This window comes from Coraliomargarita parva (genome assembly GCF_027257905.1).
GTDB lineage: Bacteria > Verrucomicrobiota > Verrucomicrobiia > Opitutales > Coraliomargaritaceae > Coraliomargarita_A > Coraliomargarita_A parva.
In genome coordinates, this window is the sequence record NZ_JAPZEI010000005.1 from 173,015 (window position 1) to 357,974 (window position 184,960).

Annotated in this window: 172 protein-coding genes, 1 tRNA gene and 1 pseudogene (1 of these 174 only partly in view); 81 read left to right on the plus strand and 93 right to left on the minus strand. The window is 57.6% G+C overall.

Annotated features, from left to right (window positions below; translation table 11 throughout):
- From mreC to tyrS, 3 genes are all read right to left on the minus strand, one after another.
- Positions 1 to 4 carry the 5' end (the start) of a rod shape-determining protein MreC gene (gene mreC / locus O2597_RS09085; protein ID WP_269524148.1) on the minus strand. It extends 848 nt beyond the left edge of the window, so the window shows 4 of its 852 coding nt (coding positions 1-4); it begins with the start codon at positions 2 to 4; its stop codon lies off the left edge, out of view.
- Between the two features lie 9 nt (positions 5 to 13).
- Positions 14 to 1,036, minus strand: coding sequence for a rod shape-determining protein (locus O2597_RS09090; protein ID WP_269524150.1), 1,023 nt, complete (start codon positions 1,034 to 1,036; stop codon positions 14 to 16).
- A 93-nt stretch (positions 1,037 to 1,129) separates the two neighbouring features.
- Complete coding sequence (tyrS, locus tag O2597_RS09095) at positions 1,130 to 2,311, minus strand: tyrosine--tRNA ligase (protein ID WP_269524152.1); 1,182 nt, start codon at positions 2,309 to 2,311, stop codon at positions 1,130 to 1,132.
- 361 nt (positions 2,312 to 2,672) lie between these two features.
- On the opposite strand from tyrS, the gene O2597_RS09100 reads away from it, so the two are divergent.
- A complete protein-coding gene (locus O2597_RS09100) occupies positions 2,673 to 3,404 on the plus strand; it encodes a hypothetical protein (protein ID WP_269524154.1) in 732 nt (243 codons plus the stop codon).
- A 12-nt stretch (positions 3,405 to 3,416) separates the two neighbouring features.
- Here the strand turns inward: O2597_RS09100 and O2597_RS09105 are convergent, their stop codons facing one another.
- On the minus strand, positions 3,417 to 4,502 hold the full coding sequence (locus O2597_RS09105; protein ID WP_269524156.1) for an adenylyltransferase/cytidyltransferase family protein: 1,086 nt from the start codon (positions 4,500 to 4,502) through the stop codon (positions 3,417 to 3,419).
- 168 nt (positions 4,503 to 4,670) lie between these two features.
- Here O2597_RS09105 and O2597_RS09110 point away from each other — a divergent pair, with 168 nt between their 5' ends.
- Positions 4,671 to 5,744 (plus strand): SGNH/GDSL hydrolase family protein, encoded by a 1,074-nt coding sequence (locus O2597_RS09110; RefSeq protein WP_269524158.1) that lies wholly within the window; start codon positions 4,671 to 4,673, stop codon positions 5,742 to 5,744.
- 6 nt (positions 5,745 to 5,750) lie between these two features.
- Here the strand turns inward: O2597_RS09110 and rlmB are convergent, their stop codons facing one another.
- Together rlmB and O2597_RS09120 are read right to left on the minus strand one after the other, a co-directional pair.
- On the minus strand, positions 5,751 to 6,317 hold the full coding sequence (gene rlmB / locus O2597_RS09115; protein ID WP_269524160.1) for a 23S rRNA (guanosine(2251)-2'-O)-methyltransferase RlmB: 567 nt from the start codon (positions 6,315 to 6,317) through the stop codon (positions 5,751 to 5,753).
- A gap of 56 nt (positions 6,318 to 6,373) precedes the next feature.
- Positions 6,374 to 7,828, minus strand: coding sequence for an aminotransferase-like domain-containing protein (locus O2597_RS09120; protein WP_269524162.1), 1,455 nt, complete (start codon positions 7,826 to 7,828; stop codon positions 6,374 to 6,376).
- Between the two features lie 149 nt (positions 7,829 to 7,977).
- Here O2597_RS09120 and O2597_RS09125 point away from each other — a divergent pair, with 149 nt between their 5' ends.
- Positions 7,978 to 8,121, plus strand: a complete 144-nt coding sequence (locus O2597_RS09125; RefSeq protein ID WP_269524164.1) for a hypothetical protein — start codon at positions 7,978 to 7,980, stop codon at positions 8,119 to 8,121.
- Positions 8,122 to 8,139: 18 nt separating this feature from the next.
- Here O2597_RS09125 and O2597_RS09130 read toward each other — a convergent pair whose 3' ends face one another.
- The 7 genes from O2597_RS09130 to O2597_RS09160 form a co-directional block, all read right to left on the minus strand.
- Positions 8,140 to 8,688 carry a hypothetical protein gene (locus O2597_RS09130; protein WP_269524166.1) on the minus strand — a complete coding sequence of 183 codons (549 nt, stop codon included), beginning with the start codon at positions 8,686 to 8,688 and terminating at the stop codon, positions 8,140 to 8,142.
- A gap of 99 nt (positions 8,689 to 8,787) precedes the next feature.
- Positions 8,788 to 9,663: a histone deacetylase family protein gene (locus O2597_RS09135; RefSeq protein ID WP_269524168.1), complete on the minus strand. Its 876-nt coding sequence runs from the start codon at positions 9,661 to 9,663 to the stop codon at positions 8,788 to 8,790.
- Positions 9,664 to 9,744: 81 nt separating this feature from the next.
- Entirely contained in the window at positions 9,745 to 10,293 is a 549-nt protein-coding gene (locus O2597_RS09140) for an isochorismatase family protein (RefSeq protein ID WP_269524170.1), read from the minus strand.
- Positions 10,290 to 11,708: a nicotinate phosphoribosyltransferase gene (locus O2597_RS09145; RefSeq protein WP_269524172.1), complete on the minus strand. Its 1,419-nt coding sequence runs from the start codon at positions 11,706 to 11,708 to the stop codon at positions 10,290 to 10,292. The genes O2597_RS09140 and O2597_RS09145 overlap by 4 nt, the downstream gene beginning before the upstream one ends.
- Before the next feature lie 58 nt (positions 11,709 to 11,766).
- Entirely contained in the window at positions 11,767 to 12,816 is a 1,050-nt protein-coding gene (gene ruvB, locus O2597_RS09150; RefSeq protein ID WP_269524174.1) for a Holliday junction branch migration DNA helicase RuvB, read from the minus strand.
- Positions 12,817 to 12,860: 44 nt separating this feature from the next.
- On the minus strand, positions 12,861 to 14,156 hold the full coding sequence (murA, locus tag O2597_RS09155; RefSeq protein ID WP_269524176.1) for a UDP-N-acetylglucosamine 1-carboxyvinyltransferase: 1,296 nt from the start codon (positions 14,154 to 14,156) through the stop codon (positions 12,861 to 12,863).
- A gap of 17 nt (positions 14,157 to 14,173) precedes the next feature.
- Positions 14,174 to 14,920: a hypothetical protein gene (locus O2597_RS09160; protein WP_269524178.1), complete on the minus strand. Its 747-nt coding sequence runs from the start codon at positions 14,918 to 14,920 to the stop codon at positions 14,174 to 14,176.
- Between the two features lie 266 nt (positions 14,921 to 15,186).
- On the opposite strand from O2597_RS09160, the gene O2597_RS09165 reads away from it, so the two are divergent.
- The 3 genes from O2597_RS09165 (at position 15,187) to O2597_RS09175 (ending at position 17,024) form a co-directional block, all read left to right on the plus strand.
- Positions 15,187 to 15,558 carry a dUTPase gene (locus O2597_RS09165; RefSeq protein ID WP_269524180.1) on the plus strand — a complete coding sequence of 124 codons (372 nt, stop codon included), beginning with the start codon at positions 15,187 to 15,189 and terminating at the stop codon, positions 15,556 to 15,558.
- A 39-nt stretch (positions 15,559 to 15,597) separates the two neighbouring features.
- Complete coding sequence (locus tag O2597_RS09170) at positions 15,598 to 16,209, plus strand: CPBP family intramembrane glutamic endopeptidase (protein WP_269524182.1); 612 nt, start codon at positions 15,598 to 15,600, stop codon at positions 16,207 to 16,209.
- A 161-nt stretch (positions 16,210 to 16,370) separates the two neighbouring features.
- Entirely contained in the window at positions 16,371 to 17,024 is a 654-nt protein-coding gene (locus tag O2597_RS09175; protein WP_269524184.1) for a YajG family lipoprotein, read from the plus strand.
- A 103-nt stretch (positions 17,025 to 17,127) separates the two neighbouring features.
- Here the strand turns inward: O2597_RS09175 and O2597_RS09180 are convergent, their stop codons facing one another.
- Positions 17,128 to 18,561, minus strand: a complete 1,434-nt coding sequence (locus tag O2597_RS09180; RefSeq protein WP_269524186.1) for an adenosine deaminase family protein — start codon at positions 18,559 to 18,561, stop codon at positions 17,128 to 17,130.
- A gap of 110 nt (positions 18,562 to 18,671) precedes the next feature.
- Between O2597_RS09180 and O2597_RS09185 the strand changes: the two genes are divergently transcribed.
- Positions 18,672 to 18,929, plus strand: coding sequence for a type II toxin-antitoxin system Phd/YefM family antitoxin (locus tag O2597_RS09185; RefSeq protein ID WP_269524188.1), 258 nt, complete (start codon positions 18,672 to 18,674; stop codon positions 18,927 to 18,929).
- The gene (locus tag O2597_RS09190; protein ID WP_269524190.1) at positions 18,926 to 19,330 is read left to right on the plus strand and encodes a type II toxin-antitoxin system VapC family toxin; all 405 of its coding nucleotides are present in this window, start codon (positions 18,926 to 18,928) and stop codon (positions 19,328 to 19,330) included. Before O2597_RS09185 ends, O2597_RS09190 begins: the two co-directional genes overlap by 4 nt.
- Positions 19,331 to 19,499: 169 nt before the next feature.
- Here O2597_RS09190 and O2597_RS09195 read toward each other — a convergent pair whose 3' ends face one another.
- Both O2597_RS09195 and O2597_RS09200 read right to left on the minus strand, forming a co-directional pair.
- Complete coding sequence (locus O2597_RS09195) at positions 19,500 to 19,937, minus strand: type II toxin-antitoxin system VapC family toxin (protein WP_269524192.1); 438 nt, start codon at positions 19,935 to 19,937, stop codon at positions 19,500 to 19,502.
- Positions 19,934 to 20,179 (minus strand): type II toxin-antitoxin system Phd/YefM family antitoxin, encoded by a 246-nt coding sequence (locus O2597_RS09200; RefSeq protein ID WP_269524194.1) that lies wholly within the window; start codon positions 20,177 to 20,179, stop codon positions 19,934 to 19,936. Before O2597_RS09200 ends, O2597_RS09195 begins: the two co-directional genes overlap by 4 nt.
- Before the next feature lie 159 nt (positions 20,180 to 20,338).
- Here O2597_RS09200 and O2597_RS09205 point away from each other — a divergent pair.
- A pseudogene (locus tag O2597_RS09205) lies at positions 20,339 to 20,608 on the plus strand (DNA damage-inducible protein D); the annotation flags it as partial.
- A gap of 267 nt (positions 20,609 to 20,875) precedes the next feature.
- Here O2597_RS09205 and O2597_RS09210 read toward each other — a convergent pair.
- Positions 20,876 to 24,745: a methionine synthase gene (locus O2597_RS09210; protein ID WP_269524198.1), complete on the minus strand. Its 3,870-nt coding sequence runs from the start codon at positions 24,743 to 24,745 to the stop codon at positions 20,876 to 20,878.
- Positions 24,746 to 24,949: 204 nt separating this feature from the next.
- Here O2597_RS09210 and O2597_RS09215 point away from each other — a divergent pair, with 204 nt between their 5' ends.
- Positions 24,950 to 25,510: a hypothetical protein gene (locus O2597_RS09215; RefSeq protein ID WP_269524200.1), complete on the plus strand. Its 561-nt coding sequence runs from the start codon at positions 24,950 to 24,952 to the stop codon at positions 25,508 to 25,510.
- Positions 25,511 to 25,538: 28 nt separating this feature from the next.
- On the opposite strand, the gene O2597_RS09220 is transcribed toward O2597_RS09215, so the two are convergent.
- Positions 25,539 to 26,606 carry a lipid A deacylase LpxR family protein gene (locus O2597_RS09220; protein ID WP_269524202.1) on the minus strand — a complete coding sequence of 356 codons (1,068 nt, stop codon included), beginning with the start codon at positions 26,604 to 26,606 and terminating at the stop codon, positions 25,539 to 25,541.
- A gap of 64 nt (positions 26,607 to 26,670) precedes the next feature.
- Here O2597_RS09220 and rsmG point away from each other — a divergent pair, with 64 nt between their 5' ends.
- The gene (gene rsmG, locus O2597_RS09225; protein WP_269524204.1) at positions 26,671 to 27,324 is read left to right on the plus strand and encodes a 16S rRNA (guanine(527)-N(7))-methyltransferase RsmG; all 654 of its coding nucleotides are present in this window, start codon (positions 26,671 to 26,673) and stop codon (positions 27,322 to 27,324) included.
- A gap of 21 nt (positions 27,325 to 27,345) precedes the next feature.
- On the opposite strand, the gene O2597_RS09230 is transcribed toward rsmG, so the two are convergent.
- On the minus strand, positions 27,346 to 27,924 hold the full coding sequence (locus O2597_RS09230; RefSeq protein ID WP_269524206.1) for a peptide deformylase: 579 nt from the start codon (positions 27,922 to 27,924) through the stop codon (positions 27,346 to 27,348).
- A 113-nt stretch (positions 27,925 to 28,037) separates the two neighbouring features.
- Here O2597_RS09230 and O2597_RS09235 point away from each other — a divergent pair, with 113 nt between their 5' ends.
- Positions 28,038 to 30,206: a protein-disulfide reductase DsbD family protein gene (locus tag O2597_RS09235; RefSeq protein WP_269524208.1), complete on the plus strand. Its 2,169-nt coding sequence runs from the start codon at positions 28,038 to 28,040 to the stop codon at positions 30,204 to 30,206.
- A 29-nt stretch (positions 30,207 to 30,235) separates the two neighbouring features.
- Positions 30,236 to 30,841, plus strand: a complete 606-nt coding sequence (locus O2597_RS09240) for a redoxin domain-containing protein (protein WP_269524210.1) — start codon at positions 30,236 to 30,238, stop codon at positions 30,839 to 30,841.
- 482 nt (positions 30,842 to 31,323) lie between these two features.
- Here O2597_RS09240 and O2597_RS09245 read toward each other — a convergent pair whose 3' ends face one another.
- The 12 genes from O2597_RS09245 to O2597_RS09300 form a co-directional block, all read right to left on the minus strand.
- Entirely contained in the window at positions 31,324 to 32,940 is a 1,617-nt protein-coding gene (locus O2597_RS09245) for a cation:proton antiporter (RefSeq protein ID WP_269524212.1), read from the minus strand.
- Entirely contained in the window at positions 32,937 to 34,580 is a 1,644-nt protein-coding gene (locus O2597_RS09250) for a cation:proton antiporter (RefSeq protein WP_269524214.1), read from the minus strand. The genes O2597_RS09245 and O2597_RS09250 overlap by 4 nt, the downstream gene beginning before the upstream one ends.
- A gap of 122 nt (positions 34,581 to 34,702) precedes the next feature.
- On the minus strand, positions 34,703 to 35,986 hold the full coding sequence (locus tag O2597_RS09255; RefSeq protein WP_269524216.1) for a bifunctional folylpolyglutamate synthase/dihydrofolate synthase: 1,284 nt from the start codon (positions 35,984 to 35,986) through the stop codon (positions 34,703 to 34,705).
- A gap of 43 nt (positions 35,987 to 36,029) precedes the next feature.
- On the minus strand, positions 36,030 to 36,893 hold the full coding sequence (gene accD, locus O2597_RS09260) for an acetyl-CoA carboxylase, carboxyltransferase subunit beta (protein WP_269524218.1): 864 nt from the start codon (positions 36,891 to 36,893) through the stop codon (positions 36,030 to 36,032).
- Between the two features lie 44 nt (positions 36,894 to 36,937).
- Positions 36,938 to 37,672, minus strand: a complete 735-nt coding sequence (locus O2597_RS09265; protein WP_269524220.1) for a ComF family protein — start codon at positions 37,670 to 37,672, stop codon at positions 36,938 to 36,940.
- A gap of 25 nt (positions 37,673 to 37,697) precedes the next feature.
- Complete coding sequence (locus tag O2597_RS09270; RefSeq protein ID WP_269524222.1) at positions 37,698 to 38,843, minus strand: TMEM43 family protein; 1,146 nt, start codon at positions 38,841 to 38,843, stop codon at positions 37,698 to 37,700.
- A gap of 26 nt (positions 38,844 to 38,869) precedes the next feature.
- Positions 38,870 to 39,316, minus strand: coding sequence for a hypothetical protein (locus O2597_RS09275; protein WP_269524224.1), 447 nt, complete (start codon positions 39,314 to 39,316; stop codon positions 38,870 to 38,872).
- 117 nt (positions 39,317 to 39,433) lie between these two features.
- Positions 39,434 to 40,609, minus strand: coding sequence for a chromate efflux transporter (gene chrA / locus O2597_RS09280; protein WP_269524226.1), 1,176 nt, complete (start codon positions 40,607 to 40,609; stop codon positions 39,434 to 39,436).
- A gap of 76 nt (positions 40,610 to 40,685) precedes the next feature.
- Complete coding sequence (locus tag O2597_RS09285) at positions 40,686 to 41,768, minus strand: nucleoside hydrolase (RefSeq protein WP_269524228.1); 1,083 nt, start codon at positions 41,766 to 41,768, stop codon at positions 40,686 to 40,688.
- 662 nt (positions 41,769 to 42,430) lie between these two features.
- On the minus strand, positions 42,431 to 43,948 hold the full coding sequence (locus tag O2597_RS09290; RefSeq protein WP_269524230.1) for a sialate O-acetylesterase: 1,518 nt from the start codon (positions 43,946 to 43,948) through the stop codon (positions 42,431 to 42,433).
- Positions 43,949 to 43,994: 46 nt separating this feature from the next.
- On the minus strand, positions 43,995 to 44,606 hold the full coding sequence (gmk, locus tag O2597_RS09295) for a guanylate kinase (RefSeq protein WP_269524232.1): 612 nt from the start codon (positions 44,604 to 44,606) through the stop codon (positions 43,995 to 43,997).
- Positions 44,607 to 44,615: 9 nt separating this feature from the next.
- On the minus strand, positions 44,616 to 45,152 hold the full coding sequence (locus O2597_RS09300) for a hypothetical protein (RefSeq protein ID WP_269524234.1): 537 nt from the start codon (positions 45,150 to 45,152) through the stop codon (positions 44,616 to 44,618).
- A gap of 226 nt (positions 45,153 to 45,378) precedes the next feature.
- On the opposite strand from O2597_RS09300, the gene O2597_RS09305 reads away from it, so the two are divergent.
- Positions 45,379 to 46,044, plus strand: a complete 666-nt coding sequence (locus tag O2597_RS09305) for an HAD family hydrolase (RefSeq protein ID WP_269524235.1) — start codon at positions 45,379 to 45,381, stop codon at positions 46,042 to 46,044.
- Positions 46,045 to 46,249: 205 nt separating this feature from the next.
- On the opposite strand, the gene O2597_RS09310 is transcribed toward O2597_RS09305, so the two are convergent.
- The 10 genes from O2597_RS09310 to O2597_RS09355 all read right to left on the minus strand — a co-directional run bounded on the left by O2597_RS09310 (position 46,250) and on the right by O2597_RS09355 (position 56,394).
- Positions 46,250 to 47,125: a TraB/GumN family protein gene (locus O2597_RS09310; RefSeq protein ID WP_269524237.1), complete on the minus strand. Its 876-nt coding sequence runs from the start codon at positions 47,123 to 47,125 to the stop codon at positions 46,250 to 46,252.
- A gap of 86 nt (positions 47,126 to 47,211) precedes the next feature.
- Positions 47,212 to 47,850: a SatD family protein gene (locus O2597_RS09315; RefSeq protein WP_269524239.1), complete on the minus strand. Its 639-nt coding sequence runs from the start codon at positions 47,848 to 47,850 to the stop codon at positions 47,212 to 47,214.
- 71 nt (positions 47,851 to 47,921) lie between these two features.
- Complete coding sequence (locus O2597_RS09320; RefSeq protein WP_269524241.1) at positions 47,922 to 48,191, minus strand: GNAT family N-acetyltransferase; 270 nt, start codon at positions 48,189 to 48,191, stop codon at positions 47,922 to 47,924.
- A 47-nt stretch (positions 48,192 to 48,238) separates the two neighbouring features.
- A complete protein-coding gene (locus tag O2597_RS09325; protein ID WP_269524243.1) occupies positions 48,239 to 49,369 on the minus strand; it encodes a nucleoside hydrolase in 1,131 nt (376 codons plus the stop codon).
- Between the two features lie 7 nt (positions 49,370 to 49,376).
- Entirely contained in the window at positions 49,377 to 50,504 is a 1,128-nt protein-coding gene (locus tag O2597_RS09330; protein WP_269524245.1) for a nucleoside hydrolase, read from the minus strand.
- Positions 50,505 to 50,628: 124 nt separating this feature from the next.
- Positions 50,629 to 51,045: a hypothetical protein gene (locus tag O2597_RS09335; protein ID WP_269524247.1), complete on the minus strand. Its 417-nt coding sequence runs from the start codon at positions 51,043 to 51,045 to the stop codon at positions 50,629 to 50,631.
- 222 nt (positions 51,046 to 51,267) lie between these two features.
- Entirely contained in the window at positions 51,268 to 52,182 is a 915-nt protein-coding gene (locus tag O2597_RS09340) for an efflux RND transporter periplasmic adaptor subunit (RefSeq protein ID WP_269524249.1), read from the minus strand.
- A gap of 11 nt (positions 52,183 to 52,193) precedes the next feature.
- Positions 52,194 to 52,916 carry an ABC transporter ATP-binding protein gene (locus O2597_RS09345; protein WP_269524251.1) on the minus strand — a complete coding sequence of 241 codons (723 nt, stop codon included), beginning with the start codon at positions 52,914 to 52,916 and terminating at the stop codon, positions 52,194 to 52,196.
- Positions 52,917 to 52,929: 13 nt separating this feature from the next.
- Positions 52,930 to 54,123 (minus strand): ABC transporter permease, encoded by a 1,194-nt coding sequence (locus O2597_RS09350; RefSeq protein ID WP_269524253.1) that lies wholly within the window; start codon positions 54,121 to 54,123, stop codon positions 52,930 to 52,932.
- Positions 54,124 to 54,249: 126 nt separating this feature from the next.
- On the minus strand, positions 54,250 to 56,394 hold the full coding sequence (locus tag O2597_RS09355; protein WP_269524255.1) for a M3 family metallopeptidase: 2,145 nt from the start codon (positions 56,392 to 56,394) through the stop codon (positions 54,250 to 54,252).
- A gap of 143 nt (positions 56,395 to 56,537) precedes the next feature.
- Here O2597_RS09355 and O2597_RS09360 point away from each other — a divergent pair, with 143 nt between their 5' ends.
- Positions 56,538 to 57,518, plus strand: coding sequence for a zinc-dependent alcohol dehydrogenase family protein (locus O2597_RS09360; RefSeq protein WP_269524257.1), 981 nt, complete (start codon positions 56,538 to 56,540; stop codon positions 57,516 to 57,518).
- A 178-nt stretch (positions 57,519 to 57,696) separates the two neighbouring features.
- Here O2597_RS09360 and O2597_RS09365 read toward each other — a convergent pair whose 3' ends face one another.
- On the minus strand, positions 57,697 to 58,323 hold the full coding sequence (locus tag O2597_RS09365) for an Hsp20/alpha crystallin family protein (RefSeq protein ID WP_269524259.1): 627 nt from the start codon (positions 58,321 to 58,323) through the stop codon (positions 57,697 to 57,699).
- 190 nt (positions 58,324 to 58,513) lie between these two features.
- Here O2597_RS09365 and O2597_RS09370 point away from each other — a divergent pair, with 190 nt between their 5' ends.
- Entirely contained in the window at positions 58,514 to 58,876 is a 363-nt protein-coding gene (locus O2597_RS09370; protein ID WP_269524261.1) for a hypothetical protein, read from the plus strand.
- Between the two features lie 31 nt (positions 58,877 to 58,907).
- Here O2597_RS09370 and O2597_RS09375 read toward each other — a convergent pair whose 3' ends face one another.
- The 4 genes from O2597_RS09375 to O2597_RS09390 all read right to left on the minus strand — a co-directional run bounded on the left by O2597_RS09375 (position 58,908) and on the right by O2597_RS09390 (position 63,710).
- Positions 58,908 to 59,861, minus strand: a complete 954-nt coding sequence (locus O2597_RS09375; protein ID WP_269524263.1) for a sugar ABC transporter substrate-binding protein — start codon at positions 59,859 to 59,861, stop codon at positions 58,908 to 58,910.
- Between the two features lie 98 nt (positions 59,862 to 59,959).
- Positions 59,960 to 60,457 (minus strand): anaerobic ribonucleoside-triphosphate reductase-activating protein, encoded by a 498-nt coding sequence (gene nrdG, locus O2597_RS09380; protein ID WP_269524265.1) that lies wholly within the window; start codon positions 60,455 to 60,457, stop codon positions 59,960 to 59,962.
- A gap of 31 nt (positions 60,458 to 60,488) precedes the next feature.
- Entirely contained in the window at positions 60,489 to 62,666 is a 2,178-nt protein-coding gene (gene nrdD, locus O2597_RS09385) for an anaerobic ribonucleoside-triphosphate reductase (protein WP_269524267.1), read from the minus strand.
- 111 nt (positions 62,667 to 62,777) lie between these two features.
- Positions 62,778 to 63,710, minus strand: coding sequence for a LysR family transcriptional regulator (locus tag O2597_RS09390; RefSeq protein ID WP_269524268.1), 933 nt, complete (start codon positions 63,708 to 63,710; stop codon positions 62,778 to 62,780).
- 80 nt (positions 63,711 to 63,790) lie between these two features.
- On the opposite strand from O2597_RS09390, the gene O2597_RS09395 reads away from it, so the two are divergent.
- Entirely contained in the window at positions 63,791 to 64,768 is a 978-nt protein-coding gene (locus O2597_RS09395) for a YeiH family protein (protein ID WP_269524270.1), read from the plus strand.
- A gap of 9 nt (positions 64,769 to 64,777) precedes the next feature.
- Here the strand turns inward: O2597_RS09395 and O2597_RS09400 are convergent, their stop codons facing one another.
- Genes O2597_RS09400 through O2597_RS09425 form a run of 6 tightly spaced genes read right to left on the minus strand, consistent with a single transcriptional unit; the run spans position 64,778 to position 69,993 of the window.
- A complete protein-coding gene (locus O2597_RS09400; RefSeq protein WP_269524272.1) occupies positions 64,778 to 65,974 on the minus strand; it encodes an AIR synthase-related protein in 1,197 nt (398 codons plus the stop codon).
- 49 nt (positions 65,975 to 66,023) lie between these two features.
- Positions 66,024 to 66,404 carry a GxxExxY protein gene (locus O2597_RS09405; RefSeq protein ID WP_269524274.1) on the minus strand — a complete coding sequence of 127 codons (381 nt, stop codon included), beginning with the start codon at positions 66,402 to 66,404 and terminating at the stop codon, positions 66,024 to 66,026.
- Positions 66,405 to 66,429: 25 nt separating this feature from the next.
- A complete protein-coding gene (locus O2597_RS09410; protein WP_269524276.1) occupies positions 66,430 to 67,080 on the minus strand; it encodes a lysophospholipid acyltransferase family protein in 651 nt (216 codons plus the stop codon).
- Position 67,081: 1 nt separating this feature from the next.
- Positions 67,082 to 67,750, minus strand: a complete 669-nt coding sequence (gene cmk, locus O2597_RS09415) for a (d)CMP kinase (RefSeq protein WP_269524278.1) — start codon at positions 67,748 to 67,750, stop codon at positions 67,082 to 67,084.
- On the minus strand, positions 67,743 to 69,104 hold the full coding sequence (gene aroA / locus O2597_RS09420; protein ID WP_269524280.1) for a 3-phosphoshikimate 1-carboxyvinyltransferase: 1,362 nt from the start codon (positions 69,102 to 69,104) through the stop codon (positions 67,743 to 67,745). The genes cmk and aroA overlap by 8 nt, the downstream gene beginning before the upstream one ends.
- A gap of 31 nt (positions 69,105 to 69,135) precedes the next feature.
- Positions 69,136 to 69,993 (minus strand): prephenate dehydrogenase, encoded by an 858-nt coding sequence (locus O2597_RS09425; protein ID WP_269524282.1) that lies wholly within the window; start codon positions 69,991 to 69,993, stop codon positions 69,136 to 69,138.
- Positions 69,994 to 70,168: 175 nt separating this feature from the next.
- Between O2597_RS09425 and O2597_RS09430 the strand changes: the two genes are divergently transcribed.
- The 12 genes from O2597_RS09430 to O2597_RS09485 all read left to right on the plus strand — a co-directional run bounded on the left by O2597_RS09430 (position 70,169) and on the right by O2597_RS09485 (position 84,199).
- Positions 70,169 to 71,878 carry an SUMF1/EgtB/PvdO family nonheme iron enzyme gene (locus O2597_RS09430; RefSeq protein ID WP_269524284.1) on the plus strand — a complete coding sequence of 570 codons (1,710 nt, stop codon included), beginning with the start codon at positions 70,169 to 70,171 and terminating at the stop codon, positions 71,876 to 71,878.
- A 64-nt stretch (positions 71,879 to 71,942) separates the two neighbouring features.
- A complete protein-coding gene (locus O2597_RS09435) occupies positions 71,943 to 72,077 on the plus strand; it encodes a hypothetical protein (protein ID WP_269524286.1) in 135 nt (44 codons plus the stop codon).
- Positions 72,078 to 72,092: 15 nt separating this feature from the next.
- Positions 72,093 to 73,115: a PIN/TRAM domain-containing protein gene (locus O2597_RS09440; RefSeq protein ID WP_269524288.1), complete on the plus strand. Its 1,023-nt coding sequence runs from the start codon at positions 72,093 to 72,095 to the stop codon at positions 73,113 to 73,115.
- A gap of 156 nt (positions 73,116 to 73,271) precedes the next feature.
- Positions 73,272 to 73,622 (plus strand): prepilin-type N-terminal cleavage/methylation domain-containing protein, encoded by a 351-nt coding sequence (locus tag O2597_RS09445; RefSeq protein ID WP_269524290.1) that lies wholly within the window; start codon positions 73,272 to 73,274, stop codon positions 73,620 to 73,622.
- Positions 73,623 to 73,759: 137 nt separating this feature from the next.
- Entirely contained in the window at positions 73,760 to 75,640 is a 1,881-nt protein-coding gene (locus O2597_RS09450; RefSeq protein WP_269524292.1) for a hypothetical protein, read from the plus strand.
- Positions 75,640 to 77,406, plus strand: coding sequence for an ArnT family glycosyltransferase (locus tag O2597_RS09455; RefSeq protein ID WP_269524294.1), 1,767 nt, complete (start codon positions 75,640 to 75,642; stop codon positions 77,404 to 77,406). The genes O2597_RS09450 and O2597_RS09455 overlap by 1 nt, the downstream gene beginning before the upstream one ends.
- Before the next feature lie 80 nt (positions 77,407 to 77,486).
- The gene (locus O2597_RS09460) at positions 77,487 to 79,067 is read left to right on the plus strand and encodes a tetratricopeptide repeat protein (protein ID WP_269524296.1); all 1,581 of its coding nucleotides are present in this window, start codon (positions 77,487 to 77,489) and stop codon (positions 79,065 to 79,067) included.
- A gap of 68 nt (positions 79,068 to 79,135) precedes the next feature.
- Entirely contained in the window at positions 79,136 to 80,068 is a 933-nt protein-coding gene (locus tag O2597_RS09465; protein ID WP_269524443.1) for a glycosyltransferase family 2 protein, read from the plus strand.
- A gap of 88 nt (positions 80,069 to 80,156) precedes the next feature.
- Positions 80,157 to 81,926 (plus strand): ArnT family glycosyltransferase, encoded by a 1,770-nt coding sequence (locus O2597_RS09470; protein ID WP_269524297.1) that lies wholly within the window; start codon positions 80,157 to 80,159, stop codon positions 81,924 to 81,926.
- A complete protein-coding gene (locus O2597_RS09475) occupies positions 81,927 to 83,204 on the plus strand; it encodes a hypothetical protein (RefSeq protein ID WP_269524298.1) in 1,278 nt (425 codons plus the stop codon).
- Positions 83,205 to 83,801 carry a class I SAM-dependent methyltransferase gene (locus O2597_RS09480; RefSeq protein WP_269524300.1) on the plus strand — a complete coding sequence of 199 codons (597 nt, stop codon included), beginning with the start codon at positions 83,205 to 83,207 and terminating at the stop codon, positions 83,799 to 83,801.
- A 14-nt stretch (positions 83,802 to 83,815) separates the two neighbouring features.
- Positions 83,816 to 84,199 carry a GtrA family protein gene (locus O2597_RS09485; RefSeq protein ID WP_269524302.1) on the plus strand — a complete coding sequence of 128 codons (384 nt, stop codon included), beginning with the start codon at positions 83,816 to 83,818 and terminating at the stop codon, positions 84,197 to 84,199.
- Here the strand turns inward: O2597_RS09485 and O2597_RS09490 are convergent.
- On the minus strand, positions 84,167 to 85,171 hold the full coding sequence (locus O2597_RS09490; protein ID WP_269524304.1) for a glycosyltransferase family 2 protein: 1,005 nt from the start codon (positions 85,169 to 85,171) through the stop codon (positions 84,167 to 84,169). The genes O2597_RS09485 and O2597_RS09490 overlap by 33 nt on opposite strands.
- Positions 85,172 to 85,352: 181 nt before the next feature.
- Here O2597_RS09490 and O2597_RS09495 point away from each other — a divergent pair, with 181 nt between their 5' ends.
- The 5 genes from O2597_RS09495 (at position 85,353) to O2597_RS09515 (ending at position 91,328) form a co-directional block, all read left to right on the plus strand.
- Positions 85,353 to 87,005 (plus strand): glycosyltransferase family 39 protein, encoded by a 1,653-nt coding sequence (locus O2597_RS09495; protein WP_269524306.1) that lies wholly within the window; start codon positions 85,353 to 85,355, stop codon positions 87,003 to 87,005.
- A 14-nt stretch (positions 87,006 to 87,019) separates the two neighbouring features.
- Positions 87,020 to 88,474, plus strand: a complete 1,455-nt coding sequence (locus tag O2597_RS09500; protein WP_269524308.1) for a polysaccharide biosynthesis protein — start codon at positions 87,020 to 87,022, stop codon at positions 88,472 to 88,474.
- 13 nt (positions 88,475 to 88,487) lie between these two features.
- Positions 88,488 to 89,165, plus strand: coding sequence for a class I SAM-dependent methyltransferase (locus O2597_RS09505; RefSeq protein ID WP_269524310.1), 678 nt, complete (start codon positions 88,488 to 88,490; stop codon positions 89,163 to 89,165).
- Between the two features lie 26 nt (positions 89,166 to 89,191).
- On the plus strand, positions 89,192 to 90,013 hold the full coding sequence (locus O2597_RS09510; protein WP_269524312.1) for a sulfotransferase family protein: 822 nt from the start codon (positions 89,192 to 89,194) through the stop codon (positions 90,011 to 90,013).
- 91 nt (positions 90,014 to 90,104) lie between these two features.
- Positions 90,105 to 91,328 (plus strand): hypothetical protein, encoded by a 1,224-nt coding sequence (locus O2597_RS09515; protein WP_269524314.1) that lies wholly within the window; start codon positions 90,105 to 90,107, stop codon positions 91,326 to 91,328.
- A 27-nt stretch (positions 91,329 to 91,355) separates the two neighbouring features.
- On the opposite strand, the gene O2597_RS09520 is transcribed toward O2597_RS09515, so the two are convergent.
- Genes O2597_RS09520 through O2597_RS09535 form a run of 4 tightly spaced genes read right to left on the minus strand, consistent with a single transcriptional unit; the run spans position 91,356 to position 95,654 of the window.
- On the minus strand, positions 91,356 to 92,267 hold the full coding sequence (locus O2597_RS09520; RefSeq protein WP_269524316.1) for a glycosyltransferase family 2 protein: 912 nt from the start codon (positions 92,265 to 92,267) through the stop codon (positions 91,356 to 91,358).
- A 17-nt stretch (positions 92,268 to 92,284) separates the two neighbouring features.
- The gene (gene glf, locus O2597_RS09525) at positions 92,285 to 93,394 is read right to left on the minus strand and encodes a UDP-galactopyranose mutase (RefSeq protein WP_269524317.1); all 1,110 of its coding nucleotides are present in this window, start codon (positions 93,392 to 93,394) and stop codon (positions 92,285 to 92,287) included.
- 6 nt (positions 93,395 to 93,400) lie between these two features.
- Positions 93,401 to 94,720, minus strand: coding sequence for a glycosyltransferase family protein (locus O2597_RS09530; protein WP_269524318.1), 1,320 nt, complete (start codon positions 94,718 to 94,720; stop codon positions 93,401 to 93,403).
- Positions 94,710 to 95,654: a glycosyltransferase family 2 protein gene (locus O2597_RS09535; RefSeq protein ID WP_269524319.1), complete on the minus strand. Its 945-nt coding sequence runs from the start codon at positions 95,652 to 95,654 to the stop codon at positions 94,710 to 94,712. The genes O2597_RS09530 and O2597_RS09535 overlap by 11 nt, the downstream gene beginning before the upstream one ends.
- Positions 95,655 to 95,834: 180 nt before the next feature.
- Here O2597_RS09535 and O2597_RS09540 point away from each other — a divergent pair, with 180 nt between their 5' ends.
- On the plus strand, positions 95,835 to 96,527 hold the full coding sequence (locus O2597_RS09540) for a glycosyltransferase family 2 protein (RefSeq protein ID WP_269524321.1): 693 nt from the start codon (positions 95,835 to 95,837) through the stop codon (positions 96,525 to 96,527).
- Positions 96,528 to 96,533: 6 nt separating this feature from the next.
- Here the strand turns inward: O2597_RS09540 and O2597_RS09545 are convergent, their stop codons facing one another.
- Complete coding sequence (locus tag O2597_RS09545; protein ID WP_269524323.1) at positions 96,534 to 98,009, minus strand: excinuclease ABC subunit UvrC; 1,476 nt, start codon at positions 98,007 to 98,009, stop codon at positions 96,534 to 96,536.
- Between the two features lie 87 nt (positions 98,010 to 98,096).
- Here O2597_RS09545 and O2597_RS09550 point away from each other — a divergent pair, with 87 nt between their 5' ends.
- Positions 98,097 to 99,383: a CinA family nicotinamide mononucleotide deamidase-related protein gene (locus O2597_RS09550; protein ID WP_269524325.1), complete on the plus strand. Its 1,287-nt coding sequence runs from the start codon at positions 98,097 to 98,099 to the stop codon at positions 99,381 to 99,383.
- Here the strand turns inward: O2597_RS09550 and O2597_RS09555 are convergent.
- From O2597_RS09555 to O2597_RS09580, 6 genes are read right to left on the minus strand one after another with little or no spacing between them, the layout of a single operon-like run.
- Positions 99,380 to 100,861: a sensor histidine kinase gene (locus tag O2597_RS09555; RefSeq protein WP_269524327.1), complete on the minus strand. Its 1,482-nt coding sequence runs from the start codon at positions 100,859 to 100,861 to the stop codon at positions 99,380 to 99,382. The two genes, O2597_RS09550 and O2597_RS09555, sit on opposite strands and share 4 nt — an antisense overlap.
- Entirely contained in the window at positions 100,858 to 101,508 is a 651-nt protein-coding gene (locus tag O2597_RS09560) for a response regulator transcription factor (protein WP_269524329.1), read from the minus strand. The genes O2597_RS09555 and O2597_RS09560 overlap by 4 nt, the downstream gene beginning before the upstream one ends.
- A 12-nt stretch (positions 101,509 to 101,520) precedes the next feature.
- Positions 101,521 to 102,735 (minus strand): ABC transporter permease, encoded by a 1,215-nt coding sequence (locus tag O2597_RS09565; protein ID WP_345783009.1) that lies wholly within the window; start codon positions 102,733 to 102,735, stop codon positions 101,521 to 101,523.
- Positions 102,736 to 102,740: 5 nt separating this feature from the next.
- Positions 102,741 to 103,463 carry an ABC transporter ATP-binding protein gene (locus O2597_RS09570; RefSeq protein ID WP_269524333.1) on the minus strand — a complete coding sequence of 241 codons (723 nt, stop codon included), beginning with the start codon at positions 103,461 to 103,463 and terminating at the stop codon, positions 102,741 to 102,743.
- Between the two features lie 3 nt (positions 103,464 to 103,466).
- The gene (locus O2597_RS09575; RefSeq protein WP_269524335.1) at positions 103,467 to 104,771 is read right to left on the minus strand and encodes an efflux RND transporter periplasmic adaptor subunit; all 1,305 of its coding nucleotides are present in this window, start codon (positions 104,769 to 104,771) and stop codon (positions 103,467 to 103,469) included.
- A gap of 8 nt (positions 104,772 to 104,779) precedes the next feature.
- Complete coding sequence (locus O2597_RS09580) at positions 104,780 to 106,234, minus strand: efflux transporter outer membrane subunit (protein ID WP_269524337.1); 1,455 nt, start codon at positions 106,232 to 106,234, stop codon at positions 104,780 to 104,782.
- A gap of 200 nt (positions 106,235 to 106,434) precedes the next feature.
- Between O2597_RS09580 and add the strand changes: the two genes are divergently transcribed.
- The 3 genes from add (at position 106,435) to O2597_RS09595 (ending at position 109,286) form a co-directional block, all read left to right on the plus strand.
- Complete coding sequence (gene add, locus O2597_RS09585; protein ID WP_269524339.1) at positions 106,435 to 107,541, plus strand: adenosine deaminase; 1,107 nt, start codon at positions 106,435 to 106,437, stop codon at positions 107,539 to 107,541.
- A 113-nt stretch (positions 107,542 to 107,654) separates the two neighbouring features.
- A complete protein-coding gene (gene holA, locus O2597_RS09590) occupies positions 107,655 to 108,752 on the plus strand; it encodes a DNA polymerase III subunit delta (RefSeq protein WP_269524341.1) in 1,098 nt (365 codons plus the stop codon).
- A 114-nt stretch (positions 108,753 to 108,866) separates the two neighbouring features.
- Positions 108,867 to 109,286 (plus strand): cupin domain-containing protein, encoded by a 420-nt coding sequence (locus O2597_RS09595; RefSeq protein ID WP_269524343.1) that lies wholly within the window; start codon positions 108,867 to 108,869, stop codon positions 109,284 to 109,286.
- 205 nt (positions 109,287 to 109,491) lie between these two features.
- Here the strand turns inward: O2597_RS09595 and O2597_RS09600 are convergent, their stop codons facing one another.
- Positions 109,492 to 110,154 (minus strand): class I SAM-dependent methyltransferase, encoded by a 663-nt coding sequence (locus O2597_RS09600; RefSeq protein ID WP_269524345.1) that lies wholly within the window; start codon positions 110,152 to 110,154, stop codon positions 109,492 to 109,494.
- A 236-nt stretch (positions 110,155 to 110,390) separates the two neighbouring features.
- Here O2597_RS09600 and purB point away from each other — a divergent pair, with 236 nt between their 5' ends.
- The 5 genes from purB (at position 110,391) to O2597_RS09625 (ending at position 117,056) form a co-directional block, all read left to right on the plus strand.
- Complete coding sequence (gene purB / locus O2597_RS09605; RefSeq protein ID WP_269524347.1) at positions 110,391 to 111,815, plus strand: adenylosuccinate lyase; 1,425 nt, start codon at positions 110,391 to 110,393, stop codon at positions 111,813 to 111,815.
- Between the two features lie 65 nt (positions 111,816 to 111,880).
- Entirely contained in the window at positions 111,881 to 113,143 is a 1,263-nt protein-coding gene (locus O2597_RS09610) for a 6-phosphofructokinase (RefSeq protein WP_269524349.1), read from the plus strand.
- Positions 113,144 to 113,869: 726 nt separating this feature from the next.
- Positions 113,870 to 114,211 carry a hypothetical protein gene (locus tag O2597_RS09615; protein WP_269524350.1) on the plus strand — a complete coding sequence of 114 codons (342 nt, stop codon included), beginning with the start codon at positions 113,870 to 113,872 and terminating at the stop codon, positions 114,209 to 114,211.
- Positions 114,212 to 114,232: 21 nt separating this feature from the next.
- Entirely contained in the window at positions 114,233 to 114,838 is a 606-nt protein-coding gene (locus tag O2597_RS09620) for a tetratricopeptide repeat protein (protein WP_269524351.1), read from the plus strand.
- Positions 114,839 to 114,977: 139 nt separating this feature from the next.
- Positions 114,978 to 117,056, plus strand: coding sequence for a TonB-dependent receptor (locus O2597_RS09625; protein WP_269524353.1), 2,079 nt, complete (start codon positions 114,978 to 114,980; stop codon positions 117,054 to 117,056).
- Between the two features lie 189 nt (positions 117,057 to 117,245).
- On the opposite strand, the gene O2597_RS09630 is transcribed toward O2597_RS09625, so the two are convergent.
- Both O2597_RS09630 and O2597_RS09635 read right to left on the minus strand, forming a co-directional pair.
- Positions 117,246 to 119,705 (minus strand): FAD-dependent oxidoreductase, encoded by a 2,460-nt coding sequence (locus tag O2597_RS09630; RefSeq protein WP_269524354.1) that lies wholly within the window; start codon positions 119,703 to 119,705, stop codon positions 117,246 to 117,248.
- A gap of 26 nt (positions 119,706 to 119,731) precedes the next feature.
- The gene (locus O2597_RS09635) at positions 119,732 to 120,091 is read right to left on the minus strand and encodes an ArsR/SmtB family transcription factor (RefSeq protein ID WP_269524356.1); all 360 of its coding nucleotides are present in this window, start codon (positions 120,089 to 120,091) and stop codon (positions 119,732 to 119,734) included.
- 120 nt (positions 120,092 to 120,211) lie between these two features.
- Here O2597_RS09635 and O2597_RS09640 point away from each other — a divergent pair, with 120 nt between their 5' ends.
- Genes O2597_RS09640 through O2597_RS09650 form a run of 3 tightly spaced genes read left to right on the plus strand, consistent with a single transcriptional unit; the run spans position 120,212 to position 121,736 of the window.
- Positions 120,212 to 120,856, plus strand: coding sequence for a DUF134 domain-containing protein (locus O2597_RS09640; RefSeq protein ID WP_269524358.1), 645 nt, complete (start codon positions 120,212 to 120,214; stop codon positions 120,854 to 120,856).
- The gene (locus O2597_RS09645; RefSeq protein WP_269524360.1) at positions 120,853 to 121,284 is read left to right on the plus strand and encodes a NifB/NifX family molybdenum-iron cluster-binding protein; all 432 of its coding nucleotides are present in this window, start codon (positions 120,853 to 120,855) and stop codon (positions 121,282 to 121,284) included. The genes O2597_RS09640 and O2597_RS09645 overlap by 4 nt, the downstream gene beginning before the upstream one ends.
- On the plus strand, positions 121,272 to 121,736 hold the full coding sequence (locus O2597_RS09650) for a PaaI family thioesterase (RefSeq protein WP_269524361.1): 465 nt from the start codon (positions 121,272 to 121,274) through the stop codon (positions 121,734 to 121,736). The genes O2597_RS09645 and O2597_RS09650 overlap by 13 nt, the downstream gene beginning before the upstream one ends.
- Here the strand turns inward: O2597_RS09650 and O2597_RS09655 are convergent.
- From O2597_RS09655 to O2597_RS09685, 7 genes are all read right to left on the minus strand, one after another.
- Positions 121,733 to 122,266, minus strand: coding sequence for an ATP-binding protein (locus tag O2597_RS09655; RefSeq protein WP_269524362.1), 534 nt, complete (start codon positions 122,264 to 122,266; stop codon positions 121,733 to 121,735). The two genes, O2597_RS09650 and O2597_RS09655, sit on opposite strands and share 4 nt — an antisense overlap.
- A complete protein-coding gene (gene pnuC, locus O2597_RS09660) occupies positions 122,263 to 122,871 on the minus strand; it encodes a nicotinamide riboside transporter PnuC (RefSeq protein ID WP_269524363.1) in 609 nt (202 codons plus the stop codon). The genes O2597_RS09655 and pnuC overlap by 4 nt, the downstream gene beginning before the upstream one ends.
- Positions 122,872 to 122,898: 27 nt before the next feature.
- Positions 122,899 to 123,198 carry a Dabb family protein gene (locus tag O2597_RS09665; RefSeq protein ID WP_269524364.1) on the minus strand — a complete coding sequence of 100 codons (300 nt, stop codon included), beginning with the start codon at positions 123,196 to 123,198 and terminating at the stop codon, positions 122,899 to 122,901.
- 38 nt (positions 123,199 to 123,236) lie between these two features.
- Positions 123,237 to 123,836 (minus strand): bifunctional phosphoserine phosphatase/homoserine phosphotransferase ThrH, encoded by a 600-nt coding sequence (thrH, locus tag O2597_RS09670; RefSeq protein WP_269524366.1) that lies wholly within the window; start codon positions 123,834 to 123,836, stop codon positions 123,237 to 123,239.
- A gap of 38 nt (positions 123,837 to 123,874) precedes the next feature.
- Positions 123,875 to 124,438 carry a DUF4136 domain-containing protein gene (locus tag O2597_RS09675; RefSeq protein WP_269524368.1) on the minus strand — a complete coding sequence of 188 codons (564 nt, stop codon included), beginning with the start codon at positions 124,436 to 124,438 and terminating at the stop codon, positions 123,875 to 123,877.
- A 101-nt stretch (positions 124,439 to 124,539) separates the two neighbouring features.
- Positions 124,540 to 125,100 carry a tRNA 5-(aminomethyl)-2-thiouridylate-methyltransferase MnmM gene (gene mnmM, locus O2597_RS09680; RefSeq protein ID WP_269524370.1) on the minus strand — a complete coding sequence of 187 codons (561 nt, stop codon included), beginning with the start codon at positions 125,098 to 125,100 and terminating at the stop codon, positions 124,540 to 124,542.
- 2 nt (positions 125,101 to 125,102) lie between these two features.
- Positions 125,103 to 126,173 (minus strand): NAD(P)/FAD-dependent oxidoreductase, encoded by a 1,071-nt coding sequence (locus O2597_RS09685; protein ID WP_332108360.1) that lies wholly within the window; start codon positions 126,171 to 126,173, stop codon positions 125,103 to 125,105.
- Between the two features lie 96 nt (positions 126,174 to 126,269).
- Here O2597_RS09685 and O2597_RS09690 point away from each other — a divergent pair, with 96 nt between their 5' ends.
- The 3 genes from O2597_RS09690 to O2597_RS09700 are packed head-to-tail and all read left to right on the plus strand — an operon-like array spanning position 126,270 to position 129,270.
- Positions 126,270 to 126,704 (plus strand): YraN family protein, encoded by a 435-nt coding sequence (locus O2597_RS09690; RefSeq protein WP_269524371.1) that lies wholly within the window; start codon positions 126,270 to 126,272, stop codon positions 126,702 to 126,704.
- Positions 126,701 to 128,251 carry a glucose-6-phosphate dehydrogenase gene (gene zwf, locus O2597_RS09695; RefSeq protein WP_269524373.1) on the plus strand — a complete coding sequence of 517 codons (1,551 nt, stop codon included), beginning with the start codon at positions 126,701 to 126,703 and terminating at the stop codon, positions 128,249 to 128,251. Before O2597_RS09690 ends, zwf begins: the two co-directional genes overlap by 4 nt.
- Positions 128,252 to 128,286: 35 nt before the next feature.
- Complete coding sequence (locus O2597_RS09700; RefSeq protein ID WP_269524375.1) at positions 128,287 to 129,270, plus strand: glucose-6-phosphate dehydrogenase assembly protein OpcA; 984 nt, start codon at positions 128,287 to 128,289, stop codon at positions 129,268 to 129,270.
- A 132-nt stretch (positions 129,271 to 129,402) separates the two neighbouring features.
- On the opposite strand, the gene O2597_RS09705 is transcribed toward O2597_RS09700, so the two are convergent.
- Both O2597_RS09705 and O2597_RS09710 read right to left on the minus strand, forming a co-directional pair.
- A complete protein-coding gene (locus O2597_RS09705; protein ID WP_269524376.1) occupies positions 129,403 to 129,900 on the minus strand; it encodes a peroxiredoxin in 498 nt (165 codons plus the stop codon).
- Between the two features lie 64 nt (positions 129,901 to 129,964).
- Positions 129,965 to 130,327 (minus strand): Crp/Fnr family transcriptional regulator, encoded by a 363-nt coding sequence (locus O2597_RS09710; protein ID WP_269524377.1) that lies wholly within the window; start codon positions 130,325 to 130,327, stop codon positions 129,965 to 129,967.
- Positions 130,328 to 130,431: 104 nt separating this feature from the next.
- On the opposite strand from O2597_RS09710, the gene O2597_RS09715 reads away from it, so the two are divergent.
- Positions 130,432 to 131,844, plus strand: a complete 1,413-nt coding sequence (locus O2597_RS09715; RefSeq protein WP_269524379.1) for a glycosyltransferase — start codon at positions 130,432 to 130,434, stop codon at positions 131,842 to 131,844.
- 28 nt (positions 131,845 to 131,872) lie between these two features.
- On the opposite strand, the gene O2597_RS09720 is transcribed toward O2597_RS09715, so the two are convergent.
- Genes O2597_RS09720 through O2597_RS09730 form a run of 3 tightly spaced genes read right to left on the minus strand, consistent with a single transcriptional unit; the run spans position 131,873 to position 134,676 of the window.
- Positions 131,873 to 132,370 (minus strand): hypothetical protein, encoded by a 498-nt coding sequence (locus O2597_RS09720; RefSeq protein WP_269524381.1) that lies wholly within the window; start codon positions 132,368 to 132,370, stop codon positions 131,873 to 131,875.
- A gap of 50 nt (positions 132,371 to 132,420) precedes the next feature.
- Positions 132,421 to 133,851 carry a pyruvate kinase gene (gene pyk, locus O2597_RS09725; RefSeq protein WP_269524382.1) on the minus strand — a complete coding sequence of 477 codons (1,431 nt, stop codon included), beginning with the start codon at positions 133,849 to 133,851 and terminating at the stop codon, positions 132,421 to 132,423.
- Positions 133,852 to 133,863: 12 nt separating this feature from the next.
- The gene (locus O2597_RS09730) at positions 133,864 to 134,676 is read right to left on the minus strand and encodes an MBL fold metallo-hydrolase (RefSeq protein ID WP_269524383.1); all 813 of its coding nucleotides are present in this window, start codon (positions 134,674 to 134,676) and stop codon (positions 133,864 to 133,866) included.
- A 172-nt stretch (positions 134,677 to 134,848) separates the two neighbouring features.
- Between O2597_RS09730 and folE2 the strand changes: the two genes are divergently transcribed.
- The 3 genes from folE2 (at position 134,849) to O2597_RS09745 (ending at position 138,204) form a co-directional block, all read left to right on the plus strand.
- On the plus strand, positions 134,849 to 135,829 hold the full coding sequence (folE2, locus tag O2597_RS09735; protein WP_269524385.1) for a GTP cyclohydrolase FolE2: 981 nt from the start codon (positions 134,849 to 134,851) through the stop codon (positions 135,827 to 135,829).
- Positions 135,830 to 135,964: 135 nt separating this feature from the next.
- Positions 135,965 to 136,519, plus strand: coding sequence for an NUDIX hydrolase (locus O2597_RS09740; RefSeq protein ID WP_269524386.1), 555 nt, complete (start codon positions 135,965 to 135,967; stop codon positions 136,517 to 136,519).
- Between the two features lie 128 nt (positions 136,520 to 136,647).
- Positions 136,648 to 138,204, plus strand: a complete 1,557-nt coding sequence (locus tag O2597_RS09745) for a sigma-54-dependent transcriptional regulator (protein WP_269524387.1) — start codon at positions 136,648 to 136,650, stop codon at positions 138,202 to 138,204.
- Between the two features lie 31 nt (positions 138,205 to 138,235).
- Here the strand turns inward: O2597_RS09745 and O2597_RS09750 are convergent, their stop codons facing one another.
- From O2597_RS09750 to O2597_RS09765, 4 genes are read right to left on the minus strand one after another with little or no spacing between them, the layout of a single operon-like run.
- Positions 138,236 to 138,919: a DUF1573 domain-containing protein gene (locus O2597_RS09750; protein ID WP_269524389.1), complete on the minus strand. Its 684-nt coding sequence runs from the start codon at positions 138,917 to 138,919 to the stop codon at positions 138,236 to 138,238.
- Positions 138,920 to 138,923: 4 nt separating this feature from the next.
- Complete coding sequence (locus O2597_RS09755) at positions 138,924 to 139,388, minus strand: MauE/DoxX family redox-associated membrane protein (RefSeq protein WP_269524390.1); 465 nt, start codon at positions 139,386 to 139,388, stop codon at positions 138,924 to 138,926.
- Positions 139,385 to 139,789, minus strand: coding sequence for a rhodanese-like domain-containing protein (locus tag O2597_RS09760; RefSeq protein WP_269524391.1), 405 nt, complete (start codon positions 139,787 to 139,789; stop codon positions 139,385 to 139,387). Before O2597_RS09760 ends, O2597_RS09755 begins: the two co-directional genes overlap by 4 nt.
- A 51-nt stretch (positions 139,790 to 139,840) precedes the next feature.
- Entirely contained in the window at positions 139,841 to 141,232 is a 1,392-nt protein-coding gene (locus O2597_RS09765) for a class II fumarate hydratase (RefSeq protein WP_269524392.1), read from the minus strand.
- Between the two features lie 126 nt (positions 141,233 to 141,358).
- Between O2597_RS09765 and O2597_RS09770 the strand changes: the two genes are divergently transcribed.
- The 4 genes from O2597_RS09770 (at position 141,359) to O2597_RS09780 (ending at position 143,343) form a co-directional block, all read left to right on the plus strand.
- Complete coding sequence (locus tag O2597_RS09770; protein ID WP_269524394.1) at positions 141,359 to 141,778, plus strand: secondary thiamine-phosphate synthase enzyme YjbQ; 420 nt, start codon at positions 141,359 to 141,361, stop codon at positions 141,776 to 141,778.
- Between the two features lie 493 nt (positions 141,779 to 142,271).
- Complete coding sequence (locus O2597_RS18745; RefSeq protein WP_425603759.1) at positions 142,272 to 142,604, plus strand: putative signal transducing protein; 333 nt, start codon at positions 142,272 to 142,274, stop codon at positions 142,602 to 142,604.
- Positions 142,605 to 142,646: 42 nt separating this feature from the next.
- On the plus strand, positions 142,647 to 142,982 hold the full coding sequence (locus O2597_RS09775) for a hypothetical protein (RefSeq protein ID WP_269524395.1): 336 nt from the start codon (positions 142,647 to 142,649) through the stop codon (positions 142,980 to 142,982).
- A 1-nt stretch (position 142,983) separates the two neighbouring features.
- A complete protein-coding gene (locus O2597_RS09780) occupies positions 142,984 to 143,343 on the plus strand; it encodes a hypothetical protein (protein ID WP_269524396.1) in 360 nt (119 codons plus the stop codon).
- Between the two features lie 39 nt (positions 143,344 to 143,382).
- Here O2597_RS09780 and O2597_RS09785 read toward each other — a convergent pair whose 3' ends face one another.
- Positions 143,383 to 143,943: a DUF3592 domain-containing protein gene (locus O2597_RS09785; RefSeq protein WP_269524397.1), complete on the minus strand. Its 561-nt coding sequence runs from the start codon at positions 143,941 to 143,943 to the stop codon at positions 143,383 to 143,385.
- 170 nt (positions 143,944 to 144,113) lie between these two features.
- On the opposite strand from O2597_RS09785, the gene O2597_RS09790 reads away from it, so the two are divergent.
- Positions 144,114 to 145,115, plus strand: coding sequence for a transposase (locus tag O2597_RS09790; RefSeq protein WP_269524398.1), 1,002 nt, complete (start codon positions 144,114 to 144,116; stop codon positions 145,113 to 145,115).
- A gap of 100 nt (positions 145,116 to 145,215) precedes the next feature.
- On the opposite strand, the gene O2597_RS09795 is transcribed toward O2597_RS09790, so the two are convergent.
- Positions 145,216 to 145,512, minus strand: coding sequence for a hypothetical protein (locus O2597_RS09795; protein WP_269524399.1), 297 nt, complete (start codon positions 145,510 to 145,512; stop codon positions 145,216 to 145,218).
- A gap of 234 nt (positions 145,513 to 145,746) precedes the next feature.
- Between O2597_RS09795 and O2597_RS09800 the strand changes: the two genes are divergently transcribed.
- Genes O2597_RS09800 through O2597_RS09810 form a run of 3 tightly spaced genes read left to right on the plus strand, consistent with a single transcriptional unit; the run spans position 145,747 to position 151,165 of the window.
- Positions 145,747 to 148,275, plus strand: coding sequence for a Gfo/Idh/MocA family oxidoreductase (locus O2597_RS09800; RefSeq protein ID WP_269524401.1), 2,529 nt, complete (start codon positions 145,747 to 145,749; stop codon positions 148,273 to 148,275).
- The gene (locus O2597_RS09805) at positions 148,242 to 149,999 is read left to right on the plus strand and encodes an ABC transporter ATP-binding protein (RefSeq protein ID WP_269524403.1); all 1,758 of its coding nucleotides are present in this window, start codon (positions 148,242 to 148,244) and stop codon (positions 149,997 to 149,999) included. The genes O2597_RS09800 and O2597_RS09805 overlap by 34 nt, the downstream gene beginning before the upstream one ends.
- A 23-nt stretch (positions 150,000 to 150,022) precedes the next feature.
- Positions 150,023 to 151,165 carry a glycosyltransferase family 2 protein gene (locus tag O2597_RS09810; RefSeq protein ID WP_269524404.1) on the plus strand — a complete coding sequence of 381 codons (1,143 nt, stop codon included), beginning with the start codon at positions 150,023 to 150,025 and terminating at the stop codon, positions 151,163 to 151,165.
- Here O2597_RS09810 and O2597_RS09815 read toward each other — a convergent pair.
- The 3 genes from O2597_RS09815 to guaB form a co-directional block, all read right to left on the minus strand.
- A complete protein-coding gene (locus O2597_RS09815; protein WP_269524405.1) occupies positions 151,140 to 151,871 on the minus strand; it encodes a sulfotransferase domain-containing protein in 732 nt (243 codons plus the stop codon). The genes O2597_RS09810 and O2597_RS09815 overlap by 26 nt on opposite strands.
- A 34-nt stretch (positions 151,872 to 151,905) precedes the next feature.
- On the minus strand, positions 151,906 to 153,453 hold the full coding sequence (locus O2597_RS09820) for an adenylosuccinate synthetase (RefSeq protein ID WP_269524406.1): 1,548 nt from the start codon (positions 153,451 to 153,453) through the stop codon (positions 151,906 to 151,908).
- Positions 153,454 to 153,557: 104 nt separating this feature from the next.
- Positions 153,558 to 155,135, minus strand: a complete 1,578-nt coding sequence (gene guaB, locus O2597_RS09825) for an IMP dehydrogenase (RefSeq protein ID WP_269524407.1) — start codon at positions 155,133 to 155,135, stop codon at positions 153,558 to 153,560.
- A 55-nt stretch (positions 155,136 to 155,190) separates the two neighbouring features.
- On the opposite strand from guaB, the gene menC reads away from it, so the two are divergent.
- The 11 genes from menC (at position 155,191) to O2597_RS09880 (ending at position 171,017) form a co-directional block, all read left to right on the plus strand.
- Complete coding sequence (gene menC, locus O2597_RS09830) at positions 155,191 to 156,180, plus strand: o-succinylbenzoate synthase (RefSeq protein WP_269524447.1); 990 nt, start codon at positions 155,191 to 155,193, stop codon at positions 156,178 to 156,180.
- Positions 156,153 to 157,535 (plus strand): AMP-binding protein, encoded by a 1,383-nt coding sequence (locus tag O2597_RS09835; protein ID WP_269524408.1) that lies wholly within the window; start codon positions 156,153 to 156,155, stop codon positions 157,533 to 157,535. Before menC ends, O2597_RS09835 begins: the two co-directional genes overlap by 28 nt.
- Positions 157,536 to 157,957: 422 nt before the next feature.
- A complete protein-coding gene (locus O2597_RS09840; RefSeq protein WP_269524410.1) occupies positions 157,958 to 161,002 on the plus strand; it encodes a thiamine pyrophosphate-dependent enzyme in 3,045 nt (1,014 codons plus the stop codon).
- A 153-nt stretch (positions 161,003 to 161,155) separates the two neighbouring features.
- The gene (locus tag O2597_RS09845) at positions 161,156 to 161,752 is read left to right on the plus strand and encodes an HNH endonuclease (protein WP_269524411.1); all 597 of its coding nucleotides are present in this window, start codon (positions 161,156 to 161,158) and stop codon (positions 161,750 to 161,752) included.
- A 150-nt stretch (positions 161,753 to 161,902) separates the two neighbouring features.
- The gene (locus O2597_RS09850; protein ID WP_269524413.1) at positions 161,903 to 163,261 is read left to right on the plus strand and encodes a UDP-glucose 6-dehydrogenase; all 1,359 of its coding nucleotides are present in this window, start codon (positions 161,903 to 161,905) and stop codon (positions 163,259 to 163,261) included.
- Positions 163,262 to 163,888: 627 nt separating this feature from the next.
- Complete coding sequence (gene fabV, locus O2597_RS09855; RefSeq protein ID WP_269524415.1) at positions 163,889 to 165,067, plus strand: enoyl-ACP reductase FabV; 1,179 nt, start codon at positions 163,889 to 163,891, stop codon at positions 165,065 to 165,067.
- A gap of 144 nt (positions 165,068 to 165,211) precedes the next feature.
- Positions 165,212 to 166,291: a potassium channel family protein gene (locus O2597_RS09860; protein WP_269524417.1), complete on the plus strand. Its 1,080-nt coding sequence runs from the start codon at positions 165,212 to 165,214 to the stop codon at positions 166,289 to 166,291.
- A 167-nt stretch (positions 166,292 to 166,458) separates the two neighbouring features.
- On the plus strand, positions 166,459 to 168,012 hold the full coding sequence (locus tag O2597_RS09865; RefSeq protein ID WP_269524418.1) for a TolC family protein: 1,554 nt from the start codon (positions 166,459 to 166,461) through the stop codon (positions 168,010 to 168,012).
- Positions 168,009 to 169,091 (plus strand): efflux RND transporter periplasmic adaptor subunit, encoded by a 1,083-nt coding sequence (locus O2597_RS09870; RefSeq protein WP_269524419.1) that lies wholly within the window; start codon positions 168,009 to 168,011, stop codon positions 169,089 to 169,091. Before O2597_RS09865 ends, O2597_RS09870 begins: the two co-directional genes overlap by 4 nt.
- Entirely contained in the window at positions 169,084 to 169,776 is a 693-nt protein-coding gene (locus tag O2597_RS09875) for an ABC transporter ATP-binding protein (protein ID WP_269524420.1), read from the plus strand. Before O2597_RS09870 ends, O2597_RS09875 begins: the two co-directional genes overlap by 8 nt.
- Positions 169,773 to 171,017: an ABC transporter permease gene (locus O2597_RS09880; protein WP_269524421.1), complete on the plus strand. Its 1,245-nt coding sequence runs from the start codon at positions 169,773 to 169,775 to the stop codon at positions 171,015 to 171,017. The genes O2597_RS09875 and O2597_RS09880 overlap by 4 nt, the downstream gene beginning before the upstream one ends.
- Before the next feature lie 344 nt (positions 171,018 to 171,361).
- Here O2597_RS09880 and O2597_RS09885 read toward each other — a convergent pair whose 3' ends face one another.
- The 4 genes from O2597_RS09885 to O2597_RS09900 all read right to left on the minus strand — a co-directional run bounded on the left by O2597_RS09885 (position 171,362) and on the right by O2597_RS09900 (position 176,449).
- Positions 171,362 to 171,703: a DUF3127 domain-containing protein gene (locus O2597_RS09885; RefSeq protein ID WP_269524423.1), complete on the minus strand. Its 342-nt coding sequence runs from the start codon at positions 171,701 to 171,703 to the stop codon at positions 171,362 to 171,364.
- 270 nt (positions 171,704 to 171,973) lie between these two features.
- Complete coding sequence (locus O2597_RS09890; RefSeq protein ID WP_269524425.1) at positions 171,974 to 172,690, minus strand: MotA/TolQ/ExbB proton channel family protein; 717 nt, start codon at positions 172,688 to 172,690, stop codon at positions 171,974 to 171,976.
- Entirely contained in the window at positions 172,662 to 173,606 is a 945-nt protein-coding gene (locus O2597_RS09895; RefSeq protein WP_269524427.1) for a hypothetical protein, read from the minus strand. Before O2597_RS09895 ends, O2597_RS09890 begins: the two co-directional genes overlap by 29 nt.
- Positions 173,603 to 176,449, minus strand: a complete 2,847-nt coding sequence (locus O2597_RS09900) for a tetratricopeptide repeat protein (protein WP_269524430.1) — start codon at positions 176,447 to 176,449, stop codon at positions 173,603 to 173,605. The genes O2597_RS09895 and O2597_RS09900 overlap by 4 nt, the downstream gene beginning before the upstream one ends.
- 128 nt (positions 176,450 to 176,577) lie before the next feature.
- On the opposite strand from O2597_RS09900, the gene O2597_RS09905 reads away from it, so the two are divergent.
- From O2597_RS09905 to O2597_RS09935, 8 genes are all read left to right on the plus strand, one after another.
- Positions 176,578 to 176,655 (plus strand) — tRNA-Pro (locus tag O2597_RS09905).
- An 819-nt stretch (positions 176,656 to 177,474) separates the two neighbouring features.
- Positions 177,475 to 178,074: a hypothetical protein gene (locus O2597_RS09910; protein WP_269524431.1), complete on the plus strand. Its 600-nt coding sequence runs from the start codon at positions 177,475 to 177,477 to the stop codon at positions 178,072 to 178,074.
- Positions 178,075 to 178,093: 19 nt separating this feature from the next.
- Complete coding sequence (locus O2597_RS09915) at positions 178,094 to 178,549, plus strand: hypothetical protein (RefSeq protein ID WP_269524432.1); 456 nt, start codon at positions 178,094 to 178,096, stop codon at positions 178,547 to 178,549.
- Positions 178,550 to 178,747: 198 nt separating this feature from the next.
- The gene (locus O2597_RS18620; protein ID WP_345783007.1) at positions 178,748 to 179,014 is read left to right on the plus strand and encodes a DUF4177 domain-containing protein; all 267 of its coding nucleotides are present in this window, start codon (positions 178,748 to 178,750) and stop codon (positions 179,012 to 179,014) included.
- A 173-nt stretch (positions 179,015 to 179,187) separates the two neighbouring features.
- A complete protein-coding gene (locus O2597_RS09920; protein WP_269524435.1) occupies positions 179,188 to 179,742 on the plus strand; it encodes a hypothetical protein in 555 nt (184 codons plus the stop codon).
- Between the two features lie 256 nt (positions 179,743 to 179,998).
- Positions 179,999 to 180,304: a hypothetical protein gene (locus tag O2597_RS09925; protein WP_269524436.1), complete on the plus strand. Its 306-nt coding sequence runs from the start codon at positions 179,999 to 180,001 to the stop codon at positions 180,302 to 180,304.
- 71 nt (positions 180,305 to 180,375) lie between these two features.
- Positions 180,376 to 180,696, plus strand: coding sequence for a hypothetical protein (locus tag O2597_RS09930; RefSeq protein ID WP_269524437.1), 321 nt, complete (start codon positions 180,376 to 180,378; stop codon positions 180,694 to 180,696).
- A 114-nt stretch (positions 180,697 to 180,810) separates the two neighbouring features.
- Positions 180,811 to 182,031: a hypothetical protein gene (locus O2597_RS09935; RefSeq protein ID WP_269524438.1), complete on the plus strand. Its 1,221-nt coding sequence runs from the start codon at positions 180,811 to 180,813 to the stop codon at positions 182,029 to 182,031.
- Positions 182,032 to 182,281: 250 nt separating this feature from the next.
- On the opposite strand, the gene O2597_RS09940 is transcribed toward O2597_RS09935, so the two are convergent.
- A complete protein-coding gene (locus tag O2597_RS09940; RefSeq protein ID WP_269524441.1) occupies positions 182,282 to 184,654 on the minus strand; it encodes an adenylate/guanylate cyclase domain-containing protein in 2,373 nt (790 codons plus the stop codon).
- Positions 184,655 to 184,960 lie beyond the last annotated feature (306 nt).

The window sequence follows — 184,960 nt, forward strand, 5'->3', positions numbered from 1 at the left end:
CCACGGTCGGGGATTAGTTTTTCGGGGTTCCGGTGAGGTCTTTCAAGAGAAAGGCCAGATCCTGCAAGACCATGCCGGTGCCGTTGGCTACGGCGCTGAGCGGATCGTCTGCAATAATAACGGGAAGCCCGGTGGCATCGCTGAGCTGTTGGTCGAGGCCGCGGATCATGGCGCCGCCGCCGGCCAGCACGAAGCCGCGGTCAACCAGGTCAGCGGATAGTTCCGGTGGGCAACGTTCCAGCGCATTGCGGACCAGTTCGGTGATCGATGCAATGGTGTCTGTGAGGGCTTCGCGGATTTCCTGGGAGGTGATCGTGATGGTCTTGGGCAGACCGGCCACCGAGTCACGGCCCCTGACTTCCATGGAAACTTCCTCCTCGAGCGGGAAGGCGGAACCGATCTTGATCTTGATTTCTTCCGAAGTGCGCTCACCAATCATCAGGTTGTAGGCGCGCTTCATGTAGTTCACGATCGCGGTATCAATTTCATCACCTCCGACGCGGATACTTTTGGTGTAGACCACACCGGCGAGGGAAATAATTGCGACTTCGGTGGTACCCCCGCCGATGTCCACGATCATGTTGGCTGCGGGTTCATCGATCGGCAGGCCTACGCCGATGGCGGCGGCCATCGGTTCTTCGATCAGCACGACGTCGCGGGCGCCGGCACGGATGGCGGAGTCTTTCACGGCCCGGCGTTCCACCTCGGTAATGCCCGAAGGAACGGCGACGACGATGCGCGGAGCGACGAAGGTCTTGCGGCGATTCACCTTGTTGATGAAATAACGCAGCATCGCCTCGGTAATTTCAAAGTCGGCGATGACCCCGTCCTTCATCGGGCGGATGGCCGTGATATTACCCGGGGTGCGGCCCAGCATCTTCTTTGCTTCCGCTCCCACGGCACAGACTTTCTTGGTCGAGCTATAGATCGCCACCACGCTGGGTTCGCGCAGCACGATACCCTTGTCTTTGGCGAATACGAGCGTGTTCGCCGTGCCCAAGTCGATGCCTATGTCGTTGGAGAGTAGTCCCAGCACGTGTGTCGTTTAAATGGTCTTTGCGGTGAAGTCCGGTTCTGGGACCGAGTTTTTCTATGAAAGGAATTGAAAGTCAAATAATTACCACAAGTCCTAGCCGACCAGTTTGAAGAATACGCGTTTTCCGGCTTGGAAAATCTGGTCTTCGTCGGAGGGACTGATTGGGCGGTTCGGATCGGTTTGCTTTTCTCCGTTGAGTTTCACCCCGCCCTGTTGGATCAAGCGGCGGATCGCGCCCTTGCTTTCAAAGAGTTCGGACTGGGCCATCACCTCAACCAGTGCGGCGTTTTCCGCATCTCCCAGAAGATCGTTCCAGGTGAAGGTCGGCATATCGTCAGGCAGTTGGTTGCGCGAGAAGACCTGCTCGAACTGCTCCAGTTCGTGCTTGGCGGCTTTCATCGAGTGGAATTGCCCGACGAGGGAGGACGCCAGGTTCTTCTTTGCCTGCATCGGATGTCCGGCCTTGAGCTTCGCGATTTGATCGTCCTTGGACTCCAGCAGGAGCTTGTAGTAGTCCCACATGGTGTCGTCACTGATCGACATGATCTTGCCGAACATCTCCTTGGGCGTGTCGGTAAAGGCAATGTAGTTGTCCGCGCTCTTGGACATCTTCTTGACCCCGTCGAGGCCGACGAGCAGCGGCATCGTGATGACGGCTTGCTCCTGCTTGCCCGCATCTTTTTGCAGGGCGCGGCCGACGAGCATGTTGAAGAGCTGGTCGGTGCCGCCGATTTCAACGTCGGCATTCAGCACCAGGGAATCGTAGCCTTGAATCAATGGGTAGAGAAACTCAATGATGGAAATCGGGGCGTTGGATGCGTAGCGCTTGGCAAAGTCGTCGCGCTCCAGCATTCGGGCCACCGTCATCTTCCGCGCGAGCTTGAGGCAGTCTTCAAAGCCCATCTCGCTGAACCACTCGCTGTTGAAGTGAACAACGGTCTTTTCCTCATCGAGAATCTTGAAGGCCTGGTCCAGATAGGTCTTCGCGTTTTCCTTGATTTCTTCCTTGGTCAGGACCGGGCGTGTGGAGGAGCGGCCGGAGGGATCTCCGATCAGGGTCGTGAAGTCCCCGATGATGAGAACGGCCTGGTGCCCGAGGTCCTGAAACTGGCGTAGTTTGTTGAACACGACGAGGTGACCGAAGGTCAGGTCCGGACGAGTGGGGTCGACCCCCAGCTTGACGCGGAGCGGTCGGCTGCCGTGGAGGCGGTCCTCCAGTTCGGCGTCGCCGATGATCGTGTCGGTATTGGTGCGAATTGTATCGATCAGGCTCATGTCAGAAAACGTGAAACCCTCTAAACTGGACCGCTCTGCGTAGTCGTAAAGGAAAATCCGAGCGGAAAGGCCCCCGGATTCCTTCCCGTCTCGCAGATATGAGCGGGTTGGTCGATTTTGTACAGGCCATGGGGTTCGCCTGTCTTTTTCGCAGAGAAATCTCCCTAAAATCACTGAGGGGTGAGCTCTAGGTCCGATGGAAAGAGGGGCTAAACTTGTAGCAGGCTATGCAAGCCAGCGTTTGTTGGCATTGGCTATGCTAAAAAATTGTAAACCTGTCGATTGTGCTCGTCGCCGGGTTTTATTCGCCATGATCCGGCTCTTTACAGTTCTTACATGCGGGCATTGGTTCGCCGCAGCAATGGCATCCGGAGCAGTTCTCCTGCTCGAACTGGATTCCGTTTTTGACAGTGACAAGGTGGTGTTGGCGGGGGAGACCCCTTGGCTACGTGTTCAAGCCATGGATGTGGTGGAGGTGGAGACCGATACCGTTGAGCTTCTCTTTCATGCCACCGGCTTGACCGGCAACGAGTTTATCAGCGAGTGGTATCTGAATCTCAACCCGGACCTGGATCCCACCGCCTTGGAATTCGATCTCGTGGAATCGTCCTTTTTTGCACCGGAAGCGCTTTCCCCTGTGGGAGTCTCGACCGGCTACAGCACCCTGAAGGCAAATGGAAACGGGTATTTCGATATCGAGTTCAGCTTTGAAACGGCTGCGACGGATGCCCGTTTTATGAACGGGGACTATATTGTCTATGAAGTGAGCCTGCCGGGGGGGAGCTTGAGTGCGGCGGATTTCGATTTTTACAGCACTCAGAGCATGGGCTCGGATGCGAACATCGGCGCGATGACGAATCCGCAGGGCACGGTTATCAAGGAGTTTTTTGCCACTGGGGCGCATGTCCAGTCCGTGGCGTCAGGGGAGATGATCACCTCCACTTGGGTCGGGGATGCTGACGGTACGATCGTATTAACTGAGCCGTACTTGATTCCTGAAGTCTCCCAGGTCTGGTTCGTCGGCCTAGTCGGCGGCTTGGCCCTAATCCTGAAATGTCGTGCTGTCCGGCACGCACGTTCTGCCTGGCGCTGATGGTTGGATCAGTTAGCGAATTGTGATGTAGGGCTCGATTGGGCGGTTATTGTTGCCTCGAGCCACAAACTGGTCGCGTGCTTCCGGTTCGGCAAAGAGATAAAGTGCATACCCGCCCCAGCCGCCGCCACAGTATTTGCAGGCTAAAGCGCCATCTGCTTGAGGAAGCTCGCGCATGCCTTCACCGAGTTGTGCCTGATGGCTCAACCGGATCGCTTCACCGAGGACTCGCACATTTCCCTCGATGACCGCCTCTTTCGCGACATGCCCCGCTTTCTCTATCAGGTCGAAGTCACGCAGATTGTCGACATTGCCTGGTGTGTCGTGGGGCATATCCGTGTAGTGTAGTGCCATGTGACCGTAAAGAAAGTCCCCGTTACGTTTGAAGTGGAGTACAGGCTTGTCGCCGCTTCGCCAGACGCAGACCCCGGTTTCACGGATGATGGCCGGGTCTTGCCAGCCGACGCCGAGGCTGAGTTCGCTTTCCACGCCATCGTTGCCATTGAGGAGTGACCAGGCGCCGCTGCCACCCAAGCCGGACTTTTGTTCGTAGCCCCACTTTGTGAGCGAGACCAGAGGTGAGATGGCGCAGTTCACGATGTAGGCACCCTCCCGCGCATACTTCGGTACGTCGAGCCAGCCGCCCCCGAAATCGACGCGCAAGGGCGCCTGTGCGGGGGTCCGGATATTGCGGACGATCGAACTCGTAGATACCGGGGTAAAGGCGGGGGGTGTTTTCGGCAGGATCACGTATTCGGCCCCAACCGCGTCGCAGAGCTCTCGCTTCTTGGGGCCATATTGATCATCCTCGGTCACCGCGAGAACATGCGGTTTGATCTTCAGAAAGTGATCCTTGAAATCGAGCCCCAGTTCCTGGCTTCCGCCGATGACCACCTGGTCGACCACCTCCAGGTTGCTGATGAGAGCCAACTTGTGGTCTTGCGGGAGCGATGTCCGGCGATTCTTGTGCTCCCAGAGTACCTGATCCGAAGCAAAGCAGACGGTCAGGTGGTCGCCGAGCGCTTTGGCTTCCTTGAAAAACTGGATGTGCCCCGCGTGGAGGATATCGTAGCAACCGGAGACGAATATCTTTTTCATAGTGGGGAGGGTCTCTTTGGGAGTGGTAGCGGAACTAAGACGCATCGGCTTTGGGATGACAAGTCTTATACATGAATATGTCTGCGCTTGTAAGTCTGTGTTGGTGGCATCATCGGGTCGGATCGGCTAGACATTGGTGGAGTGAGCTGATTGCCTCATGGAAGAGTTATGAAGCGATCCCTATTACTTGTCTCGTTTTGTCTGGGGGGCCTGTTGCCGGCCGCCCTTCTCACCGCTGCTTCTCAAGAGGTCGCCGCAAATGCGGATGATTTCTTGTATGAGGGGCGCACAGTTCTGCAGGATGCGGGTGTCTTGCTGACATGGCCCGGCAGCACGGTGAAATTTGCCTTTGAGGGCGGTTCCCTCGATCTGGTCCTGGATGATGAGCGTGGCGAGAATTTCTACCAGGTCATCGTGAACGGTAACGAGGCCGATGCTTTTGTCATCGATTGCGAGCCCGGCGAGCACAGTTATACAGTCCCGGCCTCCTTGTTGGCGACGGAGAACGAGGTCGTATTGTTCAAGCGGAACGAAGGTTTCCAGGGGAAGACGGTTTTCGAAGGCATCCGTATCGACGAAGCCGGGCGTCTGTTGCCGCCCCCCGCCAAGCCGGTGCGCAAGATCGAGTTTTACGGCGACTCCATTACTTGCGGAATGGGTAACCTTGCTCCCGAGGATGCCGGTGACAAGGGCATGCATGTGGAGAACAACTACATGGCATACGGTGCGATCACTGCCCGCCAGTTGGAGGCCGAATACCGTTGTATCGCAAAGAGCGGCATCGGAATCATCAAGAGTTGGTTCCCTCTGGTCATGCCGGAAATGTATGACCGGGTGACACCTTCGGATGCAGGCAGCCGTTGGGACTTCAGCCAGTGGACGCCCGATGTGGTGGTGGTGAATCTCTTTCAAAATGACAAGTGGCTCGTCGGCCGTCTTGATCCGGTGCCGACGGGGCCGGATATTATAGCCGCCTACAAGCAGTTCATTGCTTCCCTGCGTACGGTCTACCCCGAAGCTCAGATTGTGTGTGCACTCGGCTCCATGGATGCAACCGCCCCGGACAGCCAATGGCCCGGTTATATCGAAACGGCCGTTGCCGAAATGGAGGCGGAAGGCGATACCAAGCTCTCGACCTGCTTTTTCCCCTTCGACGGCTTTCGAAAGCACCCGCGGGTGAGGCACCATCAACGCAACGCGGACATCCTGAGCGCGCACATCCGTGCGATTATGGATTGGTGATGCGGCTTAGAGCCGCTGCCGTACCGCTTCGTACAGGCAGACGCCCGCTGAGACGGAGACGTTGAGGCAGTCCACCGTACCCGCCATGGGGATGCTGACCAGGCGGTCGCAGAGGTCGCCTGTCACTTTGCGGAGACCCCAGCCTTCGCTTCCCAGTACCAGTGCGGCAGGGCCGGAGAAGTCGACATCGTAGAGGGAGTCGTCGCCGCGGTCGGAGGTGCCGATTATCTGGATCCCCTGGTCGCTGAGCTTGCGCAGCAGCATACCGATATTTTTCACTTTGAGGAAGGGGATGTCGTCGGCGCCGCCACAGGAAATATCGCGGACCGTGGGGGTGATGCCGCAGGCGCCCTTGACCGGGGCAATGACCGCAGTTACACCGGCACCGGAAGCGGTGCGCAGGCAGGCGCCCAGATTGTGGGGGTCCTGCACGCCTTCCAGCACGAGAATGAGCGGGTTGTCCGTACGCTCAATCAAATCGAAGAGATCGTCTTCGTTCTCAATGTGTACCACTGCCGCCAGTTGGGAGTGACGCGGCGGCTTCTTGATCTTATGTACGGAATTGCGGCCCATAGTGGGGGTAGACTGAAAGGGAAGCTGCCGAGTGCAACGCAGAAAGGAGCCTGTGCCTATCCAATCAGTTGGACGGACGAGAGTTGTTTGACTTTGCTGCCCAGTTTGCGGATTGCACGGCGGACCTCGTCCGTGACCGGGTGGCTGCAGCTGATACGGATACGGTTCTGAATGTCCTTGGCGGGGCAAAACAGCTGCCCGGGGGCGATCGAGATGCCTTCCTTGATGGCGTAGTCATGCAAATCCAGTGCATTGACATGATCCGGCAATTGCACCCAGACCGAGCAACCGCCTTGCGGCTGACTGACGGCGGTGCCTTCCGGAAAGGACTCGAGAAGCGCTTCGAGGGTTTGCGAAACCTGCGTGGCAAAGCGTCTTCGCATGTTTCTCAGGTGGCGCTCGTAAGCCCCCGACTGCAGGTATTTGGCCAGGGCCAGCTGGGTGACGGCCGGTGTGCCGATACTGTTGATGAACTTCAAGCGTGCGACCCGGTCCTGATAGCGGCCGGCGGCGATCCAGCCGGTACGTAAGCCCGGCGCGAGACTTTTGGAAAAGGAGCTGCAATACATGACGAGCCCCTCCCGGTCGTGGGCCTTGACTGGTCGTGGACGGTCGGGGCCGAAGTGTAGGTCGCCGTAGACATCGTCCTCGATCAGGGGGGTGTCATAGCGCTTGAGTAGTTCGTACAGGGCTTTGCGCTTTGCCGGGGGCAGGCAGGCTCCGTTTGGATTGCTGAAGCTGGTGACGAGGACCAGCGCTTTAATGTCATGGGTCTGCAGCGCCTTTTCCAGATGGTCCAGATGGATCCCGTGCTCGCTGGTGCTTGGGATCAGCGCGACTTTCAGGCCGAGGCTTTCGAGGATTTCCAGCACGCCGAAATAGCAAGGCGTTTCGACTGCGATGATCTCTCCGGGCCGGGCGACTGCACGGATGGCGAGATTGAGGGCCTCGGTCGCCCCGTAGGTGACGACGATCTCGTTTGGCGGTACTTGGCAGCCATATGAACTGAGGCGCAAGGCCAGTTGCCGGGTGAATTCGGGCAGGCCTTGGTTCACGCAATAGTCGCCGAGTAATTCCGGCCTTTCGCGCACGGCTGCAGCCAACATGCGCGACAGCTTTTCATTCGGGAAAAAATCCGGAGCGGGGATGTTGCCGCCGAGCGGGATGAGTCTCGTATTGTGGACCTCTTTGTAGAATTGGGCGACCAGATCGGAGACGCCGACCGCGGTGGGGTCCAAACTACTCCGGCTGGGTCCGGGTTGACTGGCGTCGGCGATCCGACGCGCCCGTACGTAAAAGCCGGATTTCGGTTTGGCCTCCACCAGTCCGCGCGCTTCCAGCAGGGCGAAGGCCTGCATGGCGCTGCCCGGGCTAACCTGTTCCCTTCGGCAGATTTCGCGCACGGAAGGGAGCCGGTCGCCGATTTGCAGGATTCCGTTCTGAATCTGTTCGGTGAGTTCGCGTGCGATCCGCTCGTAGATGAACTCCGTGACTGTGGCTGTATCCTGCATCGTGGGACTGTAGCACAAGTCGAAGGGGAGTAACAGTTACAGATTCTGAAAAATCGACCTGCACAGATGGGAAAAGCAGGTTCTGTCACAGATAAGGTTTCCATGGCCTGTATCTGTGCGGGCTGAGCCTATTTCGTTAGTCTATTGGCATGAAAACGATCCAAGCATTTTTTCAAGGCCTGCTCTCCGGAGGCAGCCGGTTAGTCATCGACCCACATCAATTGCAGCAAACAAAACGGCGCCGGCTGGTGATCGGCGGCCACCGTTTTTATGAATTGACGCGGGGAAAGTGAAGCGCGGTTTGGGCAGTACTAGCTGCGCGGACGATTTGGTAATTCCGGAGGGCCGATTGTTTTTTCAGCTTCAATACTCTGTTTCTCCAAGAGAGTACGGGCACCCAGTTCCATCCGCACCATTTCATCCAGCGCTTTGGAAACTTTCTTGGAACTGGGCGCTTGAAAGAGGGCGACGAGATTGCGGATGACTTGGATCGGGGTTATAACGATTCCAAATGGGATGCCCCACCATCCGAGAAATCCGGAGAAAAACAGGCCGCCGATTTTCTTCTGGATGCCACAGCGCTTGCAGCAGATTTCGGGTACGTCTTTATAGGATGTGAGGATGATTGCGGACCACACCGTGTAGTGGGTTTGCATGTCGACCGGACCATGGCCTCCACATTTGGGGCAGGGCCCTTGGTGTATGCTCTCGATGCGCTCAAAGATGAGTTCCTCGCCGAGAAATTCGCGGGAAGCTTGGAGGAGCCCCTGCTTCAGGCAGCGGTCGCTGCAGTAATGCTCGCTCCCCAGCGCTTTGCCGCCGACGGCGATACGCTTATTGCACTTAGTACATCGTTGCATCAAAGCCTTAGGATGTCTGTTCCTGAAACGGTTAGCAAGCCGTCAGGCGCCCGGCCGTGAGATATTAGTATGCTGCGGCGCTCCTATCACTTGGCCGCGTTATGCCGGTCCCGTTTCATGTGTACGGGCTGTGCGCAGGACGGTCTGGGCATGGATCCAGCCGGTCATTCCGGGCTTGGGTTGGTAACCGCCTCCGTAGACCAGGACGGTTCCGGCTCCGGGGGTGGTGCAGCCGTATTCCCGGCAGAGTTCCAGGACGCAATGGTCGCGTTCGGCTATGGCTTCATGGGAGAGGCGCATTTGGCCGAAGCGGTCGTCGCTGTGGCAGTCGGCACCGCTGATCCAGAACACGAGGTCCGGTTCGGTTGCTGCGAAGACCGGAGGCAGGCTGGCTTGCAAGGCTTCTAGGTAATCGAGGCTTTCGACATAGCGGGGAAGCGGTACGTCGCAGTCGCCGGGTTCCTTGACCGCCGGGTAGTTTTTTCCGACATGAATGGAGTAGGTGAAGACTCCGGGATCGTTACGGAAGTAGGCATGGTTCGCATTGCCCTGATGTGCGTCGGTATCAACGATCAGGATTTGTCCGGGTGCTTGGCCGCTTGCACGCAGGTATTCAATGGCGACGGCGATGTCATTGAGCACGCAAAACCCCAGGCCGCGATCCGGGAAGGCATGGTGGGTGCCGCCGGCCAAGTTGGCGGCAAGCCCGTCCTCCCGGGCTGCCAGGGTGGCGGATACCGTACCCGCGGTTTCCAGCATCGAGCGTTCGAGTAGGCGTGGTCCGGGTGGAAGCCCGAGCCGGTTCCGGTCGTAAGTCGTCAGTCCGTGGGGCTGGCCGCGTGGGTCGTCCCGGTTGACCGCATTCAGATAGTTTGGCAGGTGAGCACGCTCCAGATCGGATCGTTGGAGCGTGCGGGGCGGATACACCTCGACCTTGTGTTTGACCAAGCCATAGGCATCCGGAAATTTCTCCATCGGGAACGGGTGCCCGGGCGGGAGCGGGAGGAAATAATCCGGGTGGTAGAAACAACGCACGTCGTGCTGGGCCGAATGTCGTTACAGCTTGATCTCGCCCGACCGGATCCGTTGGGCCCCGGCGGCTTCCATGCTTTCGTAAGCCCGCGCGATGTCGCCGTCCTTGAGCTCGATCCCCTTGACCGCATCTTCCACGACGTAGCTCTCGTAGCCTGCTTTGCAGGCGTCGAGTACGGTGTTCATGACGCAATAGTCGGTGGCGATTCCGCAAATGTAGAGCTTGGTGATTCCGAGGGTTTTCAGGTAGGCGTCGAGGTCGATATTGGTGGCCTCAAAGGCGGAATAGCCGTCGTCTTGCGTGCCGGTTCCCTTGTGCAGGAGGTGGGTGATCTGCGCGCTGTCCAGGGCGGGGGACAGTGCTGCGCCGGGTGTGTCGCGGACACAGTGGACGGGCCATTTGTCAAAGTGGGCGGTCTGTTCCGGATGCCAGTCCTGGGAGGCCAGCACGATATCGAAGCGTTGCACCAGCGAATTGATCGCAGGGAGGATGCTGTCGCCTTCCGGTGCGGCGAGCGCGCCGCCGGGAAGAAAGTCATTTTGGACGTCCACGATGAGGAGTGCGGCTTTCATAGGCGGGATCGGATTTCGTTTTGCAGGTGCAGTCGATGTTCCAGCAGCTCATGGCTTGCGGCGACCGGATAAGCGGCGGGATTGTTGAGTGCTTTGTATCCCTGGGGAAGCCGGCTGAGATTGTTTTGCACGCACTCGCGTATCTGCTTCGCTTGCCTCGGCGGTGCGGTGCGATGTCCTCCGGTCATGACCGGCTGCTGTAGCACTTCGTAGCGGAGTCCCTTGAGTGGCAGGCTTTCCCCGGGCTTTGGCAACAGGCGTGCGTCGATACTCTTCCCGTCCGTATTGCGGCAGACCACGTCGGCGGCCATCCCGCCCTCGGCGTCGAAGTAGCGGCGGACTTCCTTGCTTCCGGGGAGGATCGCCTTGGCCGGGCTTTCGGAGAGCTTGAGCCGGTCTTTGCCTCCGGACATGGCCAGTTTGTAGATCCCGTCGAGGTTTGCGTCGTCCTTCCCGGTTGCGAGGTCGGTGCCGACTCCGAAGCTGTCGATCGGGGCGCCGGCATCGAGCAGTGCGGCGATTTTGAATTCGTCGAGCTGGTTGGATGCGACGATGTGCACATCCTTCAGGCCTGCGGCGTCAAGCTGGGCGCGTGCCGCCTGGCTTAATGCCAACAGGTCGCCGCTGTCCAGACGGATGCCTGCAAGTGCGTGTCCTTCCTTCGCCAGTTCCCGGGCCACGATAATGGCATTCGGCACGCCGGAGCGGATGGTGTCGTAGGTATCCACAAGCAGGATACAATTGTCCGGGTAGTGGCGGGCAAATTCGCGAAAGGCGGTCAGTTCGTCATCAAAGCTCTGGATCCACGCATGGGCCTGGGTTCCGACCGAGGGGACCCCGAATGCACGGGCCGCATACACGTTGGAGGTGCTTTCTGCGCCGCCGACCAGGGCGGCCCGGGTGGCGTGGATGCCGCCGAGGCCCTGGGCGCGTCGCAGCCCGAATTCCATCAGTGTGCGGTCCGGCCCGATGACCTGACGGATCCGGGCGGCTTTGGTGGCGATGAGCGATTGGAAGTTGAGGACGTTGAGGACGAGGGTCTCGATCAGCTGGCATTCGATCAGATTGCCCTCGACCCTGAGGACCGGTGCATGCGGGAAGACCAGTTCCCCTTCGGGCGGGCTGAAAATATCACCTCTGAATCGGAAATCCCGAAGGTAGTCGGTAAAGGCTTCGCCGAAGCCCTGTTCGCGGAGGAAATCGCAGTCTTCGGCGCTGAAATGGAAACCCTCCAGTGCGTCGAGCAAGGTCTCCAGTCCAGCATAGACGACGTAAGCGCCGCCGAAGGGGCAGCGGCGGAAGAAGTAGTCGAAGACTGCGGAGGTTTCCTGGCGCCCTTGCAGGAAATAACCCTGCGCCATGGTCAATTGGTAATGATCCGTGAAGAGGCCGGATTGATAAGGATGGCGGTCCATGTCAGTCAGCGTAGTGCAGGGGGCTTACGGATGCCAAGGGCCGGGCTCGCATTTCTTTCTAGAGCAGGTTTGGCTGGGCGCTCTGCCCGCCGGGTTCGAGGCCGATGATATGCCAGCCTTTTTCAGTTAGAACGCGCCCCTGTGCGGTGCGTTGGATGTAGCCTTCCTGGATCAGGAAGGGTTCGTGGACTTCCTCGAGCGTGTGGGCCTCCTCGCCGACGGCAACCGCCACCGTGCCCAGTCCGACCGGGCCGCCACGGTAATTCTCCGCCATCACACGCATCACTTGCTTGTCCATCTCGTCGAGACCGTGCTGGTCGATTTCGAGGAGTTCGAGCGCTGCCGCGGCCATTGTCCGGGTAATGACGCCTTTGCCGCGTTGCTGTGCATAGTCGCGGCAGAAATTGACCAAGTTGTTGGCGATGCGCGGGGTGCCGCGGGCACGGCGCGCGATTTCGGCGGCTCCATCCGTTTCAAATTCGACCTGAAGGAGCCCGCAGGTCCGCTCGACGATGCCCTGTAGCGTCGCGTGGTCGTAGTAACTGAGCCGGCTTTGCAGGGTGAAACGGCTGCGCAAGGGAGCGGTCAGCAGGCCCATGCGGGTCGTGGCACCCAGGAGGGTGAAACGGGGCAAATTGAGCCGGACGCTGCGCGCGTTGGGTCCCTGGTCGATCATGATATCGATGCGGAAGTCCTCCATCGCGGAGTAGAGGTACTCTTCGACGGTCTTGGGGATGCGGTGGATCTCGTCGATGAAGAGAATGTCGCCCTCGTTGAGGTTGGTCAGCAGGCCGGCCAAGTCGGCGGGTTTGTCAATGACCGGCCCCGAGGTGATACTCACCTTTTTACCCATTTCATGACCGAGGATGAGGGAAAGCGTGGTTTTTCCGAGTCCGGGAGGACCGCTCAGCAGGATATGGTTGAGGGCTTCCCTGCGGTCGCGCGCCGCGCCGACCATGACCCGGAGCCGTTCGAGCGTCTTCGGTTGTCCCGCAAAGTCGTCAAAGCTAAACGGGCGCAGGATCGATTCCTGCGGGCTGTCGTGCTCGGCCAGGCTTTGCTCGATAAAATCGGTGCCGGTGGGCGGGTCTTCGGGTGAGAATGGCATTCGCGTTCAGTCTCACGAACCAAGCGGAACTTTCAACCCACAACTCATTCTGCCCATAGCTCTTTCGGCATCTCCTTGTCGCTGAGGCGTTCGATCTTGCCGCCGATGCCGGCGAGCTTGTGCTCGAAGCGCTCGTAGCCGCGGTCGAGGTGATAGATCCGTTGGATCCAGGTCTCGCCCTTGGCGGCCATGCCCGCCAGGATCAGTGCGGCCGAAGCCCGAAGGTCGGAAGCCATGACCGGTGCGCCGGAAAATTTGCAGGGGCCTTTCACGATGGCGCTGGGGCCTTCGATCGCGATATCCGCGCCCATGCGCTGTAGTTCGGGGACGTGCATGAAGCGGTTCGGGTAGATGCGTTCTGTAATGATGGAGATGCCTTCGGTCACCGCCATCAGCGCGCACATTTGGGCCTGAAGGTCGGTGGGAAAGCCCGGATAGGGCAAGGTGATGATATCGACCGGCTTGAGCGAGCCGAGGTAGGGAAGCACGCGGATCTGGTCGTCGCGGACTTCCATAGGCAGGCCGGCTTCCTCCAGCTTGTCGAGGAAGGCGCCGAGCAGGTTGGGGGCAATTCCCTTGACGGTGACATCGCCGCGGGTGATGGCGGCGGCTGCGATAAAGGTGCCGGCTTCGATCCGGTCGGCGATGACGCTGTGGGTGCAGCCGAAGAGCTTGTCAACGCCGGTGATCGTGAGTTCCGGGCTACCGATGCCAGCGATTTTGGCTCCCATTTGGACGAGCAGATTGCAGAGGTCGACTACTTCCGGCTCGCAGGCAGCGCACTCGATGCGGGTGGTGCCGGGAGCGAGGACGGCTGCCATCACGATATTGGCGGTGCCGGTGACGGTGCTGCCGCTGCGTCCTCCGAGGAATACGGGTCCGCCTTCCATTTTGGAGGCGTCGACATTCACATAACCGCGGTCGACACTGACCGAGCAGTTCAATTTCGAAAGGCCTTTTAGATGGAGGTCGATGGGACGAGGCCCGATGACGCAACCGCCGGGGATGGAGACTTCGGCCTTGCGCAGGCGGCCGACGAGTGGCCCGAGCAGGCAGACCGAGGCCCGCATCTTGCGTACCAGCTCGTAGGGCGCGATATGCGTCAATTGTTTGGCGGTGACCTGCCAGGTGCCCGGTTCCGGATTTTCCACAACGGCACCCACGTGGCGCATGATTTCGACCATGAAGCGTATATCGCTGAGGTCGGGCACATTGCGCAAGGTGACGGTTTCCTCGGTCAGGAGGGTGGCGGCGAGCAGGGGAAGGGCAGCGTTTTTGGCCCCGCCGACTTCGATCTCACCGTTCAGAGGGCCGTTGCCGGTAACGCGAAAGACGTCCATGTGGGCTCCGTTAGCGGCTAGGACTGGCGCGAAGCTTGCGGTTGGCGACGACCGCCTCCGCCTCCACGGCGGTTCTGGCCGCCTCTGCGGTTGCCACCCTTACCTCCACGGCGGTTTTGGCCGCCTCTGCGGTTGCCGCCCTTGCCCTGTTGGTTGCCCGGGCGCGGGTTGCCGCCTTGACGGCTACGGTTGCCGGAGGGCTTCGGTGCCGGTTGTTCAGGCGCGGAGCCGAAAAGTTTGCCAAAGAAGCCGCTGATGGCGGCGAGCAGGCCGCCTTGGGGATTGCCGGTCGCCTGTGGTTTGGCGGCTGCCTGCGGTTTGGAAGCCGGGCTCTTGGCCTTCGGGCTGTCGCTCTTCCGGGCATCGCGTTCCTTACGGCGGGCTTCACGTTCCGTCCTGCGGGCTTCAATGCGCTCCTCGACGCGCTTAATTGCGGCGAGCGTGGCTTCGCTGGCTTCGGCTGCCGTGACGGCTTCGCGTTGGACCTTCGGAGCGGGTGCTTCCGCGGCCGGCGCGGGGGCTTCAACCGCTTCCACCTTGGCGGCCACTGGTTTTTCCGGAGCCTCGGTCTTTTGCGGACCGCTCAGCTTTTCTTCCTTGAGCGCGTCACGCGGATCGACTTCGCCGATATTGGCCTTGGGGGCACTGTCGTGGTTGTTTTTGAAGCCTCCGCTGCGGCGGCGGGTACGGGGCTTGGCATCTGTGCTGGGTGTGTAGCTGTGGCTCGGGTTGCTTTGCGGTTGGTTTTCTTCGAATTCTGGCATCGTTCGTATTGTGTATGTTATGTTTTTGTGGGCGCCTCTGCGGACTGGCGCGGGCGGGGGGCTCCTGTGGGCGGCCGCATTGGCGCGACTGGGTCTGCGCGGCGGCGGGTCTGACATCATCCACTCTGAGGTAGCTCGGGGAGTGCCCCTTGAGGGAAAGGGCTAGCGGAGTAAATTTTTTGCGGCAAGTGTTAAGTTCCCCCGCTGCGGGCTTTTCTGCGGATTCGGCTTGCTTGGAGCACCCCGCGCTTCTAACCAAGTTCGGCATGGATAAGCTCGATGAAATCTTCGATCTGCAGGATGCCCTCAATAAGCGCATCGGCGTGAACACCGATAATATGAGCGAGGAGGAGAAAGCCCAGTGGGTCCTCAACTATACCCGCGCCATGCAACAGGAAATTGCCGAACTGATCGACTCGGTGCCCTGGAAGTGGTGGGCCAAGTACCAGGAGTTTGACGAACAGAACGCCAAGGTCGAGGTGGTCGACCTCTTTCACTTCCTCATCTCTATCGCTCAGGTGCTGGGAATGACCGCGGAAGACGTCTATGCGGCCTATACCAAGAAAAACAAGGTGAACCACAACCGCCAGGACAGCGGCTACGTGAAGAAGGACGAGGACGACTCCCGTCACATCTAGGCGAAATCCCGCCCAGGCAACCCTGATCACCCCGCACCGATGCAGGCACTCAATGAGAACCCGCTGATGATCCTGCTCTATGTCGGGATCGCCGCCTATGTGCTCTTCATGTACTGGGGCGACAGCAAAGCCGCCCGTATGGGCCAAGCCAGTCCCAAGGCCATGCCCGGAGCCCAGCCTTTGGATTGGAATGTGTCACTGATTGGTGTCATCGGGGCGTGGATCATTCTGGCCAACGAGACGGCGGGTGAGCTGGTGTTCGGGGTCAGCCAGGAGCAGAGCGATATGATCTGGTATTACGTCTTCGCCACGCTGGCTGCGGGTGTGGTTGAGGAAGTGATTTTCCGGGGCTTCCTGGTGATTGAAAACAAGGGGCGTGCGGCGCTGATTGCCAGTTGTGTGGGCTTCTCCCTGATTTTTGCCCTGATTCACGGCCATTTCTGGGACACGGAGGAAGGGTTCCAGTGGACCTTCACGGTGAAGGCCTGGTTTACCACCGGGATCCTCTTTATCAATTCCCTCTGGTTCTACGCCCTCCGTTTTGGTCCCTGGAACAAGAACCGTTCGATTTTCCCCAGCATGATCGCGCATGCGGCCAGCAATTTCGGTGTCTTTGCGGTCAAGCTCTGGCAGGGGCATGTGATCTTTTAAAGTCGCCTCTGATGGGGGTTCGGTTCGCGTCTAATTTCCGCTTCCGGCGACTTTTGACTTTTCGCTTTGACTGAATGAGGCAATGAGTAACGAGGTTTTGGTTTGGGGTGTTTGCCATGCGCATACATATTTCCACAAGTTATTTTAGGAAAAACTGGATTATGAAAAATTGGATACTGCGCGTAACGATTAGTTTAACCGTTTTATTTTGGTTGTCTGGTTGTGTTTTAGGGCGTCGGACAGTCGACTTAAATGTCCCGCAACAAGGCGCTTATGCTGGGGCAACGAAGGGAACTGTCTATGTGGGCGAGGTTAAAGATAACCGGGTCTTCATGAACAATCCGGGGTCGCCTTCGATTCCATCGATCGACGGCGACGTGAATGAGATGTCGGCTGAAGAACGACTCTGCATGATCGGGCGGCAGCGTAATGGTTTCGGTAAGGCGATGGGTGATATTGCCACAGAGAATAACGAAACCGTTCTCGATTTGACCAAGGATCTGCTTGAGGAGGGGTTGAAACGGCGTGGATATGCGATCAGCCAGGACCCCAATTCCAAACTCAGGATTGAAGCCACGATCGACGAATTTTGGGCGTGGTTTACCCCGGGTGCCTTCGCAATTAAATTCGAAGCGCGCGTGAATTGTGATGTGAGCATTGATGGGGCTGCCCAGTCCGAACTCGTTGTCGTGAAAGGATATGGACGCAACCAAGGGCAAGTTGCCAGTGATGCCAATTGGGCTCTTGCTTATGAACGTGCCTTCAATGACTTCTTGGACAATTTTGCGTCAGCTTTGAGCGCAAAGGGTTACTAGATGAATCCATGATGCGTCTCTGGCATTGAGACCAAGTAATTCAAAAAAACCTCCGGACATATTCAGATGCTCCGGAGGTTTTCCTGTTTTAGAAATCAAATCTTTATTCGAAGGTGATGCCCCACTTCTCCTTGGCGTAGCCATAAGTGACTGCGTCGATTGCATCGACTTTGGCGAGGGCGTCTTCGATACTGCCTTTCGAATACTTGGCTTCAAAGGCTTCAATGCGCTCGGCATAGTCTTTGAGGAGCTCTGCTTTCACCTCCTCTTGAATGAAGGAGAACTTGAGTGAGTTTTCCGCCAGTACGGTGAGTTCGGGCCAAGACAGATTGAAGACAGTCATGGCGGTGTAGTATTCGTCCGTCATGTTGCTGTCCCACATGCCGCGGTCGTCGGTGTTGAGGCAGACCGGCACACCGGTGCGCAGCAGCTCGGGGAAGGGGTGCTTCTTGATATCGTCGACATACTCGAGGAGCTGGTTCGAAATCAGGTTGATCTCGATGAGCACGTCCTTGCTCATCCGCATGAGGAGATAGGTTTCCGGGTCTCCCAGGATATTGATGCCGTGGCCGATCCGGCTGGCACCGAGGAGCAGGGTGTCGTGAATGTGCTTGTCCGGACCGTCCATTTCGCCGGCGTGGAAGGACAGTTTCAAGGTCGGGTATTCGGCGCGCAGCTCGCGGAACACTTCAAGGAAGCGGAGCGGATAGCCGTGCCCGTTCTCTTCGATGCCTGCCATGTTCATGCCGACCCAGCGGTCGCGGTGCGCGTCGACGAAGGCGTAGTCGGCACGAGCGCGGTCTTCAGCGTTTGGCGCGAAGCGCAAGATGGTCTTGAGGAAGCGCACCTCCATGCCGGTTTCAACGATGTCCGGTTGGGCGAGACGGTCTTCGACAATCTGCACGCATTCTTCCTCGGTGTAAGGGGTGCCGTCCAGAGCGACGAGCCCGCCGGCACTGTATTGCAATTCCAGATAGCTGAGCCCTTCAGCGGCGAAGGCCTTGATGTTGTCGGCCAGCAGCTCCATTCGCATCGCCGGGCTGGTGTAGAGGTCGCCGAAGCGATGCCACATCGTTCCGAAAAACTCGTCGCGACCCTCGCCAGCCTTGTCCAAGCGGAAGGCGTCTTTCCATTCTTCCTCTTCCTCCGGCGTCATCTGGTCCATGCGGACGTATTCCGCCTTTACTGCCGGCGGGAGCTTTTCGTAGGTGTAGTTTCGAACCACATGCGATTCGGCGCGGGGCGAGATGGCATCGTCCGGGCTGGCGAAGTGCAGGCGGGTCCAGAATATCTCCTCGCCCCGGCGTTCCGGATCCTTGGCAATGGCCAGCATCCAGTCTGGGATATTGGCACCACCGAAGTGGTCGTGGAGGTCGCCGCCCTTCGGCAGGTCGTAGAGCAGCTTGAAACGCTGTTCCTTGCTGGCTGCGTCCCAGATGGATTGGAAGCGCGTGTCGAAGGAGTCCGCCGCATTCAGGGCAGCGCAAACGCCGGCGATGAGGAAGGCCAAGCAGGTGGTGATTTTTTGTGTCTGCATCGTGTCTTGAGCTTATGTGATTTTTGACGGAGGGAGAGCAAAGCTTGGGCCATTCTTTAACAGGGGTTCATCCGAATTGACATAAGTAGCTAGATAGCTAGATTAATAATATGGACTCATACGCACTCTACGATGCCAAAAACCGGCTGTCCGAGCTCTGCAACAAAGTGGTGGAGACGGGGGAGCCTTGCGTGATCAGTCGTCGCGGCAAAGCCATTGTGAAATTGGTTCCGGTGGATGAAGAAGTGACGGGTTCGGTTTGGAATACGGTCGAAGAATCGCAGGCACGCTACGGTCCGTTGGATGCGGATTTCGAATTGCCGACGCGCACTGCGTCGATGAATCCCAGCCCTTTGGATGAGGCATGATCACGCACCTGCTGGACACCTCGGTCTATTCGCAGCGCTTGCGGCGAAAACCGGTCGATGCAGTCGTGCGTCGCTGGTCCGCGCTTGGCGATGGGAAGTTGGCAATTTCGACGATCTGTGAAGCGGAGCTGCTCTTCGGCTTGGAGAAAAAGGCCTCGCCCCGTCTCTGGCAGGAATACGAATCCTACTTGAAGCATAAACTTGTGGTGCTCCCCTTGGACCGCAAAGCGATTGAGTCCTACGCACGGATCAAAGCGTCCCTGCTGCAACAAGGCCTTGTGGTTGGCGAGTTCGACCTCCTGATCGGAGCCACTGCCCTGGCCAACCACCTCGTCCTCGCCACACTCAATCAACGGGACTTCTCGAAAATCGCCGAACTGAAACTGGAAGACTGGTCCTAGTCACCCTTGTTCGGCGCCAGTCAGCGTTAGTCTTCCCCTAAGCTGAGGCCTTTGCGCTTTGCGTAGTCTTCCATCTGGTCCCGGTTGATCGGGAGTATGAACATGTTTGCCAATGCTTTTCTAGACGACGTGCCCTTTTGAACTGTGGCGGAGGTGACTTCGATGTTGGCTACAGTCTGGGCACTTTGAATCCCGCCGCTTTTGCCAATTTGATTTGGCGTGCATCGAAACTGATAAAGCGTTCGCAACCGAGAACGATGGCCATGGCGACGTGTAGAATGTCGAGGCTGCGGGTGCCGAGTTTCTCCGAATGCTGTACGCTGAGCCGCTCGGATTCGATCAAGACATTACTTTGAGAAGGTTCTTCGTTGATGAAGATTCCGTCCCTTAGATCTGCGAGTAGAATGTTGAGCGATTGGTCCCGTTGGGCTGCTGTAATCTCTTTCCTGAAGACCCTGAGGCGGAGTGCATTTCGAAATTCCACCTGATTCAGCCATGAGAACGCGATCGCGTCGGACTGCTTCTCCATGAAGGCAAGGGCTTGTTCCGTATTCGCATCGGGCGCGTAGAGTGAACAGATAAAGCCTGTGTCGGCGTAGTCGCTCATCGGTCTCCGCGTTCTTCTGAAAGCAGTTCGGTGGCTGTTTGAGTCAGGATTTTATCGCCGTAAATGGAGTGAAGCCGTTCTCTGAAGGCAGGCCTTTTTTTCTTTTTAGTATTGGTCTCGATTGGCTTGAGCACGGCGATCGGGCGGTTATAGCGACGAATTTCCACCGATTCTCCGAGGGCAACCCGTTCCATCAATTCGTTGGTATCGTGTTTCAGGCTCCTGATGCTTGCCGATTTCATTGTGATACAAAAATGTGTCACAATGCGGTGGCTTGTCAATAAGCCTTGTCCGGCTTCCTCTAGGCTAGGCCTGTCGAGCGTGTGTCTGAATCTGGTCCGTGGCGATTGACGTAAGTTTATTGGGTTGATCTAAGTGAACAATTGTTTACTCTTTGCTGCATGAAGTTCGAAATTGTCCATAGCCTGACGGAAAACTTCGAGGGCTACGCCCAGCAGACGAATGGAGGTGTCGAATTCTGGCTCGCGCGGGATTTGCAGCATCTCTTGGGCTATTCGGAATGGCGCAATTTTCTTATGGTTGTCAACAAGGCGAAGGCCGCCTGTGAAGTGTCAGGCCACTCGGTCGACAACCATTTTGTTGACGTCAACAAAATGGTTCGGTTGGGGTCAGGCAGTGAGCGTGAAATAGAGGATATCATGCTTATCCGTCCCGAATCGCTTCCGCCGGAGGAGGACGTCAAAAAGGTCGAACGCCGTATAGCCTCTGAAGATAAGAAAAGCCTCGGGAAACCCGAGGCTTTGGAGGGGTGAGACTTTCTTATTGTGCTACTTCCAGAAGAAGTGCCTCCAGAAACGCTTGCGAGTGGGAGGTAGGTGGAAATATAACGCAGAGCTCTTCGAAGATGTCAGGACTTCAAATAACTTTAATTGGTCGATATCTCTACTTTGGATTCCCGAATTATATTAGGTTTCTGACTAATAGCCCTTGTTCGGCGCTAGCCAGCGTTCGCATTCCTCGAGGCTGAGGCCTTTGCGCTTCGCGTAGTCTTCCATCTGGTCTTGGTTGATGGGGCCGACTTGGAAGTATTTGGCTTCGGGGTGGGCGAAGTAGAGGCCGCTGACGCTGGAGCCGGGGGACATGGCGAAGCTGCTGGTCAGGCTGGCGCCGGTGTTGGCTTCGGCGTCGAGGAGCTCCCAGATAATTGCCTTCTCGGTGTGGTCGGGCTGGCTGGGATAGCCGGCGGCGGGACGGATGCCGCGATACTTCTCCTTGATCAGGGCATCGTTGTCGAGTGACTCGTCGGCCGCGTAGCCCCATAGCTCCTTGCGGACCTTGGCGTGGGTATATTCGGCGAGTGCTTCGGCGAAGCGGTCGCCGAGCGCCTTGACCATGATCGAGCTGTAGTCGTCGTGGGCGTCCTCGAATTCCTTGGCAAATGTATCCACGCCTTCGATACAGCAGGCGAAGGCGCCGCAGGCGTCGGTTTGTCCGCTGTCCTTCGGTGCGACGAAATCGCTGAGCGCGAAGTAGGTGTCGTTGCCGGACTTTTGTTTTTGCTGGCGTAGGCTGTGGAGCGTGCCGAGCACGGAGCCGTCCTCCCCGTAGATTTCGATGTCGTCGTCCACTGAATTGGCGGGCCAGAGGCCGACCACGCTGCAGGCACGGAAGCGCTTCTCCTCGACGACGCGCTTAAGAAGCTTTTGCGCGTCTTCGTAGATGTGTCTGGCTTGCTCGCCGTATTTCTCGTGCTCGAGAATCTTGGGATACACGCCTTTGAGCCCCCAGGTCCAGAAGAGGGGGGAGTAGTCGAAGAATTCGGCCAGCTCGCCGAGGTCGATCTGGTCGCTGACGGTGAGACCGGTTTGGTTGGGCGCCTTGAGCTCGGCTGCGGCCCAGTCGCAAGTGAAGCGCTTGGCGCGGGCGTCCTCGAGAGGCAGCAGCGCGGTGTCGTTCTGACCGCTGGCGAAACGCTCGCGGCGCTTTTGCTGGTCGGCCTTGAGCTCGGCGATGTAGGCCTCGCGCTTGTCCGGATTGAGCAGGCTGTTGCAGACACCGGTGACGAGGGAGGCATCGCCTACGCGAACGACCGGCTGGTCATAGGCCGGGGCGATCTTGATCGCGGTGTGGGCCTCGCTGGTGGTGGCACCGCCGATGAGCAGGGGCTGGGTGAAGCCGCGCTTCTGCATCTCCGTGGCGTTGAAAATCATTTCGTCGAGGGAGGGGGTGATGAGGCCCGAGAGACCGATGATATCGGCGCCCCATTCCTGCGCTTTCTTAAGGATGGTCTCGCAGTCGACCATAACGCCGAGGTCCTTGACCTCGTAATTGTTGCAGGCGAGCACCACGCCGACGATGTTCTTGCCGATGTCATGCACGTCGCCCTTGACGGTGGCGATGAGGAACTTGCCCTGCGCGCGGGTGTTGGGATTGTTCCTCTTTTCCTCCTCCATGAAGGGGGTGAGGTAGGCCACGGCGCGCTTCATCACGCGGGCGCTTTTCACCACCTGGGGCAGGAACATCTTGCCGGCGCCAAAGAGGTCGCCGACCACTTTCATGCCGTCCATCAGCGGGCCTTCGATGACTTCGAGCGGACGTCCGTATTTGACGCGGGCTTCCTCGGTGTCGGCCTTGATGTGTGTGTCGATGCCCTTGACGAGGGCGTGCGAAAGCCGTTCCTCGACCGTGCCGCTGCGCCAATCGCTGACTACGTCAGCCGTTTTTTTTTCCGCCGCCGGGACTGCGCCGCTGCCGCCGCGGAGGAAAGCTTCGAGGACCTCGGGGTTCTTTTCCTGGGTGGCGCGTTCGAAGAGTGCGCGCAAGGTCTGCATGCCTTCGAGCATGGCGGCGTTGATGCGCTCTTCCGGTGTGCCGGAGCCGAGAACGACGCGGCCGTCCTTGATCGCTTCGGCGTGCTCGATGAGCTTTTCCGTGGCGTCGGGGCTGCGGTTCAGTAAGACGTCCTCGACCAGCGTCTTGAGGGTCGGGTCCATCTCATTGTAATCCATCAGCAGGCCGGGATTGACGATGGCCATGTCGAGACCGGCTTCGATCGCGTGGTGCAGGAAGGCGGCGTGCATGGCCTCGCGGACCGGATTGTTGCCGCGGAAGGAGAAGGATACATTGGAAAGACCGCCGCTGCAACGGGCGCCAGGGCAGCGTTGTTTGACCTCGCGGACCGCCTCGATGAAGTCGACCGCGTAGTTGTTGTGCTCTTCCATGCCGGTTGCGACGGTGAGGATGTTGAGGTCGAAAATAATGTCCTGCGGGTCCATGCCGACCGCTTCGGTCAGGATCTTGTAGGAGCGTTCGGCAATCGCGACCTTGTCGTCCTTGGTGGCCGCCTGGCCCTTTTCGTCAAAGGCCATGACGATGACGGAGGCGCCGTAGCGCATGATCTTCTTGGCCTGCGCCTTGAATTCCTCTTCTCCGCCCTTGAGGCTGATCGAGTTGACGATGCACTTGCCCTGCACGCACTTGAGACCGGCTTCGATGACCGACCACTTGGAGCTGTCGATCATGATCGGCACACGGGCGATGTCCGGCTCGGAAGCAATCAGATTGAGGAAGCGCTGCATGCAGGCCTCGCCGTCGAGCATGCCTTCGTCGAAATTGACGTCGATGATCTGCGCGCCCTTTTCCACTTGGGAGAGGGCAATCGCGAGGGCACCTGTAAAGTCGTCCGCCTTGATCAGTTTTTTGAACTTCGGGGAGCCGGTTACGTTGCTGCGTTCGCCCACATTGACGAAACCGGTTTCCCCCTGGATGATATTCAGCGGTTCGAGGCCGCTGAGGCGCTGGGCCGGTTGGATCGTAGGCAGCTTGCGCGGCTCGTATTGGCTGACCGCCTTGACCACGGCGCTGATGTGTTGCGGGGTGGTGCCGCAGCAGCCACCGACGAGGTTGACCAGGCCGTCCTTGGCAAAACCGCCGACCGCATGTCCGGTGTGGGCGGGTGTTTCGTCGTAGCCGGTCGGTGCCAGTGGGTTCGGCAGGCCGGCATTCGGGTAAACGTGCACGTAGCAATCGGCGATGCGGGAAAGCTCCTGCAGGAAGGGGCGCATGAGGTCCGCTCCGAGCGCGCAGTTCAGGCCGACGCAGAGTGGCTTGGCATGGCGGATCGAGTTCCAGAAGGCCTCGACGGTCTGGCCGGAAAGCGTGCGGCCGGAGTTGTCGGTGATGGTGGCCGAGACGATCACCGGGATGCGCTCGTCCAAAGTGTCTTGGAAGTCGGCGATCGCATGGAGACAGGCCTTGAGGTTGAGTGTGTCGAAGACGGTTTCCGGAAGGAGCAGGTCCACGCCACCCTCGACCAGTGCTTCGGTTTGCTCGTAGTAGGCCTTGTAAAGTTCGTCGTAGCTGGTGGCCCGGTATTCCGGACGGTTCACGTCGGGCGAGAGCGAGCAGGTGCGGTTGGTCGGTCCGATCGCGCCGGCCACGAAGGTCGGGCGGTTTTGCTCGGCGGCAATCTCGTCGGCTACTTTGCGGGCCAGCTTGGCGGAGATGATATTGATGTCGCGCACCCGGTCTTCCAGGCCGTAGTCAGCCTGTGCGATTGTGGTGCCGCTGAAAGTATTGGACTCGATGATATCGGCTCCCGCTTCAAAGAACGCCCGGTGGATGCCCTCGATGATGTCGGGGCGGGTAATGCTGAGCAGGTCGTTGTTCCCCTTCAGGTCGCCCTTTACGTCGGCAAAGGAGGCGTCGCGGAAATCCGCCTCACCCAGCTTGTGCTGTTGAATCATAGTGCCCATGGCCCCGTCGAGAAAGAGGATACGCTCGGCGAAGAGATCAACGAGTTGTTGGCCTTTGGCAGTGTAGGGCTTGGTCTGGATCGAAGTGCTCATTGTATTTATCAACATATCATCATATCTTGATATGTTTTGGCAAGCATAGACTTGTGCTTCTGTATTGTGACTACTTTGCGCCATGACAAGCGTGTGCCGATTAAAATGTGAAAAGTGGTTGGCGCGCATGCGGATGTGTGCACTGGTTAGGGCATGGATGTGGAGGCTCGGATTTCAAAAGAATGGCGGCGGCGTATGCTGTTCATGTTTTTCATGTTTGCCTGTCTGGCGGGCTGGTTTTTGACGGACGGCTATGTGTTTTGGCCGAAGGAGGCAGTGCGCTACACCGAGTTTGCCGAGCTGCGTAACGAGCTGGTTGAGGCAGGTCGTCTCGGCGAGGATGCACACGGCGAGGATAGCCAGGAACTTCGTTTGGCCTGGGAACGCCATGCCAGGGAGATGGGCTACAAACGGAATTTTCCGAGTGAGCGAACGGATGCCTCGATTCGTGAGCAGCGCGTGATTGGCTGGGTACTGATGGCGGGGGCTGCGATTTTTGGCGCGTGGATCGCGTGGAACCACAAATTGCGCGTGCGCGCTGAAGGAAACGTGGTGATCGGTGTGTCGGGTCAGCGGGTCGAGCTGGATTCCATTATCGCGATCGACCGGAAAAAATGGAAGAAGAAGGGCATTGCCTACGCCATCTACGAGAGCGAAGGCAAGCAGCGCCGCCTCTGTCTGGACGACCATAAATTTGCCGGCTGCGAAGCCATTATTCTGGAGGCCGAGCGCCGGATTAAAGAACGCTCCAATTCGTCCGAGTAAAACTGCCCAAGTCGCTGTTCCGTTGGCTCTAAAACGGCAATTGGAACCGGAGGGTGACCGAGCCGAACTCCTGGTTGCTGACCTGTCCCTTGAATTCGTCGGTCCGGATGGTGTGGGAGAACATCAACTCGGCGGAGCCGTAGCGGAGGCCCAGTCCGAAGATGCATTCGCCGACCAACGGCTTGGAGTCGACGGCTCCGTCGTAGTCGCGGAACAGGGGGCCATCGAGTGTGATGTCGTGAAGGACGGCGTAGCCGCGCAGGCCGCCGAAGCTGATGATGGAAAGCGGAGCGGCATCCGGAGCTTCCTGACGGAAGAGTTCGTGCCCGTAGCTGCCGACCTGAACCCGCGGTGTGGAGTAGGTGGCCGGTAGGTTGTAGCCGAAACGGATCAGGGCGCCGAGGTAGGCGTCGGTACGGAAATTACCCAGTGCACCGCCCCATTCCGTGTAGCCGTCCAACTGCAGGGGCCAGTCTTCGCTGAAATCCAGAGCTGAGAGGCGCTGCTTGTGGTCCAGATGCAGGTTCAGGGTGGGTTCGGCCGGCACCTGGCTCTTCCAGCCCTGGTAGATCGGACTGTTCGAGATGTTCTCATGAACCCACTTCTGTGTATCATCGGCATAGCTGAGGTCTCCAGTGGTGCCCAGGGTCAGGGTGACGCTGCTGACCGAGACGTCGTCCTTGACGTGAAGGGAGGTTTCGAGTCCAAGCCAGCCGGCATAGGGGCGTTCGCCTTTGGGGGCCTGATCGACTTCGTCATTGTCGGGCGTAAACATGAGCTGGCTCAGGCCGAAGCCCCAGGCGAATCGAAGCTCTCCTTCGCCCGATAGTCGCCATTGCTGGAAGGGAATCATGTCGCTGGCACCGGAGAGCCGGTACAGGCTATTGAGGAGGGAGCCGTGCATTTCCTCGTCCGGGGCAAATTCGCGGATGAATCCCACTCGGGCGCCATTGGTGTAGTCCCTGTCGGTACCGGTGAGGAGATCGTTGTCCCATTGACCGATGATCTGCCAGTTCGGCTCGGGCGCTTCGGAGGCGGCAAGGTTATGCAGAGGGAGCAGGCTACAGAGCAGTGCGGCGCAGGCGGAAATTTTCATACTCCGGATCTTTGCCTGATATCCACGCTGGTCAACCAAGCGGCAAGATGTATAACGCGCTTTAATGGAATCGATACGAGCCAAGTTTCCCCATGTCAGTGAAGCCTCCTGGGCCTTGCTGGAACAGTGGGCGGTTTTGATCAAGGACTGGAACGACAAAATCAACCTGATCTCCCGAAAGGATATCGAGCATCTGGAGGAACGTCACCTCGCGCACTGCCTTGCGATTACGAACCATCTCAAGCTGATGAATGGCGCACGGGTGATGGACGTCGGCACCGGCGGTGGCTTTCCCGGGCTGATTATGGCCATCTGCTACCCGCAGGCCCATTTCACGCTGATCGATTCCATCGGCAAGAAGATCGGGGTGGTGCAGGATATTGCGACCAAGCTGAAGCTGAAGAACGTCGAGGCCCGCCAGGTCCGCGCGGAACAGGTGAACCGCCAGTTTGACTTTATCACCGGCCGGGCGGTCAAGAACCTGCCGGAATATTTCAGCTGGATTAAAGGCAACCTGCGCCGCGGCCAGCGCAACTCGATTCCGAACGGGGTACTCTACTGGAAGGGCGGCGAGCTGGAGCCCGAACTCGAAGCAATCGGCATCCGACCGCGCCTCACGATTGATCTCCAGGAGGAACTTGGGGACGACTATTTCGAGCAGAAATACATTCTGCACTTCGACGCACGGGACGTGCCCCGGGCCAAGTCGCCCCGCTAAGCCGTATTCAAAATTTGGTGACTATTTCCCTTTGAGGAAATCGCGGCTGGCCCGCTTGAGCTTTTTGATCCGGGTCTCGTTTTTCTTGAGGTCGCGCTTGTCCATCTTGTCGATGAAAAGTTCCCCGTTGAGGTGGTCGACTTCGTGCAGGATGCAGCGGCCGAGAAGGCCGTCGGCCTCAATCACATGGGGGTTGCCGTTGAGGTCCTGGAACGCGCAGCGCACGCCGATCTTGCGAACCACTTTGCCGCGCACATCCGGAAAGGAGAGGCAGCCTTCCTCGTAGACATCCTCGTGGTCGTCGATGATGGCGACCTTGGGATTGCAGAGCGCGAGCGGCATGATCAGGTCGAGCGGCGGCTTCTTGCCGTCGAAGCTGTAGTCGAAGGCCGGTTCCGCGCCCTCCGGCGGACGTACGTCGACGACGCAGAGCTGCAAGGCTTCGTTCACCTGCTGGGCGGCCAAGCCGATGCCTTCCTCCTCGTACATGGTTTCGAACATGTCTTCGGCGAGCTGACGAAGCTCGTCGTTGAAATCGGTGACCGGCTTACCGACCTCGCGGAGGATCGGCTCGCCATAGTAGGTGACTCGTAGGCGCATCAACAACAAGGTGGAAGGGGAATCGATTGATGTAAAGCTTATGGCGTTTTCTTCATTTTCTTGCCAGCATGTTGGAATAGGAAGCCCCTTTCATCTATCTTGCATGATACCCTATGGCTGGAATTGCTAAAAAATCGTTTGTCTTTCATCTGCTCGCGTTCTGTGCGGGCCTTATTGGGGGACCTGCTGTGCAGGCCGCACCGGTACAGGCCGAGCACGCCCGGGTTGAATTGGTTTCCGAGGCGGATGCAATCGTTCCCGGGCAGGTGCTGAATCTGGCCCTGCATTTTGAACTGGAGGAGCACTGGCATATCTATTGGAAAAACCCCGGAGCCAGCGGCCTACCGGTCGAAGTGGTGTGGGGGCTGCCGGAGGGCTTTGTGGCCGGACCGATTCAATGGCCGTCACCCGAGCGGATCGAAATGGCAGGCCTGATCAATTACGGGCATGAGGCTGAGGTCACCTTCATCGTGCCGGTGGAAGTCCCGGCAGATTATCCCCAGGGGCAAGCGGTCACGCTTTCGGCCGAGGCCTTTTGGCTGATCTGCAAGGAGGTCTGCCTGCCGGGGGAGGCGTCGCTTGAGCTTGAATTGCCGTCCGCCGGCAGTGCATCGCCGTCGAGCCATGCGGATTTGTTTGAGGCCGCCCGTTCGAGCCAGCCGGAAGCCAGCGGTCCGTGGACAGTCCGCGGCGCGATCGAGGGGAATGAGCTGGTCCTTGATCTCGAAAGTAGCGGAGCGCCTTTGCCGGCCGACCTCTATTTCTATGCCGGCTCGGAGGGCATCGTGGACCCGAATGCCGCCCAGTCTGTCGCCTTTACCGGCGAAGCGACCCTGCGTTTGCGTGCGCCCCTGGACACGCCGTTTTTTGACCGCGAACGGCCGGATCGGATCGAAGGAGTCCTGCAAGCCGAATCCGGTAACTGGCAGGTCGACTTTCCCCTCGGTCTGGACGGTCAGCCGAAGGTCTCCGGAGGTGCCGGTGCCGTGGGCAAGTACATGCCGGAGTCGACCGGGTTGGAGGGGGCTTTGCTCAAATTGGGGATTCCCGGATGGCTGGCGCTTGCCTTTCTCGGAGGCCTGATCCTGAACATCATGCCCTGTGTCCTGCCGGTACTTTCCCTGAAGGTGTTTTCCCTGTTGAAGCATGCGGGGCAGACGCGGGGCCAGGCTTTTGCCCATGGATTGGGATATACCGCCGGGGTGGTCTTGAGCTTTCTCGCTTTGGCCGGCGCGCTTTTCGCCCTGCGCGCCCTCGGCGAGCGGATTGGCTGGGGTTTCCAGTTACAGAGCCCGGGCTTTGTCGTGGTGCTGACCCTCTTGTTTTTCCTCTTTGGTTTGAACCTGATGGGTGTTTTTGAGCTGGGCACGAGCCTGGTCGGAGCGGATACCAAAGTCTCCCAACGCAAGGATCTGGCCGGTTCATTCGGCATGGGGATTCTTGCCGCAGTGGTCGGCGCGCCCTGTATGGGGCCGATGGTCGCTTCGGTGAGCGGCATTGCGGTGCAGGCCAGTGTGCCGACCGGCCTCGCCATTTTCGGTACCATGGGCCTGGGCTTGGCTTCGCCCTTCCTGCTGCTCTCCATTTTTCCGAAGCTGGTCGCTTACTTGCCCAAGCCCGGGGTCTGGATGGAAACTTTCAAACAACTCATGGGCTTCCTGCTCATGGCGGCGGTCCTCTTCCTTGCCTGGGTGGCCGGTCGTTCCGGTGGGGTGGACGCCGTGCTGGTCCTTCTGATTATGATGCTGGCAGTGGGAGTGGCCGCATGGATCTATGGACGCTGGGGCGCTCCGCACCGAACCAAGCGATCGCAGCGGATCGCTCTGGGGAGTAGCATTGTCCTGGTCATCGGCTCGGCCAGCTGGGCGGTTCGTTCGGTCGGGGCCAGTTACGAGGCAAGCGCCGCGCATTCCGATGTGGCCACTGAGGATGGCATCTGGGGCGAGTGGTCCAAGGCGCGGGTTGAGGCCGAGCTGGCGGCCGGGAATCCGGTCTTTGTCGATTTTACCGCGACCTGGTGCCTGATTTGCCAAGTGAACAAGAAGGTGGCCCTGCATACCTCTGCGACCGAGGCGCTCTTCGAAGAGCGGGGAATTGTGGCCCTGGAGGCGGACTGGACCCGTTATGATGCGGCCATCACCGAGGAGCTGGAGCGTTACGGCCGTTCCGGGGTGCCGCTGTACCTCTTTCTGACACCGGACGGTGGAACCACTGTGCTTCCCCAAAGTCTGACAAATGGAATCATTCGGGATGCGGTGGAGAAGGCGCTGCCTGCCCAATGATCACGAAATCCTACCAAGTACAAAGCATAATGAAATACACACAAAAACTACTACTCGCAGGGTGGATGGCCCTGGGGGCGGCCTCCCTCGGCGCCGCAGTTGAAACCGGCAGTGCGGCTCCGGATTTTACCCTGACCGACACGGCCGGTGCGGAGCACAGCCTGTCTGATTTTAAGGGCAAGTTCGTGGTTCTTGAATGGACCAACCATCTCTGTCCTTTCGTCAAGAAGCACTACGGCGAAGGCGATATGCAGGCGCTGCAGCAGGAGATGACCGGCAAGGGGATCATCTGGCTGCAGATTGTCTCCTCCGCCGAGGGAAAGCAGGGGTATGTCACCCCGGAGGAAGGTGAGGCCTTGCGGCAGGAGAAGGGCATGCACTCGACCGCGATGTTGCTCGATGCCGGCGGCTTGGTGGGGCAGATGTATGATGCGCGCACGACACCGCACATGTACCTGATCGACCCTGAAGGCACCTTGGTGTACCAGGGTGCGATCGACAGCATCAAGTCGACCCGCAGCAGTGACATCGAGAAAGCCACCAACTATGTAAAGGAGGCTTACGAGAGTGTCCTGGCGGGGGAAGTGGTGGAAAACCCCAGTACCAGTCCTTACGGTTGTAGCGTGAAATACTAGGAGTTGAGCTCTTTCTTTCAAAAAGCCGGGCCGGTCGCCCGGCTTTTTTCTGCTTCATCTTCGATTAGCGGGAAAGAACTGGGTTGGACTTCGTGTCATAGCTTGCCTGAACCCCTCCGTCCCCGCTTTGCGTAGCCACCTCCCCTCGTTGAGAGGAGGAGCTTTAACTTTTATAGCTCCACTGAGTCACTCGCGATAATCCAAGCTCCTCCCCTGTCTGCAGGGGAGGGGGACCGCAGAGCGGTGGAGGGGTTGCAGGCGCATTGTCTCGCCACAGCCATGGACCTTCCGCTCAATCGACGATGAGCTTGAATAGCACGGACTTAATGAGGGGAATTGAATATTTGGGCCTATAGAGGCTTTGGACGGTAGTGGCTGCTTTAGCTGCCATATTATGTCCTGCAGGTGCGTCGACTTGCTGGCGACTGAAGTCGCCACTACGGATCATTGCCTTTAGTCCGTGCCATTCACGATGAGCTCTTTTATTGTCCGGCCGGGGTGGCGGCCACTTCCGGTGCTTTGTGCTTTTCATCCGGAAGGTTGGCGCTGAGCCAGTCGAAGAATGTCCGGGCGGAGGCCATGGAGGCTTCGATCGGATAGCCGCCGGCTGCCCGGACCATGGCGCTTTCCTCATGCTCGAAGGTACGCACCAGAACCTTGACCTCCGAGTTCTTCAGGTAGTCCAGGGTGAGTTGGGCATCCTGGCGCCGGCGCATCGAGCAGAGTACGACTTTTGCCTCCCGGGCATGGGCCAGGCGCAGCATGTGCTCGTCGGAGCCATCCCCCTGTATGCAGGGGATTTTCTGGGCAATGAGTTTACGGATCACCCCTGCGTCATCATCAAGGACCACGACTTCGAGGCCATGTTGTTTGAGGGTATGGACCGTACTTGGGCCCGCCCGGCCATAGCCCAGCAGCACCGCATGGCCGCTCATTTCACCGCAACGCGCTTCGCCCTTGCGGTAGCGCGGGTGCCAATGCATGAGGCTCCAGGCGATCTTCTCGCGGGAGAAAAACGGGGTCAATGTCATGGTCGTCACCGTGATGAAGGCGATCATGGAGAATAGTTCCGGGCTGATCTGACCGGATGCCAATCCGGTCAGGGCCAGCAGTAGGGAGAACTCGCTGGTCTGGGACAGGAGGATGCCGGTCTCGATTGAGGCCCGGGTGGTATAGCCAACGGCTTCCGCGACGATCGCGACGATTGTGACCGTGACAAGGACGAGCATCGCGATGAAGATCAGGCTATGTCCCAGCATTTGCGGGCTGGGTAGCGTGAGGAAGGCACCGATACAAATGAAGAAGAGTGCGAGGAAGAAGCCCGAGAGCGAACCGAGCATCCCGCGTACAAGGCCGTTCATGGGAAATGCGGAAAGGGCAAAGCCGGCAAAGAAGGCGCCGACAAGGAAGGGCAGTTCCAGTAGGTGGGCCATGCCGGAAAAGGCGAAGAGCATGCTGAGGGCGCCGAGCATGAGTTCTTCATCGTCGAGCTTGTGGCGACGTGTGACCCAGGGAACGAACCATTTGTGGACCCCGAGGGAAAAGATGCCGAGGGCGATCGCATTGGCGACGGAGTGGATACTTTCCAGCCAGCCCAGCGGTGCTTTGAGCAGCGCCACCATGATCAGGACGATGAAGATGTCTTGAAGCAGCAGCACGCCGAGGACGAGGCGCCCGAAAGGTTCGAACATCTGGCGCCGGGTTTGGAGGTGCCGGACCGCGACCAAGGTCGAGCTGGCGGAAAGTGCGCAGCCGACATAGAGCGCGGTTGTGAGCTCGTAGCCGAGCAGGAGCGCGGTGCAGACGCCCACAAATCCGAGCATGAAGAACTGTGTGACGGCCACGATCGTGACCGGCCTGAAGCGTCCGCGCATACGGCGGGGACTCAGTTCGGTTCCCGCAGTGAAGACCAGCATGGCGAGCCCGATTTCGATCACTTCGCTGAGGAGTTCGTCCGGAATGTCGAATTCGCTACGGTTGGCTAGGAAGCGGAGTCCGACACCGGAGAGCATGAGCAGGGGGATGGCGGGCAGGTGCAGGGCCTTGGACAGGCCGAAGGCAAGGGCGGCTGCGACCAGCAGGATGGCAAAGGCGGTCATGTCTGAATCAGCCCCTCCTTGGCCAGCACTTCGCGCTGTTCCACGACCCCGTCGAGGGCGGGCATGAGCAAATAGTCGGTATCGAGGTCGATCAGGTCATCGACGACGGAGACGTCAAAGGCATGGATGGCGCAGGGCACATCGGCCGATCGGCAACGGTAGGCCAGCAAGTGGTTGGTGTCCTCGATCTGCAGGGCGGAGATGACCAGGCGGGCTCTGCGAAGCCCGATTTCCTCGAGCAAGGATTCGTACTCCACATTGCCGATCATGGTTTCGGCGGGTTCCAGCCCTTCCAGTTTGAGCGGGTCGGTGTCGATGGCCAAGACCTGCTCGCCCCGCGCGCAGAGGCCCTTGACGATGGCACGGCCCATCGCATTCATGCCGACGACAATGACGTGTCCCTCGTGGTGCTTCGATTCCTCCGGGTCGGCCTCCTGCTTGGCTTTGAAATAGCGGAGCACTCCGGTGAAGCGGAAGGCTTTGTACAAGGGCTCGCTGTAGATGATGAGGTAGGAGGAAATCGCTATGGTGAAGATCCCGACAAAGCCGCCCAGCGCGACAATCTGGCTGCTGATGAGCCCACTGGCGGCCCCGAGAGCGAGTAGGATGAAGGCAAATTCGCTGACCTGTCCGGTGGCGACGCCGGCTTGGAAGGAGGTATACTCGCTGTATCGCAGCCGGCTGAGGATGGTGCCGACAATGATGGGCTTGAGGACGAGCACGAAGAGGCTGAGTATCAGGGCCGGTTTCCAGATCGAACTAAAGGCGCCGAGGTCCATTTTGATCCCCAGTGTGACCAGGAAGACCGCGATAAAAAAGGTCATGAGCGGGTGCAGGCGCCGGTGGAGGTCTTCGTGGATGGGCAATTGTGCGATGGCCAGGCCGGCCAGGAAGGCGCCGATTTCCAGGGAGAGGTGGAAGACGTGCGCCAGCAGGACGACGAGAAAGCACCAGCACAGTGCCCAGATGAAGACGGTATCGGGCGAGCGGGCGGCCCAGCGGAATGGGCGGGGGAGCAGGTATTTGGCGGCGAGGAGGGAGGCGATCAGGAGGACAGCCATCCCGCCGAAAGCGGTGCCCAGGCTTTTCAGGATCTCCATCATGTCGAATGATTCGCTACTGCCGCCCAAGCCGCTGAGAATCGTGAGGCCTAAGATGACCACGATGTCCTGGGCCAGGAAGAGGGCGATGGAGATACGGCCATAGAGCCGGTTGACCGTCCCTTTCTGGTCGAGCAGCTTGATCACCACTACCGTGCTACTGAAGGTGACGGTCGCTCCGATAAAAATGGAGGCCAGTGGTTCAAACCCAAGCAGGAGGGCCAGGCCAAAGCCACCGAGAGAGGTGATGATCACCTGCAAGCCCCCTAGCAGGAGAGCGACGCGGCCGAGGTCCTTCACTTTTTGGAGGCTGAGCTCAAGGCCGACGAGGAAGAGCAATAGGGCAATGCCGAGCTCGGAAATCAGCTCCAGCGAGTGGTCCAGTTCGACCAGGTGCAGGGTGGGCCCGAGGACCATGCCCGCGAAAATGTAGGCCACGATGGAGGGCATTTTGACCAGTTTACCCAGAAAGGCGAAGCCCGCTGCCGTAATGACTATATAGCCGAGTTGGAGCAGTAGTTGAAGGTCGGGCGGGTGCATTCGTGCTTGATCAAAACGGAGGCTCTTTCGTGTAGCAATAACCGTACGAAAGGATTGTTCATCTATGCCAAATAACAGGAGCGACGCTCATTTAAGTAAAGTAGGAAGCCAAGGTCTTTCGTTTAGATTTTGTCCTGCAGTTGCCCGCCGGATGCCGTCTTTCCCTGTAGCCGTTCCAATACTTCACCCAGCAGGTAGATCGAGCCGGTAACGAGAATGATGTCGCCGGGCGCTCCGAGCGTGCAGGATTGGGGCTGTGGAAATAGCTGGTCGACATTCGCGTATGTCACCGGAAGTGGACTTTCAGGGGGCAGGCAGCTGGCCAAATATTCGCGGGTACAGGCACGGGGTTGCGCCGGCTCCACGAGGTGTAAACTGCCCGCATAACGGGCGAGGACAGCCATCAGGCTGCGCCCGCGGTCCTCCCCGAGAGTCCCGGCAATGATGTGCGGCTTCTTCCCGGTCGTTTCGACGAGTCTTTGCAGGTTCGCTTCCAAGGCCTCGGCTCCTTCCGGATTATGGGTGGCGTCTAAAATAAGGGTGCGCTTGTCAAGTGAGAGGCGTTGCCAGCGTCCGGCCCATTCGATGGCACGGAGTGCCTGTTCCGATTTTGCCGGATCCAGCGGGAAGCGTTTCTCCAGCAAGCGGCTGGCGAGTGTTGCGACGGCCGCGTTCCAGCGCTGGTGTGCCCCTTCCAGATTGGTTTCGGGCAGGCTTTGTTCGTTGAAATACTCTGTTACCGTGTAGACCGGGCATGCGCGTTCTGCTGCGATGCTCTGGATCTCCGTGTCGGCTTCGGGGGGCAGGCGCCCCAGCACGACTGGGATTCCAGGCTTGAGAATGCCGGCTTTTTCGCGGGCGATCTTGTCCAGGCTGTCGCCCAGGATGTCGGTGTGGTCGAGACTGACGGAGGTGATGATAGTCAATGCCGGGTCGACCACATTGGTGGAATCGAGGCGTCCGCCGAGGCCGGTTTCAAGGATGCCGAGGTCCACCTCCGCCTCGGCGAAGCGGAGAAAGGCCATCGCGGTCATGAATTCGAAGAAGGACGGGCTGTCGTCGGGGTCGCGTGCGCCCAGTTCCTCTGCGACCGGCTTTAGCTGCTCGGTGTACCGAAGGATGGCCGCTTCGCTCAAAGCCTGGCGGTCCACCTGTACCCGCTCGCCCAAATGCAGCAGATGGGGGGAGGTGAACAAGCCGGTCCGGTAGCCGTTGGCCCGGTAGATGGCTTCGAGCATGGCGCAGACGGAGCCTTTGCCGTTGGTGCCGGCGACATGGAGGATGGGAAAACGCCGTTCTGGATGGCCGAGAGCCTCGACCAGACGGCGCATCCGTTCGATTCCGTATTTGGAACCACGGTTCCTCAGGGAGAAGAGGTACTCGCGGATTTGGGCGTAAGTGGACATTGCGGACCAGCGTGCCGGCCGTTGAATTTGCCCGCTTGAGCGACTAGGCCGTCTTGGCCGGTGCCGCGTTCTTGCCGAAAGCCTTGAGCAGGTGGATCAGGCGGTCGCGCATTTCACCGCGGGGGATGATCGTGTCGATCAGGCCGCGATCGAGCAGGAATTCCGAGGTCTGGAAGCCTTTCGGCAGATCCTGCTGAGTGGTTTCCTTGATCACCCGTGGACCGGCAAAGCCGATAAGCGCTTCCGGTTCGGCGATGATGACGTCGCCCAGCGAGGCGAAGCTCGCCATCACACCGGCCATGGTCGGGTTGGTCAGGATGGAAATATAAGGCAGGCCGGCTTCACTGAGGCGGGCCAATGCGGCGCTGGTCTTGGCCATTTGCATGAGGCTGAGGATGCCTTCCTGCATGCGGGCGCCACCGGAAGCGGAAACGATGATGACCGGGCACTTCATTTCGAGGCCACGCTCGATCGCGCGTGTCAGTTTTTCCCCGGCGGCGGAACCGAGACTCGCTGCCATGAAACGGAAATCCATCACCGCCAGGCTGACGGGCATGCCGCCCATGGTGCCGGTCCCGGAGATGACCGTATCCGTCTCCTTGGTCTTTGCCTGGCTGGCCTTGAGCTTTTCGCGATAGGAAGCGGTGGCGTTGAATTCCAATGGGTCGAGGGAGCTGACGCCCGCATCGTACTCGACGAAGCTACCTTCGTCCAACATGGAAGCGATACGGGTGCGGCCGTCGAGGGGGAAGTGGTACCCGCTGCTTGGGACCACCATAAGGTTTTCCTTCAGGACCCGGTTATAGATGATTTCCCCGGTCTTCGGGCATTTCGTCCAAAGATCCTTGGGGATATCTTTCTTTTTAACGGTGACCGTCGAATACTGAGGTTTTCCGAAAAGAGCCATGATGTGTGCTTGGAAAGTTGAAGGTTGGAAAGTGAAAGCTGAGTCTAGCCGTGGCCGATGGTGAGGACTTTGATGCGTCGGGCGCCGGCTTGTCGAAGGACGCTGGCGCAGGCATTGAGCGTGGCACCGGTTGTAAAGACGTCGTCGATGAGGATGTAGTGAGTTTCAGGAATTAGAACCGCATCGGGCTTCAAAGCAAAGGCATTTTTTACGTTCCTGTGACGCTCATTCCGGGCCAACCGGGTCTGAGTCCCTGTAAACTGGATGCGTTCGAGCAGGGATTCGACCCGGGTTGTGCCGCCTGCCCGGGCGGCGAGGGTATGGGCAATCCGCTCCCCTTGATTGAACCCTCTTTCCCTTTCCTTCGCGGGGTGCAAGGGCACCGGCACGAGGCAGGCGTCCTTAAAATAATCGAGATAGCCGGGGACCTGCTCCGTGAGGCGTATAAGGTCCGATAGTACGTAGAAGCCTTGGTGGTACTTGAGCTCGTGGATCAGGCTGCGGCCCGGTCCTTTGGCCAGGAACAAGGTCTTTCCCTCGTCGAATACCGGCGCCAGTTCCGCACAATGGGGACAGGTTTTGGGGCCTGCCAGCTGGCCGAAGAAGGGATAGCCACAGGTGCTGCAGGCGGGCGGGACGGCCAGGAACAATTCCCGGCTGCAGCGACGGCAGAGGAACTGGAGGGGCGAGTCCTCGATCGCTTCCGAGCAATGGACGCAGCTGCGGGGAAAGACGAGGTCGGCCGCGGCATGGAAAATCTGCTTGAGCCGTCCGTTCATTGGGGCTGTGTCGGTGAGGCGGTGCTTATGACTTGGCCGATTTTATCTTACTGAATATCAGGTAGGCGCAGGCGATGCCGACCACAAGCAGGGAAATGGCGAGGATAGGTCTGAAGACAATCCAGGCCACCGCAATGGTGACCAAGCCGACGAGCCCGGCCAGCAGGAGCGCGATCAAGCCTGTGCCGGCTTCGACCAGATTGCCGATGAAGGGCACGACATCCGCCATGACCGAAATCGGGGCCAGTATCATGTTAAAGCCGATGAACAGGATCACGAGGCCGACGCCGCGTAAGACCCAAGTCAGGAACTTGTTGCTGTCCTGGGCAATCTGGATCATGGCCGGAGCGGAGACGAGTCCGGTTTCGAGCAAGTGGATGGTCCCGCCGGCTTTGGTCTGATAGGCTTGGAAGCTGTTGCCGGTTTGGGCGGCAACGATGCTAATGTCTTGTTCCGGGGCGACTTTGAAGCTGATTCGGATGTCTCCGATTTCAGGGCTATCCGGATTCTTGCCGAAATAGAGAGTGGTCGGGCTCTGCGTGTGCTCGCCGAGGTTTGAGGGCGGGCTGTAGTCGCTCGGAAAAGTGTAGGTTTCACTCGTCCCGATCATTCGGATCTGGCTTGTGGTAAGTGTGAACGCACCGAGTTGGACCGGGATTGCGACAAAACTCTCGTTGCGGAAGCGTATTTCCGAGGGGTTGGCATGTTCCTGCGGATGCTTGAACCGGGACGAGTCGATGTGCTGCGCACTCCATGATTTCGTGTAATCATAGGTGGTGACGGTTTCGGTGCCGCCGCCGAGTTTCTTTTTGGTTTCTTTCGAGGTCTTTTCCTTCCACTGGTACATTTCGACCTCACGATTCAAGGCGAGGGCGGGCACTTCGACTTTGAAGAGCGGATCGCTCGCGGTGGAACCGGCAAGGGCATGGCCGCTTAAATGGACCAGCTTCCCCTCATTGCCGGGCAGTACCGATTCGGGGGAGACTGCGACCACTGCGCCGGCCCCCTCCTTCAGTGTCTTGTAGCGTTTGACCGCACGCCCTTCATTCCACGTCAGGAGGGCGACTGCGACCAGCACGGCGATGATGCCAATAAGGATGCCTTTGAACGCGCCACCAATCCGGGAAAACCAGGACGCGCTCGAGACCTCGGAAAATGAGTCAGGAGCCATTGTATCGGAGCAAATCTATGTACTTTTTAGGCGCTTTGAAGGCGGACCCAGCCGGAGTCCGGATCATTGCCCGCACAGTCGAGGCCCACTTGTACTTCGTAGAAGTGCTCGGCATATTTACCACGGTAAAAGGCGGGTGCGGTGCTTGGAATGGTCACCTCGCAAGACCATGTCTTGCTTTCATTGGCGGCGAGCTCACCGGCGCCGTCCACGACGGTTTCCATCTCAAAGGTGTTTTCATGGCGGCGAATCCGTTCGGTGGAGTTGCCGTCACGGTCATGGAGGTCGATCGTTTCCCGCCCGCGAATCTTCACATAGACCCGGCTGTAGGCGACGGTGGCATCTTTGGCCAGCGCTTGGATGTCGAGTGCCACCGGTTGGCCTGGTGCGACAGGTGCGGCGGAGACAGTTACTTTTGCGGCGTTGCCGGTGATGGCGTTCGCCATTGACTTAACTTTATCGAATAGACCCATGGTTGATTTGTTGTTTGTTGCCTATGAAGGACTTGTCTTTTTTTGCTAATCAAAAGACCAGCTTGCAAGGCAATTCAGGGCGTTAGTCTTTCAACCGTTGTTCCGGTGGGCGCGTGGCTAATAGATGAGGGAACCCACCAGGCCGCAGCCCAGGACGATCGACCAGGGAGGCAGCTTCAGCTTGTACAGGCCGACAAAGGCGAGGGCGGCGAGGCAGGCATCGATCCAGTTGTGGATGCCGTGGCGGAAGACGGGGTTAATGAAGGCGGCAAGGAGCAGGCCGACGACGGCCGCATTGGCACCGAGGAGACCGGCGCGGGCCCAGAGCCGGTGGCGTATCCGGTCCCAGTAGGGTACGAGCGCCAAGACGAGGAGGATTCCTGGCAGGAAAATCGCGAGTACGGCGAGGAGTCCGCTCAGCCAGTGCGGGTGGAATGGGCTGGCAGCGGTGCCGATGAAGGCGGAGAAGGTGAAGAGCGGGCCGGGGACCGCTTGGGCGGCACTGTAACCGGCGAGGAAGTTGGCGTTGCTGAGGAGTCCGCCGCCCACGACACTGTCGCTGAGGAGGGGCAAGACGACATGGCCGCCTCCGAACACCAGGGCGCCGGCCCGGTAGTGGAGTGCATAGAGTCCGCCGGGAGCGGCCGGCGGGGTCAGGAGCGAAAGCAGTAGGAGGCCGGCGAAGATGGAGAGGGCGGTCAGGGCGAAGCGGTGGCTCCCTTTGGCCTGGACCGGCTCGAAATGCCCGTCGGCAATGGTTTTGCGATAGAATAGGTTGCCGAAGAGTCCGCCACAGAGGATGGAGGCAATCTGCATGTAGATGCCCGGCAACAGGACAATGGCGGTCGCGCAGACGGTGGCGAGCAGCACGCGGCCGGGGTCCGGACAAAGCTTGCGTCCCAGATCGAGTACGGCCTTGCCGACAACGGCGACCGCAGCCACCAGCAGGCCCCGGATAACGGGTTCGGCTTCTGCTTCGAAGGCCTGCAGCCCGTAGGCAAAGCCGATCATGAGCAGGACGGAAGGCAGGGTGAAGCCGAGCCAGGCGACGCAGGCACCCGCCAGTCCGGCGCGGTGCCAGCCCACACAAAAGCCCAGTTGGCTGCTGGAGGGGCCGGGGATGAATTGGCAAAGGTTCAGTAGCTCGGCAAAGCGTGACTCCGAGAGCCACTGGCGGCGATTGATGAATTCCTCCTTGTAGTAGCCGAGGTGGGCGACCGGCCCTCCGAAGCAAATACAGCCCAACCGGAAATAGATCCAGAAGATCTGTAGCAAAGATTCGGTGTGGCCCATGCGCCCACTATCTACCGACTCCGCGCGCTTTGCCTAGGAAAAAGCGCTGTTTGCGGCGGCTTGTCCCGGGGCCTGCTTAGCGACTGAGGAGGTCGACGAACAGGTCTGCCATGCTGTCTGGGTCGACGCTGTAGATCACCTCGACAGGGCGTTCGCCCAAGCCGGGGGTGCTTTCTTCCGGCCATGTCAGTATCGCTCCATAGTTCGGGCCGGGCATGGTGTCGACCCCGATCCAGACGGTGTTGCTCGCGGTCACGATATCCGGATGGAGCCAGACCGCGGCCTGGACTTCATCCCAGAGGGGAAAGCCGGCTTTCGCGATCTGGTCGACATATTGGGCGACCTTGCTGCCGCTCGATGCGATCTGGTCGAGGAGTGCCTGAGTGCCAAAGATCTTTTCGGAGCTATCGCCTGTTACAAGTGTGATTTTGGGGAACGGGCTGGTGTGCACGATGTGAGCCGCCTCCGGATCCCATATGTAGTTGAAGCTCATGCGAGGCGCGTAGGCGCTTTGGAGTGCAAACGAGCTGTGCTTCGTGTAGAGGGGGCGATTGAAGTTGCCGCCCATTAAACTTAGTTCTTTGACCCGGCTTGCGAACTTGTAGTCGAGACGTTGGGCCAATGCGAGATTAGTCATTGGCCCCATGGCGATGATGGTCACCTCGCCCGGGTATTTCAGGGTTTGTTCAATCATGAACTCCGCCGCAGTGCCCGGGGACGGCTGGATGCTCGGGTGGCCTTCTTCGAAGGGAGGAATGACGTCGGGGCCGTGGTAGTCGGCTCGCGTCATCTCGTCGCTGGTAGGCCAGGTTTCGGTCCACGCGCCCTTGTACCCGAGCTTGCCGTAGCGCTGTTCGCGCAGCTCGGTGAGTGCTTTGCTGTTCACCAGCGGATAGGTGGCCCCGCCGATCACCGGGATGTCCGTGCGATCGATCAGTTCGAGCATGCGCAGGGTGCGCGCCGTTTCTTCCGGTTGCCAGCCGTCGCCGCTGACCGTGGTGATTCCGAGTACCTCGACGTCCGGCGACTGTAGGAGCATGAGCATGGGCTGCATGCCCGGACCTTCGAAGGCGTCCTGGTCGATGATGACTTTGCGTTTTGCGTCGACACGGGATAGGCAGGCGCAAGCGATGAGGGTGAGGGTGATGATTTTATGCATGCAGCCCGCAGAACCAAGAAAGGTGCCAATGCGTGAATGAATCCGGATCCTTCCGTTCCCGGCGGCCTGCTCAGGTGATTCATGAACCCGGCGCGTCCGGCCGTCATCCGGCTGACGCCGGATAGCTACACCGGTTTCCCTGAATTGGGCCTCTGGCGGACGCGCGGAAGCGCGTCCCTCCAGGGACATCGCGCGTGTCTGTATGGGGCTGCCAACAAAATGGAGGCCCGCCCTCCAATGCATCCCGCAACAATGCGATGCACAATCTGGAGGGCTGCGCTCCGTCGCAGCCGCGCAAAGGCGCTTGGGCTCGAAAGCGATTCACGCCGCTTGATTCGATTAAGAAACCACACGACCGAATCGCGGCAATGACGGAGCATTGCCCTCCACGCATTCCATACCCTTCCAAAGCCTATCCCAGAAATCGACGATGAACCAGAATGGCACGGACTTAAGGCAATGATCCGTAGTGGCGACTTCAGTCGCCAGCAAGTCGACGCACCTGCAGGACGTAATATGGCAGCTAAAGCAGCCACTACCGCCCAAAGCCTCGATCGGCCCAAATATTCAATTCCCCTCATTAAGTCCGTGCCATTCACGATGAACCACGAAAAAGGGCAGCCGGAAGGCTGCCCTTGTGTCGAAAGTGTCGTTCTTCGGGTTTATTCGCTCCCGTTGTCCGTGCGGAAGGGAGTGACTGGGAGACCGTTGCGATCATAGAGGTTGACCACCGGATTTGTGGCCCAACCGTAGCGGACGGCGACGGGCTCGGCGACTGCTTCGCTCGATACCTCGAGGGTATCTTTGCCGGTGATTTTTGCGTCGGCCCAGACGAATTCCTTGTCGGCTCCGGCAATGGCGAATCCCTCTATCTTTGTGGTGTCGAAACTGTAGAGGCCTTTGTCGATGTTTTTGAACTTCAGGCTCACTTTGTTACCTTCGATGTTCATGCCGTCGAAGCGTGGGCTAGCTGCCGCCATATCAAAGCCGTAATCATTGGCCAGTGCATGGCGCACCAAACGGTTGGCGACGGTTTGCTTGTCACGCGGGTGGATGTCGCGTCCTTCGCCGAGATCGATGATGACTGCCTCGCCCGTCATGAGCAGGGCATCAAGGGTCATGGTTTGAGCTTCACGCAGCCCAGCCCAGCCGCCTTCGGATGGCTCCGTTTGCTCTTTGGTGAAATCCGCCAGCTGCACCCAGTAGAAGGGGAAGTCGCCTTGGCCCCAGTCGTCCCGCATCATTTGGATCATGGTGGGGAAGAGTGTTTGATAGGCTTTGGCCCGACTGGAATTGGCCTCGCCTTGATACCAGATGATGCCCTTAAGGCCGTATCCAATCGTTGGATTCAGCACGCCGTTGAAAATGTTGGCTGGACGGTGCTGGTTATAGCGGGGATCGCTGGGCCAGCGTGGTTTCGAGCCTTTCTTTGTTTTGTTCCACTCCTCCATCTTGGCATTGTATTCGGCTTTTCTCTGGGCGTAGATTTCGTCGGTCATTTCCGCGCAGGCTTTATCCGAATTTCCGATATAGTCGTCGCAGACGCCGGTGGCCTTGAGTGTGTCGCGGTCGATCCATGCCTCAATCGCGGAGCCGCCCCAGGAATTGTCGACTAAACCGATCGGCACTCCGGTCGCTTCCTGAATGCGGCGTCCGAAGAAGTAGCCGACTGCTGAAAAGTCACCAACTGTTTGAGGGGAACAGACTGCCCAACGCCCATTGAAATTATCCTTCGGCTCCTGGGTGCCGACACGAGGCACTGTGATTAAGCGGATCTTGGGATTCGTGGCTGAAGCAACTTCGACTTCTCCGTTATATGTATTCTTAACGGCAAATTCCATATTGGATTGGCCTGAGCAGAACCAGACGTCGCCGATTTGGACATCCTCGAAGCTTAGGGTGTTGCTCCCGCTGACAGTCATTTCGTAGGGACCGCCGGCTTCCATTGGTTCCAGCTTTAACTTCCATTTACCGTCGGCGTCGGCCTTGGTTGCGTGGCTTTGGTCGCCGATTTTTACAGTGACGGATTCGCCGGGGTCAGCCTTGCCCCAGACGGGGTTGGCCAGCTCGCGCTGGAGCACCATATGGCTGCCGAAAATGTTCGGCATCGAGACCTCCGCCATACTGATAGCGGAGGTGCAGAGACTAAGGATCAGAATCTTAGCAGTTTTCTGTTTCATGGGGGATTGACTCGGGTTGAAAGCGGGGAGGGTAGCTTTCGAAGGCTCAGTCGTGCCGGATACGCATTTTCTCGGCCCGGTAGATGGCCAGTAAATTTTCGAAGTCCTCGCCACGGGAGGCGCTGCGCAGGCAGTAATCGTAGCGGTCGCAGTGTTCGATCTCGCCGAGTGCGACCTTCATGCGCCGGGCGATTTCGGCCTCATCGTCGGTGCCGCGTGCGCGAAGACGCTGCTCCAGTTCGTCGAGGTGGGGCGGCATGATGAAGACGCTGGTCACACGGCCTTTCAGGCTGGGGTCGGTCTGGGCGGCGTGGCGGAAGGTTTCGGCGCCTTGCACATCGATATTGAGGAGCAGGTCCACTCCGACCTCGAGTTTGCCCTGCACGGCGCTCTTCAGTGTGCCGTAGAGATTGGTATGCACATTGGCATATTCGAGAAAATCACCGGCTTCGATTTTGGATTCGAAGGTCAGGCGATCGAAGAAATGATAATCGACTCCGTCCTTTTCGCCTTCACGCGGCGGGCGTGTGGTGGAAGTGATGACGCGCTGGATCTGTGCCTGTTCGGCCAGCATACGTTGGCAGAGCGTGGTTTTTCCGCTGCCTGCGGGCCCGGATACGATGAGTAGGAGTCCTTGTCGATTGATGCAGCAGTCCACAGAAAGGAATCAGTAGGTGAAGGCGACCGCGAGCAAGACCAGGCCGTAACTGGCGAAAAGTCCTCCGAAGATACGGGGACGGTTTTCCACCTTGTAGAGCCAGTTGAGGAAGTCGCGGAGTTTGTAGGGGCTGGCGCCCAGGATGAGGGCGATGACAATTGCGAGATACACGAAACTCACGAGGAATAGGCGGGAAGCCGGCGGTTGCATATAGGCCGAATCCAGAAGGACACCCGCGGTGAGCAGCATGAGCGCGGCGAGGCCGCGGACGGCCAGGAAATCCGGCACAAAATAGAACGAGCCCACGGCCACGACCAGAAAGCCGATGAACAGGAGTTGCTTGTACTGGCCGAAATCCGCCGGGCCAAGATGCAGGACCTTGTAAAGAAACCAAGCGGTGGCGGCACCGAGCAGAATGACGGCGGCGATTTTCGACCTGGGAAAGGCTTTCGCGCTCTCGGCCGAACGTATCCCGTGCCAGAGGAAATGCCCTCCGAAGGCCAGCAGGAATATGCCGGTGAATAGCGTGGCTTGAAATAGAGACATCGTGAAAATTGCTAAGGGAAGCGATTATCTAATGAGCCTTTCGCGGGTCGAAGCAAGCGAAGTTCTCATTACTTTCCTGTTCGCTTCGCATTTGAGGTTCATGGTCAATGTCCTGGGGACGGCATTGAAAGGCCGTGTGGGAGTGGTGTCGCGGGTGCCCCTTTCCGCTTTATCTTTCACGTCGTGCTGCGGCATTGCCATGGGACTCAGTGTTCTCTAGTCGGGAATGATGGATCTCATACTTGGAGGAATGCGTCGGGCGGTGGACCTTGTGGTCTTCGACTGTGACGGGGTGCTTTTGGACAGTATGCAAGCGAAGGTGGAAGCCTTTCGAGCCTGGATTCCGGAAGCGCACCTGGATCAGGCGGAGGCCTTCATGCACGTTGTGATGCACAGTTTTGGCAAGAGCCGGACTTGGCAGGTGCAGAATTTCTACCGCAATCTGCTGAAAGCGGATGTGGACCAGGTCTTTCTGGATGCCGAAGTCGCCCGATTCACCGACATCTGCGAGCCCATGTGCGAATCAGCCGGTTGGCGTGTCGGCTCGAAGCAGTTTGTGCAGGCCTGCATCGATGCAGGGGTGATGCGTTACGTCTTGTCCGGAGTGCCTCAGGAGCCGCTGGAGGCCATGTTGAGGTCCAATGGTGGCGCTGGGCTCTTTGATGTGATCATCGGCTCGCCTCCGGCCAAACCGGAGAGTATGGAGCGTATTTTGAAGGAAACCGGTGTGTCCGCAGAGCGGACGGTCTTCGTCGGTGATGCCAATGCCGATCAAGTGGCCGCGTTGCACGTGGGGGCGCATTTCGTCTATTTCCCCTCACTGGCGGCACGACCGGAAGCACCGGTCCAGACCGAGGTGGAGAATTTGCTCCAGCTCTTACCGGACGGGTAAGCCGTCATTTAGAGGGGAATTTGGCCTGCGTGTTGCTTATGAAAGGGAACTCACGGACCAATGACAGCCTCTGCGGCCATTGATGGACGCTGTTAGCGGTTCATGGGGTTGAATCGCAGTTATTTTTCATAGGTTAGTAAGGTAAAGAAAGGGCGGCTCGTTTTGGGTCGCCCTTTTAGCTTTAGGAAGCGGGGGTGGGGACGCGTCACTTGTTGTGAGCGACGATTTGTTCAACGGTATAACCCCGGTCTGCGAGGCCCTTCAGGATGCCGTCCGGTCCGGCAATGTGGCCGGCCCCGACGAGGGCAAACTCGATTTCCGGCGTCTGCAGCATCGCTTCCAGCAAGGGAATCCAGTTGGCATTCCTTTCTGCCAGCATGGACCGGTAAAGCGCCGGGTAGTCCTCGCGCATTTCCGTGATAAACAGGGCTTCCATGCCCTTGAGGTCGCCCTCTCGCCAGATGCGGATGAGTGCATCCATCATACTCTCGATTTGTTCGAGGTCCTGCATGCTGTAGAGGACAAACTCACTGGGGTTGTCTTCCCCTAGGTCGGCGATGAGCGCGATCTGTGTTTCTCCGGATTCCAGGGCGCCGATGGCTTTTTGATCTTTTTCGGCTTTTTTCGCGTAGTAAAGATCGACGCCGTCCTGGCTGATGCCGGCTTTCATGAGCTCCTGCATGGTCACCATGTTGACGGCCATGCCCGGTTTGATGCCGGCGAGGACTTCGATGGGAAGGCCGGCTGCTTTGCTTTTCTCCGCGAGTGCCTGGTAGGCCTCGGCCGAGAGTTCGCTTGTCAGGGTCTTGCCGGCATCGTAACGACAGGCACTGAAGAGTTTGGCGGCGAAGGCCGGGTTGCTCAGGTTGGCGGGGTCCATCTCGAAGACCAGCTTGGCGGAGGCGGCATAGGCTTGCTCGTACTCGGCCGGGAGCGGGAAATCACTGCTTCGAAGGACATGGCAGGTTCCCCCGATGTAGAGCGTGTTGCCGTGGCCGCTGATTTTCCAGACCGAGCTCTGGGCGGGAAGTGTGGCGGCCGGTAGCAGTAAGGCTGCAACGATGAAATAGCTCAGGCGCATGTTGCTATGGGATGAGAACAACCGTCCGACCGGTCCAGAAATTGACGAGCAGGAAATGGAAGATGTAGACGATCATCGCTTGGCTGTCAGAGGCTCAGCACTTGGCTGATGCGGGATTCGACCGTTTCGATCAGTTCTTTCCAGTCGTGCAGGTGTGCGTCCCGGATGTTCTTGTAGACAGCGCGCTCCGTGATAGCCAGTGTATTTCCCAATTCCTTTTCCGTTTGTCCTTCGAGTAGTCCCAACAGGATTTTCAGCCGGTTGCGGTTCCAGTGGCTGGTGCTGCTCCAGAGCAGACGGATGAGCGGGCTGACCATGGCTTGCATCGGACGGGCGAGGCCACCCATCGACAGCTGTTCGTCCGCGTGCTTCATTTTCTCGATTTGCTCCCGCGCACTATGGAAGGCGGGGCCATCCATCCCGATCGCTTGTGTGGGATTGATGGCGGTGCTCAATGCCCCGATGCCAATGGCAAAGCGGCAGCTTGCCGGTGCGATCAGCTCACGGATGGCAAAAATGCTGTGGAAGAGCCCTTTGCCGGAGTGAAAGACGGCCTGAAACTCATCGCCTAGCGTGATGGTGTAGGGGGAGGCCAGTGAGGGGTTTAGGGAAAGACGTTCCAGCCCCTGCTGCAGTCTTACCTGTAGTTCGTCCCGCTTTCGGATGGCTTTGGACTCTATCAGGTCGCCGATGACCACCGCATAGCGTGTTTGTTGATGAGTCATTAAAGGAAATGTACCGAATTAGTTCATTTTGTCAATTTAGAACCGAAATGGTTCGATATGTTAAATTTGAACTAAATTAGTTCTTTTGCCTCTGGGTGCCGTTCCGCATATCGCCGGATATAGCTGCAGAGCGGCTCGACCCTCAGGTGCTTTTCCCGGGCAAAGTCAAAAGCGGCCTCCGCCAGTTGGGCGGCCAGGCCTTGTCCGCGCAGGGAGTCGGGTACATAGGTCCGGTGGATCTGCATGTAGTGCCCGCTTATTCGGTATTCCAGAACGGCGGTACCTTCGGGTTGAACAATCTGAAAACGTGAATCCTGCGGTTGGTGCTCCGGGTGCGGCATTGTTGTAGTTTGGCTGAACTGCCGCCGCGAGGAAAGTCATCGTTTGCTTAGTCTCGTGACTTGAGGCGCTGGGCACTTTTTACCAGCAGCGCTTCCAGTCCCGTCCGGTCGATGCTGCGGATGACGGTGGCGGCTTGTTCGCCGAGTTCGGGTTGATAGCCTTCGTTCCATGAGAGGGTGTCGCCATAGCCGGGGCCGAAGCTGGTATTGTAGTCCACGTATAAGTTCTCCGCTTCAAGGCTCAGTTCGGGCTCCAGCCAGACTGCGCCGGCAATCACATCCCACATGGGAGAGCCGGTTTGCCAGGTCTTCATGACTTCTGCCATTGGCTCGGGTGCTGCCGTGATCAAACGGTCGAGCAGTTCGGGCGTAAATTGTGTGCCGGTTGAGGGGTCGACCGGAATCACGGTGATTTTCTTCCAAGGGGCGCGCGAGACGATGCTGGCGGCTTCGGGGTCCAGCCGGATATTGAATTCGCGGCGGGGCGAGTTGCCAAATTCGCGGGCATATTCACTGGCAACCTGGTTTTGGATGCGCTGGCGCGGATTGAAGCTGCCTCCCATGTAGACCAATTCCTTGGCCAAGCTGGCGAATTCCGGGTCCAGTCGCTGGGCCAGTGCGAGATTGGTCATCGGACCGCCGGCAAGGATGGTGATCTCGCCGGGGTGGGCGTGGACTTGCTCGATCATGAAGTTCACCGCGTGGGTCTGGATCGGCTCGATCTCTGGGTTGCCCCATTCCAGATCGACCGGATCGTTGGGTTCGTAGTAGGTCGGAAGGTCCTGGATGGTATCCTCGACCCATTCCTTCATCCACACGCCTTTCCATGTGAGCTTGCCGTAGAGAGCTTCCCATCGCTTCGTTTCAAGCTCGGTGTTCATGAGCGGATAGACGGCACCCAGTGCGACGGGAGCGTCGGTGGCATCGACCAGTTCCTGCATGCGAAGCACGAGGGCGGCTGCCCGATTGGGATAGCTGTTCCCTACCACAGAAGTGAAGCCGACGATTTCGATGTCTTCTGCACCCAGAAGCAGCAGGTGCATCAAGCCGACCCCATCATCGTCGACGATGACTTTGCGGGGAGTGGCATTCAAGTTTTGCAGCGCAAGCGCGAGTAATGCGGCGAGAAGGAAGCCGGCCAAGACGAAGCGCTGTTGTATGAAAAGACGTGAATTCATTGTTAGCCTAGTTCTTGTTCAATTGCGCGAGGTTCTGAAGCAGAAGTGCCTCCAGACCTTCACGGTTGACGGATCGGATGACGACCGCGGGTTGCTCGCCGAGACCGGGTTGATAGCCCTCGTTCCATGAGAGGGTGTCGCCGTATCCGGGGCCGAACTTGGTATTGTAGTCCACGTAGAGCGTATCCTGTTCTTCGATGAGACTGGGATCGAGCCAGATGGCACCGGCAATTTCATCCCAGAGAGGGAAGCCCGGCTCCCAGTTTCGCATGACTGCAGCCATGGCCGGCGGGGCAACATCGGCCAGTTTGTTGATGAGTTCCGCGGTGAGTTGCGTGCCGGTGGAAGGATCCACGGGGATGACCGTGATCTTTTTCCATGGTGCGCGGGAGGCAATGCTGGCGGCTTCCGGGTCGAGGCGGATGTTGAACTCGCGGCGGGGGGAGTTGACGAATTCCCGGGCGAATTGCGCGGCCACCTCATTGTCCAGGGTTTGGTGCGGGTTGAAGCTGCCACCCATATAAATGAGTTCTTTGGCCAGGCTGGCAAACTCGGGATCCAGACGCTGGGCCAGTGCAACATTGGTAAAGGGGCCGCCTTCGATGATCGTGATTTCCCCCGGATACTTCCGGACCATCTCGATCATGAAATTGGCGGCGATGGTATCGATCGGCTGGGTCGTCGGGGCGCCCCAGGGCAGGTCGTCGATCGGATCGTTGGGGCCATAGTAAGTCGGCGTCTCCTGTATGGTATCTTCCACCCACTCTTTCATCCAGGCCCCTTTCCAAGTCAGCTTGCCATACAACTGTTCCCAGATCTCGGTTTGCCTCTCCGTATTGAGCAAGGGGTGGGTGGCGCCCTCGGCGACCGGAATGTCGGTGCGGCCCACCAGCTCAAGGCCGCGCAACTCGTAGGCCGTGACCCGGTTTGCCCAGGAGTTTCCGGTTACGGAGGTGATGCCGACGACTTCCACGTCCTCGGAGCCTAAAAGCAGCATGTGCATCAGGCTGAAGGAGTCGTCATCAATCAGGATTTTACGCTTGGCGCTTTCGGCGGCGTGTCCGCTCGTTGATAGCAGCGCGCAAACGGCGAGTAGGCTGCCGGCGCTGAGTATGGTAGGAATGATTTTTAGCATCCGGCTCACCTAGCAGGGGAGATGCCAGTGTGCGGGTGCGTGCTTTCCATAAGCTTATGGTGGATAGCTTCTTATGGCCGGTGCGGGTCGAGCCGCGGCGGACGGTCTAGGCTTCGCCGGCTTCTTAGAGGCAGGGATAGCTCTCTTTGGCTTCCTGCTTGGAAATATCGTTGGCTTTGCGGCCCAACCAGCGAAGGGCGTCCTCACGCTTGTCAAAGACGCGCATGTTGCGCACCGGCTTGACGATGTCGGCATGCGACTTCGCTTTGGCTGCGACTGTCTGATTGTTGATCAATACTGCGGACCGACCACTGCCGCCACTGTAGACGGACTCGAACAGTTCGACGATCTCATCCTGTTCCTCTGGTCCGAACATGAAGTTGCAATCCAGCATGTCCGTAAACGCATCAAAATCCGGGTCGAAATCCTTGTGCATGGAGATCTCCATCAGCACATACTTGATTTCATCGACTGTCATGTCGCCGGCATAGGTGTCATGGATGAGGCACTTGTCCGGATTTATCTGAAAAACGTGGGGCATCGTGTAGCTAGCTGTGATTCAATAGCTTAATTATAATGAGTAGATACTTTTGAAGAGTAACGCAATATTTTTACATGAGGGGCAGTGTGTTAGCTTATGGACGGCACCCTGTATAATGATATTGAATGCTACATTAAAGAATTCCTAACGAAAGCAATCAGGTTAGCTTAATTTAATGCAGACAAATTAGTCTTTAAGTCAAAGTGCCTGCGAGTTGCGTGATCAGTCAGTCAATTGACCCGCAGTGGAGGTGTCGATAGACACGTCCATTTCCTGTCCCAGATAGATCGGAAGTTCTCCGCGATCGAAACTGTAGATCGCTTGCACCACCCGGGTGTCGATACGTTCGGTGCTGTTGCCGGTCAGGGTCTTTTTCGGGACGAGATAGGGTTCGATGCGCACAAAGTGCAACTTTGCCTGGATCTCCGGATGTCCGCGGAGCTGGGCGATTGCGGGGGTGTCGGACTTCAGTCGCCAGGCATCGTATTCGTCGACGTCGACCCGTAGGTAGAGCGGGTGGACCGATCCGAAGCGTATGAGCGGGGTGGAGCCGGCTGTGTTGGAGCTGGAGTCGGCGAATTCTCCGGGGTGTATGTTAATTTGAAGGACCTGCCCGTCGCAGGGGGCACGGATGGTAGCCCGTTGCAGGGTGACTTCTGCGGCCTTTTCGGTTGCGGTGGCACGGGCGACTTCCGCTTCCGCGTGTTTGGTCGTGTAGAGGCGTTTCCGGTAGTCCTCGTCGCTGATGATGGACTTGGCGTGGAGTGCTTCGGCCAGGCCCAATTCGTAGTTCGCTTCATCCCGGGTGGCTTCCGCGGCGGCTTTTTCGGCACGGCGTGTGGCCAGCTCCGCCTGAAACATTTGGTCGTCGATTTTGAAGAGCGGGTCGCCCTGTTGGACCTCACTTCCGCGTTCGACGTAAACTTCACTGATGATGCCACTGACTTGTGTGCCGATTGCGATGTCGCCGGAGCTCGCTTCGACGATCCCCGTTCCGGCCAGTCCATCGGGAAATGGCGTTTGCTTCGGCGTGTTTTGCTGAACGGTTTCGTCCGGCTGGTGTTGGTTCGTGATTTCGAAGAGAACCAGCGCGAAGCCTGCGAGGGCCAGAACTGGGATGAGGTATTTCTTAAGCATCGTCAGTCCTTTCATTGATCTGCGTTGGCGCGGATACGACCGTCCTCCATCTGGACGATACGGTCTGCGAATTCAAAAATACGCGAATCGTGGGTGACCACAACCAGTGCGCGTGCTTTGTCGGCGGCAAACCTGCCGAGTGCCTCCATGACTTTGTGTCCGCTGTCCGCATCGAGCGCGCTGGTCGGTTCGTCGCATACCAGAATCCGCGGATCATGTGCGAGGGCGCGGGCCAAGGCGGTGCGCTGCTTTTGTCCGCCCGACAGTTCCTTCGGGAGGGCGCGCCGGGCCCGTTCGTCGAGGTCGAGCTCGGCCAGTAATGCGTCGGCGCGTTGCATCGCTTCGCGGTGGTCGACCTTGTTGATGCGGAGCGGAAGGCTGGCGTTTTCGGCCGCGGTCAGGCTGGGAATCAGGTCGAAGGATTGGAATACGAAACCGATGTGTTCGCCGCGAAACCGGGTGCAGGCGTCCCGCGACATCGTTTTGAAATCATGCCCGAGCACGCTGGCCTCGCCCCCATCCCGGTCGATCAAACCGGCGAGAACGGAGATCAGGGTGGTTTTGCCGCAACCGGAGGGGCCAGCCAGCATGAGTAACTCGCCCGCATACACATCCAGATCGATCCCCCGGAGGGCCTGCACGGCGGCGTTGCCGGAGCCGAATGTCTTGGTCACTCCCCTAAAGTGGACGAGTGCTTCGTTCGCGGACGCGTGGACTGCTTCGGATTCGGGCATGGTCTTGTTTGGCTTAATAACCGGTTAGGATGGTTGCCGGTTCCATTTTGAAAACAGGGCGCATGGAAAGGAGGGCCGCGACCGCACACACTAGGATCACGGCTAGGATGCCGACCAAGGGGGCGAACCATAGGAAGAGGAAGGGGAAGGTGTTAGCTTGGAAGAATGAGCCGGCAATGATGCACAGCCCGAGGCCCACCCCGGTGCCGAGCGCGGCGCACACGCTGGTTTGCACCGCCAGCATGCGAAGCAGCACGCTGCGTGTGGCCCCCATGGCGTTGAGCACGGCGTAGTATTTCAAGTTCTCCGTTGTAAACATGAACATCATCACCCCCGTGACCCCAAAACCGACCAACATCGCGATGGTGAGCATCGTAACCGCATCGCCTACGTCTTCCGAGTGCTCCAGTGTCCAGAGGAGGGTGTCGGCTTTGAAGTCCGACGAGCTGCGTGCGCGGAGCCCGGTCTCGCTTGCGATTTGTGTGGCCAGGTTTGCGGCGGAAGTGCCTTCGCTTGCCTGGATCAGCACATAGCTAATGCGCCGCCGTTCCGGCGGTAGGATCTGTCGGGCGGTCGAGTTTGTCGTAAAGAGTAGCGGACGGGGAGGAAAGCGGGGTAGGGCGTTCGAGCGTCCCATGATGCGGACGAGCGTATCATCGACAGTCAGCTCGTCACCTGCGCCAAGCGGCCGTAAGGCTGCATCCAGATGAGGTCCGTCATGGGGCCATTGGTCCGCGGCTTCGATCGGCGTGCCCAGTTTGCCGATGGTTCCCCCGTCATCGGCGACACAGGCACCTGAAAGCCGGAGATGATTGCGGTCGATGCCTTCTTCCAGTGGCGGCAAGCCCGTCAGGTCGGCATCGTCGACTCCGATGACCTGAACGGATTGAAAGCGGCCGTTGGGAAAGCGTGCGTCAATGGTGCCTATGATCATAGGTGTGGCCGAGACGACTCCGGGCACGTTCTTCACCCGGTCCAAGGCCGAGTCGGGCAAGTTGAAGGGGTGGTCGACGGATCGGACCGCCGGATCCATGACCCAGACGTCCACCTCCGGATTTTCGCTGATCAAGGCGAAGCTCCGGGTCATCATCCCGCTGAAATAGGCGACGGCAAAGGTGACCAGAAAGGAGGTGAAGGTAATGCCAAGCAGGAGCCCAATGTATTTTGCGCTGTCCCCCATCAACATTTTCAGCGCAATACGATTCATCAGCCGGAATGACGTCCTCCTTAAATAATCAGACTAGCGTAAGCCACTTGGAGTTCCAAGTGGAAAACGCCGCTAACGTTCAGGTTGAAGGACCTCGAAAATCGTTGGGTCCCTCCGATTGGGAGGCTAACTTAGCAAGCCGTCACGCCTCAGGAGCGCGTCCGGATCGGGGTCGCGGCCCATGAAGTCCTTGAAGAGCTTGGCGGGATCCTCCGAGTTGCCCTTCGAAAGGATCTTTGACCGGAAGTCGCGGCCGGTAGCCGGATTCAGGATGCCTTCCTTCTGGAAGCGGGTGAAGGCATCGGCGTCGAGTACCTCGGCCCACTTGTAGCTGTAGTAGCCGGCGGCGTAGCCGGTCGCACTGCTGAAGAGGTGGCTGAAATTGAAGACGTTCGACTTCGGCTGGGTCTTGAACTCGGAGGTATAGCCCTCCAGGGCGGACTTGATGAAGCTGTCGAGATCGGCCTTGTCGGAATTCGGCCAGTTGATGTGCAGCTCGAGGTCCATCTTGCCGAAAGACAGTTGCCGCATGTTGGCACTGGCCTTCATGTAGTTCCGTGCTGCGATCATCTTGTCGAAGAGTTCCTGCGGGATCGTTTCGCCGGTTTCGTGGTGACGGGCGAAGCGGTCGAGGCTGATGCGTTCCCAGCACCAGTTCTCCATGATCTGGGAGGGGAGTTCGACGAAATCCCAGGCCACATTGACACCATTCAGTGACTTTACCTCGACGTCGCCGCAGAGGTGGTGGAGCAGGTGTCCGAATTCGTGGAAAATGGTTTCAACTTCACGATGGGTGAGCAGGGCGGGCTTGCCATCGACCGAGGGCGTGAGGTTGCCGCAAATCAGGCCGAGGTGCGGGGTCTTGGGGCCTTCGTCGGACCTGTTTCCGGTGCGCAGGTAGTTCATCCAAGCGCCGCCGCGCTTCGACTCGCGCGGGTGCCAGTCGGCATAGAAGGAACCACGATGCTCGCCGGTTTCGTCGAAGAGGTCGTAGAATTTGACCTCCTCGTGCCAGACTTCGGGGCGAGATTCGTGATCCGGGATACGTGATGCGGGATGACTCTGACTCGCATCCTGTATCTCGGATCCCGTATCACGATACTCACAATCGCGTTCCTTGATCTTGAGCTGGAAGATCTCCTGAGCGATGTTAAACATGCCGGCAATGACGCGGTTGATCGGGAAGTAGGGACGCAGGGCTTCTTCGTCGAAATCGTAGTTCGCCTTGCGTTGTTTTTCGGCCCAGTAGCCGGATTCCCACGGTTCCAAGAGCTCGATTGTGGTGCCCTTGGCGTCCGCCTTGAAGGCGCGCAGCTGCTCGGCTTCGGCTCGGAATTGGCTTTCGACTTTGTCGTGCAGTTCTTCGCTGAAATCCAGAGCGGCCTGTCCCGAGCCGACCATGCGGCGTTCGGTGACAAGATCCGCGAAGTTCTTCTTGCCGACGAGCTGGGCAAACTCGTGGCGTAAATCCAGAATCTCGCGGACCAGTTCCTTGTTCTCATAGGGCTTGTTGCGACCCACGCCGGTATATGCGGTCCAGACTTCTTTGCGCAGCTCGTCATTGTCGCCGTAGGTGAGGACGGGGATGAGTGAAGGCGCTTGCAGGGTGAAGCGCCAGACGGGGGCCTTGTCGTCGCCCTTGCCCTTTTGCTTGGCGCTTTGACGGGCGGCATCGAGGGCAGAGAGAGGTAGTCCGGAAAGCTGTCCCCTGTCAGTGACTAGTTTCTCCCAGGCATTGGTCGCATCGAGGCAGTTCTCGGAATATTTCTGTGTTAGCTCGGCGAGGCGGCGTTGCAGCTCGGCGGCACGCTTCTTTTTCTCCGGTGGCAGGTCGGCGCCTTGTTCCCGGAAGTCGGCCAGAGTCTCTTCGACATAGCGCTGTTTGGTCGCTGAGAGGCTTTTGACTGCATCGCTTTCCCCATAGGTTTTGAGTGTTTGCCAGAGCGCGTCGTTGAGCGGGATGCCGGAAAAGAACTCGGAGACTTTCGGTAGCATGGCGTTGTAGGCCTTGCGCAGCTCGGGGCTGTTGCAGACCGAATCGAGATGACCCACGAGGCCCCATGCGTGGTTCAGGCTTTCGAGCGCGTCATCGAGTGCGGCCAGTGTGTTCTCGTAGCTCAGGTTTTCCTTTGGTTCCGTGTTGCGAGCAGCGACCGTATCCACCGCGGTCTGTGCGTCCTCCAGGGCTTTGGTGATATCCGGCTCAATGGCATCGGGTGTCAGTGTGGACCAGCGAATGTGGAAGTCGTCTTGGAGGAAGGGATGGGACATATCTGAAGTGGTAATGTACAAAAGTATGAAAGTGTAGAGTGAAAGTGCTTGATGCTGATGCTGGCAACTACGGATGCTAATTTCTGACCAAGGTTTCTTTGAAAATCTTTGCGGAAACGGGCTCTTTGCCTAAGTTGCGCGCCATGGCAGAACACAAAGCAATCCGTCACCATGAATTTGGGAAGCCTCAGGACGTCCTGAAACTGGAAACAGTGCCCACGCCCGAGCCGGCCGCTGGTGAGGTGCGCGTCAAGCTATTGGCGGCGACGATCAATCCGTCCGACTATGGCATGATCGGGGGCAGCTACGGTCGACTGCGTGAGCTACCTGCAGTTGCCGGCCGTGAAGGGATCGGCGAGGTTGAAGCCCTTGGTGAGGGGGTGACCGGTATTGAAGTCGGTATGAAAGTGCGCTTCCCCGAAGAAGGCACCTGGCAGGAATACGCCTGCATGCCTGCGGCCGATTTGCTCTTTGTGCCGGACGCGGTTCCGGTGGAGCAGGCAGCCATCTCCTTTATCAACCCGCCCACAGCATACTGCCTGCTTAAGAAGGTCGTCGACCTGGAACCGGGCAGCTGGATCGTGCAAAACGCCGGCAACTCGGCGGTGGGTGTCTCCGTGATCCAAATGGCCAAGGCCATGGGCTTCAAAACCATCAGCCAAGTGCGTCGTGAAGAGCTCATCGAACCGCTCAAGGCGATGGGCGCCGATCATGTGGTGATCGAAGGCAGCGGCTGGGCGAAGCAAGCCAAGGAACTGACCGGTGGCGAACCCATCCGCCTTGCGCTCAACTCGATCGGTGGCGAAAGTGCGACCGACCAGATCAAGGTGCTTGGCACTGGCGGCACTCAAGTGACCTTCGGTGGTATGGTGGGCGATCTCGTTCGCTTCCCGACTCGCTTCCTCATCTTCAATGACGTGCGCCTGATCGGTTTCTGGTGGGACAAGTTCTGCAAGACCCAGGGCGCTGAAGCCGTCAAGGAAGTCATGGATGCTGTCTATGCCATGATGGCAGACGGCAGCCTGAAGTTGCCGCTTGAAGAAACTTTCGCACTGGAGGATATCCTCGCTGCTGTCGAAAAGGACAAGGGTCCGCGTTTGGGCAAGGTGCTTCTGAAGCCTTAAGGCAGCTGTGGCACATCCGTAGTCGCACTGCTTTAGCCGTGCGACCTTTTGCCTTTGGCACTGTAACCCGTGAATTCGGGCGACCAGCTTCCTCCCTTACTACAGCTACGGCGGACAGGAAAGCAAGTCGCCTACGTTGTTCGTCTTGCCGGCTGGGGCGCGTAGTCCTCTGGACGGCTTAGGCGTGTACTTTTGGGATGTGTATCTCGATGATGCCGTTATCGACGTTCTGGGTCATGCCTTCCGAGGTCACCGCTTGGTCGAAGACGATGCTTTGGCTGAAACGTCTGATGTGCCGCTCCTGCTGTTGGGGCTGTGAGCTATTCGCTGCGCTATCGGTGCGGGCATCGATGGTCAGAATCTGGCCGTTCAGTTTCGTATCGATTTTCTGGTTCTCGGCATCGGGCAGGTTCACCTTCACGGTATAATCCTTCTGGCTTTCGCTGACTTCAACCTTCGGATTGAGGGCCGTGTTCTGGCTTATCCCTGCACTGGGGCCGAAGTGAGTGAATGCGTTGCCAAACATTTGGTCCATCTGTTCACGCATCCGTTGCATTTCCGCAAAGGGATCCCATTCGTCCGGGCTTAGGGGATCCGGTGTAAGTGGGCGTGAATTGGCGGCTGGCGACGGTTGGTTTACGGCCAGGGGGCCGGAAGATTGATTTGTCTGCGCGACTGGCTGTGAGGTCGTTGTTTGGTCGGATAGACGGTAAAGCCATACCGATTGCAAGCCGACGACGAGTGCCAGCGCGAGGAACAATCCAATTGCCCATTTGGGCAGTTTATTCTGCTGATGATCTGTCATGTAGGTTGTCTCCTATCTTAATTGAAGTTGACTCATTATTAGATCGGCAAAACGCGGGGCATGTTCCGGACCGGACGGTATCTTCTACATTTTAACCAACTTGCTAACAGAAATAGTGTTAAGGGTTCGGCTCATTCATTAAACAATATGATAAGGAGCTGGCATGGCGGGTGCTAAATATAGAATCGCTATGAATCACACTACAGATATCTCCAAAGGCGAATGCGTGAAGCGTCTCAATGCTGCATTCGATGCCGTACTCGATCATGAACGGCTCTCCATACATGTGCGTGCGCACATCATGGAGGCCTTAACCGAGATCCAACGTAGCGTGAAAGGCTGGCGTGCGGATGCGAGGTATGTGCGTCGCAGCTTTGCGCGGCTCAAGGAGTTCATCATGAACTATGTGCCGGAAACATACCTGTCCGGGTTATATGAGCGTGTCGAATCGGCCGCCGATGCCTGCCGTGCGTTGATGGACGAGTTGGATGACTCGTCCGATGTGGCGGTGGAGGGTGAGCAGGTCAATCCGCGCTGGAAACTATCCTTCTAGCCTGACTCCGGGTTGCAAGGCGTTCAAGCCGTTATCGAAGCCAGCTTTTCCAATTCTGGCGGTAGTCTTCGACGTTGCGCCAATCCACCACTCGTGGCTCGGTCGTCAGGGTCGTGGTGTCCGGATCGATTCCCCGGTAGAGCTTGTTGACCAAGATTTCCATGCTCTGGTAGCCCCAATCATAATAGGGGTGGACGACCAGGGCATCGACATAGCCTTGGTCGATATAGATGAATGCAGACGGGGAGGACTGGATGGCGACGCAGGGTAGTTTGCCGGCTTTCCAAGGGAGGGCCGGCATGCCCAATAGTGGCCAGTCGTCGAGAAAGATCCATCCCTGTATGTAGTGGTTCCGGTCCGCTTCTATTGTTTGGCGGATGGTTTCGATGGCGGAGCGATAGTCGGGTTGCGTGGCGACGATCTTTTCGATCCGCTTGTAGCCGAGAACTTCCCGCACCCCTTTGAGCCGGGCCTGCACGCGCTCGTCATCAACCGCGCTGGTGAGGACGGCGACGCGTGCCTGGGTGGGCAGTTTCGGGAGGATCGCTTGGGCGGCCAGACGTCCCGCCTCGGTTTCATCAGCGACGACCGAGGCCAAGGGCTGGATGCCCTTGAGCGATTCTTCAAAGAAAATAATGGATTGGCCTGCCTCACTGGCGAATTCGACGGCGGAGCGGATATTGTCCGAGTCGGATGGGCTGATGATCAGGCCGTCGGCATCCTCGACAAAGAGCATCCCTAGGGCGCCGGATTGGCTGTCACCTTGGGTTTTGTCGGGGGTGAGTACCAGTAGCTCGACGTCGATCGAGTATTTCTGGCTCAGTGCGCGGGCGGCATTCTGGGCTCCAAGGTGGGCTGCTTGGTAGATGGCATCCTCCTGGTCCCGGCCGATAATGCCGATCTTGTATTCACCCAGTACCTCGCGGTTTTGGGCGAAGGTACAGGTGCTAATCAGGGTGAGCAGGCTGAGGACGACTAGACGCATGGATATATTCACCGTTGATGAAGGGGCGGGAACGTCAATCTCAGACATGCCGGAGCTGCAAGTGTTCAATCCGAAAGCGGATCGAACGCCCGGGCACTTTAAACTGCCTTCTGGCTTATTTGGAAATGACCGCGGCTCCGTTCGAGTATGCGTTGGTTTGAGGAGCCGCGAAAGCGAAGCGAGGGATTGGCCAGGTTCTGAACGAAGGGGCCGTCGATGAGCACATCAATATATTCAAGTATGGCTTGCTGTGCGGGGTTCAGGTTTTCGAGCAGGTAGCCGGACCAGAGCCAGATGTTCTTGCCGGGACAACGTGCTTTGACCGTGCGGGCAAGCTCCAGTACGGCTGCGCAGTTCCCTGGATAGAGCGGGTCGCCGCCGCTGAGGGAAAGGCCGTTTCGGGGGATGCGGCTGTCGTTTAGGTCCGAGACGATCCGCTCGACCAGTTTCTTATCGAAGAGGCGGCCCGAGTCCGGCGACCAGGTCGATGCGTTGTAGCAGCCGGGGCAATGGTGTTCACAACCGGCCACGAAGAGCGTGCAGCGGTTGCCAGGTCCGTTGACCACATCAAGGTCGATGTAGCGGTGATAGTTCAATGCGGGATACGGGATACGGGGAGGAGGCCTGCTAGCAGTGCTTCACGCGGCGCTTCACTTCTTCCTGCTTGCCTGCATTGAAGGGGCGGGCGTCGGGATTGCCGAGGTAGCCGCAGACGCGGCGGGTTACAGACACACGGGCGGGGTCCTGGTTGCCACAACTCGGACAGGTGAAGCCGGAGGAGGTGCACTCGAACTCGCCAGTGAAGCCGCACTCGTAGCACTCGTCGATCGGAGTGTTGGTCCCATAGTAGGGCACGCGGTCGTAGCTGTAGTCCCAGATGGCTTCGAGGGCCTCGAGGTTGTGCTGCATGTTCGGGTATTCGCCGTAGCAGATAAAGCCGCCGTTCGCCAAGGGTGGGTAAACTTGCTCGAAATCGAGTTTGTCGTAAGGATTGACCTTCTTTTCCACGTCGAGGTGGAAGCTGTTGGTATAATATCCCTTCTCGGTGACACCGGCGATTTGCCCGAATTTCTTCAGGTCCAATCGACAAAAACGATCGCAGAGGTTTTCGCTGGGGGTGCTGTAGAGGCTGAAGCCGTAGCCGGTTTCGGCTTTCCATGTATCAACGGCTTCCCGGAGGACTTTGACGATGGCGACCGCCTTCTCGCGAAGAGTCTCGCAGTCGAAGACATGCGTCTCCCCGCCGTAGAGGGCATTGATGGTTTCATGCAGGCCAATGTAACCGAGGCTGATCGAGGCGCGGCCATTTTTAAAGAGCTTGGAAACCGAGTCGTCCGGTTTGAGGCGCACGCCGCAGGCACCTTCCATGTAGAGGATGGGCGCAACGCGGGCAGGGACGTCCTGCAGACGGGCGATGCGTGTGTCGAGTGCCTTGCGGGCGAGCTCCAGACGTTGTCCGAGCAGTTCAAAGAAGCGGGATTCGTCGCCTTTGGCTTCGAGCGCAATCCGCGGCAGATTCAGACTAACTACGCCGAGGTTGTTGCGGCCTTCGTGGACTTCGCCTGCTTCGTCGGTGTAGCAACCCAGGAAGCTGCGGCAGCCCATCGGGTATTTGAAGGAGCCGGTGACCTTGACGGTTTGGTCGTAGTTGAGAATGTCCGGATACATGCGCTTGGAGGCGCATTCGAGGGCGAGCTGCTTGATATCGTGGTTCGGGTCGCCGGCCTTGCGGTTCAGGCCTTCTTTCACGGCGAAGACGAGCTTCGGGAAAACGGGAGTCTTGTGCTGCTTACCGAGGCCACGGATGCGGTTGCGCAGGATGGATTGCTGGATGAGGCGTGATTCCCAGCTTTCACCAAGGCCGAAGCCGAGCGTGACGAAAGGAGTTTGCCCATTGGAGGTATGAAGCGTGTTGACCTCGTATTCGAGTGACTGGAAGGCGTCGTAGCATTCCTTTTCGGTCAGTTTTCGAGCGTAGGCTTCGGTGTCGGGGATGCCCCATTCGCGTCCGATGGCCAAGTGCTTCTCGTAGCTGGCGGTGACGTAGGGCGCCAGCGATTCGTCGATGCGGTTGATGGTGGTGCCGCCGTAGATATGGCTGGCGACCTGGGCGATGATCTGGGCGGTCACGGCGGTGGCGGTCGCAATCGAGCGTGGCGGTTCGATCTCGGCATTGCCCATCTTGAAGCCACGCGTGAGCATGCCTTCAAGGTCGACCAGCATGCAGTTGAACATGGGAAAGAAGGGGGCGTAATCCAGATCGTGGTAATGGAGGTCGCCGGATTCGTGCGCAGCTACCACATCCTTGGGCAACAGGTATTGCTTGGCGTAGTGCTTGGCAATGATACCGGCCAAGAGGTCGCGCTGGGTCGGGATGACGCGGGCGTCCTTGTTCGCATTCTCATTCATGAGTTCTGCGTTGCTCTGCTGGACGAGGCCCCGGATTTCCTGATTCAACTTGCTCACCCGTTCGCGGGCCACATCGCGGTCGTGACGGTATTCGATATAGGCCCGGGCGACGCCCTTGTGGGGGCCGGCCATAAGCTCGTTCTCAATCAGGTTCTGGATTTCAGTGACACAGGTTTCCTCTTGACCGAGAAATTTTGCGGTGATGAGGGCTGTGACTTGACCTGCGTAGGCAAAATCGTCAATACCCGCCGCACGACCTGCTTTGTAGATTGCCTGGGCAATCCGCTCGAGGGAAAAGGGGGTGTAACTGCCATCGCGTTTGCGCACGACCGGGTAAGGCAGCGAGTTCGGGGTGTCGAATAAAGTAGATTGAATGGCACTAGATGTCGTAGTCATGAGACTATCTACATACTGCATTTAGTGTTATGTGTAGATTTATTCTCCTGATGCTTGGGGAAATAAGTTAGGATTTTTGTGTGCTTGAGAGCTGCTTATTTGTGGCGGCGTTTATGCATTTAAGCTGGTCTCGACATAGCGGCAGAAGGCTTCCAGCACGGGGGGCAGGTCGGTGCTGGTTTGCACCCAGGAAAAGGTGCGTTCGATCCCCGTTGACGGCGCTTGGAGGCAGGTGAGTTGTCCGTTTTCGATCTCATTCTGGACGGTCTGGCTCGGGAGAAAGGCGATGCCCAATCCGTGGATGGCAGCTCTTTTCAGGGACAAAGTTCCGGCAAAGACCCATTCCATAGAGAGGGCGGAAAGCTGTACGCCGGAATGCCGGAACATTTCCTCGATCACCCGCCGGGTCCCTGATCCCGGTTCACGCCAAAGAATGGGAAACTGAGCCAGTCCCTCGATCGAAGTCACAGACTTCAATTCCTTTCGGATCGCAGGCTTGAGCTGAGTGGGTGAATAGACTGCGATGATATGGTCCTTGGCAAAGGCGCACAGCTTGAGTCCCGCGGCATGTTTCAGGCCTTCGACCGCGCCGAGCTCGACCCGACCGCCCCGGACGGCGGCGAGCACTTCGTCGGTATTGCCCGCTCGGAGCTCGACGCCCTTGATGTCATGTTCGCGGACAAAGCGGGCGATCCATTCCGGCAGGACAAAGTCGGCGAGTGTCGAGCTGGCCGCAAGGCGGAGGGGACCGCCAAAACGTTCGGCTGCCGCCGGGTCGACCACCGCTAACGCCTCTTGGAGGACGAGCGGCAATTTCCGCGCGACTGGAAGCAAGCGCTCGCCGGCCGGCGTCAGGCGCATCCCTTGGCGAGAGCGCTCGAAGAGGGATTCGCCGACGGCATCCTCCAGGCGACGAAGTCGGGCGGAGAGGGCAGGCTGCGTCAGGTGCAAGGCGCGGGCCGCTGGTAAGACGCCGCCGTGTTCGGCAATGGCCAGAAAGGTCGTGAGCCATTCCGGATCCATCCGGGGAAAGGGAGATTTCATGACCTTTATATAACCAACTTTTATATTAAATAAAAAACTAAAATTACCTGCTTTCGAAAAGCCCTGCTACAATGGCCGGCATGAACGAGAATTCTCTCTGGTTTGCGAAGGTCTGGCGCAGCGGTGCTGTTGTTCTGCTCCCCGCCTTGATGTGTGCAGTTTGTAACTTGTCGGTGACGCTGTCATTGCTCGCGGGAATCCTTGCTGCGCTGCTGGGGTGGAATCGAAATGCGGAACGTTCACACTCCTGGGCCCACTGTCTGTTGCAGTGGTCGGTCATCGGATTGGGGGCGGGGGTGAATTTCCCGACTATTCTACATGCGGGGGCCGACGGCTTGCTGGTGACGATGGGGAGTATTACGGCGGTCATCCTTTTCGGGATGTGGATGGGGCGCCGTATTGCCGTGCCTCGCCACACAGCTTGTTTGATCAGTGTGGGCACGGCCATTTGTGGTGGGAGTGCGATTGCCGCTGCGGCCGGGGTGCTCCGGCCCCGCTCGCATGAAACGGCGTCCGCTTTGGGCGTCGTTTTTGCGTTAAATGGGATCGCGCTTTTTTTGTTTCCCTGGGTCGGGCACGCACTGCACATGAGCGAAACCGCGTTCGGCTGGTGGGCGGCCCTGTCGATCCATGACACCAGCTCGGTGGTGGGGGCGGGGCTTGCCTACGGTCCGACGGCACTCGGTCTGGCGACTACGATTAAACTGGCTCGTGCACTCTGGATTGTACCGGTGACAATCCTACTGGCGCGGGTGGAGGCGAAGCATGCGGAAGTGGGGGACCCCGTAAGGGCTCGTCGGGTTTCCGTGCCCTGGTTTATCCTCGGATTCCTCGCACTGGCCTTGGTGATGTGGCTGTTCCCTCCAATGGAACCAGCTGGTCAATGGATTGCCGGCCTCAGCCGTCGCGGCCTTTCGGCGACACTTTTCCTGATTGGTGCTGGGCTCAGTTCCGAAGCCTTGCGAGCCGTCGGTTGGAAACCGGTCGTGTTGGGTGTTTCGATCTGGTTGCCGACTGCGGCGGTGTCACTGCTGTTGACTTTGCTCTGCTACAGCTGAAACGGCTGCTTAGTGCTGGATTGCGTATTCCAGCGTCTTGCCGTCGTGTCGAATGGTGACGTGGTTTTCACCGTCCTCGCGTTGGGTGGCTTCGGTTCGTCCCACGATTTGGGCGGGGATCCCGAAGGACTCGCTAAGGCCTATGATCCGTTCGGCGGCTTCAGGCTCGCAGTAGACTTCCATGCGGTGGCCCATGTTGTAGACGCGGAACATTTCCTCATCGCTGGTGCCGCTGGCCTTTTGGATGGCCTTGAAGATCGGGGGGATGGGGAGGAAGTTGTCCTTGATGATGTGGACGCCGGTGCCGAAGCGGATACACTTGGTCTGGCCACCGCCGGAGCAGTGCACCATGCCGTAGATGGCCGGGCGTTCTTCGTCCAGGAGCTTCTTGATCACCGGCGCATAGGTCCGGGTCGGGCTGAGAAGCGCTTCGCCGACAGTCTGTGTGGACTCGGGAAGCGGGTCTTCCATCTTGTAGGGACCGCAGTAGAGGAATTGCTTGTCCGTCTTGCTGTCACAGGTTTCCGGATATTTCTCCAGATAGTAGCTGCAGAGCAGGTCGTGACGGGCGCTGGTCAGGCCGTTGCTGCCGATCCCCGAGTTTTCAAAGCTTTCGTAGTGGGCTTGTCCGGAGGAGGCCATGCCGACAATGACGAGGCCGGGCTTGATGCGGGCGTTGTCGATCACGTCCTTGCGGTCCATTACGACCACCGCACACGAGTCCACGGTGGCGGTGCCGGTCAGGTCCCCGACGTCGGCGGTTTCGCCCCCGCCGCTGTGTGTGCCGACTCCGTACTCACGCATGGTGGCGAGAAAGTCCTCCGTGCCTGAAATGAGCTGGGCCAGCGCTTCCCCCGGTACGGCCCGGGCGTTGCGGTTAACCGTGCTGGAAATCAAAATGCCGTCGACCGCGCCGATGCAGAGCAGGTCGTCGATGTTCATGACCAGGCTGTCCTGGGCGGTCTTGCGGAAAGCGGAGGGATCCCCTGTTTCGCGGTAGTGCAGGTAGGCGAGGGTGCTCTTGGTCCCGGAGCCGTCGGAATGGATGATGTTGCACTTTTCCGGATTACCCGTGAGTAGGTCGGCCCCGATTTTGCAGAAGGCGCCGGGAAAGACCCCGCGGTCGAGCTTGTCCACCACGGCATGGACTTCGGATTTTGAGGAGGAGACGCCCCGTTGGGCGTAGCGATCGGTGGGATTGCTCATGAAATTGGAGGAGGTTGAACCGTTAATGGACGTTAATGAACGTTAATTTTTAGGATGGTTGGAGGCGGACGATACGCCATTCCAATCTGGGATGTTTGAAGTTTTGGATTAGACCAAGAGGTTTTTGGGAGATTTTCAGGTAGTTGAGCATTTGGCCAATTTCGATATCCCCAATTTGCGGGACGACTTTTGTGTCCAATAGCAGGCTGTTTTCTATTTCCATATCCGGAATATATTCGTCGATCTTCACATTTCGATAGAATACCGGATAGCACTTTTGTTGGTCGTAAGAAATTTCCAAGTGCTTGAATTCAACGGAAAGTGCCCGTTCATAGGTTTTTTCACGCAATCCATGCCCGATGGTATTTAAGACTGTCATCGCAGCGCCGTTGAGCTTGAAAATCAGATCGTCGATCTCTGTCTGATTCACGTTCATTCATGTCCATTAACGGTTCTCAAACAACCGTATTGTCGGGCGGTTGGAGTTCGGCGATGCGGGCCATGATGCGCTTGGAGGCTTCGAGGTAGCGATCCGGGTGTTCTTTACCGGGGTCGATGTCGGCCGTCGACATCGGTTTACCGTAAGTGATATGGATGTGTCCGCCGACCTTGGGCAGCTTGTCGTTGCGGCCAAAGACTTCGTAGGTGCCGAAGACGCGGGTGGGTATCACGGTTGCCCGGGACTTGCTGGCAATCATCCCGGCTCCGGGTTTGGGGGCGCTGAGTTGACCATCGGGCGAACGGGTGCCTTCCGGGTAGATCGCGACCGCTCCGCCTGCTTTGAGTGACTTGAAAATCGCTTTGAGCGATTTGACCTCGGCATTTTCGCGAGCGACCGGGATGGTGCCGATTTGAAGCAAGCACTTGCCAAAGAGCCCCTTAAACAAGGTATCGCGTGCGAAATAATTGATTTGCCGGTGCAGGCTGCAACCGATGGCTGGCGGGTCGTAGAAACTTACGTGGTTGGCGGCAAAGATGACCGGGCCATCCATCGGGATGTTTTCGACGCCGGATTGGGTGAAATCATACAGCAGATGAAAGTAGCTTTCTGCGGTGGATCGAACGAGTTCGTAAAAACCCGGATTGGGAATGGAGGTATTGCTCATGTCAGGCTTGGATCTGGATCAAGCTGCAGATATAATTAACGACTTCTTCGAGTGTGCGGTGTCCCGTGTCCACACGGGTAGCACCTTCGGGGCAAATGAGTGGAGCGGTTTTTCGTGCCTTGTCCATCTTATCCCGGTCGGCAATGGAGTCGGTCAGGCCTTCTTTGGCGCGTCGGGCGGCTCTTGTTGCTTCGTCAGCATCCAGGAAGAAGCGGTGATCCGCATCGGGGAAGATGACAGAGCCGATGTCGCGACCTTCCATGATCAGACCGGCGAAGCCTGCCTCGCGCGCGACTTTCGCCTGTGCGCGCTGGTAGTTGAAGAGTGATTTACGTACGGCAGGGATGGCTGCGATCTTGGAGACGTTCGCGTTGACCTGTGGGGACCGGATCTCGTGGTCTTCCGGAATCTGGCCGTTCACGCTGAGTCTGGCGCTGCGCTCCTGAAGCATGGTTTCAAGCTTCAGGCTTTTTAGGAAGGATTCGATCTCGTGTTCAGCTTCAGGAGCGGCTCCGGCATTGAGGAGCGCGAAGGTGAGCGTGCGGTAGTGCGCGCCGGTATCGACATGCATGAGGTCCAGTCGCTCTGCCAGTGCCTTCGAGGTCGAGGATTTGCCGACGGCGGCGCCACCGTCCATGGCGATGATTTGAAATACTTTGGAATCAGTCATTTCGGAGTGATTCGAGGACTTTGAAAAATTGCGGGAAGGTTTTGCCGCAACATTCCGGATTCTTGATGGCGAGCCAAGGTTTGCCATCGCCGAAGAGGTCATAGCTGCCGAGGATGGCAAAGCTCATGGCGAAGCGATGGTCCTCGTAGGTATCGATCTCCATCAGTTGTCCTGCGTTGCGTGCTTTCATGGCACGGGCTCGCAGTTCATTGGGCTTTTGGGCGATGGTCAGGGCATCGTCCTCTTCCTTCACCAGTTGCCCGAGTTTGGAGAGCTCATTGGCCATGCCTGCGATCCGGTCCGTTTCCTGGTGCCGGGTATGGCCGATTCCGGTGATCCGGACCGAACCGCCGAGGAGCGGTGCGATGGCGGCATAGGTCAGGAAGGTGTCGGAGATGGAGCTGAAGTCGACTTCCCGGTGCCCGCGACCCGGATCATTGTCTCCGGGGCAGGCGACGACCCACTTCTCCTGGGAGGCGTCGACCCGGAGGCCGTGGTGGGCCAGCACTTCGACAAAATGGGCATCGCCCTGTAGTGGCTCGGGGCCGAGGTTGGGGATGTGGAGTTTGCCTCCATGTAAAAGGGTGAGGGCGAGAAAATAACTGGCGGCGGAGACGTCCGGTTCGATCCGGTAGATCCGGTTGGCCGGCGCGCTGTAGGCCACGGGCTCCAGTTCGTAGCAACCGGAGGCATCCGCTTCGACGGCGTTTGCCCCGAACGCTTCGCGCATTTTCAGCGTGATGGCGACGTAGGCGGGACGGACATCCGGGCACTCCAGGGTGACCGTGCCTTGCCCGGCGGGGGCGGCGAGGAGCAGGGCCGATAGGATTTGGCTGCTGGCCTTGGCATCCACGCGGACCTTGCCGCCCGAATAGCCCTTGCTTCGCATGGTGAAGGGGAAATGCCCAGGTTGGCCGTGAAAGGTGAATTCCGCGGCACCGAGCTCGACCAAGGCATCGAGCAGACCTGCCATGGGGCGCTCCCGCATGGCGGGATCTCCGTCGAGCTTGTAGACCCCGCCTGCTTGAAGGGCCAGAAATCCGGTGAGGAAGCGGGCGGCGGTACCGGCATTGCCGACGTCAAGTTCGGCTTCCAGCTTGGGGATCTTGCCGCCGGTGCCTTGGAGACGGATGCTGCGCGTCGCATCGTCAATCTGGTAACTGTAGCCCAGCTGTTCGAGGGCTGCCAGCATGATGCGGGTGTCTCGGCTGAAGAGGGCGCCTTCCAGTACGGTTTCCCCTTGAGCCATTGCGGCCAGGATCAGAGCCCGGTTGGTGATGCTTTTCGAGCCGGGAAGAGGCAGGCTGCTGTCCAGCGGATGTGTGAACGGGAGGATTGGTAGTGGGTCTTGCACTGGTGAAGGAACTGGGTATGACGGAGTTGAATTAATCGCGCTGGCGCAGCCGGTCCCGGTAGGCCTTTCCGCGTTCGAGTGTATTGAGGATTTGAAGGTCCTGGCCATTGAGGAGGGCGGACTTGAGGGCTTGCAATTCGCGTTCGAAGCCGTCGAGTGCCCGTACCACCTCTTCCCGGTTTTGGGTGAAGATCTGCTGCCAGAGGCCGGGGTCGCCCGATGCGATGCGTGTGCTGTCACGCAGGCCTCCCCCGGAGTAGTTCTGCCAGTTCGGTTCCCTGCTTGCCAGATAGCTGCACAGGGAGGACATGAGGAAGTGGGGAAGGTGGCTCACATGCGCGACGATTTCGTCGTGCTTTTCCGGGGAGACGGTACTGACGATCATCCCCAGCGCTTCCCAGAACTGTAGCAGTTTTGCGATTTCGGTCTCGCTGGCGTCGTCGAGCGGGGTGACTAGGCAAGCGGCCTGTTCAAACAGGTCGCCGCGCGCGAATTCCATTCCGGCCTGTTCGGAGCCGGCCATGGGGTGGGAGCCGATGAAGCGGGCCCCGGTGTTGGCCAGCAGGCTGCGAGATTCGCGGCAGATCAGGCTTTTCGTGCTGCCGACATCGGTGACGAGGGCACCCTTTTCCAGGACCGGCGCGATCTGTCCGACGAGGGGGGCGATGGTTTTGACCGGTGTGCAGAGAATAATGCAATCGCTGCCCTTGACCGCGGCTTCGGGCGAATCCGCCACCTGGTCGCACCAGTTCTGGTTCAGGCACTTGGCGCGTGTTTCCGGGCGTCGGGACCAGCTCACGATGCGCCGGGCGAGGTCGCGCTCCTTGACCGCCATGGCCAACGAGGCACCCAGCAGGCCGGGACCTAGGATCGTGATTTGCTCAAACATCCCCAGTTTGAAACTTTTTTTGCCATTTGAAGTCGAGAGATAAATTGCCCGGCTTGTTCATGCCTGCTTTTCCCTTGCCGCTTTTGGCGAGGCGCCTCATTAAGCTTGGCATATCCTTAAGATGCTCCGTCGCGGTGAAACACTGAGCGGACCAAGGGTTCTATAGCTCATCCCCGTGAAAAAGCGCATTCTCATTACTCTCCTTGTTCTGTTGGCTGCAGTCGTTGTGATTGGTGGCCTTGGTTTCCTTTCCATGTTGGGACCACGCGATGTGGATTACGACCGGATGGGGGCGCCCGAAATCATATCGCCGGAGGTCAGCCGTCTGGAGAACGAAAGTATCGAACTGGAGGCGCGCTTCGAAGAGATTCTGGTTCTGCGCGATGCGACTGCGGAAGATCTCGAGTTGTTGCGGCGCTCGCTGGATTTGCAGCGGGAATATGTCTCGCTGCTGCCCGGTTCCAACCGTGAAGCCGTCTTGCGCCGCGATAGCCTGGATAAGCGTTACCAGAATTTGATGTCTGTGGATGTGCGTGCGGAAAGTGAGGTGCTCGAGCGTGAAGCTGAGAAACTGGCGGCCGCGAATTCCTATGACGCAGCCCGTCAGAAGTTCCGTGAAGCTTATTTGAAGCAGAAAGAAATCAATGAGAATTTCCCTTTGAGTTCCGCATACGATATCAGCCGTGCCACACTCCTGCAGCGTCAGGCCCGATATCTCACGGCCGAGCCCCTCCTGCAGCGCAGCATGGCTCTGGAGGAAGAGGCGGATCTTTCCATCGAAGCCAAGAACTGGGCCAAGGCGGAGGAGATCCTACAGCAGGCGATTCAGTTGCAGGACCAGTTGAACCGCGAATACCGCGGGACCAATCAAGCCAGTGTGTCGCGTCTGGAGGGGCTCAAGGTTAAGCTGGTGGGCATCCGTTCCGGGCAAAGCCATTTGGAGGTCGAGCGGGTTTCCGAGTTGGCGGACCAGCGCCGTATGGAGGGTGAAAACCTCGAAGCCGCCAATCTTTACGAGGAGGCCGCGCGATTGCAGCGTCAGCTCAATGAGGTCTATCCCGAAAGTCCCTATGCCAGTTCGGAGCGGGTTGCCGAGTTTCAGCGAAAGAGCCAGACCGCGGAGAGTTATGATCTGGGCTTGGATATCGAGCGCAATCACGACCTGCTGAAGCAACTCCTGTCCGAGCGCCGGACCTATGAGGCCGCCGAGGTGATTGTAAAGCTGCGTCAGGATATCAAGCAGATGCAGGAGGTCTTTCCGCGCAGTTCTCTGAATGATGAAGATCTGCAGGTGAAGGTACGTTACCTGAACTTGCTTCAAAACGACTTGGGGTACATCCAGGACCGGGTCTACGATGCGCTCTTGCCGATTCCCAATGTTGAGGGCTGGAACATGCTTCGCAGCGAAGTGCCGCAGGCCCTCTATGCCTTGATCATGGGGAACAATCCCAGCCGGAACCGGGGGGATCTGAACCCGGTGGATTCGGTCAGCTGGACGGAGGCGAAAAGCTTTTGCCAGCGGCTTTCCTGGGTCATGGGCAAGCCGGTACGCTTACCGACGGAGAATGAATTCCGCGAGGCCCTGGGGCGCTTGCGCTATGTGGTTTTGGAGGATCATGTCTGGAGCGTGTCCAATGCGGAGGGCTCCGTGCACGAAGTGGCGACCAAGCAGCCGTTTTCCAGCGGCTTTTATGACCTGCTCGGCAATGTCAGTGAGTGGCTTGAGTCGATGGATCGTTTCGAGAACGAGGATGCCCGTCATATTGGGGGGCATGTGCAGGACCGCTTGGAAGTTATCTTTACCGTTCCGATCCGGGAGGCGCCCCGCGCGGAACGGAACCGTATGACGGGCTTTCGTATCGTGGTGGCGGTCAACGAAGGTTAAATCGCTGGTAGCGAGAAGCTTGGTGTTGCTTCTTGGACAAGTTTGCCTATGCTGTACGGCATTAATGGATTCAACCCATAGTCAAGCGGAGAACCAGCAGAAGGCGGACCGTGCCCGACGGATCATCTACTTGGCCATGGCGGTGGGGATGCTCCTGCCGCTGCTTTTAGCGTGGATTTTCGGTGCTTTCAGCTTTTGACTGGGGAGTTAAACCATGAGAAATACCATCCTCATTCTGCGAGTCTTCTTCCTCCTGCTAAGCCTGCTGGGGAGCGTGTTGATGTGGTATGTCGTGGGGGATTGGCCTTTTCCCGTGGTGGTGTTTGTCGGGATGAGTATTGCGGTACTTGTGATCCTGACGGATATGCTGCTGCAGGGCTTTTCACTCCGGGGTATGTCCGCGCTGACTTTCGGACTGGCAGTGGGCGCGCTGATTGCCTACATGCTCTCGAATTCGCCGCTGTTTGAGCCGCTTGAGTCGGATGAAGAACTGGCTCAGTTGCTGTTCCTCTCCCAATTAAGCCTCTACCTGGTCTGCATGTACCTGGCATCGGTTGTGGCCTTGCGTGGCAAGGACGAGTTCAACCTGGTGATTCCGTACATACGCTTCAGTCCACAGAATGTGGAGGCCCCCGTGGTGGTGGTCGATACCAGTGCCTTGATTGACGGACGGATTGCCGCCATCTGTGAGAGCCGCTGGATGGGGCATGCGCTTCTGATCCCCCGTTTCGTCCTCAACGAGTTGCAGATGATTGCGGATTCCAGTGATGAGGCCCGCAAAGAGAAGGGGCGAAAAGGACTGACTGTCCTGAACCGGATCCGGGCGATGAAGCATATCGACCTGCGCATCCATGAAAGTGATGTGCCGGACGCGGAAGCGGTCGATTCCAAGTTGGTCTTCCTGGCCCAGGCGATGAAGGCCAAACTGCTTACGACCGACTACAATCTTGCCAAAATGGCGGAATTTCACGGGGTGCCCTGGTTGAATATCACAAACCTGGTCAAGGCGTTGAATCAGGAGATTTCAGTGGGCACCTGGGTCTCGACTCAACTGGTTCGTCCGGGCAAGGATGCCGGGCAGGCTGTGGGCTATTTGCCGGACGGTTCCATGCTGGTGGTGAACAATGCACGCGACCTGATCGGGGAGGATGTCCGGGTTGAGGTGGACTCGGTTGTCCCGACTTCGGGCGGAAAGATGATATTTGCGTCCTATAAGCCGGATGACGCCCAAGTTTAACGGGGCTTCGGTTTTGTTAAAAAATGTTCAAAGGCCTTGGTGGCAGTTATTTAGGCTTGGATCATCGAGCTGGATTTGATCTATTCGATATGGCTCGGGGAAGCGCCCCGGCACATTGCATATAATAACATATAAAAATCCAAAAGGAGTATCATCATGCAAACTAAGAGCAAAAAGGGTTTCACCCTCGTCGAAATTATGATCGTGGTCGTTATTATCGGCCTTCTTGCCGCTATGGCGATCCCGGCCTTCCAAAAGGTCCGTGCTACCTCTCAGGAAAAGACCCTGATCAACAACCTTCGCCAACTGGCTTCCGGTGCTGACCAGTACTTCCTCGAGTGGGGTGTCACAGCCGTTGACTCTGTCGAACTGGTTGGTACGGAAAGCTACATCAAGGTCTTCAATCCGGTTGCTAAGTCTGGTGACAACTACACTGTCAACATCCAGCAAGGCTCTCCGATCGAAGCCAGCCACCCGGACGGTCGTACTATTTCGATCGACTTCTAAGCTGACTGTATCGGTTATTTTCAGAGCCGCCTGTTGTTTAACAGGCGGCTTTTTCATGTCCAAATTCAAGGAAATGACGAAAATAGCTTTTATGTGGTAGGGCTATGGTATACCAGCATCGTGGTAGCAGGCACGGCATGTTTTCAGGAAATCTACTCCGTCTCATACTTTTAGCTTCGAGTGCGCTCGTTTCGGTCTACTTTGGCTTTGTTTATTTTCAACCGGCGCAGGCAGTCGACTTTATCGGGCACTGGGGATACTGGTTCATTCTCACTGCGGTTCTGCTATTTGTGTGGAATTTAGCGACGTTGCTGAAACGGCGCTTTGTTTTCCAGTCCGGCATTGAGCCGACAAAGATCTTCAAATCCTGCCGGACTTGTCTTTTGCCAGCCGGCGTGATTGCCTTGCTGTCGCTCGTGCTGTTGAACAGTCAGCCAAAGGGTTTTAAGATCGTCATGGATGAGCCGATGCTGGCTGCGACGGCCATGCAAATGCATCAGGAGAAAGAGGCCTATTTCTCATTTCGGGCTTACAGGATTGAGGGGGTATTCCACCTTTTTAGCACAAGCGTCGATAAGCGTCCACTCATGTTTCCGTTCTTGGTGAGTGTCATGCATGACCTTACTGGATACCGGCCTTTTCAACCGGTCTATCTCAATCTGTTTCTCTTTCCGGTATGTCTGGGATTATTGTACTTGGTGGGCCAGCGTCTCTATAAACCGCTTGGGGGATATATACTTCTCTGTTTGTTAGCGACCGTGCCGTTATTGCCGCTAACCGCGACCGGCGGAGGTTTTGATTTGCTGAACTTGGTCATGATTCTAATCGTGGGGCTCTTGGCGGATGCCTTTTTGCGCCATCCTGAAGCTGTTCGGCTGAACCTCCTGCTTCTCGCGACTGTCATGTTGGCTCAAACCCGTTATGAGTCCGTCTTATTTATACTGCCGGTTGCCATCGTTATTCTGTGGTCGTGGTATCGTCAGAAAGCAGTTCAGGTTACTTGGACCTTTGTGGTGGTTCCCTTATTGCTGGTTATCTACCCTTTGCAGCGATTGATGATGAATGAGTACGCGTTCTTCTGGGATATGAAGGACGGCTATGATCGGGCATTTTCGATGGATTACATTCGCTACAATCTATCACAAGCTGCGGAGTTCTTTTTTTCTATCGGTAAGGCGCATCCGAATAGTTTGCTCCTTTCGCTGCTATTTTTCGCCAGTCTCCTTGGTCTGTGTGTCTTGATTCTAATGCGCCGCGTGCGCATTGGTGGCCTGAGTTTGTCGGGGCGTGTCGTGTGCTTGTTCGGCGGGATTGTTGTTGTGAACTTTGGCCTACTGATGGCCTACAACTGGGGGCAGATTAATGATATCGCAGCAACGCGCCTCGTCCTGCCCTTTATTATTTTGCAGGCATGCCTTAGTCTATGGGTTTTGGGGCAGATCTCTACATCGCGCTGGGTTATTTCCTCTGGGATTTTGATACCTTCATTGGTTTTTATCAGTTACACATGTCCGGTATCTATGCAGACCGATTTTCTTGGTTGGGCCGTGAAGCGGCAGCAGTATGAGCAGCAATTAGCTTGGAGTGCGAAGTATGACGACGGACAAAGTCTTTTTTTGTCGATGATCGGAGGTGGGGGCAAGCAGTCGTTCTTGACTCTTCAAAGAGCCATTGAGCAGCGTGACCGATTGGATCTGCATGTGCGCCTGAAGACCTTTAGCCATGTGTATGTGACCTATCTGGTGTTGACTCCTAAGGGGAGGCTTGCCGAGGGGACTTATTTGACTGTCTCTAATGAGGTCCGCGAACCGCTTCGGAAGAGTTTTGACTTGGAGACAGTTGAAGAAGTGAAATTAAATGATTTGGCATATCTACGTTTGGCTCGCGTGAAATCGATTCACCTTGAAGGTGAGCCACTTCAATTTAACACGGATGGACTCTCCGTGTCGTACACCGGGCGGATGAGTTTTAAGGATCCCAAGACCGTACAAAATTTCATCGACCTGCTCCCTAGATAATGAAGTGGCCTAATACGATACAAGGTATCCAATTGCCGAATCGCGTTCGGGGCGGTGCGGCCTTGGCAGTTTTTGCTTCTGTCGGTGTATTTGTTGCATTCTGTCCGGATGAGCTCGGACGCTGGATGATACAACATCTAGGCTATTACTTCACTTTCGCCGGCGTTGCGCTTATTGGAGTCTGTCTCTACCGGATAAATCCGTTCCACCGCTTGAGGGCGATTCGTCTGTCACAATGGCTTGCTTGCCTTGCTGCGCTTTTACTCGGAAGTTGGTTGCTCTTCATCCACGGCGAGTTCGGTAACAAGATCGCGATGGATGACTACATCCTCGCAAGCAGTGCTCGTAACTTTCACGAATCGAAGCAATATGTGGTGACGGACCAAGTCCAGATGTATGAAAGTCGATACGAACCTGTTGCGACACATGTGGACAAGCGTCCCTGGTTGTTCCCCTTTCTTGTCTCCGTGGTGCATGACGTTATTGGCTTTCGACCGGGAAACACATTTCTCGTCAATGCCTTTTTCGGTGTCGCATTTCTGTTGCTTGTTTACTTGCTAGGCAACTTTCTCGCAGGAACGAAAGCAGGTTTCCTCGCCGTGCTCTTATGGGTTTCTTTACCTCTGCTTGCTCAGAATGCGACCGGCGGAGGGATGGAGATGCTGAATCTCTTCTGGTTGCATCTGGTATTCCTCTGCTCCTGTTGGTATCTGCGATGTCCCTGTCGCAGTCGTGAAGGATTATTGAGCATAACTGCGGTTCTATTGGCGTATGCCCGTTATGAATCGGTCCTATTCCTCATTCCGGTACTAATAGTCATTATCGTCGGCTGGGTGAGAGAAAAACGGTGTTTCCTCTCCTGGGGCTCGATTTTATCTGTGGCCATCCTGCTTGGGGCACTCCTTCAGCTGAAGAGTTATGTAGGTTCCGAAGATGGGTGGGAACTCACGCGAGGGGCGACTCAAGCATTCGCCTTGGCTTACCTTCCAGGGAATCTCCTTCATGCGCTGGCCTATTTCTACAGTTTCGATGATACGCTGGCGAATTCGCTCTTCCTTAGCTTACTTGGCGTGTTGTGCCTTATCGGTTTTCTTGTCCTGTTCCGAAGTCAATGGAGTCGTCTGTGGAGGACCGAGGCATTGGGGGCCGTTTTTATTGTCTTTGCCCCTTTTATAGTCCTCAACCTGTTATTTCTACTCTGCTTCCATGCGGCCCGTTTGGACAGCCCATTCGTTTCGCGATACGCATTACCTTTCCATGCCTTGCTTGTCTTCAGTATCCTGTATGTTTGGCGGCACTTGGGGGAGCATTGGCCACGGGTTGCCTTTTGGAAGCTTGCTTACTTTGTCCTGGCTGCCTTTCTCCTCGGATTTACGCTGCCGATGAATGCAAAGGCCGTCTTTACGGAGCGCAATTTTGCCATTCGCGAACAGCTGTGGCTGGAAGACTTGAGCCGGGGAAAGATCCGGAAAGATAGTCTCGTGATTGATGCGTTTCAAATTCCTTGGGCGTATCGGGATTGGTTCTGCCTTTCTCCGGGTTCTGCGCGGAGCCTTTCTTACTATCTCGTTGATATGGTTAAAACCGGGGAGGTTTCCGGTATTCATTACGTCGAGCGTCTTTATCTTAAGAATGGAAATTGGGTCCCGGATCGACCGGATGACACCCTTGGGCCCGGGTTCGAATTGGAATTGATGGCAGAGCGTAGCTTTCGACCGTTCATGTTAACTCGTGTCTATCGAGTCGTGAATATTGGTGAGAAATAATCGAACACGAATTATGAGTTTCTCAGTCAATAGTTGGTTTGGCCTGGCATGTCTGTTAGAAGCTTCGAGATCCGATTCTCATGAGTAAACGATGTCTGCGACTTGGGACGAGCGGAGTCCATTCCATCCGCGCATTACTGGTTTATGTCCTGCTTCTCGGGGTACTTCTTGCCGTCTACTGGCCGACTTTGGAATATGGGCCTGTTATTGACGATCCAGCGCAGATCGAGTGGGTCCAGGGTTTTGATAGTTACTCCGAAGTCTTCGGAATGGACGCAACCCGGCTTTATAGGCCGGTCAAGAATATCGCGTTTTACTTCTTTGCACGGGATGGAGAGCTCTTCGACTTGCGAGTGGCCAGCTTGATGATCTTTTCGGCCTTTGGTGCGGCATATTATTTCTTTGCCTGTCGTTTTATGAAGCCTCCGTGGGCGTTCTTCAGTGCCTGCCTGTTGGTCTTGCATCCGGCTCAAGTCGCATCCGTGGTTTTTCCCAGTGCGATTAATAACATATTCTCAGCGGTATTCATCGTATTGTTCTGCGCGACGGCAGCGGAGTTTCTCATGGGGAACTACGGCTATCGTCTCGCGCTGCCGCTGCTCGTTGTTTTCGGGCTACTTGCGCTTTTCGGATATGAACTCGGGGTTGTGGTCGTTCCATTAAGTGTCCTTTTGGTATTGTACCATCGGCGGTCGGCAGGGGTGCCTCGGAGTGTGTGTTTGATTGTACTGTCGCTGGTTCTTTTGGGGACCTATCTGATCGTTCGGGGAGATCAAAATGCCATCACTGAGATGGCACATCTGATGATTCCACCTTCGGCGAGCGATTTGGATCTCTTTTGTTCCGCTCCGTATTATACGCTCAAGCATCTCCAAATGGCGTTGATCCCATTCGGGCATGGGGGAATGTTGCTGGTCGATGATCCAAGAGGGTCCTTTCTGTTCGAGCTGCCCTACTGGATTTTTTTAGCTACGCTTCTTCTGCTTGCACTATGGTTGCTTGAACGCCGCCGTAGCCGTGTGGCGTTCGGGCTGCTATTTTTCATTTTTGCAATGACGCCATTGTCAAACTGGATACCGTTGCGTAACGGGCCGATTACAAATTATTATCTGTTGCTTCCGCTATGTGGACTCGCGCTGGTGACTGGGGTTGTTTTCGAGCGCCTGTCCGTATCTGTCCGGCCGAGGATTATTCTGCTGGCGGGGGCTGTACTGCTGGGTGTTTCGGCCATATGCGGCAGTTATCGGGCTAGTTGGTGGGACAGCCAATATTCCCTCTACGAGCTAACGGTAAAGAACTATCCGGAAAACTGGTTGGCGTGGAATAATTGGGGTGTTACCCTAGTGAGTCGTGGAGAGGGTGAACTCGCCCTGGGTGCGTTCAAGAAAAGCGAGGAACTTGCCGAATGGTATGTTGAGCCTTTCGAGAATCGGATGTGGTTGCTGCTGCTGATGGGGCATCGTAGCGACGTGGTGCAACTGGTCGAAGCGAGGGATGGAAAACTCACACCGGGGCTGGTCGCTGCTCTGGCGATTGCATATTTGGAAGAAAAAGACTGGGTTCGAGGCCGGCATTGGGCAGAGCAGGTCGATCCGGGTCGCCTGAAGCCGAATCAAGCGCTCTGGCTTGAGCGCTCGTTGACGGGGAGTGAAGCACGTTAAATAATCCGATTGCAGTTATATTGGAATCTGTCCTGATTTTTGGAGTGAATTCGCAACCGGAAATTTCTGTGGTAGTGCCGCTCAAGGACGAAGCCGAAGGATTGAAGGCTTTTGTCGCCACGCTTCAGTCGCAAGTCAGTACCGCGGCGGATACCTATGAGTGTATTTTTGTGGATGACGGCAGCCAGGATGAAACTTGGAGGATGCTTAAAGAGTTAGCTCGGAGCGAGTTGCGCTTCAAACTCCTCCGGCTTTCACGGAATTTTGGTAAGGATGCCGCGCTCAAAGCGGGTTTAGATGCTGCCACCGGTCGCGCGATCATTGTCATTGACGCTGATTTTCAGGATCCCCCGCACTTGATCAATGAAATGGTCGAGCGATGGCGAAACGGGGCCGAAGTGGTGACACCGGTTCGCCGTAACCGGAAGCGTGATTCCTGGTGCAAGCGAACCAGTAGCAAATGGTTTTATAAGGCTTTCAATCGGATCGCGGATTCTGAAATTCCTGAGAACGCCGGCGATTTCCGATTGTTCGACCGTAAGATTCTCGATGCGCTGGCGGCTTGTCCTGAAAAGAATCGTTTTCACAAAGGCCTGTTCAACTGGGTGGGCTACCGGAATGAATATATAGAGTTCGACCGACCTGAGCGGGCGGCGGGATCTTCCCGGTGGAGTTATTGGCGACTTTGGAATTATGCGCTCGACGGAATCGTCGGGTTTAGCTCGGCTCCGCTGAAAATATCAAGCTATCTGGGGTTGGTTATTGCGTTCGGAGCCTTTGTCTACGGACTTTATCTAGTCGTCTATACTTTGCTGTTCGGGCGGGATGTCCCGGGCTATGCTTCTATCATGGTGGTTCTGCTCTTTCTTGGCGGTCTTAATCTCCTCGCAATGGGCATTATTGGACAATACCTTGCACAGATATTTCAAGAAGTGAAAGCTAGGCCGAGTTACTTTGTCGCAGAGCATGTGAACGTTACAGAGAAGTCCGCGCAGGCATAATCTTCGATTTATCATGTCGTTCACCCCGAATGCTAGCGGAGACAGGCGTAGCCTTAACAATGACCGAAAAGCTGCTAACTGAGCTTATATGATTTCGACTCGTAGAACATGCATCCTGCTCGCACTGCTCTATGTGTTGTTGGCGGTGACTGCTTTTTCATCGGATTTAATATTCCGGGTGCCTGTTTTGGATGCGCGTGAGAATCTTGCTTTGGCTGAGCGGATAGCGAAGCATGATTTGCCCGCCGAACCTTTTTACCGGGCTTTGCTTTATCCGTGGGTATTGGCACATCTGCCGGCAAAAGCTTCGCTAGCACCATATCTCGGGCTCATCTGTCATCTGTTCAATGCGTTGCTTTGTGGTGCGATTGCGGGATTGCTCTGGAAACGCCGAGCGGCTGCTTACACGGCCGGGATCTTATATGCTGTTTACCCGGTTGCGTTGTTTTTCTCGTTCCAGATCCTCGATATCACCTTTGCGCTGACTTGGTTTCTTGCTAGTCTATATTGTCTCGTTGCTGCAGTCGATTCGCGGAAATATTATTTTTCATTGATGGCTGGAGGGGCGGTTGGTTTAGCTGTTTTGGCTCGACCGAATTTTCTTCCTGTGGCCCTGTTCTTTCCAGTTGGTGCATGCGTTTTAGAGTATTGGAGAGCACGTATCTGGGGGCGGGCTCTAGTGAAGTTCGCTGCTGTTGCTTTGCCCTTTGGTCTTCTCATGATGCTGCAGGGAGTCGTCAACTACCGGCTTTCCGGTGAATTACGGGTTTTGCCATGGCAGGGGAGCTACAACCTCTATGCGGCGAACCGAGCGGGAGCGAATGGTAAATTCTACCAGCAGCAAGTGGTCTTCGATCGGATCCCGTCCGGTATGAATCCGACTCGTATGGAATCCGTCTACCTTTACCAGCAGACCGGAAACGAAGATGTGAGTATTGATGCGATGGGGGATTACTGGCGCAAGGCACTTGTCGAATCGGTGCGGGAAGATCCCGCGCGCTGGATCGGACTGATGGGGCGCAAGTTATTATATCTCGTCAATGACTGGGAGCAGTACAACAACCTGAGCTACCACTACCACAAGGAGCGATTGGTGCTTCTGAAATGGAATCCGCTGGGCTGGGGGATACTCCTGTTGGGCTCGGTGATTTCGCTCCTGCTGGCATGGCGTGTTGCCGATCGGGGGATGCTTGCGGGCTTATTATTTCTTGTGGCGGCCTATGCCGCTGGTGTGCTGCTCTTCTTCGTGAGTGCGCGCTTTCGTTTACCGCTGGCATCCGTGCTTTGCGTGTTCTGCGGAGGCCTCGTCTGTGTCCCTTGGCGAGCGTTGCAACCTAAGCAGGTCGTACTGTCAGCAGCTTGTGGCATTGCGGTTCTATTTTTGAGTTTCGGTAACTGGCATGAGGCACGTGATCGGAGTACTTACATACAAGACGATCTACTTCTCTCCAATGCCGCTTCGAAGCTGGGGGAAGATCATTTGGCGCTCCATTATGCAGAACAGGGACTGAACCGGTCTCATGAACGACAAGACCTGCTCCGGGTCAAGGTGGCTAGCCTGTTTAACCTGTGGATGCAGGCATTCGATCCAGCGCATTCCGACTCGTATTGGTTGGAGTTGGAGCAGACGCTGCCCATGTTGACACAGGATGATGCTTCCTCCTTGTTTATCAAAGGCGTTGCCCTCTGGCGTAGCGGTCGGCGAGTGGATGCCAGAATGCTCTGGGAGCAATGCATCGAACGGTACGGGCAAGACGCATCAATGTGCCGAGACGCGATTGCCGTGACCAGCGGTTCCCTGGACGATCGAATGGATCCAAGCGTCAGCGACATGTGGCAACGTGTTCTGAACGATTAAATGCCTAATCATTTCATGACCTCAAATGTAACTAAAGATTCAAATAAGACGGTCCTTGTTTTTGGAGGGGTCTTATTCCTGCTATTTTCCTTTTTGTTTCTTTATCCCGACTTTTGGAGACTTGTAATTGGGCCGTATCATTTCGGCCTGGATTTCACGTATCCATTTCTTGATATGCACGGACGCCTTGCCGCTTTTGATGCACACCGTGCAGGCATAGACATTTTACATAATCCAAATCCACTCGACCCTATGCGTCGGATCAACGTCAAGCCTACCTGGCCGCTCGGGCTTTCGTTTCTAGGTCTTGGCCGTGAACATTTAATCGTTGCGGGTTCATTGACGGCATTGGGGGTGTGGGGCGCGATGGTTGCCATACTGAGGCCTGGGCGGTGGCGTGAAGTATGCCTCTTGTTGCCTATATGTTTCTCGCCTCCTGTCCTGTTCGGTATGGAACGCGGAAATGATGACTTGGTTTATTTCCTTTTGTTGTCTCTGGTTCCCATTATCTTGAATCTAAAGACTGCCTACAGGTTCTGGATGGCATGGGCCCTCATTTTCCTGCTCGCTCCGGCTAAGTACTACCCCGGGGCGGTGTTCCTGGTCTTTTTCCTGGAAGTCAAGGATTGGCGTTTACTCGTAAAGCTGCTGGTCGCCGGCATTCTCTTTGTCGGGGCCTATGTCGGGTATAATTATGAGGAAATACTCTACTTGAAAGAGAATGTTCCGAAGCCGAACTTCCTCTTGGCCTATGGTGGTCGCCGCACACTGGAACTTTGGTCGCTCCCTCCATTTGTGATGTGGCTGTTGTTGGCCGCTTTGGTATTGGTCGTTGTGTACGGATTGTTCCGGCGGCAGTGGCCTGAGCCGACTGTAAGCCTGTGGTCCAGACGTTGGTTTCTTCTCGGGTACTCGGTAACGGTTTTCTGCTTTATCCTGAACAGCAACTATGACTATCGGCTCATTTTTGTTTTACCGATGTTACCTTGTCTACTTGAGTTGTCGCGGAATTCGAAACGCTCTGGCCTTCTTTATTACCTGGCGGTCGGGTTGCTCTGCATTTTGCCGATTGCGTTCTGGTCTGAACTGGCAGCAATTAATTATGCCGAGCTGACTGGGACTCCCTTTTTCCTCTTCTCGCGTAATATCAAGGGCTTGTTGCTCTGGGGCTTCGTTTTTGGTGCCACTGTGATTGCGACAACGATACTACGGCCGAATGTTCGCGACCTGTGCGGGTCCTTCTTGCATGTGAAGAAAGATAGCTTAGATAACGAATAAATGCATCCAGAGACGACGAATTACCAGAAGTTTCAGACCTCCAATCCGGTCGTTCGGAGGCTCCTCGACAATTTTTTCGAGACAATCAAGCGACGTCTTGGATCTGGGTTTGAGGGGCATCTGCTGGATGCCGGATGCGGCGAGGGACTTGTCTTGCATCGCATGGGCAGCCTCCTTCCGAAGCAAGTGAGCGCTTTTGATATCAACCCCGATTGTGTCGCCTATGTGAAGGCCCAGTGGCCCGGGGTGCAGGTGAGTGTCCAGGATATTTATAATCTGCCTTATGCGGATGGAGAGTTCGACCTAGTACTCTGTCTGGAGGTCTTGGAGCATCTCTCGGAACCTGAAAAAGCGCTGGCCGAGTTGAAACGGGTGTCGTCTGGGCGACTCATCCTTTCGGTACCCTATGAACCATGGTTCCAATTGGGCAGTTTGTTGCGGGGGAAGTATATCAGGAGTTTTGGAAATCACCCGGAGCATGTGAACCATTGGTCTCCAAAGACCTTTCGGGCCTTTCTTGAAAATGTCTTCGAGCGAGTCATGATCGAGACCTCCTTTCCCTGGATCATTGCCGAGGTGGATAACCGGAACGCATGACATTCACTCGCCCAATGAAGATACTTGTGCGACTCCAGAAGTTGGGCTTGGTTGCAGGTATTAGTTTTATCCTGAATGTGGGGATCACTTCCTTGCTGACGGAGCGTTTTGGGGTGGCGCCGCGAGTCTCATTTGCGACCACCTTGGTAAGCATATTTGTCATCAACTTTTTGCTGACACGGTACTGGGTATTTTCGGATCGGGTGGCAAATACCTCCGCCGCTAAGCAATTCCTGCATTGCATGCTTGTTTCCGCTGCTTTCAGGCTGGCGGAGTGGAGTGCGTTTGCGATTCTTGAAGCATGGACCGACATCCATTATATCTTCTTGATCGTCGGGATCCTGATCGTGTCCTTTCTTACGAAATCACTTGTGTACGATCGTTTCGTGTTCCGATGAGGGAATGGCATTGGCGGATCGCTCCGAAATGCGTGCCAGGGTGGAATGGGGCGAACTGCTGCGGATGATCAGTTCCGCGACCAAACCCAGCGAAACCAACTGGGCGCCGAGCAGCATCAGCAGAATGCCAAGGAAGAAGAGCGGTCTGCCTCCGATGGTTGCGCCCATCGCTATTTTATCGAAAGACAGCCAGGCGAGTATCATAAAACCACAGAATCCCGCCAGGGCTCCGAATCCGCCAAATATATGAGAGGGGCGTCTTAGGTAGCGGGTCAAGACAACGACGGTAATCAGATCGAGGGCTCCCTTTAGAAAGCGTTTGCTCCCGTACTTGGAGTACCCGTGTCGTCGGGGGCGGTGTTGCACCGGTAGTTCTGCTACGGTGAACCCTTCGGCATTGGCCAAGATGGGCGTAAACCGGTGCAGCTCTCCGTAGAGCCGTATATTATCGACAACATTTTTACGGTAGAGCTTGTAGCCGCAGTTGAAGTCGTGGAGGGGCAGGCCGCTTATGCTGCGTGCCAGCGCATTAAACACTTTGGAGGGGAGTGTTTTGCTCAGGGGATCGTGCCGGACTTGTTTCCAGCCGGAAACCAGATCGAACCCGGTCTGGATCTTTTCCAAAAAGGCTGGGATTTCCTCAGGATTATCCTGCAAGTCTGCATCCAGTGTAAAAATGTAGTCGGCATTGACCTGTTCGAACCCGGCCTGCAAGGCATCGGCTTTGCCGAAATTGCGCCGGAATCGGAGTGCCATGCAATGAGCGGGATCCTGTTTGCAGAGCTCTTGGATTCTTGCCCATGAGTGGTCATTACTCCCATCATCGACGAAGCAAATTGTAAATGCGTCGAGGTGATTCCGGCTTAGAACCTCGCAGATTTCCCGGTAAAGCGTATGAAGCGTAGCCTCTTCATTGTAAACGGGTATTACGAACCCAAGGGTGACTGCATCGGGAGTTGTCTGGCTTGCCATCGGGGAAAAGTGCTTTTGCCGGCTGATCGGCCTTAAATGGTCGGTGACGATAGGGGCTGGATGCTTCCGGATCAATAGAAGAGCTCACAAATTATCGACGGCAATGGAAACTGGGAGCCCGTGTCAATCGAGTGGAATTTGAGGCATTGCCTAGGCGTGAGGCAGGCGTTCTAGTGTCGAGGTGTCAAAGTCAGCTCGCAGTGATTTCAATAGTTCCGGACCAGTCAAGACTGACTGGTTCGAGCGTTCGTACTGGGATTGGCTGGCCGGCTGCATCATTCTTTTCCTGGCCTTGTTTTCCATCTGGCTCATCACCCGTGTCGGTATTTCATGGGATGAGCATTACCATCTGAAATGGGGCGCACAGAAATGGGAGAATTATGTCGCGCTTTTTTCGGGGGAATCGACTTTCAGGGAATTCCTACAACTGCGGCATAGTTCGGTGCACCCGGGGCTTTTTGATTTAGGTCTTCAGGCGCTGCTGCGGATCAGTCCGTTGTCGGCCAATGAAACCGGCCATTTCCTGAGTTACGCTTTTGGTTTGATCGGCTTGGTAGCGGCATGGCTCGCCGCGCGTCGTATCATGGGGCGGATGGGCGGCTGCCTCGCACTCCTGTTGTTGGTCTGTGCGCCCCGTTATTTCGGGCACATGTGCTTCAACCCGAAGGACATCCCATTCGCCGCATGTTATATGGCCTCGCTCTATTTTTTGATTCAGGCGATCGAGGAGTTCCCCAGGCCGAGGATCCGCACGATGCTGTTTCTCGGCATGATGACGGGCTTCTCGCTGGGCGTTCGTATGGCGGGGCTGTTGATCCCCTTGTTTTTCGGAGCGGCAGCAATGTACTACTATCTGGTGACGTTTCCGGCCTGTGCGAACCGGCTGAGGAGCTTGGTCGGATATGCCTGGCGCGGACTGCTGGCCGGATTCGTGGCCTATCTTGTGGCGCTTCCCTTTTGGCCGGCGCTGTGGAGATCACCATGGTCCGGAGTCAGCGAAACCGTCGGGGAAGCGCAAAGCTTTGGCTGGGACGGACCGGTCCTTTACAGCGGTGCCTTTGAGACTTCGACGCAACTGCCCTGGCATTATTTGCCGAAGTGGATCCTGATCACCTTGCCGGAATGGACCTTGGTGCTGTTGCTTCTGGGCCTTCCATTGGCACTCTATAGTTTGTTGCGTAGATCCTCGCGCTTGAGCGATAAAAAGGCCTTGCAAGTGGGGATTGTCGCATTGGCAGGCCTTTTCCCTGTTGTCTATGTTCTTTTGACGCGGCCGACCTTGTATGACGGGATGCGGCATTTTCTCTTTGTGTTGCCCCCTTTGATGGTTGTTGCGGCGGGTTCGGTCGTGACTGCCGCTAAGCTCCTGTCGGAGTGGAGGTGTTCGATGCGCTGGATCCCCTTTTTGCCGGTTTTTCTGACACTGGCCTCCTGTCTCCTGGTCGTTCGGGAGTACATCAGTTTAAGCCCCTTTTACTATGTCTACTTCAACGGATGGGTCGGGGGCTTGCCGGGGGCCTATAACCGCTACGAAACCGATTATTGGGGCTTGAGCTATAGGGAAGCGATGGAAGCGCTCGGTGCTTATGCCCATACGGACCTGGCTTCGGGGCTCGAAAGGAACTATTCTGTCTGTATTAGCGGCGCTGGTGCGTTGGCGGGGCCGTTCCTACCTGAAGGGTTTCGTCTGACAAGAGACAAGGCGAATGCTGACTTCTATGTGGCCTACACGCGTGTGAACCAACACATGGAAGGCACGGGAAAGGTGGTGGCAGTGGTGGGGCGAGAGGGTGTTCCATTGAATGTGATCTGGGATCAGCGGAGTGAAAAATAAAGGTGAAGTTGCCAATGCCAGTTACGTCCTTGGGACGGCAATTCATTGCCTCGAATGTCTTTACCGATTGGCTGGCGAAGGGGGTCGGCGTGCTTCGGCTACTTGTCTTTATTCCAATTGCGCTGGCATACTTTACGCCTGAAGAATTAACCGTATGGTTTCTTATCGGTGCGGTATCCGTCTTCTCTCTGTTGCTGGATTTCGGGATGACGGCTACACTTACCCGTTACCTTGCCTTTGCGAATGGGGGATTGGTCGATTTTGAGAATGTAACAGCGGCGTATAGTAGTCAGGCCTCGGGGAAAGAAGAAGAGCTGAGGTCCTTTAAACGGAGTCTATATTACACGTCGAAACGCATCTTTTTTGCCGTGGCAATCTTGGTTCTTTTCATATTGCTGACGGTGGGCTCATTGGCTATGAAGGCGCCGATAGACAGACTGGCGTCTCCTTCTGACGGTTGGCTTGCTTGGGTTGTTGTGCTGATTTCATTGCCGGTAGTTAATTATGGGCAACGATATCAGGCGATTTTGCGAGGCTCTGGTTTGGTGCCATTGGCGAATTTATGTGAGATGGGGATCGGCCTTTCTGCCTTGGCTGTCTCCGTCTTGACCTTGCTTCTGGCTAAAGATCTGTTGGCTGTCGTCATTGCGAATCAGTCAGTTCTGGTCATTGGCATGTTCGCCTTGTCGATTGTTGTCGGGCGGAAAATACAAGATGATGCGCTCGATGGGGATGGCGGTGAGCTCTGTTTTAACTATAAGCTCTTCCGGCACATGTGGCAAAGATCGTGGAGGACGGCTCTGTCGATTGTCTCGAACGTCGGACTTCTTCACGCGAGTGGTTTATTGCTAGCCCAATATGCCAGTGCCGAAATGGCGGCCTCATATTTACTCGCGCAGAGAATACTGAGTTGTGCCTGCATGTTTTTCTCCTCTCCGTTTTCGGCCTCTCAACCGCTTTTTGCTGTGTGGCGGGCGAAAGGACAGCTGAATAAATTGGCAGGTTTTGCTGAAAGGCGAATCTTGATATCACTCGTCTTGATTGCATGTATTCTTTTGCCGGCCGGCTATTTTCTAACATCAGGCATGAGCTATCTTTCCAAGGATGTGGCGTTCGTGCCGCTATTGGTTTGGGGGTATATGGTAATTTTTGCCGCTCATGAAAGGCTTGTCTCGTTCACGGTAGTGATCTGCAATTCGACTAATGAAATTAAATTTTCATGGCATTTCTTTTTTTCGGCGGTCTTGGCTGTTCTGATCTGTGCCTGGATGACAAGGGCTTATGGAATCATAGGCTTTGTTTTTAGCTTTGGGCTCCCTCGTGTCCTGGTCTTTAATTGGTCCTCGATCAGAGCCGCCGCTGAAAGTTTAAATGTACCGTTTTGGCAATTTCTGGTTAAAACCAGCGGGCTGGTGATTTTAATTTTTGTGTGTTTTGCTTTTATCCTATGTATTGGATCTGGAGTGTGACGGGGAGCTGTGAATGGAAAATATAATTCAAGTTTTTAAAAATAAGTTATCCGCATTATTGCTCGGTCAACGGCACGACCTCGGCCATGGCCGCGAGCGTCAGGTGGCGACCAAACTGCGAGGTATCCGCTCGGACCATCTGGACCGGTACCGCTTTGCCTGCAAGCAAGGAAGCGGGGCGATGAGGATATTGGATATTGCTTGTGGCGTGGGATATGGGTCGTTTCTTTTGTCTCGTAATTTCCCGGCTGGTCGGATCGACAGTGTTGATTTAAGTGCCGAAGCGATCGATTTTGCCCGGACTTACTACAATTCTTCGAATATCGAGTATTTTACGGGGGATGCCCTCAGCTTCCGACCCTCAGCTAAATATGATCTGATTGTTTCTTTTGAAACGCTGGAGCATATTGACGATGAAAAGTCATATATCTTGCATTTAAGAGAGCTTTTGGCGGACAAGGGGCGCTTCATCGTCTCCACGCCAAATGAGCGGCATTATCCATTGAAGGATTCGGGAAATCCTTTCCACTTTAGGCACCATACCCCGGAGCAGTTGACTTGTTTGTTGGAGGAGAATGGTTGGCGTGTGGTTGGCAAATATTCACAGTCAGGCAAACGCTTCGGTCGAGTGCAGCCGGGTGTAGAAGGACGTTTTCTTGTTTTTGTGGCAGAGAGAAGTGACCCGGCTTAGCGTTGGTTGCTATTCCCTTTTTATTAATGAAGTTAGTTTCGCCGATTTTTTTAGTGGGGCATGCACGTGCCGGATCAACCGCATTGTCGGCTGCGTTGAATTGGAATGCGGATGTTGGCCCTAAATATCCGCCGATCCTTTCATATGGGAAATTGCAAGATTTTGTGGATTCCATCAGAGACCGTCGTGAACACTTGTACTATAGCGACCAGTTGGAGCAGAAGGAAATTTGGTTCAGGTACCTCGGAGGTGGCGATGTATTTACTCATATGGGTAGGGAGTTGTATGCAGGGCCCGATGCATTGTCCGAAGAGCAAAGTGATAAATTGTGTAACGAGTTGGTTTGGGCGCTGAAACAGAAGCGTTTTTTCTCCAAGGCACCCACGAACAGCTTCCGTCTGTGCTATTTGGAATCCATTTCGACGAAGCCAAAATTTGTTGCAATCGTGCGGGATGGGAAAGACGTTGTCGCATCCTGGGGGCGGAGGCCCTACGGGTTTCGACGAGTGGTGAACTGGGGAGAGGTGAAGACCTTGTGGTTTCGCGAACGAAAAGCGATTGAGATATTTGCCAGGAAATGGCTGGAAACAATTGAGGCGATACAGGATGCGAAAGACCGCGGGGTTGAGGTTCTGGTTGTTAACTATGATAGTTTGTTGGCTAACTGGGCGGAGGTCGTCACTCGGATTTTCAGCCATTGTGAACTTGAATGCACGAAGGAGGTTCGGGCGTTGGAGTTCAAGAATGAGCCGAGTAAATGGGTGAATCAAATTCACCGAAAGCACCATGCCTTGCTCAAGTCATTGACGGAAGCTGGTAATGCATGGATTCAAAAGAATAGCATATAGACCACGGGATGATTGAACCTAGTAATGCATTTTAAGTCTGGGTAAATGGGGAGTCGTTCCGAGTGGTCTTCTAAAGGAACCTTGAACTGATATGGAAAAATATAACAAGTGCTTATTTCTGCCTAATTTGCTGAGAAAGGTAAATTTGCCGGCCAGTGGGTTTTTCTATGATGTGCTCAGGGCGACTTTGTCCCGGGGGCTCGGGGTCGAATTTTGGGATGCTCCGTATTTTGACGGGAATCCAATTATTGTGGCGGATGAACTGAAGCGGTTTTTACCGCCCGATTTCGATCTAAATTGGCAGAAGTATCATTGGTCTGTGCCTGAAGTTCTGGAGGAAAGAATTGTTTCCCTGATTCCCAAGGGTACGCTTGTTCTTAGTTACGAAATGCCGCCTTGGCTGAAGCTGGCCTTGGAAAACGCGCAAATAGACTGGCTGGATGTTCGCTTGTCTTCGTTGCGGTATGGGCATGATTTATTTGTTGGACTGGCGTCTAGTAATTCCGAAATGGATCGTCGAATACGCAAGCAGATGTGCGATGCGAGTGTGTTTCGATTTGAAGCCGATTTGCTCAAGGCACGACTTCGGCATATGCAAAGGTTTAAATTAGGCGGTGTTCCTTTGAGAGGTGCAGCTGTCTTTGTGGGGCAGACTGAGGCCGATGCGTCATTGTTGAGAGAGGGCCATTCGAACTATTTGAGGCTGTCTGATTACGAAGGCGAGCTGAAAGAAATCGCGAGGACTAGAGATGTAATTTATTATAAGGCCCATCCGATGGCTAGTCGATTTCATGTGAAGAACGAAATGCAAATCCTCAAGAAGCATTTCAAATCTTGTCGTAGAATCTACGAAAATGCCTATTCGCTTCTGAGTCTCGAGGATGAGTTTCTACTCGTCGGAATCTCATCCGGTTGCCTGAGTGAAGCAGAGTACTTTGGGAAGAACGCTCTTTTTCTTCACGAACCGCTTTATCGGTTTTATGAGGAATCGGGTAGTCTCCCTGTGCCTGGCTATTATAGTAATTGGAGCGCTCGGGATTTCTTGTCGCCAGGCGTGTGGTACGATTGCTTTTCCGAACTTTTTGAGAATGCGCCCAGCGCAGTGTTGAAGGGGTATCGCTACGCGGATTATGCCAGTGAACTCAGGCGGCTTCATAATGCCTATTGGGGCTACGCTGAAGTGGATATATTGGATTCCGAGTATTACCAAACTTTAGGCCGGTTTTATGGGCGAGGTTTTAAGAAGCCGGAACTTAGTGCGCGTGGCTTGATGTACCTGTTTGCTGCAGTTCTAAGGCGTTGGATGAAACGTTGAAGCCGCCCCAGGCTTTATTGTCCGTAGTCAAGCGTTTGCGGGGCCGAGCTTTTCCTTTAAGGCTTCCATGAATTTGAGAATTAAGGCGGGGAAGAGTGGTTGCAGACTCCAATGTTCCTGGACATAGCTGTCCCGGACTGTCTGATCGATTGATACTTTGGCAATCGTATGCCGGTCTGTTTGGTAGAGTTCGATGCCTTCTTTGACGTGTGAGAATGTCATTCGGCCTTCTAAGAGGCAAAACAAACGGTTCCATCGCACCGTTCGTCTCATCAACTTGTCTTTGCGGGGGTCGTTGTCGAAATACCGCTCAAGGATGAGTAGCTCATTGCGGGTCGTGAGTGACCGTAAGCGGCGGTTGGACCGGTGGGATGCGGCGACGCGGTGGACGATGCTGCAGGTGTCGAAATAGCGAATGCTGTATCCTGATTGGCGTATACGAATGGCGTGTTCCCATTCGTTCGCGTACAGGAAAATCCATGGGGGATATCCGCCGGCATCTTGAATGGTAGATGATCTAAAAATGACGCCGCAGCCTATGTAGCCCATTATTTCTTCCAGATGCCTTTTGCTTTTGATCCGATAGCTGCCTCCCACAATGTGTAGTGCCAGGGCCCCGACATCGGGGTTGTTGTCTAAAAATTCAATTGCCTCGTTTAAGCCTTTCTCGGGATGGCTGTCGTCATCCAAGACAAGAATATAGTCTCCCTTTGAGATTTCGAAGCCTTTGTTCAGGGCCGGAGCTCCCATGTTTTCCGTTAACTCTACAAGATCTACCTCAGGAAATTCAGAGCGCACCATGGTGGCACTACCGTCCGTAGAGCCGTTTTCAACCACAACAATTTGATGCTGAAGTGTTACATTGCTCGCTAGCAGCCGAAGAGTTGTATTCAACTCCTGGCGGCGGTTATACGATAGAATGCAAATCGACAGTTTCATCTCGGTGATGGAGGGGGCTAAATGGATAAAAGCGAGTGGACTTGCTTTAGCGCCGCTCCAATTACTTGGTGCATGTCATAGTACCTGAACTCGGCCAGTCTCCCCCCGAAGGTGATCGGAAAGTCCAGCTCGTTGCGTAATGCGGTGTAGGTCGCAAGTATGTTGTTTTTGCCTGTTGTCTGAACTGGGTAATACTCGATGTCCCCCGGTTTCCAATTATGAGGGTATTCCCATGTCACAAGCGTCTTCTCTCGGTTGAGATTCATGTCGAAATGTTTGTGCTCATAGGTGCGAGTATAAGGCACTTCTGTGTCGGTATAATTGAATACTGCATTCCCTTGGTAGTTTCGTACTGGTAGCAGGGAGCTTTCGAATCGGAGTGACCGGTATTCCAAATGGCCATGGCAGTAGCCAAAGAAGGCATCAAGTGGGCCGGTATAGATCACATGGTCGTACCGGCGGATCCATTCATCCCGATCGGCGAGAAAGTCTGTTTCCAGCGAAACTTCACTCCCCTCTAGTAGGCGCTCAAAGATGGCTGTGTACCCACCGGTCGGAATGCCTTGATAACGGTCTGTAAAGTAGTTGTCGTCAAAGGTGAGCCGGAATGGGAGTCGCTTGATGATGTCGGCGGGCAACTCTTGAGGTGACCGGTTCCATTGTTTGGTTGTATACCCCTTGATGAATATTTCGTAGATGTCCGGGCCGACATTCGCGAGGCACCACTCCTCCATGTTTTGAGGTGTGTCGTTGGGAATCACGATTTCACGAAGCTTGTTTTCAGCCTCCTGAGGGGTACGACACCCATAGAGTTGGTGAAAGGTCAACAAGTTGATAGGGAAGGAGAAGATCCGGTCTTTATAGCTTACGCGTGGGCTGTTCCTATAATGGTTGAATTCGGCGAATCCGTTGACGTAGTTCCAGATGCGTTGGGAATTCGTGTGGAAAATATGGGCGCCATAGACATGCTGGTGGCAGTCGGCTTCTTCGTTGTAGCGGGTGTAGCAGTTGCCGCCAATATGGTCACGTTTCTCGATCACGTGGCAGTGATGCCCCGCATCTGTTAGCTCCCGGGCGCAGACGGACCCATACATTCCCGCGCCGACAATCAGAAATTTCTTCCCCATCAGTTTCTAGTAGCTTTCTATTGTTTGATGTTCGAGCACGACTTTGCTAACCAGGTGTTCCCGGTTGCGTTGATCCCAGTTATAGTCTCTTTGAACTTTAAGGTGACTGGACTCTATGAAAATTGCCTTGGGGGCGCGGTTTTGAATGAGTGACTGTGCCATGGATTCGGATGAACCTTCCTTGTAGTAGCAACCGGCATCGCCAAGCAAGTAATGGTTGATCGCCGTATCTGCTGCGAGAATCCTTTTTCCTGCCGCCAGATACTCGATTGTTTTGAAACGGTCATAGAGGCGGTAGGTGTCGCAGGGGAATGAGGGCAGGCAGAGGTAATCGGCGCCCCCAAGGGCAGCCAGATGTTCTGGGCCTCCGGGTGCATAGGTTCCCAGTTCCACTAGCCGCTGCCGCCAACGTCCGTTTCGAAACCGGTCGAGTTCCTTTGCCTCTTTGGAATAGCCCAAGAGGACCAGCCAAGTGTCGTGTCCGGTTTCATTCATCTGTTCGAAGGCTTCACACAGGGATTCAACGCCCTGTACGTCCTTGATCCCGATGCCGGGCAGTCGTTTTTTCCAGATGCCGCCCGAGTACACGAGAACCGTGGCTTGGTCGTCCGCACCTATTTGCGCTCTGAGTTGGGCTTGACGGCTTCGGTTTGACTCCTCTGAAAATTGAAGGATGAAGTTCTCGGGGATAGCTGCCGACAAGATGCTGATGCGGTCTGGGGGGATACGATACTGATTGATGAGATGCTCCTTGAATGGTTTGCTGACGCAAACAATCGACCGGCTGTGCTTCAGAAATGCCAGCTCGACACGGCGGGTCAAAGGATTGGGGTTGTCAATCAGGTAGAGTACGTCGCCAAGGTCGGTCGTGTAAGGTATCTTCTTGATCCAGCTTGAGAGTAGGAGGCAGAGGAACAAGAGGTGACCGTTATAAAAAACGACGTGATCGAATTTTGAGAAGAGCAGCTTTATGGACATCAGGGGGCTGAAGAGCAGTGCCAGGACTGCGCTTAGCGCGAGGTTCATACGCTGTCCCCAGCCACCGGGAAAATGGGAGATCGTAGGGAGTGTGTGGTAGTTTAACTTTGCTCCCAGGGATCCGTATTTCCGAATTTGCTCGGAGGTATGGTATGCGCCGTCGATTGCCTTGCCCCTGAAGAGACTGCGTAGGGGTGAAAAGTCGAGGACTGTGACCTGCGCGGCATCTCTGCAGAGGTTCTGTAAATAGGCGTCCGTTCGATAGGAGGCTAGGTAGTAGCAGTAGAACACATGACATCCGGTTCGTCCCTGCATTGTCGTCTGACTGATCCCGCTCTTAGGATTCATTGCGCTCGTGTAAAATGGTATCGACGAGATAGGCGGGGCGTCGCTTCGCTTCCATGAAAAGCCGCCCGAGGTATTCTCCGATAATGCCCAGGACGAAGAGCTGGCAGCTGCCGATGATAAAGCTTGCGACCAGCACACTGGCCCAACCGCGAACCGTGCCGCCCTGAATCCAACTCCAGACGGTCCAGCCTGCGCCCAGGAGGGCGAAGAACGCCATTATGAATGCCAGCAACAGGGCGATTTTCAAGGGGCGGATGGAAAAGCCGGTAATGCCGTCCACCGCAAACGACAGCATTTTGCGTAGGCTGTACTTTGTGGTGCCGGCCAGGCGCTCTTGTCTGGAGTACGGAAAGGGGCATTGCCGGAATCCGACCCAGCTGAACATGCCGCGGATGAAACGGCTGTGTTCCGGCAATTGCTTGAACGCTTCGACGGCACGCCGCGAAAGAAGTCGGAAGTCGCCTGTGTTTCTTGGGATTTCGATGTCGGAGAGGTAGTTGAGGAAGCGGTAGAACACACTTGCAGACAGCTTCTTGAAAAGGCTTTCGCCGGCGCGTGATTTACGTACGCCGTAGACAATATCAAATCCCTCTTGGGCGGGTACGAGCATTTCGCTCAGGAGCTCCGGGGGGTCCTGTAAATCTGCATCGAGAATTAGGACGTATTCGCCGACGGTGTGGTTGAGCCCACAAGATAGGGCCGCTTGATGTCCAAAATTCCTGGAGAGGTGGATGGCCACGACATGGGGGTCTTGCGCGGCAATTGAGGCGAGTAGACTCCAGGTCTTGTCTCGGGAACCGTCGTCGACGAGAATCAGTTCCCATGTGTGTCCCAGCTCGTTGCAAACAGCGCTCACCCTGTCGTAACAGTTTTCCAGAACGGCCTCTTCATTAAAGCAGGGAATGACGACGGAGATGAAGGGCCGCTCAGGCATGGAGCTAATCGGTGGTTCGGGCGTTTGGGCGGGCGGCATGAATGTCTCGATTGAGTTTGAGGCTAGGAGGGTCTGTAGCAGCGATGATTATGGAGGACGCTCTTTAGGCAAGCAGAGAAGGGCATAAGTTGGCTGAATCAGAAGTTGCCCTTTGGGCTGAAGGCGGCTTGCCTGTTCCCGATGCAAGTTTCCATCGTTATCCCGATTTATAATGAGAAACAGACGCTCCATGAGATTGTGGGCCGGGTGCGTGCGGTGGCAGGGCTTGACGTGAAGGAGATCATCCTGGTGGATGATTGTTCGACGGACGGGACGCGTGCCTTGCTCGAAGAAGGCTATGGAGATCCGGTATTCAAGAAATGCTACCATTCTGTCAACCAAGGGAAGGGCGCGGCCTTGCGTACGGGGTTCTCGCACGCAACCGGTGATATCGTTGCGATTCAGGATGCGGATCTGGAATACGATCCTGAAGAGTTACCCGGCTTGTTGAAACCGATCCTGAAAGGGCAGGCGGATGTCGTGTTCGGGTCCCGCTTCATGGGCAGTGGTGCGCACCGCGTTGTCTACTACTGGCACATGTTGGGGAATCGCTTCCTCACGACCCTCAGTAACATGATGACGAATCTCAATCTGACGGATATGGAGTGTTGCTATAAGCTGTTTCGCCGTGAGGTCATCGAGCAGATCCGTATCGAGGAAAACCGCTTCGGGGTGGAGCCGGAACTGACGGCCAAGGTGGCCAAGCTCAACCTGCGCATCTACGAGGTGGGCATTTCCTATTACGGGCGCACCTACCAGGAGGGCAAGAAAATCGGTTGGAAAGATGGCTTCCGTGCGATTTACGCGATCCTGAAGTACGGGCTGTTCCGCTAGGCCGGATCAACTGTCCGAACTGAGGAAAGCCTGCAACCGTTCCGCGGTTTTCGGGCCGATGCCTTCCACTTGGGCCAGTTCTTCGGCGCTGGCGGCGCGCAGTTTGTCGAGCGATCCGAAATGTTGCAGCAGCTGTAGCTTGCGCTTGCTGCCCAGGCCCTGAAAGTCGTCGAGGATGGATTCGCGCAGGCGCTTGCTGCGGAGCTCGGCGTTGAAGCTGTTGGCAAAATGGTGGGCTTCGTCCCGGATGTGCTGGAGGAGACGCAGCGCGGGGTCGTGGTGGGACAAGTTGAGCGGGTCGCGGCCGTCGCTGAAAATGATGGTCTCGTTTTTTTTGGCCAGTCCGATGAGGGCGGGGGGCTCCAGCCCTTGTCCGAGAAAGGCTTTGAGGGCGGCGCTCACCTGTCCGGCGCCGCCGTCGATGATGATCAAGTCGGGGAAGGCTTTATCCTCCTCATGTAGGCGCCGGTAGCGACGGCCCACCACTTCCTCCATCGCCCGGAAGTCGTCGTTCCCGATGAAGGACTTGATTTTATAGCGCCGGTAATTGCGCCGGTCCGGTCGGCCGTCCTTGAAGGCGACCATGGAGGCAACGCAGAAGCTGCCGGAGATGTGCGAGATGTCGAAGCATTCCATCCGGCTGGGGGGCGCCTTGAGGTCGAGTTGCTGCTGGAGGCGCTTGACCACTTGGCTGTGGTTGTGCGTGCCGGTCAGGTTGCGCTCGAATTTTCGGGTTCGCTGGGAGGTCTGCTCCAGGGCCTCAATCATGTCGCGCAACTGGGCGGCCTTCTCGTAGTTGCGTGCTTCCGCCGCTTCCAGCATCTGCTTTTTCAGCTCCTTGAGCCATTCGCGGGCCTTGCCTTCGAGGAATTCACAGGCGGCTTCCACTCGCTCGCGGTAGGCGTCTTCGTTGATTTCATTTTCATGGCCAAAGATCTCGGCCCTGGCGTCATCGTAGAGCCGCCAGCGTCCGTCCCCAAGATTCAGGGGGGTGGAGTCACTGAGCAGAATGCCGAACTTACGCCGGAGCTCGGCCAGGGTTTTGCGCAGGGAGCCTGAATGCGCGAAGGGGCCGTAGTAGCGGGAGTGGCTGTCGACCCGGTTGCGGGTGAGGCGAAAGCGGGGCAGCGATTCCCGCGGATCGACCCGCACGAGGAGGAAGCGTTTGTCGTCGGTGAAATCGGTATTGTAGCGGGGCTTGTACTTCTTGATGAGTTGGCCTTCCAGCAGGAGTGCTTCGGCCTCGGAGTGGACCAGCATGATCTCGAAGTCATGGATCAGGTCGATCATCGCCCGCACTTTGGGTTGGGCGATCATCAGTTTGCGCGAGGCCTGGAAGTAGGTGGCGACCCGCTTCTTCAGGTTTTTGGCCTTGCCGACATAGATGGTCTGCCCGAGCCGGTCCTTCATCAGGTAGACCCCGGGTTTGTTCGGCAAGCGCCGCACTTTTTCTTTGATCTTATCTTTGTCTGCCTCTGGCATTTGTTACGTTTCTGTATAGTATGCTCTGTATTCGCTTATGCAGTCTTCATAAATAACCTATCCGTTCATCAGACACCCCCCAAGTAAATGTCAAAAGCACCCACGGTCGAAGTCATTAATTTCGGAGACGAATTGCTCGTCGGTATACGTGAAAATGCACATTTAACTTATCTGGGCGAGCAATTGGCGCGATACGGTGTTCCGATTGCCCGGAGCCGGGTGATTACGGATGACCCCGAAGAAATCAAGCGTGCCTTCCACGATGCCTGGGCCCATGCGGACTTGGTGATTACCACGGGGGGGCTGGGGCCGACTGCGGATGACCTGACCCGCGAGAGTATCGCGGAAGCGCTGGAGGCGAAACTCGTTTACATCCCGGAGATCGAATCCTGCATCCGTGATCGCTTCGCGCTGCTGGGCCGCGAAATGTCGGATTCGCACAAACGTCAATGCTATGGCTTTGAGGGCGGCGAAGTCCTGCACAACGAGCGCGGCACAGCGCCGGGGCTGCTCTATGCGACCGGAGGCCGTACGCTTGCGATGCTGCCGGGGCCAACCCACGAGTTGCGACCTATGTTTGAAAAGGTCCTCCTTCCTAAATTGCAGGCTGCGGGCCTCTTGGCGGAAGAGCAGGCTTACGTCCAGATCCGTACCTGTGGGGTCGGCGAGTCCTCCATCGAGGAGCTGTTGCAACCACTCTTTGCCAAGCATCCGGATGCGACAGTTGCTTACTGTGTGCATTACGGCATGGTGGATGTCCGCCTGAGTAGCCGCAACGGTCACCTCGGCCTTCAGGAGTTGAAGGAGATCGCACAGGAAGCACGGTTGCTCCTGGGGGAGGACTTTGTCTGCTTCGGCCACTGCTCGCTGGCGGAGGTGGTCTACCATGAACTACGCGCCCTGGAGCGGACCGTTGCAGTGGCCGAATCCTGTACCGGGGGCCTCTTGGGCAATGCCTTTACGGATATTCCGGGGGCTTCGAAAGTCTTTCGTGGCGGTATTGTCTGCTACACCAATGACGTCAAGATGGCCATGCTCGACATTCCGGAGTGCTTGCTCGACCAGCATGGTGCGGTCAGTCCCGAGTGCGCTGTGGCTATGGCCTCGGGCGCGGCGGAAAAACTTTCGGCCGATTATGGCCTCAGCGTGACCGGCTTTGCGGGGCCTGACGGTGGGGATTCTCGAAATCCCATAGGCACGATCCATTTGGGTTACCATTCGCCTGTCGGGGTCTGGTGCAAAAGCGTGCGGTACGTAGGCGGCCGGCTCGACGTCAAGGCGCGCGCGGTCCATGCCGCGCTCGACTGGATGCGGCGGAAACTGCGCAAGTACAAGATAGAGGAGTTCCTCTGCTGCGGCGGCGAGGACGACTAGGCGCCGGCTGTCCGGTTGCCGGGCAAGTGCATGCAAAACTCGCTGCCTTTTTCCAGCTCGCTGCGAACTTGTATGCGACCGCCCATGTTTTGGATGATGCTTTTTACCAGCGCCAGGCCGAGCCCGGAGTGGCCTTCCTGGCTGCTACGCGATTTGTCGGCCCGGTAGAAACGGTCGAAGATCCGGGGTAAATCATCTTTGGCAATACCGGGTCCATCGTCGCAGACCCGCAATTCAATCCTTCCGTTATGCATGCCGCAGCAAACTTCGACTTTGCCGTTTCCTTGATGATGCTGGATCGCATTCCCGATCAAATTGTTGAGCACCACCATCAAGATATCCGGGTCGGCCTTCACTTCGCAGTGCTCGAGTTCATACTCCAACTGTATCTCCTTAGAATCGGCCAAAGGCTTCAATTGAAGGATGCTGTCCCGTGCGAGCGTGGCCAGGTCGCATTCGACTTCCTTTTGAAGCGCCGTTTCGGTGTCCTGCCGGGCCAGGAGCAAGAGGCTCTCGACCAGATGCCGCATGCGCATGGTCGCATCATAGCAAAGCGAAAAGGATTCTCGGAATTCCTCCGGAGTGCGTTCCGGTGTGGGTTTGCGCATGCGCTGGCTTTCCGACAGGAGAATGGTGAGGGGGGTGCGCAGCTCGTGGGAGGCGTCCGCAGTAAATTGGCGTTGGCGTTCGAGCGCCGCATTGAGGCGGTCGAAGGTATGGTTTAGGACATGGCTCAGTTGGTCGAGCTCACTGTCGGTTCCGGTGGTGCTGATGCGGTCATCCAGGTTGCCGTCGGCGATGCGCGAGGCGGTCTTGCTGATTGCCTGGATGGGCTGGATGGCTTTGCCGGCGATCCACCACCCGCCCAAGAGGCCGAAGATCCAGAGGGCGAGGCCGCTTGCCCCGAGTGACCAGGCAAAGCGATGCATTTCCTTGGTCTCGGGGCTCATGTCACGTCCCACTAAACTGCACAGGCCGGAGGGTGAACTGTGTGCCGATTCGCGATAGGTCCCGTTTGTCCGGAATTCCTCGTTCATGTCGCTATTTCGAGGCAGCGGCAGGAAGCGCAAAGACCCCGGTGCGTTGCCGGATTGGAGGAGGATGCGGCCTTCCGTATCGGCGATGGCATAATAGTAATGGCCGTCCTCCTGACCGCTGAACTTCTGCGAGAGTTCGGACGGCAAGGATACCTGGCCGTTGCGCAGCTTGAGCAGGAGTTCTTCCGGCAGGGAGAGGCGCTTCTTGGCCGAGGCCTCGCCGGGGGCCACGACTTCGGGGGCGGGGGCCTCCTGCGGGGGCCGTATCAAGTTGCGGATCAATTCGCGCTCCTGCTCCTGCAGGGAGCGATCGATCCGGCGCATTTGATTGAGCCATGCCAGCTGGTAGGCGGTGACGCAGAATGCTCCGATGGCGACGAGAAGGATGAGCCCGTGCCAGGCTTGTATCCGCCAGCGTATGGATTGGAAGGGTAGTTTCATTCGATGCAATAGCCGTGGCCGCGGCGGGTCTTTATGATGTCCGTCCCCAGCTTTTTTCGGAGGTTGGAGACATGGACGTCGAGGAGGTTGGAGAAGCTGTTGTCGGTTTCGTCAAACAGCCTTTCGTAGAGTATGGTGCGACTGATCACTTCGCCCTTGTGTAGGGCAAGGTATTCAAAAAGTGAATACTCTCGGGCGGTCAGTTCGATGGTTTTGTCGCGCTTGCTCACCGTGCGTGCTGCCGTGTCCAGAAGGATGTCGCCGAGATGTAGGGCTGACTGGGTCTGGCCGCTGGTCCTCCGGATCAGCGCCCGGAGGCGGGCCACGAGTTCATCGCTGTCGAATGGCTTGACCAGATAGTCGTCGGCTCCTGCGTTCAGACCCTTGATCCGGTCAGGCACCGTATCCCTCGCGGTCAGCATCAGTACCGGGGTGCTGTGTTCGGGGCGAAGCCTTTCCAGTACCTGCCAGCCGTCGAGTTTCGGCATCATGACATCAAGGATAACCACATCGTAGATATCCTCGCTCGCCTTGTAGAGTCCCTCTTCGCCGTCGGCTGCGAGGTCTACGGCAAAGCCGGCATCCTTCATTGTGGCACCGAGGCTGTGGCGAAGGCCGGGGTCGTCTTCTATGACTAGGATACGCATGAGGCTTACTGTCTATTCATGACGCAAAGCGTCGATGGGATCAAGTCTCGCGGCACGTCTTGCCGGTGTAAAGCCGAACACGATCCCGACCAATGCCGAAAAGGCGAAGGCGATCAGGTTGATCTGGGTGTTGAAGGCAAAACCCACCTGAATCAGAGGCGCGAGCAAACTGCAGAATAGATAGGCCAAGAGGATCCCGATCAGACCGCCCACGCATGACAGGGTCAGGGCTTCAACGAGGAATTGCCAGAGGACCTCGCGGGCCGTTGCACCGATCGCCAGGCGGATCCCGATCTCGCGGGTCCGTTCCGTGACCGAAACCAGCATGATGTTCATGATGCCGATGCCGCCGACCAATAGAGAGACCGCCGCGACCGCGGCGAGCAGGGTGGTCATGAGCTGGGTCGAAGAGCTCAGTGTCTCCGCGATCTGCCGGGTGTCGAAGACGTTGAAGTCATCATCCTGGTTGCTTTGGAGGTTGCGGCGCTGGCGGAGCAGGGAGCTGATGTCGTCGATCAGGCGGTCGCTGTCGAAGCCCTCTTTAGCGGAGATGCTGATCTGGCTGATGTCGCGGGAGGAGGTGCGCCCCCCCAACCGGCGCTGCATGGTGGACAGAGGCACGACGATGGTGTCGTCCTGATCGCCCATGCCGGCCTGCCCCTTGGCCTTTAGTATGCCGATGACTTGGAGCGAGGCTTGCCCGACGCGGATCTTCTGTCCGACGGGGTCCTCGCCATTAAACAACTCGGTTTTCACGGTGTTGCCGATCACGGCAACCGCCGCACCGCTGTGCGTTTCGGCTTCCGTGAAATAGCGTCCCTGTGCGAGTTCCCAGCTGTTGATTTCGAAGTAATCCTGCGTGCTCCCTGTCACGGTTGTGTTCCGGGCTTCCTGCCGGTAGATCGTGCTGAGCGAAGTATTGCGGACCGGTGCGGCGGCAGAGACTCCGGGGATCTGTTCGCGGATGGCTTCGACATCGGCTTCCGTGAAGTTCGGTACTCCTGCAGAGGAGGCGCGCGGACCGAAGCCGGCACCCGGCCGGACCATGACGAGATTGCTGCCGAGCTTGGAGATCTGGTCTTTGACCGCTTGCGTGGTGCCGTCGCCCAGTGTGACCATTGTGATCACGGCCGCGACCCCGATGATGATGCCGAGTACGGTGAGAAAGGCACGGGTCAGGTTTCGCCGGATTTCACGGACGGCGATGAGAAAAGCGTTGGCAAACATTCCGATCATAGGGCGGCTCCGGTTAGTGGTGCATTCTGGTGGTCTTTTTGAATCAGGCCGTCGATCACATGTACGGTGCGCTCCGCGTAGGCGGCGACGTCGTCTTCGTGGGTCACCATTAGGATCGTGATCCCGCGCTCCCGGTTCAGCCTGGTGAGGAGATCCATGATCTCGGTTGTGGTTTTTGAATCCAGGTTGCCGGTGGGCTCGTCGGCAAAGAGGGTGGTCGGGTCTGTCACGATTGCGCGCGCGATGGCCACGCGTTGCTGTTGTCCGCCGGACAGTTCCGCAGGTGTGTTGCGTTCCTTGTCGGGCAGGCCCACCCGGGCGAGTGCTTCCCGTGCCATCTCGTGGCGCTTGGACCGGACGATGCCCCGGTAGAGCAGGGGCAGTTCGACATTCTCCAGCGCGCTGGTCCGGGCCAGCAGGTTGAAGCCCTGAAAGATGAATCCGAGGGCGAAGCGCCGCAGGAGCGAGAGTTGCACGGAATCGAGTGTTTCAACCGGGATGCCTTCGTAGAGATAACTCCCGGTGGTGGGCCGGTCGAGGCAACCGAGGAGATTCATGAGCGTGGATTTTCCCGATCCGCTCGGTCCCATGATCGAGACGAACTCGCCGCGCCGGATCTGAAGGTCGATCCCCCGCAATGCCTGGAATGCGGCATCCCCTTGGCCGTAGGTCTTGGTGAGCTGCTTCAGCTCGATCAATGGATTTCCTGTGTCCTTCATTACTTAAGAGTTTTGGCTGAGAATGACTTCGGTGCCTTCTGACAGTCCCTCTCCGCTGACTTCGGTGTAGCGTCCGTCGGTCAGACCTGTACGAACCTCGACCGGAGTGGGCTGTCCGTTCTTGAGTATCCAGATTTTGGATATGCTGTTTTGGGCGGGGGCACTTTCCTCCTCGCTGCGCGTGCTGTTGCGGCGGGGCGGATGCGGGATCAGCTTGTTCACAAAGCCTCCGCCGCTCTGGTCTTGGGCTGCCGGTGCGTCTCCCGGGGCCTGCAGGTCGAAGCGGAGTGCGGCGACGGGAACAAGAAGCACGTCCTGGTGGTGTGCCACGTAAATATCGGCCGTTGCGGTCATGCCCGGGCGCAGGCTCAGGTCCTGGTTGGAGACGGAGAGCTCGGTGGCATAGGTCACGACGTTGTCGGTCACTTCCGAGCCGTAGGAGACTTTCTGAACTGTGGCGTCATAGCTGCGGTCGGGCCATGCATCGACTTGGAAGGTCGCTTTTTGGCCCCCGTCCACCTGGCCGATATCGGCCTCGGCCACGGCGACTTCCAGCTTCATCTGGGCCAGGTCCTCGGCGATGACGAAGAGTTCCGGTGTTTCAAAGCTGGCGGCCACGGTCTGGCCCGCCTCGATGCTGCGGGTCAGGATAACGCCGTCGACCGGCGAGCGGATGATGGCTTTGTTCAGGTCGCTTTCGGTAATCTCGATCTGGGCCTGGGCCTGGCCGATGGAGGCCTCCGCGCTCTGTACATCGGCCTTGGCCCGTTCGGCGGCTGCTTCGGTGGCCGAGAGCTCGGCTTTGGAGGGGATGCGGCCTTCGCTCAAGCGATGCAGCTCTTGTTGCCGTTCAAGGGTGGCGATCGCTTCCTTTTCGGTTGCCTGGGCTTGAAGCAGTGCGGCCTTTGCAGAAGCCAATTGTGCCTTGTTGGCCTTTAATTCGTTTTCCAAGCTGGTGGTGTCGAGCCGTACCAGTTCCTGCCCCTTGCTCACGCGGTCGTTGGCGTCGGCATAGACTTCGAGCACGGTGCCCGAGAGCTCACTCCCGACGGTGACCTCATTGGTCGGTTCGAGGTTACCGGTCGCGGTGACGGTAAGCCGTATTTCGCCCATTTCGATTGCTTGGGTGCGGAACGACGGCCCTGCATTGTTGGCCTGCGCCCGGGCTCCGAGGAGAAGCCAGGCAATGACTGCCACAATCCCGACGCCCAGTGCGCCGAGTGTGATCCGGGTTGATTTTGAGCTGCGACTGCCATTCTGGATGGCCTCGGTCAGTCCGTTCACGGGTGTATTTTCAGATGTATTCATGTCTTGCCTTAAAGTGTTGAGGTTTCCGTGGGGTTGGACCAACCGCCCCCGAGTACCTTGTAGAGTTGGACATGGGCCTGGAGGGCCTCGGCCTGTGTGGTGATCCGGCTTTGGTCGAGGCTGAGCTGTGTGCGTTGCGCATCGAGTACTGTGAGCAGGTCGGCTTCGCCGCTTTCATATTGAAGTTGGGCCAATTGTGTGGCCTCGGAGGCCGCTTGGCTGGCGCGTTCCAGCGTGCTGAGCTGCTGGCTGTACTTGTCGATCGAGGAGAGTGCGTTTTCAACTTCACCCAGGGCGGTGAGTACGGTGGATTCGTACTGCAGATAAGCTTGGGTCAGGTTCTCCTTTTGAATCTCGATATTCCGGCTGATGCGGCCGGCATCCCAGATCGGGGCGCTCAGGCCGGCCACCACGTTTGCGATGATTTGTTGAGGGTCGAAGAGGTCGCCGGCCTTGAGGGCCTCGATGCCGATGGAGCCGCTAAGGTTGAGTGTGGGCAAGCGGCTGCGCTCGGCGGCGCTCAAGTTGGCGCTTGCCGCCTCGATCCCGCGTTCAGAGGCGCGGACATCGGGGCGTTGTTCGAGGGTCTCTGCCGGAATGCCGACGGCGATGGCCGCCGGCGCGTCCGGTAAGCCCTGCTCCGTGTTCGGGAGGAGCTCGAAGGTCTGCGGGCTGCGTCCGGTCAGGATGGCCAGACTGTTTCGCAGTTCGACCACGCTTTGTTCCAATGCCGGGATCTGGGCCCGTGCCTGCTCGACGGAGGCGAGGGATTGCTGGGTGCTCAAGGCGTCGCCCTCGCCGGCTTGCTCCTGCCATTCGACGATTTGCTGCGTCTTTTCGCGGCTTTCCAGATTCTGGCGTACGATGGCGAGTTGGCTCTCGGTGGAGCGTAAAGTCAGGTAGTTGTTGGCCACTTCTGCGGCGAGTGAGACTTGGACATCGTGGTAGCTCTCGACACTGGCGGCCAGTTCGGCCTCGGAGGCCTCGAGGTACTTGCGTTGCTGGCCGAAGAGGTCGACCTCCCAACTGGCATCCAGGCCCGCACTGTAGTTTTCCGACGAAGTGTGGCGGTCGGTTTCGCGATTCCGGGTCTCGGAGCCGGATGCGCCTACACTCGCACCGAGGCTAGGCCATAGTTCCGATTGGGTCAGCCCGCGCTCTGCCCGGGCTTGCCGGATGGCGGACAAGGCGCTGCGGATATCGGTATTATGCTCAAGCGCGGTTTCGATGAGGGCATCCAGCACGGGATCGTCAAAGCGCGTCCACCATTCGCTCAGGCTGGCAGTGTCGGGCGATGCGTTCGAGCTGGCTGCGTTTTGCCAGTTGGTCGGCAGGCCCGCTTCAAATGTAGAGCGTGTCTGCTGGATCGGGCTGGTGGTCGCGCAGGCACTGAGCAGCAGGCTCAGGGCGGCGGCTCCGGGCAGCGCCAGGCGTTTGAAAGTATTCTGTTTCGTAGTCATCATGCGATATTCCTTCGAGGATGCCGCTGAGTTTACCGCACTGAACCTTTAGAAAGGGTTAAGCTTTGAAAAAACGACGCGATTTGCCGGATTCCGGGGCGATTTGGGGCTCAGGCACGGCCTTGGAGTGGGCAATGCGGCCATGTGGCATGGCTTCTGCAGAAGGCTGAGTCCTCGATCCCCGCTTCAATATTCAGATACGAATGAAATTCAGCTCTCTCCTCATGTGCGCTCTCGCTCCATTTGTAAGTTCTTCAATGTCGGGCTTTGAAGCCGATCCGGAACTGGAGCGCTTTGTCATGGGGCTGCCCAAGGCCGAGCTGCACCTGCATATGGAGGGGACGGTCGAGCCCGAAGTCTTTCTGGAAATCGCTGCGCGCAACGGCATGGACATGCCCTACAAGGATGCGGAAGCGGTGAAGGAGCGCATGCGTTCCGCCTATGACCTGCCCAGTTTCATCGAGATGTATGAAGAGCTGATCGGGGTGGTGCGGCATCCCGAGGACATTCGTGACATCACCCTGCATTATTACCGGAAGGCCTACAGTCAGGGCGTGCGTCGCGTGGAGATGTATTTCGATCCGCAGCTCCATCTGGAGCGGGGGATGACGCTGGAAGAGGTCTTCACCGGCCTGGCCATGGGGAAGGCCGCGGCCGAAGCGGAGCTCGATGACCTGACGATCGGTTTCATCATGGCCTTTCTCCGCGACCGTCCGGCCGAGGCGGCCATGCAGGTGCTCGAGGACGCCAAGCCTTGGCATTCGATGCTGCTGGGCGTCGGACTGGATAATCCGGAGGTGGAGGACTTCCCCACCAAGTTCAAGGAGGTCTATGCCCGTGCGAAATCCTATGGCCTGCGGCTGACCAGCCATTGCGATGTGCAGCAAAAGAACACCATCGCGCACCATTGGGGGGTGATCAAAGTGCTCGGCGTCGAACGGATCGATCACGGCTTGAATGTGCTGGACGATCCGGAGCTGCTGGCCGAAGTGAAAAAGCGCGGGATCGGCCTGACCGGGGTGCCTTCCCTGTTCTACCGTGAGATGCCGGGCCGGATGGAATACCGTGCCGGTGCGATCAAAGGTCTCCTCGACGCGGGAGTGGAAATTTCCATCCACTCGGATGATCCCGGGATGAAACGCGGCCTCTACGTCGGTGATTTGATGCTGCGCGCACAGGCCACCGCCGGCATGACCCGTGAGGATCTGGTCACCATGGCCAAGAATAGCTTCCGCACCGCCTGGATCACGGACGAGGAATGCTCAAACTGGCTCGCTGCGATCGATGGGTACGTCGCGAAATTCGAGTGAGTTGCCCCGGTGGCGCTTGGTGTCGCACCGGAGCGCAAGCCTCCAGCTTTTCCGGCGGGCTCAAGTCTTTCTCGTTGCCCTGCGGAGCGAGGGCTCCACACTCAGTCGCCCTCATGTCTGCCAAGCCTTTTACATTCATCTGCGGTGACGACGACTACCTGGTTTCCGAGCGGGGCAAGGGGTGGTTTGCCGCGCAGACAAAGGACCTGATGGATGACCTCTCCAAGGAGGTGATCGACGGCCGGGCCGGCAATATGGCGGAAGTGGAAGACGCGATCAACCGCTTCAGCAGTGCGGTGCAGACGCTTTCGCTCTTCGGCGAGCGGAAAGTGGTCTGGATGAAGGACGTCAACTTTATGGCCAACAGCCAGACCGGCAATGCGCAGGGCACCCTCGATCTGGTTGAGCGTCTCAAGGACCTTCTGGATGGCCTCGATCCGGAACAGGTCGGTGTCCTGATCACGGCACACCCTGTTTATAAGGTCCGCAGCTTCTACAAGTGGTGCCAGAAGACGGCCGATTTTACCCTGATCGAAGGGGGCAAGGATTCCGCGCAGGCTCTGGCGGCGTTGATCGGGGATGAGTGTGAGAAAGCCGGCGTCAAGATCACCCGCGATGCGATCGAGCTCCTGATTGGGAAGGTCAACGGCAATACCCGCCTGATTGTGGAAGAGACCCGGAAGCTGGTGACCTTTGTGAACGAAAGCGGGGAGCCGATTGACGATCGTCTGGTCAGCGACCTGGTGCCGAATTTCGGGGATGCGGATTTCTTCGAAGCGGCCGATGCTTTCTACTCCTTGAATTTGCAGTGGACGCTGGAGGCTTTGAAGCGGCACTTCTTTACCAACAGCGAGTCGCGTCCCTTGTTGGGGAGCCTGCAATCACGCAACCGCCTGCTGATCCAGCTCCGTGTTCTGCTCGATGCCGGAGCGATCCGGCTGGGGGGGCGGGGGATTGCAAAAAGTGATCTGGAGGCGGCGGGCCGGACCTACGGTCAGCACTTCGGGGATAGCAGCGAAAAGAGCAACCTGAATGTCTTTACCCAGAATCCCTGGTATTTGGGACGTCTGGCCGAGACGGCCAAGAAAGTGCCGTTGAAGAAGCTGATTGATTTTCAGATCGCCTTTGGCGAGGCCTTCGAGGGTATTCTGGCCCGGCCGAACGAGCAGGAGGCGGTCTGCCGCGAGCTGGCGGTGAAGTGCTTGAGCTGAACCGTTATTTTACAGGAACGTATATGGGTTTTCACCGTGAAATCTGACTGGAATCCGAAGAAAAAATTAACGTTCATTCACGTAAATAAACGGTTCCCAAAACCATCCTACAGTATGAAAGCCAAATTGTTTCTCCTCCTGCTCTTTCCATTAGCATTGTTCGCAGCCGACGACCACGGAACGGTAAAGGTCGAGATCCTCGAGCAATCGGATGCCATGTGGAACGGGAAAAAGCTGCCGGCCTATCCTAAAGAGGATCCCGAAGTCAGCGTGGTCAAGGTGACGATTCCGCCGCATACCAAGCTCAAATGGCACAAGCACCCCTGTATCAACGCGGGCTACCTGATCTCCGGGGAATTGCTGGTCACGGCTGAGGGGGGCGAAACGAAGCAGCTGAAGGCGGGCGACGCGCTCATCGAGCTGGTCGATACCTGGCACTACGGGGAGACGGTCGGCGATTCGGCGGCGGAAATCGTGGTCGTGTATGTCGGTGTGAAAGGCATGCCTTTGTCGATCGGCAAGCCGGTGGAATGAGGCGGATTGGAATTTGTACCGGAAGGTGGAGGGTTGCGCTCCGTCGCAACCGCGAATCTTGCCTTAGCTCACGGATAACACTGTCGCTTACAAGGCTGCGGCGGTGACAGAGCACCGCCCTCCGTCGCCACAGCATCCAGCAAGAGGTTGCCTGCCATGGTCAGTGCGATGCGTTGGGCCGAAGACAAGGCAAGCCGGTGAAAACCTACTTCGATTGACTGGCTTGGAAGAGGGCGGCGCAGCCAATTGTTTCAACCGACCATCGGGCATAGCGCTGATCCAGGGCGGCTTTTAGTCCGTCCAGGCTGTCAGCCGTGTTTGTGAAAATTCCTTTCCGGTTGTAGATGCCCATCAATCTTCGTGCGGCCCAGTTCCGGGGGATTCCATGATGTAGCAAGGTGCTACCGAAGACATGGCCATCCGGAGCGAGGCAGGCATTCAGATGGTCGAAAGCAACAGCCTTTTCCTCAATGCTCCCGGGCAGGCAGTGGAGCAGGTAATTCAGGCCGATGGAGTCGAAAGGCCGGGGCTTTTCCCGGATGGGTTCGAGGACATTGGTTTGGTGGATCTCGGGCGCATAGCGCTCAATGCGTTGCCGGGTGGCTGTCAGGCATTCAAGGTTCAAATCCATCAGTGCGACCCGCGGGCGTGGCGCTGGAAAACGGCAATGATCGAGAAAGTAGCCTGTGCCCACCCCGACATCCAGGTGGTTGCTGCTGATCTGCGAATTGTAGAATTCCAACAGTTTGTTCGTTGGGCAGCGCCAAAGCCAGTGATTGGACAGGCCGAGCACGAACCAGTCGTAGAGACGGAGGGTTCCTTGGGTGTAGACGGCCTGTCCGGCGTGAATGTCTTCGGCTGTGGGCATTGTAGTTTCTCTGGGAGAGAGCGTGCGCTTTGTCGACCCGGCATTCCCTCAATTTCGGGCGGAAGTGCAATTCGTCACTCTATGAATCGAACGTGCGTTGGGGGTACCACCTAGTTGACCGGGTGGAAACAACTCAATTTCTAGAACTCGGGCCGAGCTTCTCGATTTTGGCTGTTTTTTTATGGCGTGACGGGGGCAGGGGTGTATTTTGCACCGTTTCCCAATTTTCAGAAACCATGGACAACATACCGAATGTTCTCGCGGGGCGTTACGCCTCGAAAGCCATGCGCGCCGTTTGGAGCGCCGAAGGCCGTATCGCGCTGGAGCGCGACTACTGGATCGCGGTGCTGCGTGCGCAAAAAGAACTCGGCCTGGATGTGCCGCAGGAGGCGATCGATGCCTACGAGCGGGTCAAAGGGCAGATCGACCTCGACTCGATCAACAAGCGCGAGGCGATTACGCGCCACGATGTAAAAGCGCGGATTGAAGAGTTTTGTGACCTCGCCGGGTATGAACACATTCACAAAGGTCTGACCAGTCGTGACTTAACGGAGAATGTGGAGCAGCTGCAAATTATCCGCGGCCTCGAGATTATTCGCACCAAGACGATCGCTGCGCTCCTCAAGCTCGCCGACCGTGCGGAGCAGTGGAAGGAGCTTGTGATCACCGCCCGTACCCACAACGTGCCGGCTCAGCCGACGACTTTCGGCAAGCGCTTGGCCATGTTTGGTGAAGATTTGCTCTGTGCGGCCCGCGAGCTCGACCGCATTATCGACAACTATCCGGTACGTGGCCTGAAGGGGCCGGTGGGCACCCAAATGGACCTCTTGACGCTCTTCGGCGGCGACCGCGAAAAGGTGGCTTCGTTGGAGGACAGCATCCTTGATCACCTGGGTGTGGGCGCCGCGCTCGATACGGTTGGTCAGGTTTACCCGCGCGGTTTGGACTTCGAGGTGGTCTCCATTTTCGTTCGCCTCGCTTCCGGTCCGTCCAGCTTTTCCAAGACGCTGCGCATCATGGCCGGCCACGAGCTGGCCAGCGAAGGCTTTGCCAAGGGGCAGGTCGGCTCCTCCGCGATGCCGCACAAGATGAACAGCCGCAGCTGCGAGCGCATCAACGGTTTTGCCGCCATCCTCAAGGGCTACCTGACGATGGCCGCCGAATTGGCCGGGGACCAGTGGAATGAGGGGGATGTGTCCTGTTCCGTGGTGCGCCGTGTCTTTTTGCCGGACAGCTTTTATGCGGTCGATGGCATGCTGGATACCTTCCTGACCATCTTGAAGCAGATGGAAGTCTATCCGGCTGTGATTGATCAGGAAAACCAGCGTTACGGTCCCTTCCTCGCCACCACTACGCTCCTGATGGAAGCGGTCAAGGCAGGCGCCGGGCGTGAAGCCGCCCACGAGGCGATCAAGGAGCATGCGGTCCAGGCCGTGCGTGACTTGCGCAGCGGGGCGATCCAGAAGAACGACATGGTCGAGCGTCTGGCCGCGGATAACCGGCTGGGACTTCCGGCCGAGACCCTTGCCCAACTGGTCGAGGAGGCCCAGGCCATGACGGGAATGGCCCGCGAGCAGGTTGAAAACTTCTGCGCCGCGGTCCGTGAAGACGCGCAAAACTTTCCGGAAGCAGCGGGCTATGAGCCGGGCGCGATCCTTTAAGATTGCGTTGAACTCTGCCCAACTTACACCACATTCATTTATCTAACCTAGCGAAAATCCAGAATATGTCCCAAGAACTTGAAGGAAACTGCCTCGTCGCCCAATCGGGCGGCCCCACCTCAGTCATCAATGCCAGCTTGGCTGGTGTCGTGACCGAAGCGCTGAATCACGAGTGCATCGAAGAAATTTACGGCGGTCTCAACGGCGTGCTGGGAATTCTCAACGAGCAGCTGGTCGACCTGGCTGCCGAGTCCCAGCAAAATATCCGTGGCCTGCGCTACACCCCGGGCGCTGCTCTGGGCACCTGCCGCTACAAGCTTAGGAAGCAATCCGATTTTGACCGTGTCCTCGAGGTCTTCGAGGCACACAACATCCGCTATTTCTTCTACGCCGGCGGTAACGATTCGCAGGATACGGCCGATAAGATCTCCAAGCTCGCTCAAGAACGCGGCTACGAGCTCCGTGTCATCGGTATTCCCAAGACCATCGACAACGACCTGGTGACGACCGACCACACTCCGGGCTACGGCAGTGTGATCAAGTACATCGCCACGACCGTCAAGGAAATCGCCTGTGACAATGCCGCCATGGGCCAGCACGACCTCGTTCAAATCATCGAAGTCATGGGCCGCAGCGCCGGTTGGATCGCCGCGGGTGCCGCACTGGCCAAGCGCCGTGACGATCCCAATGCCGCGCCACACTTGATTTACCTGCCGGAAGTCGCCTTCTCCCCCGAGAAGTATCTGGCGGATGTCCAGCGTGTGCTTCAAAAGGAGAAGTACTGCGTGGTTGTGGTGGGCGAAGGTCTGGTTGACGGCGACGGCAATTACGTTTCCACCGACAGTGCCGGTGCCGATGCCTTCGGTCACTCCCAGTTGGGCGGGGCCGGCGAATACCTGCGTGGCCTGGCCGAGGAAAGCCTCGGTGTGAAAGCCCGTTCGATCAAGCTGGGCATGGCTCAACGTGCCGCCGTGCACTGCTCGTCCCAAGCAGACAATGACGAAGCCTTTATGGCCGGACAAGCTGCCGTCAAGGCTGCCATGGCCGGTGAGACCGACAAGATGGTGACCCTGCTCCGTGGTGACACCGACAGCTACACCTGTGAGACCGGTCTGGCCCCGCTTGCCGAAATCGCCAATGGCGTGAAGAAGCTGCCCGAGACCTGGATCAACGAAGACGGTGTGAGCATGAACTACAACTTCTACAAGTATGCGCTGCCTCTCATCCAGGGCGAGGTTCAGGTGCCCTACGACAACGGTGTTCCGGCTCTGATCCAGCTCAAGAAGGATAAGATCGAGCGCAAATTGGCGCCTCATGTCTTCGAGTAAGCCTGGCTTGATGTTTTTTCAAAAGCCCTGTCCCATTCGGACAGGGCTTTTTTGCGTCATCTTCGATTAGCGGGAAAGAACTGCGTTGGACTTCGCGCCATGGCTTGCCTGAACCCCTCCGTCTCCGCGTTGCGGAGCCACCTCCCCTCGTTGAGAGGAGGAGCTTTAACTTTCTAGCTCCGCTGAGTCACTCGCGATAATCCAAGCTCCTCCCCTGTTCGCAGGGGAGGGGGACCGCAACACTTTTATATCAGGGCAGGATGCCCTGACTCCGTTGGTGCCTATTTATAATCTAAGGTACTTGGCTGACACGACACTAGCGGGAAAGAACTGCGTTGGACTCGTGCCATGCTAGCCTGAACCCCTCCGTCTCCGCGTTGCGGAGCCACCTCCCCTCGTTGAGTGGAGGAGCTTTAACTTTATAGCTCCACTGAGTCACTCGCGATAATCCAAGCTCCTCCCCTGTTCGCAGGGGAGGGGGACCGCAACGCGGTGGAGGGGTTGCAGGCGCATCGTCTCGCCACAGCCATGGACCTACGGCTCAATCGACAATGAATTGCTTTTTGGGGGCATCGCGCTTTGCGGGATAACGCATGGAGGGAAACGGTGATGCCGGTGCGGCAAAGCAAAAGCGCCTCCCCTGCCTGCGGGGGGCCTCGATTGAAAAAGCCTTGCTCTCCTGTCTTGCAAATAAAAGATGAGTTTCTGGCTCCAACTCAGTAAGGCATGAAAACGATACTCCAGGTTCATATCTTTGTCCGGCTCTGCGCAAGCGCCTCAGCTCTCTATGGCCTCTACCTGTTTTTGATCGCCTGGCCTCAGGTGGTCCGGCTCCGAGGGCTCATGGAGAAGCAAAAAGAAAACACAGAGATCATGGGGGACACGTTCGATTTCAGCGCGTTCATCCCTACGTTCTCGGAAATTTTGCTGGGACCTTTTCTACTCCTAACCGCGGGATTGTTTGGTCTCCTGTGTACCCGCAAAATCGTGGAGTGGATCATTGGACCTGATCCGATGAAGACCCTGATGCATTTGGATCGGCAGGGGGAGCAGACCAAGTCGCGGTAAAAGGGGCCGTTTTCTATGATTATGAATCTGAAAAGACACTTGCTCGTTGTGTCCTTGGCTTTTGGGACGGCAATCAGCTGTTTTGCGGGAGATAAGGAGGATTGGGAGTCCCTTGCCGAACATGGAGATACTCGTGCAATGATTTCGCTCGGGATTATGTATCACACAGCAGATGGCGTCGCTCAGGATTATTCGATCGCGCTGGACTGGTATTTAAAAGCTTACGAAAAGCATGATGGTGACGCCCTGAACAATATAGGTGTTTTGTTTCGGGACGGCTTGGGTGTTTCCCGAAACAAAAAAGTGGCATATCTTCTGTTTCTAGCGGTTCACATGGAAGGCCTTGGAACCGAAGCGACCCAATATCGGGCAGGTCGCAATCTGGGGCGCCTTGGTCAGTCGCTTTCACGCGAGGAAATTTACGAGGCACTTTCTTATACCTGGGATTATGTCGATCAGATCGTTCTCAGTCGCGGGAAAAATTTGGAGATTTGGAAAGATGTTTTACCGGGGCCTGAGCGGCTCCGCATCAGGGAGAATCATTGGTGGTTAGAGAGTGAGCGAGAGAATATGAATTTCGAATCACCGGCACCATGGAATATTCAAGCTGCGCAACCGTCGGAGTGATTCTGTTGGCGCAGTTGGAGTGCATTAGTGGATGACTATCTGTTCTTACTAATTTGATCCTCAAGGATTACTAATAGATGCATGGGTTTATCCGCCGCTTGCTTGCGCCTTTCGGGCGCGATATGCTCCAATTCTTTGCATGCTTAAGCCCCTCACTACCATTGGCCTAGCGGCTTTTTGCGCGCTGGGGAATTCCCTATCTGCCAACAGTTTGAATGTGGTCGAACTGGAGCCTTTCCTGGTGAGCCCGGACCGGTACCCATCCTCGTTGGAGCAGCCTTCGCTTCTGGGGCAGGAATGGCGCAACCGCGGTGCGGTGGGACTGGCCGAGGCGCTGGAGTCGGCTCAGCCGGGTATTTCGCTGGTGCGGAAGGCGGGGATGTCGAACGATGTGGTCATGCGTGGCTTGGGCGGGGATGATATCAGTGTCACTCTGGATGGCCGGAAGATCTTCTGTGCCTGCTCGAATCGTATGGATCCGCCGTTGTCGCAGGCGACCGGAGAAAATGCGGAACGGGTGGAAATTGCGGCCGGACCTTTCAGTCTGAAGCGTTCGGGCTCCTTGGGGGGGCATATCAATATCGTCAGTGCACCGATTGATGGCGGATGGCATGGTGAGCTGACCGCCGGTCTGGGCAGCTACAGCCAACAGCAGCATAGCGTTTGGGCTAGTTACGGTGAAGGTCCTTGGGCCATGCGGGTCCAGGGGGCGTATCTTTACGGGGATCCCTACGAAACCGGAGACGGGTTGCGGATGACCGAGCTTCCCGCTGACATGGCGGGCTACCTGCCGCAGTATCTGGACGGGCCGGCCTATGAAGCATGGCATGCGGGGGCGGAATACGAGTGGCGCTTCAAGTCGAAGCGGCGTTTGCGCTTCAACTTTCTCCGTCGTGAGGACAGCGACGTCCTGTTTCCCGGCCTGAAGATGGATGCCGATAAGACGGAAACCACTCAATTGGGCCTGCGCTTGAGTCAGGATGAGCCCGCGGGCGTCTTCGAAAGCTGGGTATTGGACGCGTATTTCAATGATACGGATCACCTCATGACGGACAGTAAGCGCCGGAGTAGTCTCTACGGGCCCGGCAATATGTCACGCCCGGCCTATGTGCTGGAGCGCGGCTATTTCATGCGCACGAATGCGACCGCGAGGAACTGGGGCGCGACTTTCGATGCTGAAGTTGACGGGGGTGCATTCGGTGATTGGGAAGTCGGAGGAGAGCTTGGGCAGCGATTGTGGGACAGCGAGAACACCATATTGAATATCAACAACGCGATGTTGCCGGATGTCCTGTCGAGCACGGCGGGTGTCTATGCGGAGTTCGCGTATGCGTTCGCGACGGATTGGCAACTGGAAGGTGGGGGCCGCCTCGACGCGTTTAAGGTGGATCCCCGTGGTGATACGGACTTGTTGGAGTTGCGCCGGGGGCATGTGGATGATTATACCTCGGTCGAGCCGGGGGCCTTTGTCTCCTTGCGATATCAAGTCAGTTCGGTCACCGCGGTGTTCGCCGGCTTGGGCTCGGTCGCGAGGACGCCGAATCCGCAGGAGCTTTATATCCAGGTTGACAAGCCCGGCATGAATCCGGACTGGCTGGGCAATCCTGACCTTGATGCGCCCCGCTCGACGGAGTTGACTGCGGGCGTCGAGTATACGGAAGAGGGCTGGAATTTTCGGTTGCGTGCGTTTCACAGCTGGCTCGACGATTATATATATCCGGTGGCGCTGGGCGCCATACCCGATGTCCAGTCCTACGACAATCTGGATGCGCGCCTGTACGGGGTGGAACTGAGTGCAGGTTACCAGCTGTCGGGGAATTGGAGTCTGGCGGCTGGCTTGGCTTGGCAGGAAGGTCGCAAGGAGTCCGGATTTGGCAGTGGCAACCGTGCCCTTGCGGAGATTCCGCCGCTTCGCTTTCAAAGCGCGCTGCAGTATCAAACCGAGACGACCGAGTTGAAGCTTGAGCTGCAGGCTTCGGATCGGCAGGACCGGATCGATCCCGACCTCTATGAGCAGGATCTGGGGTCCTGGCTCACCGTCTCGGTTTACGCGCAGCGGAAATTGGGCAAGCACTGGACCCTGTCTTGTGCCGTGACCAACTTGTTCGACGAGAACTACGCCGTCCACAATGCGCAAGTGAGGAACCCGTTCAGCACGTTTACAGTGGTCAACGAGCCCGGCCGGGTGCTCAAGGCAAGCCTCAGTTATGCCTTTTAGCCGTTCCGCAGGGCCAGCGTGAGTTGACTCGATAGTGCCGATTTCAGGGCTTGTATGATGTCCCGGCTCTCCGTGATGTAAGGACCCTCTATGTGCTGAGCTTATCTTGACTTTGCGCAGGCGCCTGGTCGCAACCGGTGAAGGCTGCGGCCAGGCTGAACAGTCAAACAAGACTGGGGTTTCGGCGCATTAAATAAAGAGGTTGGCGTTGGTTTCCGACGCGGCGCCCAAGTATTCGGCGACCCCTCCGAGTTCGACCCCGTCAATCAGTTCCTCTTCGCGGATGCCCATCGCTTCCATCGACATCGTGCAGGCCACGAGGCGGATGCCGGCTTCCTTGGCAGTCTGCATGAGGTCGGGAAGATTCGGCAGCTTCTTTGCCGCCATGCGATCCTTCATCATCTTGGTGCCCATGCCGCCCATGTGCATCTTGGAGAGCGGCAGCTTATGGACGCCGCGGGGCAGCATCCATCCGAACATCTTGTCCATGAAGCTTTTTTCCGGAATGACCGGTGCGCGGTCCTTGCGCAGCACGTTCAGACCCCAGAAGGTGAAGAAGAGTGTGGCCTTGCCACCCATGGCGACCGCTCCGTTGGCAATCACGAACGAGGCCATGGCCTTGTCGAGCTCGCCGGAGAAGACGACGATGGTGGAACCTTTCCCATTCGACGCCACGGCGCTTGGTGCGGCAGTTGCGGGTGTGCTGCCGGTCTGTTGAAGGCGACCAACCACGATGCCTTTGTCTTTTTCGACGCTGATACATTCGTAGCCGTTGGCCTTGCAGAAGGCGGGCAGGTCATTCTTGAATCCTGCATCGGAGGCCCGGACTTCGAGCACTTGGCCGGGCTTCAGTTCCGCGGCGGCTGCCTTGACGCGCAGGATCGGCCCTGGACAGGCCATCCCCGTGCAGTCGAGTGAAACGGTTTCGCTGCTGCCGGCAGCGGGTGGGTTTGACGCGGAATTGTCGGACATCGTAGTTTCTGTTGAGGTGGGAGATTCGGGTTGCTCGGCTACTTTCCATCCGCCGACATGGGCTTTGACGTCGAAGCCGTTTTGAGAGAGCACGCGAGCGGCGAAGTAGCTCATCTTGCCCAAGGCGCAGATCGTGACGACCGGCTTGCTGCGGTCGAGCTCGTCGAGTCGCTTGCGCAGTTCCGGGTAGGGAATGTTCTTGGCTCCCGGGATCGGCTTGAGTTCGACCATGGCCTGTGGGCGCACGTCAACCAACTGGACAGTGGCGGGGTCGGGCAAGTCATAGGCCGGAGTGACCGCACCGCTTGTAATATTGTTGGCGGAGAAGCCTGCGGTGTTGATCGGGTCCTTGGCCGAACCGAAAGGCGGCGCGTAGGCGAGTTCGAGGTGCTCGAGGTCCTGAATCGTCAGCTTGCCCTTAATTGCGGTGGCCAGCACATCCAAGCGCTTGTCCACTCCCTCGTAGCCGTTGGCCTGGCCGCCGAGGACGCGTCCGGTCGACTTTTCCCAGAGTAGCTTCAAGGTGAGATGCGTGGCGCCGGGGAAGTAGCTGGCGTGGTTGTAATCAGTCACGATGGTCTTGTCATAATCGATGCCGAGTTGCTTGAGGCGCTTCTCGGTGTGACCGGTCACACCGGCGGAAATGTCGAAGACGCGGACGATGGCCGTGCCGATGGAGCCCGGATAGGGGCGTGCCAGATCGCCGTTGATAATGTGGTCCGCCGCGGTGCGGCCCTGGCGGTTGGCCGGGCCGCCCAAGGGGATTGCCGCCGGTCCTTCCAGAATCGGATCTATGTTCTCGCTGACATCGCCGACGGCGTAGATGTCGGGGTCGGAGGTCTGCATGTAGGCATTCGTTTTGATGTGTCCGCGCTGGCCGAGTTCGAGACCGGCATCCTTGGCGAGGCCGCTTTCCGGACGCACTCCGATTGAGAGCAGTACCAGATCGGCATTGATGCTCTTGCCGGAGTTCAGTTTGGCCTGAAGTGCACTGCCTTCGCCCTTGGCGAATCCTGAGATCCCGTCGCCGAGAAGTAGGTTTACCCCGTTGTCCATCAGTTCCTGCTGGACGATACGAACCATCTCCGGGTCCATTTGTGGGAGGACTTGGTCGACCAACTCAACCAGTGTGACTTGCTTATCCAGGTGGACCAGCTGTTCAGCCATTTCCAGGCCGATGAAGCCGGCGCCGATCACGAGCACTCTTTGGGCCGCCGACGCCGCTTCCTTGATGCGGTCCATATCCTGCAAGTTGCGCAAGGTGTGGATCCCGGGCAGGTCGATGCCCTCAAGCGGCGGCTTGAGCGGGGATGCGCCGGGAGAGAGGATCAACTTGTCATACGCCATGTCTTCCTCCTTCCCGGTCTCCAGATTCCGAATTTGAACGGTCTTGGCGGCGCGGTCGATTGAAACGGCTTCCGTTCTGGCCCGTACATCAATCGCAAGCTGCGCCTTCAGACTGTCCGGTGTTTGTACCGAAAGCTTGCTGCGGTCCTCGATCTCGCCGCCAATATGGTAAGGCAGCCCGCAGTTGGCGAAGGAGACGTCCGGCCCCCGCTCAATCAATGTGATTTGTGCTTCTTCGTCCAGACGGCGGGCGCGGGCAGCGGCGGAAGCGCCACCGGCGACACCGCCGATGATGACGATACGTTGCTTGGATGTGTTCGGAGTATTCATAGCGATTCGGAATTTGGATCTAAAACTTAATGTTGAGTTGCACGGCAGGCGTCGGAGTTTTCGGCCACGGGATTTTCCTGCTTGGTTCCGAGCGTGCATTGGAAACTGTGGCAGAAGCTGCGGACGTTTTCACAGTTGAGTGAATAGTAGACTTTCGGACCGGACTGACGGCTCTTGAGCAAGCCGGCCTTGTCCATGGCTTTCAGGTGTTGTGAAACCGTCGGTTGGGCTAGTGGCAGCGCGTTGACGATGTCTCCGCAGCAGGCTTCGCCGCATTCCTGCAGTAGCGTGATGATCGCGATGCGTGCGGGGTGCGCCAAGGCGGCGGCAAAAGCCGCGAGCGCGACCTGGTCGTCGGAGAAAAGGGTGTGTTTGGGAGATGCCATAACCTGAATTTTTAATAATCGTTTATTTGCGATAAACGATAAGTCAAGCCGTTTCGATTTTTCTTGATAATGGGATATATCTCATAACTATGGGCTGTCTTTCCACTGATTGACTTGTCCATGGCACGACCCAACAAAGCGCGAACAATTGCCTCGGCACTCGAGCCCGTGATCTATTATCCGGCGGGTTGGACGGCGACACATGCGAGCATGATGGAGGTGGCGATTGAGGACTTCGAGGTGATGCGACTGGTGGACGGGCATGCGCATAGCGTGGAGGAGGCTGCCACGAAAGTGGGGGTTTCGCGCAGTACGGCCGGTCGTATGCTGGAGCGTGCGCGGCGTGCGGTCACGCTCGGGATCGAGCGACGATCCGCGATATATGTGGATGCGGGTAAAGATCTCCGGCTGGAAGCGTCTGGTACTCGTCCGATTCTTGGTCGCGTCGAACCTTCCTCGTTGCTGGCCGTTGCCTGTCCCGAAACTGGGGAAGACCCGGAGGTGGAGCGCATCTTTGGGCGTGCGGCGCGTTTCGCCCTGGTCGGGCCGGATGGTCAAGTCCGGTTCATTTTGAATCCGGGGATGACTGCCTCAAGGGATGCCGCGGAATTGGCGGTACATGCCTTGATTGATGCAGGAGTTGGCCGGGTGGTGGCTGGACGTTTCGGGCCGGACGCGCTCCGGCTGATCTCCCAGGCCGGCATGCACGCGCAGTTGGCCTCAGGTTTACGGCTCGGCCAGGTACTGGAGATGTTTTGTTTATGAATACAATAGAATCAACGAATCTGGGCCGGGTTGTGCGTATCGCCGTACCGGTATTGAAGCAGGCGGGCTTGGGCTCGCAGATTTCAGCTCACTTTGCGAAGGCGCCGGGCTTTCTCATTGTCGATAGTGATGGAGGGAATGAATCGTACCTCGTGACGGCGGAGTCGCGTGAGCCGAGTGAATGTGCCCCGATACGCGCCTTGGCGCGTGCGGGGGCGAAGGTGCTGATATGCCATGGGATCGGACAGGGGGCGCTGGCGCGTTGTCACGAGGCCGGGATGCAGATCCTCAAAGCCGAAGGGTTCACGGTGAGTGAGGCGCTGGCCTCTTTTCGCGACGGGGCTTGTCCGGATTTTCCGGATGGCCAGTTGTGTTGCAATCATTCGGACCATCATGATCATGGGGAATCCTGCGGATGCTCGGATTGAGGACAGCCGCGAGCGTACTGAAGCTCCACCGCTTGAGACAGCTGGGGCACGATGCCTGCTTGGCTTGCACGCATCCGGATCTCAAGTTGGATTTCACTTTGGATGGTCCGCACCGCTTGCGCAGCTCGATCGACTTTACCAAGGCGATGACGAGTTTTAACGGCATGGTGCACGGGGGGCTGTTGGCTTTTGTGATGGACGAGGCCATGACCTGCGCACTGATGGCCGAGGGTATCTATGGAGCCACTGGTGATTTGAACCTCCGCTACCGCAAGCCGGTGCGGGTGGGCCCGACCTCGCATATTACCGTTTCGATTTCTCAGAGGCACCAGCGGCTTTTCCGTTTGGAGGCCGAGTTGCGGCAATCGGGCGAGTTGTGCACTACGGCCAAGGCGCGTTTTATGGAAACGACGCTCTTGTCTCCTGAGGAGCGGGCAAAGCTTCAGGACTAATTCGAGGCGGTGTAAGTCTCCAGGATCGAATCGATCAAGCGGATCGCGTCGTTGGCCCGTAGGCCTTGCTCACCGCCGATTTCGGTATAGGGGAGCTTTAACCGGTCGAGGCTTTCCTTGAACAGTCCGTGCAGCTGTTCCCGTGCGGCCGGGCTTTCCCGTTGTCCCGCATCGGCGATCCAGGGAATGTCGGGGAGGCAAAGCAGGTAGTGGGTGTAATCGCGCTGAAGGAAGTCCGTGTTCACCCAGTCGAGAACGGTTCCGAAATAGTGGTTCGCGTAGATGATGGATGAGAGAATATTGGTGTCGTGGAAGACCATACGGCTGGCTTGTGCCGCACCGGCGTCTTCCACCGCGAATTGGCCGCGGGCGATCGCTTCTAGGTCCTGCGCTTGAAGGGGCCGACTTAGGGAGTCGACATATTCGCGCACATACTCGGGAGTCCAAGGCTCGCCGTAGTAGCCGGACAGCGCTTGGGCCAGAGTCGTCTTTCCGGTTGATTCGGCTCCGGTGAGGACAATACGGATCATGTGGCGGGTTTGGTTGAGTGGATGCTTTGTTTCCAGTCGTGCAGTCCCTTGAGTGCGAGAAACACGAATACGCTGAAGAGGAAGACACTGGTGAGGGAGCCCTCCTGTCCGAGCAGGCGGATGTAGATCAAGTCGGAGATGATCCAGCAGAACCAGGTTTCGATGTATTTACGGCTCAGCATCCATTGGGCGATAAAGCCCATCGAGGTGGCAAAGGCGTCCAGGAAGGGTACTTTCGCTTCGCCCAAGTGCTGGAGCAGGGTCCCGAGGAGAAGGGTGCTCGCCGTCAGGACTCCAAGGCAGATGGCGAGACGCGGCTTGGAGATATGGCGGATGGCCATTTCCGGTTCCGCTACTTGCTGCGGTCGGCTCCACTTGAACCATCCGTAAAAGGAGAGGACGACAAAGACGGCATTCATGAGCATGAAGGCCTTCAATTGGTAGAGGTAGCTCAGGTAGACATAGGACCCGTAGCACAGGATGAAGAGCGGCCAAGAAGCGAGCTTCTCTTTAATCCCGAGATAGACGCCGACGATGCCGGAAACAATGCCGATCCACTCCGGAACAGTGATGAGCTGGATTTGCGCCCAGAGAGTGTCGAGCATGCGCGGCTTGTTTCAGTACGTCGCGGACTAATCCGCGTCGTAGATCTTGACCTGTTTCCAAAGGTCCTTGTTGCCGTTGATGAAGGCTTGGTGGAGCGGATCGACCTGATAGTCGTCATGGGCCTGCATGTCTTTTAGTATCACGGTCAGGCAAAAATCATAGCTGTTGTCGATGACGGGGCGTTCCGGGGTGGCGGCCGGGCAGCCGATATAGACGGCTTCGGCGGCTTCGATACCCTTCAAGGTTTCCAGGGCGATTCGAAAGTTTGTGATTTCATCTCCCTGGAGATCTTTGCGGAGCCAGAATAATACGGTGTGGACGAGCATGATTTTTGGAGTTTGGGATACGGTTACAAGATTCGGGGCTAGAGGATTGAGGAGATGATTTCGCGCAGCTCGCCATGCGTTGTCGCCACCTTCAGGTCGGGTCGTTCATCAATCAGGCGTTGGGGCGGGCAGAAGAGCGCTTTGTTATCAGCCGTATCGATCATGCTTAGATCGTTGTAGGAATCACCGGCGGCGAAGGTTGCAAAATTCAGGGCCTTGAAGGCTTCGACGGCCTTGCGCTTGTGGTCCTTGAGGCGAAGTTGGTAGTCGGCGATGCGGCCGCTTTCGTCTATCACCAGGTCGTGGCAGAACAGGGTCGGGTTGCCCAGCTTTGCCATCAGTGGCCCGGCAAATTGGCTGAAGGTGTCCGAAAGGATCACGAGTCGCGTCTGCGAAGTGACCCAGGAGACGAATTCCTTTGCGCCGGGGAGTGGGTCCAACGTGCCGATGACTTCCTCGATGTCGGCCAGCTTGAAGCCTTCCTTGTCCAGGATGTCGAGGCGGTAGCGCATGAGCGTGTCGTAGCAGGGCTCGTCACGGGTGGTGCGTTTGAGTGCCTCGATGCCGGTTTTTTCGGCAAAGGCGATCCAGATCTCGGGAATGAGTACTCCTTCCAAGTCGAGGCAAACGATATTCATGCCTCTTTAGACCGCGAATGCGCTCTCCTAAGTCAACCTCATTCCTGATGGGATGCTGGTGCCGGCGGGAAATTCTGTAGAATTTCAGAGACAATGGCGCGCACCTCTGCATCCGTGGGGGCCGACCAGCCGAGGCGTTTCTTGTAGGCGCCACGCCAGACCAGTTCCTGGCTCTGCTGGTCGATGATATCCACCAGGAAGGTGCCTTCTTCGTATTCAACCACGTCGATCGAATGATAGCCGCCGTAGCCATAGTAAGGATAGCGGCGGAAGGGAGAGCCGCCGAGGCTCAAGTCGCGCACTTCACTGACCTTGCGGCTGGTCGTGTTAAAGGTTATCCGGAAGTCGGGCTCGGCGCAGTTGCTCTGGAAGCCTTTGGACTGAAGCTCGGCATTGAGGGCCGCCTCAATCCGGCGGTCGACGATCGGGCTCAACACCACATCCTGATAATGCTTACGTGTTTCGCGGGAGTCGATTTCGTAGCACTTGTAGCTCCGGATGGTGGGGAGGGCCGCGCTGTCGTAGTCGATGCGCGTGGGGGACACGCAACCGCTGAGTCCGAGAAGGCAAAGGGGCAGGCAGATGTAGAAAATAGCTTTCACGGGTATTAATCTATGGGGATGGCGCTGAGATTCAATCGAAAGCCGCTGAAATTACGCGGTGGGAGGGGGGGGTAACAATCAACTAGCCAAGCTTAAACGAATTACGAGCCGGGCTTTTCGGCGATCCAGAGCACGGGCGGGAGCCTGGTCCCGCCCGTGCGGGGCTCATGGTATTGAACCTGTCCGCCGCGTTCGCTCAACTCTTGCATCCATTGGGCCACGGCCTCGGCTTCCTCCAGACCGCCGGGATGGCCACGGTAGGCGGTGACAAGCAAGGCTCCGCCCGGGAGTAGTTTATCGAAGCCTGCATCCAGTGCACGCAGTGTGTGCGCCGGTCGGGTCTGGATCGATTTGTCGCTTCCGGGGAGGTAGCCCAGGTTGAAGATGATCAGTTTCCATTGGCCGTCCAGCTGCGGAATCTGTTCGGCGTGGTCGCCTTCGAGGAGCCGGACCCGTTTCAGCATCCCGTTTTCTTCCAGTCGTTGGCGGGTGCTACGGATCGCATCAGCCTGAAGGTCGATTGCGGCGACCTCACCGGTGCTTCCGACCTGTTGGGCGAGCTTCAGGGTGTCGTGTCCATTGCCGGCTGTGGCATCAATTGCCCGGTCGCCTGGGTGCAGGTGGGCATCGAGATATTCGTGGGCGAGTTCGGTGAGGCGCATGCTTAGAGGAAACGTTGCAGGTCGACCTCGGGATCGAGAGGCATACCGTGCAGGAGGTGATCGACGAAGTGCTGGCTCAACCAGGGGGCGACGGAAGCGCCCTTTGAGCCGAGGCCGTTAAAGAGATAGAGCCCGGACTCTGTGGGATGTGTTCCGACCAAAGGGTGGGTGTCCGGGGTGGATGGGCGATGGCCGGTAAACTGTGCCGCGACCCGGAAGGCGTATTTCGGGTCGATAAAACCGGCGGCATCATTCAGCAGGTCGTTGCGGGCGGCGTCGGTGGGCCGGTCGGACAGGTCGGCTTCGTCGTAGGTGGCTCCGAGGCGGAAGCGCCCGTCTCCGTAGGCTAACAGCCATTTGGTGCTGTGGTAAATGCCCGTTCCCAAATTCAGGCTGGGGCAGGTCAATGCCAGTGTTTCCCCTTTGATCGGTTTTAGGGGCAAGTGCTGGAACCAGGGATTTGCCCGTATGCCGGTCCCTTCGCAGAAGATGATGCGGGATACTTGGATGCCCTTGTAATTCCAGCCGGCATCGCTGCGATGCAAGGCATCATAGTCGAATCGGGTGTCGAGGTAGCTGTCGTGTGCGGCAAAATCGGCACGGATGAGCCCGATCAGCTTGGGCAGGTCGACCCATGCCGCCCGCCGGATCTCGATGCTGCCGAAAGGGTCTGCGATTCCCGGTGTGGCAATTGTACCTGCAGCGTCGACCGGGCCTAGTACGTCGGCGTAGCGGGGATTTCGGCTGCGGCGGCCGGCGCGCCTGTAGTCCTCCCCGTTTTGAAAGAAGCGCCGCGCGCTGACTGGATGGAAAAGCGGCTGTCCGAACTGTGTTTCTAGTGCCGCATAGGTCTTGTCTGCGACGGGGAACAGGCTGTCTACCCGCCAGGACTTCGTCATCCAGCGCCCCGTTACCGGGTTGATCAGTCCGGCGGCGGCTTGGGTTGCCGTGGGGCCGGTCGAATCGCCGATCAGCAGCACCTTCAGTCCGCAGGTTTTGAGTTGCCAGGCGAGGAGGCAACCGGCGAGTCCGGCTCCGATAATCAGGTTGGATGTTGTTTGTTGCGGGTAGATCGTTAGTTTGGGTTGGTTGCAGCTATTCTTGTCGCTTGCCCGTAACTCTCAACCACCAACTTTCAGGCTCCTTCCATCTTGAATCTTTTTCATAGATTGCGTGAATGGCTTTCCCGGGGAAATTCTCGCCCCCTGCCCCCGGATAGCTCGCGGGCCGCTCGCGGACGCTATGGGGAGGATCGTGCCGCAGACTATTGCCGCCGGCAGCTGGGCTACCGCATTATCGCCCGCAACTGGCGCTACAAGCGGGATGAGCTCGATTTGATCTGTCGTGATGGGGAGGTCCTGGTCTTTGTCGAGGTCCGTCTTCGAAAGGCCTCCGCGAAGGTCTCCGGATACCACTCGGTGGACCGGAAAAAGAAGGCGGTTCTGAAGCGTGCCTGTATGAATTACCTGCGCCGCTTGCCTTCGCCGCCAAAGCACTTCCGCTTTGACGTGATCGATGCGGCGTTGTCTGATGATGGCCGTGCAGAAGTTCGCCATTTCGCGAACGTCCCTCTTTTTCCTAAACATTACACAGCTCAGCGATGAATTCTACCGACGAATCACGGCATCCTTTTCTCAAGGGGCTCAGCAAGCACCGTGGTGCACCGCCCACGGTGGTGGTCATCTTTGGCGCTTCGGGCGACCTGACCGCGCGTAAGCTCGTACCGGCGATCTTTAACCTGGGGGTGGATAACCTGCTGCCGGGCGAATTCCACCTGATCGGCTACAGCCGTTCGGAGATCCCCGACGAGGAGTTCCGCTCCGCTATGGACCAAGCGATCGAGGAGCATTCCCGGCGGCCTTTGAACAAGGAGATCTGGGAGCGGGTGCGCCAGCATACTACGTATCATGCCGGTGGATACGGCGATCCGGAGTCCTTCGCCAGACTGGCGGAGAAGATCAACAAGATCGAAGCCGATCTCGGCCGGGACGTGCAGCGCCTTTTTTATATCTCCACGCCGCCGAGTGTCTTCGAGCCGATCATCCGGAACCTGGGTGCTTGCGGGCTGGCCGAAGCCCATCTCAACACCAAGCTGGCTTCCAAGGTCATCATCGAAAAGCCTTTCGGCAAGGACTTGGAGTCGGCCCGGCACCTGAACAAGACGATCAATAGCGTGTTCGAGGAGTCCCAAGTCTACCGTATCGATCATTACCTCGGGAAGGAAACGGTTCAGGACCTCTTGGTGCAGCGATTCGCCAACGCTATATTCGAGCCGATCTGGAATCGCGAATATGTCGATTGCGTGCAGATCACCGTGGCGGAGAGCCTCGGGGTCGGTAGCCGCGGCGGGTACTACGACACCAGCGGGGCGTTGCGTGACATGATTCAGAACCACACCATGCAATTGGTCGCCCTTACCGCGATGGAGCCTCCTGTATCGCTCGATCCGGAATCAATCCGCGATGAAAAGGTCAAGGTGGTGAAGGCGATCCAGCCGTTGGAGCTCAAGGCCGAGGGCGGCGATGTGGTGCGTGCCCGCTACGCCAACGGCTTGGTCAACGGACAGCCGGTCAAAGGCTACATGGAGGAGAGCGGCATTCCCGAGGATTCGAGCACCGAGACCTATGCGGCGCTCCGCCTCTCGATCAACAACTGGCGTTGGAAGGGGGTTCCCTTCTATATCCGCTCCGGTAAACGCATGGCGCGCCGTGCCAGCGAAATCGCGATCCAGTTCAAGCGTCCTCCGGGCATTCTCTTTTCGGAGGGCAACAAGTTCGACGTGGCGTCCAATACCATGGTCGTCAGTATCCAGCCGGACGAAGGGGTGACGCTGGTGATGAACTCCAAGATCCCGGGCCTCGAGACCCGCACCCAGCCGGTGAAAATGCACTTCCGCTATGCCACGACTTTTGGTTCCAACACCCCGGAAGCCTACGAGCGCCTGATTCTCGATGCGATGGTGGGCGACAGCACGCTTTTCATCCGCGGGGACGAAACCGAGGCCTCCTGGAAGCTGATCACTCCAATCCTGGAGCACTGGAAGGCATGCGGGAGCCACGGGCTGGAGGAGTATGCCGCCGGTTCCTGGGGCCCGCTGGCCAGTGAGCGCTTGCTGTGGGAGAAGGGCCATCAGTGGCGCCGCTCCGGCTGAAGGGCATCGTGTGAACCTGCAACTGGATATTTTCTATGACGGATCTAATTGATGTCTTGCCCGGTATCGAGCTTCCGGTGGGTGATGTGACCCGTCGCTTGGCGACGATGTGGGAGTCGGGCCCCGGGAGTTCGCTTTCTGAGTTCCGTGCCTCCCAGATGAACCTGGTCCTGCATTTCGGTCTCGATGTGACTGAGGCGGAGGCCCGTGAGCGTTTTGAGACTCTCATCCGTTTTGCCCAGCGCTATCCCAGCCGGATTATAGTCCTCTGTCCCCTGCACGACGCGGGTGACGGATCGATGCAGGCCAAGCTCTTCAGCCAGTGTTACATCGGCGAGTCGCACCGTGAGATGTGCTGCTGCGAGGCCTTGCTGCTCGGTTACAAGTCGGAGGATTGCGGCTATTTGGCGAATCAGGTATCTATCTGGCTGGAGTCCGACTTGCCGACCTACCACTGGTTCAGCGGCGTGCCCGCCGCCCGTATCGAGAAGTATTTTGCCAACCTGCTGGTTGGAGTGCGGCGCTCGGTCTATGACAGTAGTTTTGAAAAGGAAGACCTCTCGCAGCTGGACTGGCCGGATCCCGCGCGGGTCAATGACCTGGCCAAAGCACGTCTTCTGCCGGTTCGGCAAACCATCGGGCAATATCTCAGCGGCTACGGGATCGAGAAGCTGTGTCGCGGGCTGAAGTCCGTTACGGTGAGCCATAGCACAGAGTTGGCGAGCGAGGCCCGCCACCTGATAGACTGGTTGAAGGACTGCTTGTCCGACTGTGACCGCTGCGAAACTTGCCCGGCGATGGATGCTGCATTCCAGGTGCTGGCCTGTGAATCGGGCGGTGAGTGTTCGCTGGAGCTTGATTTCGGCTACGACGACGACCGGTACTTCCGCTGGCGCAAATTCAGCGAGGGGAATTACGGTGAAATGGAAGCGCATCTAGGATCCCATGTGGAGCGCATCCCTACCCGGGTGAAGCCCCTCGCCCCTGAATCGGCCCTCTCCGAAGCCTTGTTTTTCTAGGGGGCCGTCGATAGCGGGTTTGCAGAATTTGGCCTGCCCGCCAGCGAACCCCTTGGAGGGCGAAGCTTGGTGGCTGTTCGTTGTTTGGAATCTTGGAGATGCGGCGCATCCCGCATCGCGTATCTCGTGTCCCTAGGGGAGCGCGTCCAGTGCGGTGAGTGCGTCTGCGGCCTGCTCACTGGTCGAGGCATTCAGGTCGCGCCACACGAGTGTACCGTCCCTGAATATGTAGGCCTGGCGGGACCAGCGGCTCTTGTGGAAAGCCTCGGTCACCTTCTGGTCCGTGTCGGCAATCAGGGTGAAGGGCAGCGTAAACTTGTCCTTGAAGCTGGCTTGGGTCTCTGCGGTGTCGGATGACACACCGAAGACTTTGACATCGCGCTGCTGGAGCTCATCCCAGGCGTCGCGGAGGCTGCAGGCCTGCTTGGTGCAGCCGCCTGTGTGTGCTTTGGGGTAGAAGAACACGAGGGTGGTACCATCGTTGAGGGCTTTGCCCAGATCGATGGTGGCACCGGTATGGTCCACGGCTTGAAGTTGCGGGGCCTTGGCGCCGACTTCCAGGGGGACCTCGGCGCGGAGTAGGTTGGTCAGGAAGGTGAAGAGCATGAGCGAGAGGAGTACTTTGGTCATGCATATGCATCGTTCCGGAGCGGCCGGACTTACAGTTCGTGAGAAAGTGGGGCGGCCGGATTGATTAAGGCCGTTGGCTGACTGTCGAGAGGTCGGCCAGTTTCTGGGTCGTGATCTCCAGGCGGTTGGCCAGGGTTTGCATGATCTTTTCGCCGATTTCAGGATGTTCCTTTAGGAAGTCGGAGAGATTCTCGGCCTGATAGCGTGTGACCACCGATTTTGTGCGTGCCTTGACGGTACAAGTCCGGGGTTTGCCCAGGATTTCTCCGATCTCACCGAAAACGGTGCCGGGGTACATCAGCACGTTCAGCATGATCTGGTCTTTATACACCTCAAGGGCTCCCTTTTGGAGTACGTACAGGCCATTGCTCTCATCACCTTGCTTGAGAATTGTGGCTCCGGGGCGAAATTCCAGTTGCTCTTGCACGAGGGGTGAAGAAATCCATTTCTTCGGACATAGCAAGTCGCGTAAGCGAAGGAATATGCTTTTCAAAGGATTCTTACACCCCCTTACTGGCGCCTTTCTGCATAATGGATTACCGCAAGCACTTTGATTGGGTAGCTGAGAACGATGGCAAGCCGCGACGTCGACAGCGTGGATTTCACGCGCAGATACTCCGACTTCTACGGCACCACATTCGTCCGGGGGCGAAAGTCCTGGAGTGGGGCGCCGGACGTGGCGGCTTACTCAAAGGCCTGGAGCCGTCGCGCGGCCTCGGTCTGGATATCAGTCCGCGCATGTTGGAACAGGCCCGGGAGCGAAACGTCTCTGAAGGTGTCGAATTCCGGCAAGGCGATATACAAGTCGACACAATCGAGGAAAAATTCGACGCGATTGTCCTGGATTACCTTTCTGGCTATTTGCCAGACATTCAGAAGGCATTTGAAAACCTGCAGTCCGCCTGTCACCCGCGCACCCGCATCTATATTACTTCACTCAACTACCTCTGGAAGCCCGTTTTCGTGCTGGCCCAGCGTATGGGGCTGGTGCTTCGCCAGCCGGCCAGCAACTGGCTCTCGACGGCGGATTTGGTGAATCTTCTGGAACTGGCTGGCTTTGAGGTCGTGCAGGAGCGAACCGAACAGATTTTTCCCTTTCGTGTGCCCTTGCTGGATGGCTTCCTGAACCGGTTTCTGGTGAAGCTGCCTCTCTTTCGCCATTTCGGCGTCTCGCTCTTTATCGTCGCCCGCCCAGTCATGAAGCCGGAGCTGAAGTCGCCCTGTAGCTGTTCGGTGATCCTGCCGGCGCGCAATGAGTCCGGGCATATCAAGGCGGCTCTGGAGCGGATTCCGGTCTTGGGAGGAAAGACGGAGTTGATCATTGTGGAGGGCAACAGCACCGATGATACTTGGGAGGTCATTGAGCGCGAAGTGGCGGCCTATCAAGGACCGTTGGAGGTGCGCTACTTTAAGCAGCCCGGAAAGGGCAAGTGGGACGCCGTATATGCCGGATTCGCGGAAGCCAAAGGCGATGTTCTCGTCATCCAGGATGGTGACCTGACCGCGCCGCCGGAGGACCTGCCGAAGTTTTATGCGGCGCTGGCCAGCGGCCGGGCGGAATTCGTCAATGGCAGCCGCCTGGTGTATCCGATGGAGTCTCAGGCCATGAAGCTGCTGAATTTCTTTGGCAACAAGTTCTTTGCCATGGCGCTCAGCTTTGTGGTCGACCAGCCGATCAAGGATAGCCTCTGCGGTACCAAGATGATCCTGCGCGAAGACTACCAGCGCCTGCTCAAGCGTATTGAAGAGTTCGGTGCCTTCGACCCCTACGGCGACTTCAATCTGATTTTCGGATCTTCCCTGTTGGATCTAGCGATTCGCGATGTACCGGTGCGCTACAAGGACCGTGCCTATGGCGACACCAATATATCGCGCTTCTCCGGTGCCGCCTTGCTCATGCGCATGACATGGTTCGGGTTGCGCAAGCTGCGCTTCCACCGCTAGCGCAGGGCCGGCCGGCCCTGCCGCGGGCCTATTCCGTCCTGGCCGCCTCGGCTTCCACCGCACTTTCCTGCTCGGAAGGGCTGGGGGCGTTGTCGATCAACTCGGTCTTGGCACTCCGGATGGCCGTAGTGATCTCCGCGAGTTTGGCTTCGCTGAGATTCTGGATCGAGCTGCCTTCCTCCGCGTTCGCGAAGTGATCGAAGACCGCGTCGCCGCGCACGGACAGCGCATAGGCCAGGGTCTTGTCCAGCTGGACTTTGGCCTGCTTATTGAGATTCAGGCACCAGCTGTTGCGGTGGGTGGCTCCGGTGGCGATCCCATTGTCGATCAACTCCTCCAAGCTCTTGATCGTCGCCGGGGGCATGGAGGCCTTGTTCGGAACATAGAACTCAAGAGCCAGATTCAGTTGGCTGGAGATGGCATAGGCGCGCATGTTGGTGGCGCCGCATTGGATGCCGAACTGAAAAATGGCAATCGCACCGAAGACCAGCGCCAGCGGGAGCAGGAGAGATTTTATTTTATTCATGGAGGATCGAGGGGAGAGTCACGCAGCCCCCCCCGGGGGGGGGAGGAGCCTTAATCTAGCTCCCGGATTTGCGTGCTGTCGATCAACTTTTCCCGTGCGTACATCTTCGTGATCACGACCAGCTGGTCGCCGGCTTTGGACCAGCCCCGGTCCTTCAGCATGGAGAAGGCGCGTTGGATGGTGGTTTCGTGATCGTGGTCAAAGTCCATGTAGAAGGGCTCGACCCCGCGCAGGAGCAGCAATTGCTTGAAGAGCGGCTCCTGGTCCGTGAAGGCGTAGATCGGCACCTGGGGGCGCAGGGAGGAAAGCTTCTGGGAGAAGACCCCGCGGCGTGTGAAGACCATGATGGCCGCATCCAGCTCGGTGGCCAACTGTGCCGCGGAACGCAGCATCATGGAACGAGGCAGGTTCAGCGGGAGGTTCGTTCGGATCGCCGGATAGGACTCGGCTTCGACCGATTCCATTTTCAGAGCGATCCGGTTCATCACCTCAACGCACTCGATCGGGTATTTGCCCACTGTGGTTTCACCTGAAAGCATCACGCAGTCGGCCTGCTCGCGGATCGCATTGGCGATGTCTGTGACTTCGGCGCGGGTCGGAATCGGTGACTCGATCATCGATTCCAACATGTGAGTAGCGACGATGACCGGTTTGGTTTCCTGGATACAGGTGTCGATCGCTTTCGATTGGATCGCCGGCAGGTCCTCGAAGGGGCACTCGATGCCCAGGTCGCCGCGGGCCACCATCAGGCCGTCGGAGGCCTTGATGATCTCATCCAGATTGCTGATCGCTTGCTGGTCTTCGATCTTGGCGATGATCTTTGCCTGGGAGTCTTGTTTCTCAAGATAGTTCCGGAAGACCACCAGATCCTGGGGCTCGCGCACGAAGGACAGGGCAAAGAATTCGATTTTCTGCTCGATCCCGACGTCGATGTCCGCCTGGTCCTTCTTCGTCAGGGAGGGCAGGTTCACGCGCACGCCGGGGAGGTTGATGTGGCGGCGGTTGCCCAAAGGCCCCGGGATGATGACTTCGCAGCGCACGCGGTGGCCGTCGATTTCCAGTACCTTCAGGCGGATGAGCCCGCTGTCCACCAGCACGGTGTCGCCCACGCTCATGTCCTTGGAAAAGCCCGGATAATTCACGTCGACCCGGCGAACGCCGTCTTCCCCCGTGCCACCCAGACCTTCGTCATAGGTGAAGTCGAAGGTTTCACCCTTCTCCAGTTCGAATGTTTCGGGCACATCGCGGGTGCGGATCTCCGGCCCCTTCACGTCCATCATGATGGCGATGTGGCGGCCTACGCGATTACAGACGCTGCGGACGCGCTGGATGATTTCACGGGTCCATGCGTGGTCGGCGTGCGCCATGTTGATGCGGCAGATATCCACGCCGCTAGCGATCAGCTCCTCCAGCTTTTCTTCGCTTTGGGTTGCCGGCCCGATTGTAAAAATGATTTTAGTTTTGCGGTATGGTTTACTCATTCTGATGGAATGTTACATGGTTGCATTTGAAGCAGCTGCGATACCGAAAGTGGGATCGACTACATGTAGCTGTAAATTTGCATGAATTCTGCCCAAGGGTGCAAATTTTTCACGCACGAGCGGTACGCTATTACAGTCTTTACTAAGGTGGGCAAGGTAGACTTGACGTAATTTTGTGTTACCGTTCAGTGACTCGAGTAGATTGAAGGTTGCATCATTGGAGAGGTGCCCATGCCGGCCCCGGATCCGTTGTTTGGTGCTCCAGGGGCGTTTATTGTCCTGCTCCAGCAGGTTTTCGTCGTAATTGGCCTCGATTACAAGGGTTTCGACTTCGCAGATATGGCTGCGCACATTCTCCGGCACATAGCCGAGGTCGGTCACCCAGGCCAGGCCCTGCCGTGGCGAGAACAAATCGTCGTCTTCTCCCCAGTGGAAGCGGTAGCCGACTGGGTCATAGGCGTCGTGGGGGAGTGAGAAGGTGCAAATTTCGATGTCGCGGAAGCGGAAGCTGGCGCCGGTCTCGAAGTATTGCCAGTTGGCCGGGCGGCAGAGTTTGGCCTGGACCGCATCCGCGGTGTCGCGGTTGGCGAAGATGGGCAGGTCGGGACGGCGGGAGAGGCCGCGCAGCCCCTGCGCGTGGTCCTGGTGCTCATGGGTGAGGAAGACGGCGTCGAGGTTGGCGAGGGATTCGCCGATCCCCTCAAGCATTTGCCCGATGCGCTTCCCGCTGAAGCCTGCGTCGATTAAAATTCGGGTATGGCCGGTGCGCAGCAGGGCGCAGTTCCCGCTGCTGCTGGAGCCTAAAATCTGGAAGTCGGACAGCATTTTGCGGGACTGTAGGCCTGTCGCCTGCTCTCGCAAAGCTATTTTCCGAACTTGCTTCTTTTCCCAAGCTGCGCTTACTTGCCCGGCTTCACTTCGCAGAACCCTGTCCCGGCTTGCCTGTCGTGGGGGAACTGCGGTAAGGTGGTATGAACACGTCCGATCCGTAAAAGTCATGAACAAAAAATCCAGCAGTCCATCCGATATGCCCAGCCTCGCGGCCAACGCGAAGCCACGGAAGGTGTATGATGAGAACTTCGTTCTCACCGACGCCTACCGCGATGCGCTGCCCGATATGCAGAACGCCGATGCTCAGGAGATCTTCGGGGCCAATGTCCCGATCCTCAAGGTCGGCATCTCCAATTTCAAGCTGCCCTTGCGCTACATTACGCCGACATCGGACACATTGACCCTGGAAACGTCGATTACCGGTACGGTGTCTTTGGAGGCCGACCAGAAGGGGATCAACATGTCCCGGATCATGCGCACTTTCTATGAGTATTCCGAGCGGATTTTTACGCCGGACCTGCTCGGCGATATCCTGATCGCGTACAAGGAAACACTGGGTGCACACTGTGCCCAACTGAAGCTGGACTTCAATTATCCGATCCTGAAGCCGAGTCTGCGCAGCGGTCTGGAAGGTTGGCAATATTACCAGTGCGCCTTCGAGGGGAAGTTGGACGACCTGGATCGTTTCCGCAAATACATCCATTTCGATTTCATCTACTCCTCCGCTTGCCCCTGTTCCTCCGAACTGTCCGAGCATGCGCGCGAGTCCCGTCAGGTCTATGGAATCCCGCATTCCCAGCGCAGTACGGCCCGCGTCAGCGTGGAGGTCGCCGAGGGCAAGCACCTCAGCATCGAGGAAATCCAGGCGCTTTGTTTGGAGGGCCTCAAGACTGAAACGCAGGTCATGGTGAAGCGGGAGGACGAGCAGGCATTTGCCGAGATGAACGGTGCCTATACCAAGTTTGTGGAGGACGCCGCGCGTCTGCTCTATGAGCAATTGGCCTCGGAGCCCCGTATTGCGGACTTCCAGGTGGCCTGTGCCCACTTGGAGTCACTGCACTCGCACGATGCGGTCGCGGTTATCAATAAAGGGGTGCCCGGCGGGTTCACGGGGCAATTTGACGGTTTTAAAAGCTTGATCCGCTAGCAAGATTGCGGGAGATGGAACACACGTCTAATTTCTTGTTCCAACCCCACTAAAATTGTAAAATTCGTCGCAAAGCGGCCGACTGAGTCACAACTCGAGTGACTTGGCTTGGGATTTGCGGTGCTATGACCCGTTATGAATTCCTCTCTACCAAAAGCATCCTCGGATCCGGCTGCCCGCCCGTCCGGCACTGGAGACGAACTATTCGATGTCGTCGATGCAAATGACCATGTGATCCGCACCGAGCGTCGTTCGGTCGTGCACCGGGAAAAGCTCCTGCACCGTGCGATTCACGTTTTTGTGTTTAATGCGGCCGGACAGCTATACCTGCAGCGCCGTTCGATGACGAAGGACAGCGCGCCCGGCAAGTGGGTTAGCTCCTGTTCCGGGCATGTCGACAGCGGGGAGGACTATGATCCGGCCGCGACGCGTGAACTGGCGGAGGAGATCGGACTTTATGCGCCTGCCAATTTGCGGCGCGTATTCAAGGAGTTGCCATGCAAGCAGACCGGCTATGAATTTGTCTGGGTCTACCGCTGCGAAGCCGAGGGCCCCTTCACCCTGGATCCGGAAGAGGTGATCGAAGGCAAATGGGTGGGTCTCGAGGAGCTGGATGCCTGGATGGCGGAGCGCCCGCGGGATTTTGCTTGGTCTTTCGCCCACCTCTGGGAAATCTTCCGCGCGCGCTAGTACGCATCTTCATGGGGCTCAGGCTCTTTTGAGGACCTGTAATGCGGGGTTGCAAGAATTTGCCACCATAGCATCCTTCTTGCTTTGACGCTCAAGATGCGCACATTCTGTGCCTTCGATATTTGATTATGGTTCAGGCTCAAGACATCCCTACCGTCCTGGTGATCGACGACGACGACGATCTGCGCTATTCCCTCAAGCGAGTCCTCTCCGGTCGCAACTACAATGTGATCGAGGCGGACAGTGGTGAGCAGGGGATCCAGATGGCGGAACAGCATCACCCCCAGGTCATTCTTCTGGACAACCGGATGAAGGGCATGAGTGGCATGGAGGCCTTGCAGCATCTTCGGGGGATCAACCCTAATGCCATGATCATTCTCATGACCGCCTACGGGACTACCCAGACGACGATCGAGGCGATGAAGTTTGGGGCTTTCGACTACATAATGAAGCCTTTCGATCTGAAGAAGATTGTCAGTCTGACCGAGTCGGCCATTGCCGCCTCGTCCGACATGAACAAGGCGAGCAAGGAGGAAAAGCCGGGCAAGGTCACCCAAGAGGACATCGAAGGCGGCATTATCGGCAGCTCATCGGCCATGCAGACGGTGTTCAAGATGATCGGTCAGGTGGCTGCGAGTGATGTCACTGTCATGATCACCGGTGAGAGCGGTACCGGCAAAGAGCTGATTGCCCGCGCCATCTTCCAGAACAGTCTACGTTCACAAAAGCCATTTATTGCGGTCAACTGTGCCGCTATTCCTGAAAATCTGATCGAAAGCGAACTGTTCGGTCACGAAAAGGGTTCCTTCACCGGAGCCACCAACCAGCGTATCGGCAAGTTTGAGCTCTGCGATGGCGGCACGATTTTCCTCGACGAAATCGGCGATATGGCACCCTCGACCCAGACCAAGATCCTGCGTGCCCTCCAGGAGGGGGAGATCCAGCGGGTCGGTAGTAGCGAGACGATCAAGGTGAATGTGCGCATGTTGGCGGCCACAAACAAGCCGCTGGAGGAAATGGTGCGCGAAAAGACTTTCCGTGAAGACCTCTATTATCGTCTGAACGTTGTGCGCATCCAGTTGCCGCCCCTGCGAGAGCGGATGGAGGATGTGCCGCACTTGGTGGATTTTGTTCTCAAGCGTCTGGCGCGCGACAGCAAGGCGGCCGTGCACTCGATTTCGCCGGAAGCGCTCAATGTTCTTTGTCGCTACAACTGGCCCGGCAATGTGCGTGAGTTGGAAAACCTGGTCTACCGTAGCGCGGTCATGGCTCAGGGGGAGATGATTCTGGTCAAGGATCTGCCTCAGGAGATTGTCTCTGCCGTGGCACAGAGTTCAGGCCTGTCCAAGCCGCCTTTCCCGGAGGCGGATGCCGAGGTTTCCGCTGCGATCCCCGTGCCGGAGGTTGCCTCTGAGCCGGTTGCGGAGGCGCCGGCGGCAAGTGTGCCGGTGGTGGAAGACCTGCCGGCCACTCTGGTGGGCGAGCCGGCTGCGGATCCCTTTGATGCGGTGTATGAGGCGCTGCGCGGTGCGCATGGCAGTAATATCCTCGAACATCTGGAGCGTGAAATCATTCAACGCGCGCTCAAGGAAACCGATGGCAAACAGGTCAAGGCCGCCGAGATCTTGGGGATGACCCGTGCGACCTTGCGCAAGCGCATCGATCAGTACGATCTCAGCAAGTGATTTCTAAGCGATTGCGGGCCGGTCGTCCGGTCTAGCGGTTCACGAAGGCATGTATCTTGGCTTCGGCGCTGCGGCCGTCCGGGCCGCTGCCTCGGATCGTGATGCTTTCCCGCATCGGATCCGTGAAGCTTTTGGGGATGACCTTGAGGATTCGGGCGGCCTTGCCGCTGGGATCCATGGCTTCGGTGACTTCAAGTAGGTCCTTGTTGTATTCGATTGCCGAAATCGTGTCGATGTACTTGGTGTCGAGCAGGATGCGGGAGCTGCGCGGCGTTTCCGGACTGTCTTTGGTCCAGTAGACGATGGCCGGCTGGGCGTCGATCAGTACCGGAATGTTGATGATCATATGCAGGGTTGCCACCGCGTCCGGTGTATTGTCGAGGTAGACCTCCAGCTTGGTGTGGTTCTTGCCCCGGCGTTTCCCTTTGTTAAAGGTTGCGACGATTGTGGTCGATTCGCCCGGTTTGATGATCTTTCCCTCGACGATGGATCCGGTGCAGCCGCAGCTGGTTTTGATCCGGGCGATACGGAGGGTGTCGTCACCGTCGTTGGTTACTACAAATTCCGCCCGGACCTGCTCCTGGTCCGGGGCCATTTCAATGCGTGCCTCGGTCTGGTTCCAGCGAAGCTCGGCTTGGGCGGAAGCGTTATGAATGCCAAGGCAGAGGCCGAGGAGCAGGCTCAGGGACAGTGCGAACGGATATCTGGATATCATTTGCTTACTCAAGGGAATCCGCCTGCGAACGCAAGCGGGCAGGTGCATTCCGCCAACTGCTCCAAACCAGTCCCAAGCTGCCCAGCCAGAAAATACTGTTTCGGGTGATCAGCCAGGCATAGTTCGTCTGTACCTCAGACGCACCGAAGCAGCCGCAGCTTACCTCAAGGCCCCGCACCCACGCGGCGAGATTGATCCCGATAAACATCAGTAGCAGGGTACTCACGGTCAGTGAGGAGGCGCGCTGAATCGGCCGGATGAGCAGGCCGAAGCCGGCAAAGATCTCCAGCCAGGGCAGAAAGAGGGCGATCCAGGGCGAGGCCTCCAAGGGCAGCACGCGGTAGGATGTTACCGATACCGCGAAAGACTGCGGATCGAGTATCTTGTTGAAGGCGGCGGTCACGAAGACGCCGGCCAGGACTAGTTGTACCAGAAGCCGTACGGCCGAGAGTCTGTGGTGCGTGGTCATAGATGCCAGCCTCCCTTCAGGCTGTAAATCTCAGCATCGGTGATCGAGCTGCGCAGTCGTTCTGCCACTCGCTTGCTCGTGCCGCAGGCCGCGTCCGAGCAGTATACGATGATCGGGCGCGGTGCCTGTAGCCATTCTTCCATCACCATGATCAGGCTGTTGTCCCAGTCCGCTTCGTCGAACCAGAGAGCCTGCTCGATGTGCCCTTCGCTGTATTCGGCCTCACTGCGGGCGTCCAACCAGATGACTTCGAGTGCGGACGCATCTACATAGCGGATTTCGCCGGCTTGAAGCTCGGGTTCGGCCCAGGGGAGTGGCGACCACCCCCGGACCAGCGAGTAGGCGGATCCGATCACAACCAAGATGAGGAGCAGCGAGAACTCTTTGATTAGGGAAAGCATGATACAGGTCAGCTACCCATGTGCAAAAGCAGCCGGAGCGCAAGCTCTGCGCTAGCGATCCGTGTGAGCTTTTGTCATCCGCTTCGGGTCGAGGGCTTCGTCGAGCTGTGCGGCGTCCATCCATCCTTGCTCCAGCACGACTTCGCGCAAGGTTTTGCCTTCGGAAAAGGCCTGCTTGGCTACCTGTGCCGCTTTGTCGTAGCCGATATGCGGGTTCAGTGCGGTGACGAGCATGAGCGAGCGGTGGACCAGTGTGGCGATCTGTGCCTTGTTGAGACTCAGCCCCAAGATGCAGCGTTCGCTGAAGGTTCGGCAGGCATTGGCAAGGCATCGGATGGTCTCGTGTAAGGAGTAGGCGATCAGCGGGATGGTCACGTTGAGTTCGAACTGGCCGTCGCGTCCGCACATCGCGACGGTCTGGCAGAGTCCCTGGGTGTAGAGACAGGTTTGCACTATCATCTCGCTCATCACCGGATTCACTTTGCCTGGCATGATGGAGGATCCCGGCTGCGTCGCAGGGACTTGCAGCTCGCCGAGGCCGCAGCGCGGTCCCGATCCGAGCCAGCGGATGTCATTCGCTATCTTGGTCAGGCTTGCTGCGATGGCGGTGAGCTGGCCGGCGACCTCCACGCAGTCGTCCCGTGCCGCCTGGGCTTCGAAGTGGTTTTCCGCTTCCCTCAGGGATAAGCCGGTATCCTCCTTGAGGATGCGGACAACCCGGCTTGCGAACCCAGGGTGAGTGTTGATCCCCGTACCCACCGCTGTTCCCCCGATTGCTAGCTCCTCCAGCGCGGAAAGGGACCGGTCAATCCGTATCAGAGATTTGGATACCTGTTGGGCGTAGCCGGAAAACTCCTGGCCCACTGTCAAAGGGGTCGCGTCCATCAGGTGGGTCCGTCCGATCTTGACCGTTTCGCGGAATAGTTCCGCCTTCGCCTGTAATTTGTTTCGCAACAGGCCCAGCGCCGGCTTGAGTTCGTCCCGCAGGGCGAGGGCCACGCTAAGGTGCAGCACGGTCGGCATCGTGTCGTTTGACGATTGGCCGAGGTTGCAGTCGTCGTTTGGATGCACCGGTTCCTTTGAGCCGATGGGCTTGCCGGCATATTGGCTGCAGCGGTTGGCGATCACCTCGTTCGCATTCATGTTGGTCGAGGTGGCTGACCCGGTCTGGAAGATGTCGACCGGAAAATGCGCGTCATGGCGCCCAGCCTGGATCTCTCGCGCCGCTTTCTGGATGGCGTCCGATTTGGCCGCATTCAGGCGTCCCAGTTCCTCGTTGGCTCGTGCGCAGGCATACTTGAGCAGACCGAGGCTGTGGATGAAACCGGCGGGCATGGGATGTCCGCTGACCGGGAAGTTCAGCACGGCGCGCTGGGTGGACGCGCCAAAAAGCGCCTCGTCGGGCACTTCCATCGATCCCATGGAGTCTGTTTCCGTGCGCATGCCTCAAATATAGCGCACATCCCGACCTTTTTCGAGCGAGACGGGTATACTCGTCGTCCGGTCAGCCCCCTGCATTCCTTTATTTAACCTTTCACTTTTCTACCTTCCTACTTTCATACTCTGGCTATGGCCGTATATACCAAGCAGATCCAAGTCACCGCACCGGGGAAATCGACAAAGGAGTTCACCCATGAGATCGAGACCGGCTTGCATGAGTCCGGTCTGAAGGAGGGCGCCGTCACGGTTTTCTGCTGTCATACCAGCTGCAGTCTGGTTATCATGGAAAATGCGGATCCTTCCGCGCGCCGCGACCTCGAGCGCTTTATCGACCGTCTCGTGCCGGAGGACGACCCCGACTTCACTCACACCTACGAGGGCCCCGATGACATGCCCAGTCATATCAAAATGGCCCTGACCCGCACCGCGGAGGTGATCCCCTTTGTTAACGGTCGCCTCTGCCTCGGCACTTGGCAGGGCGTCTTCCTCTGGGAGCACCGCGTCCGCAGTCACAGCCGCCGCATTGTGCTCAGCTATCAGGGGGAGTAGGTATCTGGAGTTTTGGGGCGGACACGCCCATCGACTTAGACGCTCAGGGCTGGTAGAAGCGCGTCCCCCTTATATCTTTAGACTCGCTTGCTGGATGGAAGCGATACGCTTCCGCGCGTCGGTCGCGGGCTTGTACGTGAAGTCGACAGTGGAATCGCGGGATTCATCGGTGAAATACCTAGACAGCGTGATGCGGCCTGTTTAGAAACATAGCATAATGCCGTTTGTGTATGTCGTCGCATTATTCTTCCGTTTTAGGTGGCTTTACCTGGGCTCACTAGTGGCGGTAGCGTGCTCGGAGCAGTCACCTTCAGTACGTGGCTTCGGCCTACGCGACCATTGCTCTGGTTCTCATTTTGGATTCGGTACGCCGGATGGCGTCAAAGAACATACATTCTACAAGTTCTTCGCGAACAACTCGCTTTTGCCGAAGGAAGGCGCTGAATCGGGGTGAGTCGTCAAGGTTTTGCAGGCGCTGCTACAGGAAAGAAATATGCACGAAGTTTTCAGAGATATCGACACTGTCAAAGTTGGGATGATTGACGGACTCCTGAGAGAATCGGGAATCCCAACGGTGCTTAAGAATTGGACGGGGGGATCGAACATCACTTCCATTCCCATCCCGTCACTCTACCCGACGGTATACGTCTTAAACGATTCCCAAGTGAATGATGCAAAGGAGCTGATTAAAGACTTTTTCGAGGCCGATTCAGGAATGGCAGAAGAATGGAATTGCAGTAAATGCGGCGAGACCGTTGATGGATTTTTGTCCGAGTGTTGGTCATGTCAGACTCCCAGAGAAGGGGAGTCAGGCCGGAGCGAGTAAGCAACACCTTTATGCTGTCATGATTCAACGATTTGTCCTTGAATGAAAGGTGTCTTCCAAAAGGTTTCGGCCATCCTGTCGAAACCCATTTTCCTGCTTTCGATCGTTCTCTGGTTCTGTATTGCGATCCACGTTGGGTTTCATCTCCTTGCCGGTAGGGTGATCGGTGAATCCAGCTCAATCGAGGTGGAGAGAAATGGGACCGAGATGCTTGTTGATGTCCTTGGTCTCGTTCTGTCTGTAGCCTTCATCAGACTGTCTTGGCAGGGACTGTGTCACTGGCCGGGGAAGTACCCGAAGTTCCGGTTCGAGGCGAAAGGCGCAAGTCCTATTGATGCGGATCGCCGGATAACCCGCCCTTCGGGAGACGAAGCATGAAATGAGCTGGCTTTCACGAATAAAGAAACTCTTCCGCTCCCCGGAAAAGGCGGTAAGCGTGACTGTGACCCAGGATGGTCTGTCGGTGTCGAGCGAGGCCGAAGCTGTCGCGACTCTGTCTTGGGATGAATTGGACGAAGTTTACGTCTATACGCTGCCTTACCGTATGCTTGTCCCGTGTATCTTTTGGCGGCTGGAGGGGTGCAATGGCGAAGTGGACTTTCCGGACCGGGCTGTCGGTGCCCGTGAAGCGGCGAAGGTCCTTTATGATTTGCCTGGTTTCGATATGCATGCGTATCAGCGCTCCTTGGAAGGAATGCTTTCAGAGCCTATTCGCGTGTGGAAACGTGAGCGGAACTGAGCCCTCGCAAGTTAACGGGGCGGGGGCGCTGGAAAAAAATTACCGGTCACTACGGGCGGCGTTCAGGTTTTTCCAGATTGTCCACAAACCGAACGAGGCCGGAATTCCTGCGAGGTAGTAGAGAAAAGGGGCGTTGCTGGCATCGCCCCGGATGATTGCGCTCTCTTCGGGCGCCTTTGGATTATACATGATGGTGATGGGGTTCCCTTCAGGGTAAAGCTTTGCCAGCTGTCGTATTTCTGATTCGGAGCTGTTGTAGATGCCTAGGGCATAGCGCTGTCCTGTGTAATCCTGTCCATTGACTCGGTAGGTATAGCTCACCTGGAAGCGGTAGCCTGTCTCCGTGTGTCGGTTATCGCCCGTGCCGACGCGCTTGGTGTAGGTCTCGATCTCGCTCTGCCGTATCGTGGCACCGGCGTTCAGCCAATCGGCGGTGGCTGCCCATTCCCGTTGAGACTTGCCGGCCAGCGAAGCGCACCATGACGCGGCGAAGAGGGAGGCCCCGATGATGAGTAGGCGTATACGGTTGTCCTTGTCCCCGATGCCGATCCGGGCTGCGGCGAAGATGAGGACGACCAGTGCGATACCATAAGCTAACATGGATTCAGCCTGTCATTCCCTGAGGGCGGCTGCAAGTGCCTAACCGCCCTCTTTCTTTCTCTTTGGTGTCAAACCACATCTCCGCTCATCAATCATATAGTATAGTAGCCAGGCTATAAGAATGAGGTTGACGCTATTTAAAATAAAGTTAGTTTTATGGTATGAAGCGTATGCGGCGTACGAAGGTTCGTGGGACGGTGGCGGTTTACCACTGCATGACTCGTGTGGTGAACGGTGAGATGCTCTTGAGGGGGCGGGCGAAGGAAATACTGCGCAAGATGCTGTGGCAGGTGGCGGACTTCAGCGGGGTGGAGGTTTTGACATATTGTGTGATGTCGAACCACTTTCATGTATTGGTGCGGGTGCCGGAGGCGAAAGCAGTGAGTGATGCGGAGCTAATGCGGCGTTATCGTGTGCTGTATCCGAAGCCCACTCAATACCAGACGGCAACAGCGGCAGTGATGAAACAGCAGCTACAGGATGGCGGTGCTGAGGCGGTTGCGATTCGTACGCAACTGCTGGCGCGTATGGGAGATATTTCCGAGTACATGAAAGCGGTGAAGCAGCGCTTTTCCGTCTGGTATAACCGTAATCATGGGCGGTACGGAACTTTGTGGGCGAACCGTTTCAAGAGCGTTCTGGTTGAGGGGAAGGGGAATTCCTTGCAGACAGTGGCGGCTTACATCGATTTGAATCCGGTCCGTGCGGGCCTGGTGAAGGATCCGAAGGATTACCGTTTTTGTGGCTATGCGGAGGCGGTAGCAGGCTTGTCCAGGGCGCGTGCCGGCTTACTTGCGATTTGGGGCGATCATGCGAAGCGTCGGGCGGGCGGGATTGACGTGCAAGCGGCCCTACAAGCACATCGGCTCTTGATTTTCGGGAAGGGCTCGAGCCCTTGGATCCATAAAGGCAAGGTGATCAACCGAAAGGCAGCGTTGCGGGTGCTGGAGCAGGAGTCCGGGCGTTTGCCGAGGGGAGTAGCGCTACGTTGCCGGGTGCGCTATTTCACGGATGGCGCAATACTGGGCTCGACGGAGTTTGTGCGTGGTTTTTTTGTCGACTGGCAGATGAGGCGAGGGTTACGGCGCCGGCCCAAGGTCAATGTGATGGCCGGGTGCGATTGGGGTGATTTAGCGGTCATTCATCCCCTGAGGCGGGATGTGTTTAGCTAGCTTTTGAGTCGCTTCATTGGCTTTTGGGTGCCCCGAAGCTATGTCTTGTGTAACACTCGTCGGTTTCCGTCACGGACACGCCTCCTTTATTCGCAGTGCCCTATGTGGCCAAGTCACAGCTGTAATAAAAGACTATGATGCCGACCAGGGACAAGAGCAGTACAGCCACGCTCAAAGGAGATGGAAAGAGGCAGAGCAGGGTAATCGGGATTGCAGTGAAGAGGAAGGTCGCAAGCAGTACCCAGTATGCTTTGGGATGGGCGAAGTTGAGCGTTCTTCCTGCCCATGTGGGGCGCTTGGGGACGATGACCCTCGGGTCGGCTCGGCAGAAATAGAACAGTCGGCATTTCCAGTTTTGGGGATCTCGCCAATGGGATTCGTAAGGCTGCGCTTTCATCTGATTCGGGGTGTGGGTGTGCAGTTAAGCCAGTTTTTAGAGTGAAGGTTACGGTTAGCGTAGTCAAAATAGAAAGAAGCCTGTATGCGCTTTCGGCTTTTCAGATTCTCCTGGGCAATGTTGTATAAGCAGATAGATGACAGGTGTTTCTAGATTTACATGTAGGGCTGTGGTACGTCTCTCCCCGGCGGTTTCTGTCGCTGCGGGTTTCGTCCGGGCTTATGGGGGGTGACAATGGCACGAAACGGATCCGATTACTATGAGGGCAAGGTCCGGCTTGGATTGGTCGGCTGCGGGGCACGTGGTCAGGAGCATCTCTTGGCTGCGCGTGAGCTGTCGGGCCGTTGCCAATGGCGCTTCCTTTGTGACAGTCAGCCGGAAGTCTTGCGTGAGGCGGCTCGGCTTGTCCCTGGCTGTCGCACAGGCACAGACCTGCGTGAACTTTTGCATGAGGCGCCTTGTGACCTTGTGGTTATGGCCTTGCCCCCGGATGTCGATCGTTCCGGCCTGGTCAAGGCCTTGGCGGAATCGTCGGTTAAGGCGGTACTGGTGGAGAAGCCGGCGGGCTTGTCCGCTGACTCGGTTGTGCAGGCTTACGGCGGCTTGACGCAGCCGGTCTGGGTTTGTCACCAGATGCGCTTGCTTCCCTGGATGCAGGCCTTGAAGGAGTGGTGGGGGCGTCAGCCTGACTGTGCCAACTTGCGGGTGGAGCTGCGAAGTTACGGCAAGCTCTACGATCAGGGCGTTCATTTACTGGATCTCTTGTATTGGCTGCAGGGAGGGCGCATCACACAGCAGCCCTCGCATGTGCTGCTGGAAGATGAGCCGGCGCGGTTGGCACAGTGCCACCCATTGCACCCCGGTTGGCGCTACGACTCGAAGCATCCCGGCGCCCAATGGTCAGAGCTCGAACTGCAGGCCGACCGGTCTTCTGGGCTTCCCGGATTTTCGCTGAAAGCGGGGCCTTTGGCCTTTGAGGGGCCGGACTGGCTCGGCAAAGAGATACGGATCACTGGCGGGCGGGGAGGATTGACCGCCTCGGCGGCGGGTGGTTTACGTTTTGAGGGAGAATGGGCGAAGCAGAACCTGGACTATCCAGGAGATGCCAGCCGTTATCAGGAGGCGACGCGAGCCGTCTACCGCAGCTTGTCCGATTATGTGCAGAGGCGTCTTGCGGTCGACGAGGTGGCGCTGCCTCGCATCAATGCGCATGTCTCGGTGCTTCGATGGTTGGAAGGCGTGTTGTCGGTGCCGGCGCGGCGTCTGCCGGAACCGGCCTATCTGGCCCGCACGCGGGAGCGCGCCGAGGATCCCGTCTCGGTGATCGTCCCCCTTTCGGACCATCGCGGGCTCGGGGTGGAATGTATCCGGAGCTGGTTGACGCAATCGCAGGTGGCTGACGAAGCGTACGAGCTGATTGTGATCAGTAACCCGCAGACCATGGGTGTGGCTGAGCAAATACGTCCGCTCCTTCGTGAGAGGGACCAGTTGATCCACAACTCGGCCGAGGAAGTGCCGCTCGGGCAGGGCGATATGATCGAATATGTGATGGGGGTGGAAGCCTCTGACTCGGAATTCATCTTCATGAGCGAGCCCCATTGTATTGCGCTTCCGGATACGGTTCAGCAGTTGAGGCGGGCATTTCTCACTACGGAAGCGGCGGGCTTTTGCACGGACACGATCGAGCGAGTGGACACCCTGGGAGGGAAGATGGAAAGCCTGTATTATGAAGAGGGCTTCGAGAGCTGGAAGCAGCCGGGCGCCTGGGAGAAAATGATCATGCGCGGCTTTGGCGTGCGCCGCTCGGCCTACCGGGCGGTGGGCGGCCTGAACCTGCGGTACGGTCGTTTTTGCGAGTGGCTTTTGGCGGCGGACCTTCACCGCCGGGGCTATTACCTGACCTATGTTCCTGAAGTCGCCATTGTTCATTGTTATACGCAGGATATCCGCTATTTGAACGATGCGATCGAGGAATTCGTCATGGGGCAGTCCCTGTATCTCGAAGAGACGCCGCTGCCGGAACGTGCCGATTATTTTCCCGAGCCAACGATGGTTCAGTCGCCTTCGGATCCGGAGTGGGGCCGGGTGCGAAGGCAGCTGATGGGGAAACTGTCGGTGCTGGCGGAAGCATTACGGCCTTCCGGTATGGCGATGGCCCGGTGCAAGCGCGATGTGCATGCGCTACTGGTACACCTGCTTCGATGGAAACGCCGCTGGAGCTTCAGCCATTTCAAGGGATTTTACGAAAGCCAGGTCGCCTATGCGTTTCACAAGCATCGCTACCCGGCCGGTACGTCCCTGGGAGCTTCAACAGCCATCAGCTTGGCGCAGGGGTGGGATGCGTCGACGCTTCAGCCACCGGTGGGGCAGGGGTTCTACACAGTTGAGCCTTATGATGCGCAACGCTTTTGCTGGATGGCGCCGATCGGGGGGCTTCCACTTGAATTGCCGGCTGGGTCTTCTGTGCTGGAGTTGCGGCTCGTGCCGATCCTCAAGCTGAAGCCGGAGTGCCTGATGGCTCGTGTCAGCCGCTCCGGGGTCCGGGTGACACGGATCGAATGCTTGCGCAAGGAAGCACGCTTACGTTTTCACTTGGAGAATGTAGGTGCCGCTTGCCGCATCTGGTTTGGGTTGAAGTCGCCCCGTTTTTCTGCGATGGCTCCGGAAACGCGCAGTCTGGGCATCCCGGTTGCTACAATCCGCCTGACGACCACCTCTCATACGACCCAATGCGATCCCTGCTGCCATATTTCAGATACCTAAAGCAACACAAGCTCGCCTATTTCGGCGGGCTCCTGCTGGGGGTGATCTTTGCGGCGACCAGCGGATTCGGCATGGCCTTCATTACAGCCAAAATCCTGCCGGTTCTCTTTTCCAAAGATGCGGATTACGGCACGGACCAGAAGCTGCTGATGATCAGCCTGATTCCGGCGGTGGCCATTCTCAAGGGGGTGAGTGGCTACTTCAGTAGCTATCTGGTCAGCTATTGTGAGCGTAAGATCACCTTGAAACTGCAGGCCGAGCTGATGGAGTTCCTGCAGACGCTTTCCCTATCCTTCTACCACAAAAACCGGACCGGCAACCTGATGGCGCGTGTCTTGAACGACAATGCCCGAATCGCCGCGGTGGTCACCCGCTGTGCCGCGGACATGGTCCGGCAGCCGGTTGCGATTTTCGGTGCGTTCTGTGTCATTGTTTACCTGTCGTTCCAGAATCATGACATCGGTTTTCTGGCTGTCGCACTGCTACTTTTGCCCGTCTGTATCGCACTGGCACGTTCGGTCGGCACGCGCATCACCGCCCGTGAAAAGCAAATCGGGATGAGTGAGGGCTCGCTCCACTCCATCATTCACGAGAGCATCGCATCCGCGCGCGAGACCCGGGCTTTCAACTTGCATGAGCGGGAGCTGTCGCAGTTCAACCGGAAAGCCCGGTGGCAGATGAAGGTCATGTTGAGGCTGATCGCCTACCGGAACGCGATTTCACCGATGGTCGAGATTGTTTCCGCATTCGGGGTGGCGGCCGCACTCCTGATTGCGACCAAGAGCGGGATTTCGATCGAGGCCATCGTGCCGCTTCTTCTGGCCCTCTATCTTTGTTACAAGCCATGGAAGACACTAGGCAAGATTTATGCTGAGGTACAACGAGCGTCTATGGCTGTCGAACGTATCAACCGAATTTATGCCACCCGAGAGGTGCTGCCGGAACCGGCGCATCCGCGTACGTGTGGCCCATTCCGGGAAGCCTTGTCGATGGATGGGGTCAGTTTCGCCTACCGGAAGCAGAAGCTGGTACTCAAGCAGCTTGATTTGACCATCCGCAAAGGGGAGGTCGTTGCGCTGGTCGGACCGAGCGGAGCCGGCAAGTCGACCATCAGCCACCTGCTCTGCCGCTTCTATGATCCCCAGCGAGGTACGGTGCGCTATGACGGGGTGGATGTCCGTGAATTCCGCCAGGCGGATTTGCGTCATCGAATGGCTTTCGTTCCTCAGGACAGCTTTCTCTATGCGGACACGGTACGGGAAAATATCCGGATGGGGCGACTGGATGCGAGTGACGCCGAGGTCGAGGAAGCCGCACGCAAAGCCAATGCGCTGGCCTTCATTGAGGATCTGCCTCAGGGTTTTGATACGGTGGTTTCAGAGCGCGGCGCCAGTCTCTCCGGCGGTCAGCGCCAGCGTATCGCCATCGCGCGGGCCTTTTTGCGGGACGCCGAAATCCTGATTCTGGACGAAGCGACCTCCTCACTGGATGCCGACAGCGAATGGGTCATCCAGCAGGCATTGGAGCGTCTTTTCGAAAACCGGACCGTGATCATCATCGCCCACCGCTATTCCACGATCCGCATGGCCGACCGGATCCTTTTGTTCGAGGACGGGCAACTTTTGATGGCGGGCGACGAGTACGAACTGGAGCAGGCGTCTCCGTTCTTCAGAAACGTAAAGTTTGCCGGAAGCGATCAATTTACCAGCAGACTCAATGAATAACGACTAACCTCCCTCTTGTACGGATGCGACCTACCAAAGCAAATTATCCGGACCCACTGCCAATCACCGCAATCCTCCCGGTTTACAATTGTGCCCACCGCATGCGTGAGCACATGGAGAACGCGCAGGGCTGGTTGCGTCATGTGGCCGAAGTGGTCGTGGTGGATTCCCATTCCACCGACGAGACACTGGCGATCATCAAGGAGTACACCGCGAGCTTGGATGTGAAGTATGTCCAGCATCCCCCCGGCCTGTACGCCTGCTGGAATCGGGGTGTGCAGGAAGCCACCAGTCCCTTTATCTATTTTTCCACTATTGGCGATCATATCTCCTATGCGGGTTTATGTGCGCTGCTGGGGACGATCCGCCGCTTCCATGCGGACGTGGCAATCAGCCCGCCGCGTTTTACCTACGAATCCGGCACCGCAGTGAAGTCGAAGGAGGTGAAGTGGCCGATTCATGAGATCATCGACGACCTGAAACTGACCGAGCCGACCTTGATGGACCAGCGTGTCCTCTACAATTATATCCTGGTCTATCTAGAGCGTGCGGTTTTGGGGAGCAGCGCGAGCAATCTCTACAAGCGCACGATCCTGAAACGCTATCCCTTCTCCGATGACTTTCTGTCTGCCGGGGACAGCTCATGGATTATCGAGCATAACTTTGATGTACGTGTAGCGATCCACCCGGAGGTACTCGCGTCCTATCTCTTCCATGTGAAAGATTGGAGCTATGATCTGGACGAAGCGCAGCGTGGCCAATTGCTCCGGCGCAGGTTTGCCTACCGGGCCTACAGCCGATCCCTGGACAATTCCCCGAAACTGAGTCCCTCGGTGGCCCGGGACCTCAAGCAGGTCGTTGAAGATTCGCTCGGGCAACCGATCGAGAAGGATATACGGCCGGTCGACATGGGTTTTCTTCATAAGATTATCCAGCAGCAAACCGTCGAGACCCAGTTATTGCTGGATCAGTTGAATGCGGTCAACCTGCGTCTGGAATACCTGCAGCGCAAGCAAGCGGAGAAAGCCTATCGGCAGCGTCTGGGCGCGCTGCGTTACATTTGGCTGCCGGCGGTGCAAAACCGACGTGCGCGCAAGAAGTTGAAGTTGCAACTGGACGAAATGTCGGGGATTCCGGGGCTTAAATGGGATAGTTCGTTTGTTTGATATGAGCCGAGAGGCTGGTGTCGATGAATTCCTCCAGTTCCGGTGTCATGTATTCTTTCCAGGATCCGGGCTTGCCGCTCCGGCCGTGTGAATGAATGTCGGTCTCTCCCGGCTTGCGGCCGAACTCCTTCTCGAAAGTCAGCTGTTCGATGACTTTCAATAGGTAGTCCGCATCGAAATCAAAGCGGAGCTCCTGAAGAATCGGGATCAGCATTTGTCCCTGTGACTCAAAGATCTCCTCGTAGCGGTAAACCGGCAGCCCCGACTCCATCCACGAGCTTTGGGTGAAGAGGAACTTGGCGCTGCGCTTCCGGAAGACATGCAGCAGCCCTTCCTCGTCGCTCATGTCCTTCATCTCTTCCCTGGCCTGCAGCACATTCGGATTCGGGACGTGCGAATACTTGAGTGAGAAGTAGAGCGAGGTCAGGGTGTCCCTGATGTCCCGAATGACGAAGAAGGTGGGTTGCTTCTGTGCAAATTTCAGCTTCCTAAACCGCGGGTAGTCGCAGAACAGCGCGCTGTAGATGGCACCGGGTTGATACTGCAGATCCTCGATCTTTTCCCCGACGCGTAGGGGAGTTCGCTCGTCATACGCGGTTTTGAATATCCTGTAGAGCCAGCTGGAGCCGGCTTTCGCGTGGGTGACATGAAAGAGGCAGTCCGCTTCGGCCCGGGGGCCGCGAGTCTTCTTGAACAGCTCGAACATGTGCTTCCTTCGTCTTGCCTGCGAGCGGGGTTGACTACTTCGCCAGTTGGAGCAGTTCTCGGATCTCCGGCACGTCCTTGATGATCTGGCTGGGCGCGGGGCCGACGCCGATGTATCGAAGGTTCGGATACCGATTCTTGTTCTGGTCTCCGTGGTTGGCCACGTCGATCAGCGCCTTCATCAGCCAGGCCACGTAGACCTTGGCGTTTTCCGGGAGGTCGGCAAAGCTGCGCACTTCGGAGATGTCCTCGCTCCATCCGGGGACTGTTTTGAAGACGGGCTTGAGGGTCTTGTGTACCTTCCCATTGCGCGGGACGTGGTGCAGGATATTGCCGTGCTTGTCCTCGTAGGCGATGCAGATCTTCAGCTCGCCCTGCCATTCGCCGGAGTGGGAGAGCGCGTCCAACTTGTTCAGCACGAGGTCCTGGTAGCCGCCGTAGCGCAGCGCGTCACCTTTTTCCACGGCGTCGTACCAGCCGACCATACGTTGGCGGCCGGTGGTGGCGCCGAACTCGATCTTGCGCAGCTTGCAGCTGAGCGGGTGGTCGAGTTCGATTTCGGAGACGAACACGTGGGTGCCGACCTTTGTGTCGTAGGCCTTGCAACAACCGACGTTGTGGATCGGTTGTGCCGGAATGCCGGCGGATTGGAAGAATTCCGGGGTAAAGGTGTGGGAGGCGGTGACGTTGGGCGGGAAGCCGTGGCGTTTGTCCAGCCAGAAGGCCTGGCCGAACTCGCCGATGATATAGTTCCCTTTGTCCTGTTCACGGAGGACCAGTTCGCGGACGTCCACAATTTGCGGGGCGAGCTGCTGGCCGGCGGCCCAGTAGGCTTCGATCAACTTGTCTGCATCCAGAGTGAAGGGGGCCTCGCCGGCAAACTGGCCGAAGTCAAACTCCGCGGCGGGGAAGGCGCCGCTTTCGATAATCTCGGCATTGGCCTTGGTTTCCGCGGTGGTGAGGGTTTGGAAGAAGCCAGCCCAACGCTCGGGAGCGACTTGGCAGACGAACTCGATGACACGCAGCGCGCGGTCGATGCGTCCGCGCATCTTGTCGGCGAAAAAGTTCTTCGAGCCGAGGAAGTCGGCGTAGTAGATTTGGAACTGCCCGACCTCGTCGAGGTAGGCCGGCGTGATGCCCCGGCCGGTGGAGCCGCGGGGATCGCCCTTTTGAACATGCACGCGGTAGTCTTCCCACGCGAGGTCGAGCAGGCGGTGGCAGAGGTCGGACATGAGACAGCGCTCGTCGATGGCGAGCCGCTTCAGCGCGGTGTAGCCGTATTTTTCGGCATAGGCCGCTTCCCAGAGGAATTTTCGGGGATCGGCCACGACGCCTGCGCCAATCGGGAGGTAGGGCACCTTCGGGTCGGCGACGCCGCCGGGCAGCAGGTTGAGCTTGAGGCCGGCCACCGTGTGGCCCGAGTTGGACCCGCCGTTGACTTTCATGACCGCGGCCACGGCATCTTCACGGCCGGTGGTTTCACGCAGTTCGTTGACGATTTCAAGGATGACGCGGCCTTTGCCTTCGTCCCCTGTGGATATGCCCGTGTCAGCGATGAGTTGGGAGGTAAATTCGGTGAGCATTGTATGGATGTTGACCCGCTAAGGTTCGTGGCTGGATCGAGCGCAAGCCGTATCGTTGACTTGCCGGACCCCTCCTCTGTTCGTGGGCAAATTAAAATTCTGGGTTACTTGCTGGTTTCCGTGTCGCTAGTCTTGACTGTGATCACGTCGTGCGGGGCCGACTCCTTCTGGCCCGCCGGGCTGACGCGGATGTAGCGGGCATTGGCCCGGAGCTGGGTGAGGTTAGCGGCACCAAGGTAGCCCATACCGGACTGGATGCCTCCGACAAGTTCGCGGAGCACGCCGGAAAGTGAACCGGCCGCCTCCTTGAGTGCTTCGATGCCTTCGGCTGCGGCCTTGGTGGTGACGTCCTTGCGGTCGTGGCCGTAGCGGGAGGCGGAACCGTCCTTCATGGCCGCATTACTGCCCATTCCGCGGTACTGCTTGTAAAGCTTGCCGTTGATTTCGATGATCTGTCCGGGAGCCTCGTTGCAGCCCGCGAGCAGGCTGCCGCACATCACGCCGTCTGCGAGAGTGAGGGCCTTGACCATGTCGCCGGACTTGGTAATCCCGCCGTCGGCCAAGATGCTAACCCCGTTCTGGGCGGCGGCTTTGGAGGCCACGTAGAGGGCGGTCATCTGGGGGATGCCGACACCGGCCACGATGCGAGTGGTGCAAATGGAACCGGGGCCTTGGCCGATCTTAATCGTGTTGGCGCCGGCCTTGGCGAGGAATTCCACGCCTTCGGCACTGGTCACATTGCCGGCGATGAGCGTCAGTTCGGGAAATTCCGAACGGAGCATACGGACCGAATCGCCCACGCCCTTGGAGAAGCCGTGTGCGGTGGAGACCGCGATCGCGTCCACACCCTCGTCGACTAGCTGGCCGACGTGACCGAGAATGCGGTCCCTGTCGAGTTCGCCGTCCGGCTTGCGGTGGGCGGAGATCGCGGCGCCGCACATGAGGCGGAAGTGGGCATCACGGGCCGGCTTCACGGACTGCTGGGATTCGGTTTCGATACGTTCGATGTCGCTCAGGGTGAAGAGGCCGCGCAGGCGGTCCTGTTCATCCACCACGAGCAGCTTATGGATGCCGAGATGCTCGGTGAAGAACTTGTCCGCCACCTGGATCGGATCTTTTGTGATTTCCTTTTCCTGAAGCGTGTAGACCTGATCGCGTTGGGTCATGGCCTCGGAGACCAGGCGGTCGGCGTAGCGCGGCTTGACCACGCGGCCGGGGAGCAGGCCGAGCAGTTTGTTGCCTGCGTCGACAACCGGGAAAGTACTGAAGCCATAGCCGCGGTCGGCGATGCGTTCGAGGATCTCACCGATTTTTTGTTCGGGGCCGACTTTGATCGGTTCCTGGATGAAGCCGTGGATGTGGTTCTTGACCCGGGCTACTTCCTTGACCTGCTTCTCGTCGTTCATGTTGTAGTGGATCAATCCGAGGCCGCCGTTCAGCGCCATCTGGATAGCCATCTTGGACTCGGTGACCGTGTCCATATCGGAAGAGATGATTGGAATCTGCAACTCAAGCGCCTCGGAAAGGCGGGTGGCCAGATTGGTCTGACGGGGGAGCACCTCCGAGTAGAGGGTGGCGAGCGAGACGTCGTCGTAGGTCAAGCCGACCGGTAGGTTGCTGCTGAAAAACGCATCGGCCGGTTGATAGAAGTCTTCGATCCTTGGAATGGCGGGCACTGTCATGTGCTGACTCCAGCAAAAGATTGTCTTTTCTCAAGTAGAAAGAACAGTGAGTTCCATGGAATGCCGCATTTCCATCCGCCGCTACCGTCGAAGCTTCGTCACGCCCTTGCGCACGGCGCGTGGTGATTGGTCGTTCCGGGAGGGCTTCATCGTGCAGGCAGACGACGGCAGGCGCTGCCACTACGGTGAGGTGGCGCCGCTGCCCGAATTCGGAACGGAGTCGCTGGCGGAGGCGGAGGCATTTCTCCGGGAGATCGGGAAGCACCCCGGCTTGAAGGTGCCGCCGGAACTGCCCTGCTGCGGATTTGGCTTGAGTGCGGCAATTCATGGCGCGGTCTTTCCGGAGGCGTGTGAGCTGCCGCCGGTGGCCGGGCTCCTTCCGGCGGGGCCGGCCCTGATCGAGGCGGCCGAAGCCAAGCGCCAGTCGGGGACAGGGGTATTCAAGTGGAAGGTCGGTGTCCTCACCCCGCAGGAAGAGCAGGGGCTCTTTCGTGAATTACTGGGTCGTCTGTCTCCGGATGTGCGTTTACGTCTGGATGCCAATGCGAGCCTGAGTCCGGCCGAGTTGGATAGCTGGTTGTCCTGCCTGCAGGACTACCGGAGCCGGATCGAGTTTTTCGAGCAGCCTCTGCCTGTCGGGATGGAGCCGGTCATGGCCCGAGCGGCGGCCGCTTCGGGTGTGCCCATCGCGTTGGATGAATCACTGAATGGGCTGCAGGCGGAGCGATGGCTGCACCCCGGCGCCTGGGCCGGGCCGCTGGTGATTAAGGCGCCGCTGATGGGGGACATCCTGCGTTTGCGGGAACGGCTCAGGCCGGTGGCTCAACAAGTGGTCTTTTCTTCCGTCTTTGAAACCGCGGTGGGTTGTGCGAACGTGTTGGGGTTGGCCCGCGGCCTGTCCCCGCTGAAATATGCCTTTGGATTTGATACGCAGAATGCCTTCGACGATAGTCTTGGCTTTCCGGGGCCGGTCGCTGGCAGTGCGGCTTCGGTGGTGCCGCCTGATATTGCACAGATATGGAAACAACTCCGCCCTTTGACTTGAAAGAGCTGAAACGCGACTGGATCGCGGATGTGAGCGGGTATTCCTTTTCCAAGAGGGTGCAGCGACGGATTGAAACCATCCGGGGGAGCGGTGTGGCGGCTCATACCCGTGGCGTTTTGATTGCCGAGGAGGACCCGGTGAAATTTGCCGCCGCTTTTTTTGCCGCGGTGCACCTGCGTATGCCGGTTATCCTTGCGAACCGGCGCTGGGGGCGGATCGAGTGGGCGGAAGCTGCGGCCCTGGTGAATCCCGCAGTCATCTTCGGTTCGACTCCGCTAGGCACAGAGAAGTGTGCAGGCAGTGTGCCGCGCGTCGCGCCCTCGACGATTTTGATCCCGACAGGGGGAAGCTCGGGCGGGGTGAAGTTCTGCGTGCACCGCTGGGAACATCTGGTCGCCTCCTGTGAGGGGCTCGCGCATTTCATCGGCCCGGGCCCGATCCATAGTTGCTGTGTCCTGCCGCTCTTTCATGTCAGTGGGCTCATGCAGCTGGTCCGTTCTTTTTATACTGGAGGGCGGATTGCCTTTCCGTCCTTTGACGACCTGCGGGCGGGGCGCTTTCCTGACTTTCCGAGCAATACGACCTGTCTTTCCCTGGTGGCGACCCAACTGCAGCGATTGCTTTGCCTCAAGCGTACCATCCGTCCACTGATGACGGCACGGGCGATCTTTCTCGGGGGTGGTCCGGCTCCCCTTTCGGTTCTCGAGCAGGCACGCGAATTGAAAATCCCGCTCTTCCTCAGCTATGGGATGACCGAGACGGCGGCCATGGTGGCCGCATTGACGCCGGATGAATTCCTGGCCGGTCAGACCAATGCCGGGCGCCCGCTCTGGCATGCATCGATTGAGATTGTGGGCCCGGACGGTAGTCCTTGTCTGCAGGGGGAGTCCGGCCGGATCCGGATTAAGAGCCGAGCCTTGTTCAAGGGCTATCACGGACAGCGTATGCGCAACGCCGGCGACAGTTATCTCACAGAGGACGAGGGTTGCTTTGATCGCTACGGCCGCCTGCATGTGATTGGGCGCAGTGACCGGCTCATCATCAGTGGCGGAGAGAAAATCGACCCGCGCGAGGTGGAAAGCGCGATTTTGGAGACGGGCGCGGTCGAGCAAGCTTTGGTTCTTGGGTGGCCGGACCCGGAGTGGGGGCAGCGCCTGGTGGCCTTTTATGTCGAGGGGGCGGTTCGCACCGATCCCGGCAAGTGGGACCAGGAATTGCGGTCTGATCTGGCCCACTATAAATTGCCCAAGCTGATGATCCCGGTAAAGCGACTGCCGATGACGGTGCACGGCAAGGTGGATCGTCGCTTGATCCAGTCCCTGATCGAGGGGGCGCTGGAGGCACCGCGGGCGTAGGTGCTGGGTGATTCGCGGAAGAAGCGCGATGTTCAGTCTGGAGTCAATTGTGGCTTAAGCTCCCTGCCATCCTGGCAGAATTTATTCGAAGTGGTATTATGTGTCGTGCACCTGCCCGGTGGCAATTTGTTCCCCTAATCGAGCTGCTATAACGAAAAGTTAAGCTTACTATAATTCTGCGTTATTAGGAAAACTTAGGTCGAAATTTTTCTTGATAAGTCAGACTTATCAGACGATAGTCCTGAAAACTTTGGTTAGTATAGAGGGTAGTAGTAGGCCCGGGCGTTTGGTAGGCGTCCGGGCCTTTTCTTGTCCAAAGGGGACGTATTCCGGCCTTGCTTACCTCAGGGAAGCCTTGCTTTATTCTCTTGTCTTTATGTTTTACCGGAGGCGTTGATAGTAGCGCTTTTCTGCTCATTGTAATGACCGATCTGACTTCACCACAGACAGTTCTTCCCAGCGCCGAAGTGCGCCTTTCCCTGCTTAAAGTCCTTTGGCGTAGTCGCTTAGGGGATCTTCGGGAGCAGAGCCTGATCCGCCAAGGCAAAGGCTGGTTCCATATTTCGGGGATGGGGCATGAATCCATCGCAGCCATTGCGCTGCATCTCAAGGCGGACGATTATGCTTTTCCCTATTACCGCGACCGCGCCTTCTGTCTACAGCGTGGCATCGCCGACTACGAAGTGGCGCTGGCCTTCTATGCCAAGCGTGCTTCCTCCAGTGGCGGTCGTCAGTTGACCGGGCATTTCAGTGACCGGGCGCTGAATATCTGGAGCCATCCCTCGCCGGTGGGGGCGCATTTGCTGCCGGCCTGTGGTGCGGCCTGGGGCATGCAGCTCGATGGAAAGAAAAACGTAGTCTATGCCTCCCTGGGGGAGGCTTCCGCACGGCAAGGCGACTTTTTCGAAGCGGTCTGCTTCGCTAAGGAGCGTAAGCTTCCGATTGTTTTTGTGGTTGAGGACAATCGGATCGCGATCAGCACTTCGACGCAACGGACGAACCCGCTCGCTTTGGGCGTGCTGGACAAGAGTGAATGGATCCGTGTGGACGGCAGCTCGGTCCAATCTGTCTATGAAGCCGGGGCCGAAGCGGTCGGCCGTGCCCGCGCCGGGGAGGGCCCTGCCTTTATCTGGTGTGACGTGGAGCGTTTTTCGAATCACTCGAGCGCGGACGACCAGCGCATGTACCGTGCGGCGGACGAACTGGAAGCCATGCACGAGCGCGACCCGATCGCGGTCTATCAAAAGCAACTGATCGACGATGGTGTTTTGACGGAGGAAGCGGCATCGGAGCTGGAAAAGACGATTCGCGAAGAGATCCGTCAGGCCTATCAAAAGGCCAGCGAGCAGGAAGACCCCCGAGCCTCCGAATGTAATTATGAACTGGTCGGTCCGGAGTTGGATGTCCCGGCGCCGACGGTGGAGTTGCCGGATTCCTGTCGCATGTTGGATGCGGTCAACCGTGTCCTGCACAGCGCGATGGACAAGCTGCCCAATGTCGTCTTTTTCGGTGAGGATATCGCGGATCCGAAAGGCGGCGTTTTCAACCTGACAAAGGGGCTGTCCACCAAGGACCCCGCTCGTGCGGTCAATTCACCGTTGGCGGAATCGACCATCATGGGGGTCTCGGTTGGCCTGGCCTCGTATGGCAAGCGTCCCTGTTTCGAAATACAGTTTGTGGATTTCATCTATCCGGGCTGGAACCAGCTGGTTTCCAATATGGCGACGCTGCGCTGGCGCAGCTTCGGGGCCTGGAAATGTCCTTTGGTGATTTATGCGCCCTGTGGGGGCTATTTGCCGGGGGGCGCCTTATGGCACAGCCAGTCGGGAGAAGGGTCCTTTGCTCACATTCCGGGGATCCGCGTGGTGGTTCCGTCCACCCCGGAGGATGTGGCCGGATATTTCTGGACCGCGCTCCACGGCGAGGATCCGACGATTATCCTCCTGCCCAAGCACTTGATGTGGGCGGAGCAAAAGGTACAGGGGGCGGTCAAGGCCTTGCCGCTCGGAGAGGCGCGTGTTGTCCACGAAGGCAATTTGCTGACGCTGGTCACTTGGGGCAATTGTGTGGAACTGGTGGAGGAGACGCTCGAAGGTCTGGATACGCCGCTGGATATTGAGTTGATCGATCTGCGCTCGATTTCTCCCTGGGACCGGGAGACGCTTTCCCGTTCCGTACGCAAGACCGGTCGCTTGCTGGTGGTTCAGGAAGACAATATTTCCGCCAGTGTGGGACAGATGATCGTCTCCGAACTGTGTGGGGATGCTTCCGTGCTCGGTGCACTGAAGAGCCCGCCGGTGATTGTTTCCAAGGCCGACGTTCATGTTGGTTTCAACCCGATTTATGAATATGCGGCCCTGCCGGACCGTGAGCGGATCGCCTCGGCCATCGAACGGCTTTTGTCCACCGCGCTGTCCACCTCGCTCGAAGCGGGGGCCGCAACGTCGGCTACCACTGTGGCCGCCAGCGCTGAACCTGATACGATTTCCATGAGCACGACTTCTTCGAATTCCGCCAGTGCGAGTAAAACCATCACCGTGCCGATTCTTGGCGAAGGGATCCGTGTGGCCCGGGTGGTTTCCGTGCTGAAGCAGCCCGGCGATACGATCCAGGCGGATGACGCCCTCTGCGAGGTCGAGACCGACAAGGCGGTCTTTCCGATCGAGTCCGACGTCGACGGCGTCCTGACCGAGTGGAAGGTGGCCGAGGACGACGAAGTGTCGGTCGGGCAGGATCTTGTGGTGGTGCAGTTGAAAGCCGGCTCGGTGGCCGCTCCGGTCGATACGGGCTCGGCGCCGGCTGAGGCCTACGACCACATGAAGAAAGCGGCGGGTCTCTCGATGGAGGCGATCAAGCAGCTGGAGGGTATCGTTCCGGCCACGATTGACATGACTTGCCGTTGGGAAGCGGTTCGCGACGCACGCCTGCGCAGCAAGGAAGCGGGTGGGCCGACCCTGTCGACCGCGACGATGACGGCTTGGGCCGTGGTCCAGGCCATGCGCAAGCATGAGCGCTTTGCATCTTTTATTCGCGGCGGTGAATTAATGCACGATCCCGCCCGTTTCGACCTCGGTGTGGCTGTGGCGCTTCCCGGCGATGTCCTGGAGACTGCTGTGGTCAAGGAGGCAAACATGCTCGGATGGGCGGATTTTCCGGAAGTCTTCAACGAATCCCTGCGCCAGACACGTCATGGGGAAATTGTTTCCAAGAATCGTGTGTCCCTGACCATTTCGAGCATGGGGGCCTACAGCGTGCGTTCGGCCATCCCGGTGGTGGTACCGCCTTCCGTTGCGACACTTTTCATCGGTGCACCCTACCAGTTGCCGGATCCCAAGTCGAAGGACGGCGGCACGATGGAAGTCGTTTCCCTTGTCCTGACCTTCGACCATCGCTGGGTCAACGGAGTGGGCGCCGCGGCTTTCCTCTCCGATGTACGTAAAGGCATCGAGCGCTTCAAGGAAGCGTGAGGGCAAAGGCCGGAGGCCTTTGCGGAGGGCTGAAACCTGAAAGCTGAGACCTGGAGGGTTGAGGTCGCTCCCGTATATTTCACCCACTTGTCACCTGACGGTGCAGCTTTGAGTTGACAGGGACCTTCGGAATTTTACAACCGTAGGTCCCAGATGGGCACTTCTCTGAAGTATCGGATTCTGGTTTTGAATCGCTTATGGCAAGCGGTGAATATTATCACTGTCCCTCGTGCCTTCAGTTTGCTGCTTCAGGACCATGCCCAGGTCATCTACACCGGTGACGGCAGCTTCCGCATGATGGATGCGAATGCCTGGCTGGCTTTTTCGGAAGATGAGGAGCCGGGTGACGAGGAAGCCTTCGTGCAAACGGTTCGTATGCGCATCCGTGTGCCCAAGGTTCTGCTCCTCCGCGACTACGACCAGTTGCCGGCCCAGGAGGTGAAGTTCACCCGTCAAAATCTCTTTGAGCGCGACAATTACCGCTGCCAGTACTGCGGCAACAATTTCGAAGAGCACCAATTGAACATGGATCACGTGATTCCCCGCGACCAGGGCGGCCGGACTTCGTGGGAAAATATCGTGACTTCCTGTATTAAGTGCAACTCGCGCAAGGCGAACCGCCTGCCGCACCAGGCCAATATGCATCTGATCCGGAAGCCGGAGCGTCCACGCTGGCGGCCCTTTGTCAGTTCGCTGATCGGTCAGGACTACGATTCCGAGTGGGATCACTTCATTCAGGGCAAAAAGTAACGATCCCTGTCTATTGCTGGCATGGAAGTCGGTTGACCGCTACGGAGCCTGCCTTATTTCTGGTGACAGGACCGTTAAATCGTTTTTGGAGCGCTTTTTGCTAACAAATGCCCTTGTCTCTACTGACTCACTAACTAGCTAATAACGAAGATGAAGATCTGTTGTATTGGAGCGGGCTACGTCGGGGGACCGACGATGGCGATGATAGCAAATAAATGCGAACAGCACACCGTCACGGTTGTCGATATCAACCAGGCCCGCATTGATGCCTGGAATTCCGACGACTTGCCGGTCTATGAGCCGGGCCTCTTCGAGGTTGTGAAGGCTTGCCGGGGCAAACGCCTCTTTTTCTCTACCGATGTGGACACTGCGATCCGCGAAGCCGACATGATCTTCATGTCCGTTAACACGCCGACCAAGAACTATGGGGTGGGTTCCGGCCGAGCCGCGGATCTGCGCTACATCGAGCGTTGTGCGCGCAAGATCGCGGAAGTGGCGGAAAGCGACAAGATCGTGGTGGAGAAATCCACCCTCCCGGTCCGTACCGCCGAATCGATCAAGCGTATCCTGGAGTCGAACTCCAACGGGCGCAATTTCCAGATCCTCTCCAATCCGGAGTTCCTCGCCGAGGGGACCGCAGTCGAGGACTTGGAAGCGCCGGATCGTGTGCTGATTGGTGGCGACCAGAGCCCGGAAGGCAAGGCCGCGATCGAAAAGCTGGTCGAAGTCTATGCCACTTGGGTGCCGCGTGAACGTATCATCACGACGAACCTCTGGTCGTCCGAGCTCTCGAAGCTCACCGCCAATGCCTTCCTGGCCCAGCGTATTTCCTCGATCAACGCGATTTCCGCGCTCTGCGAGGCGACGGAAGCCAACGTCGACGAAGTGGCGCACGCGATCGGCACGGATAGCCGGATCGGTCCGAAGTTCCTCAAGTCCTCGGTCGGCTTCGGTGGTTCTTGCTTCCAGAAGGATATTCTCAACTTGGTCTATCTCTGCGAATACTTTGGCCTGCCGGAAGTCGCCGACTACTGGAACAAGGTAGTCGCGATGAACGACTACCAGAAACACCGTTTCGCACGGCGCGTGGTTTCGACCATGTTCAATACGGTTTCGGACAAGAAGATCGCGGTTCTGGGCTTCGCTTTCAAAAAGGACACCAACGATACGCGTGAGTCGGCAGCCATCTATGTCTGCAAGGATCTGCTTGAAGAGCTGGCCAATCTGGCTATCTACGATCCGAAGGTCACCGAAGACCAGATCTATCGTGACCTGGGGGTGGCCGAGGACGATGCGCGCGTGACGATTTGCACCGATGCCTACGAAGCGACCCAGGATGCGCATGCGATCCTAATCCTGACGGAATGGGATGAGTTCAAGGCGCTCGATTACAAGCGGATTTACGATTCCATGCACTTGCCGGCTTTCCTTTTCGACGGTCGTAACCTGCTCGACCTCTCGAAGCTTCGCGAAATCGGATTTGAAGCCAGCGGCATCGGCCGCGGCTGATTCGTTCGGGATACGTGGTACGAGATACGGGATACGGGATTTGAGCCTGCCCACGACTCAGCGCGGACATGCCCTTCGACTCGCTCCGGGCGGGCGGAAGCCTGTCACTCCATATGCTGCTTAGCCATTCGTTAGGACTTGCACAAATTCATGGAGGGATGCGCGTGCCGCCGAGGCATGCCGGATCCCGCTTTGCGGGAGCCCGGACCATCATTTCTAGCACGCTGCTGCTTGTGAGGTGTGTCCGTTTGTGGAGTTTATTCGGGGAGCACTCATGTTCCTCCTCTGCTACAAGGGGAGGTGTCTGCGCTTGTCGCAGACGGAGGGGTTTGACTGGCGACGGACCACCCCGTCTGCCGCAGGTGCGTCATCCACCCCTCCTGCCAAGGAGGGGAACTTTGGCTTTGCTGGTTGAATGTTGTTTGTCGATGGGCTCGGAAATAGGGGATACTTGGCGGCAGGTTTCTGAAGCGGAGGTGCGACAGCGATTTCCGCCACGCTTAGAACTTCGCTGATTTTGGTTTCAGTTGTCAGGAATAGTCATGGCAGAGGTGTAATTACCGGTTGCCAGCGCTGTCACGGTTGTTTTCTCTTTGGGTTTTCATCATCAACACACCTTTTTGCACTATGATCGTCCAACCCCGTATCCGTGGATTTGTTTGTATTACCGCTCATCCGGTCGGCTGTGAAGCCAAGGTCCGTCAGGAGATCGAGGTCGCCAAGGCCGCCAAGCAGGACGGTGGGCCGAAGAAGGTCCTCGTGATCGGGGCTTCCACTGGATATGGCCTTTCCACGCGTATCGCAGCTGCATTCGGCCATGATGCCGCGACTTTGGGTGTCTTTTTCGAGCGTCCTTCGCAGAAGGGCAAGCCGGCCAGTGCGGGTTGGTACAATTCGGTGGCATTCGAGAAAGCCGCGCATGAAGCGGGGCTCTATGCCAAGAGCATCAACGGCGATGCCTTTTCCCATGAGATCAAGGCCCGCGCCATTGAGATGATCAAGGAGGATCTGGGACAGGTGGACTTGGTGGTGTACAGCCTGGCTTCGCCCCGCCGGACCGATCCGGACACGGGAGAGACCTACAAGTCCTGCCTCAAGCCGATCGGCCAGACTTTTACCAACCGCACCCTGGATACCGACAAGGGGGAAGTCAGCGAAGTCAGCATCGAGCCCGCAGACGAAGAAGAAATTACACAGACGGTCAAGGTGATGGGCGGTGAGGACTGGGAGCTCTGGATGAAGGCCCTGTCCGATGCCGGTGTGCTGGCTCCGGGAGTGAAATCCGTGGCCTATTCCTACATCGGGCCTGAACTTACTTGGCCGGTTTACACCAACGGTACCATCGGAGGCGCCAAGAAGGATGTCGAGCGCGCGGCCGCTGCCATCAGCGAAGCCTACGGTTGTGAGGCTTATGTCTCGGTCAACAAGGCGGTGGTGACCCAGGCCAGCTCGGCGATCCCGGTTGTTCCGCTTTACATTTCCATCCTGTTCAAGGTCATGAAGGAAAAGGGGAACCATGAAGGCTGCATCGAGCAAATGGTTCGCCTGCTCAACGACCGTCTTTACGGCGGCGACCTCCAGCTGGACGAAGCCAAGCGCATCCGTGTCGACGACTGGGAGATGGAGCCGGATATCCAGGCCGCCGTGGCCAAGGTCTGGCCGGAAATCACTTCGGAAAACCTGAATGCGCTGTCCGACTTCAGCGGTTACCAGCAGGACTTCCTGGAGCTCTTCGGTTTTGGTCTGCCGGGCGTGGACTACGAGGCCGATGTCGAGGTGGACCTTCCGCTGCCCAGCGGCGGTTGAGCCGGGCTGCACGCTTGTCCGGAGTCCGGGGCGCCCCGGGTGTATTGAAATCATGTCCTTACGGGCCGGGCTGCGCGTGGACATCATTTTAGTGGTCCAGAGGGCTCGTGCTCTGCGTGGTTTGATTCCTGCTTCTGGACGGGCATGCTATCCCGCCTGAAGTTGTGGCTGCGCCCACACTCGGAACGTAGCCCCGGCATCCAGCAGATCGAGCGGGGTACGCTGCTATTTGTCTTCATCCTGCTGGTGGGCACGGTCGGCTATGAGCTGATCGCCGGCTTCGGCTATGTCGAATCCCTCTACATGACGATCATCACGATCTTCAGTGTTGGCTACGGGGATGCCGGTGTGGATACGGCGGGGGAGCGTTTTTTCACTATGGCCCTGATTCTGTCCGGGACGACCATCGGCCTGTATATTGCGGGTGGTGTTATCCGGATCATAGCGGAGGGGGAAATCAACCGGGTTGTCGGCAATCTCATGAAATCCAGAAATATAGAAGGCCTTTCCGGTCACACCATCATCTGTGGCTACGGCCGCATCGGCCAGATCATCGCCCAGGAGCTTGAAGAGGAGGGCTTCTCCTTTGTGATCGTGGATCTCGACGAAGAACGCATCGCGATGGCGGAGGAATGCGGTTTCCTCACCGTGCGCGGATCGGCGGAAGATGAGGCGGTGCTCGAGGACGCGGGGATCAAGCGGGCCAAGTCCCTCATTACCGTGCTCCCGATCGACAGTATCAATGTCTTCATCACGCTGACCGCGCGCAACCTGAACCGCAGCATCCGGATCATCGCACGGGGCGAGCAACCTTCGACCAAGAAGAAACTGGAACAGGCGGGCGCCGACGAGGTCGTCTTGCCGGCCGCGATCGGGGCCAGCCGGATGGCGGAAAGCATCCTGCGTCCCACCATCGTCGAACTCTTCGGCGACAGTAGCCGCATGAGCCTTCTGTCGAATGACCTCAAAGCGATGGGACTGGAACTGGACGAGCTTGCGCTCAACGCTGGCGATGAATTTGTCGGGCACTCGATCCGCGAGTTCGAGCAGAAGTCGCAGGCCAATTTCATCGTGCTGGCGATCCGGCGGGCGGATCAGTCGATCCTGCAACATCCGGCCCACGACACGATTTTAAAAGAAGGTGACAATCTCATCATCCTCAGCAACCCGGCAAACATTACACCCATTCTTAACAGTCACACGCGCCGGCGGGAGCTGGCTTGATTCGGAGTAACTATGCGAAATTTAGTGAGCCGGGTCTCGCAAGGCGCGTTGCTTGCTTATCGAGGACCTATTTTCCATAATAACTTTCGGGTGCATGAACTCAAAGAGTTGCATTTCGTTCTGTAAAATGGAACAAGGGGCTTTCTTGTGCTACAAAGATGCCCCGGATGTTTACTTCATTGAATAAACTCACTGTCTGCTGCTTGTTCGGCGCTTCCGTTTTGCTGGCCGAAGAAGGGGCGGTGGATGTGCTGACCCTACAGGAGGCTCTGGACGAGGCGCTGGCTTACAATCTTGGCTTGGTTTCTTCCCGTTACTCTCCGGCCAATGCACAGGACGATGTCATCATCCAGGAGTCGGCTTTTGACTTTGAACTATTCGGTTCGGTTTCGACCAGTGAGCGTCAGTCGGCTGCCAGCTCCAGCAGTCTGGACTCGACCTCGCTGCCGGAGAGCGCGAGCCGTTCGGCCCGGGCCGGGGTGGACAAGTTGTTCAGCACCGGCGCCTCCATTACCCTCGATACGAATATCAGCCGGAGTACGTCGAACAACAACTCCGTGCGGAATCCGGATTACGGCTCGGACTTCGGCCTGAGCCTGCGACAGCCCCTGCTCAAGGATGCCTGGTCCGAGGTCAATCTCGCGCCGATCGCCCGGGCTCGCGCTAACGCACAGCAGTCGGAATACGCCCTGCGTTCGGATATCCTCGACGTTCTGGTCGATACCGAGATCGCTTACTGGAACCTGTCCTTCGCCCGTGCGGCCCGCGAGTTGATCCAGTCGAATCTCAAACTGGCGACAAACCTACTTGAGGAAAACAAGGAGCGGCAACGTCTGGGCCTGGTCACCCCGTTGGAGGTGCTCCAGTCCGAGACCGAATTGACCAACCAGGAGGAGGATTTGATCGAGGCCGAGCGCGGAATTGCGGATGCGGAGGACGCCCTGCGCCGCCTGATGGGCAGCACCTCGTTTACACGAACCATCAATGATTCGGTTTTTGTCGAGGTCCTGCCGGTCGCCATGCCGCCTCTGCGCGAACTCGACAAGGTGGTGGCCGATACCCTTGCGACCGATACCGATGCCAAAACGCAGGAGCTCGCGATCGAGGTGCAGCGCATCAACCGGCTGCTGGCCCGAGACGACACACGACCGGATCTCGATCTTTTCGGCGGCCTGACCTATCTCGGACGCGATAACAACGGGGTCGATTCTCATCTTGGTGCGTACCATGCGGATGGATACAATTGGAACGTCGGCTTGGAGGTACGCTTCCCCTGGAGTTTTCGTGATGCCCGAGCCCGGGTGCGGCAAGCCGAGCGCAACCTGGAGCGCGCCGAGGTACGTCTCTATGATATCAAGCAGGAAAAGGCGCTGGCCGCCCGGAATGCCTGGCGCGCGGTCCAGTCCGGCCTCTTGCGGATCGAAGTCACCGGCAAGGCCTTGCGCCTGAACGAACAGAGCTTCGAGCAGGAGCGTGCGCGTTACGGGGAAGGGCTGGTGCCCTACCGCAGCGTGCTGGAAGCACAGCGCGATCTCGACCAGGCCCGGCGGAGCAGGCTTTCCGCGGTCATTGAAACACTGCGTGCCATTGCCAGCCTCAGCCGGGTGGACGGCAGCATCCTCGAACGAAACGGCTTTACCTGGGACGCGATGGATTCGATCTCCGGGCCCGCCGATCTGGACTCACACCCACTATTGAACGATTTGGAGACTCAACCATGAAGCGTTTGCTCATCACCTTTGTCATTCTTGCTGTTGTGGCCTTTGGGGGCTACAAGCTCTTTGATTTTGTTGCCAAGAACCGGGAAAAGGATGAGCCGGGCATCCGCACCGATACGGCCTCGGTGCGCGACCTGGAGTCAGTGGTCACGGCAACCGGTGAAGTGCTGCCGCTGCTGAGCAGTGTGGTGAAATCCGAGATCAGCGGTCGCATAACCGTGATCCATGTGGAGGAGGGTGAATCGGTCGAGAAGGACCAGGTCCTGCTTGAGCTCGACCGTACCAGTCTGCAGACCCGTGTACGGGAAGCCGAGCGCAGTTTGCAGGCAGAGCAACTCAAGCTCGACAAGGCCAAGCGTAATTACGACCGGCTCAAGGCGCTCTTTGCCCGTGAGTTCGTGGGCGAGCAGGAGTTTCTCGATGCGCAAACCGATTTTGAGCTGGCGCAGCTGAACCTGGAAATTGCCGAAGCACGCCTTGAGGATGCGGAGGACGATCTGTCCAAGACTACGATCATCGCGCCGCACGACGGTGTCGTGACGCTGTTGGATGTGGTCGACGGCGAGGTGATCTCCGGCGCGACCTCGGTCTCCAACGGAACCGAGATTCTCACGATCGCGGAACTGAAGGAGCTTTTCATGGAGGCAAAGATCAACGAGGTCGATGTCGAACGCTTGCATCTCGGCCAGGAGGCACGTTTACGCTTCGATGCGATTCCCGACTTCAGCCTGAAAGGGAAGATCAGCGTGATCGCACTGTCCGCACGCAAGGAAAACAATGTGCGGGTCTTCCCCATCGAAGTGGTTTTCGAAGCCTCCGATAACCGGGTCCGTCCGGGGATCAGTGCCACGGTTGATATTCCGATCGATTCGGTCAGTGATGCGGTCTCGGTGCTCCTGTCCGCGGTCTTCAATGACGATGAAGGAGAGAGCTACGTCTTTGTGCAGAAGGGGGAAGGCTGGGATCGGTGTCCGGTCGAGGTCGGGATCAGCGACTTGCAGCATGTCGAGATTCGCTCCGGCCTGTCGGAAGGCGATGTGGTCGCCCTGAGCCGTCCGCCCGAATTCCGGTCCAATGACTGAGTCCGCCAATATTTTCGAGCTCTCCGGGATCCGGCGTACCTACAAGGTCGGCAGCGAGCTCGTGCATGCCCTCGACGGGGTGGACCTGGCGATCCGTGAGCGTGAGTTCATCGCGGTGATCGGCACTTCGGGCTCCGGCAAGTCGACGCTCATGCACGTGTTGGGTTTCATGGACAGCCCGACGGCGGGCAAGATGATTTTCGAAGGTGATGATGTCTCGGACATCAGCCGTGGGCAGCGTGCGCTGCTGCGTGCCAGCCGGATCGGTTTCGTTTTCCAGGCCTTCAACCTGCTGCCCCGGTTGACTGTTTTGAACAATGTGCTCCTTCCGCTGACCTACAGCCGCCGGCGGGTGAACGACAAGTACCAGCGCGGCATGAATGCGTTGGAGCGGGTCGGCATGGCCCACCGTGCCACGCATACACCCAACCAGCTTTCAGGCGGGGAGCGCCAGCGCGTGGCGATCGCCCGGGCCCTGATCAACGAGCCGCGGCTGATCCTGGCCGACGAGCCGACCGGAAACCTCGATACCAAGAACCGGGGACGCATCATGGAATTGTTCAGTTCCTTGCTGGACGAGGGGATCACACTCGCGCTCGTCACGCACGATGACGAGGTGGCTCACTATGCCGGACGCCGTATCCGCATGCAGGATGGCAAAGTCGTGGAGGACTCCCGCTCATGAATCCGGTCGGTGATATCTACACGGGCTGCAAGAACGGCCTCGGTGAGGTCTGGTCCAACAAGATCCGCTCGCTGCTTTCGATGAGCGGCATCATTCTCGGGGTCGCGGCACTGGTCGCGATGGTCGGCATCGTGCAGGGCATGCTGGGCAATATGAGGGCTTCCTTCGAGCGCAGTGGCGGTATCCTCAAGCTGGAGGTGCACAGCCGGGAGGCACCGGAGTCACAGCAGCACATTGCCGGGATCTCGCCGGGCATGACTTGGCGCGATGTGGTGGCGATCGAGCGTTCCACCCCGCTGGCTGCCTATCTCACCCCCATCGTGGACATGCGCTGGGAGCGCTTCATTGCCAACGGCCGGCGCGAGGGGGCGATCCTGCATGGGGTGACGCCCGATTTTATCAGCATCCAACGCCGCAAGGTCGAGTATGGCCGCTTTATCTCCGATACGGACATCGCCTCGCAAAGCCCTGTCATCGTGATCGGGGATCATATCCGGCAGCGCTTGTTCCGTGACCAGACCAATGCGGTTGGCCAGCAGCTGCGTATCCGCGGTCAGGTCTATACTGTGGTGGGCCAGCTGGATCCGATCGACAATTCCGTCGCGGGCCAGCGCAGCTTTAACTGGGAAAACCGGCTGAACTACATTCCGGCAACCACTGCCATGAGCCGCTACAAGGGTGACAACTCGGTCGACCAGATCCATATCCTGGCAGACCGTCTGGAGGAACTGCCCGATCTCGTCGAGCAAATCGAGAATACGCTCACACAGACACACCGGGGCATTCGTGACTTTGAGGTCCGGACTCAGGAGGAGCGTCTGCAGGACATGCAGAAACTCGAGAATTCCTTTACCTACTCGCTCGGCGGCATCGCCGGGATCTCCCTGCTGGTCGGTGGCATCGGTATCATGAACGTGATGCTCGCTTCAGTCAGTGAGCGCATCCGCGAGATCGGGGTGCGCAAGGCGATCGGGGCCCGCAGCCACGACATCTTTATCCAGTTCCTTGCTGAGGCTGTGGTCATCAGCGTACTGGGCGGCTTGCTGGGCCTGGCCGTCAGTGTGGGCCTCCTCGGCCTCGCCCGCGACTTCATTCCCGACGGCGGGGCGATCAGCGTGCTGCCGGTGACTGCCATGATCTACGGCTTTTTCTTCAGTACCACCATCGGCCTGGTTTCAGGCATCTATCCCGCCATGCGCGCCGCCCGCCTTGACCCGATCGAGGCCCTGCGGTACGAGTAGAGCAGAGCCCGGAGGGCTCTGCGGAGGGCTGAAGGCTGAGAGCTGAGGGGGAGTGGCAGGGGAGTTGAACGTTGTTCGAGATCCGCTGAAGTTCCTCCTCTGCTTGCAGGGGAGGAACTTCAGCGGCGAAGCCGGATGTCTGCGCTTGTCGCAGACGGAGGGGTTGACTGGTGACGAACCACCCCGTCTGCCGCTGGCGCGTCATCCACCCCTCCTTCGCCAAGGCGGGGAACTTTTAGTTGGGCAGACGGAATGCGTGATCGCAGATTCCGATCGCGAAAGCGATTTCGACCCGACTCCAGTCAACGATCAAGTTTTAACTAACAACGCGTACCTGCCCGCGATCAGAACGGGGGTTCTTCGTCGAGAATCTCGTCGGCCGGGTCGAAGGGGGGCGGTTCGTCGTCTGCGGCGGAGGCGGCACCGGACTCGATGCGCCAGGCAACCAGGTTCACGAAATACTTGCCGTTCCACTCGCGGCCGTTGATGTCGAAACTGACTTTAACGCTGTCGCCCTTCTTGAGCTTGTTGACCAGCTCGACCTTGTCTTTCAGGCACTCAAACTTGATGTCCTGGGGGAATTTATCGGCTTCGTTGGTGACCACGAATTCACGCTTGTTGAAGCCACTGGCGAAGGTTTGTTCGTCGAAAATTTCTTTAACGGTTCCGGATAGTTCGTATGACATCGCCTCAGGAAAACAGAGCCGTTCGGCACTGCAAAGCTTTTGTTGGAAAAGCTTAGTGTTTGGGTGATGCTCCCGTGGATTTGACATGCTGTAGCGGCGCCTGCCTCAAACGTCCTGGCAGGAACATATAATACCACTACTATTGAATTATGGCGTTTCAAGAATCCGTCATCGACGTGACCGTCGATGCTACGAAACCGCCCGAATGTAGCATACGGCGTAAGCCGGATGATGACTGAGGGCGCTGGAGTTATTTCGACTTAGTAGTACTTATACCTCCTCCGCATCGATAATCTCGGTGCCCGCCTGCGCGGTGGCGATCATGGCATTGTTCAAGCGGTTCCGCATCACGAAATAGGCGATCATGGCGGGGATGCCGATGACCAGTCCGGTGGCGGTGGTAATGAGCGCCTCCCCGATATCGCCGGCGAGAAGCTCGGGACGTCCCATGCCGCCACGGCCGATGGTCTGGAAGGCGCTGATCATGCCGCTGACCGTACCGAGGAGGCCGATCATGGGGGCGACGGAGGCGATCACATTCAGGTAAGTGACCCACTGTGCGACCCCGTTTTCTTCGGCTTCGAGGTTTTCGACGAAGAGCTCCTCGGCTTTCTCGCGGTTCGCCTTCAGCTTTCTGAGTGCGGGGGCGAGCGCGCGGCCCAGCAGGGTATTGGTTCCGGAGAGGTGGTTCCGGGCCGACTCGAGGTCGCCTTCCGCCACGGAGTTGCCGGCCGCTTCGGTTTGTGCGGGGGTGAAGAACTTCCGGGTATGGGTTTCACGCCAAGCGTAGAAGATGAGGAAGAGCATGGCGAGCGAGCAGGCGCCGAGCGGGTACATGGCCCAGCCGCCCTGCTGGATGAGTCCCCAGAGGCTGAGGTCGGCGCCGCCGGCAGTGGTGGTGTCGGCGGCTACTTCCGCGCGGAGCATGAGCGGGCAGCTCAGGAGTAATAGGAGCGGCCTAAGTCTGGGACGGGGTGCTGTCTTCATCTTTCTTCAGGTGTTGTTGGATGGCATTTAAAATGGGACCGAGTTCGGGGTTGTCCTTCGGCCAAACCAAGGAGCGGGCCTCCATCTCCCTGTAGAGGCGTTTGGCATAGGGGACATCGCGCAGCTGCAGAGCGGCGCCGATGGCCAGAGCATAACAGTCGGGGAGCTTGTCCTGCGGGCTGGGAGCGGCGAATACGATGGGGCGCAGTGCGAGTTCGAGGGCGGCCTCCGGCTCTCCGGAGCGCAGATGCTCCATGCCCAGGACAAAATATCCGAGTGCGGAGCTGTCGTAGGGCTTGCGCTCCCGGACCCAGTCCCGGGCCAGCGGCTTGGCTGCCGCGTAGAGCTGGAGGATATAGTAGCTATCGAGGACATCATCTTCCAGCTTGTGGATCGCGTCCTCGTTGGCGATCTGCGGCTTGATCCGGTCCGAGACCCCGATGGCGCGGGCCGGTTGCGGCGAGCGGAGGATGAGGTGCACGTAATAGACAAAGAAATGGGACTCCGCCGGCGGCAGCAATGGGATCAGGTTCACGCGTTGGGCGTACAGGCGGTCCATTAGCTCCAGGGCGTCCGTTTGCCGGCCGGCTTGCATCCACTCGAGCGCGAGTGTCTTGTAGCTTTCGCCGGGGACCTCGATCCGGGCGATCGCCTCGCTGTCAAAGGTGTAGATGATCTCTCCGGAGCCTTCGGCGGAGGCGAGCTTCAGCTGCGTGCTGTTGACCTCGACCGCATGACCGCGAAGCTGTTGTCCATTTTCCAAGTGCAGGGTGATCGCTTGTTCGAGCTCGGCCTCAATGCCTGCCAGGAGGGGCTCCGGTAGTGCGGCCAGTGAGGCGCGTCCGGACAGGAGGATTGCGACCGCTATGGCCATCGGCTTCCTGCCTTCGATCCTCGGATGTCTTGGACGATTCACGGGGCCAGCTCCTTGGTCGGGGGTGCATGTTCGGCCAGTTCGCTTTGCGAGGCGGCTGCGGCTTGCAGGGCGGGCAGCTTGGCTGCTGCTTTCTCGAACAGCGGATCCTGTTTGAGGCGCGGGTCGGCCAGCATCTCTTTCAGTGTGTTGCGGGCGGCCACCGCATCGCCGAGCTCCTCGAAGAGCAGGGCGCTCTGCCAGTAGGCCGGGGCTAGCAGTTCGGGGTAGGCACGGTAAAGTGTGTAGATGCGTTGCCAGTAGGCGATCGCCCGTTTCGGGGCACCGGTTTCGCTTTCGATCCGGGCCAGCGTGGCTAGGGCCCGAGCATGGGGCCGCCCCCGCATCTCCTTGATCTGCAGAACCTCATCGAGTGCGGTGCGGGCGAGCGCATAGCGTCCTTCGCGGACGAACAGGTCGGCGGCCAGCAGCCGGGCGTCCGCCGCCAGCGGGTGTGTGGGGGTCTCCTCCAGGAAGCGTGCCAGCCAGCGCTGTGCCTGTGTCAGGTGGCTGTTTTTCGCTGCCAGCCGGGCCTTGCCGTAGTAGGCGGCGGCGCGCTCAAAGCGTTTCGGGTAGCAGGTGAGGATCTGTTCGAAATAGTCGTCCGCCGAGTCATAGCCGCGCTCGGCCAGAAGGATACCGATCTCCGCGAGGCAGGCCACGTCCTGTTGCTCGATCGGTACGAGGCGGTGGATGTTGAGCATGGCGGCCTCGGCGCTGGCCTTGCCCGCGCTCTTTTCCAGCCGCTTCGCCTGAAAGCGTGTGAGGCGCGCATACCAGGTCAGTTCGACGGTTTGCAGGCTCTGCTCCGAGGTGTCCTGAAGCCAGCGGTCGAAGCCGGACGAGATGTCCGGGTTGCGCCGGTAGAGCGTGGCATAGGCGGATAGGATCGAACCGACCGCCCGGGCTTCCGGTCGGTTGCCGAAGCGTTGGAGGGCGGCTTCATAGAGGGGAAAGGCTTCGCTTGCACGGCCCTCCTGTTGCAGCGACCAGCCGATCCAGTAGAGTGCCTCGCTCACCCGGGGCCTGCTTGCCGCGTCTTCCCGGTCCACGTAGGACTGCAGCTGTGTGCGCAGCAGGTCGTAGCGCTCCAGTGCACGGTAGATTTTGGCGCACTGGAAGACCGCGTAGTCGTACAGTTGGGCATCGTCCGCCGGTACCTGCCGAAAGGCGGCCGCTGCCTGGATGAGCTCGCCCTGTCCCATTAAACTGTCCCCGCGCAGGGCCTGCGCTTCCGGCACGCGGTGGTGGTCCGGAAAGGTCTTGATGAGCTTGTCGGCACGCCGAATGGCCGCCTTGTAGTCGCGCAGTGCGTAGTGCAGGTTGGCGATCCGGTACTGGATCTCCGGATACAGGGGGTGCTTGCGGCTCTTTTCGCGCAGGCGTTCGAGTTGCTTCAGCGCCGTGGCATAGTCCTTTTCAAAAAACCAGGTCAGCCCGGACCAGAGCGCCAACTGGGTGTGCAGCTCCGATTTGGGATAGCTTGCCAGGGCTGTTTCAAAGCACTCGCGTGCTTCGGCGGGCCGCTCCAGTGAGCAGAGATTGTAGCCGCGGGTGAAGTACCAGCGGGGGGCCTGCTTGTCCTTGGGGAAATTGACGATCAGCTCGTCCAGTACGGCAATGGCATCGCTGTAGCGGCCTTCGGCCTGATAGGCGCGTGCGATGAGGAACAGCGCGGCGTTGGCTAAGGCATGGCCCGGGTGTGCTTCGAGGAAGCCGTGAGCCGTTTCGCGTGCCTTGGCCCACTGCTCCGCTTCACACAAGGCAAGGGTCCAGCGGTAGTGTGCTTCAGCCCTGATTTCGGACGTATAGGCCTCGTCCTGCGCGATTTCACGAAAGAGCAGGCGGGCTTCGCGGTGGCGTCCGGCGAGCAGGTAGGCCTGCCCCGAGCGCAGGTACAGGCTCGGTGTGTAGTCCTCCATTTGTTCGAGCCGAGACTGCTGGCGTTCCAGGCGTCCAATCAGCTGGCGAATATGACTCTTCCAGATACTGGAGGCAAAGACGCCTTCCTCCTCGGCCAGTCGGCGGGTCGCCTGCAAGCGTTGCGCCTGTTGCTTGAGCAAGCTTTCCCGGGGGAGGGCCAGCCGGTAGGCGCGAATGGCCTGCTCCGGTTGTGAGGCGCCCAGCAACAGGTCGCCCGCGTCGATCGCCGCGAAGGTCAGGATGGCGATGTCCGGCATCTGACTGACCTGCCAGTCGGTGGTAAACAGCAACTCCTGCACGAGCTCCGTTCGCCCGCTTTCCCCTGCGATCTGGAGTGCACGTAGGCGCCCCTGCATACGCAGGGTGGCCGGCGCATCGCTCCGGTAGAAGCCGTTCAGGCGTTCCAGTGCCACATCGGTTTCGCCGATTTCATAGCACAGTTCGGCCTCCTGCAGCAGGGCGAGTCCCGCTTCCCGGGTGTTGGGGAAGGACTCTTGGAAGCTCCGGAAGCTATGGGCTGCGAGGGACAGGGCCTGTGTCTGGGCCTGGGCAATGGCTGCGTTGTAGAGCGCAAAGGCGCGAAGGCCGGGGGAGAGGTCCGGCTGACGCAGCAGCTCGGTGAATTCGACCAACGCATCCGTCGGCCGGTCGGCCATCAGGGCCGCGTAGCCACGCACGGGGTGCAGGATCCGCTGGAAATCAGGGTCCAGGTATTCCGGCTCCTCCCCGTAGTCCACCTCCAGCGTCTCGAACTGCCAGTAGGCCTCGCCGTACTGTCCCGCGGTAAAGGCTCCCACCGCCAAGTCGACCTGCTCCTTCAGGGTCGCTGCGGCCGAGCCGGCAGGCCCCCAGCAGATTCCCAAACACAGCAGGAGTGACCGGGCGCGGCGCGGGAGAGGCCTATTTAGACGGGTGTGTGGCATTTGCAAACAATACAATGATGAGCAAATTGAAAAGCTTAGCACTAGACCGTTTATTCGTTTAAAACAAGTCTCGAAAAGGGCATTGACAGCGCACTCAAAATTGATGCTATCCGAGGCTCTTTTGGATACGGGGCGTAGCGCAGCCTGGCTAGCGCATCTGCTTTGGGAGCAGAGGGTCGCAGGTTCGAATCCTGTCGCCCCGACCAAAATAACCTTCACGCAAGTGGAGGTTTTTTTTGTCGTAGGGCGCCAGAGATGCGAACCTGCGAACAAGCAGGTTTGACGTAACAGTTTCAGGAACGAATGTTCCGCCCGGAAAATGTGGAGATGGCGAAGCAATCCTGCCTGTCCGCCGTAGCACACAGTGCGAAGGTGGATCGCCCCGACCAAAATAACCTTCACGCAAGTGGAGGTTTTTTTGTCGTAGGGCGCCAGAGATGCGAACCTGCGAACAAGCAGGTTTGACGTAACATTTTCAGGAACGAATGTTCCGCCCGGAAAATGTGGAGCTGGCGAAGCAATCCTGCCAGTCCGCCGTAGCACGAAGTGCGAAGGTGGATCGCCCCGACCAAAATAACCTTCACGCAAGTGGAGGTTTTTTTTGTCGTAGGGCGCCAGAGATGAGAACCTGCGAACAAGCAGGTTGGTCCGGTTCTCTGCAGTTGCAGAGCCCGGTCATGTCGGCCAAGGCCTCGGAAGGCGCAGGATTTCAGTCCCGCAAATCTTGCGGGACGCCCGGAAAATGTGGAGCTGGCGGAGCGATCCTGCCTGTCCGCCGTAAGAGTGGGGGCTCGTGGGACGTGAATTCGACTTTCTCGGGCAAAATACCTAGACAGGAATCGTAATGGGAACTAAAAACAGAGCATTCGACCGTTTGTGTTCGAGCTTCGACAGTCTCCCGATTTTAAGGTGTTTTACCAGGATTCACCAATAGCGGTAGCTTGCCCGCATTCAGGCAGCCTGAATCCGCCGTACACGCCATACTTTACGCCTCTAGCGCCGTGAGACAATCGCGTTCCGTGAAGGTGAAACGATACATAATACTCAGCGTTGCTGTTCTTCTTCTTCTTTTGGGGCTTGGCGGATTCGTCTACCAGAAATGGATTCGTTATAACCAATACGCATCATGTGCAAATTGTCGCCATCAAATTGCTTCGGCAATGGAGCAGTATGCGCTTGAGCATGACGGTTGGTATCCACGGGGTGATGGCAAGGCTTTGGACATTCAGGTAAAGGAACTCGAAGCGTGGTTGCCTGTTCTTCAGGCGCTTACAAGCCATGCGCAGAGCCGGAAATTATCCGACGAATGGAAACGGACGGGAGTGATCAACCCGGATCTCTGCTGTCATCATTACAACATGGGAATCAATGCAAAGAATGCACCTCGCGGGGCTATCGTGATGTATTACTATAAGCCTACGAAGTGGGAATGCTGGATGCACAAAGAGGATTTTATCGGCAGGCCGGTTTTCAGCGATGGCTTATGGGATTTTATCCCAGAGGCTGAGTTTCAACGTCGTCAAGATATGACGCTGGAATACTTGGAAACTCGAGCGAAGGAAGGTCCAGTCAGTGGTGCCGGCAGCGTGGGCGGCTATGCAGCCACTCCACCGGCCCAGCCCTAGCGCACTTTAATATCAGGCCATGAAAATTCTTCAGGCACTTATTCTCATCTTTCTGCCAGCGTTCGGCGTGCTTGGCGCGAATGCTAGCATAAGAGTCACCGGTGAAGTGAAGCGAGAGAGGGAAATCAAGTGTTCACCGGAACTCACCTTAGGAGTGGCGCTGGGGGAGGCCAATGGATGTGATCGCCTCGCATGTTGCATCTTCCTGAAAACGGAAAGGAATGGAAAGGTTGAAATCGTTTGCCTGAGAATAGAAGAATTAAGAGAAAGAAAGGAGTTCATCTCCGTGCCCCTGAAGGATGGAGATTGGATTCATGTTCTGGCTCGCGGTTACATGAATCCACAGAGTTTTCCAAAGGGGTGGAGGTCCACCACTTCGATCTCTGAGGATGCGCCACTCAAATTTACAGGTTATCTAGAATGGAAGGCCGCATCAAACGGTGGTATCAACTCCGGTCGTTCCGGTCAGCTTTAGGGTTGTTGTGGTTCAAGACAAACCGGATTAAAGAAAGAGAGGGCACTTGCCAGATTCGATGCCACCGGGCACTCTGGAAGCTGCATCCAGTCGGAGGTCTCAACTCCGTTTGCTCGACCCCTCGCTCACTCATTGAGATTCCTCCACGTTCGATGAGATAAAATTTCCTAAACAATAACTCAAAATAAAGGATTAACTATGGCAGGGTTCGGATTCGATGCGGAAGCTATTTCAGCACGAGGTAAAGCTGGCGACATGTATATTGTTCAACAGGTTGTTTTAACCGAGAAGTTTCTCGGAACTGGATCTGGAGCATCAAGCCTAACGAACTTGCAGGCAGCAATTAACAAGCAAGTGGCTAATGGCTATAGACTTCACACGATCTCGACTACTTCGTCAGGGTCCAAGGGTTTTTTGTCAGGAGATAAGATTCAAGCCACAATGGTTTTCGAAAAGGTTCTCTAGCGATCGAGTCTTCTAAGGAGATCGGCTCGATTCTGGTGGCCGAATCCATGCACCAGATGGGGGGGCACATATGTTGTGCATTATCATTTCTTTGTGATGTCCCTGATTCTTCTCTCTGCGACTTACCATATCAACTTGCTGAGGGAACTGAAACTTCAACCGGAGTGATTGAAATGAAAAGAATCTACACCGTGCTTCTCTTCCTTGCAGCAACACTGTCTTCTCATGGGATGGACCTGCCCCGGAAAGAAGGGTTTAGTTGGTGGGAAATTGATACGCTTAAGGCGGCATTTCTTGTTCCAGACGGGTGGCACAAGAAATCGACCGTTCGGCAAGACACTCTGGGGTACTACATCACTAAGGAAGAAATCCTTGGTGGGCGTGGGACTTTCACAACAGGCTTATCCCTCAATGTATATAAGGACTTTCAGGCTAAAAGGGGAACAGACCCTGTCAGGTTCATCCATGACTTTCAGCTCGGCTTTTCGAAGCACGCAAAGATCCTGAAAGAATGGACTCGGAGGATTGGGCCATTTGATTCTTATGGGTTTTTAAGTGAAGGAGTTGTCGGTGGTGTCTCCACGAAGGTCCATCATCTCTTTATTGTGAATTCAAAGACCGGAACTCTGTACTATTTCTTCTTCGAAGCGCCAACGAGTGAATTTGAAGAGGCATGGGTATGGGGAGAGCCCATGATAAAGATGCTCTACATTGACGATACAATCTAAGTCCAAGCAGTTGGCAGCCCCCTCCGTCTGCGGCAAGTGCAGCCTCCGGCTTCTCTCCGATACGCCGTGACAGGCCTCCCCAGCGCGCACCCGTCTTCGTCTAAGACTACGCCGAGCGAGGGAGGAGGAGCTTGAATGGATCTCCGGACAAGCTCCTTCTGAAAGTGGTGTGCCCGCTTGGGCCGGTTGAAAGCGTTTCCGGTTCGGCACAAGGAACTGGACGTATGGCGCTTAGCTGGCTACGTTAGTTGTTCAAATGTTGGAATTGATTATTTTAATCCGATTTTGCGTCAAGGCTGGTGAGCAGCTAAAGGCGAAGGGCTACAAGCCATTGAAGTATTATTTCCTGTTTCCCGTCGCGTGGTTCGGAATGGAATGCCTGACGGCAATTCTGGTGGGGTTTATTTATGCGTTCGTCACCCGGGGGCAGGGCGAGCCGAACCTCGCGATCATTTATCTGCCCGCGCTACTCGCGGCATTTTTGAGTGCGGTTTTGCTCAGCAAGCGAATCGAGAAAAAGCCCAAGCTTGAGGCGGCGACGCCGCCTCCTTTTCCGGCATAGGCGTGAATGTCCGGGGCCGAGGCGCGAGGCGTTCGGCAGGCTCTCGGCGCAGTACGAAACAATCGAGTTACATGAAAACACTGATCGGATCACTTTACATCGCAGCGGTCTTGTCGGGACTGGCGGGTTTATGGTTCTCGGTCGTGCCGACGCTGAGCTATCTCTTTAGCCGCTTCGACGGGGATTTTACCTATCGCCCGTTGGAGAGCTTCATCTACCGGGAGGGTGTCTTGTTCATGCTCTCGCTGGGGGTGCTGATGGTCGCGCATATCGGAGTACATCTTGCGCCGGTTTTCGATTCGGAAAGCTGCGGCGAAGATGAGAAGGAAGCCTTGAGCAACCTCTCGGGCACGCCATGGGATCCGAAGCGAAAGGCCCCCGGCCGGGACTAGGGACGTATGGGGACTGAGCATCGCGACATGCCGCGGATCTTGAAAACGAGAACCCGGATTCCCCATGGCAGCCATTTTAGTGTACGCTCCTCGCGAACTGTTCTATCTACCACAATGAAGCCCCGCACCCACATCACCATTATCTGCGCTTTTGTTTTCTTGGCCGGTACGCTGACTGGTACGCCGGGTGGGGAGGATTGGACGGACAATGTCTCAATGCGCCACCAGTTCGTGGAAGACTTTGATCATGACGGGGACCTGGATCTGCTGCGCTCCCAACCGGTTTCCAGTTTTGGAAATGCGGGGGGCGGGTTTAAGCTCTACCTGAGGGAAGGGGATCATTACGAGGAGGCCGGGATGCTCTTTGCACATCCGAAGGCCGTCGCGCTGGAGCATGACTGGCGGCAATCAAGGATCTGGGTCTATCTGCGGGGCGGAGGGAACGTGGGCAAGCTCGGCTACCATGTGCTCCGGGATGAGGTATTGGGTGAATTCCAAGGGATCGAGATCAACCCTGGAGACGGCGGGACGGAGCTGAGTAATGCTCTGTTGGATACGATCATGGATTCGGCGAGCACGATCCATTCGACACTTGTGCAGACGGATGGGGCATTTCCGCGAGTTCCGCAGGCTGACGAGGGGAACGATGCGCACCACGGTCCGTTTGCGGTAGATGCGCAGGTTTCCCGGGTGCACCTGAGGCAACTGGAGCCCGCTTCGGATGAGGCAGACGCGAGTCATCCCCAATATCTTTTCACTGTTCCGGGCCAGACGGATAGGAGTTTGCTGTTAATCCGGCGGGGCGAGGGTTGGACGGTGGAACTAACCGTGAATGGAGAGACCGCATTGAAGCCGACCCTTTTTAGCAGCTACGGGACTGTCGGCGTGATCACCGCGCGGACGGCGGATTTGAATAAGGATGGGGTGGAGGACTATGTCATTGAGTCCTATTCCGGCGGTTGTGGCCTTGCCTCCGGGCATTGTAATGTCGGGTTCGTCCTTTCGTCTGGAGAGGCATACGAGCTGACCACCGTTACAACGCTCTTCCCCGACGAGGGTGACTTTGTGCTGTTGGGCGGGGAGCCTTACTTTATCCATACGACACTTTTGGGCGTGGAGGCATGTGAGGACGGGCGTGGGCATAACTTCTGGGTCTATAACTTGTTCGGCTTCGAAAACGGCAGTATCCAAGTTGCGAATACAGCGGATCCTGCGTTCCCGAAGACGGTTTGGTACTCCTTTCGTCCCAACCATTCGGAGACGACGCTGTTAACGGATGCGCAAAAGGCCATATTGTGGCAGCAGTCATTAAGCGCGGTCTATTGGAAGCCCTGAAGGGGGTTGGGGTAGGATGAAGGCTGAGGGCTTCTGAGGGCTGAAAGTTGAATCCTGAGACCTGAAGGGGGCGAACCACCTCGTCTGCCGCTGTCGCGTCATCCACCCCTCCTTGCCAAGGAGGGGAATATTGGTTTGCGGGGCTCGAAACGCTGTAGGCTTCTGGCGCCCGCGAGCGGGCACGCCACACGCGGGAATCTGGCTATCTCGAAACGGATCTCAATCAACGAACAACATGCCAACGCCCGCCCTACTTCGTTTGCATGCGGTAGGCGCCGTTCCAATCGGCGGGGCCGCCGTCGGCGAGGAATTGCTCGCAGCGGGCGAGTAGGACCTTGGACGGGGTGGTGGGAGCGTAGTCACGGCAGGGCTCGAAGGGCAGGGCTTGCTTGAAATGCGAGATGGCGTCGGCCCATGCGCCGGCGTAGTAGCGCTGGAGGCCGGCTTCGTAGTGCTCGCGGCAGGCGCGGGCCTCGTTTGCGTCGATGGTGCCGTCCCAGAGCTCGATGACTTCGACCGGTTGGCTGCGGCCTTTGACGATGATCCGGTCCAGGCGCCGGTAGAAGAGGTCCGGCAGGGTTTCGAGGGCGGCGTTGAGGGTGGACTCGGTGATCATGGTATAGACCCCGTAGCTTTTGGCGCCACTTTCGCAGCGTGCGGCTAAATTGACCGAGTCGCCCATCATGGTGTAGTTGAAACGGACGCGGCTGCCCATGTTGCCGATGACGGCGTGTCCCGAATTGAGTCCGATACGGGTGCGCATGTTGGCGATGGGGTCCGGCCATTGCCCCGAGTCCGCCCATTGCCTGCGCAGCTCCGCGTGACGCTCCTGCATCCGAATGGCGGACTGGCAGGCGCGTGCCGCATGGTCTGGGATGGGCAGGGGCATGCCGAACATGGTGACAATGGCATCGCCGATATATTTGTCCAAGGTGCCGCCTTCGGCCTGTTGGGCATCGGTCATCGCGCTGAGGTACTCATTCATGAGCGTGATGAGCTCGGTGGGGGTGAGCAGCTCGGAGAGGGAGGAAAAGCCCTCCACGTCGGAGAAGAGTGCGGTGACCTCGGCCTCGGTGCCGCCGAGCTCCGGATCCTGCTGGGAGTTCACCATCTGGTCGACCAGCTCGGGGGAGACATAGGCGCCGAAGAGTGTCTTGATGCGGTGGCGCTGCCATTCCTCCGCCCCCAGTTTGAAGAGTACGCCGAACATGGCGGCGCTGACCGAGGCGGCCAGCGGGCTGATCAGGGGCAGGACAAAGTTCAGGCGCCCGAAGGCGGCAAAGACCAGCCCGGCATAGGCAAAGAGCAGGAGCACGGACGCCGTGCGGGTGAGGCGCCTGCCGCGTCCGCTCCAGAGGGCCAGAGCGGCGACGGCGATTGGCAGCACGATCATGATCAGGACACAGGATGCCGTATCCGCGTGGCGGATATAGGCCTCCTCCTGAAGGGTGCGGTAGATATTGGCATGCATACCGACCTTCGGGACCGGAGAACGGCTGAAGGGGGTGGGGGCCAGGTCTTTCAGGGTGGCGTCGACGGGGCCGAGGAAGATGACCTTGTCTTTGAACTGGGCAAACCATGCCTCCAGCTCCGCCACGCGGTTGGTTTCCCCCGACTTGTGCGCCTCGGCCAAGGCATGGGCCTGGTCGAGCACGGTCGCCATGCTGAAATGAGCGGTCTCGTCGGAGGGTTGCCAGCCTTCGAACCAGTTCAACTCCATGGTTTGTCCGCCGATGAGCGGGACACGCCGTAATACCTCGCCGTGCTTGCGGATGATGAGCGCGTCCTCCGTCCATTCCACGTCTTCGGCCCCAAGGCCGTGGGCGGCGAGAAAGACTTCCATGCCGAGGGTGAAGAGGCGGTGCCGGCTCCGGTCGGGGATGGCCTGGGTGGGAAATCCGTCGGCATCGACCAGCTTGAAGGTGCCGTTCTCGTGGACAATCCGGGGCTCGTTGAGAATGCCGCTGAAGTAGTTTAGCTGGCCGTTGATGAGCAGCCGGCTGAAATCGCTGCCTTCCGTATCGATCACGGTCAGGACCTTGTGGGGAACGACGCCTTTATTCAGGGTCTCATCGACATTGGCCAGACCCAGCCGCCCAAAGTCATACTGGATGATGGGAAAGGTGGGGGACTCCGGGAAAGGGACTTCGTCGGCTGCGACAAAGCCTTCGCGTCGCAGCGGCAGGATTTGCTCGCCTGAGGTGGTGCCGGTGTAGGCGGCGGCGAGGACCACGCGGTCCTGATAGCGCTCGATGATCTGGCCGAAACGGAGGTCGCCTTCCCGTGCCCGGTCGACATCAAGGAGGGAGCCGGTGCCCATGGGGGAGAAAATAATATCGATGCCCATGGCCCGGGCCTGTCCCACGCCCATCAGGGCATTGACCGTCTGGGCGAAGTTCAAGCGGTCCCAGGGTTTGTCACCGATCTTGGCTACGCTGGGTGCGTCGAGGTCGACAAAGAGGATGGGGGCGTTGCTCTGCAGCTCGCCGCGGATTTTATAGCTCCAACGCAGGGCCTCCTGCTCCAGTCCGTGCAGCAAGCCCAGCAGCCACATGCCCAACCACAGCAGGACCACCAAGGCGATGACCGCAAAACAGGGAATCAAGTGGCGGAGACCTCTCACTGTCTGCACATTAGAACGGCTTCAAGCGTATGCGCGATAAGATATTTGGGGCAGAGGCTGAGGCCTTTGGCCTCAGGAGGGCTGAAGGCTGAAAGCTGAAACCTGAAGGGAGGAGTCTGAAGGGCTGACGTAGCTTTGAGGAAGGGTAAAGGCTGAGACTTGAAAGCTGAGGGAGGCCTGGAGGGGTCAGGACATGGGTAACAGTTTAGGTTCAAGACATAGGTAACACTTCGTCAGAGCTTGGTGACAGTTGTTAGTATTATTTTTGTAGGTGTTTACGAAGCTTTTTGGGTGTTGCCCTCTCCT

Excerpts from the sequence above, each read along its gene's own strand:
- tyrS (WP_269524152.1), bottom strand. The coding sequence starts at position 2,311 with ATGAGCCTGATCGATACAATTCGCACCAATACCGACACGATCATCGGC.
- O2597_RS09100 (WP_269524154.1), top strand. The coding sequence starts at position 2,673 with ATGGCATCCGGAGCAGTTCTCCTGCTCGAACTGGATTCCGTTTTTGAC.
- O2597_RS09105 (WP_269524156.1), bottom strand. The coding sequence starts at position 4,502 with ATGAAAAAGATATTCGTCTCCGGTTGCTACGATATCCTCCACGCGGGG.
- O2597_RS09110 (WP_269524158.1), top strand. The coding sequence starts at position 4,671 with ATGAAGCGATCCCTATTACTTGTCTCGTTTTGTCTGGGGGGCCTGTTG.
- rlmB (WP_269524160.1), bottom strand. The coding sequence starts at position 6,317 with ATGGGCCGCAATTCCGTACATAAGATCAAGAAGCCGCCGCGTCACTCC.
- O2597_RS09120 (WP_269524162.1), bottom strand. The coding sequence starts at position 7,828 with ATGCAGGATACAGCCACAGTCACGGAGTTCATCTACGAGCGGATCGCA.
- O2597_RS09125 (WP_269524164.1), top strand. The coding sequence starts at position 7,978 with ATGAAAACGATCCAAGCATTTTTTCAAGGCCTGCTCTCCGGAGGCAGC.
- O2597_RS09130 (WP_269524166.1), bottom strand. The coding sequence starts at position 8,688 with ATGCAACGATGTACTAAGTGCAATAAGCGTATCGCCGTCGGCGGCAAA.
- O2597_RS09135 (WP_269524168.1), bottom strand. The coding sequence starts at position 9,663 with ATGGAGAAATTTCCGGATGCCTATGGCTTGGTCAAACACAAGGTCGAG.
- O2597_RS09140 (WP_269524170.1), bottom strand. The coding sequence starts at position 10,293 with ATGAAAGCCGCACTCCTCATCGTGGACGTCCAAAATGACTTTCTTCCC.
- O2597_RS09145 (WP_269524172.1), bottom strand. The coding sequence starts at position 11,708 with ATGGACCGCCATCCTTATCAATCCGGCCTCTTCACGGATCATTACCAA.
- ruvB (WP_269524174.1), bottom strand. The coding sequence starts at position 12,816 with ATGCCATTCTCACCCGAAGACCCGCCCACCGGCACCGATTTTATCGAG.
- murA (WP_269524176.1), bottom strand. The coding sequence starts at position 14,156 with ATGGACGTCTTTCGCGTTACCGGCAACGGCCCTCTGAACGGTGAGATC.
- O2597_RS09160 (WP_269524178.1), bottom strand. The coding sequence starts at position 14,920 with ATGCCAGAATTCGAAGAAAACCAACCGCAAAGCAACCCGAGCCACAGC.
- O2597_RS09165 (WP_269524180.1), top strand. The coding sequence starts at position 15,187 with ATGGATAAGCTCGATGAAATCTTCGATCTGCAGGATGCCCTCAATAAG.
- O2597_RS09170 (WP_269524182.1), top strand. The coding sequence starts at position 15,598 with ATGCAGGCACTCAATGAGAACCCGCTGATGATCCTGCTCTATGTCGGG.
- O2597_RS09175 (WP_269524184.1), top strand. The coding sequence starts at position 16,371 with ATGAAAAATTGGATACTGCGCGTAACGATTAGTTTAACCGTTTTATTT.
- O2597_RS09180 (WP_269524186.1), bottom strand. The coding sequence starts at position 18,561 with ATGCAGACACAAAAAATCACCACCTGCTTGGCCTTCCTCATCGCCGGC.
- O2597_RS09185 (WP_269524188.1), top strand. The coding sequence starts at position 18,672 with ATGGACTCATACGCACTCTACGATGCCAAAAACCGGCTGTCCGAGCTC.
- O2597_RS09190 (WP_269524190.1), top strand. The coding sequence starts at position 18,926 with ATGATCACGCACCTGCTGGACACCTCGGTCTATTCGCAGCGCTTGCGG.
- O2597_RS09195 (WP_269524192.1), bottom strand. The coding sequence starts at position 19,937 with ATGAGCGACTACGCCGACACAGGCTTTATCTGTTCACTCTACGCGCCC.
- O2597_RS09200 (WP_269524194.1), bottom strand. The coding sequence starts at position 20,179 with ATGAAATCGGCAAGCATCAGGAGCCTGAAACACGATACCAACGAATTG.
- O2597_RS09210 (WP_269524198.1), bottom strand. The coding sequence starts at position 24,745 with ATGAGCACTTCGATCCAGACCAAGCCCTACACTGCCAAAGGCCAACAA.
- O2597_RS09215 (WP_269524200.1), top strand. The coding sequence starts at position 24,950 with ATGTTTTTCATGTTTGCCTGTCTGGCGGGCTGGTTTTTGACGGACGGC.
- O2597_RS09220 (WP_269524202.1), bottom strand. The coding sequence starts at position 26,606 with ATGAAAATTTCCGCCTGCGCCGCACTGCTCTGTAGCCTGCTCCCTCTG.
- rsmG (WP_269524204.1), top strand. The coding sequence starts at position 26,671 with ATGGAATCGATACGAGCCAAGTTTCCCCATGTCAGTGAAGCCTCCTGG.
- O2597_RS09230 (WP_269524206.1), bottom strand. The coding sequence starts at position 27,924 with ATGCGCCTACGAGTCACCTACTATGGCGAGCCGATCCTCCGCGAGGTC.
- O2597_RS09235 (WP_269524208.1), top strand. The coding sequence starts at position 28,038 with ATGGCTGGAATTGCTAAAAAATCGTTTGTCTTTCATCTGCTCGCGTTC.
- O2597_RS09240 (WP_269524210.1), top strand. The coding sequence starts at position 30,236 with ATGAAATACACACAAAAACTACTACTCGCAGGGTGGATGGCCCTGGGG.
- O2597_RS09245 (WP_269524212.1), bottom strand. The coding sequence starts at position 32,940 with ATGACCGCCTTTGCCATCCTGCTGGTCGCAGCCGCCCTTGCCTTCGGC.
- O2597_RS09250 (WP_269524214.1), bottom strand. The coding sequence starts at position 34,580 with ATGCACCCGCCCGACCTTCAACTACTGCTCCAACTCGGCTATATAGTC.
- O2597_RS09255 (WP_269524216.1), bottom strand. The coding sequence starts at position 35,986 with ATGTCCACTTACGCCCAAATCCGCGAGTACCTCTTCTCCCTGAGGAAC.
- accD (WP_269524218.1), bottom strand. The coding sequence starts at position 36,893 with ATGGCTCTTTTCGGAAAACCTCAGTATTCGACGGTCACCGTTAAAAAG.
- O2597_RS09265 (WP_269524220.1), bottom strand. The coding sequence starts at position 37,672 with ATGAACGGACGGCTCAAGCAGATTTTCCATGCCGCGGCCGACCTCGTC.
- O2597_RS09270 (WP_269524222.1), bottom strand. The coding sequence starts at position 38,843 with ATGGCTCCTGACTCATTTTCCGAGGTCTCGAGCGCGTCCTGGTTTTCC.
- O2597_RS09275 (WP_269524224.1), bottom strand. The coding sequence starts at position 39,316 with ATGGGTCTATTCGATAAAGTTAAGTCAATGGCGAACGCCATCACCGGC.
- chrA (WP_269524226.1), bottom strand. The coding sequence starts at position 40,609 with ATGGGCCACACCGAATCTTTGCTACAGATCTTCTGGATCTATTTCCGG.
- O2597_RS09285 (WP_269524228.1), bottom strand. The coding sequence starts at position 41,768 with ATGCATAAAATCATCACCCTCACCCTCATCGCTTGCGCCTGCCTATCC.
- O2597_RS09290 (WP_269524230.1), bottom strand. The coding sequence starts at position 43,948 with ATGAAACAGAAAACTGCTAAGATTCTGATCCTTAGTCTCTGCACCTCC.
- O2597_RS09300 (WP_269524234.1), bottom strand. The coding sequence starts at position 45,152 with ATGTCTCTATTTCAAGCCACGCTATTCACCGGCATATTCCTGCTGGCC.
- O2597_RS09305 (WP_269524235.1), top strand. The coding sequence starts at position 45,379 with ATGATGGATCTCATACTTGGAGGAATGCGTCGGGCGGTGGACCTTGTG.
- O2597_RS09310 (WP_269524237.1), bottom strand. The coding sequence starts at position 47,125 with ATGCGCCTGAGCTATTTCATCGTTGCAGCCTTACTGCTACCGGCCGCC.
- O2597_RS09315 (WP_269524239.1), bottom strand. The coding sequence starts at position 47,850 with ATGACTCATCAACAAACACGCTATGCGGTGGTCATCGGCGACCTGATA.
- O2597_RS09320 (WP_269524241.1), bottom strand. The coding sequence starts at position 48,191 with ATGCCGCACCCGGAGCACCAACCGCAGGATTCACGTTTTCAGATTGTT.
- O2597_RS09325 (WP_269524243.1), bottom strand. The coding sequence starts at position 49,369 with ATGAATTCACGTCTTTTCATACAACAGCGCTTCGTCTTGGCCGGCTTC.
- O2597_RS09330 (WP_269524245.1), bottom strand. The coding sequence starts at position 50,504 with ATGCTAAAAATCATTCCTACCATACTCAGCGCCGGCAGCCTACTCGCC.
- O2597_RS09335 (WP_269524247.1), bottom strand. The coding sequence starts at position 51,045 with ATGCCCCACGTTTTTCAGATAAATCCGGACAAGTGCCTCATCCATGAC.
- O2597_RS09340 (WP_269524249.1), bottom strand. The coding sequence starts at position 52,182 with ATGCTTAAGAAATACCTCATCCCAGTTCTGGCCCTCGCAGGCTTCGCG.
- O2597_RS09345 (WP_269524251.1), bottom strand. The coding sequence starts at position 52,916 with ATGCCCGAATCCGAAGCAGTCCACGCGTCCGCGAACGAAGCACTCGTC.
- O2597_RS09350 (WP_269524253.1), bottom strand. The coding sequence starts at position 54,123 with ATGAATCGTATTGCGCTGAAAATGTTGATGGGGGACAGCGCAAAATAC.
- O2597_RS09355 (WP_269524255.1), bottom strand. The coding sequence starts at position 56,394 with ATGTCCCATCCCTTCCTCCAAGACGACTTCCACATTCGCTGGTCCACA.
- O2597_RS09360 (WP_269524257.1), top strand. The coding sequence starts at position 56,538 with ATGGCAGAACACAAAGCAATCCGTCACCATGAATTTGGGAAGCCTCAG.
- O2597_RS09365 (WP_269524259.1), bottom strand. The coding sequence starts at position 58,323 with ATGACAGATCATCAGCAGAATAAACTGCCCAAATGGGCAATTGGATTG.
- O2597_RS09370 (WP_269524261.1), top strand. The coding sequence starts at position 58,514 with ATGAATCACACTACAGATATCTCCAAAGGCGAATGCGTGAAGCGTCTC.
- O2597_RS09375 (WP_269524263.1), bottom strand. The coding sequence starts at position 59,861 with ATGCGTCTAGTCGTCCTCAGCCTGCTCACCCTGATTAGCACCTGTACC.
- nrdD (WP_269524267.1), bottom strand. The coding sequence starts at position 62,666 with ATGACTACGACATCTAGTGCCATTCAATCTACTTTATTCGACACCCCG.
- O2597_RS09390 (WP_269524268.1), bottom strand. The coding sequence starts at position 63,710 with ATGAAATCTCCCTTTCCCCGGATGGATCCGGAATGGCTCACGACCTTT.
- O2597_RS09395 (WP_269524270.1), top strand. The coding sequence starts at position 63,791 with ATGAACGAGAATTCTCTCTGGTTTGCGAAGGTCTGGCGCAGCGGTGCT.
- O2597_RS09400 (WP_269524272.1), bottom strand. The coding sequence starts at position 65,974 with ATGAGCAATCCCACCGATCGCTACGCCCAACGGGGCGTCTCCTCCTCA.
- O2597_RS09410 (WP_269524276.1), bottom strand. The coding sequence starts at position 67,080 with ATGAGCAATACCTCCATTCCCAATCCGGGTTTTTACGAACTCGTTCGA.
- cmk (WP_269524278.1), bottom strand. The coding sequence starts at position 67,750 with ATGACTGATTCCAAAGTATTTCAAATCATCGCCATGGACGGTGGCGCC.
- O2597_RS09425 (WP_269524282.1), bottom strand. The coding sequence starts at position 69,993 with ATGTTTGAGCAAATCACGATCCTAGGTCCCGGCCTGCTGGGTGCCTCG.
- O2597_RS09435 (WP_269524286.1), top strand. The coding sequence starts at position 71,943 with ATGGATTCAACCCATAGTCAAGCGGAGAACCAGCAGAAGGCGGACCGT.
- O2597_RS09440 (WP_269524288.1), top strand. The coding sequence starts at position 72,093 with ATGAGAAATACCATCCTCATTCTGCGAGTCTTCTTCCTCCTGCTAAGC.
- O2597_RS09445 (WP_269524290.1), top strand. The coding sequence starts at position 73,272 with ATGCAAACTAAGAGCAAAAAGGGTTTCACCCTCGTCGAAATTATGATC.
- O2597_RS09450 (WP_269524292.1), top strand. The coding sequence starts at position 73,760 with ATGTTTTCAGGAAATCTACTCCGTCTCATACTTTTAGCTTCGAGTGCG.
- O2597_RS09455 (WP_269524294.1), top strand. The coding sequence starts at position 75,640 with ATGAAGTGGCCTAATACGATACAAGGTATCCAATTGCCGAATCGCGTT.
- O2597_RS09460 (WP_269524296.1), top strand. The coding sequence starts at position 77,487 with ATGAGTAAACGATGTCTGCGACTTGGGACGAGCGGAGTCCATTCCATC.
- O2597_RS09470 (WP_269524297.1), top strand. The coding sequence starts at position 80,157 with ATGATTTCGACTCGTAGAACATGCATCCTGCTCGCACTGCTCTATGTG.
- O2597_RS09475 (WP_269524298.1), top strand. The coding sequence starts at position 81,927 with ATGCCTAATCATTTCATGACCTCAAATGTAACTAAAGATTCAAATAAG.
- O2597_RS09480 (WP_269524300.1), top strand. The coding sequence starts at position 83,205 with ATGCATCCAGAGACGACGAATTACCAGAAGTTTCAGACCTCCAATCCG.
- O2597_RS09485 (WP_269524302.1), top strand. The coding sequence starts at position 83,816 with ATGAAGATACTTGTGCGACTCCAGAAGTTGGGCTTGGTTGCAGGTATT.
- O2597_RS09490 (WP_269524304.1), bottom strand. The coding sequence starts at position 85,171 with ATGGCAAGCCAGACAACTCCCGATGCAGTCACCCTTGGGTTCGTAATA.
- O2597_RS09500 (WP_269524308.1), top strand. The coding sequence starts at position 87,020 with ATGCCAGTTACGTCCTTGGGACGGCAATTCATTGCCTCGAATGTCTTT.
- O2597_RS09505 (WP_269524310.1), top strand. The coding sequence starts at position 88,488 with ATGGAAAATATAATTCAAGTTTTTAAAAATAAGTTATCCGCATTATTG.
- O2597_RS09510 (WP_269524312.1), top strand. The coding sequence starts at position 89,192 with ATGAAGTTAGTTTCGCCGATTTTTTTAGTGGGGCATGCACGTGCCGGA.
- O2597_RS09515 (WP_269524314.1), top strand. The coding sequence starts at position 90,105 with ATGGAAAAATATAACAAGTGCTTATTTCTGCCTAATTTGCTGAGAAAG.
- O2597_RS09520 (WP_269524316.1), bottom strand. The coding sequence starts at position 92,267 with ATGAAACTGTCGATTTGCATTCTATCGTATAACCGCCGCCAGGAGTTG.
- glf (WP_269524317.1), bottom strand. The coding sequence starts at position 93,394 with ATGGGGAAGAAATTTCTGATTGTCGGCGCGGGAATGTATGGGTCCGTC.
- O2597_RS09530 (WP_269524318.1), bottom strand. The coding sequence starts at position 94,720 with ATGAATCCTAAGAGCGGGATCAGTCAGACGACAATGCAGGGACGAACC.
- O2597_RS09535 (WP_269524319.1), bottom strand. The coding sequence starts at position 95,654 with ATGCCTGAGCGGCCCTTCATCTCCGTCGTCATTCCCTGCTTTAATGAA.
- O2597_RS09540 (WP_269524321.1), top strand. The coding sequence starts at position 95,835 with ATGCAAGTTTCCATCGTTATCCCGATTTATAATGAGAAACAGACGCTC.
- O2597_RS09545 (WP_269524323.1), bottom strand. The coding sequence starts at position 98,009 with ATGCCAGAGGCAGACAAAGATAAGATCAAAGAAAAAGTGCGGCGCTTG.
- O2597_RS09550 (WP_269524325.1), top strand. The coding sequence starts at position 98,097 with ATGTCAAAAGCACCCACGGTCGAAGTCATTAATTTCGGAGACGAATTG.
- O2597_RS09555 (WP_269524327.1), bottom strand. The coding sequence starts at position 100,861 with ATGAAACTACCCTTCCAATCCATACGCTGGCGGATACAAGCCTGGCAC.
- O2597_RS09560 (WP_269524329.1), bottom strand. The coding sequence starts at position 101,508 with ATGCGTATCCTAGTCATAGAAGACGACCCCGGCCTTCGCCACAGCCTC.
- O2597_RS09565 (WP_345783009.1), bottom strand. The coding sequence starts at position 102,735 with ATGTTTGCCAACGCTTTTCTCATCGCCGTCCGTGAAATCCGGCGAAAC.
- O2597_RS09570 (WP_269524333.1), bottom strand. The coding sequence starts at position 103,463 with ATGAAGGACACAGGAAATCCATTGATCGAGCTGAAGCAGCTCACCAAG.
- O2597_RS09575 (WP_269524335.1), bottom strand. The coding sequence starts at position 104,771 with ATGAATACATCTGAAAATACACCCGTGAACGGACTGACCGAGGCCATC.
- O2597_RS09580 (WP_269524337.1), bottom strand. The coding sequence starts at position 106,234 with ATGATGACTACGAAACAGAATACTTTCAAACGCCTGGCGCTGCCCGGA.
- add (WP_269524339.1), top strand. The coding sequence starts at position 106,435 with ATGAAATTCAGCTCTCTCCTCATGTGCGCTCTCGCTCCATTTGTAAGT.
- holA (WP_269524341.1), top strand. The coding sequence starts at position 107,655 with ATGTCTGCCAAGCCTTTTACATTCATCTGCGGTGACGACGACTACCTG.
- O2597_RS09595 (WP_269524343.1), top strand. The coding sequence starts at position 108,867 with ATGAAAGCCAAATTGTTTCTCCTCCTGCTCTTTCCATTAGCATTGTTC.
- O2597_RS09600 (WP_269524345.1), bottom strand. The coding sequence starts at position 110,154 with ATGCCCACAGCCGAAGACATTCACGCCGGACAGGCCGTCTACACCCAA.
- purB (WP_269524347.1), top strand. The coding sequence starts at position 110,391 with ATGGACAACATACCGAATGTTCTCGCGGGGCGTTACGCCTCGAAAGCC.
- O2597_RS09610 (WP_269524349.1), top strand. The coding sequence starts at position 111,881 with ATGTCCCAAGAACTTGAAGGAAACTGCCTCGTCGCCCAATCGGGCGGC.
- O2597_RS09615 (WP_269524350.1), top strand. The coding sequence starts at position 113,870 with ATGAAAACGATACTCCAGGTTCATATCTTTGTCCGGCTCTGCGCAAGC.
- O2597_RS09620 (WP_269524351.1), top strand. The coding sequence starts at position 114,233 with ATGAATCTGAAAAGACACTTGCTCGTTGTGTCCTTGGCTTTTGGGACG.
- O2597_RS09625 (WP_269524353.1), top strand. The coding sequence starts at position 114,978 with ATGCTTAAGCCCCTCACTACCATTGGCCTAGCGGCTTTTTGCGCGCTG.
- O2597_RS09630 (WP_269524354.1), bottom strand. The coding sequence starts at position 119,705 with ATGAATACTCCGAACACATCCAAGCAACGTATCGTCATCATCGGCGGT.
- O2597_RS09635 (WP_269524356.1), bottom strand. The coding sequence starts at position 120,091 with ATGGCATCTCCCAAACACACCCTTTTCTCCGACGACCAGGTCGCGCTC.
- O2597_RS09640 (WP_269524358.1), top strand. The coding sequence starts at position 120,212 with ATGGCACGACCCAACAAAGCGCGAACAATTGCCTCGGCACTCGAGCCC.
- O2597_RS09645 (WP_269524360.1), top strand. The coding sequence starts at position 120,853 with ATGAATACAATAGAATCAACGAATCTGGGCCGGGTTGTGCGTATCGCC.
- O2597_RS09650 (WP_269524361.1), top strand. The coding sequence starts at position 121,272 with ATGCTCGGATTGAGGACAGCCGCGAGCGTACTGAAGCTCCACCGCTTG.
- O2597_RS09655 (WP_269524362.1), bottom strand. The coding sequence starts at position 122,266 with ATGATCCGTATTGTCCTCACCGGAGCCGAATCAACCGGAAAGACGACT.
- pnuC (WP_269524363.1), bottom strand. The coding sequence starts at position 122,871 with ATGCTCGACACTCTCTGGGCGCAAATCCAGCTCATCACTGTTCCGGAG.
- O2597_RS09665 (WP_269524364.1), bottom strand. The coding sequence starts at position 123,198 with ATGCTCGTCCACACCGTATTATTCTGGCTCCGCAAAGATCTCCAGGGA.
- thrH (WP_269524366.1), bottom strand. The coding sequence starts at position 123,836 with ATGAATATCGTTTGCCTCGACTTGGAAGGAGTACTCATTCCCGAGATC.
- mnmM (WP_269524370.1), bottom strand. The coding sequence starts at position 125,100 with ATGCGCCTCACCGAACTCGCCCACGAATATCTCGATGCCCACCTGCAC.
- zwf (WP_269524373.1), top strand. The coding sequence starts at position 126,701 with ATGAATTCTACCGACGAATCACGGCATCCTTTTCTCAAGGGGCTCAGC.
- O2597_RS09700 (WP_269524375.1), top strand. The coding sequence starts at position 128,287 with ATGACGGATCTAATTGATGTCTTGCCCGGTATCGAGCTTCCGGTGGGT.
- O2597_RS09705 (WP_269524376.1), bottom strand. The coding sequence starts at position 129,900 with ATGACCAAAGTACTCCTCTCGCTCATGCTCTTCACCTTCCTGACCAAC.
- O2597_RS09715 (WP_269524379.1), top strand. The coding sequence starts at position 130,432 with ATGGATTACCGCAAGCACTTTGATTGGGTAGCTGAGAACGATGGCAAG.
- O2597_RS09720 (WP_269524381.1), bottom strand. The coding sequence starts at position 132,370 with ATGAATAAAATAAAATCTCTCCTGCTCCCGCTGGCGCTGGTCTTCGGT.
- pyk (WP_269524382.1), bottom strand. The coding sequence starts at position 133,851 with ATGAGTAAACCATACCGCAAAACTAAAATCATTTTTACAATCGGGCCG.
- O2597_RS09730 (WP_269524383.1), bottom strand. The coding sequence starts at position 134,676 with ATGCTGTCCGACTTCCAGATTTTAGGCTCCAGCAGCAGCGGGAACTGC.
- folE2 (WP_269524385.1), top strand. The coding sequence starts at position 134,849 with ATGAACAAAAAATCCAGCAGTCCATCCGATATGCCCAGCCTCGCGGCC.
- O2597_RS09740 (WP_269524386.1), top strand. The coding sequence starts at position 135,965 with ATGAATTCCTCTCTACCAAAAGCATCCTCGGATCCGGCTGCCCGCCCG.
- O2597_RS09745 (WP_269524387.1), top strand. The coding sequence starts at position 136,648 with ATGGTTCAGGCTCAAGACATCCCTACCGTCCTGGTGATCGACGACGAC.
- O2597_RS09750 (WP_269524389.1), bottom strand. The coding sequence starts at position 138,919 with ATGATATCCAGATATCCGTTCGCACTGTCCCTGAGCCTGCTCCTCGGC.
- O2597_RS09755 (WP_269524390.1), bottom strand. The coding sequence starts at position 139,388 with ATGACCACGCACCACAGACTCTCGGCCGTACGGCTTCTGGTACAACTA.
- O2597_RS09760 (WP_269524391.1), bottom strand. The coding sequence starts at position 139,789 with ATGCTTTCCCTAATCAAAGAGTTCTCGCTGCTCCTCATCTTGGTTGTG.
- O2597_RS09765 (WP_269524392.1), bottom strand. The coding sequence starts at position 141,232 with ATGCGCACGGAAACAGACTCCATGGGATCGATGGAAGTGCCCGACGAG.
- O2597_RS09770 (WP_269524394.1), top strand. The coding sequence starts at position 141,359 with ATGGCCGTATATACCAAGCAGATCCAAGTCACCGCACCGGGGAAATCG.
- O2597_RS18745 (WP_425603759.1), top strand. The coding sequence starts at position 142,272 with ATGCACGAAGTTTTCAGAGATATCGACACTGTCAAAGTTGGGATGATT.
- O2597_RS09775 (WP_269524395.1), top strand. The coding sequence starts at position 142,647 with ATGAAAGGTGTCTTCCAAAAGGTTTCGGCCATCCTGTCGAAACCCATT.
- O2597_RS09780 (WP_269524396.1), top strand. The coding sequence starts at position 142,984 with ATGAGCTGGCTTTCACGAATAAAGAAACTCTTCCGCTCCCCGGAAAAG.
- O2597_RS09785 (WP_269524397.1), bottom strand. The coding sequence starts at position 143,943 with ATGTTAGCTTATGGTATCGCACTGGTCGTCCTCATCTTCGCCGCAGCC.
- O2597_RS09790 (WP_269524398.1), top strand. The coding sequence starts at position 144,114 with ATGCGGCGTACGAAGGTTCGTGGGACGGTGGCGGTTTACCACTGCATG.
- O2597_RS09795 (WP_269524399.1), bottom strand. The coding sequence starts at position 145,512 with ATGAAAGCGCAGCCTTACGAATCCCATTGGCGAGATCCCCAAAACTGG.
- O2597_RS09800 (WP_269524401.1), top strand. The coding sequence starts at position 145,747 with ATGGCACGAAACGGATCCGATTACTATGAGGGCAAGGTCCGGCTTGGA.
- O2597_RS09805 (WP_269524403.1), top strand. The coding sequence starts at position 148,242 with ATGCGATCCCTGCTGCCATATTTCAGATACCTAAAGCAACACAAGCTC.
- O2597_RS09810 (WP_269524404.1), top strand. The coding sequence starts at position 150,023 with ATGCGACCTACCAAAGCAAATTATCCGGACCCACTGCCAATCACCGCA.
- O2597_RS09815 (WP_269524405.1), bottom strand. The coding sequence starts at position 151,871 with ATGTTCGAGCTGTTCAAGAAGACTCGCGGCCCCCGGGCCGAAGCGGAC.
- O2597_RS09820 (WP_269524406.1), bottom strand. The coding sequence starts at position 153,453 with ATGCTCACCGAATTTACCTCCCAACTCATCGCTGACACGGGCATATCC.
- guaB (WP_269524407.1), bottom strand. The coding sequence starts at position 155,135 with ATGACAGTGCCCGCCATTCCAAGGATCGAAGACTTCTATCAACCGGCC.
- menC (WP_269524447.1), top strand. The coding sequence starts at position 155,191 with ATGGAATGCCGCATTTCCATCCGCCGCTACCGTCGAAGCTTCGTCACG.
- O2597_RS09835 (WP_269524408.1), top strand. The coding sequence starts at position 156,153 with ATGGAAACAACTCCGCCCTTTGACTTGAAAGAGCTGAAACGCGACTGG.
- O2597_RS09840 (WP_269524410.1), top strand. The coding sequence starts at position 157,958 with ATGACCGATCTGACTTCACCACAGACAGTTCTTCCCAGCGCCGAAGTG.
- O2597_RS09845 (WP_269524411.1), top strand. The coding sequence starts at position 161,156 with ATGGGCACTTCTCTGAAGTATCGGATTCTGGTTTTGAATCGCTTATGG.
- O2597_RS09850 (WP_269524413.1), top strand. The coding sequence starts at position 161,903 with ATGAAGATCTGTTGTATTGGAGCGGGCTACGTCGGGGGACCGACGATG.
- fabV (WP_269524415.1), top strand. The coding sequence starts at position 163,889 with ATGATCGTCCAACCCCGTATCCGTGGATTTGTTTGTATTACCGCTCAT.
- O2597_RS09860 (WP_269524417.1), top strand. The coding sequence starts at position 165,212 with ATGCTATCCCGCCTGAAGTTGTGGCTGCGCCCACACTCGGAACGTAGC.
- O2597_RS09865 (WP_269524418.1), top strand. The coding sequence starts at position 166,459 with ATGTTTACTTCATTGAATAAACTCACTGTCTGCTGCTTGTTCGGCGCT.
- O2597_RS09870 (WP_269524419.1), top strand. The coding sequence starts at position 168,009 with ATGAAGCGTTTGCTCATCACCTTTGTCATTCTTGCTGTTGTGGCCTTT.
- O2597_RS09875 (WP_269524420.1), top strand. The coding sequence starts at position 169,084 with ATGACTGAGTCCGCCAATATTTTCGAGCTCTCCGGGATCCGGCGTACC.
- O2597_RS09880 (WP_269524421.1), top strand. The coding sequence starts at position 169,773 with ATGAATCCGGTCGGTGATATCTACACGGGCTGCAAGAACGGCCTCGGT.
- O2597_RS09885 (WP_269524423.1), bottom strand. The coding sequence starts at position 171,703 with ATGTCATACGAACTATCCGGAACCGTTAAAGAAATTTTCGACGAACAA.
- O2597_RS09890 (WP_269524425.1), bottom strand. The coding sequence starts at position 172,690 with ATGAAGACAGCACCCCGTCCCAGACTTAGGCCGCTCCTATTACTCCTG.
- O2597_RS09900 (WP_269524430.1), bottom strand. The coding sequence starts at position 176,449 with ATGCCACACACCCGTCTAAATAGGCCTCTCCCGCGCCGCGCCCGGTCA.
- O2597_RS09915 (WP_269524432.1), top strand. The coding sequence starts at position 178,094 with ATGAAAATTCTTCAGGCACTTATTCTCATCTTTCTGCCAGCGTTCGGC.
- O2597_RS18620 (WP_345783007.1), top strand. The coding sequence starts at position 178,748 with ATGGCAGGGTTCGGATTCGATGCGGAAGCTATTTCAGCACGAGGTAAA.
- O2597_RS09920 (WP_269524435.1), top strand. The coding sequence starts at position 179,188 with ATGAAAAGAATCTACACCGTGCTTCTCTTCCTTGCAGCAACACTGTCT.
- O2597_RS09925 (WP_269524436.1), top strand. The coding sequence starts at position 179,999 with ATGTTGGAATTGATTATTTTAATCCGATTTTGCGTCAAGGCTGGTGAG.
- O2597_RS09930 (WP_269524437.1), top strand. The coding sequence starts at position 180,376 with ATGAAAACACTGATCGGATCACTTTACATCGCAGCGGTCTTGTCGGGA.
- O2597_RS09935 (WP_269524438.1), top strand. The coding sequence starts at position 180,811 with ATGAAGCCCCGCACCCACATCACCATTATCTGCGCTTTTGTTTTCTTG.